Annotated in this window: 182 protein-coding genes, 1 tRNA gene and 2 pseudogenes (2 of these 185 only partly in view); 100 read left to right on the top strand and 85 right to left on the bottom strand. The window is 66.1% G+C overall.

All coding sequences use genetic code 11. From position 1 onward, the window contains the following. Both WHH00_RS10160 and catA read right to left on the bottom strand, forming a co-directional pair. Positions 1-938 carry the 5' portion of a benzoate/H(+) symporter BenE family transporter gene (locus WHH00_RS10160; protein ID WP_406632465.1) on the bottom strand. It extends 454 nt beyond the left edge of the window, so 938 of the gene's 1,392 nt are visible here — the first part of the coding sequence; the start codon lies at positions 936-938; the stop codon falls past the left edge of the window. A gap of 111 nt (positions 939-1,049) precedes the next feature. Next, complete coding sequence (gene catA / locus WHH00_RS10155) at positions 1,050-1,934, bottom strand: catechol 1,2-dioxygenase (protein ID WP_406632463.1); 885 nt, start codon at positions 1,932-1,934, stop codon at positions 1,050-1,052. A gap of 328 nt (positions 1,935-2,262) precedes the next feature. On the opposite strand from catA, the gene benA reads away from it, so the two are divergent. The 5 genes from benA (at position 2,263) to WHH00_RS10130 (ending at position 9,626) form a co-directional block, all read left to right on the top strand. Then, complete coding sequence (gene benA / locus WHH00_RS10150) at positions 2,263-3,648, top strand: benzoate 1,2-dioxygenase large subunit (RefSeq protein ID WP_406632461.1); 1,386 nt, start codon at positions 2,263-2,265, stop codon at positions 3,646-3,648. Between the two features lie 35 nt (positions 3,649-3,683). Next, complete coding sequence (benB, locus tag WHH00_RS10145) at positions 3,684-4,220, top strand: benzoate 1,2-dioxygenase small subunit (protein WP_406632459.1); 537 nt, start codon at positions 3,684-3,686, stop codon at positions 4,218-4,220. A gap of 121 nt (positions 4,221-4,341) precedes the next feature. After that, on the top strand, positions 4,342-5,913 hold the full coding sequence (gene benC / locus WHH00_RS10140; RefSeq protein WP_406632457.1) for a benzoate 1,2-dioxygenase electron transfer component BenC: 1,572 nt from the start codon (positions 4,342-4,344) through the stop codon (positions 5,911-5,913). Then, positions 5,913-6,740 (top strand): 1,6-dihydroxycyclohexa-2,4-diene-1-carboxylate dehydrogenase, encoded by an 828-nt coding sequence (locus WHH00_RS10135; RefSeq protein ID WP_406632455.1) that lies wholly within the window; start codon positions 5,913-5,915, stop codon positions 6,738-6,740. The genes benC and WHH00_RS10135 overlap by 1 nt, the downstream gene beginning before the upstream one ends. Positions 6,741-6,794: 54 nt before the next feature. Continuing rightward, positions 6,795-9,626, top strand: coding sequence for an AAA family ATPase (locus tag WHH00_RS10130; protein WP_406632453.1), 2,832 nt, complete (start codon positions 6,795-6,797; stop codon positions 9,624-9,626). Between the two features lie 20 nt (positions 9,627-9,646). Here the strand turns inward: WHH00_RS10130 and catC are convergent, their stop codons facing one another. From catC to WHH00_RS10110, 4 genes are all read right to left on the bottom strand, one after another. Beyond that, the gene (catC, locus tag WHH00_RS10125) at positions 9,647-9,928 is read right to left on the bottom strand and encodes a muconolactone Delta-isomerase (protein WP_406632451.1); all 282 of its coding nucleotides are present in this window, start codon (positions 9,926-9,928) and stop codon (positions 9,647-9,649) included. A gap of 28 nt (positions 9,929-9,956) precedes the next feature. Continuing rightward, complete coding sequence (locus WHH00_RS10120) at positions 9,957-11,060, bottom strand: mandelate racemase/muconate lactonizing enzyme family protein (RefSeq protein WP_406632449.1); 1,104 nt, start codon at positions 11,058-11,060, stop codon at positions 9,957-9,959. Further along, the gene (locus tag WHH00_RS10115; protein ID WP_406632447.1) at positions 11,057-11,977 is read right to left on the bottom strand and encodes a LysR substrate-binding domain-containing protein; all 921 of its coding nucleotides are present in this window, start codon (positions 11,975-11,977) and stop codon (positions 11,057-11,059) included. The genes WHH00_RS10120 and WHH00_RS10115 overlap by 4 nt, the downstream gene beginning before the upstream one ends. A 129-nt stretch (positions 11,978-12,106) precedes the next feature. After that, positions 12,107-13,492 (bottom strand): MFS transporter, encoded by a 1,386-nt coding sequence (locus WHH00_RS10110; protein ID WP_406632445.1) that lies wholly within the window; start codon positions 13,490-13,492, stop codon positions 12,107-12,109. A 222-nt stretch (positions 13,493-13,714) separates the two neighbouring features. Here WHH00_RS10110 and WHH00_RS10105 point away from each other — a divergent pair, with 222 nt between their 5' ends. Further along, positions 13,715-14,413 carry a maleylpyruvate isomerase family mycothiol-dependent enzyme gene (locus WHH00_RS10105; protein ID WP_406632443.1) on the top strand — a complete coding sequence of 233 codons (699 nt, stop codon included), beginning with the start codon at positions 13,715-13,717 and terminating at the stop codon, positions 14,411-14,413. Positions 14,414-15,972: 1,559 nt separating this feature from the next. Here the strand turns inward: WHH00_RS10105 and WHH00_RS10100 are convergent. The 4 genes from WHH00_RS10100 to WHH00_RS10085 all read right to left on the bottom strand — a co-directional run bounded on the left by WHH00_RS10100 (position 15,973) and on the right by WHH00_RS10085 (position 26,636). Then, entirely contained in the window at positions 15,973-17,952 is a 1,980-nt protein-coding gene (locus WHH00_RS10100; protein WP_406632441.1) for a protein kinase domain-containing protein, read from the bottom strand. A 66-nt stretch (positions 17,953-18,018) separates the two neighbouring features. Further along, the gene (locus tag WHH00_RS10095; RefSeq protein ID WP_406632439.1) at positions 18,019-22,374 is read right to left on the bottom strand and encodes an FtsK/SpoIIIE domain-containing protein; all 4,356 of its coding nucleotides are present in this window, start codon (positions 22,372-22,374) and stop codon (positions 18,019-18,021) included. A gap of 63 nt (positions 22,375-22,437) precedes the next feature. Next, entirely contained in the window at positions 22,438-23,781 is a 1,344-nt protein-coding gene (locus WHH00_RS10090; protein WP_406632437.1) for a hypothetical protein, read from the bottom strand. Next, positions 23,778-26,636 carry a hypothetical protein gene (locus WHH00_RS10085; RefSeq protein ID WP_406632435.1) on the bottom strand — a complete coding sequence of 953 codons (2,859 nt, stop codon included), beginning with the start codon at positions 26,634-26,636 and terminating at the stop codon, positions 23,778-23,780. Before WHH00_RS10085 ends, WHH00_RS10090 begins: the two co-directional genes overlap by 4 nt. A gap of 239 nt (positions 26,637-26,875) precedes the next feature. Between WHH00_RS10085 and WHH00_RS10080 the strand changes: the two genes are divergently transcribed. The 3 genes from WHH00_RS10080 (at position 26,876) to WHH00_RS10070 (ending at position 34,989) form a co-directional block, all read left to right on the top strand. Then, a complete protein-coding gene (locus tag WHH00_RS10080; protein WP_406632433.1) occupies positions 26,876-27,157 on the top strand; it encodes a pyrophosphorylase in 282 nt (93 codons plus the stop codon). 224 nt (positions 27,158-27,381) lie between these two features. Further along, positions 27,382-33,009: a DUF6531 domain-containing protein gene (locus WHH00_RS10075; RefSeq protein WP_406632431.1), complete on the top strand. Its 5,628-nt coding sequence runs from the start codon at positions 27,382-27,384 to the stop codon at positions 33,007-33,009. A 747-nt stretch (positions 33,010-33,756) separates the two neighbouring features. Next, a complete protein-coding gene (locus WHH00_RS10070) occupies positions 33,757-34,989 on the top strand; it encodes a saccharopine dehydrogenase family protein (protein ID WP_406632429.1) in 1,233 nt (410 codons plus the stop codon). Positions 34,990-35,085: 96 nt separating this feature from the next. Here the strand turns inward: WHH00_RS10070 and WHH00_RS10065 are convergent, their stop codons facing one another. Continuing rightward, positions 35,086-35,910: an alpha/beta fold hydrolase gene (locus WHH00_RS10065; RefSeq protein ID WP_406638554.1), complete on the bottom strand. Its 825-nt coding sequence runs from the start codon at positions 35,908-35,910 to the stop codon at positions 35,086-35,088. A gap of 440 nt (positions 35,911-36,350) precedes the next feature. Here WHH00_RS10065 and WHH00_RS10060 point away from each other — a divergent pair, with 440 nt between their 5' ends. Both WHH00_RS10060 and WHH00_RS10055 read left to right on the top strand, forming a co-directional pair. Continuing rightward, complete coding sequence (locus WHH00_RS10060; RefSeq protein WP_406632427.1) at positions 36,351-43,055, top strand: DUF6603 domain-containing protein; 6,705 nt, start codon at positions 36,351-36,353, stop codon at positions 43,053-43,055. Further along, positions 43,055-46,705 (top strand): hypothetical protein, encoded by a 3,651-nt coding sequence (locus tag WHH00_RS10055; protein WP_406632425.1) that lies wholly within the window; start codon positions 43,055-43,057, stop codon positions 46,703-46,705. The genes WHH00_RS10060 and WHH00_RS10055 overlap by 1 nt, the downstream gene beginning before the upstream one ends. Before the next feature lie 138 nt (positions 46,706-46,843). Here the strand turns inward: WHH00_RS10055 and WHH00_RS10050 are convergent, their stop codons facing one another. The 4 genes and pseudogenes from WHH00_RS10050 to WHH00_RS10035 all read right to left on the bottom strand — a co-directional run bounded on the left by WHH00_RS10050 (position 46,844) and on the right by WHH00_RS10035 (position 49,097). Further along, on the bottom strand, positions 46,844-47,998 hold the full coding sequence (locus WHH00_RS10050; protein WP_406638552.1) for a glycosyltransferase: 1,155 nt from the start codon (positions 47,996-47,998) through the stop codon (positions 46,844-46,846). A gap of 354 nt (positions 47,999-48,352) precedes the next feature. Next, positions 48,353-48,448, bottom strand: a pseudogene (locus WHH00_RS10045) (transcriptional regulator); the annotation flags it as partial. Positions 48,449-48,489: 41 nt separating this feature from the next. Next, positions 48,490-48,660, bottom strand: a complete 171-nt coding sequence (locus tag WHH00_RS10040; RefSeq protein ID WP_406632423.1) for a hypothetical protein — start codon at positions 48,658-48,660, stop codon at positions 48,490-48,492. A 233-nt stretch (positions 48,661-48,893) separates the two neighbouring features. Then, entirely contained in the window at positions 48,894-49,097 is a 204-nt protein-coding gene (locus WHH00_RS10035) for a hypothetical protein (protein ID WP_406632421.1), read from the bottom strand. Between the two features lie 1,458 nt (positions 49,098-50,555). Between WHH00_RS10035 and WHH00_RS10030 the strand changes: the two genes are divergently transcribed. Continuing rightward, complete coding sequence (locus tag WHH00_RS10030; protein ID WP_406632419.1) at positions 50,556-51,149, top strand: lytic transglycosylase domain-containing protein; 594 nt, start codon at positions 50,556-50,558, stop codon at positions 51,147-51,149. 237 nt (positions 51,150-51,386) lie between these two features. On the opposite strand, the gene WHH00_RS10025 is transcribed toward WHH00_RS10030, so the two are convergent. The 20 genes from WHH00_RS10025 to WHH00_RS09930 all read right to left on the bottom strand — a co-directional run bounded on the left by WHH00_RS10025 (position 51,387) and on the right by WHH00_RS09930 (position 79,232). Continuing rightward, on the bottom strand, positions 51,387-52,811 hold the full coding sequence (locus WHH00_RS10025; protein WP_406632417.1) for a glycoside hydrolase family 32 protein: 1,425 nt from the start codon (positions 52,809-52,811) through the stop codon (positions 51,387-51,389). A gap of 235 nt (positions 52,812-53,046) precedes the next feature. Continuing rightward, entirely contained in the window at positions 53,047-54,603 is a 1,557-nt protein-coding gene (locus WHH00_RS10020) for a glycoside hydrolase family 32 protein (protein ID WP_406632415.1), read from the bottom strand. Next, entirely contained in the window at positions 54,600-55,694 is a 1,095-nt protein-coding gene (locus WHH00_RS10015; RefSeq protein WP_406632413.1) for an ATP-binding cassette domain-containing protein, read from the bottom strand. The genes WHH00_RS10020 and WHH00_RS10015 overlap by 4 nt, the downstream gene beginning before the upstream one ends. After that, a complete protein-coding gene (locus tag WHH00_RS10010) occupies positions 55,691-56,653 on the bottom strand; it encodes an ABC transporter ATP-binding protein (protein WP_066275474.1) in 963 nt (320 codons plus the stop codon). The genes WHH00_RS10015 and WHH00_RS10010 overlap by 4 nt, the downstream gene beginning before the upstream one ends. After that, positions 56,650-57,588: an ABC transporter permease gene (locus WHH00_RS10005; RefSeq protein ID WP_406632410.1), complete on the bottom strand. Its 939-nt coding sequence runs from the start codon at positions 57,586-57,588 to the stop codon at positions 56,650-56,652. The genes WHH00_RS10010 and WHH00_RS10005 overlap by 4 nt, the downstream gene beginning before the upstream one ends. Before the next feature lie 11 nt (positions 57,589-57,599). Continuing rightward, positions 57,600-58,577, bottom strand: coding sequence for an ABC transporter permease (locus WHH00_RS10000; RefSeq protein WP_231457188.1), 978 nt, complete (start codon positions 58,575-58,577; stop codon positions 57,600-57,602). A gap of 87 nt (positions 58,578-58,664) precedes the next feature. Beyond that, the gene (locus tag WHH00_RS09995; RefSeq protein WP_406632408.1) at positions 58,665-60,341 is read right to left on the bottom strand and encodes an ABC transporter substrate-binding protein; all 1,677 of its coding nucleotides are present in this window, start codon (positions 60,339-60,341) and stop codon (positions 58,665-58,667) included. A 78-nt stretch (positions 60,342-60,419) separates the two neighbouring features. Further along, the gene (locus WHH00_RS09990; protein WP_406632406.1) at positions 60,420-61,490 is read right to left on the bottom strand and encodes a LacI family DNA-binding transcriptional regulator; all 1,071 of its coding nucleotides are present in this window, start codon (positions 61,488-61,490) and stop codon (positions 60,420-60,422) included. A gap of 166 nt (positions 61,491-61,656) precedes the next feature. Then, positions 61,657-62,613 (bottom strand): carbohydrate kinase family protein, encoded by a 957-nt coding sequence (locus WHH00_RS09985; protein ID WP_406632404.1) that lies wholly within the window; start codon positions 62,611-62,613, stop codon positions 61,657-61,659. A 28-nt stretch (positions 62,614-62,641) separates the two neighbouring features. After that, positions 62,642-64,159 (bottom strand): glycoside hydrolase family 32 protein, encoded by a 1,518-nt coding sequence (locus tag WHH00_RS09980; RefSeq protein WP_406632402.1) that lies wholly within the window; start codon positions 64,157-64,159, stop codon positions 62,642-62,644. Positions 64,160-64,182: 23 nt separating this feature from the next. Continuing rightward, complete coding sequence (locus WHH00_RS09975) at positions 64,183-65,094, bottom strand: carbohydrate ABC transporter permease (RefSeq protein ID WP_406632400.1); 912 nt, start codon at positions 65,092-65,094, stop codon at positions 64,183-64,185. Positions 65,095-65,102: 8 nt separating this feature from the next. Beyond that, positions 65,103-66,032: a carbohydrate ABC transporter permease gene (locus tag WHH00_RS09970; protein WP_406632398.1), complete on the bottom strand. Its 930-nt coding sequence runs from the start codon at positions 66,030-66,032 to the stop codon at positions 65,103-65,105. Next, entirely contained in the window at positions 66,029-67,489 is a 1,461-nt protein-coding gene (locus tag WHH00_RS09965; RefSeq protein WP_406632396.1) for an extracellular solute-binding protein, read from the bottom strand. The genes WHH00_RS09970 and WHH00_RS09965 overlap by 4 nt, the downstream gene beginning before the upstream one ends. A 200-nt stretch (positions 67,490-67,689) precedes the next feature. Then, a complete protein-coding gene (locus tag WHH00_RS09960; protein ID WP_406632394.1) occupies positions 67,690-68,733 on the bottom strand; it encodes a LacI family DNA-binding transcriptional regulator in 1,044 nt (347 codons plus the stop codon). An 81-nt stretch (positions 68,734-68,814) separates the two neighbouring features. Further along, a complete protein-coding gene (locus tag WHH00_RS09955; protein ID WP_406632392.1) occupies positions 68,815-70,272 on the bottom strand; it encodes a TrkH family potassium uptake protein in 1,458 nt (485 codons plus the stop codon). Beyond that, positions 70,269-72,251, bottom strand: a complete 1,983-nt coding sequence (locus WHH00_RS09950) for an amino acid transporter (protein ID WP_406632390.1) — start codon at positions 72,249-72,251, stop codon at positions 70,269-70,271. The genes WHH00_RS09955 and WHH00_RS09950 overlap by 4 nt, the downstream gene beginning before the upstream one ends. A 153-nt stretch (positions 72,252-72,404) precedes the next feature. Then, complete coding sequence (locus WHH00_RS09945; protein WP_406632388.1) at positions 72,405-73,076, bottom strand: response regulator; 672 nt, start codon at positions 73,074-73,076, stop codon at positions 72,405-72,407. Further along, positions 73,061-75,613 (bottom strand): DUF4118 domain-containing protein, encoded by a 2,553-nt coding sequence (locus WHH00_RS09940; RefSeq protein WP_406638438.1) that lies wholly within the window; start codon positions 75,611-75,613, stop codon positions 73,061-73,063. The genes WHH00_RS09945 and WHH00_RS09940 overlap by 16 nt, the downstream gene beginning before the upstream one ends. Positions 75,614-75,764: 151 nt before the next feature. Next, positions 75,765-77,936 (bottom strand): DNA/RNA non-specific endonuclease, encoded by a 2,172-nt coding sequence (locus WHH00_RS09935; RefSeq protein WP_406638436.1) that lies wholly within the window; start codon positions 77,934-77,936, stop codon positions 75,765-75,767. 66 nt (positions 77,937-78,002) lie between these two features. Then, a complete protein-coding gene (locus tag WHH00_RS09930) occupies positions 78,003-79,232 on the bottom strand; it encodes a S8 family peptidase (protein WP_406638434.1) in 1,230 nt (409 codons plus the stop codon). A gap of 268 nt (positions 79,233-79,500) precedes the next feature. Between WHH00_RS09930 and WHH00_RS09925 the strand changes: the two genes are divergently transcribed. The 6 genes from WHH00_RS09925 to WHH00_RS09900 all read left to right on the top strand — a co-directional run bounded on the left by WHH00_RS09925 (position 79,501) and on the right by WHH00_RS09900 (position 85,055). Continuing rightward, entirely contained in the window at positions 79,501-80,394 is an 894-nt protein-coding gene (locus WHH00_RS09925; protein WP_406638432.1) for an SMP-30/gluconolactonase/LRE family protein, read from the top strand. 14 nt (positions 80,395-80,408) lie between these two features. Further along, the gene (locus WHH00_RS09920) at positions 80,409-81,440 is read left to right on the top strand and encodes an aldo/keto reductase (protein ID WP_406638430.1); all 1,032 of its coding nucleotides are present in this window, start codon (positions 80,409-80,411) and stop codon (positions 81,438-81,440) included. Between the two features lie 160 nt (positions 81,441-81,600). Continuing rightward, the gene (locus WHH00_RS09915; RefSeq protein ID WP_406638428.1) at positions 81,601-82,248 is read left to right on the top strand and encodes a dihydrofolate reductase family protein; all 648 of its coding nucleotides are present in this window, start codon (positions 81,601-81,603) and stop codon (positions 82,246-82,248) included. 60 nt (positions 82,249-82,308) lie between these two features. Beyond that, entirely contained in the window at positions 82,309-82,968 is a 660-nt protein-coding gene (locus WHH00_RS09910) for a cyclodeaminase/cyclohydrolase family protein (RefSeq protein ID WP_406638426.1), read from the top strand. Between the two features lie 55 nt (positions 82,969-83,023). Then, positions 83,024-84,079 (top strand): alpha/beta hydrolase, encoded by a 1,056-nt coding sequence (locus WHH00_RS09905; protein WP_406638424.1) that lies wholly within the window; start codon positions 83,024-83,026, stop codon positions 84,077-84,079. A gap of 28 nt (positions 84,080-84,107) precedes the next feature. Continuing rightward, the gene (locus WHH00_RS09900; protein ID WP_406638421.1) at positions 84,108-85,055 is read left to right on the top strand and encodes an alpha/beta fold hydrolase; all 948 of its coding nucleotides are present in this window, start codon (positions 84,108-84,110) and stop codon (positions 85,053-85,055) included. Between the two features lie 3 nt (positions 85,056-85,058). Here WHH00_RS09900 and WHH00_RS09895 read toward each other — a convergent pair whose 3' ends face one another. After that, positions 85,059-85,859, bottom strand: a complete 801-nt coding sequence (locus tag WHH00_RS09895; RefSeq protein ID WP_406638419.1) for a glycosyltransferase family 2 protein — start codon at positions 85,857-85,859, stop codon at positions 85,059-85,061. A gap of 157 nt (positions 85,860-86,016) precedes the next feature. Here WHH00_RS09895 and WHH00_RS09890 point away from each other — a divergent pair, with 157 nt between their 5' ends. From WHH00_RS09890 to WHH00_RS09860, 7 genes are all read left to right on the top strand, one after another. After that, positions 86,017-87,405 carry a sigma 54-interacting transcriptional regulator gene (locus WHH00_RS09890; protein WP_406638417.1) on the top strand — a complete coding sequence of 463 codons (1,389 nt, stop codon included), beginning with the start codon at positions 86,017-86,019 and terminating at the stop codon, positions 87,403-87,405. 54 nt (positions 87,406-87,459) lie between these two features. Then, positions 87,460-89,472: a vWA domain-containing protein gene (locus WHH00_RS09885; RefSeq protein WP_406638415.1), complete on the top strand. Its 2,013-nt coding sequence runs from the start codon at positions 87,460-87,462 to the stop codon at positions 89,470-89,472. A gap of 71 nt (positions 89,473-89,543) precedes the next feature. Then, positions 89,544-90,482, top strand: coding sequence for a 5'-3' exonuclease H3TH domain-containing protein (locus WHH00_RS09880; RefSeq protein WP_406638413.1), 939 nt, complete (start codon positions 89,544-89,546; stop codon positions 90,480-90,482). A gap of 117 nt (positions 90,483-90,599) precedes the next feature. Further along, positions 90,600-90,941: a hypothetical protein gene (locus WHH00_RS09875; protein WP_406638411.1), complete on the top strand. Its 342-nt coding sequence runs from the start codon at positions 90,600-90,602 to the stop codon at positions 90,939-90,941. After that, positions 90,931-91,539, top strand: coding sequence for a hypothetical protein (locus WHH00_RS09870; protein ID WP_406638409.1), 609 nt, complete (start codon positions 90,931-90,933; stop codon positions 91,537-91,539). The genes WHH00_RS09875 and WHH00_RS09870 overlap by 11 nt, the downstream gene beginning before the upstream one ends. 79 nt (positions 91,540-91,618) lie before the next feature. Beyond that, positions 91,619-94,273: an ATP-dependent helicase HrpB gene (gene hrpB / locus WHH00_RS09865; RefSeq protein ID WP_406638407.1), complete on the top strand. Its 2,655-nt coding sequence runs from the start codon at positions 91,619-91,621 to the stop codon at positions 94,271-94,273. Between the two features lie 154 nt (positions 94,274-94,427). Then, a complete protein-coding gene (locus WHH00_RS09860) occupies positions 94,428-94,580 on the top strand; it encodes a hypothetical protein (RefSeq protein ID WP_406638405.1) in 153 nt (50 codons plus the stop codon). 168 nt (positions 94,581-94,748) lie between these two features. Here the strand turns inward: WHH00_RS09860 and WHH00_RS09855 are convergent, their stop codons facing one another. Next, positions 94,749-95,426, bottom strand: a complete 678-nt coding sequence (locus tag WHH00_RS09855; RefSeq protein ID WP_406638403.1) for an alpha/beta family hydrolase — start codon at positions 95,424-95,426, stop codon at positions 94,749-94,751. Between the two features lie 68 nt (positions 95,427-95,494). Here WHH00_RS09855 and ligD point away from each other — a divergent pair, with 68 nt between their 5' ends. Continuing rightward, positions 95,495-96,517, top strand: coding sequence for a non-homologous end-joining DNA ligase (gene ligD / locus WHH00_RS09850; protein WP_406638401.1), 1,023 nt, complete (start codon positions 95,495-95,497; stop codon positions 96,515-96,517). A gap of 64 nt (positions 96,518-96,581) precedes the next feature. Here ligD and WHH00_RS09845 read toward each other — a convergent pair whose 3' ends face one another. Then, entirely contained in the window at positions 96,582-97,202 is a 621-nt protein-coding gene (locus WHH00_RS09845) for an L-threonylcarbamoyladenylate synthase (protein WP_190611817.1), read from the bottom strand. Positions 97,203-97,334: 132 nt separating this feature from the next. Between WHH00_RS09845 and WHH00_RS09840 the strand changes: the two genes are divergently transcribed. The 6 genes from WHH00_RS09840 (at position 97,335) to WHH00_RS09815 (ending at position 101,429) form a co-directional block, all read left to right on the top strand. Beyond that, positions 97,335-97,775: a VOC family protein gene (locus WHH00_RS09840; RefSeq protein ID WP_406638399.1), complete on the top strand. Its 441-nt coding sequence runs from the start codon at positions 97,335-97,337 to the stop codon at positions 97,773-97,775. Positions 97,776-97,892: 117 nt separating this feature from the next. Beyond that, positions 97,893-98,579, top strand: a complete 687-nt coding sequence (locus WHH00_RS09835) for a hypothetical protein (RefSeq protein WP_406638397.1) — start codon at positions 97,893-97,895, stop codon at positions 98,577-98,579. 19 nt (positions 98,580-98,598) lie between these two features. Next, positions 98,599-99,105 (top strand): HAD domain-containing protein, encoded by a 507-nt coding sequence (locus WHH00_RS09830; RefSeq protein WP_406638395.1) that lies wholly within the window; start codon positions 98,599-98,601, stop codon positions 99,103-99,105. Between the two features lie 153 nt (positions 99,106-99,258). Beyond that, positions 99,259-100,512, top strand: coding sequence for an anion permease (locus tag WHH00_RS09825; RefSeq protein WP_406638393.1), 1,254 nt, complete (start codon positions 99,259-99,261; stop codon positions 100,510-100,512). After that, positions 100,509-100,730: a hypothetical protein gene (locus WHH00_RS09820; protein WP_066275545.1), complete on the top strand. Its 222-nt coding sequence runs from the start codon at positions 100,509-100,511 to the stop codon at positions 100,728-100,730. The genes WHH00_RS09825 and WHH00_RS09820 overlap by 4 nt, the downstream gene beginning before the upstream one ends. 135 nt (positions 100,731-100,865) lie before the next feature. Then, positions 100,866-101,429 (top strand): dihydrofolate reductase family protein, encoded by a 564-nt coding sequence (locus tag WHH00_RS09815; protein WP_406638390.1) that lies wholly within the window; start codon positions 100,866-100,868, stop codon positions 101,427-101,429. A 145-nt stretch (positions 101,430-101,574) separates the two neighbouring features. Here WHH00_RS09815 and WHH00_RS09810 read toward each other — a convergent pair. After that, a pseudogene (locus tag WHH00_RS09810) lies at positions 101,575-103,210 on the bottom strand (DUF222 domain-containing protein). Between the two features lie 247 nt (positions 103,211-103,457). Here WHH00_RS09810 and WHH00_RS09805 point away from each other — a divergent pair. Further along, positions 103,458-104,312, top strand: coding sequence for a class I SAM-dependent methyltransferase (locus WHH00_RS09805; RefSeq protein WP_406638388.1), 855 nt, complete (start codon positions 103,458-103,460; stop codon positions 104,310-104,312). A gap of 3 nt (positions 104,313-104,315) precedes the next feature. On the opposite strand, the gene WHH00_RS09800 is transcribed toward WHH00_RS09805, so the two are convergent. Next, positions 104,316-104,792 carry a hotdog fold thioesterase gene (locus WHH00_RS09800; RefSeq protein ID WP_406638386.1) on the bottom strand — a complete coding sequence of 159 codons (477 nt, stop codon included), beginning with the start codon at positions 104,790-104,792 and terminating at the stop codon, positions 104,316-104,318. A gap of 193 nt (positions 104,793-104,985) precedes the next feature. Here WHH00_RS09800 and polA point away from each other — a divergent pair, with 193 nt between their 5' ends. Further along, positions 104,986-107,670, top strand: a complete 2,685-nt coding sequence (gene polA / locus WHH00_RS09795) for a DNA polymerase I (RefSeq protein ID WP_406638550.1) — start codon at positions 104,986-104,988, stop codon at positions 107,668-107,670. 90 nt (positions 107,671-107,760) lie between these two features. On the opposite strand, the gene WHH00_RS09790 is transcribed toward polA, so the two are convergent. Beyond that, positions 107,761-109,218 (bottom strand): APC family permease, encoded by a 1,458-nt coding sequence (locus WHH00_RS09790; protein WP_406638384.1) that lies wholly within the window; start codon positions 109,216-109,218, stop codon positions 107,761-107,763. 259 nt (positions 109,219-109,477) lie between these two features. On the opposite strand from WHH00_RS09790, the gene WHH00_RS09785 reads away from it, so the two are divergent. The 3 genes from WHH00_RS09785 to rpsA all read left to right on the top strand — a co-directional run bounded on the left by WHH00_RS09785 (position 109,478) and on the right by rpsA (position 113,821). Next, positions 109,478-110,767 (top strand): GNAT family N-acetyltransferase, encoded by a 1,290-nt coding sequence (locus WHH00_RS09785; RefSeq protein ID WP_406638548.1) that lies wholly within the window; start codon positions 109,478-109,480, stop codon positions 110,765-110,767. A 160-nt stretch (positions 110,768-110,927) separates the two neighbouring features. Beyond that, entirely contained in the window at positions 110,928-112,133 is a 1,206-nt protein-coding gene (locus WHH00_RS09780; RefSeq protein ID WP_406638382.1) for a benzoate/H(+) symporter BenE family transporter, read from the top strand. A 209-nt stretch (positions 112,134-112,342) separates the two neighbouring features. Beyond that, on the top strand, positions 112,343-113,821 hold the full coding sequence (gene rpsA, locus WHH00_RS09775; RefSeq protein ID WP_188808985.1) for a 30S ribosomal protein S1: 1,479 nt from the start codon (positions 112,343-112,345) through the stop codon (positions 113,819-113,821). A 114-nt stretch (positions 113,822-113,935) separates the two neighbouring features. Here rpsA and WHH00_RS09770 read toward each other — a convergent pair whose 3' ends face one another. Both WHH00_RS09770 and WHH00_RS09765 read right to left on the bottom strand, forming a co-directional pair. Further along, the gene (locus WHH00_RS09770; RefSeq protein WP_406638380.1) at positions 113,936-114,454 is read right to left on the bottom strand and encodes a GNAT family N-acetyltransferase; all 519 of its coding nucleotides are present in this window, start codon (positions 114,452-114,454) and stop codon (positions 113,936-113,938) included. Beyond that, positions 114,438-115,127 carry an IMPACT family protein gene (locus WHH00_RS09765; protein ID WP_406638378.1) on the bottom strand — a complete coding sequence of 230 codons (690 nt, stop codon included), beginning with the start codon at positions 115,125-115,127 and terminating at the stop codon, positions 114,438-114,440. Before WHH00_RS09765 ends, WHH00_RS09770 begins: the two co-directional genes overlap by 17 nt. Positions 115,128-115,292: 165 nt before the next feature. Here WHH00_RS09765 and WHH00_RS09760 point away from each other — a divergent pair, with 165 nt between their 5' ends. From WHH00_RS09760 to WHH00_RS09740, 5 genes are all read left to right on the top strand, one after another. After that, on the top strand, positions 115,293-115,622 hold the full coding sequence (locus WHH00_RS09760) for a hypothetical protein (protein ID WP_406638376.1): 330 nt from the start codon (positions 115,293-115,295) through the stop codon (positions 115,620-115,622). A 203-nt stretch (positions 115,623-115,825) separates the two neighbouring features. After that, entirely contained in the window at positions 115,826-117,049 is a 1,224-nt protein-coding gene (gene coaE / locus WHH00_RS09755) for a dephospho-CoA kinase (RefSeq protein ID WP_406638374.1), read from the top strand. A 72-nt stretch (positions 117,050-117,121) separates the two neighbouring features. Next, positions 117,122-119,218, top strand: a complete 2,097-nt coding sequence (uvrB, locus tag WHH00_RS09750; protein ID WP_406638372.1) for an excinuclease ABC subunit UvrB — start codon at positions 117,122-117,124, stop codon at positions 119,216-119,218. A gap of 201 nt (positions 119,219-119,419) precedes the next feature. Continuing rightward, on the top strand, positions 119,420-120,448 hold the full coding sequence (locus WHH00_RS09745; protein WP_350002365.1) for a TerC family protein: 1,029 nt from the start codon (positions 119,420-119,422) through the stop codon (positions 120,446-120,448). Between the two features lie 104 nt (positions 120,449-120,552). Beyond that, complete coding sequence (locus WHH00_RS09740) at positions 120,553-121,992, top strand: MFS transporter (protein ID WP_406638370.1); 1,440 nt, start codon at positions 120,553-120,555, stop codon at positions 121,990-121,992. On the opposite strand, the gene WHH00_RS09735 is transcribed toward WHH00_RS09740, so the two are convergent. From WHH00_RS09735 to WHH00_RS09725, 3 genes are all read right to left on the bottom strand, one after another. After that, complete coding sequence (locus tag WHH00_RS09735) at positions 121,978-123,333, bottom strand: alpha/beta fold hydrolase (RefSeq protein ID WP_406638368.1); 1,356 nt, start codon at positions 123,331-123,333, stop codon at positions 121,978-121,980. The genes WHH00_RS09740 and WHH00_RS09735 overlap by 15 nt on opposite strands. Further along, positions 123,326-123,826, bottom strand: coding sequence for an N-acetyltransferase family protein (locus WHH00_RS09730; protein ID WP_406638366.1), 501 nt, complete (start codon positions 123,824-123,826; stop codon positions 123,326-123,328). Before WHH00_RS09730 ends, WHH00_RS09735 begins: the two co-directional genes overlap by 8 nt. Positions 123,827-123,900: 74 nt before the next feature. Continuing rightward, positions 123,901-126,444 (bottom strand): DEAD/DEAH box helicase, encoded by a 2,544-nt coding sequence (locus WHH00_RS09725; RefSeq protein WP_406638364.1) that lies wholly within the window; start codon positions 126,442-126,444, stop codon positions 123,901-123,903. 97 nt (positions 126,445-126,541) lie between these two features. Between WHH00_RS09725 and WHH00_RS09720 the strand changes: the two genes are divergently transcribed. From WHH00_RS09720 to WHH00_RS09640, 17 genes are all read left to right on the top strand, one after another. Beyond that, positions 126,542-127,321 carry a trans-aconitate 2-methyltransferase gene (locus tag WHH00_RS09720; RefSeq protein WP_406638546.1) on the top strand — a complete coding sequence of 260 codons (780 nt, stop codon included), beginning with the start codon at positions 126,542-126,544 and terminating at the stop codon, positions 127,319-127,321. Positions 127,322-127,485: 164 nt separating this feature from the next. Beyond that, the gene (locus tag WHH00_RS09715) at positions 127,486-129,234 is read left to right on the top strand and encodes an ABC transporter ATP-binding protein (protein ID WP_406638362.1); all 1,749 of its coding nucleotides are present in this window, start codon (positions 127,486-127,488) and stop codon (positions 129,232-129,234) included. After that, complete coding sequence (locus WHH00_RS09710; RefSeq protein ID WP_406638360.1) at positions 129,231-131,042, top strand: ABC transporter ATP-binding protein; 1,812 nt, start codon at positions 129,231-129,233, stop codon at positions 131,040-131,042. The genes WHH00_RS09715 and WHH00_RS09710 overlap by 4 nt, the downstream gene beginning before the upstream one ends. Further along, positions 131,039-131,419, top strand: coding sequence for a GntR family transcriptional regulator (locus WHH00_RS09705; RefSeq protein ID WP_406638358.1), 381 nt, complete (start codon positions 131,039-131,041; stop codon positions 131,417-131,419). The genes WHH00_RS09710 and WHH00_RS09705 overlap by 4 nt, the downstream gene beginning before the upstream one ends. A 47-nt stretch (positions 131,420-131,466) precedes the next feature. Further along, entirely contained in the window at positions 131,467-134,391 is a 2,925-nt protein-coding gene (gene uvrA / locus WHH00_RS09700; RefSeq protein WP_406638356.1) for an excinuclease ABC subunit UvrA, read from the top strand. Positions 134,392-134,471: 80 nt separating this feature from the next. After that, on the top strand, positions 134,472-135,188 hold the full coding sequence (locus tag WHH00_RS09695; RefSeq protein WP_406638355.1) for an HAD hydrolase-like protein: 717 nt from the start codon (positions 134,472-134,474) through the stop codon (positions 135,186-135,188). Then, positions 135,175-135,843: a 1-acyl-sn-glycerol-3-phosphate acyltransferase gene (locus tag WHH00_RS09690; protein WP_231457575.1), complete on the top strand. Its 669-nt coding sequence runs from the start codon at positions 135,175-135,177 to the stop codon at positions 135,841-135,843. The genes WHH00_RS09695 and WHH00_RS09690 overlap by 14 nt, the downstream gene beginning before the upstream one ends. Positions 135,844-135,919: 76 nt before the next feature. After that, the gene (uvrC, locus tag WHH00_RS09685; RefSeq protein ID WP_406638353.1) at positions 135,920-137,941 is read left to right on the top strand and encodes an excinuclease ABC subunit UvrC; all 2,022 of its coding nucleotides are present in this window, start codon (positions 135,920-135,922) and stop codon (positions 137,939-137,941) included. 90 nt (positions 137,942-138,031) lie between these two features. Then, positions 138,032-138,955, top strand: coding sequence for an RNase adapter RapZ (gene rapZ / locus WHH00_RS09680; RefSeq protein ID WP_231457573.1), 924 nt, complete (start codon positions 138,032-138,034; stop codon positions 138,953-138,955). Continuing rightward, the gene (gene yvcK, locus WHH00_RS09675) at positions 138,955-139,971 is read left to right on the top strand and encodes a uridine diphosphate-N-acetylglucosamine-binding protein YvcK (RefSeq protein WP_231457572.1); all 1,017 of its coding nucleotides are present in this window, start codon (positions 138,955-138,957) and stop codon (positions 139,969-139,971) included. The genes rapZ and yvcK overlap by 1 nt, the downstream gene beginning before the upstream one ends. A gap of 9 nt (positions 139,972-139,980) precedes the next feature. Beyond that, entirely contained in the window at positions 139,981-140,961 is a 981-nt protein-coding gene (gene whiA, locus WHH00_RS09670; RefSeq protein WP_015937022.1) for a DNA-binding protein WhiA, read from the top strand. Positions 140,962-141,060: 99 nt separating this feature from the next. Then, the gene (locus WHH00_RS09665; protein ID WP_188808970.1) at positions 141,061-141,687 is read left to right on the top strand and encodes a superoxide dismutase; all 627 of its coding nucleotides are present in this window, start codon (positions 141,061-141,063) and stop codon (positions 141,685-141,687) included. Positions 141,688-141,949: 262 nt separating this feature from the next. Beyond that, the gene (gene gap / locus WHH00_RS09660; RefSeq protein WP_406638349.1) at positions 141,950-142,960 is read left to right on the top strand and encodes a type I glyceraldehyde-3-phosphate dehydrogenase; all 1,011 of its coding nucleotides are present in this window, start codon (positions 141,950-141,952) and stop codon (positions 142,958-142,960) included. Positions 142,961-142,970: 10 nt separating this feature from the next. After that, entirely contained in the window at positions 142,971-144,197 is a 1,227-nt protein-coding gene (locus WHH00_RS09655; RefSeq protein WP_406638347.1) for a phosphoglycerate kinase, read from the top strand. 112 nt (positions 144,198-144,309) lie between these two features. Next, on the top strand, positions 144,310-145,125 hold the full coding sequence (tpiA, locus tag WHH00_RS09650; protein WP_406638345.1) for a triose-phosphate isomerase: 816 nt from the start codon (positions 144,310-144,312) through the stop codon (positions 145,123-145,125). Between the two features lie 50 nt (positions 145,126-145,175). After that, complete coding sequence (secG, locus tag WHH00_RS09645; protein ID WP_066275628.1) at positions 145,176-145,433, top strand: preprotein translocase subunit SecG; 258 nt, start codon at positions 145,176-145,178, stop codon at positions 145,431-145,433. Between the two features lie 119 nt (positions 145,434-145,552). Further along, the gene (locus WHH00_RS09640; protein ID WP_406638343.1) at positions 145,553-145,945 is read left to right on the top strand and encodes an RNA polymerase-binding protein RbpA; all 393 of its coding nucleotides are present in this window, start codon (positions 145,553-145,555) and stop codon (positions 145,943-145,945) included. On the opposite strand, the gene pgl is transcribed toward WHH00_RS09640, so the two are convergent. The 6 genes from pgl to tkt are packed head-to-tail and all read right to left on the bottom strand — an operon-like array spanning position 145,898 to position 154,120. Further along, positions 145,898-146,716 carry a 6-phosphogluconolactonase gene (pgl, locus tag WHH00_RS09635; protein ID WP_406638341.1) on the bottom strand — a complete coding sequence of 273 codons (819 nt, stop codon included), beginning with the start codon at positions 146,714-146,716 and terminating at the stop codon, positions 145,898-145,900. The two genes, WHH00_RS09640 and pgl, sit on opposite strands and share 48 nt — an antisense overlap. Beyond that, on the bottom strand, positions 146,706-147,647 hold the full coding sequence (locus tag WHH00_RS09630; RefSeq protein ID WP_066275634.1) for a glucose-6-phosphate dehydrogenase assembly protein OpcA: 942 nt from the start codon (positions 147,645-147,647) through the stop codon (positions 146,706-146,708). The genes pgl and WHH00_RS09630 overlap by 11 nt, the downstream gene beginning before the upstream one ends. Then, the gene (zwf, locus tag WHH00_RS09625; RefSeq protein WP_406638339.1) at positions 147,644-149,203 is read right to left on the bottom strand and encodes a glucose-6-phosphate dehydrogenase; all 1,560 of its coding nucleotides are present in this window, start codon (positions 149,201-149,203) and stop codon (positions 147,644-147,646) included. Before zwf ends, WHH00_RS09630 begins: the two co-directional genes overlap by 4 nt. Before the next feature lie 15 nt (positions 149,204-149,218). Then, complete coding sequence (locus WHH00_RS09620; protein WP_406638337.1) at positions 149,219-150,853, bottom strand: glucose-6-phosphate isomerase; 1,635 nt, start codon at positions 150,851-150,853, stop codon at positions 149,219-149,221. 6 nt (positions 150,854-150,859) lie between these two features. Continuing rightward, a complete protein-coding gene (tal, locus tag WHH00_RS09615; RefSeq protein WP_406638335.1) occupies positions 150,860-151,975 on the bottom strand; it encodes a transaldolase in 1,116 nt (371 codons plus the stop codon). Between the two features lie 27 nt (positions 151,976-152,002). After that, entirely contained in the window at positions 152,003-154,120 is a 2,118-nt protein-coding gene (gene tkt / locus WHH00_RS09610; RefSeq protein WP_406638544.1) for a transketolase, read from the bottom strand. Positions 154,121-154,662: 542 nt separating this feature from the next. Here tkt and WHH00_RS09605 point away from each other — a divergent pair. Together WHH00_RS09605 and WHH00_RS09600 are read left to right on the top strand one after the other, a co-directional pair. Then, positions 154,663-155,622, top strand: a complete 960-nt coding sequence (locus tag WHH00_RS09605) for a heme o synthase (RefSeq protein ID WP_350002385.1) — start codon at positions 154,663-154,665, stop codon at positions 155,620-155,622. Between the two features lie 202 nt (positions 155,623-155,824). Further along, entirely contained in the window at positions 155,825-158,158 is a 2,334-nt protein-coding gene (locus WHH00_RS09600; protein WP_406638333.1) for a SulP family inorganic anion transporter, read from the top strand. A 77-nt stretch (positions 158,159-158,235) separates the two neighbouring features. Here WHH00_RS09600 and WHH00_RS09595 read toward each other — a convergent pair whose 3' ends face one another. From WHH00_RS09595 to WHH00_RS09585, 3 genes are read right to left on the bottom strand one after another with little or no spacing between them, the layout of a single operon-like run. Further along, on the bottom strand, positions 158,236-159,180 hold the full coding sequence (locus tag WHH00_RS09595; RefSeq protein ID WP_406638331.1) for a COX15/CtaA family protein: 945 nt from the start codon (positions 159,178-159,180) through the stop codon (positions 158,236-158,238). A 7-nt stretch (positions 159,181-159,187) separates the two neighbouring features. Continuing rightward, entirely contained in the window at positions 159,188-159,931 is a 744-nt protein-coding gene (locus tag WHH00_RS09590) for an ABC transporter permease (RefSeq protein WP_406638542.1), read from the bottom strand. Positions 159,932-159,981: 50 nt separating this feature from the next. After that, positions 159,982-160,950: an ABC transporter ATP-binding protein gene (locus WHH00_RS09585; protein ID WP_406638329.1), complete on the bottom strand. Its 969-nt coding sequence runs from the start codon at positions 160,948-160,950 to the stop codon at positions 159,982-159,984. Positions 160,951-161,140: 190 nt separating this feature from the next. On the opposite strand from WHH00_RS09585, the gene WHH00_RS09580 reads away from it, so the two are divergent. From WHH00_RS09580 to WHH00_RS09555, 6 genes are all read left to right on the top strand, one after another. Next, a complete protein-coding gene (locus WHH00_RS09580; RefSeq protein WP_406638327.1) occupies positions 161,141-161,983 on the top strand; it encodes a helix-turn-helix transcriptional regulator in 843 nt (280 codons plus the stop codon). Next, entirely contained in the window at positions 161,983-163,446 is a 1,464-nt protein-coding gene (gene sufB, locus WHH00_RS09575) for a Fe-S cluster assembly protein SufB (protein WP_066275669.1), read from the top strand. Before WHH00_RS09580 ends, sufB begins: the two co-directional genes overlap by 1 nt. Before the next feature lie 2 nt (positions 163,447-163,448). Continuing rightward, positions 163,449-164,735: a Fe-S cluster assembly protein SufD gene (sufD, locus tag WHH00_RS09570; RefSeq protein ID WP_406638325.1), complete on the top strand. Its 1,287-nt coding sequence runs from the start codon at positions 163,449-163,451 to the stop codon at positions 164,733-164,735. A gap of 22 nt (positions 164,736-164,757) precedes the next feature. Then, complete coding sequence (locus WHH00_RS09565; protein WP_066275674.1) at positions 164,758-165,117, top strand: non-heme iron oxygenase ferredoxin subunit; 360 nt, start codon at positions 164,758-164,760, stop codon at positions 165,115-165,117. 77 nt (positions 165,118-165,194) lie between these two features. Continuing rightward, on the top strand, positions 165,195-165,983 hold the full coding sequence (gene sufC / locus WHH00_RS09560) for a Fe-S cluster assembly ATPase SufC (RefSeq protein WP_066275675.1): 789 nt from the start codon (positions 165,195-165,197) through the stop codon (positions 165,981-165,983). A gap of 14 nt (positions 165,984-165,997) precedes the next feature. Further along, entirely contained in the window at positions 165,998-166,330 is a 333-nt protein-coding gene (locus WHH00_RS09555) for a metal-sulfur cluster assembly factor (RefSeq protein WP_066275677.1), read from the top strand. A gap of 188 nt (positions 166,331-166,518) precedes the next feature. On the opposite strand, the gene WHH00_RS09550 is transcribed toward WHH00_RS09555, so the two are convergent. Continuing rightward, positions 166,519-167,397: a neutral zinc metallopeptidase gene (locus WHH00_RS09550; protein ID WP_406638322.1), complete on the bottom strand. Its 879-nt coding sequence runs from the start codon at positions 167,395-167,397 to the stop codon at positions 166,519-166,521. A gap of 59 nt (positions 167,398-167,456) precedes the next feature. Between WHH00_RS09550 and WHH00_RS09545 the strand changes: the two genes are divergently transcribed. Both WHH00_RS09545 and WHH00_RS09540 read left to right on the top strand, forming a co-directional pair. Then, positions 167,457-168,863 (top strand): class I adenylate-forming enzyme family protein, encoded by a 1,407-nt coding sequence (locus tag WHH00_RS09545; RefSeq protein WP_406638320.1) that lies wholly within the window; start codon positions 167,457-167,459, stop codon positions 168,861-168,863. Position 168,864: 1 nt separating this feature from the next. Then, on the top strand, positions 168,865-170,031 hold the full coding sequence (locus tag WHH00_RS09540) for a thiolase family protein (protein ID WP_406638318.1): 1,167 nt from the start codon (positions 168,865-168,867) through the stop codon (positions 170,029-170,031). Between the two features lie 16 nt (positions 170,032-170,047). Here WHH00_RS09540 and WHH00_RS09535 read toward each other — a convergent pair whose 3' ends face one another. The 4 genes from WHH00_RS09535 to WHH00_RS09520 all read right to left on the bottom strand — a co-directional run bounded on the left by WHH00_RS09535 (position 170,048) and on the right by WHH00_RS09520 (position 174,010). Continuing rightward, positions 170,048-170,671 carry an energy-coupling factor transporter transmembrane component T family protein gene (locus WHH00_RS09535; protein ID WP_406638316.1) on the bottom strand — a complete coding sequence of 208 codons (624 nt, stop codon included), beginning with the start codon at positions 170,669-170,671 and terminating at the stop codon, positions 170,048-170,050. Then, entirely contained in the window at positions 170,668-171,393 is a 726-nt protein-coding gene (locus WHH00_RS09530) for an energy-coupling factor ABC transporter ATP-binding protein (RefSeq protein ID WP_406638314.1), read from the bottom strand. Before WHH00_RS09530 ends, WHH00_RS09535 begins: the two co-directional genes overlap by 4 nt. A gap of 10 nt (positions 171,394-171,403) precedes the next feature. Next, positions 171,404-172,048 carry a biotin transporter BioY gene (locus WHH00_RS09525; protein WP_406638312.1) on the bottom strand — a complete coding sequence of 215 codons (645 nt, stop codon included), beginning with the start codon at positions 172,046-172,048 and terminating at the stop codon, positions 171,404-171,406. Positions 172,049-172,222: 174 nt separating this feature from the next. Further along, positions 172,223-174,010, bottom strand: a complete 1,788-nt coding sequence (locus tag WHH00_RS09520) for a multicopper oxidase family protein (RefSeq protein WP_406638310.1) — start codon at positions 174,008-174,010, stop codon at positions 172,223-172,225. 368 nt (positions 174,011-174,378) lie between these two features. On the opposite strand from WHH00_RS09520, the gene WHH00_RS09515 reads away from it, so the two are divergent. The 4 genes from WHH00_RS09515 (at position 174,379) to WHH00_RS09500 (ending at position 178,411) form a co-directional block, all read left to right on the top strand. Continuing rightward, positions 174,379-175,914 (top strand): alkaline phosphatase, encoded by a 1,536-nt coding sequence (locus WHH00_RS09515; RefSeq protein WP_406638308.1) that lies wholly within the window; start codon positions 174,379-174,381, stop codon positions 175,912-175,914. Positions 175,915-175,998: 84 nt separating this feature from the next. Further along, entirely contained in the window at positions 175,999-176,535 is a 537-nt protein-coding gene (locus WHH00_RS09510) for a hypothetical protein (protein WP_406638306.1), read from the top strand. Between the two features lie 136 nt (positions 176,536-176,671). Beyond that, on the top strand, positions 176,672-178,045 hold the full coding sequence (locus tag WHH00_RS09505) for a right-handed parallel beta-helix repeat-containing protein (RefSeq protein ID WP_406638304.1): 1,374 nt from the start codon (positions 176,672-176,674) through the stop codon (positions 178,043-178,045). Positions 178,046-178,081: 36 nt separating this feature from the next. Then, positions 178,082-178,411: a hypothetical protein gene (locus WHH00_RS09500; protein WP_406638302.1), complete on the top strand. Its 330-nt coding sequence runs from the start codon at positions 178,082-178,084 to the stop codon at positions 178,409-178,411. 62 nt (positions 178,412-178,473) lie between these two features. Here WHH00_RS09500 and WHH00_RS09495 read toward each other — a convergent pair whose 3' ends face one another. After that, complete coding sequence (locus WHH00_RS09495; RefSeq protein WP_406638300.1) at positions 178,474-179,163, bottom strand: LmeA family phospholipid-binding protein; 690 nt, start codon at positions 179,161-179,163, stop codon at positions 178,474-178,476. Between the two features lie 71 nt (positions 179,164-179,234). Further along, a complete protein-coding gene (locus tag WHH00_RS09490; protein ID WP_406638298.1) occupies positions 179,235-180,044 on the bottom strand; it encodes an alpha/beta fold hydrolase in 810 nt (269 codons plus the stop codon). A 163-nt stretch (positions 180,045-180,207) separates the two neighbouring features. Here WHH00_RS09490 and WHH00_RS09485 point away from each other — a divergent pair, with 163 nt between their 5' ends. Both WHH00_RS09485 and WHH00_RS09480 read left to right on the top strand, forming a co-directional pair. Further along, entirely contained in the window at positions 180,208-181,806 is a 1,599-nt protein-coding gene (locus WHH00_RS09485) for an ABC-F family ATP-binding cassette domain-containing protein (protein WP_066275709.1), read from the top strand. 19 nt (positions 181,807-181,825) lie between these two features. Beyond that, positions 181,826-182,338 carry a GNAT family N-acetyltransferase gene (locus WHH00_RS09480; RefSeq protein ID WP_406638296.1) on the top strand — a complete coding sequence of 171 codons (513 nt, stop codon included), beginning with the start codon at positions 181,826-181,828 and terminating at the stop codon, positions 182,336-182,338. 19 nt (positions 182,339-182,357) lie between these two features. Here WHH00_RS09480 and WHH00_RS09475 read toward each other — a convergent pair whose 3' ends face one another. Genes WHH00_RS09475 through WHH00_RS09460 form a run of 4 tightly spaced genes read right to left on the bottom strand, consistent with a single transcriptional unit; the run spans position 182,358 to position 184,411 of the window. After that, the gene (locus WHH00_RS09475) at positions 182,358-182,834 is read right to left on the bottom strand and encodes a YbaK/EbsC family protein (protein WP_406638294.1); all 477 of its coding nucleotides are present in this window, start codon (positions 182,832-182,834) and stop codon (positions 182,358-182,360) included. A gap of 3 nt (positions 182,835-182,837) precedes the next feature. After that, positions 182,838-183,710 carry an SURF1 family protein gene (locus tag WHH00_RS09470; protein ID WP_406638292.1) on the bottom strand — a complete coding sequence of 291 codons (873 nt, stop codon included), beginning with the start codon at positions 183,708-183,710 and terminating at the stop codon, positions 182,838-182,840. Then, complete coding sequence (locus WHH00_RS09465) at positions 183,711-183,980, bottom strand: hypothetical protein (RefSeq protein WP_406638290.1); 270 nt, start codon at positions 183,978-183,980, stop codon at positions 183,711-183,713. Continuing rightward, positions 183,977-184,411 carry a DUF3099 domain-containing protein gene (locus tag WHH00_RS09460; RefSeq protein WP_406638288.1) on the bottom strand — a complete coding sequence of 145 codons (435 nt, stop codon included), beginning with the start codon at positions 184,409-184,411 and terminating at the stop codon, positions 183,977-183,979. The genes WHH00_RS09465 and WHH00_RS09460 overlap by 4 nt, the downstream gene beginning before the upstream one ends. A gap of 151 nt (positions 184,412-184,562) precedes the next feature. Here WHH00_RS09460 and WHH00_RS09455 point away from each other — a divergent pair, with 151 nt between their 5' ends. Together WHH00_RS09455 and WHH00_RS09450 are read left to right on the top strand one after the other, a co-directional pair. After that, positions 184,563-185,288: a beta-ketoacyl-ACP reductase gene (locus WHH00_RS09455; RefSeq protein ID WP_406638286.1), complete on the top strand. Its 726-nt coding sequence runs from the start codon at positions 184,563-184,565 to the stop codon at positions 185,286-185,288. Between the two features lie 126 nt (positions 185,289-185,414). After that, entirely contained in the window at positions 185,415-186,167 is a 753-nt protein-coding gene (locus WHH00_RS09450; protein ID WP_188808939.1) for an SDR family oxidoreductase, read from the top strand. A gap of 102 nt (positions 186,168-186,269) precedes the next feature. Here WHH00_RS09450 and serB read toward each other — a convergent pair whose 3' ends face one another. Then, positions 186,270-187,163: a phosphoserine phosphatase SerB gene (serB, locus tag WHH00_RS09445; RefSeq protein ID WP_406638284.1), complete on the bottom strand. Its 894-nt coding sequence runs from the start codon at positions 187,161-187,163 to the stop codon at positions 186,270-186,272. A 101-nt stretch (positions 187,164-187,264) separates the two neighbouring features. Between serB and map the strand changes: the two genes are divergently transcribed. From map to WHH00_RS09415, 6 genes are all read left to right on the top strand, one after another. Next, positions 187,265-188,035, top strand: a complete 771-nt coding sequence (gene map / locus WHH00_RS09440; protein ID WP_406638282.1) for a type I methionyl aminopeptidase — start codon at positions 187,265-187,267, stop codon at positions 188,033-188,035. A 91-nt stretch (positions 188,036-188,126) separates the two neighbouring features. After that, positions 188,127-188,912: an ABC transporter ATP-binding protein gene (locus WHH00_RS09435; RefSeq protein WP_231456540.1), complete on the top strand. Its 786-nt coding sequence runs from the start codon at positions 188,127-188,129 to the stop codon at positions 188,910-188,912. 17 nt (positions 188,913-188,929) lie between these two features. After that, the gene (locus WHH00_RS09430) at positions 188,930-189,715 is read left to right on the top strand and encodes a sulfite exporter TauE/SafE family protein (protein WP_406638279.1); all 786 of its coding nucleotides are present in this window, start codon (positions 188,930-188,932) and stop codon (positions 189,713-189,715) included. 7 nt (positions 189,716-189,722) lie between these two features. Next, positions 189,723-190,532: a TrmH family RNA methyltransferase gene (locus WHH00_RS09425; RefSeq protein WP_406638277.1), complete on the top strand. Its 810-nt coding sequence runs from the start codon at positions 189,723-189,725 to the stop codon at positions 190,530-190,532. A gap of 141 nt (positions 190,533-190,673) precedes the next feature. Then, the gene (locus WHH00_RS09420; protein WP_066275740.1) at positions 190,674-190,931 is read left to right on the top strand and encodes a type B 50S ribosomal protein L31; all 258 of its coding nucleotides are present in this window, start codon (positions 190,674-190,676) and stop codon (positions 190,929-190,931) included. A 115-nt stretch (positions 190,932-191,046) separates the two neighbouring features. Beyond that, complete coding sequence (locus WHH00_RS09415) at positions 191,047-192,138, top strand: biotin/lipoate A/B protein ligase family protein (RefSeq protein WP_406638275.1); 1,092 nt, start codon at positions 191,047-191,049, stop codon at positions 192,136-192,138. Between the two features lie 48 nt (positions 192,139-192,186). On the opposite strand, the gene pepN is transcribed toward WHH00_RS09415, so the two are convergent. Beyond that, complete coding sequence (pepN, locus tag WHH00_RS09410; RefSeq protein ID WP_406638273.1) at positions 192,187-194,823, bottom strand: aminopeptidase N; 2,637 nt, start codon at positions 194,821-194,823, stop codon at positions 192,187-192,189. Positions 194,824-194,843: 20 nt separating this feature from the next. Beyond that, positions 194,844-195,899 (bottom strand): YeiH family protein, encoded by a 1,056-nt coding sequence (locus WHH00_RS09405; protein ID WP_406638271.1) that lies wholly within the window; start codon positions 195,897-195,899, stop codon positions 194,844-194,846. 113 nt (positions 195,900-196,012) lie between these two features. Here WHH00_RS09405 and WHH00_RS09400 point away from each other — a divergent pair, with 113 nt between their 5' ends. The 3 genes from WHH00_RS09400 to WHH00_RS09390 are packed head-to-tail and all read left to right on the top strand — an operon-like array spanning position 196,013 to position 199,404. After that, positions 196,013-197,569 carry a circularly permuted type 2 ATP-grasp protein gene (locus WHH00_RS09400; protein WP_231456534.1) on the top strand — a complete coding sequence of 519 codons (1,557 nt, stop codon included), beginning with the start codon at positions 196,013-196,015 and terminating at the stop codon, positions 197,567-197,569. Between the two features lie 60 nt (positions 197,570-197,629). Next, positions 197,630-198,556, top strand: coding sequence for an alpha-E domain-containing protein (locus tag WHH00_RS09395; protein WP_066275749.1), 927 nt, complete (start codon positions 197,630-197,632; stop codon positions 198,554-198,556). Then, entirely contained in the window at positions 198,553-199,404 is an 852-nt protein-coding gene (locus WHH00_RS09390; RefSeq protein WP_066275751.1) for a transglutaminase family protein, read from the top strand. The genes WHH00_RS09395 and WHH00_RS09390 overlap by 4 nt, the downstream gene beginning before the upstream one ends. 155 nt (positions 199,405-199,559) lie before the next feature. Here WHH00_RS09390 and WHH00_RS09385 read toward each other — a convergent pair whose 3' ends face one another. Continuing rightward, on the bottom strand, positions 199,560-199,952 hold the full coding sequence (locus tag WHH00_RS09385) for a hypothetical protein (RefSeq protein ID WP_406638268.1): 393 nt from the start codon (positions 199,950-199,952) through the stop codon (positions 199,560-199,562). A 369-nt stretch (positions 199,953-200,321) separates the two neighbouring features. On the opposite strand from WHH00_RS09385, the gene WHH00_RS09380 reads away from it, so the two are divergent. Continuing rightward, positions 200,322-201,299, top strand: a complete 978-nt coding sequence (locus WHH00_RS09380; RefSeq protein ID WP_406638266.1) for a magnesium transporter — start codon at positions 200,322-200,324, stop codon at positions 201,297-201,299. Between the two features lie 111 nt (positions 201,300-201,410). Here WHH00_RS09380 and WHH00_RS09375 read toward each other — a convergent pair whose 3' ends face one another. The 3 genes from WHH00_RS09375 to glgC all read right to left on the bottom strand — a co-directional run bounded on the left by WHH00_RS09375 (position 201,411) and on the right by glgC (position 204,823). Next, positions 201,411-201,878, bottom strand: coding sequence for a pyridoxamine 5'-phosphate oxidase family protein (locus WHH00_RS09375; RefSeq protein WP_350003346.1), 468 nt, complete (start codon positions 201,876-201,878; stop codon positions 201,411-201,413). A 15-nt stretch (positions 201,879-201,893) separates the two neighbouring features. After that, positions 201,894-203,345, bottom strand: coding sequence for an SDR family NAD(P)-dependent oxidoreductase (locus tag WHH00_RS09370; RefSeq protein ID WP_406638264.1), 1,452 nt, complete (start codon positions 203,343-203,345; stop codon positions 201,894-201,896). 71 nt (positions 203,346-203,416) lie between these two features. Then, positions 203,417-204,823, bottom strand: a complete 1,407-nt coding sequence (glgC, locus tag WHH00_RS09365; RefSeq protein ID WP_231456529.1) for a glucose-1-phosphate adenylyltransferase — start codon at positions 204,821-204,823, stop codon at positions 203,417-203,419. A gap of 102 nt (positions 204,824-204,925) precedes the next feature. On the opposite strand from glgC, the gene glgA reads away from it, so the two are divergent. Beyond that, positions 204,926-206,131 (top strand): glycogen synthase, encoded by a 1,206-nt coding sequence (gene glgA / locus WHH00_RS09360; protein ID WP_350003343.1) that lies wholly within the window; start codon positions 204,926-204,928, stop codon positions 206,129-206,131. 83 nt (positions 206,132-206,214) lie between these two features. Here glgA and WHH00_RS09355 read toward each other — a convergent pair whose 3' ends face one another. Together WHH00_RS09355 and WHH00_RS09350 are read right to left on the bottom strand one after the other, a co-directional pair. After that, entirely contained in the window at positions 206,215-208,329 is a 2,115-nt protein-coding gene (locus tag WHH00_RS09355) for an acyl-CoA dehydrogenase (protein ID WP_406638261.1), read from the bottom strand. Positions 208,330-208,451: 122 nt separating this feature from the next. Next, positions 208,452-209,138: a TetR/AcrR family transcriptional regulator gene (locus WHH00_RS09350; RefSeq protein WP_406638259.1), complete on the bottom strand. Its 687-nt coding sequence runs from the start codon at positions 209,136-209,138 to the stop codon at positions 208,452-208,454. A 61-nt stretch (positions 209,139-209,199) separates the two neighbouring features. On the opposite strand from WHH00_RS09350, the gene WHH00_RS09345 reads away from it, so the two are divergent. Genes WHH00_RS09345 through WHH00_RS09335 form a run of 3 tightly spaced genes read left to right on the top strand, consistent with a single transcriptional unit; the run spans position 209,200 to position 212,819 of the window. Next, complete coding sequence (locus WHH00_RS09345) at positions 209,200-210,561, top strand: acetyl-CoA C-acetyltransferase (RefSeq protein ID WP_406638257.1); 1,362 nt, start codon at positions 209,200-209,202, stop codon at positions 210,559-210,561. Positions 210,562-210,570: 9 nt separating this feature from the next. Continuing rightward, positions 210,571-211,911, top strand: coding sequence for a 3-oxoacyl-ACP reductase (locus WHH00_RS09340; protein WP_406638256.1), 1,341 nt, complete (start codon positions 210,571-210,573; stop codon positions 211,909-211,911). After that, the gene (locus tag WHH00_RS09335; protein ID WP_406638255.1) at positions 211,908-212,819 is read left to right on the top strand and encodes a MaoC/PaaZ C-terminal domain-containing protein; all 912 of its coding nucleotides are present in this window, start codon (positions 211,908-211,910) and stop codon (positions 212,817-212,819) included. Before WHH00_RS09340 ends, WHH00_RS09335 begins: the two co-directional genes overlap by 4 nt. A 6-nt stretch (positions 212,820-212,825) precedes the next feature. On the opposite strand, the gene WHH00_RS09330 is transcribed toward WHH00_RS09335, so the two are convergent. The 5 genes from WHH00_RS09330 to WHH00_RS09310 all read right to left on the bottom strand — a co-directional run bounded on the left by WHH00_RS09330 (position 212,826) and on the right by WHH00_RS09310 (position 217,487). Next, positions 212,826-213,944 (bottom strand): FUSC family protein, encoded by a 1,119-nt coding sequence (locus WHH00_RS09330; RefSeq protein WP_406638253.1) that lies wholly within the window; start codon positions 213,942-213,944, stop codon positions 212,826-212,828. 80 nt (positions 213,945-214,024) lie between these two features. After that, positions 214,025-215,134: a serine hydrolase domain-containing protein gene (locus WHH00_RS09325; RefSeq protein WP_406638251.1), complete on the bottom strand. Its 1,110-nt coding sequence runs from the start codon at positions 215,132-215,134 to the stop codon at positions 214,025-214,027. A gap of 42 nt (positions 215,135-215,176) precedes the next feature. After that, positions 215,177-216,274: a glutathione S-transferase family protein gene (locus WHH00_RS09320; RefSeq protein WP_406638249.1), complete on the bottom strand. Its 1,098-nt coding sequence runs from the start codon at positions 216,272-216,274 to the stop codon at positions 215,177-215,179. Between the two features lie 9 nt (positions 216,275-216,283). After that, entirely contained in the window at positions 216,284-217,024 is a 741-nt protein-coding gene (locus WHH00_RS09315) for a M50 family metallopeptidase (protein WP_406638247.1), read from the bottom strand. A gap of 160 nt (positions 217,025-217,184) precedes the next feature. Continuing rightward, entirely contained in the window at positions 217,185-217,487 is a 303-nt protein-coding gene (locus WHH00_RS09310) for a DUF4193 domain-containing protein (protein ID WP_066275770.1), read from the bottom strand. A 209-nt stretch (positions 217,488-217,696) separates the two neighbouring features. On the opposite strand from WHH00_RS09310, the gene WHH00_RS09305 reads away from it, so the two are divergent. The 4 genes from WHH00_RS09305 to WHH00_RS09290 all read left to right on the top strand — a co-directional run bounded on the left by WHH00_RS09305 (position 217,697) and on the right by WHH00_RS09290 (position 222,238). Next, entirely contained in the window at positions 217,697-218,842 is a 1,146-nt protein-coding gene (locus WHH00_RS09305) for a glycosyltransferase family 9 protein (RefSeq protein WP_406638245.1), read from the top strand. Beyond that, positions 218,839-219,810: a glycosyltransferase family 9 protein gene (locus tag WHH00_RS09300; RefSeq protein ID WP_406638243.1), complete on the top strand. Its 972-nt coding sequence runs from the start codon at positions 218,839-218,841 to the stop codon at positions 219,808-219,810. The genes WHH00_RS09305 and WHH00_RS09300 overlap by 4 nt, the downstream gene beginning before the upstream one ends. Before the next feature lie 461 nt (positions 219,811-220,271). Further along, on the top strand, positions 220,272-221,258 hold the full coding sequence (locus WHH00_RS09295; protein WP_406638241.1) for a metallophosphoesterase: 987 nt from the start codon (positions 220,272-220,274) through the stop codon (positions 221,256-221,258). Between the two features lie 362 nt (positions 221,259-221,620). Then, positions 221,621-222,238 carry a hypothetical protein gene (locus tag WHH00_RS09290; protein WP_406638239.1) on the top strand — a complete coding sequence of 206 codons (618 nt, stop codon included), beginning with the start codon at positions 221,621-221,623 and terminating at the stop codon, positions 222,236-222,238. A 510-nt stretch (positions 222,239-222,748) separates the two neighbouring features. Here WHH00_RS09290 and WHH00_RS09285 read toward each other — a convergent pair. Both WHH00_RS09285 and WHH00_RS09280 read right to left on the bottom strand, forming a co-directional pair. Next, entirely contained in the window at positions 222,749-223,267 is a 519-nt protein-coding gene (locus WHH00_RS09285; protein ID WP_406638237.1) for a hypothetical protein, read from the bottom strand. A 317-nt stretch (positions 223,268-223,584) separates the two neighbouring features. Then, positions 223,585-223,667 (bottom strand) — tRNA-Leu (locus WHH00_RS09280). Between the two features lie 171 nt (positions 223,668-223,838). Here WHH00_RS09280 and WHH00_RS09275 point away from each other — a divergent pair. Together WHH00_RS09275 and WHH00_RS09270 are read left to right on the top strand one after the other, a co-directional pair. Beyond that, entirely contained in the window at positions 223,839-225,143 is a 1,305-nt protein-coding gene (locus WHH00_RS09275) for a M20/M25/M40 family metallo-hydrolase (protein ID WP_406638235.1), read from the top strand. A 10-nt stretch (positions 225,144-225,153) separates the two neighbouring features. Then, entirely contained in the window at positions 225,154-226,314 is a 1,161-nt protein-coding gene (locus WHH00_RS09270; RefSeq protein ID WP_406638233.1) for an acyl-CoA dehydrogenase family protein, read from the top strand. Here WHH00_RS09270 and WHH00_RS09265 read toward each other — a convergent pair. Further along, positions 226,311-226,544 (bottom strand): DUF5703 family protein, encoded by a 234-nt coding sequence (locus WHH00_RS09265; RefSeq protein ID WP_231454336.1) that lies wholly within the window; start codon positions 226,542-226,544, stop codon positions 226,311-226,313. The two genes, WHH00_RS09270 and WHH00_RS09265, sit on opposite strands and share 4 nt — an antisense overlap. A gap of 39 nt (positions 226,545-226,583) precedes the next feature. On the opposite strand from WHH00_RS09265, the gene WHH00_RS09260 reads away from it, so the two are divergent. After that, the gene (locus tag WHH00_RS09260) at positions 226,584-226,850 is read left to right on the top strand and encodes a hypothetical protein (protein WP_104187157.1); all 267 of its coding nucleotides are present in this window, start codon (positions 226,584-226,586) and stop codon (positions 226,848-226,850) included. A 10-nt stretch (positions 226,851-226,860) separates the two neighbouring features. Here the strand turns inward: WHH00_RS09260 and WHH00_RS09255 are convergent, their stop codons facing one another. Continuing rightward, positions 226,861-227,796 (bottom strand): aldo/keto reductase, encoded by a 936-nt coding sequence (locus WHH00_RS09255; RefSeq protein WP_406638230.1) that lies wholly within the window; start codon positions 227,794-227,796, stop codon positions 226,861-226,863. Between the two features lie 52 nt (positions 227,797-227,848). On the opposite strand from WHH00_RS09255, the gene WHH00_RS09250 reads away from it, so the two are divergent. After that, positions 227,849-228,682, top strand: a complete 834-nt coding sequence (locus WHH00_RS09250; RefSeq protein WP_231454334.1) for an undecaprenyl-diphosphate phosphatase — start codon at positions 227,849-227,851, stop codon at positions 228,680-228,682. Between the two features lie 15 nt (positions 228,683-228,697). Beyond that, positions 228,698-229,975, top strand: a complete 1,278-nt coding sequence (gene mshC, locus WHH00_RS09245) for a cysteine--1-D-myo-inosityl 2-amino-2-deoxy-alpha-D-glucopyranoside ligase (RefSeq protein ID WP_406638228.1) — start codon at positions 228,698-228,700, stop codon at positions 229,973-229,975. Positions 229,976-230,025: 50 nt separating this feature from the next. On the opposite strand, the gene WHH00_RS09240 is transcribed toward mshC, so the two are convergent. Beyond that, positions 230,026-230,686, bottom strand: the 3' portion of a protein-coding gene (locus WHH00_RS09240; RefSeq protein ID WP_231454332.1) for a PAC2 family protein. Its footprint extends 245 nt past the window's final position; the window shows 661 of its 906 coding nt (coding positions 246-906); its start codon lies off the right edge, out of view; its stop codon occupies positions 230,026-230,028.

Here is a 230,686-nt window from a genome sequence, read left to right as displayed (position 1 = left end):
GCGTTTAGCAGGGAGAACGCGCCGGACACGATGGCGAAGACGTTCACCGGTGGCCGGTGGCCGGCGGCCCGGAGCACGGCGATGCCCTGGCCGTTTTGGACGAAGAGGACCGTCAGCGCCAGGGGGACCACCAGTTCCAGCTGCGACTCCCACGTGAACACCGGAGGGGTGAAGGCCGGGGCTGCCAGGAGAGGGCCGGGTTCACCGGCGACAAACTGCCCGCTGACTGCCACCGCCAGGCAGCCGGCCACAAGGGTCCCGAGGACCGGGGGCAGGAATTTCCCCAGGGCGGGTACGGCGGTCAGGAGCAGGAAGGCGCCCACCATCGGTGTGGCAATGGCCGGATTGGACTGGCTGGAGGAAACGATGTCCGTACCGAAGCGGAGGAAGACAGCGGCGACCATCGCCATGACGATCGGCATGGGAATCATCGCCATGATCCGCCGGACCACCCCTGTGGCGCCCAGCGCCAGGATGAGCAGGCCGGCAGTGAAGAACGTACCCACTACTTCCGCGAAGGAAAGGTGCTGCAGCGACGGCCCGAGCAGTACCGTGCCTGGAATCGACCAGGCGAATCCCAGCGGCTGCCGATACATCAGCGACATGAGGAGTGTCGCGGCGCCGCCGGAGAACAGGATGCCGAAAACCCACGAGGCGAGCTGGTCCTGGCTCAGCCCGCCCGCTGCCCCGACGGCGAGGGTGACGGCGATGGGCCCGGAGGCGGTGAAGACCAGGCCAATGGCGCCGTTGGACAGGTAGGCCGGTGCCACGTCCCGAAGGAAACGCCGTGGTCCGGCCGGACGGCGTCCGGGCCGTTCCAGGAGCGGTTGCTGCGCAGGCGGCAGCTCCGCGGCCGGCAGCCCGGGCGCCGGCTCTGCATGGACGGGCGCTGCTGCGGTTTCGGGCTGGGTGGATGGGTCCTGGCGGGAAGTGGGCATCCTGGCTCCTGGCTGCGTGGTCAGAAAAGGCAGGCGCCCCGGAGATGCAGCTCCGGGGCGCTTGGGTTGTCGGGACTTGGCGCCCGGCCTCAAGCAAGCAGGGGCAAAGACCTACTTGGTCTCGCCTTCCTTGGCGAGGACGTAGTTGTACACAACATCCTCGCCGGCTCCGCCGTCCGTGCGCGGTTTGGGGTCCAGCATCAGTTCCGGCTTGACGGCCGAGGCGATGTCGTCGGCGTTGTGCGGGTCGCCCGGGAAGTAGAGCTGCTGGGTGACGGGCTGGTAGCCGGGTGCCGAGACCTTGATGTGGATGTGGGCCGGGCGCCAGGCGTGCCAGCCGGCCGCCTCGATGAGCTGGCCGCAGGCGCCGTCCGTGGGGATCTGGTACGGCGCCGGACGCATGGTGTTGATTTCGAAGCGGCCCTGGTCGTCGGCCTTGACCGTGGCGCGGAAGAGCCATTCGGGCAGGCCCGGGGCGTACTGCGAGTAGAAACCGGCGGCGTCCGCGTGCCAGATTTCCACCTGGGCGTTCTGGAGGGCCTTGCCGTTGGTGTCCGTGAACTGGCCGGTGAAGCGCAACGGGGTGCCCTCCTCGCCGTCACGCATGAGGACAGTGGCCGGCGTAGCAAGCTCCGGCGACCCTGGCACGTAGTAGGGGCCCTCGATGGTGCCCTTGGTGCCGGGGCGCTCCTGGGAGTTGACGTCCTCCACCGTGTGCTCCAGCCACACGTCAAGGAACAGCGGCCACTCGCCGTCGGTACCCACCTTGATGAGCCACGCCTTCAGGGCGTTGAACTCCTCATAGGTGACCTCGTGCTCAACGACGATGTCATTCGCGGCCTTGATGAGCGCGCCGGCCAGCAGGCTCACCCGTTCCTTCGGCACGTTCAGTTCCGAAAGCTTGCCGGAAGCGGTAAAGCGTTCGGTGGCCTTCGAGCCGGCTTCAACGGCCGTGCCCTCGTTCTCGTTCCGGATATCCACTTGGGTCTCAGTCATGGCGGTCTCCACCTTCGTCTTTGAAATTGGGCCCAGGAAGGTCTCCTGTACCCGCCGCGGGACGCCGGCGCAGGAGAACCTGCGGGCCGTGGCGTCGCGTGATGTCTGTCTCATCGTAGGTCGGAAGATAATGACGAAACAAATATTGATAGGGCCTGTTTTTAGTCATTATTGGGACATAAACATACCCTTGGTCGACCCTAGGTGTTTGCCTGATGTGAGACGAGTCACGGCGGGGAAGAATTGCCTCTAACGTCCACCGCCGGCGCCGCCGCCAGCCCGGACCTCCCGCCCATCCGTCCAGCAATCTCCAATGAGGGAGCACGCCATGACCGAGAACCTGATCCATACCCGCGAGGTCCTTGCCGACGCCGTGGTCGACGACCGTGAGAACGGCATCATCCGGGCCAAGCGCGAAATCTTCACCGACCAGGAGATCTTCGAACTCGAGATGAAGCACATCTTCGAAGGCAACTGGGTATACCTGGCCCATGAGTCCCAGATCCCCAACGTGGGTGACTACTTCACCACGTACATCGGCCGCACCCCGGTGATGATCACCCGGGACAAGGACGAGAAACTCAACTGCCTGGTCAACGCCTGTTCGCACCGCGGCGCCATGCTGTGCCGCCGCAAAACGGACAACCGCACCACCTTCACCTGCCCGTTCCACGGCTGGACGTTCAAGAACTCCGGCGAACTGCTGAAGGTCAAGGACTCCAGGAACGCGGGCTACCCCGAGACCTTCAACAAAGAAGGCTCGCACGACCTCACCAAGGTGGCCCGTTTCGAGTCCTACCGCGGCTTCCTGTTCGGGTCGCTGAAGGCTGACGTGCTTCCGCTCGAGGTGCACTTGGGCGATGCCACCAAGGTGATCGACTCGATCGTTGACCAGTCGCCCGAAGGCCTGGAGGTGCTGCGCGGATCATCCACCTACACCTACGACGGCAACTGGAAGGTCCAGGCCGAGAACGGCGCGGACGGCTACCACGTCACGGCCGTTCACTGGAACTACGCCGCCACCACAGCCCGCCGCAGCGCCGGTGACTCCGCCAACAAGACCAAGGCCATGGACGCCGGCAAGTGGGGCAAGGTCAAAGGCGGCTTCTACTCCTATGACCACGGCCACCTGCTCCTGTGGCAGGAATGGACCAATCCCGAGGACCGTCCGCTCTGGGACCGGCGCGAGGAACTGGTGCAGAAGTACGGCGAGGAAATGGCGAACTTCATGATCAACATCTCACGCAACCTTTGCCTGTACCCGAACGTTTACATCATGGACCAGTTCTCCTCACAGATCCGCCACTTCCGGCCGATTTCGGCGGACCAGACCGAGGTGACGATCTACTGCATCGCGCCCAAGGGCGAGTCCCAGGAGAACCGCTCCAAGCGCATCCGCCAGTACGAGGATTTCTTCAACGCCACCGGCATGGCCACGCCGGACGACCTCGAGGAATTCCGCTCCTGCAACAAGACCTACTGGGCCACCAGCGCCCCGTGGAACGACATGACCCGTGGCTCCACCCACGAGATCTCCGGCCCGGACGAGCAGGCCCAGGCCCTGGGGATGACCAGGGTCATCGCCTCCGGCGTGCGCACCGAAGACGAAGGGCTCTACCCCATCCAGCACGGGTACTGGAAGGAAGTCATGGACCGTGCCCTGGCGGAGGAAGAGGAGCGTTCCGCGCTGGACTCAGTCCCCGCCTCCGCCTGACAGAGCCCACCGGAACCACAGAGAGCGCAGAACCCATGACCAACCTGACCCAAACCGCCCCGGTCCTGAAGACCGCGGAGGAGATCGCAACCCTGGAAACAGTCCGGGCGTTCCTTTACCGGGAAGCCCGCCTGCTGGATGACCGCCAGTTCGACGAATGGCTCGCGTGCTACCACCCGGATTCCGAATTCTGGATGCCGGCCTGGGACGTGGACGACCAGCTGACGCAGGATCCCCAGAACGAGATCTCCCTGATCTACTACGACAACCGCGGCGGCATCGAGGACCGGGTGTTCCGGATCAAGACCGACCGGTCTTCGGCGACCTCCCTCCCCGAGCCGCGCACGGGCCACAACATCACGGACGTTGAGGTTTTGGCGAACGACGGCGGCCGGGTCGAGGTGCGCTTCAACTGGTTCACCCTCTACTTCCGCTACAACACGACGGACACGTACTTCGGCACCAGCTACTACACGATCGACCTTTCCGGCCCGCAGCCGGTGATCCTGAAGAAGAAGGTCGTCCTGAAGAACGACTACATCCACCACGTGGTGGACGTCTACATGATCTGACCTGCCCGTGCGGCGCGCGGAGTTCCCCCGCGCCGCACTGCAGGTCACATTCCGTGCCCGCCGGGCACACGAGAACTTTTCGCGGGACGCGACGACGCGCCCGCCCAGCCAGGAGGACCCCATGGGCCATAAAGTAGCCCTCAGCTTCGAAGACGGCGTTACCAAAGTCATCAAGGTCGGCGACTATGAGACTGTCATGGATGCGGCCTACAAGGCGCGCATCAACATCCCGTCGGACTGCCGCGACGGCGCCTGCGGCACCTGCAAGGCGTTCTGCGATTCGGGCTCCTTCGACCCGGGCGACTACATCGACGACGCCATGACCGAAGAGGAGCTGGAAAAGGGCTATCTGCTGACCTGCCAGGCAGTCCCGGAATCCGACCTGGCCATCCAGATCCCGGCCACGTCGGAGTCAGCGAAGACGGCGGCGGCCACCTTCACCTCCACCATCAAGGAACTCAACCGGCACACGGACACCTCGGTGTCCTTCACCCTCGAGGTGGACAACCGGGATGCGCTGGCCTTCCTTCCCGGCCAGTACGTCAACCTCAAGGTTCCCGGCACCGACGCCGAGCGATCCTACTCTTTCAGCAGTGGCCCCGAGGTTCAGGACGCATCCTTCATGGTCCGCGTCACCCCGCAGGGCGCCATGTCCGAATACCTGCGCGACCGCGCGGCAGTAGGCGACTCCGTTGAATTCACCGGCCCCTACGGCTCGTTCTTCCTGCGCGAACCCAAGCGGCCCCTGCTGCTTCTGGCCGGCGGCACCGGCCTGGCCCCGCTCCTGTCCATCCTTGAAAAACTCTCCGAAAAGCCGCCGTCCAGCCCGGTCCACCTCATCTACGGGCTCACCCGGGAGGCGGACATCGTGGGCCTGGACTGGCTGCGTGCCTACGAAGCGAAGCTGCCCGGCTTCACCTGGGACTACATCGCCTCCGAGCCCGGCACCTCGGCCCCGCACACCGGCTACGTCACCCAGATCATCGAACCGAAACACCTCAACGAAGGTGACGTGGACATCTACCTCTGCGGCCCGCCCCCCATGGTCAACGCCGTCTCCAAGTGGCTGGACACTGAAGGCATCCAGCCCGCCAACTTCTACTTCGAGCGGTTCGCTCCGAAGGAGACCACCGGAGGCGACGCCGAAACGGGTGCCCCGGCGCCGGCCGGGAAGATCCAGGCCGAAGGCGACACGATGAGCCGCGGCGAGGCAGTGTCCTCGCTGGAGACCGGCCGGCTGGATTTCCGCAAGGAGGACAGCTTCGCCCACCTCGACGCCCGCATGGGCCTGGAGCTGGCGGTGAGCGAACTGCTGCTGGGCAGGCTCAGCGAAGCGCAGCTGCGCCAGTTCCGCCGGCTCGCCGAAGCCACCACGGCGTCAGTGGACGGCGGGAACATCACGGACCCCGAGGAGTTCGCGCGCACCAACGAGGAATTCCACGAGTACCTCTTCATGATCTGCGACAACCCCATGCTGCTGGAGTCCTACCGGCGCCTGGATGTGCACGCCCAGATGGCCGCGGCCCTCGACGCCGGAACGCCGATCTTCGAGCGGGTCACCCAGGACCACCTGGACATCGTGGACGCCTTTGAACGTGGTGACAAGGACCGTCTCCGCGCCGTCATCACCGCACACGCCCACGACGCTAAGGACACCATGGCCGGCGCCATCGACGCCAAGGCCGCCCTCTGATGGCTGCGCCGTACGCCGGGCAGTTCGTGACCCCCGGCCGCTTCGGCGGCAAGGTCGCCGTCGTCACCGGTGCCGCCCAGGGGATCGGCCGGAAGGTGGCCGAACGCATCGGCGCCGAAGGCGGGGCAGTGGTCCTTGTGGACCGCGCGGAACTGGTCCACGACGTGGCCCGCGGCATCGAAGAGGCCGCCAAGGCCTCCGGCTCCGGGGGTTCGGCCACGTCCGTCACAGCGGACCTGGAGACCTTCGCCGGCGCCACCCAGGCCGTCAAGGCTGCGCTTGCCACCCACGGCCGCGTGGATGTCCTGGTCAACAACGTGGGCGGCACCATTTGGGCCCGCCCCTACGAGGAATACGACGAGGACAAGATCGAAAAGGAGATCCGCCGCTCGCTCTTTCCGACCCTCTGGAGCTGCCGGGCGGTACTGCCGTCAATGCTGGAACAGGAGTCGGGGACCATCGTCAACGTGTCCTCGGTGGCCACCCGCGGCATGCACCGCGTTCCGTACGCAGCGGCGAAGGGCGGTGTCAACGCCCTGACCCAGGCCCTCGCCATGGAGGTTGCCGGCCGCGGCATCCGCGTGGTTGCCACTGCGCCGGGCGGCACCGAAGCTCCTCCGCGGAAGGTCAAACGTGGCCCGGAAGCCGAATCCGCCACGGAGAAGGCCTGGTACCAGGTGATCGTGGACCAGACCGTGGAATCGTCCTTCATGAAGCGCTACGGCACCCTGGACGAGCAGGCCGCGCCCATCGTGTTCCTCGCCTCCGACGAAGCGTCCTACCTCACCGGCAGCATCCTTCCGGTGGCCGGCGGGGACCTGGGCTAGCGCTTGGACCCCCGCCGCAGGGAGTGGGCCGGCCGCTCCGGTAGACTGGCGGCCATGACTGCGGGGTCCGTCCAGGGCGACATCGGTGCGGATTCGCCGCTGGTGGGGCGGGACGCGGTGTTCGGGGAACTCCTGGACATTCTCCGCGCCGTGCGTAAAGGCAAGGTGGCCACAGTGGTCCTCACCGGAGCGGCCGGTTCGGGAAAGACCGCGGTGCTGGAGTCCTTCCTGGAGCACTGCCGTACCGGCGCACGCGGAGTCCGCTTGTTGTCCGCCATGGGGGATGAGTGGGAGGCGCAGTTTGCCCTCGCCGGATACTCCCAGCTCATGCTCACTTCGCCGTTGCGTTCGGCAAAGGCGTACGACGGCGGTCCGCAGCTTCCGGCGACGCCCGTCGCCGCCCTGAGCGCGGACCAGGTGGTCAACTACGCGTCAACGCTGAGCACCCACCTCGAAGGGCTGCAGTCTCACGGAACCGTGGTGGTCGCCGTCGACGACGTCCACAAACTGGACGTGGAAAGCCTGCGCATCCTCACGTTCGTCATGCGCCGGCTGCACGGCAAGCGGATCCTTTTCCTGCTCACGCTGAACCCGGCGGACGCGCCGCGCATCCCCGCCGGTGTTCTGGATTTCCTGACGGGGCACCAGGTGGCCCGGATCCCCATGGAACCGCTCACCGCGCAGCAGGTCCAGGAAGTGGCCCGGCGCCTGCACGGTATCGACCTCAGCGTCACCGCGGCCCACGGCCTGGTCCGGCACACGGGCGGCCTGCCGCAGCCCGTTGTGGAGCTGCTGCGCGAGCTGCCCCCGGAAACATGGCTGGCCTGGTTCCCCTCGCTACCGCCCACCTCCCGGCTGCGTGCCAGGGTGCACAGCGTCCTGGATGCCGCGTCGCCCGGACTCGTTGCCGTCGCCGAAGCCGCGTCCGTGCTGGGCCGCAGTGCGGGCCTGCCGGAAGTGGCCGCCGTCAGCGGAGTGGAGTCAGTCCTCGAAGCCTTGGACGAAGGGCACCGCGCCGGACTCCTGCGGCTGTCCGTGGACCAGGCGCGCTCCGCCGTCGTGTTCGTCGAACCCGGCACTGCCGAGGCGATCTACGAGCAGATCGTTCCCAGCCGCCGCATCGCGCTGCACCGCCTGGCCGCCGAAGCCGTGGAGCCGGAGGGTGAAAAACTGGGGCACCGGGTTTCGGCGACGCCCGCCGCGGACCAGGCGCTTGCCGAGGAGCTCGAGGATTTTGCCGGCCGCCAGGCGGCCGTGGGCGCATGGCAGGACGTGGCGACGGCCTTGTTTTCCGCGTCCCGCCTGTCGTTGGACCTCCGGGGCCGCAACGACCGGCTGCTGCGCGCAGTGGACGCCCTGGTGGGGGCCGGCAATGTTGCCGAGGCGCAGACCTGGTCCGCCGCCGTGGACGCCCTGCCGCCCTCACCGCTGCGTTCCTCGGTGCTGGGCTACCTGTCCACGGTGTCCGGCCAGAATGACAGCGCCCAGAGCCAGCTGGAAATGGCGTGGCGCACCAGCAACCCGGAGCGCGATCCCAAGGCAGCAGCCCAGGTGGCCCAACGCTTTGTCCTCCACGGGGTGGCGTCCTGGGACGGGCCGATGATCACCCGCTGGGCGGAACGGGCCATGTCCCTGACCGAGCCCGGGACGCCGGCGCACGTCGAATCTGAAGCCATCTACGGCCTGGGCCTGTACGCCCGCGGCCGGCTGGGGGAGGCGGAGGCCTCGTACCAGCGCGCGTTCGGCCACGCCGCCGAGAATGCGCAGAAGCAGCGGGTGCAGATGGGTGCCGGCTGGCTGGCGCTGCGGATGGACAATGTCGAATCGGCCCTGGTGAACTTCGAGTCGGCTGCCCCCACCGAGTACCGCGGCGGGTCCCTGCGGATTTCCCTGTGGGCCGAGGCGTGGCTGGCCCGCACCCACCTGGTGCTGGGGAACTGGGATGCCGCGGCGGCCACCATCGCACGGTCGAGCGTCCGCCTGGAAACCTCCCGGATGCCCCTGATCCGGCCCCTCCTGTACTGGACCGCCGCGGAGCTATGGTCGATGCGTGGGGACTGGGACCGGGCCCGCTATTACGTCTCCCAGGCCGCGGTCCAGCCGGGGACGTACCGGGCCATGCAGGTTCCGGCAAGCCTGGCGCGGGCACGCTTCCATGAGGCAAGGGCGGACTACGAGAGCGCCCTGGCCGTGCTGCAGCCCCTGACCGAGCTGGACCCGTGGACCGAGGACCGGGCGTCTTTCTGGCCGTGGCAGGACACCTACGTCAACGCACTTGTCATGACCGATCAGCTGGATACCGCCGACGCGTTCCTGACGTCCTTCGAGGGACTGCGGCGCGAGCGCGAAATCCCTTCCGATATGGCCCGGATGGCGTGGGCGCGGGGCCGGCTTCTGGCGGCGCAGGGGGATCCCGACACGGCCCGGGAGTATTTCGAGGCGGCCCTGGGCCACCTCCGCGGGCTAAACCGGCCCTACTTGCGGGCCCGGATAAGCTTTGCCTTCGGTCAGAGCATGCGCCGCGCCGGCAAGCGGCGGCTGGCATCGTCGGTGCTGCGTGCGGCCCGGGACCTCTATGACTCCCTCGGGGCGGCTACCTATGTGGAGCGTTGCGACAGGGAGCTCAAAGCGACCGGTCTCGACGTCGGAAACCTCCCCGATCCTGCCGACGCAGTGCTCACCGCCGCGCGGGACCACCACATCCAGCTCACCGCGCAGGAACAGGCGGTGGCCGAGCTTGTGGCCGGGGGCGCCACCAACAAGGAGGCGGCCCGTGCCCTGTTCCTCGCGGAGAAGACCGTGCAGTACCACCTCACGCGGCTGTACCGGAAGATGGGCATCCGCTCGCGCAGCGAGCTCGCCGCCGCGTTCCAGGTCAAGGACTGACCCGGAACGGGCGTTCTGGGTCAGTCCTTGACGTCGGAGGGATGCTTGGCCAGCGGAACCACCGAGATCTCCATGTACGGGAACAGGGGCAGGTTCTGCAGGATGTCGTGGAGTTCGTCGTTGGAGCCAACGTCAAAGATCGAATAGTTGGCGTACTCACCGACCACGCGCCAGATTTCCGGCCACTTCCCCGAGCGTTGCAGCTCCTGCGAGTAGGCCTTCTCCTTCGCCTTGATCCCGGCCGCCTCGGAGGCGGGCAGGTCTACGGGCAATTTCACGTCCATGTGGACCAGGTACTTCACTGGGTTTCCTTTCGTGGAAGGGGTGGTGTTAACGGTCGCTGCGGTAGCGTTCGAGTTTTTCCTCATTCACCCCGGTGCCCACGCCGGGGCCTTCGGGGACGCGGATGCGCCCGTCAATGATCTGCAGCGGTTCGGCCAGCAGGTCGTCCGTCATGTCCAGGTAGTTGGACAGTTCCGCGGCGCGCTTGGCGGTGTGGGCGAAGGCGGCGCCAAACACCACGGACGCCACGGTGCCCACCTGGGTGTCGATCTGGTTGCCGATGTAGACGTCGATGCCCATGCCCTCGGCCATTCCCACGATTTTGGCGGCCTCGGTGAATCCGGAGCGGGCCGTCTTGACCGCCAGCAGGTTGGCCCCGCCGTTGAGGATTTCCTTGGCGGCTTCGCCGAGGTTGGGGGCGGATTCGTCCGCTGCGATGGGTATGGGGGAGTTGGCGACAAGCCGGCGGCGGCCCAGGACTTCGCGGGCGTCATCCGGCTCCTCGAGGAACTGCAGGCCGAGGTCCGCGGTGAGGCGGAGCACTTCGGCGGCCTCATTCGCGGACCAGCCCCGGTTGGCATCCATGTAGAGTTCGGCGTCCTCGCCCAGGCCCTCGCGAAGCACGCGGGCCGCTTCGATGTCCAGGTGGAGGGGGCGGCGGCCGGTCTTCAGTTTGAATGTGTTGATGCCGTACGTTTCGCGGAACTCCAGCGCCAGGGCGAGCAGTTCCCGGGCGGGCTTGAACCCAAGCATGTGGGAGACCCGCAGCGAATCGGAGTAGCCGCCCAGCAGTTTGGTCACCGGTTGGCCGAGGGCCTTCCCGATGACGTCCCACAGGGCGATATCCACGGCACCCTTGGCGGTCTGGTTGTGGACGGTGCGGTAGAGGATCTCCTGGACCTTCTCCCGGTCAAAGATGTCGACGCCGATCAGCTGCGGCGCGAAGACGTCCTGCACCACCGCGACGATGGACTTTTGCGTCTCGCCGTAGGTGTACGGGCGCGGTGGGGTATCCGCGAGGCCCACCACGCCGTCGTCCGTGCGGAGGCGGACCAGCACGTGGTCGGCCTCGTGGACCGACCCGGAGGCGAAGTGCAGCGGGTGGCGGTAGGGGATCGAGTAGGGAATCGCCTCAAGGGCTGCGATTTTCATGAAGGGGAAAACCTTTCATCGGTGGGAAGGGGGTCACGCCCTGGCGCGGTGGCCGCCACGACGACGTCCAGAAAGTTGTGCAGCAGGGCGGAGCGGTGGCCGCGGAGCCAGGCGACGGCGAGTTCCACGGGAGGCGCGTTGTCGATCTCCCGGTAGGCGACGCCGTCGAGCTGGAAGGCCCGGACCCGGGACGGCATGACCGCCACCCCGCCCCCGGCGGCGACGAAGGCGAGCATGGTGGAGGTTTCACCTACCACCTGGGTGATGCGCGGCTGGAAGCCGGCGTGGCGGCAGAGGTCCGAGGTGATGCGGTACAGGACGGATTCGGGCGCGTAGCTGATGAAGTCCTGGTCCTGCAGTTCGTGCATCGCCACCGGCTTGTCCTCGGCCAGGGCGCTGAAGGACGGAACCGCGAGGACGAGCGGCTCCTGGTCGACAACGCGGTAGTCGATGTCCTGGGAGGCGACGGGAGGGCGGAGGAGTGCTGCATCCAGCGTGCCGTCCCGGAGTCCGGCTTCCATGGACGGGGTAAGCATCTCGCCATGCAAAGCCAGCGACAGGCCCGGCAGCATCTGCTTGGCCAGCCGCGCGATCTGCGGCATGACGCCGTAGGTGGCCGATCCCGAGAATCCCACCCGAAGGACGCCCGTGGCTCCCTTGCCCACTTGGTACACGTCCGCCTTCAGCGTCTCCATGTCATTGACGATCTGCCGCCCGCGGTCTAACAGGAGTTCGCCGGCTGTGGTGAGGTCCACGCGGCGTGTGGTGCGGTTAAGCAGCCGGACCCCCAGCTGTTCTTCGAGCTGGCGGATTTGCTGGGAGAGAGGCGGCTGGGCCATGTGGAGGCGTTTCGCGGCCCTGCCGAAGTGCCGTTCTTCCGCCACCGCGATGAAGTAGTTCAGCTGCCGGATGTCCACTGTGATGCCTTCCCATGCGCCCTGCCAAGGCTCTGCCCTGGACGACTATTGATTCAAAGAATAACTCTAAAAAGACTTACTAGTGCATTCTTTCGACTCAATAATGTCTAGGGCAGGCCGCTGCGCGCGCTACTGGGGCTGCTTTGCCGCGACGTCCGTTTCGGCGCGGTGCCCAGCGATTTCTTCGACCTGGTGCTCGGCCTCTTCCAACTTGCGCTGGTGCGGGACCACGACGGTGACGAGGGCGCCCAGGAGTGCAACGCCGCCATAGATGTAGAAGGCCGTGGAGCCGCCGATGCCCGCTGCCGCGAGCCAACCGCCGATGATCGGGCCGAGTACGCCGCCCAGCCGGCCTACGCTGGCGCACCACGCAACGCCGGCCGCGCGGGCGTTGGTGGTGAAGTAGTTGGACTGGAATCCGTAGATCAGCACCTGCGTGCCCAGGGTTCCCACTCCGGCTACGGCGATGAAGGTGAAGAGCATGGGCAACGGGAAGTTGAAGGTCATCAGGACCAGCGACACGGTGGCCAGCCCGAACGTGGAGGCGATGACCCGCTGCGGGCCGCTCTTATCCGCGAGTCGGGAGGCGATCAGGCCGCCCGCCACTGCACCGAGGTTCAGGGCCAGGGGGAAGAACAGGGAATACGTGCGGCCGTAGCCGTAACCTTCCATGATCTTGGGTAGCCACGTGTTGAGGCCGTAAGTGAGCAGGAGGCCACAGAAGGACATGAGGCCCAGCAGGACCGAGGCCAGTGCGAACTGCCTGGAGAAGACCGCGGCGAACCCGGACTTCTGCGGTGCTGCGCCCGTGTCCAAAATGACGCGCTCCTCGAGCAGCGGAACACCGGTGCGCTCCGCTGCGGCTGCGGCTTCCTCTTCCCGGCCGCGGGAGAGCAGCCAGCGTGGAGATTCGGGTAGCTTGCGCCAGGCAAGGGGCAGCAGTATGACCAGTGGCAGTGCGCCAATGATGAACAGTCCGCGCCAGCCGAGGCTGTCGTGGAACAGGATGCCCAAGATGGAGGCAACCACGCCGCCGGCGGGGACACCCGAGTAGACGATGGCGTTGTAGAACTGGCGGCGGCCAGCCGGGGCGAACTCGGCCATGGTGGCGCCCGCGCTGGCGATGACCACGCCCAGGCCCAGGCCAGTGATGAAGCGCATGGCGCCGAAGGCCGGCACCGTGGTGGTGAGGGCGGTGACGAACATGCCCACTGAGAACCAGGCGATGCCAAGGAGCATCAGCCGCCGGCGGCCGAAGAAGTCGCCTACGGCACCGCAGATCAGCGATCCCACCAGCACGCCGATGAGCGCCCAGGAGCCCAGGAGGCCGGCGGTGGCCATGTCGAACTTTCCGATCTGGCCAGGGTCTGCCAGGAGGCCCGGCAGGACGGTGCCGTAGATGACCAGGTCGTAACCGTCAAAGAGCAGGGCCGTGCAGATGATGAAGGCCACCCAGTTGGCGGTGCGGGCCTCCTTTTGTGGGTTTGCAGCGATAACCGCGTGCGGTTGTGTCATGTCCGGGTCCTCTCAGGGTGATTGCATGCGCTGGCGCGCCTGTGGGCCAGCGGCCGTTTCCGGGTTCCCTTCAGCCTGACAGGTGTGTGACCCACGGCATATGAGGCAAATACCCGGGGTTCCACCCGGGGGTCTTTGTGTCGGTATTTGTAATCAATAGATAAGTTTTTAGAAACAAGAAATATATATGACACGGGTCGGCGTGACCGCTAGGCTGACGCCATGATCACACCCGCACGCTTGCACTCGGACCTGTCCCGCCTCGGCCGGGAAACCGACATGTTCCTTGCCACAGTCGCGTCCCTGTCGGACGACGAGATGGCTGCCCCGTCGCTCTGCCAGAGCTGGTCCAGGGCCGACGTGGTTGCACACGTGAGCGCGAACGCCCGTGCGCTGGTGCAACTCATCGAGTGGGCCGCTACGGGTGAGGAGCGTCGGCTGTACGTCTCGCCCGAAGCCCGCGCCGAGGCCACCACCGCCCTGGCCGCATTGCCCCGGAAAGAGCTGCTGGCGGAGTTGCGGTCCTCGGCCGAGCACTTCGCCGAGCAGGCCCAGCGGCTGGCGGGCACCCTCGCAGCCCCGGAGATCGGCTTGAACGGCAGCCCGCTGGCGGCGACGTCCATCGTGGCGCTCCGGATTTCTGAAGTCGTAGTGCGCCACCACGACCTGGATACCGCCTGGACCATTGAGGAAGCTGACCCGGACTCCCTCCTTGATGCCCTCGAAGCCGCAGTGCGCTCGTTGCGCGCCAAGCATGCTCCGGGCATGACCCTGGTGACTGAGGAACGCGACCAATGGGTTATCGGTGACGGTGCACTTCGGATCGAGTCGGACCGGGAAGGCATGCTGCAGTGGCTGGCGCGCGGAGATGTTGCGCACATCGAGGTGGAGGGCGAGGTGCCAGCACTGCCGAGCTGGTGAGCTGGCCGGCTGGGAGAGTTGCGACGGCGTTCCATCGAGGGACCGTCAATGGCCAGCGGGATTACTTTCCTTGCCCGGCGTTAGGGAGGGAGAACGTCGCAGATGCTCCGCCTGCTTCGGCCAAGCCGTTAAGCTTGATGCCCATGATTTCGCCGAGGAAGGGCAGGCCTTCACTCCGGGGGTCCGCAGACAGCGACACCGGAAGCTTCGAGATTTTGTCGCATCGACGATGCCTTGGTGTGTTGCGGTGATGGTGGGTGTAGCCATATGCTGCTCCTTAGATAGCCCGCAGTGACTCCAATCTCTCTGCGGCTTCAAAGGGAGGACCCATTGGGAGATGCCTTCCGTCGAGGAAGGCGGTGTCCTCGAAGAAGTCCCGGATTGACTGTTGGGATAGGTACAGAAGATCGTGTGGACAGTGTCAACACATTTGGCTTCAGATCGGGTCGTAGGTCGGCCGGGTTGGGGTGGTTTGCTGATGTATTGGCTGGTTTCCAGTGTTTACAGGGGCCGGAATACAGTTCGAGTCCCACCTCGGGCACGGCATATCCCGTCGTCAGAGGGGTGTTTGCTTTAACGTGTTGACATGGTTTGTGTGGTGGCCTCCCTCTGACGCTAGGGCGCGGGCTTTGGCCTAGCCGCCGCTGAGCCAATTCAGGTGCGTGGGGTGGCGGGTCCAAAGTCTCTGGCGAGTGGGCCTTCCGCCTGCTGTGACTGGTTTATGCGGGTCCTCCTTTCGGTTCTTGTCGGGTTGGCCGGGGTGGCCAACACCTATTCATGGTTCGGCGCTGTAGCTGCTAAATGACCCCGCAGACTTTTCCTTTCGGAGCTTCCCGTGCGGCTCTTGGCGGCTGACCAGGAGCGCTGCCGGGGCGTTTGGCGTGCCGAGAGGGTGTTGACAGCGTCAACACTTACATCTGCTTCAGGGTGTCGCCGGGGCTGACGCTTGATCGAGGCAACTGCAGCCACATCCTCGCCTCAACATTCATCACTTTGCAGCGATGACCGGATGGCCTACTGGCGTCCCGACAAACGTCCGCGGAGTTTATTCGACGCGCGCAGCAGGGGCCGCGCATGTCCGGTAGGGGCTCAGCACTGTTTGGCCGATCTCCAGCTGGATAGGGGTTGAAGCCAGATCCCGTAGGAGGTCAGGGGGCCGCGCTGGCAAAGTGCTCCGGGCCACCCCGGTAAGGATTCGGCGAAGGTCCTGACGCTGATGCCGAGCATCCGGGTCTGGACCGTGTGAAGAAGGTAGGCCTCCGCAATGCCGGGTATGTGCGGGTGACAACAGAGGCAGGGGGACCTCCGCGGATCATGACTGGGACCTCATCCTGTGGAACGAGCTCGCGCCGTCCTGGTTCTCTAGGCTTTGACCACTGCCCCTCTCGCCGTTGTCCGGCGGGCTGCTCTCATTGCTTCCCTCTAACGGGCGGTAGCTCCTGCAGGGGTAGTTCTTCCTGGAAACCTGCCAAGAGTCCTAGGCAGCGCGATGCCGTTTCCCCACTGTTTTCTCGTGTGAGGTCTCTGGACAATCCCGAGTGGCTACATCCTTGATTGGATCAACCGACTGAGTTTTCGCGTGATGTGATACTGAAGGGCGGCGACTGCAGGTCAGTGAAGTTTCCGACGCTCGCCCTAACGGTGCACTGAGGTGAAATCTGCAGCGCCGTTACGGTGAGCCCGGAGCTGTCCACTGCCAGCGCCCCGCCGCAGGCGTCGGAGAAGCGCAGGGCTTTCTCTCCGCCAGAAACCGCCTCGAACATTTGTGACGGTTTACCCGACGCGGGGCTGACGTATAGCGGGTTCAACTCGTCCGCCCCGCTGGCCCAGACGGGTATCAGGGTGATGGTCAGCGGGCTGGGCGTCACAACGCGTGCTGGGGTGCGCACCTCCACGTTCTGGAGGCGCTGGACCGGATAGGCGGTGCCATTGACAGTCGGATCCTGGATGGCTCTCCGTGTTGCCTCGGATCCAGCGCGCAGCCAAGCGTCTAGCCCCTGCTGGTCCGCGGGCGCCAGCGGAACCTTTGCGGTCACCTGGGTGGAGCCGCCGGCTGGTATGGCCAGCCCGGATACTTTCCAGCCGCACTCGATGTCCAGCCCTGTGATGGATGCCTGGTTCCTGCCGGCCGATGCCCCGTCCCAGGTGACGGCCGGGCAGGCATCTGTCTCGGCAAGAGCCGGTACGACTTCAAGGAGATCGCCGGACAAGGGTGCTTTCTGTGCCGCGTAGGTCACCGTGAGGCGCACCTCTCCGGTGGACGGCTCGTAGGTGGCTGAACGGGACACGGTCAGGCCTGTGGGCAGCGCCGTGTCCTGCAGCTGTGCTGCCAGACGCTCCCCGCGGGCCTGCGGTGCGGCCTGATGGGCCGGTGACAGGACTATGAACCCCACCACCATGGCCGCGAGAAGGAGGACGGCGGTGCCGGCGAGGAGCAACGCCTTGCGGGTGCGCCAGAAGGGGACCGTATCCTCTTCGGGAGGTCGCACAGCCTTCGGCGGCCGGACCTCGCGCCGGGGCATCGGCCGGGCAATTGTTGCGCTGCCTGCCTCCCCGAGTTCTGGAACTTCGCCGTCGTCCTGGGGGGCGGCGGCGAAGGCGTCGAGCTCGGCGGCGGTGAAGGCTCCACGCACCACTGTTGCGGGACGTTCGACGTCGTCAAAATCCGCGGGTGCCTCGGCACGGGCCAGGGGGGCGGCGCCGGCGAGTCCTGGCGCCAGGCGCCGGAGGGTTGACGCTGCCTCGCGCGCGGTGGGGCGCTGGTCGGGGTCCTTGGCGAGCAGCCGGTCCAGCATGTTCCAGACGGCGTCTGTTACCGGAATCCGCGGCGGCTGTGCGGAGACGTGTCGGTAGGCGACGCTGAAGTCCGTGCCGGGCCCGGCAAATGGGGTGCGGCCGGCCAGGAGCTCGTAGAGCAGCACGCCGGCGGAGTACACGTCACCCGGCGGGCCGGACCTGCCCTGGCTGATGAGCTCGGGCGGCATGTATTGGGGGGTGCCGATGAGGCCGGTGGTCTGCCGTACCCGTTCGCCCACGACGTCGGCGATTCCGAAGTCGGAAACGCGGACGTCGCCCTGGCCACGTTCGGACCAGGGCCGGGCCAGAAGGACGTTGTCCGGTTTGATGTCGCGGTGGGTGACACCCCGTGCATGTGCGGCGGCCAGGGCGTCGAAGACTTCGGCGGTGACGTTGAGGGCGTCTTCGGGGCGCAGTGCGCCGGCCTCCTGCTGCAGGGCGTCCCGCAGCGAGCCGCCGGGGACGTAGTCCATGATGATGGCCAGCCGCGGGCCTTCCACTACCATGTCGCGGACCATCACAATCTGGGGGTCCTGCAGTGCGAGGAGCACCGAACGTTCACGGACGAACCGTTCCACCAGGGACGGGTCGTCGGCATGCTCAGGGCGGAGCACCTTGGCTGCCAGCGTCCTGCCGTCCGCCGCGGCCGTCACGGTCCAGACCTCCCCAACGGCGCCGGAGCCTACCCGTCCGCTGAAGCGGTAGGAGGCCCCCAGGGCCTCACCCGTTTGTGCGAGTTGCATTTCGTACTCTCCAACACTGTCGATCCGGCCCCGGGTCCACCCATTGCGGCCACCCTGTCATGATCGTCATTGCGGCTGCACCGCCGCACTTGTTGCGTGCGCCGGGCTCATCGACTGGATCAGTGCTGTTTGGCCGCCCACGCTGAGGTAGCCGCGGCCGGCGGTCAATGCCACCGGAGACCTTCGCGGCAGCACTGTCCCGAGAAGTTCGCCGTCGTAGTTGACATCCGGCTGCAGCAGGACGCCCAGGCGGGACTTCCGCACCGTTTTGGACCAGTGGCTGTACAGCCCGCGGAGGTCGGCCGCCCGCCCGGAGGCAACGATGCACAACCCCGGCTGGCCGGACGCAACCACACCGGAAATGGACTGGTCGCCGTCCTCGAACCGTTCGGCGTCGTCGATCAGCAGGAACACCGTGCCACGCTCCAGCCGCAGTGACGCCAGCAGGGCCGGCACCTCATCGGCGCCTACGGCCACGCGGTCCAGGCCGGCACCGTCGAGCGCAAGGGGTGACCGGCGGTCGCAGATGGCCCACACCTGTGCGGGACCGCGGGACGTTGGGGCACCGTGCAAGGCCTGTGCCATGGCCAGCAGCAGGGTGGATTTGCCGGACCGCGCAGGCCCGGCAACCAGCGCGTGCTCGCCCTCGTAGATCTCCAGGAACGCGGGGGAGAGGTCAGCTTCCTGCAGGCCCACCGGCACGAGCCACGGTTCCGCGTCCAGCCGCGCCGGAACCGCCAGCTCCTGCAGGGTGACACTGGTCGGCAGGCGCCTGATGGCCGCTGCCTTCGCCGGTGCCTGCGCCCAGGACCGGCGCACCTGCGCCACGGCGGCCGCAATCCCGACGCCGGGGGTCGCCACGTGCATCTGCAGGGACGTGCGCGGGTCTACGCACCGTCCGGGGAGCGGCGCGGGGATGTCTTTGCCGCGGACGCCGAGTGAGGAGTAGTCGTAGGCGTCGGCCAGGCGGAAAAGCCATTTTTGCAGGGTCACCTCGTTCATGGCCGAGGGAACCGCCTTCGCCCGGGTGGTGGAGACTGCGAAGGACAGGCCCAGGGCCGGTCCGTCCGCGTAGGCGCGGAACAGCAGAGCCAGCAGCTGCTGGCCCTCGAAGTCCTGGAACTCGTCCCGCAGCGAGGCCAGCCCGTCCAGCAGGACCACGGTGCGCCGGCGTGTGTCCGGTGCCGCGCGCCGGTTTTCCAGCTCAGTGTTGAGGTGCCGGAGGAAGCGTGCCTGCTGCTCTTTGGCGCCCGCGCCGGTTCCCACGTAGGCCACCGTGTGCGGCAGGTCCTTCAGGGCCTCAAGGTCACGGGACCCCATATCCAGGATCATCAGGTCGAGCTCCGCCGGGTCGATGTCCTTGGCCAGGGCCAGCGCTATTGAGGCCAACGTGGTGCTGGTCCCGGAACCGGCGACGCCCATGAGCATCAGGTTGCCCACTGACATGTCCCAGCCGGAGGCGGACTGGCGCTGCAGGTCCGGCTCGTCCACCACAGTCACCAGGACCGTGTCACCGTCCACCGCTCCCACCTGCGGCAGGGGTGCCGCCAGGGGCAGCGGCGCCGGCCCGGCGGCCACCGGATCATGGAAACCGGCGTCCGGCTGGGCCACGAAGCCCGCCAGTTCCACGCGTTCGCCCAGTGCTTCCGGCCAGACCTGCCGCGGCGGTGCGTAGCCGGCTTCGGCGTTGGCCTGGACCACTGCATCGATCAGGAGGTCCAGGTCGTTTTCGTCAGCGGAGGCAGGGCGTGCCGGCGCAGCGGGTGGGACGGGAACACCGAACTGGCGGACCTCGCGCACGTCCACTGCCGGACCGTCACCCACCAGCGCCTGCCCTGTCACCAGGGCGGTTTGGACAGGGGTGATGTCGTCCTGGCCCAGTTTCACGAAAGCCCGGCCCATCTGCGCGCGGCCGATCGCCGAAGCGGCAGGCACACCGATCACGTTGTTGGAGTCCTCGCGGCTTTGTACCCGCAGGGCCACCCGGAGGTTGGTGTTGGCCAGGATGTCGTCGCTGACCACTCCCGCAGGGCGCTGCGTTGCCAGGATCATGTGCACACCCAGCGTGCGGCCCACGGCCCCCACGCTGACCAGGGCCTTGAGGACGTCCGGGAAGTCCTTGGCCAGCATGGCGAATTCATCGATGACCAGCAGCAGCCGCGGCATGGGTTCTGTGGGGTTGGTGGCAAGGTAGGCGGAGAGGTTGTCGACGCCTTCTCCGGCGGCAGCAAAGACGCGCTGGCGGCGTTCCATTTCGGCTTCCAGGGCACGGAGGGCGCGGTCGGCGAGTTGTTCATCGAGGTTTGAGATGGTGCCGATGGTGTGCGGCAACTGTTCGCATGCTTTGAACGCGGCCCCGCCCTTGAAGTCCACCAGGATGAAGTTCAGCCGGGTGGGATCGTTGCGTGCTGCCAGGCCTGCTACGAGCGAGCGGAGGAATTCCGATTTGCCGGAACCTGTAGTTCCGCCCACCAGGCCGTGCGGGCCGTCCTTCACGAGGTCCAGGGTGAGGGTCCCGTTCTCCCCGGTGCCGATCGGCGTCGAGATTCCCGTGTTGGCCTGCCACATGCGCCTGATGGCGGCGGCGTCCGGGCGGTCGTAGTCCAGCAGCGCCGGAAGCCGAACCAGCGGAGGCAGGGACGCCCCGGGGACGCTCAGTTCGGGATCGTCGAAGTGTGCCACCCGCATCGCGCATCTCAGGGCTTCCTCCTGATCAAGGCCGGCAAGGATGACGTCCTCCACCCGAGTCAGGTCCTCTGGCTGCTCCACGGTTGCCGCAGCGTCTGACCCTACCCTGATGATCGTGGTGCAGGAGGCGGGAAGCTGTTCCTCGGAGGTCGCGATGACGATGCCTGCCACCCGGGAGGGCCGCTGCTGCGGGTTGACGTGGCCGCTGGGGGTGGAGCGGCCCATGCCCAGCAGTGCACGGGCGGGAGCGTCGCGGCCCTCGGTTAGCACCTCGGAATCCAGCACCACCAGCATTGCGGGGGTGGGCAGTTCATCCACGCTGTCCTTGAGCGCGCGCAGCATCGCCACGCCTCTCTCGCGCTGGGCAGACATCCAGCGTTCGCCGGTGCTGCTGCCCGCTTGGCGCGTATGTGGCAGCCAGGATGCCCATTCCCACTGATCGGCGCGGCCGGAGTCGCAGAAGACGCCGATGGTGAGGTCTGCGGGGCCTACGTGGACTGCGGCCTGTGCAACCAGTGACCTGGCAAGCGCCAGGGTGCCCTCGCGGGGGCCCACCATGCCCACCACCCCGGCGTCGGTCAGGTCAACGAGGACCGGTGCTGCCTGCAGTCGCGACGCGTTCAGGGAATCCTTCACCTCGCTGTCGAGCCTGGTGCTCGCGGTACGTTCCAGCTCGGGCTTCCAGGGGACGTCGCCGGTCCCCGCGTGCAGGGCCAGGAAATCGTCGGAGTGCGCGCGGCGCTGCCACAAGGACGTGGCGGGCAGGGCCGGGCGACGCACCACGGTGGCGGGATCAGGGATCATCTTGTGTCGGCGGGCGGTCTCTGCTGCAGCCGCAACGCGGACCTGTTCTTCGAACTCCTCCAGGGCGCCCGCGAACCGTGCGTCCTCTTCCTTCAGGCCGCGGGCGTGCCGGCGCTTCTGCTCAAACCACATGCCTACCGCCATCACGGGGCTCAGCATGGCGAACATGGCAAACCGCATGTCCCGCAGGATCAGGACCATCCCTATGGCCATCACCAGGGGAGCCAGCACTGTGATGACGCTGAACTTGCCGGCCGGCGGCACGTCCTTCCGGCTGGGAGGGACCAGGGGGTCCCCGGCGGGGGCGCGGCCCGGGCGCGGCGGCCGGTTGAACGGCGCTGTCGCGGCGGGTGTGAGATTGTGCAGGCTGCCCGGAGGCGGAGCGGGAGTTTCCTCCAGTCCGGGACGGACCAGCAGCACGGTACCGCCCGCCGTGACCGTGGCGGTTCCCGTGACCAGGACGCCGTCCCCGTCCACGCGTTCGCCGTTCACGAGGGTGCCGTTCGTTGATCCGCCATCAATCACGCGCACCCCGCCATCCTCGCGACGCAGCCGGCAGTGGTCCCAGGAAGCACTCTCGGTGGGCAACGTCAGGTCGGCCTGCGGCGAACGGCCGATCAGCATGTCACGTCCTTGGGGAACGGCCACCACACCCCCGGCGCGCTGGCCGCCCGCGAGTGTCACGGTCCAGTCCTGCACGCGGTGCGGCGACTGCCAGGGCCGGCGGGAGATGCGGCTGCCTTCGAGGAGGACGAGCTCCGAAACAGGCGTGGAACCATGCACTTCCGCCTCGTTGACGAACACCGCCTCGTCCGCGGCCAGATGCGGTCCGCCTGCGGCAGTCACCAGATCTGACAGGGTGGTGGCCGCTGCAGCACGGGCCACCTCGCACTCAAAGCGGCGTTCGTCCAGATCGATCAGCACGCGCATCGGGGCGGTCCTTCCGTGGTGAAGTGGTGCCGGTCCGCACCGGGGCGGGGCAGGTAGGTCGGGTCAGGAACCGGCGGGCGCTGGCACCCAGACAAGGCGCGGCGCGTCGTTGTCCGCCGGCCGCAGCCCCAGGTCCTGTGCCGAGGCATAGGCGGGAACGGCAGGTGCGGTAAGCGCTGCCGGTTGGGAGAAGTCGAGAGCCGGCCCGGCCAGGCCTTCACCGGGACCAAAGGACATGGTTTCCAGTGCCGCGCCCACCTTTCCGGGCTCGTTGCTTCGGGCCAGCGCTGCCGCCCGCGTCAAGGCGACGACGGCGTCATGGCTGCGGGGGTCCGCCGCCCAGGCATCGGCTGCAAAGGAGGCATCACCCACGAGGTTCAGCACTCCCGTATCCCCGGCTGCCAGGCGTACGGCGGAAAGGAATGCTGACATTCCGCGTCCCTGCGCATTCTGCTGCAGCGCGGTCGCGTCGCCACCGGCCGGAGCGACCGTGACCAGCTGCCCTGAGGCCGTGCCGTCAAGCTCTGCGAGGGTTGTGGCGAACTGCGGTGATGCGGCGCCGGCGGGAAGTATCAACGGGACGGAGACGTCGCGGGACTGCAGGGCCTGGACAATGCGGGCCAACCGCTGCGGGGTCGCGGCGGTGACGACCACAGCGTCTGCAGGCTCAGCGATCCTGTTGGGTTCGGCGCCGTCGGGGGCGCCGTCAGCCAGCGGCCGCAGCTGGTCTCCGGTCTGGATGGCGGCTTCCTGCGCCATCGCCAGCACATCGGCAAAGTTGCCGAGGCTGAGCGTTTGGACGCGCGGAACAGATGCCGGGGCAGTGGCGCCGTCTTCAACAAGCAGTACCCTGGCCTTTCCCGCCAGGGCAGTCTGAAGGGCGGTGTCCACCGCCGCGGCCGTGGGACCGGTGGTCCAAACGGCCGGGGCTGCGGCTGTCGGTTCGCTGTACGGGAGGATTGCCGGCAGCCCCAGTTCCGCAGCAGTTTGCGCCGCAGCCTGCGCCTGGGGGCCCGTGCTGGTGATGACGACGCCGGACACGCCCTGCCCGGACAACGCCCGGACAGCGGCGCGGGCGCCGTCCTCCGTACCCTTGTCATTCTCGGCCTGAAGGGACACCGGGGTGCCGCCCTGGGCGAAACGCTGGGCGGCTACGACAGCACCCTGGGCTGCCCGGTTGTACTCCGATCCGGGCTCGCCGGACTGGCCCAGTGTCAGGATGACGCCCACGGAGACGTCCTTGGCCAGTCCATCGGCCCGAAGGGCAACGGGAACCGTCACGGCCACAGGCTCGGGCCGGGCAGTTTCCTTGGGCTGGTTCAGCACCGCAGCCAGGGCAACTGCGGCCATGAGGACTGCTGCGGTGCCGGCGGCAATGAGGGTGATGAGCCTGTTGCGCGAACTCATGCGGTGCCGCCGATCTTCAGGGTGTAAAGGGTCTGGGACGTGGCACCGGCGGGAACTTCCAGGTGGAACGGCGGCAGCTGGTCCGCGGCGGTGAGGGAGGCCTTGAACTGCGCCTGGCGGAGCAGGAGACCGGCTACGTCACGGGAGCGGATGTTGGCGTACCCTTCGGCGTTTTGCGAGGCCAGGGCCAGTTGATAGTCCGCGGTGTCGGCCTTGGCGGCGCTGGTGGCCATGGAGCCCAGCAGGCCTGACCCGTTCACCGAGCGGTCGCCGAGGTCCAGCATCACCTTGTTGAGGCTGGAGGACAGGAGTGCACTGGCGCCTTCGACGTCGCGTGTTGAGCCCGAGGTGCTGGTGGCGATGCTTTCCAGCGAGGCTTCTGTCCCCTTGGCCAGGGATGCGGCCAGTGTTTCCTCCCGCTCGAGCAGTTCGCTGCGCTGCTTGTCCACGGTCGCCCCGGCGTCCTTGACCACCTCATCGGAGGTGGTTTTCAGGCCGGCAATGGAGCGGTTGAAGGCAGTGATCACGGACTTGGAACCGGCATCGCCGATTTCGGCGACCTGGCGCACCTGCTGATCCACGGATTTGTAAACTTCGGCGGCGGTTTCGGCGGAAACTTCGCGAAGGGATTCCTTGATCTTCGCGCCAAGTTCATCCTGCTGTTGTTTCAGCTTGGTGAGCGTCGTGCCCACCTGCGCGGAGGAATCGACGGCTTCGAAGAGGGCTTCGTAGAGGTTCTGGAGGCCCTTTTTGGTTCCCTCGATGCCTCCGGTGGCGGCGCCGTCGACCGTCTTTACGCCTGCTTCAACAGCGTCCAGCCTGGAATCGGTGCGGTCCGCGGCTTCCTCCAGTGCAGTGAAGGCCTGGCCAATTGCTTCGTCCTGCGCGCTGGTGTCCGTAGCCGCCAGTACCTCGTCCCAGGCCGCTGCCTGGGCCTCCAGCCTGGCGTCCAGCGGTTCCTTGATGCCGTTGGGCAGCTTTACAGTGCCCAACTGTTTCGCGCCATCATCGGCTGAGGCGCAGGGAACTGATGTCAGGTAGGAACGAAGTTGTTCAGCCTGCGCGGCGGAAAGCCGGCCTTCGCGGGGCAGGTCACCGTCAGCCAGGTCGCACAGTTCTTCTGCCAGTTGCTGCGTTTGACTGGTCATTGAGCCGTCAAGAAGCAGTCCGTCGGCATATTCGCTCCGGGCGTCCCGGGCCGTCTTGGCAATACCCACCAGCTTCTGGCGGAGGCCATCGACCTCGCTGCGGGCTGAAGCAGTAGCCTCCCTGGTGGCTGAGACTGAGTCGCGGGCAGACTTCAGGGCCTCGTCCACGGCTTTGAGGGCTGTCTTGTAGTCTTCGGACGTCTTGGCGCCTTCCAAAACCGCCGCAAAGTCAGCGCGCACCTTCTCCAGCGTTGCCGCGGATGCGGCGTGGTCCTTGATGGCGTTTTCGACCAGCTGCGGCTGCAGGTCCGCCACCAGCTCATCGCCCTTGAGGACCAGGCCAAGCAGGGCTCCGGTGACGGTAACGGCCGATCCGTACAGCGAGCACGTCATGGAACCCTGCTCTGCACATTCTTCAAGGGTGGGGTTTTCGGGGCCCATGGTGGCCTTGATGGCCCCTGCCACAAGATCGCGGCAGTCCGAGCTGACCTTCGCATAGGCGTCCAGCTGGGAGGCCACGGTTTGGATGCTGGAGTAGACAGTGGCTGACGAACCGGACTTCGGCACTTCGGCAGAACAGCCTTCACCGTCGATGGGGGCGGCCGCAGGTGCTGCCGAGGTATCGCCCAGCATCGCATCGACGGCGGACACCGTTAACTTCAGCTGCGAGGTGGTGGTGGACTGCGTTGACTGGGTGGCCGACTCCAGGTCGGTGCCGAGCCGCTGCAGCTGTTCCTTGAGGTCCACCATGGTGGCGGCCAGCGCCTTGGAGCTGGCGCTCAATTCGCCGGCGGTTTTGGCGCCCAAGGTCTGGGAGGTGACCTGCAGATTCCTGCGCACATCGGTGATGGTGGAGCCGGCCTTGGTCAGAACGGTGTTGACGTCTGACACCAGCGAGATGGTGCGGCGCTGCAGCTCCAGTTCGGAGCCCGTCCCGGAGGAGAATGCCCCGGCAAGGATGCCGTCCGCGCTGAGATCGGTGTTCAGGCCCGGCTGGACGGCTACGTCAAGGGTGGGCACCTGGAAGTCCCGGACATCTGCGACCAGCCGGAGCGTGGTGCTGGCACCGGACCGCGGCGGGGCCAGGACGGTGGCCCACTGCACCACGGTGGCGCCGTCACTGGTGCTGCTCAGCACGCCGTTGGTGCCTGATGAGCCGTCGGCGGACCCTGCAGTGACGTCATCGGCCCTGACACCGGCGAGCTTCGTAGCAGCCGCGATGGTCAGCGGCGCCCCGACCAGAGCCGTTTCCGAGCGGGCCTGGCCCGCGGCGTCGTATTCGACGGCCCGCGGCTTGACCGTCAGGTTTTCCAGGGTCAGGTTGATTTCCAGGGGGCCTGTATGGCCCTGCAGGTCGGAAAGGTCGGAGCCGGACTTTTCGCCGGCCCGGTACTGCAGGCTTACGCGAACCGGCAGTTCACCCACAACGTCAGCGGCGTTGTACGTCGTCTCGGCAGCGGACGAATCGCCGGACGCGGACACGGAAATGGTGGTGCCCTCGATCGTTTGCACGTCGGCGGCGGCGGAAAGTCCCACGCGGACGCTCTGGAGGAGCTTGACCGGGTTGGCTACCGGTTCCGGCTCGGGAGGCGGAGTGCAGGCAGCCGTGGCGACCAACCCCAACGTAATGAGCAGCGCCCCCAATGCCCGTCCCGGCGCCATGCGCCGGTCGCCCGCCCGCTGGTCAGTATTGGTCCTTCTGGCCATGATTGTCCCCTCAATCGTTCACGGTGCCTAGAGAAGGATATACGTGGTTGCGCTGGCGAATGGACTAATCTAGGTTCCGCCGGGCGTTCGATGCGCAAAATCCGTGATGAGCAGCAACAACAGTTACTCTTTTTGTTGGATTTATTATCCGGAGTTGGTAGCGTCATGACTGTCTGGTCGCCGGCCGGACATGCGTCCGGCGATGTCCTGGTTGAATTCTTTTGGGGAGGAAAATTTCTATGTCGCGTGTGTTGTCTACAGAGCAAGCGAAGGCTGCCATCGGGCAGGTCCAGTCGATCATCAACGGCGGTTTCACGGACCAGATCTCCGCGCTCGACGCGCAGGGCCGTGTCCTGTCAGACCCGAACGTCTGGGATGGTCCGCTGGCCGCACAGTTCCGTGGGTCCACCTGGCCCGAGACGAAGGCAGCCCTGGACAAGGCCAAGGAAGAGCTGGAGCAGTTGCGCGGGCAGCTGGAGAAGATCTCCCAGGACATCTTCTCCGCCGGCGGCGGCGCCTAGCCCGTACTTCCCGGTGTGACGGCCGGGTGGGTGTTCCGTCAAGGGGCATCCACCCGGCCGTTGCGCCGTCCATTTTCTGGTGCGTGTCCGGTGCTGGGGTGTCCTGGTCCGGTTCTTAGGTTTGGGGATCCTTCCCGCTGTCCGGTGGTGTTGTCCCGGGTGGGGTGCGGTTCCTGTGTGTCCTTTTTTCGTTTCGCGTTATTGCTCAGTGGGGGGCGTTGGTTGTGACCGAATTCGTTGAGGTGCCGTTGTTACCGGCGTCGGATGCTTCCAACGGCGGGCGGTTCAGCTACGCCGTGGCTGAGACGGTGCAGTCGGTATTCGAATCCGCCGCTTCGCGGGTTGAGGAGCAGGCGGGGTCACGGGCTTCCTATGCGTCAACGGCGAAAGCGGACTTCCGGGGCCATTTTTCGGAGCTGTTTGCCGCAAACGCCGCAACCGCTGCCGGGGACGCGGAAGCGCTGGCCTCGGCCATGCGGACCGTTGCAGGCTACGTGGGGCAGATGATCGAGGCCGCGCACGAGGAAGACAACCGGCGCCGGCGGAACAACGAATGGGTCCGCGAGCACAACGACCGGAACGGATTCGAACAGGTCAGGGACTGGTTCTTTGGCGAGGCAGAGCGGCCCAGCGCAGACCCCGGCCCCGCCCCGACTTTCGCTTCGCCGTCCCCTAACCTGGGCTCCCGGGAAAACCCGGCGCCCGGTGGCGGGTACGGAGGGGGGACTTCCTCGGCCCGGCCAGCCGACCTGCGTTCCTTCGCAGCCGGTTCACGCGGCCTGGACGACAGCCTGGCAGCGGAACCGGGCTCCCTGGACGGGCAAATGTCTTCGTTCGCGTCCTCCTGCGACTGGGGTTCCATCGATGCTTCCGGCGTGATCAGTGCTTACCGGCGGTATTTGCAGGCGAATGAAAACGACGCCGTCTGGGCCGTGACGGTAGCGGATGCCTTCGCAGCCGCTGGCGGTGAGGGTGCGGTCTCCAGCGTGTCAGACGCAGCTGTCAACGCTGCGTTGGCCGCGGCAGGGGTCAGTGCTACGCGGTCCTCACTTGCCATTGATCCACCCACTGCTGCCGGCGCGATGCCCACCAGCGGGTATGCGAACGACCCCGTGAACACCGCGACGGGTAACTTCATCGAACCCGAGTCCGATCTGGCCTTCGCCGGCGCTTCCTCGAACCTGGTGCTGTCGCGGATGTACAACTCCCTCGGTTCGGGCCTGGAGGGCGAGGGTGTGTTTGGTCCGGGCTGGGCCTCCGTCCTGGACCAGTCGCTGCTGCTTTCGGACGAGGGCTGCCGTTGGGTGATGGCGGATGGCCGGGCGGTGGACTTTCCCCGCGAAGGCGCCGGCTGGAGCCGGGCCGTGGGGGAGAACTACTGGCTTGCCAGCGAACCTGCCACCCAGGCCGTTTTCCAGGAGTTGAGCTCCCTTCCTGCGGGCACGGCGGAGCTCCTCGTGGTCCGCGACAACCAGGGCGCGTGGTGGGCATTCAGCCCTTCGGGCCTGTGGCTGGGTACGGGATCGGCGCCGGGCCGGACCGTTTCGGCCCTGCGGGAAGAATCGGCCGACGGCGTCACAGCCGGTTTGGTGGGCAGGCTTGAACACGTGCGGGGCCGCTTCCTCGACGTCGACTACGCGGCCGGACGTGCCGCCGTCGTGCGCGCCTCCGACGGCCGCCGCATCGAGTACGGGTATGACACCGCGGGCCGCCTGGTACGCGTCACTACCGAACTCGGGGCCAGGACTTACCGGTGGAATGATGCGGGCCTGATCGATGCCGTGTATTCCGCCGCGGGTGTCCTTGAAGCGGAAAACACCTACGATGCGTCCGGCCGGGTGGTCCTGCAGGTGACCCAGCATGGGCGCCGGGTCCGGTTCGCGTATTTGCCGGGCCGGGTCACTGTTGTCTCGGATGAGGACGGCACGCGCTCCAACTCGTGGATCGCGGATGCGAAAGGCCGCCTGGTGGGCGTGCTGGATTCCCATGACCAGCGCCAGTCGATGGCCTACGACGCGCACGGAAACCTGGTGTCCTTCACCGAACGCGACGGCGCGGTCACCGTGCATGCGTATGACGAACGGGGCCGAAAAACCCGGACAGTCACCCCGGAAGGCGCCGATCTGACCTACGGCTGGGATGACCAGGACCGGATCACCACGCTGGTGACCGCCTCCGGCGCCGTGGTGTCCTACGAGTACGGCGATGAAGTGTCCCGTGACCCCGTAGTGGTCCTGGATCCCTTGGGTGGGCGCACCGAACTGGAGTGGCAGGATGGCCAGCTAATCCGGGTCACTGACCCGGCGGGGGTCCGGGTCGGCTTTGAATACGACGCCTTCGGGGACCTCGTGGCAACGCGGAACGCCGCGGGCGACACTGTACGGATTGTCCGTGACCAGGCGGGCCGGCCGGTGACGGCAGTGACGCCCTCGGGCGCGGAAACGCGTTTCACCTATGACGGCGCGGGGCTCCTGGTCCGGCGTGAGGACCCGGACGGGGCCGTATGGGCCTTTGAACACGACGCAGCGGGGCGGGTCACAGCGTCGGTGGCCCCGGATGGCGGCCGGACTGAGCTTGAGTACGCCCTCAACGGTGAGCTGGTCCGCACCATCGACCCGTTGGGCCGGTCCATCGAGCGGGTTTTCGACGAGCTGGGGAACGTCACCGGGGCACTGTTACCCGACGGCGCTGCCTGGGGCTTCACCCACGACGCGCTTTCACGGCTGGTGGGCGTCACCGACCCGGCAGGGCACGACTGGATCCGGGAATACGACAAGGTTGGCGCCCTGACGGCCGTCATCGACCCAACAGGGGTCCGCACAGATTCTGTTTCGGACCGCAGGGCCGGAACGGCCACGCTGACGGAGGCTTTCGGGTCCGCCACCATCCGCTTTGACGAGTTCGGCCGCCCCATCAAAGTGGAAGCTGGTGACGGGTCCGCGGAACTAATCACCTATGATGCGGCTGGTAACCCGATTGAGCTGGTTGATGGTGAGGGCGGGCTGACTGTCCTTGGCCGGGATGTGGCCGGGAAGATCACCACTATCACTTCGCCCAGCGGTGCCGTCACGAGGTACGAGTACGACGGCTGCGGGCGGCCCTGGCGGACCACGGACCCGCTCGGCGCGGTCACGGAGCTGGAGTACGACGCCGACCAGCGGGTCAGCTCCCGGACGCTGCCCACCGGTGAGGTGGAGACTTTTGGGTACGACGCCGGCGGGCGGCTGACTGCCCGGCGAACCCCGGGGCAGGGGCTTTCCCGCTATGGGTACGACTCGTGCGGGCGGCTTACCTTCTCGCAGGACACCTGGTACGGCACCCGCAGGTTTAAGTACAACGTCGCCGGGGAACTGGTTGAATCCGTTAATGGCGTGGGCGGGCGGACCCGGTTCGAGTACGACAACCGGGGCCGGCTGGTCAGGATCACCGACCCGAACGGCGGGGTCATCACCCGGACGTACACGGTCACGGACCTCGTCGATTCCGTGACGGACCCGCTGGGTCGGGTCACTACGGCTACGTACGATCCGGCCGGGCGGCAGCTGTCGCAGACGGATCCGGACGGGCACACCACCACCTGGACGTATGACGCTGCGGGCCGAGAAGCTACTACCACGGTGGACGGGAAGCTGATCTCTTCGATCAGCCGCGACCCGCTCCGCCGCCGCGTAGTCATCACCGATTACACCGGCCCGGGCGGATTGGCCGTGGAGCATGAGCTCGGTTTTGACCGGTGCGGGCGGTTGACCTCCCGCACCCGTGGTTCGCAGGGCCTGTCCTGGGAGTACGACGCCGATGGGAACCGGACCAGCTTCACCGATGCGCACGGAACTATGACCACGTACACGCGTGACGCCGCGGGGCAGCTCACGGCTGTTGGGAACCCGCAGCTCGGAGACGTGTCCTTTAGCTACGACGACGCTGGCCGGATCACCTCCGCCACCGCAGGGGACCTGTTGCAGGAGTGGGTATACCGCAACGGCGCGCTCGCTGAGCACAGCCGGGTCGACCGGGCCGGTTCCGGTGCGGCCGACGTGACGATGATCGGTCGCGATGACGACGGCAGGATCACCGGGCTGACTCGCGGCGGGGCGGTGACGTGGTACGGATATGATGGTGCCGGGCAAATGGTCACCGCCTCCACCACCGGTTCCGGCGAATCTGGCGAGCCCGCTGTGGTTTGGGGGTGGAAGTACGACGTCGGCGGGCGGCTTCTGCGTGAGGAGCTGCCGGGCGGGTCCCGGGTTTACGGTTACGACGCTGCGGGGCAGCTTCTGTCCGTGACCGAACCCGACGGGTCCCGGACGGAGTATGTCCATGATGGTTTGGGCCGCCGCGTCCGGCTCATCCTCCCCGACGGGTCCTCGACCCAGTACGCATGGGGCCCCACCGGGCATCTTAGCGGCACCACAGAACGCACTGCCGACGGTGCCGCAACATCCCGACACGTACTGTGGGTGGACGCCCTGGGCGAGCTCGCGGGCATTGATGGTGCAGAGGTGTGGTGGGACAGCGCCAACGCCATCCCCACCTTGGCCGGCATCAGCGGCGGCCAAGTTCTTCCGCTGCCCGGCGGGCTCACCGGCATTGGAGATGTTTGGACGACGCCGGGCTGGCGCACCGTCCGGCCCACCGATCAAACCGACCCGTGGGCCGTTATTGGCACCCCCGCCCTTCCCGCTGCCGGCGGAGCGGCAGGTGCCAGTCCGGGAGCCGCCGGAGCGCTGCCGCAAGGTATCAGTTTGACGGGCAACGGCGGCGTCGATGTGGCCGGTCTGGAATGGCTCGGGGCACGCGTCTACGACCCCGCAGCCCGAGGCTTCCTCTCCACCGACCCCCTTAACCCCGTCCTCGGCGCAGGATGGGACGGCAACCCCTACGCCTACGCCGGCAACAACCCGCTCAACACTACGGACCCAACTGGCCTGCGTCCCCTCACGGACGACGAATTGAAGGCCTACGACGGGTCCACCGGGGGAGCACTCGCGGCCGCCGGGGACTGGCTCGGGGACAACTGGGAATACCTCGTCGCTGGGGCGGCGATCGTGGGGGGCATCGCGCTCATGTGCACCGGCGTGGGGGGGCCTGCTGGGCTGGCCTTGATGATGGGTGCTGGTGCCTTAGTTTCTGGTGGTATCTCTGCCGCGACCCAAAAGGCCGGGAACGGCTCAGTCGATTGGTACCAAGTGGGAGTCGACACCGTCATCGGCGCACTCGCTGGCGGTCTTGGTGGCGGTACGGGTGCGATAATCGCGGCGAGGTCCGGGTCTGGCCTGGCCGCTCGTGCAGCTACTGCGGCAACTGGAGGCGCTGTTGAGGGGGGTGCCAGCGGTGGTGCCAGCTATGCGATGTCGCCGGGCCAGCATACGCCCGGTGGGTTTATACAAGCGACGGGCACGGGAGCCGCAGTTGGCGGAGCTACGGGGGGAATCACGGGATACAAACCAAAATGGCTCGGAATCGCCGATATGAAGACTTTCAAGTACGGACTCTATAGCTCCGGGTACTCGCACGGGGAGAGCATCTTGTCGCGCGCGGGGGATTCTGGACCCCAAAAGGACTTTGGCAGTTTTTGGTCAGCTGATGCTCCGACGTCCGTTCTCCAGGCGCGTAAGGACAAGGCGATTCTCCCTGAGTGGTACGACAAGAATGGTGAAATAACTGCGTATAGCCCGCTTAGTATGGGGTATACGGCCAGTTTCCCAGAGGGAACCACGATGTACACGGGCACGGTCAGGCGCCAGATAGGACTTGATGGGACCGTATACCCCGGCGGGACGCCACAGGTTCTCATTCCTCAGTCCTATAAGCACGGGACCATAATCGACAAATGGGAATTGGAATTGAAATGAAAAGTAGTAGGCTCAATGAGGGTGTCGCGCTGTTGCTGAAGCTGTCCAGGTACTTGGACGAGCTCGACAAAGAGGAGTCCTCGGTTTGGTTCCGCAAACGCGCGGATGAGTTACAGAAGGGGCTAGGCCGGAAGCAACTACTAGAGGTGTGCCGGAGCATTCTTCATTCGCTCGATAATGGACCAGGTCGAATCCCCGACCTTTATTTCGCTCACCCTGACGGGTCTCCGGATATCGGGCGAACCGACGCGTATCTCGAGACCATCCGGGCTGTCCGGCGATTCGCAAGGGGTGGCGTGCCGCCCTGGTCGTTCTTCATCATCTGACAGAAGTTGCGAAGTTGCTGAGGGAACTTCGGACCGCAGCAATAGATGTCGCCACCGGCAGTCATACCTGAGGGGGTATCTCGCGCCGCCTGCTCCGGAGTTGGCCCAGCACGACCTTCCAGGCCGCAGGGGACTCTTGTTTATTCGCGCGTCGAGCGTTCCCCGGGTCGGTTCAACTCTCCGGGGCGGAGAAGTCCAGGCTGAAGGTGTGGCCGGGTGTGCACGACCGTCACCAGTTACTGCACTTGTCGTCGCTGCCGGCCTCCTGTTGCTTGCAGGAATACTTGCCGCAGCTACTTTGCCCTCCCGAACCGCTGCTCAAGCCGACGTCCCCGCTGCAGCTGGGACACATTAGGCGGCCCGTGGGCAAAGCAAGGAGCCGTGTGTCAGCTTGGAGTTGCCGATGTGAAAGGCTGCAGCTATGGACAACTCACTTCGGGACCATGACCTGGTTCTCTTCGGAGCGACGGGTTTCGTTGGCCGACTAATCGCCGGCTACATTGCGGAGCATGCACCGGCCGGTATGCGGGTTGGACTCGCGGGCCGGTCAAGGGCCAGGCTCGGGGCGGTTCGATCGCAGTTGCCGGTCGCGGCGCAGGGGTGGGCCCTCATCGAAGCCGACTCCGGGAACGCGGACTCGATCGCCGCCCTGGCTGCGAGCACACGCGTGCTCTTCACAACTGTCGGTCCGTACGCGCAACACGGACTACCTGTGGTCGAGGCCTGCGCACAAGCCGGTACCGACTACGCCGACCTCGCCGGTGAGGTGTCCTTCATCCGGGAGGCGATCGATCGCTGCGACGCTGTGGCCAGGACGAGGGGGGCCAGGATCGTGCACTCCTGCGGCTACGACTCCGTGCCGTCCGACCTCGCCGTACTGCTGCTTCATCAGGCGGCAGAAGCCGATGGCGCCGGCGGTTTGGCCGAGGTCCAACTCGTTGCAACGGCCAAGGCTGGCATCAGCGGAGGCACGCTCGAATCCATGCGCGGACAGCTTGACGCGATGCGGTCGAGCACCGCCCTGAGGTTATTAGCCGCTGACCCCTACGCTCTGAGCCCCGACCGCGCACGGGAGCCGACGACACCACAGCCTCCCGATGCCGGTCCTGTGCGCCGTTCCGATGACGGCACCTGGACCGCGCCTTTCATCATGGCCTCGTTCAACACCCGGATAGTGCGCCGCAGCAACGCATTGCAGGGCTGGGCCTACGGCCGTTCCCTTCAATACGGCGAGGTGATGGGTGTGGCCCGTGGACCGGCAGGAGCGGTCATCGCCAGGGCAACGGCACTCGGGCTCCGGGCGTTCACCGGCGCGATGGCGTTCCCGCCGACCCGGAGGGTGCTCGACCGCTGCCTTCCAGCACCAGGTGCGGGTCCGAGCACCGACACGCAGCGCGCAGGCTGGTTCCACTCCCAAGTAACCGCCCGCACCGAGAACGGGCACCGATACCAGGCGATTGCTGCAGGCGCTGGTGATCCCGGCTATGCCGCCACCGCTGTGATGGCCGGCGAGACTGCACTCGCTCTTGCTCTCGACGGTGACCGGCTGCCGACCGCGAAAGGCTCGCTTACACCGGCCACTGCACTGGGCAATGTGCTCATCCAGCGACTCCGTGCGGCCGGCCACACGTACGAGGTAACCAAACTCGCCTGAACCCGGATCCTGCAGGTCACCTGAGTTGCGGCCATTTCATCCGTTATCCAGGCACTCGGGGGTGTTTGAAAACCGGGCGGGGGCCAGCGGCGCCTGTCAGGAGTGGGCGTCGAGGTAGTGCAGAATCGCCCGGGCTGTTTCCTCCGGGGCGCTGACGTGGGGGCAGTGCCCGGTGGCCTGAAGCTGCACCAGGGTGCTGTGTTCCAGATTTTTGTGCAGGTAGGCGCCCACTTCCGGCGGGGCAAGCCGATCGTTGGAGCACTGCAGGATCAGGCAGTTAGTGCGCAGCTTTTTCAGTTCAGGGCGGGTGTCGGAGAAAAAGGTTACTCCGGCGAAGTGCCGTGCGATGGCCGGATTTGTCCGGCAGAAGCTGACACGCAGGTCCTCCGCTAATTCAGGCTCCTGCGGGTTGTTCATAACCACGGGGGCCAAGGCCGCGGCCCAGGCGAAATAGTCGCTGTCCAAAGATGCCAGCAAGCCCTCGATGTCTTCCCGCGAAAAGCCGCCCACGTAGCCGTCGTACGGGTCATCCGTATGACGGGGCGAAGGGGCAAGCAAGATCAGGTGGGAGAAACGGTTGGGGTCCTGCACGGCGGCGATCACGGCGATCATCGTGCTGACGCTGTGGCCCACCAGGATGACGTCCTCAAGTTCAAGGGCGGCGCAAATCTCCAGCAGGTCCGACGCGTACCCGTTCAGGGACCCGTACTTCTCCCAGTCATAGGCGCTGATGTCGGAGTGTCCTGCACCAACATGATCAAAAAGCACCAGCCGGTAATCATCAACGAAATAGGGCAGGAGCTTCCGCCACATAGCCTGATCGCAGCCGAAACCGTGGGCAAACATCATCACGGGCCCATCATCCCGGCCGGATATGGTGACGTTGTTCCGGCCGATTACGGCAGCAACTGCTTCGATCACGTTCTCACTGACCCTCCGTAGGGTGGCGTCCTGTCCCAGACTATCCACGGGAAATAGCGAATCCTAGCGATCCTCCCACTATGACCTTCACGGTGGCGTCGTTTTAGCCCGTTGCATGCGACGCGGCTCGCGAGACTCCTCCGGCAGGGACCGCCGCGACATCGACGAAATAATTAGCAACCCTTACGAACGCTGTTCCCGTCGATCTACGGTCAACGACCTAATTGTGGTGGGTAACGCTGCAGTAACGCTCACGTCTTAGGGTCCCAATACCTTTACGTTGTTTTCAGGGATGCCCGGGGAGCTGATATGGCCAATTTCAGACTTTGGAATGAGATTCAGGAGCGGCTGCTGGCCAGTGGACTCGATTCTTTAGCTGATGCCGCGAGAGGGCTGGAAATCCGAGAGGGATTGGTTGTTGTAAACGGAACAGCGCTGTCATGAGCCTTTGGGACGAGCTCCCGTCAGGCGTCCGCGACAGTGGAGCACTGGGTCCGCTGGAGAGTGCCCTCCGGGCGATTGACCCCGCCGGGCTGACGCCGCGCGAGGTCACCGATGTAGATGGCACCTGGAGCGTGCGATCCGTCGCGGTGGATGTGCCGCAGCTCGCCGGGGTCAGCGTCGACCCCGCGACCGGGCGCTGGGGCGGGGCCGGGTCATCCACGCCCATCGAGCTCGCCGGCACGCAGGTCACCGTCGCGTACGGCCGGCACCTGACCGGCCCGGGCGGCACGGAGGACGGCGGCTGGCACCTGGACCTGGACGTGCCCGGGATCCGGCTGCTCGTGCCCTACCTGAGGGGTGCGATGCTGGACATCCGCGGCCAGCTGGTCTTCGACCCGGCCAACCCGCAGGTCCGGTTCATCCTGCCGCGCATCGTCATCCGGACCATGCAGCTGGCCGGGGCCGCGGTCGGCACCCGGCTGCGCTCGGCGTCGACCTCGGGCAGCCCCGTCGACGACATCTACTCCTTCATCCGCATGACCCCGGGCCACGCGATCATCGGTCCGGGCAACACGGTCGGCTTCGCGTTCCGCACCGCCGAGCTCGACCTGTCCTCCCTCGCCGACCCGCCCGGGCTGCCGCCCGGGGCGCGAGCGGTCCCCGGCGAGTGGCAGGGGCTGCACCTGCCGGAGGTCCGGCTGTTCGTCGCCCCGGATGGGCTCGAGGGCCTGGCCGTCTCGGCGGGCGTCCGGGACCTGTGGATCGGGATCGGAGTGCACGACGGCGTGACGGGCGCCTTCAGTGCCGAGGTCGTCAACCGCGGCGGCTCCCCGACGGTGCTGGCCCGGTTCATCAGCCCGGCCGGGCGGCACATCGCGGCGGTCGCCGGTGGAGCGGTCGAGGCGCCGGACCAGAGCGTGTTCCTCGTCGACACCTCGGGCGGGCTGGCCCCGCACACCACCAGGATTGAGGTCGTCGGCGGGCCGACCGTCGCGGGGGACCGGCTGCCCGTGACGGTGCCCGCGGCCGGCACTGTCGAGCTGCGGGTCACGGTCACCGACGCCGGCGGGCACTCCCACGGCCCGGTCTCCTTCCGGGCGCTGCGGCCTGCCGCTGGGGAGGGGGCAGCCCCGGCGCTCGCGAACCCGGCCGCCCTGCGGATGTTGACGCCCGAGCGCGGGCGGATGGTCATCGTCTCCCAGGGCGCCGCCGACGTGACCGTGCGGCTCGACCCGGAGGTGCCCGCGGACTGGGCCTGGCCCGGCGGCACCTCGACGGGGACCCGGGCCACCGTCCCGGTGATGGCTGGCAGCGCAGTGGCGGTCTCCGGCACCCCGACCCAGCCCGCGGACGCGCGCCCGGCCACGCTGGACTGCTACTTCCGGTTCAACCACCCCTTCCCGAGCGAGACCACCGACTCCTGGTGGCGCAACCCGGCCAACACCGGCTCGGCTCCCGCGTCCGGGCGGACCGCCGCCCCCGCTGGGCAAGCCTTCACCGACCTGGCGCGGTCACGGCAGGCAGACATCGGCGCCACCCCGCTCGTCGTGGACGGCTACGCCTCCTACGAGGGCAACGACACCCCCACGAAGCGGACCGACAATCTGGAGCTCAGCCGGCGCCGCCTCGATGCGGCGGTCGAAATCCTGCGCGACCTGGGCTACGCCGCGACCGCCGGCACCCCGCACGGCCACGCCGACGCCCGGGACCGCACGCCGCTGGACCCGCCCGAGGCGGCGCCGGCCGAAACGTCGGGGGAGTGGTGGCTCGCCCGCGCCAGGGCCGCCGCGCCGCCAGCGCCTGAGGCCGTCCGCGCCGAGTTGTCCCGCCCCCCGGCCAGCCAGCCGCCCGAGCAGCGCGACCCGCAGCCCCCGGGCACAGGCCGGCCCGACTGCTTCCGCCGGCTCGGCGTCGAGGTCGAGCTGATCCGGACCACGTTCGTCCGGCTCGAGGTCTGGGGTGAGTTCGACGTCCAGACTGCCATCGAGGCCTCACTCGACGAAGGCGGCCAACCGCCGCTGGGCGGGCGCGGCCCCAACCCCGGCGACGGCCTGTGTGCGTTCCGGGTCCGGCTCCGGCTGGCCACCGACCGTGAGTCCTGGCAGGTCTTCGGGGAGTTCCGCGCCCTCGAGGCGGACCTCGACGGGCTGTGGGAGGGCCGCCACACCGACACAGGCATCGACGCCGGCAGCCTCAACGTGCTTGGAGCCCTGGCAGTGATGGGACCTCTCGCCGCCGGCGCCGCCGACCTCTCCCCGGCGGCCGGGACCCTCGTCCAGCTCGGCTCGGTCGCGCTCGGTGCCAGTGATCTGGTGCGGACCCGCATCCTGACCCTGCGCGGCGCCGAGGTCATGGTCAGCGACGGCATTATCGCGCCGGACGGCTCGACCGCCACCAACCGGAGCACCCAGGTCAGCGTCCTGCTGGACGTTGAGGTGCAGTTTTGGTTCGACCTGACCGTCATCCGCGTGCCCGAGGACCGGCCCATCCGGACCCGCTACAAGGCCGTCGGCGTCCGGTCGGAGTGGGGCACTGGTGCGGAGGTGGAGTATGTGCCGATCCCCGTGTTCGACCCCAACCGGGGCTACGAGCTCGACATCCAGCCCGGCTCCCTCGTCGCAAAGCCGCCGCTGGACGAGATCCTGCGCGTGTTCGGGGTCCGGGTCAGCCGCGACAACCCGACCTACCTCGAGGTCGAGGCGGGCATCGACGTCCCGCTGGGCCCCGTGACCGTCGACACCATCCGGGTCCGGGCGAGGCTCGACGTCATCGAGCTCCCGCAGTTGACCAAGCTCGGCGCCACGCTCGACATCCCCGGCACGGTCCACGGCGCGGGCTCGATTGAGCTTACCGGCGCCGGGTTCAAGGCGGCGTTCGACCTCACCATCGTGCCGCTGAGCATCCGCGCCGCCGCGACCCTGGCGATCGAGACCAAGGCCGGCGTCACCGGCCTCCTGATCGGCGTCGAGGTCGAGTTCCCCGCGCCCCTCCCGCTGGGCAACTCCGGCCTGGCGCTGTATGGGCTGCTCGGCGGGGTTGGCATCAACTACGCCCGGCTCGAGAACCCGGCGGCGAGGGTCCCGGCGCTCGACTGGCTTATGGCACAGCTCGCCCCGCCGCGGAAGAGCGTGATGCACCCGGACGGCTGGACCCACAGAGCCGGCTCCTTCGCCGTCGCGGCGGGATTGCTGCTCGGGACCACCGAGGGCGGGTTTATCCTGCACCTCAAGGGCATCATTCTCATCGAGGTGCCCGGGCCGCGGCTGCTGCTCGTGATGAAGGCGGACGTCCTGAGACTCCCGCCAGCAATGGGCTCCACCCAGGAGGCCACCTTCCTGGCCGTGCTGGACATCGACTTCGGCGCCGGCACAATCACAGTCGGCGTCGTTGCGGACTACGCCGTGGAGCGGATCCTGCGCATCCACGTTCCGGTCACCGCGTTCTTCGACGCGCGGAACCCGGAGAAGTGGCTCGTCGACCTCGGCTCCTACGACGACCGGGTGACCGTGAAGGTCCTCGACGTGTTCACCGGCACCGGCTATCTCATGGTGCACGGGGACGGCATCACCATCCCGCCCCTGCCGGCCACGACCGGCCTGTCCGTGGCCACCGGCTTCCACATCCAGGCCGTGCTGATGGGCTCCAAGGCCGCCCGGCTGTACGTCGAGGCGGCGGCGGGGTTCGACGCCGTGCTCGGCTTCGACCCGTTCTTCCTGGCCGGCAAGGTCTACGTCCGGGGCGAGCTGCGGCTGTTCATCGTCTCGATCGGCGTGAGCGCCGAGCTCACGCTCATGGTGGGCACCCGGATCCAGGACGGCGTGCCCCGTGACGACCCATACCTGCACGGCGAGGTCTGCGGCAGGGTCGACTTCTTCTTCTTCAGCGTCAAGGGGTGCGTCGGGATCACCATCGGGCACGAGCCTGACCCGGACCCGCCCGTGCGCGACCTCGTCGCAGGACTGTCCCTCGCCGGACGGACGCCGGCGCTGCTCGAGGGCACCGCCGGCCGGCCCGCCGACTCGACCGTCGGCCAGGCTGCAAAGGTGGACGGCGCCGTCGTCCACGGCGAGGTGCCGACTGTGCCGCTCGACGCCGTCCCGGTGCTCCGCTTCCAGGTCGCGCCCGACGCCGAGGGGCTGAGCGTGCTGGGCCAGGCCCCGCTCGGCTCAACCGGCGCGGTGGGCGCCGGCGCCTGGCGCCGGATCGGGGAGCGCTGGTGGGCCTACAAGGTCACGGGCGTCACCCTCAGCGGCACCCTCACCGCGGGCACGACGCCGTCGGTCTGGTGGAGCGCGTCGGCGCCCGGCTCGTCAACCGCCGAGCCGCCGGCCCTGGCGCTGCTGCACTGGCTGCCGACGCCGTTCACCAGCACCGTCACGTACGGCGAGGTGCTGCGCGAGCAGGTCGAGCACCGCTGGGGGACCGTCTGCCGCCCGGCTTCGCCGCCGCAGCCGCAGCTGTGGAGCTTCCTGGGCGAGGCGCTCGGGCCCAGCGCCACCGGCTGGCGGCTCGATCCGGTGCTGTGGCCGGACCCTGACGGGCTGCTGCGGACTGCCCCGGCAGGCCGCAGGCTCCGGGTCACCGAGCCGTGGCGCACGGGTGACGCCGCGGCGGACCTGCTGGCCGGCGGCGCCCCGGCCGAGGTGGCAGGCGACGCCGTCGCCTGCGCCACCGACCGCACCCCGCCCGAGGACCCGTTCAGCCGCTGGGCCGAGGACAACGGCCCCCTCGACCCGACCACCTGGGCGGGCGCCGGGGCTGCCTCCTACGCCGAACTGGCAGAGTTGCTCGCCGCCGGCGCCACCGCCAACGACGTCGCCGGGCAGTGGATCGAGCGCAGCCCCGACCCCGAGGTTGGCCGGCTCAAGGGTTGCGAGGGACGGATCCTGGCCTCGCCCGTGCGCACCGACGGCGAGGCGACTTTCGGCAGCAGGGGCGACCGGGAGCTGGTCGAGCGGGCCCGGCAGGAGGCCGGGTGGAAACCCGACGCGCTCGCAGACGCGGTCGCGCTCTCGCTGGGGGAGGACCTCGCCGCGTTCGACCTGCTGCTGCTCGTGCCGCGCGAGAAGCACCGGTCCCTGCTCATCGAAGTCCGCTCGGGGACGGGGGAGACCCTGGACCGCCGCGAGGTGGACTGGCCGGCAATGGTAGGCCCCGACAACCCCCTGCCAAAACGTTGGGTCGCCCCCGACGGGCCCTGGGCCGGGCCGGTCGAACTGGCCGGGCGCATGGCGGCGAAGGTCGCCGGGACCGACCGGGACCGGCCGATGCTCGCCCTGATCCGCTGGGAGGAGCTGCCGGAGGGTGCGGCCGCCGTCGTCGTCGGCTGGGATGAGGACAACGGCCAGCGGATCCGCGCCCAGCGTTATTGGGTGGTCGCGGCTGCCGGCCTGACCCGGGCCGAGGTGCGCCGGTACGAGTACGACGAGACGATCGTCTCCCGCGACCGGGATGCGCTCGAGACCGGCCTGGCCCAGGACCCCTCCGACCACGCCCTGCTCGAGCCGGGGCAGACCTACGACGTCACCGTGAGCTGGACGTACGACGTCGAGACAGGGGACTCGGTGCCGACGCGGACACCGTCCTTCGCCGACGAGCACAGGCAGACCTTCCGGTTCGCGACCGCCCCGGCATCCGAGGTCCCCACCGACCTGGGGCCGTGGCTGCTCGACACCAACCCGGGGATGGGCGATGCCGGCGTGTTCTGCCGGGAGCCGCTGCGGGTCACTCTTGCCACCCAGAACGTGCTGCGGCTGTTCGATGCCTATGACCACCGGCTCGAGGTGACCGTGCTCGCCGCCTCCGGCCACCACCCCGCCCCGCCCGGCGGGGGAGCACCCGGCCAGCCGCTCGTGCTCCCGGTGGAGGCGGTGCTCGCTCCCGGGTCCGTGCTGCAGCCCAAAGCCAACGCCGTCGTGCTCACGCCGTGGGACCAGGCCGTCGGGGAGCTCGTGAACGCCCTCGAGTGTATCGAGGCCGAGCACGTCACCCGGGAGGTGGAGGAGATCGTGCTGGCCTACGAGCTCGAGCCGCTGACCGACTACCTCCTCGACATCCACGCGGTGCCGACCGGCGGCGCCGGGCCGCGGAAGCGGGTGCACCGGGCGAACTTCACGACCTCCCGCTTCGACGGCGTCGAGCATCTGGCCTCGTGGATCGCGCCGGCGCCGATCGACCACCGCGTGGTCCGCGACGCCGCCCCGCTCGCCGGCCTTCCGGAAAGGCCGACCGGGCGGGAGTGGGACGACGCCGTGCAGCAGGCCGGGCAGCCCGTCCCGCAGACCCCGTTGGCGCCGGCTGTGCAGGTCTGGTGGTCCGCCGACGCCGTACCGCAGCCGCTCGCCGTCGTCATCGAGTGCTCCGAGCAGCTCGTGCGGGAGCGCGTCATGCCGGTGCAGCTGAGCTCGCCGCCCGACGGCGTCGATCCCTCGCACGCGTGGTGGGCCGCCCGGCCTGCGACCTGGCTGGACGTACGGCCCGCCGCGACGCCCCCGGACCCGGCGGCCGCCGCAAGCGTCGGGCGGGTGGTACGCGGGCCGGGCGGAACCCGGGCGATGATGCTGCTGGCTGCGGGGCAGCGCGGCCGGCGCCTGACCCTCGAACTGGTGCAGGCGCCCGACCCGCTCGCGGCCGACCCGGGCCGGGCCGTCACGATCGTCGACGTGACCCTGACAGGGGCACCCTGGGAGGTGGAGTTCTGATGCGCGCTCACGACGTGAGGAAGTTCCGGGCCGTGGGCGCACGGCTCGACTGGCTGGACATCGCCCGTCGCATGCTGCGGGCCGGGCACGGCGAGGGGATCGACGACGCGCTGCTCGAGCGGCTCAAGGAGCGCGGCCCGGACACCCGGCTGGCCTGGGGCTGCTCCGAGGACCTTGGCGTGCCGCGCGATGCCTTCACGGTGTGGGGCCGGCCGGTGCGGGACCGCCTGCTGCGGGATGCCGAGCTGGCCGGCGTCCCCGTCGACGAGGGGGAGCTGGTCTGGTGGGGCGGTGAGGAGGCCGCGCACGTGCAAGTCCGGTGCCAGGTGCAGGACCCGGCCCGGCCGGTCGCGCTGTTCCTGCTGCGGACGGGGCTGGACCCGGCCGGCGCCGTTGGCACCGCCGCCGTGGCACCTGCAGGCAGCCCCACCGTGACTCTTACCGCCAGCGCGGGTGCGGCCACCCACGCCGTCCTGGTCAACGCGCACGCGCTCACGGTGCGCATCCAGACCGTGCAGGACGTCGTCGACGCCGACGACTGGCAGCCGCTCGAGCGCGTCGGCCTGCCGGTGGACGGCCACGAGCTCGGCGAGTACGTTCCAGACGAGCAGGGCCTCGTCGTCGCCCCGACCGCCCCGCCGAAGGCCGCCGCCCAGCGCATCGGCCGGGCCGGGGCGCCGATCGGCTGGTACCCCGTGACTGAAACCGGCCGGACCGCCCCGCCGTGGAAGCCCTCGGACCCCGACGGGCTGGTCGAGGAGACCCGCAAGTTTCTCCTGCCCGAGCTGCGCCCGCTCTACGCGTCCGGGACCGGCGAGACGGACCAGCACGCGCTCGAGGACCGGCGCGCCGTCGACCCTCCCTCCCGCGCCGACGGCACCGCCGCCGACCAGCCTGCGACAGCCCGGCTCAAGCCGCTCGCCCTCCTGCTGCTGGCCGCGGGTACCGACCCGGCAGCGAACCTCGCGGCGGGCTTCGGCACCGCCTACCGGGCCGCCGACCTGGCCGAGCTTATGCCCGACCAGCGGGGCGAGCTCGAGTACCTGGTCACCGGGCACTACCGGCGCTCGGTCCTCGGCGACGGCGTCGAGGTGGCCGCGTACATCCCGCCGGTACAACGGCATGCGGTGGTGCCGCCGGTCGTGGACCTGCGTGCCGGGCGGGCGGCACTGCTGCCGCCCGCGCTCCCCGACGGGCCGTTCCACGAGGCGATCGAGGTCAGCTGGCGGCCGGGCCCGCGCCTGGCGACGATGACCGGGCCGGTCGCGCATGCCTTCGCCGGCTGGCGTCACGGCGCGGGATTTGCCGAGGACCTAATGCCAGAGCGGCTGCTCGGCGGGTCCCAGCCGCGGGCCATCCCCCGCCCCGACGCCGACGACGCCACCCTGGCCGGCGGGGACCGGCCGAAGGTCGTCCAGGGCGACCAGGAGCTGCCCGTCGACGGGTCCATCGACCGGGGGTACGCGGTCGCGCAGTGCGACATCTTCGGCGTCTGGTCGCGCTGGGAGGACGTGGAGCTGACCACCTCCTCGCCGGGTGTGGCGCCGCCGCGGCTCGCGCACCTGGGGCTCGTGGCCACGTATGCTGGATCCCCGGTCTGCCCCTCGGTGCTGACCGTGGACCTGGCCACAGAGTGGACGCAGCGCACGCCCGCGGCGATTGAGCTGCGCGCGGTGTTCTACCCAATGCCCACCGGCGCGACGCCGCCGCCGTTCGGGGCGCCGCCGCCACTGCCCCCGCCGGCGCCCAACCTCGGGCTGGACAGCACCCTCACGTTCACAGGCGACGCGGCCACGGCGTCCGCGGGGACCGTGGTGCCGCTGCGCGAGGACGGCTCGGTCGCGCCCAGCTGGGGCGCCCCGGAGCAGGGCGGCGAGGCGCGCTCCTACCGGTTCACGGTGCCCGGGCCCGCCCTGGACTTCGGGGCGGTCTCGCGCTGGGGAGTCCGGGTCTGGGCCCGGCAGACCGCGCCCGGCATCGCCGCGCCCAGCGTCTGGGTTCCCGTGCCCGCACAACCTGCCACGGCGGTCGCGGGCAGCCCGGTCCCAGCTGTGCCGACACCGCCGCCGCTGCCGCCGGGGGTGCCGCTGGGCAGCACCCCGGACGCGCAGGGCGTATCCCACGTGAAGGTGGGCTGGTCGGGCCTGGCCGGCCCGCACGTGGACCGGGTCGTCGTCTGGGAGGCTTCGGAGACCACGCTGCGCCAGCGGCTCGCGCCCGGCAGCCCTCCGGACCGGACGCTCCTGCCCGGGGTCCGGCTCCAGCAGCTGTGGGACCTGTACGACGCCGCGCCCGCCGCCCAGCGCCCCCTCGGCTTCCGCCGGGCTGCCGAGGTGCCCGCGGTTCCCCCCGCCGCCGATCTCACCCTGGCCCGGGGGAGCGAGGACATCCACCTGTTCCTTGTCACGGCCGTCACCACCACCGGGGTCGAGTCCCCCTGGCCGGGCCCGGGCGGCGGCTTGCCCGCGCACGCCCACCTGCAGGCGGCCGCCGCGCCCCGGCTGCGGCGCCCTGTCATGCCGCTCGTCCGGCCTGCCGTCCAGCCCGACGGCAGCCTCACCGTGGCCATCGAGGCGGCCTCACCGATCCCCGTCACGGCCTTCGAGGTGTTCGCGACCCGCTCCGAGCTCGCGGCCCGCGACCACCTGACCATGGGGCCGCCGCTGGCACAGGTGCCTGCCGGCGCCGCATTCGATCCGGGGACGGCGGATCCCCGGCTGGACCCGATCACCCGCCAGCGGGTCTGGACCGCGGACTGGTCCGGCGCCCTGCCGCCCTCGTGGGAGCCCTGGCACCTGCGGGCCGTCGCCGTGCCGGAGCGCACGGTGCCCGTCTCCGCCGTGCGCGGCCTGGTGTCGCCGGCCTCGGACGTAGTCACCGCCGTCGTCCTGCCCTCGGCGGCGCCGCAGCTCGACCCGCTGGTCGCGGAGGTGGTCGGGGCCGACCATACAGGCCTGTTGATCCGCACCGGAACGTCCGCCCCCGACCGGGTGGTGCCCGCCGGGTCGCATACGGTCCAGGTGACGCTGGGCGCGGTCACCGGTCCGGTCCAGCCGCTCGAGGCGACCGCACGGGTGGCGGACGAGTCCACCGCCCCCGACACCACCGCTGGCCCCGTCGTGCAGCGGCTGCCGCGCGAGGCCGGACGCACGCCGCTGCGGGTCTGGGGCCGCCGCGACGACCCGTCCGTGCCGGTTCAGGCGACCGTCCGCGTGGCAGACCCGCTCGGGCGGGTCGCGGAGCAGACTGTGCTCGTGCCCGGCTGGGTCGAGCCGCGGCCCGAGCTGACCCTGAAGATCATCGACGTCTTCCGGATCGCCGGCCGCGGCTACGTGGCGAGCCTGCTGACCAGCGCCGATCCCGCGACCGAACCGCCCCATGTCCTCACGGTCGTCGCTACACTGCCCGGCACCATTCCGCCGGGCCCCCTCAGGCGCCGTTCCTTGCGCGCCTCTTGGGAGCTCCCGGACATTCCGACACGGCGCTCCCCGGTGCCGCCGCGGGGTGCAGAGATTACGGCCGTGCGGTCGAGGGGTTCGCAGGGGACAGAGATCGGCCTGTGGATACCCGCCGCGCGGATCACCGGCTTGACCGCGGCCATCACCCACCCCATCGAAGGAGAGGTGCAAGACGGCTGGCACCCGGCCTGACAGGCGGGGAAACCGCCGGATGATGCAGGGTTAGCGGCACCCTTAGAAACACCATGAGGGGTGGTCCGGGTGGCCGCCCGGTAAGAGCGGATCTTTGGTGCCGTCACGTTCTGCTGGGCACCGGGAGGCGTGCGTGACTCAGGGTCCGTACCCGATCCTTTCGATGCAGTCGGCTCCGTTCCGTGCCCCGTTCTGGGCTCGGAGGCGTTCGCCCGTGCGTGCGGCGGCTGCGGTGACCGCGTGGTCGGTGAGGATGTCCTTAACGGTTTGGCCGATGATTTCTGGGGGCGCGCTTGCGGAGAGGGTTCGTCCGAGCCTGTTGCGTTCGATGACGTTGCCTGTGAGTGGTTGGTCGGATGACGGGTCCAGCGGCAGCACCAGGAGCGGGATCCCGTGAGCGAGGGCTTTGAGGGTCGTGGAGTGTCCGCCGTGGCCGATGACAAGGTCGACGTGAGGCATGATGTGCTCGTGGGGGATTCGCCCTACAAGCTCCACATTGGCTGGCAGCGGCTGCTCGGTTTTTATCGGCACTCCGCCGGTGGTCACTATGGCCCGCACCGCTGATGTGCCCTTTGTCAGCTGCCCCAACGCGGTGATGATTCTCCGGTACACGTCCTCTTGGTTCTTCTGCCAGACGGTGCTGAGGCTGACCAGGACGAGCGGCGGGATTCCGGCAACGCGGAGGGCGGGGGGAATTGCGTGCTCCGTTGTGCCGATCCAGTCGAACGCGATCCGGCACCTTCCTTGCCCGGCCGGATCTATGTCGCGGTCAGTGGGCAGGAGCCGCGCAGCGCACCGCTCAAAGAGAGCCATGGGGCTGAGGCCAAACGGCCGGAGCGTCGCGTTCACGGCAGGGTTGCCCATGCCCTGCTCCCAGAACTTCCCAAGGGAATGAAACAGCACGGCGGACGGGGTGCCCGTTCTGAGGGCTTCGCGCAGCGAAGTCAGCATGACGCCGTCAACAACGATCGCGTCGGCGCGTTGACTGGCAAGCAAAGACCGGACATCCCGGGCGGTCCCTCGCCCCAGTGCCATCCGCATCAGCGCAGGCCAATGTCCGAACGTCCCCGTAGGCCTGGTGACGTCCATTCGTGCCAGGGCGGGCAACTGCACCATCGTCACGCCTGCGGGGGCTGACCCCTGGGCGCGCCCGCGCACGCCGGCAATGGTCACGTGATGCCCGCGCCGCGCGAGTTCTCCGGCGATCGCGAAAGTCGGCGGGAGGTTCCCCCCGATGTCACCGCTGAGGAATATGACGTCGAGCGGCAGGCGCTGCCGTGGCTGTCCGGTCATGACGGGATCGGCAGCACCGCATGCACTCGGCCGCCCCTTTGCGTGCTCGCGGCGGAGGGCATGCCACCGGGCTTGGCCGCCCGCTCGCCCCTGGAGGTCATGACGACGGCGGCCGGGCACAACGTGCGGGTTCTTCTGTTTGCTGCGACTTCGATGTGCAGATAGCACCCGGTCTTGATAAGCGCCCGGAAGCCGCCGCACTCCGCGGGTCGGTCGTCCGTGATCGCCGTTCCCAGGCTCATGAACCATTATGGGCGCGTCCTCTCCGGGCTGACCAGAAACTTTTCCTCTCCACCAGGCTTGACTGGGCCAAAGGCAGGGGGCGTCGCTGCGAGAGACAGATGCGGCTTTGGTCAGGCTGACGTATCCAGCCTCAGTCAGGGTCTTAAGATGCTTTGAGAGGGTCGCGTCTGAGACGTCGAGGGTGTCGCGCAGTACAGCGAAGTCCATCTGCTCCACTCAAGGGCGGTGCCGGTGGCGCCCGGTCTCAACTAAGCGGCCCTTTCTTCGGAGCTTTGGATCTCCGCACCCTGGAGTGCGTGTCTGACTTCTGTGGGCGGCCGGCGCCGGTCTTTGACCAGAACAATCAGCATGGTCAGGATGGTGACCGTCCAGGCAATCGCGGTGAGGAACACCAGGCCGATCGCCACTAAGGGGTGCATTCCGAAAGTCTAGGACCGAGGGGCCGGAAATCCTGGTCGCAACACCGCAGCATCAGAGCACGAAAAAGGTGCGCCCCGTTCGCTGAGCGCACCCTTCTCGATTCCCCTCACAGTCGCATCCCCATCCGACTGGAACCATCATAAGCATGCTTAGGATTATGTGCGCAAGCCAGATACCCAAACCGAAGCACTGAGACAGACGGCTCCGAACAGGACAGGGACTGCTCGTGGGTTCACGCTTGCTGCTGGGCGCGGTCGGCCTGACCTCTGGTCGGCATGTTCGCTGACAATGCGGTCCGGGGCCAGATCCAGGCGGAGCGCAGGATGAAGTCCAGGAGCAGCACCTCGAGTGTGATGTGGAAGCCGTAGTAGAGAGCCCAGTCCCAGGACGCCCCTGCCGCGTTGAACACCGTGACGGGGATGTAGAGCGTTGCCACGACGATGCTCCTATAGCCGTCAATTTGAGCACCGGCTTGGGGCGGAAGATTCCGGTCATGGAACGCCCACCGCTGGTTTACTGTAGGTGCCGACACAAAGAGGTGGACGGGGGCGCCAGTGGAAATGCCTACGTCTTTGGGCCGCATGCCCACCCGGAAACTGCCGTCGGCACTAGTCGATATGTTGAATCGAGACCCTCTCCCGCCCGGATGCGTTTATTCTGCTGGGCGCGCTGGACCGCAAGCTGCTCTCGCCAGCGCGGCGACGTCCTATCCCGGGTAACAAATGACGTCGACAACATCCACTTAGTGGACTGAGCTGATCGTTGTCAGGGACGCTACGTTCTACGAGGCGCTTATGATCCCGGTTAAGAGGAGGGGCGCAGTAGATATCTTGATAGTCCTGCTAAATCCTTGGAGATTCCCCATGCAAACGGCGGTTTGTAACTTCGATAGATACCGCTAACGTTTCATATCTACGTAGTCGGGGGGAGACATGGTGGTATCCGAGGCACGGCTTGCATCCAAGCCGAAACGGATCATTTGGGGAATTGTTGTAGCGTCCTGCATTGTTGTCCTAGTTTCGGCAGTGGCTGGGAATATTCTGGTGCCAGGAATGGCCATTGTTCTTGGAATCGCAGCACTCACTTGGTTGATCCTGAGTATGACTGTCTCCATTGATGTTGGCTCGGAGAACGTAGTTATCCGCTGCAAGCCCTTCTATGCCAAGACGATTAGTGTCTCCGATGTCATAGCAGCCAAGCCGGCTTCTGAAACGACCATGACCGAGGGATATGGTGTTCGAGCCCTAGGCGATAGGACTCGGGGCGTCCTAGTCGGCGGTCCCGCTGTCGGTCTGGAATCCTCTACACGACGGTGGATTGTGTCCGCTGACCAACCTAGCGCTGTAGCTTCGCAAATCAATGCGCATATAGCGCGCAAGTAGACCCGGCCTTCAGAGCCGGGTACGCAAATTATTGGGGGAAATATGAAAAAGGTACTCTCAGGAGCGTCAATCGTCGAACTCCAGGGTCTGCATAACCTGCAATGGACGCAGTCAACGGCCATGGCTAAGAAGATCACGCAATTCCTTCAGGACAGTGCTCCGTCTCAGGCACAGCCCACCCCTTCAGGTGCAGTGACTTAAATGGAAGCGAACAACGGTCGGGACAGCGACCCCCTCGTCGGGTCATTCGATGCGTGACCTTTCTGGGGCGGAGTCGGTTTGGCGCAGGAGTGAACGAAGTCCCGGCTGAGACCGTTGTCAACGGTGGGCGCTTTGGATGGTTTGATTAGTCGGTGCTTCGTCTCAGACGCCTCGTTGTTCTTATCCTGTTTACAGTTGCTGTCACCACCGCTTCCTTGTCCTGGGCGCTTGGGCAGCCTGCCGCGGACGCTCGTCGAGCTTTTTCTCCACCGCCGCGAGCGGAGGCCGAGCTCGAAACGACGTCTTCCGGTATGACCACCGCAGTGAACGTCACCAGAAACCCGGATGCCGAGTGGGTGCTCCGGGCTGCAAAGGAGACTGGAATTCCTGGCCGTGCCCTGCGGGCATATGTTGCCGCGGCGGTAACCGTGAATGCTGCTGCTCCGGCGTGCGGAATCGGTTGGAACACTCTGGCGGCCGTGGGATTCGTTGAAACAGCACACGGAACGTACGGCGGCGGCACCCTCACGGCATCGGGACAGGTGAGCCGCCCGGTGACGGGCCCGGTTCTCAACGGTGCCGGGTTCGCCGCCATCGCCGACACGGACGCAGGTGTCCTGGACGGGGACGCCCGCTGGGACCGTGCTGTGGGGCCGATGCAGTTCATTCCTTCCACGTGGAAGCTCGTCGGGCGGGACGGGAACGGGGATGGAACGGCGGACCCGTTCAATATCGACGATGCCGCCCTTGGTGCGGCGACTTACCTGTGTGCCGGCGGCCGCGACCTGACAACCGCGGACGGCTGGACCGACGCGATCTACGCCTACAACCAGTCCGATGCCTATATCAGGCAGGTGCGGGACCAGGCCACGGCCTACGCCGCGAACACAGGCGCGGCAGGATGAGCCCTACTCCTGAATAGCCCAGTTCCGTTGCGTAACGCGGAACGTCGGATCGCTTCGCGGCGGCAGCACTAACTGCAGAGGGGGCCTTGCCCGCCTGGTCCTGCTGCTGCCGGGGCGTCCCCGCCTGAGCGCCTGATCCAAGCCGTTGCCGAATTAATAAGAGTGCTGCGGCGGGCCATTCTGCAAGACCGTCACCGGGCCTGCAGAATGGCTTGCCGCAGCAGCCAGGCTTTGGAACTACCGAATCGGTTTAATTTCGCGGATGGTCAGGTCCCGGAAAGTGGCGGCTCCCTCGTGGGCATAAAGTCGGATTGCGTTGTCGCCTTTAAGGGGGAACACCCGGTGCGAATGCACCACCCGTCCGTCCCCGAGGAACATCTCCACGCTTGTGAGGTCCACGAGGATGCGGATGCTGAGCCGTCCTGCCGAGGGGTCTATCGGAGTTTGGGTTTCGCCGCCGGTCGGGTTGATCGTTGGACGCCTGTTGAGGTAGGCGAAGGGGCCTCGCAGGAATGCACCGGCGGCAACGTGCCTGCCCCCGCCCTCTGCGCGGCACACTTCAAGGCCAACGTTGGCAGGTGGGGAAGCGGGGTCCCAGACAAGCTCGCACGTGAGGTCGTAAGCGGACGCGCGGACGTCCAGGTCACGGGTTCCCTTGACAACTAAGTCGCCCAGGAGGTGGGTGCGCTTCACATGGTTTTCCAGCGCTGACGTGGGCGTGGAGACCAGGCAGTACCCGCCGTCCACCTTCTTGAGGCGGATGTCGCGCACGATCATGTCATCGCCGTTGTACGCGTCCGTCTCAAGGGTCGGCGTGTTGTGGGGGTAGTCCCAGAAGTTCGCCCACCCGATGGCCCGGCGCAGAGTCTCGTCCTCCACCCCGGAAGCGTCGTGGTGGGGATACGTGACTGCCCCGTAGAAGTCATAGCCGTAGTCGAGCCATTCGGGCTCCGGCTGGTCAGGCGTGAACGATGTTCCGTCGAAGGTGCCGGTCCAGTAGGCATAGGTTGCGGGCAGGCCACGGCCTTTGCCGTTGGCACTCGTGCCGAGGATCCAGTGGGAGGTGCCGTCGTCGGCGGTCATGCGGAAGATGTCAGGGCATTCCAGCAGCCCCAGATCGGTACGGACGAACTCGCCGACGCGCTGCCAGGAGCGCAGGTCGGCCGACGTGTAGAAGCCGAGCTTCTGCCCCTCGGCGTTCGCCATGAACCAGCGTCCGCGGTCAGCGTCCCAGATGACTTTGGGATCGCGGAAATCATGCACTCCCGGGTTAGGCAGCACCGGGGCAGTCCCGGCGGCCTTGAACGAGCGCCCCCGGTCGGTCGAGTACCAGAGGTACTGCGCCTGGCGGCCTTCGGGCGCCTGCGTCACCAGGGCGATCACCGCACCCTCGCCATATCCGGCGGTGTTCAGCTCGTCCACCACAAGGGACCCTGACCAGCAGTCCCCGTTGCCGTCGCTGAACTTCGGGATCGCGACTCCGTGGTCAGTGAATTCGACGTGGTCCGTAGTGGTCGCGCGGCGCCATGACGTGCCTCCGCCGCCCTGCAGGTAGTCGGCGTTGTACAGGTAGTAGTAGTGGTATTCCCCGTCCATGTAGATGGGGCGCTGGGGGTCGTTCTTCCAGTTGTCCGGGACACTGAAGTGATAGGCGGGGCGCATCCGGCGTGATCCTTTTGACATTGAGCCGTTCGATGCCGGATCTGGTGTCCTGGCCGGTGCGGCTGCGGCTGATTCGGCGATCGCCGCTGACAGTGCGAGAGATCCGCTGAGCGCAGCCGCCCCGCTTCCGGCAAGGAGTGACCGTCGAGAGACCGTGGGTGAATTTTGCATGGGTTCCTTCTTTATGGGCAGCCTCGATGCTGCTGTAAGAGTTGGTGTGTTGTTCTGCCCCGCTTTAGGGAAAGAGGCTCCGGGCACCGTCAAAAATGCCGGCCATGGTCCAAGCGTCGAGGGAGAGTAGCTCTGCCGTGCCTTCGGCGGCAAGGCTCACGTGGTCCCCGCCCAGGGTGGGGTAGACGCGGGCAGTGAGCGCTATCCCGTTGGCAAAAATTTCGACGGCGGACCGGTCCAGGATGACGCGCAGGTGCACCCGCCCGTCGGGCATGGGGATGGGTCCGGACTTGTCTTCCGCATCAACGGCTGGATCAAGACTGCTTCGTGTGCGGTCCAGGCGGAGCGTGCCACTGCCGGCGCCGTCAGCCGCCCTTCGCACCTCGATGACCGTTTCCTCTGCGGGACTGCCGGACGTGCCCCCGCCAGTGGAACCCAGCACACCGAGCCGCAGCAGTGCGCCCGGTGCCAGTTGGAGCTCCAGTTCGAGGTCGAGTTGCCTGCCGGACACACCGGTGTCCAGGGGCTCCAGCAAACCGCCCGGCACCTGTCCGGACAAACTCACGTGGCCACGGCGCAGCTTCTTGATTTCCGGTACGGGTGCGAAGCGGAGGGTCCCGTCCTCGGCCGCCGTGACGGTTCGCGGCAGGCTCATCACCCCTGACCAGCCGGCCTCCACCATCGCGGCATCGCTTCGGCCTTCCTGCATCCAGCCGAACATGACGCGCCGGCCGGATTCATCCTGGAACGACTGCGGAGCGTAGAAGAAGCGGCCGCCGTAGTCGAGCCGGTGCAGGGCCGCGGGTTCGAAGCTGTCCCCGGCGTACCGGCCGGTCCAGTACAGCGGGTGGCGGGTGTCGCCGTCGTTCCATGCTGAGAAAACCAGCACATCCGGCGAGCCGTCAGAGGGTGCGGACCCCAGCGAACCCTGCCCTGCCCGGAAAAGGTCCACGCATTCCCACATGGTTCCCGTCCAGTCAGTGTCCGCAGGGTCGCCCTGCGAGGCGTCACCGATGAACAACGGCCCGATGTAGTCCCATCGCCGCAGGTCCGCTGACTCGTACAGGAACGCCGTTCCGCCGCGCTGGCGGATGCCCGAACCCACGAGCTGCCGCCACTTCGTTCCTTCACGCCAGACGCAGTGGTCGCGGTACGCCGTGATGTCTACTCCAGCCGGCGGCGCCGCGATCACGGGATTTGCGGGGTCCTTGGTCCAGTTCAGGAGGTCCGGGGATCCCACGGCGACGCAGGGCAGCTCCTTGCCCTCGGACCGCCCCGAATACACCAGGGTGGGCGTGCCGCCGTCGTTCACCAGGACCCCGGACCAGCAGCCCTCGGCGTCCGGTCCTGCGGACGGTTCCAGGGCGACGGGCTGGTCCGTCCACGTGACCAGGTCCGTGCTGGTGGCGTGGCCCCACTGGATGCGGTGGTGGAACGCGCCCTCCGGGTTGTACTGGTAGAAGAGGTGGTAGGTGCCGTTCCATTGGCTGACGCCGTTGGGATCGTTGAGCCAGCCGGCCGGTGACACGAAATGGAAGCGTGGCCGGAGGGGGTCGGCTTCGGCCCGGGCAACCAGCTCATCCTGTGGAACGGTGGCGAGCGGGTGGGTCAGGTCAGTCATGCGGAAGCCCCTTCTTGAGCGTTCGACGCCGGGAGGTTGGGCTGGGTTGGTTCGCCCGCCAGGGCATGGCCGGCGGCGCCGGCCCACGGCCGGTAGAGGTGGCAGCGCACCCAGTGGCGGTTTTCCGGGTCTCCAACCTGGTGGCGCACGGGTTCTTCGTCCGAGCAGGCCTGGTTCGGGTCGCCGTCGAAGGCGCACGTGGTCGAAGCCATGACCGCCTGCCGCAGTTCGGCCCGGCGGACGGGATCATACGAGCCTGCCCGTGCGGGGTCCGGGACAGCCGAGACCAGGAGCTGCGTGTAGGGGTGTGCGGGATTGGACAGCAGGTCCAGGGACTCCCCTTCCTCAACGAGTTCACCGGCGAACATGACCGCCGTCCGGTCCGCCAAATAGCGGGCGGACGCGAGGTCGTGGGTGATGTAGAGCATGGAGATGCCCTGCTCGTCACGGAGCTTGCGCATCAGGTTCAGCACACCGATCCGGACGGAGACATCAAGCATGGAGGTAGGCTCGTCCGCCAGGATGACTTGGGGTTCCACAGCGAGGGCCCGCGCAATTGCAACGCGCTGGCGCTGACCGCCGGAGAGCTCGTGCGGATACGAGTTCAGCATGTCAGCCTGCAGGCCAACAGTGGTCATGAGCTCTTCGAGCCGCCGCACGGTCTCCTCCGCGGAACCGCCGCCCTTGCCGTGGATCGCCAGCGAACGGCGCAGGAAGTGCTCGATCCTGTGGGCCGGGTTCAGTGAACCGAAGGGGTCCTGGAAGACCATCTGCAGCTGGGACCGGAACGCACGCGACGCCTGGAACCGGTCGCGCTTGAGGATGTCGACGCCGTCGATCAGGATCGCGCCGCGGGTCGGCTTCTCGAGCCGGGCAACGCAGCGGGCCAGGGTGCTTTTGCCGGAACCGGACTCTCCCACAAGCGCGACGATTTCGCCGCGGTTGATGGTCAGGTCCACGCCGTGCAGGGCGCGGACTGAGTCGCGGGAGAACAGCCCTCCAATGGGGAACGACTTGCCGAGGCCACGGATTTCAAGGGCGGGAGTGCGTGTGGCGGACGCAGCCATCGGGGATGCCAGGGAGTGGCTCATCGTGCGGCTCCTGCCAGGTCTGCGGAATCAATTACTGGAGCGTCGGCACCAAGCGGAGCCACGAAGTGGCCCGGTGCCGCCTCGGTGAGGTCCGGGATGTTCCGGAACTTCACGCCGTCGGGCAGTCCCGTCAGCGGAACCCGCGGGCCGGTGAGCGGCGGGAACGCGCCCATTAGCGCCTGGGTGTAGGGGTGGCGGGGGTTGGTGTACACGTCCTGCGCTTTTGCCGTCTCCACGATCCTGCCGCCGTACATCACGGCCATGCGGTGCGAGAGTTCCACCATGAGCGACATGTCGTGGGTGATAAAGAGGACAGAGAAGCCGAGCTCGCGCTGGAGGTCCTTGATCTGGGCCATGATCTCCTGCTGCACCACCACGTCCAGCGCGGTGGTGGGTTCGTCCAGGATCAACAGTGACGGCTTGAGCGCCACGGCCATCGCTATCACTGCACGCTGACGCATGCCGCCGGAGAGCTGGTGCGGGTAGGACTTGAGGCGTGCGGGGTCTATCCTCACCAGTTCCAGCAGTTCACCGGCGCGCCGGAGGGATTCCTTGCGGGAGTAGCCGGCGTGGGTGGTGAAGATGTCCACGATCTGTTCGCCGATGGTGAGCACCGGGTTGAGCGAGTTCATGGCTGACTGGAAGACCATGGCCACGTCCTGCCAGCGGAAGCGCCGCAGCTCCTCCGGGCTCATGGCCAGGACGTCCTTGCCGCCAAAGGAAATGCTGCCGCCTGCGATCTTCGCGGGATCCTTGAGCAGCCGCATGATCGAGTTGGCGATGGTCGATTTTCCGCAGCCTGATTCCCCTGCGAGGCCGAACACCTCACCGGTGCCGATGCTGAAGGAAACGCGGTCCACGGCGGTGGTGGAGCGGGTGTCGCCGATGTACTTGACGGTGAGGTCCTTGACGTCCAGGACGGGTTCGTGGGAGCCGAAGGACACTTGGGAGATGGTCATTTGGAGGCCCTCCTTTCGGTATCTTTCGGGGTTTTGATCTTCCGCAGGCGCGGGTTGGTGACCTCGTCCACGGCGTAGTTGATGAGGGCCAGGGCGAAGGCGACCAGTGCGATGCAGACGCCCGAGGGAATGAACACCCACCAACTGCCGGTCAGCAGGGCGCCTTCGTTGCCTGCCCAGAAGAGGTTGTTGCCCCACGAGACCGTGCTGGCGTCGCCCAGGCCCAGGAACTCCAGGCCCGCTTGGGCACCGATGCCGTAGATGACGCAGGCCAGCAGGGTGCCCATCACGATCGAGGCCATGTTGGGCAGGATTTCGCGGAACATGATCCGGCCGGCCCGTTCACCGGACACCACGGCCGCGGCCACAAAGTCCTTCGAGCGGATGGACAGGGCCTGCGAGCGCAGGACGCGTGCTGAGCCTGCCCAGCCGGTGACCACCAGGACAAGAATCACTGTGCCCAGTCCCGGAGGGAGGAATGCGGCCAGGATGACCAGCAGCGGCAGGCCGGGAAGGAGCAGGAAGACGTTGGTTGCCAGGGACAGCGCTTCGTCGATGAACTTACCGAAGTACGCCGAGGCAAGTCCCACCAGGATGCCGATGAAGGTGGACGCGAAGCCCACGGTGAGCCCCACGAAGAGGGAACTCCGGGAGCCGTGGACTGTCAGGGCGAGCACATCCTGCCCCTTGGCTGTAGTTCCCAGCCAGTGCTCGGCTGATGGTTCCATGGAGGCCATGGCGGTGATCCGCGACGGGTCGCCGGGGAAGAGTACCGGTGCCAGCAGGGCCAGTGCGATGAAGACGAGCATCACGGCCATGCCTGTCAGGGCTTTTTTGTTGGTGAGGATGCCGTGGACGAAACTGCGGTTGGGCTTGCGGGCCGCCGGGGTTTTGGCGGCCGTTGTGCCGGGTTGCTTCAGGATTGCGGTTGTCATGATCGCTCCCTCTAGTTACTGCGCACGCGCGGGTCGAGGCGGACGTAGAGGATGTCCACCAGGAAGTTGGCCAGCAGCACGGCGGCGGTGATGGTCAGGAACAGGCCCTGCATGAGCGGGTAGTCGAGGCCCTGGACGGCGTTGAGGAGCTGGTAGCCGACGCCGGGGTAGGCGAACACCACCTCGGTGAGCAGCGCACCGCCCACCACGAAACCCAGTCCCATGCCGAAGCTCGTGACCGACGGGAGCATGGCGTTGCGGGCTGCGTAGCGGAGCATGATGCGGCCCGGGCGGAGTCCCTTGGCTTCGGCCATGGTGATGTAGTCCTCGGAGTTGGTGGCGATCATGGTGTTGCGCATGCCCAGCATCCAGCCGCCGATGGAGACCAGCACGATGGTCAGTGCCGGAAGCACCAGGTGGGCTCCGACGTCGCCGATGTACTCCCACGTGAACCCGGGCTCCAGGCCGGCGGTGAAGGCGTGGCGGATGGGGAACCAGTTCAGTACTACGCCGAAAAGGTACAGGGCGCCCATTGCGAGCCAGAAGTACGGGAAGGAGCCGATGAATACGAGCAGCGGTGGAAGCGCGGAGTCGATCGCGCCGCCGCGCCGCCAGGCGGCGAGGACGCCCAGCAGGTTACCCACGACGGCGGCAATCACCAGTGCGGTTCCGCCGAGCAGGAGGGTCCAGCCGATCTGGGACGAGATGACCTCGGTGACCGGGGTGGGGAACCGGGAGATGGAGACGCCCATCTGTCCGGTAAAGATGTTGGTCATGTATCCGATGTACTGCTCCCAGAGGGGCCGGTCATCAACACCCAGCAGCTTGCGCAGGGCCTCGATCTGTTCGGGCTGCATTCTGTCCTGGGAGCGGGCGAACATGCGGGAGACGGGGTCCCCGGGCATGAAGCGGGGGAGCAGGAAATTCAGGGTGATGGATGCCCAGAAGGCGATCAGGTAGAAACCCAGGCGGCGCAGGATGAAGCGCACGGTTTCCCTCCATTCGGGAATTACGGAAAGTTTGGGGGCTGGCCGCCGGATGATCCGGCGGCCAGCAGGTGTGGGTGGCGCGCTGCGTTACTTGCGCGGTTCCAGCGTGGTCAGGACGAGCACCGTAGAAGGTGAGCGGACCGAAAGGGTTGCGTAGGGGTTGTCCTCGGTGGGCCAGCCGGTGAAGCGGGTGTCGTTGAAGGCGCCCCACTCCGGACCGGAGAACAGCGGCACCAGCGGTGCTGCGTCGTCGTATTCTTCCTGCAGCTTGTTGGCGATGTCCTTCTGCTTGGACTCGTCCGACTCCGCCGCGAACTCGGCCAGCAGGGCGTCAGCCTGGGCGTCGCCGAAGCGGTGGTAGTTGTCGAATGTCTTGGTGCCCACGGGCTTGACGGTCGACGTGCCCATGGAGGAGTTGAAGTACTTGTACGGGCTGGGGTCGTTGGCGCTCCAGACGATGCCGGAGTCGAAGTCGCCCGTTTCGTAGCCGGCAACCACGGCAGCCCAGTCCGGGGACTCCACCTTTGCCGTGACGCCGACTTCTGCCAGGTTCTGCGCGATCACGTTGGCCACGGACAGCCAGTCGGAAGAGGACGCTCCCACGGAGATCTTGAATTCGAACGGCTTGCCGTCCTTGAGCGTGCGCTTGCCGTCGGCACCCTTCGGGTAGCCAGCCTTGTCCAGCAGCTCATTGGCCTTCTGGACGTCCAGCTTGGTCCAGGTGCAGTTCTCCTTGACCTCGTTGTTCTTCCAGGTCTCGTAGTTGCCGGAAAGCCCGGTGCAGTCCGCAGGCTCGGCGTAGCCGCTCATGCCGATCGTGGTGACCTGCTCCCGGTCGACGGCCATGCTCAGGGCCTTGCGGACGTCAACATCGTTGAAGGGCGCCTTGGTGGTGTTGAGCTGCCAGTTGATCATGGCGCCGGTGGCCGGGAACCAGTAGTGGCGGTGTTCCTTGTCCTTGGAAACGAACGTCTTTTCGATGTTCGGGATGTACTGCGGGGCCCAGTCCACATCGCCGTTCGCGGCGGCGAGGTTGGCGCCGTCGTTTCCTGCGAAGGCAAGCATCTTGATACCGGCGATCTTTTGCTTTTCCGGCTGCCAGTAGTTGGGGTTCTTCTTCAGCACGAACGACTGGGCCTGGAAACTGTCAACCTCGGTGTAAGGGCCTGTGCCGACGGGCTTGGCATTGGCCTCCTTCTCCGGATCGGCGAGGGCGGACCAGATGTGCTTGGGCAGGATGGTGAGGTGCCCGACGTCGTACAGGGCCGGCGACCACGGCTTGTTGAAGGTGAAGGTCACTTTGTTGGTGCCTTCGGCGCTCACGGTGTCCAGGTACTCGAAGCCACCCTTGATCTTCTTCTGGAGCTCGAAGGTGTAGGCGACGTCCTCGGCCACGAAGGGCTGGCCGTCGGACCACTTAACGCCGTCGCGCAGGGTGAAGGTGATGGACTTACCGTCGTCGGCGGCCTTCCATTCAGTGGCCAGCCACGGCACGGTGTCACCCTTGGCCGGGTTGAAGATCAGCAGCGACTCGTAGATGGATTGCTGGACCATCGGGTTGACGGTGGGGGCGAACGGGTTGAAGTTCTGCACGAACGTGCCCATGTCCTCACGCGGAATGGTGAGGAAGGCGCTGGCGTTGGCTGCGGCGTCGGTGCCGGCAGCCTTGTTGCCGTTGGCCGCACAGCCGGTCAGCAGCAGTGCGCCTACCGCCAGCCCGGCCGCCGTGGTGCGGGCAGCCCTCAGGAATCGGGGTTGTGTCATGATGGTTATCTCTTTCCTATCTTCATCAGCAAGGTGAAGGGGTGGGGGAGGGGTTGCTCTTCGAAAGTGATTTCGCGGTCAGACCGAAGAGCGTTCTAGCAGCGGACAGCCGATTAATTGCTGGTCGGCAATAATCGGCTGTCCTGCTGTCAGAGCTGCGAGCGTCTGGACTCCCAGGGCGCCCATTTTTTCAAACGGCAACGCAACCGTGGTCAGCTTGGGCCTGAGGTAGGCCGCAATCAGTTCCTGGTTGTCGAAGCCAATCACGGCGATGTCTCCGGGGATGGTCAGGCCCCGTTCCTTGATGGCGTCGTAAGCGCCCATCGCCATGCGGTCGTTGAGGCAGAACAGGGCGGTTGGCCTGTCCTCCTGCGGGTAGCGGTCCAGGATGCGGCACGCGGCCTCATACCCGCCGTCGGCCGTCGCATATCCGGGCACCACGAGCTCCGGGTCCAGCTCAAGTCCGGCGTCGGCGAGTGCTTCGCGTGCACCCTCCAAGCGCCCGATTGCTGCCGGAATGGCCGGGTCCAGGTTGATGACGCCGATCCTGCGGTGGCCGGCCCGGAGCAAACGTTCGACGGCGGTGCGGCCGCCAGCGCGTTCGTCCGGGACGATCGAGGGCAGCTTCCCGTCGGCGTCGAAGCAGTTGATCAGTACGGTGGGTACTTCCTTGGCGGTTTCGGGCACGTGCACGCCACGGTGGAACGTGGCTGCGTACAGAAGTCCTTCCACGCGCTGCTCCAGCAGCTTTTCGGTTGCTGCGTCCTCCAGGCCCTGGTTGGGTCCTACGGCATCGGCCTGGTCGGAGGGCGCGATGAGCAGGAACTTGCGGTCGAGCCAGGCTTGGTCTTGTGCACCTTTGATGATGTCGACGGCGAACGGTGCCGTGACGATCTCGGTGACAATCCCGTACCAGTCACTGCGCTGGGATGCCAGTGCACGTGCTCCGGCATTCGGGCGGTAGCCCAAGGCCTGGACAGCTTCGTTGATCCGGGTGCGGGTCTCTTCGGAGATGCTGGCATTTTCGCGGTTGCTCAGCACGAACGAAACCGCAGTCCGGGAAACCCCCGCGTGCTTGGCAACATCATTCATGGTGACACCCCGCTGCCGCGCGGCCCCGGCATGGTTCGAGGTGGTGGTTTTCGCCATTGAATGCTCCGGTGTAATCGGTACTGCTGCCAGTTAAGTAACGCGCGTTACTTCGCGCATATAGAGAGGTTACGCGCGTTACTAGTCGTGTGTCAAGGGTTACATTTCCGGGCGGGGGAGTCGCCGCACAACGGGCGATCAACGCACCCCGCACCGAGGGTACGTGCTAGGCGTGCGAATGCAGCCGGGACTGAAGCTGAAGCTGTGTGCGGAGTTCGTCTTCGGTGGGGGGCCGGGCGCCGGCCCGGGATACGGTGATCGCGGCCGCGGCTGCCGCCGTGCGCCCCAGCTGGTCTAGGACGGAAGGGGCCAGGCCGCCGGTTCCGCGCGTGAGGAGTCCCAGGATCAGGGCCGCCATATAGGAGTCACCGGCGCCGATGGTGTCAACCACGGAGGTCTTCACCGCAGGAATGCTGAGGGTGGTGCTGGATGTGGCGAGCAATGAGCCTGATGAGCCCCTGGTGATGACTGCCAGCTCCGCTCCCAGACCCAGGATGTGGGTTGCGGTTTCCTCGAGAGTCTTCCTCGGGTAGAGCCATTCGGCGTCCTCATCGCTGAGTTTGACCACGCTGGTGAGCTGAACCAGTTCCTCGAAAGTGCGACGTGCTTCGGTATGGGTTCCGAGCAGGGCCGGCCTGATGTTGGGGTCGTAGGTGACGATGCACTCGCTGCGGAGTTCCTGGAGCATGGCTTTGACGCCGGCGGCGCCCGGTGGCAGGAAACTCGCGATCGAACCGGTGTGGACGATTCTGGGCGGAGTAAGGGCAGGATCCGGCGGTGCCACATCCCAGGCGATGTCGAAGGCGTAGCTCGCCGAGCCATCGCGGGCGAGGGTGGCGGTCGCCGTCGACGTTCTCTCCAGTGACCGGGAGCCGGGCAGGAGCGTCACGCCGGCGCCCGTGAGGTGCTCCTCAAGTGCGTCACCACGGTGGTCGTTGCCCATGGACGTGAGCAGTCCGGTGCTGACTCCCAGGCGGGCCAGGCCGTAGGCGACGTTGGCCGGTGACCCGCCGGGATGTTCATGGGTTCCCTCGGGCGTTGTCACGACGTCGATCAGGGCCTCCCCGATAACGACGACGTCCAAAGCCTGCCCGGGAGGGTTCGGTTTCCCGTTGTTGTGCATGTCTGTTGTTCCTTGAATTGGTGCTGCCCTAGCCGAGCTGAGCGACCTGGAGGCTGTTCATGGTCGCCGTGCCGCCTACGGCGTAGACGGCGAGGCTGGTGCTGGTCTCCGCCGGGAAGATCAGTTCAGTCATGGTGACCTGGCCGTCCTGGGCAAAGACTTCAGCGGAACAGCGGTCCACGAAGATGGTGAGGTCATAGGAACCCGAGGTTGCCTGGATGGGGGCGCTATCGATGGAGGGAAAGGAATCGTGGAAGTCTGTCCTGCCGGATTCGCGCCGGTCCACGAGCAGTGTGCCTTCGCCCGGGCGGATGCCAACGCGGGTTCCCTTCGTGCCGTCCCCACGCAGGATGAGGCCGAATTCCTCTGCGCCTCCGGGCGTGAAGCTGACGTCAATGCGCTGGACGGTGCCGGCCGCGCCGGCCAGAACCTGCACGCCGTCGTCGATGGTGGTTCCGGAAAGGTGCAACGACTCCGTGCCGGCCAAGGCAGTCCAGTCGCCCGCGGGCTGCTGGACCAGGCACAGTTCTCCGTCGCGGGCCTGGAGTGAAATTTCCCGGGCGAGGCTCATGGGGCTGCGCCAGGGCGTGGTGGGGATCTGGTTGGCGTACTCCCAGTTGTTCATCCAGGCGATCATGAGGCGGCGGTTCTCCGGCGCGTCGCTGAAGGAGACGGCGGCGTAGTAGTCCCGGCCCCAGTCCAGCCATTGGTAGTCGCCCAGCCGGTCCGGGTCCTGGAGGCCTTCGGTCACGGTGCTGGCGGAGGTGAAGGTGGTTCCGTCGAAGTCACCGATGAAGTATTGGCCGGCGGAGCCGTTGTTCGGCCCGCCGGGATTGAGGTTGACGGTGAGGACCCACTTGACGTTTTCCGGGTCGCCGTCCACGGGCAGGGGGAACAGATCGGGGCATTCCCAGACCCCGCCGGTGGCGTTTGCGGGCCCGAAGGTGCTCAGCGGTTCCCAGGCCTTCAGGTCGCGGGACTTGTAGAGCACCACCTGGAAGTCTGTGGCTTCGACGGCGACCATCACCCAGTAACTGTCCGCGCCGCCGTCGTACCAGATGACTTTGGGGTCCCGGAACTCGGCGGACCCGCGGTTAAGCACAGGGTTGCCTCCGTGTTTTGTCCAGCTGTAGCCCCCGTCCAGGCTGTAGGCCAGTGACTGGGCCTGGACGCCCTCATGCAAGGAGCCCGGTTTGAACGCGCTGGTGTAGACCGCCACCAGGGGCGCGGTGGATCCGTCGCCGAAGCCGCTGGTGTTGTGACGGTCATGGACGATGCTGCCGGAGAAGATGTCCTCGTTCTCGTCGCAGGCGATGGCGACGGGATGCTCGGTCCAGGTCAGCAGGTCGGTAGAGGTGGCGTGGCCCCAGGACATGTTTCCCCAAACGTTTCCCACCGGATTGTTCTGGTAGTAGAGGTGGTAGACGCCGTCATGAAAAATAAGGCCGTTAGGGTCATTGAGCCAGGTGTCCTTGGCCGTGAAGTGCAGGGCCGGGCGGTAGCTGTCTGTCGTGGCTGCCGTGCTGGTCGGGGTGAGTGTATCCATGGGGTTCCTTTTGAAAGTACGTGTTATTTGCTCGCGCCGGCCGTAAGGCCTTCGCGGAGGGTTCGTTGGCCGAAGATAAAGACGACCAGTGCGGGCAGCATGGACAGGATCACCCCGGCGAGGACCACCGATATGCTTCCGGTGCCGAGGTTGCCTTGGAGCGTGACCAGGCCGAGGGGGAGAGTGAAGTTCTGTTCGCTGATTGTGAGGATCAGCGGCCGGAAGAACTCGTTCCAGTGGAAGTTGAAGGCGAGGATCCCAACGATGGCCATCCCCGGGACCGCCAGGGGTGCGTAGACGGAACGGAAGATCCGCCACGGTCCGGCACCGTCCAGGGCGGCCGCTTCCGCAAAGTCATTCGGCAGGCCCAGGAAGTACTGGCGCATCAGGAAGGTGCCGAAGGCGGTGGGAATGGCCGGCAGGATCAGGGCCAGCAGGGTATCGGACAGGCCCATCCCGCGGATGAGCATGAACACCGGGACGATGGTGACCTGCACTGGAACCATCATGGTGGCCAGCACCAACGAGAAGATGGCCTTCCTGCCGCGGAAGTCCAGGCGGGCGAAGGCGTAGCCGGCCAGCGTGGCGGAAGCCATCTGGCCAAGCGCGATCAGCCCGGTCACCAGGGCGCTGTTCAGCACCAGGAGGCCGACGTTGATCTGCTTGAACACCTCCTGGTAGGCGGTGAAGTCAGGGTTGATGGGGAGGAAGGACGGCGGCAGGTTGAAGGATTCCGACGGCGTCCGCAGCGAAGTGGACAGGGTCCACAGGACAGGGCCGAGGGTCAGCGCCGCCGCCACCGCCAGCGCGGCGTACCTGCCGACGGTTCCTGCCGCGGGCAGGCGGCGGTTGCGGTAGGTGTTGCGGGTGGCCGGTGTGCCGGTGCTGGAACCCGAATGCTCGTCGGTCCCGGTGTGGAGGGTCTGGCTGGACATAAGGGACCTCACTGGTAGAAGACGAAGCGGCGGCTGAGGCGGAATTGCAGGGCGGTGACGGCAAGGATCAGCACGGTCAGGACCAGGCCGATGGCCGAGGCTTCGCCGAATTCCAGTTGCTGGAAGGCGGATTCAAAGATCACCATGACGGCGGTGCGGGTGGAATCCCCGGGACCGCCGTTGGTCAGGACGTACGGCTGGTCGAAGACCTGCAGGGCACTGATGATCGCCATGACGGAAGCGACCAGCACAGTGGGGCTGATCAGCGGAAGGGTGACGTTGCTGAACTGCTTCCAGCCCGTGGCACCGTCCAGGTTCGCTGCCTCGTGCAGTTCTTTCGGAATGTTGCTCAGGGCGCCGAGGAACAGGAGGAAGGAGAACCCGAAGTTCTGCCAGACGTACACCAGGACAACGACGGCGGCGGAGGCCACGGGACTGGTCAGCCACGGGACTGCGGGAATGCCGATGAGCGACAGGAGCCAGTTCACCACGCCGAACTGTTCGTTGAACATGTACCGCATGAAGATGGACACCGACGCGGCGGAGAGCACCAGGGGAAAGAAGAAGGTGGAACGGAGGAACACCCTGAGCCAGGACGGCATCCTGGCCTGGAGCATGGAAGCCAGGCACAGTGCGATGCCGAGTTGAAGGGTTACTGCGACGACGACGAACACGATGGTGTTCAGGAAGGACACGCGGACGGTGGGGTCCTGTGCCAGGGAGGCGAAGTTGGCGAAACCGACGAACTGGGGTGCTGAGATGATGTCCCAGCGGAAGAAGGCCAGGACCAGCGAGCCGATGATCGGCAGGAAAGTGAACAGGGCCATCCCGAGCAGTGTGGGGGCCAGGAAGATCATTGCCAGCCATCGCTCGACGAACGAGCGGCGCGCTGCCGGTGGCTTCACGGTGTGGCGCGGGGCGGCGGAAGTGGTGGTCATGCGTTCCTCCTGAGGGCCAGTTCGAGATCACGCTGCAGGGTGCCCATCGCTGACCGTACGCCGGCGGAGCTGCCGCTGACGGCGGCGGAAACGTTTTTCATCAGGGCAGTTTCCACGGCGGCCTGCTGCGGCGGCGCGGGGATCGGACCTGAGGTGGGGAACCTGTCCAGGGTGTCGTAGAAGACCTTCCAGTGCCGGGGCCCGGTGGCCGCATAAAAGGACTCGTTCACCATCGAACGGCGGGTGGGAGTGGTGTTCGGCTTGGGAATGGCCAACTGCATCGCTTCGCGGCTGGAGCAGAACTTCACCCATTCCCAGGCTGCGTCCTTGTCCTTCGCCGTGCGCATGATCGCATAGCCGGCAGCACCGAACTGGTGCCGCTGCGTCCGCCAGCGGGGGAAGAACTGCACGTCGAACTGGTCGGCCGTCATGCCGGCCTCATGCAGGCCCTGCGCCCAGTAGCCCCCCGCCGGCGTGGTGCCGATGCGGTTGTTCGCGAACAGGCCCACCAGGGCGTTGCCGCCCCCGGATTCAGGCCGCACGCCCAGTCCTTCGGCAACAAGTTCGCGCAGGTAGTCAAAGGTCTCCACAACCCGCGCGTCCTCGGCGTTGGGGGCCAGCCACTGATACCCTCCGCCGCGGGTGGACCGGGCAGGGTCCTTGGGATAAAAGCGGTCCCACAGCCAGTCCCCGCCGGAAGCCTTGCTCTCCGTGAGGAAGCTGGTGTCGTTGGCGTACAGCCACGGCACTACTCCGCCAAATAGCCGGTTGGTCCAGTAGTACGGGGTGAAGTCCGCCGGCCGTGCTTTCCGCAGGGCGCGGAGGGTGGCGCTGAAGTCATCCTGCGTCCAGTCGTCCTTCGGCCGGTCAAGGCCGGCCTGGGCGAAGGTGGTGGTATTCAAGTACATGTTCGCCGCGTTCCAGTCCAGCGGAAGCTGGTAAAGGCTTCCCTGGTACATGAAGGCTTCCAGCAAGCTCGGATGAACGTCATCGAAGTAGTCGCGCATATCGGCAGCGTCCCGGCGGACATAGTCATCCAGCGGCTCGGCGAGCTTGTCGGCGAACAGCTGGGCGCCCTCGGTGGCCACGTAGACGACGTCCGGCGGCGTGCCGGCCGCCACCATGGTGAGGATTTTGGAAAAGAAATCCTTCCAGTCCGCGCCCTGGATGGCCTGCACCTGCACCGGGATATCCGGATGGGCGGCGGTAAAGGCCTGAACGAGGCCCTGGCGCGCCGCGGCGTCCGCTGCAGTTCCAAGGATGGCGATGTTCAGGGCCTTGCTGCCACGGCCCGGAATGTCGGTTCCGGTAAGTCGTGGCCAGGCTCCCAGGGTGGCTCCCGCCACCGCGAGACCCGTCAGGCCCAGCATGGAACGCCGCGTGAATTGTGAAATCCCGCTGACGGACCGCGGCGTAAACGGGGGGTTGGGTTGCCCCGTTGTCTTTTCAGACGTCATTGTCGGCTCCTCCTAACACGTGTTAAGTAGAGTAGGTTCGGGGCCTAACACGTGTCAAGTGATTTAGCGTGCTTGGTTGTGGGGTGCCATCCGGAAGGCTCAGGAAGGCAGGCCCTTCTCGGCGCAAGGCACAGAGGTTAGGGCTGGTACTGGCCGTTCCTGCCGGGTTCACTTGGCGGTGGTGAAGGCGTCCGTTTGCTTTAGCCCGCGGGGACGGCAGCGGTTGAAGCCCGTGGGATGACCCGGCAGGGCACGCGGAGCGTTCCCTCTTCCGTGTCCTCCGTCGCCGTAGTTTTTCCTTCCACCGCATCCAGCAGCATGGACATGGCCGCCGCTCCAATTTCGGCGTGGGGAAGCGCCACCGTGGTCAGCGCGGGAACAAGGTTCGCGGCCAGATTCTGCTGGTCGTCGTAGCCGACCACGGACAGATCCTGCGGTACGCGCAGTCCTGCGGCGGCCGCGTACAGCAGTACTCCGGTGGCCACCCTGTCGTTCGAGCAGACGATCGCCGTCGGCCGGTTGCTGCCGCCCAGCACGGAGGAAGCGGCCCGGTAGCCCTCATCGATGTCCCACCCGGTCGCGTGGACGTGCTGTTGTTCACGGCCCAGCCCTGCTGCTTCCATCGCCTCGCGGTAACCCTGTTCGCGCTGTGGGGCGGCAGGGGAGCTGAGGGTTCCGGTCAGCAACGTGATGCGGCGGTGGCCCAGGTCAATCAGAAGCTGTGCCGCGGCGCGCCCGCCTTCTACCTCTGCCGGTATGACCGACTGGAGCCCGGCTGCCCCATCCGTGCAATTGGCCAGAATGGCCGGCAAGGTCAGCATCGCCGGCGGGGCGTTAATTTCGCGCAGGCTGCCGGTGGCATACATGATCCCGTCCACCTGCCGGTGGACGAGCTGCTGGGCCGCGGCGCTCTCGCGGGCCCTGTCATGTTCTGTGTCGACTACCAGGACCATGTACCCGCGGGCCAGGGCCGTGCGGGACGCGCCGCTGATCAGCCGCCCCGCGAAGGGGCTGGTGACGATGTCATCCGTAATGATGCCGATCGTTGACGTTTGCTGGTTGCGCAGGCTGACGGCAACCGAATTGGGCGTGTAGTCCAGTTCTGCCGCGGCGCGGAGCACGCGCTCCTGGCGCTCTGCGGTGACGTTGCCGGTCGCCCTGCCGTTGAGCACCAGTGATACCGCGCTGCGGGACACTCCCGCCCGCCGTGCAACGTCCAATGCCGTCGCTTTACGTTTGACCATACCGGGCCCCCTTGCTTTTCGGCCTAGCATACCTAACTCGTGTGAGGTTTAGAGGTGCCCACCAGGATCAGTCAGCAGCGATCAGCCAATGATGGGCCGCTCTTCCGGGAGGCGGTACAGGCGGGGGTGGGCCGAAAGCGCAAGGGCCGACGCGACTGCCACGGTCCCGATGCGTCCAGTGAACATCAGCGCCATAAGGACCCACTGGGCCGCCGGGGGGAGGTGGTACGTGATGCCGGTGCTCAGACCTACCGTGGCGAAGGCGGAGATGGATTCAAAAAGGACTTTTTCAAGGCCGTAATCGGTGAACATCAGCAGGAGCATGGTTCCGGCTATGACCGCAGCGATGCCCAGGAGCGCCACAGACAGTGCCTGGCGCTGGGAGGATGAGCTAATGGATCGGTGGGCAATGGTGACCTGGTCGCGGCCGCGGACTTCGTTCCAGATGGCGAAACCCAGGACCAGGAACGTGGTGATTTTGATGCCGCCGGCGGTGCCGGCGCTGCCGCCGCCGATGAACATCAGGATGTTGGTTACCATGAGCGTTTCCGGCGCGGCAACACCGTAGTCGATGCTGTTGAAGCCGGCGGTGCGGGGAAAAACACTGCCGGCAAATGAACCGAGAATCTTGCCGGTGGGGGAGAGCTGGCCCAGGGTTTCGTTCCGATTCCATTCGAAAGCCGCGAACAGTGCTGTCCCGGCCGCAAGCAGCAGGAGCGTTCCGTAGATTGTCAGGCGCAGGTGGATGCTCCAGTATTTGGGGGCCAACTCACCGCGCGTGAGTTGGATGATCACCGGGAAGCCCAGCCCGCCGGCGATGATGGCCAGGCAGATGGGGGTGATGATCCAGGGATCTTCGGCGAAACCGATGAGGTTGTCGCTATAGACGGAAAAGCCGGCATTATTGAATGCGGAAATGGCGTGGAAGATTCCGTGCCAGAGGGCGGTGGCGGGGTTTTGGTCATAGGCGATCCAAAACCGGGTGGTCAGGATTAGGGCTGCTGCGGCTTCGAACGAGAGCATGATTTTTGCTACCCGCAGCAGCACCGCCCGGACGTCGCCAAGGTTGAGTGTGTGCGTCTCTGACTGGGCGACGAGCTGGCCGCGCAACCCGATGCTCTTCCGGACCAGCAGCGCCAGGAGCGTTGCCAGGGTCATGATCCCGAATCCGCCTACTTGGATAAGGCCGAGGATGATGCCCTGCCCCAAAGGGGTCCAGAACGTTGCCGTATCTACAGTGATTAGGCCTGTGACGCAGACGGCCGAGACCGCGGTGAACGCGGCGGGCAGGAACCCTTCAGACCCGCCGTCGGTCCTTGCCGCCGGGAGCATCAGCAGTGCGGTACCGATCATGATGACCAGCAGGAACGCGACCGGGACTGCCCTGACCGGGTGGGTCATCAGCCTGCGGACGAAGCTTTCCTTTCCGGGCTTGCCATTCCTGGCTTCCCGCAGCATTTTTTGGACAGCGGCGACACTGGCAGGGTCCGGCCCCGGGGTTCCGGTTTGCGGCGGCGGGCCGCTCCTGCGGAGACTCATCCCACGTGGATGCCCGGGCGCCGGTCCGGGTCAGGTTCGTTTTCGCGGATGATTTCCCGGACAACGGGGGCAGTGTCACCGCGGCCCAGGAGGAGGTAGCGCATCAGGTGGGCCAGTGGGTTTCCCTCCGACCACTCGAAGTAGGCGTGCGGCCGCACGCCCGTGCCATCCCGCAGGGCAAGGAGGATCGCTGCGATGGCGTTCGGTGCGGCGGGGCTGTGGGCCCGCAATACCCTGTGGCCGTCCACTTCCACGCCCCGAACGTCCAGGGTGTCGCTGAACTCGGAGGGGTCGGTGATATCGATTTCCAGGAAGATGACGTCCGCAGTGCCAGGCACGGGGTTGTTTTCCCGCTGTTCGGTTTCCTTATCTCTGTATTCCGCGCTGTCGCGGTCCTGTGGGCGGTGCGCGATGACATTGATCCGGCCGTCGAACTCCAGCGTGTCGGCAATGAAGCGCCGCGCGGTCTCGTCGAACTCAATGCTGTCCACGCGCAGTTCGGTGGTGCGGCTGACCCGGGAGACAAGGGAGACTGCGACGATGCCGAGGATGAAGAACACGGAGATGGTGATGCCGTCCGGTTTCTCGACCACGTTCGCGGCGAGGGCGTAGAGCATCACCAGCGTGAGCAGAGTGAAACCGATGGACGCCGCGCGCTGCTTCCTGCGGATGGCGGAGATGGTGACGGCAACGGCGCCGGAGACCATCATGGCAAGGATTCCGGTGGCGTACGCCCCCGCCTGGGCGTTGACGTCCGCGTTGAATCCGATGGTGATCAGGATGCTGATGGCTGTGTAGACCAGCACCACGGGCCGGACGGCGCGGGACCAGTCCGGGGCCATGCCGTAGGAGGGCAGGTAGCGCGGAACGATGTTGATCAGGCCCGCCATGGCGGACGCGCCTGCGAACCAGAGGATGAGGATGCTGCTGATGTCGTAGGCGGAGCCGAAGCCGTTGCCGAGGTTCTCGTGGGCCAGGTATGCAAGTGCACGGCCGTTGGCCTCGCCCCCGGATTGGAACTGTTCCGCCGGAATAAGCACGGTGGTGACGAAGCTGCTGCCGAGCAGGTAGACGCTCATGATCAGGGCCGCTGCAGTCAGGAGCTTGCGGGTGTTCTTGATCCGGCCGGCGAGTTTTTCCGCGGCCGTGTCGCCTTTGGAAGCCACCAGGGGCATCATGCTGACACCGGTCTCGAAGCCTGACAGCCCCAGCACCAGCAGGGGGAAAGCCAGCAGGGCGGGCCCGATCGCCCCGCCCAAACCGCCGCCGGAGGAGGTCAGGGCAGCGGTCCAGCCGGTCAAAGCGCCAGGGGTAGTGAAGATCTCGATCATTCCGGCCACGATGATGACGGCGTTCATCAGCAGGAAGACCGCCACGAGCGGAATTGCGACGGCGACGGCTTCCGAAAAGCCCAGCAGGAACACCCCGCCCAGGATCAGGAGCAGGACCACGGTGATTGCCACGGCCTGGCCTTCAAGGAAGGGCGGCAGGTAGGGGTTTTCGAGCAGGTGCACGCTCGCATCGGCGGCCGACAGCGTAATCGTGATGATCCAGGAAGTTGCCACGAAACCGAGCAGGATGAGCACGAAAACCTTCCCGCGCCAGAACGGCAGGAGCCGTTCAAGCATTGCAACAGATCCCTGCCCGTGGGGGCTTTCCTTGGCCACCCGCCTGTACATCGGCAGCATCCCGAGCAGTGTCAGGGCCACGATCAGCAGGGTTGCAAGCGGGGACAGGGCGCCGGCTGCAAGGGCGGCGATGCCGGGAAGATAGGACAGCGTCGAAAAGTAGTCCACCCCGGTGAGGCACATGACTTTCCACCAGCTCTGCTGGGGTGCATGGGCTTCGGCTGCCTCCGGGCCGACGGGCTGGTGGACCCGGTGTTCCATCAGCCACCGGACCAACCCGTTGCCGGGCTCAATCTTGCGTTCGGGGTTTGGAACGGTGGCGGGAAGGGAGGACTGGGCGGGAGCCGTCAAGGACGTGTCTTTCTTTACTGCCGGACACAGGCACACGGGTCCCGTTTCCAGGCGCGGCGCTGTGCTGATAACCACCGGAGCGTAGCACCGGGCAGGAAGCCCCCGGCTGGCATTTCCGGGGATCTTAATGCTTTCTTAACGCCTGTCTGCCGGTCACTCCTGGAAGCGGTAACCCAGCCCTGTTTCAGTCAGCAGGTGCCGGGGGTTGCCCGGGTCCACTTCAAGCTTCCGCCGCAGCTGTGCGAGGTAAACCCGCAAGTAGGCGGTTTCACCCGCGTAGCCGGGTCCCCACACCTGGGTGAGGATCTCCTCGTGGGTGACCAGGGCCCCGCTGTTCCTGACCAGCAGTTCAAGGATGTTCCACTCGGTGGGGGTCAGCCTTACTGCGACCCCGCGCCGGGTCACCTGTTTGGCGGGCAAATTGACGGTAAAGCCATCAGTCTTCACGATGGGTGCGTCCCCCGGTGCCCCGCGGCGCAGGGCGGCGCGGAGGCGCGCAAGGAGTTCATCCATCCCGAACGGCTTTGTCACATAGTCATCCGCCCCTGCGTCCAGGGCCTGGATCTTGTCATCGGAGCCGTGCCGTGCAGAGAGGACCACGATGGGTACTTCGTTCCAGCGCCTCAGCCGGCGGATGACTTCGACGCCGTCCAGGTCGGGGAGCCCCAAGTCCAGGATGATGACGTCCACCTGATGCTTCGCAGCCTGCTCCAGCGCGCCCTGCCCGCTGAAGGCGGTCACCGTGGAGTAACCCCGGGCGTTCAGGTTGATCTGCAGGGCACGGAGGATCTGGACCTCGTCATCAACGATCAGGACCGCTGCCATGGTGCTCCTTCCATGCCGGCTTCCGGCGCAACGCCGGTGGAGAGCGGAAGCCGGACCACCATGGTCAGCCCCCCGCCCGGAGTCGGTTCAGCCAGCAGGACCCCGCCCATGGCCTCGGTGAAACCTTTCGCGACAGCAAGGCCAAGGCCGACCCCCGTCCCCGGAGTGGTGTCATCCGCGCGCTGAAAGGGCCGGAACATTGCCAGCACTTCAGTGGCGGGGATGCCCGAGCCGTGATCAACCACGGTGAGCTCACTGGCAGGGACCTCCCCAATCCTTGCACTGCCCGCGCCTCCCACTGCTCCGGCAATCACCACGTCAGAGTCGGGGGCATACTTGAGCGCATTCTCCACCAGGTTAGCGATAACGCGCTCCAGCATCCCGGGATCGGCGTCAACCGGGGGCATGTTGTCCGGCAACAGCACCCGGAGCCGCTCCGAGGCCGTTCCCCGCAGCGCTTCGCCCACCACGTCCACCCAGTAGACCGGCCGGATCAGCGGCGCCACCGAGTCGGCGGTGATCCTGGACATGTCCAGGAGGTTGCTGACCAGCCGGTCCAGCCTGTCCGCTCCGTGCTCGATGGTGGCAAGCAGCTCTTCCTGCTCCTCGGCTCCGAAGGTGATGGTCTTGTCGCGCAGGCTGCTGGAGGCCAGCTTGATGCCCGCCAAGGGTGTGCGCAGGTCATGGGAAACCGCCCGCAGAATGGAGGTCCTCATGGTGTTCCCCTCAGCCAGGCGCAGGTTTTCACGCTGGCTGGCGGAAAGTTCCTCGCGCTGGACCATGGCCAGCAGGTGCGCGCCGAAGGCGGCCAGGAGGCGCCTTTCGTCCTGGGATAGTTCCCTTCCTGCCAGGGTGAGCATCCTGTCGCCGTCGAGCTGCTCCACCGTGTCCGCCTCCGAGACATCAGCAGGGCGGGATGCCCCCGAGAATCCCTGAAGCTCCCACACAGCGGCCCTGCCCGGACCGGTTCCACGCCTGGCCCACAGCCCTGCACCCTTGACCTGGAAATGCTCCCTCACCTGATCCAGGAAGGCGGGAATGCTGTTGCCTTCAGAAACGGCCCGGCGGCTCAATTCACCCAGGACGGCGGCTTCCGCGCCGGCAATGTGTGCTTCCTTGCTGAGCTTGGCTGAGCGGTCAACCACCAGCGAGACCGCCACTGCCACCAGGACAAAGATCAGCAGGGCCAGGACGTTTTCGGGGTCGATTACCGACAGGGACCCCACCGGCCGGACGCTGAAGTAGTTCACAATGAGCCCCGCAACCACAGCCGCCGCCACGGCTGGCCACAGCCCGCCGAGCAGCGCGACACCAACGATGCCGGTCAGGTGGACCAGCATGTCCGTTGAGAGCTGGTTGTGGGGGAGGAGGTCCAGAGTGAACTGCAGGAGAGGAGGAAGCCCCACCGCCAGGGCGAACGCCGGTATCTCCCGGCGCCGGCCCAGCCTTGGAGGTGTCCGTCTTGGGCGCCCGGACGGGCCGGGAAGCAGGTTGATGAGGTGGACGTCGATAGTGCCGGCGTTCCGCATCACGTCTGCGGCCACCCCGTGCCGGCCCTTGAAGAGGGACCGGCGGGAGGGGGAGCCCACCATGATCTGGGTTGCGTTGATGCTCCTGGCGAAGTCAGGCAGGGAGGAACCAGCGTCCTGTCCGCCAATGGCGTGGAACACCCCGCCGAATTCTGCCGTAAGCCTGCGCAGCACTTCCAAGTCCTTGCCGGACTCCGGATCATGCCCCTCTGTGCTGGTGCGGACGTGGACAACATGGAGCTCCCCGCCAGCAGCAGCGGCGAGCATCCTTGCTGCCCGGCGGATCAATGCCTGGTCCTGGCTCTTCCCGCCCACCCCGACCGCGATCTTTTCCCGGGCCGGCCGGCTGTCCCTGACACTCTTGGAATCCTTGTAGTCCGACAGGTCCGCGTCCACGCGCTCGGCCAGCCACAACAACGCAAGTTCCCGCAAAGCGGAAAGTGTGCCAATGCGGAAGACGCCGCCAAGAGCGGCGTCCGCCTCGTCCCGGGTGCAGTAGATCTTTCCGTCTGCGAGCCGCTGGCGCAGCAGCTCGGGTGAGGCGTCCACCAGCTCAATCTGGTTGGCACCCCGCACGACGGCGTCCGGGACAGTGGAGACTTCCTGCACTCCCGTGACCTCCCGGACCGCGTCGGCCAGTGATTCGAGGTTCCTGATGTCCAGGGTGGAGATGACATCAATCCCTGCTTCGAGCAGGGCGTCCACCTGCTCCCACCGGCGTGCACCGGCTGAGAAATCTGCGTAATCGTCAACCAGGACAATGTCCGGGGCCCGGTCCTTGAGCGCCTGGACGTCCAGCCCGCTCCCCAGACCCTGGCTCCCTGGTTCCGGGCACAGTTCCAGGCCCTTCAGCAGTTTCACGTTGTCGGCACGGCTTTTTGGCGCGACTGCACCGACCACGACGGAGAAGCCCTCACTGGCCAGCCTGTGGCCTTCTTCCAGCAGCGCAAACGTCTTGCCCGCCCCAGGGGCGGCTCCCAGGAAGATGCGCAGGTTACCTCGTGCCATGGCTCTATTGTTCCCCCTGTTTGACGGGGGTTTAGCCGCTGGATCCCTGCGCTGCCACCGGTGCCAGTTTCAGGTCTGTCTGCACAAGCCGATCCGTTCCGCCTCAGCAGTGGCCCGCATATCCTTCCCCGTCATGAGATCAGCCGGGAGGTTACAGCAGCACGTCCTCGAAAGCATGAAGCTCATGGGCTGGCGTTGCTGTGGCCAGCGCTTCCTGGGCGTGGGGGAGCGGCTCGAACTCGTTGTTCATCGGGTCCCAGCTAAAGAGATAGCCGAAGTCCAGGCCGGTGAGTTCGCTGATCCTGCGGACCGGGACCTGGAAGGTAACCGGCGTGAAGGCCTCCTTCAGCATGTCCCCAACCAGTTCATGCTGGCTGATCATGTAGGCACTGGCTGAGGGGCTGCCGTCCGGGCGTTGAAAAACGGGGATTTTCCAGAAGGCCAGCGGGACGCGTGTTCCCTGGAACTCCGGATCGCTGTCGGTGAAGACCGGGCCTGTGAACACCGTGAGCCGCAGCTTGTCAGCCTTCGCGGTGTCCAGCAGGTAGTCCTCAAGGCCGGCCCATAGGGATGCACCCTGGTTGAACTTCTTGTGTTGGGGGGAGCAGTTGGCGAAATGGAAGGTGTCATCGTTGGCTGCCCGTGCAACGGTGTCCGGGCCCCAGACTGGATCCAGCCGCCGTACAAGGTGCCCGCGGTCAAAGTCGTTGCCCGCGTAGAGATCTCCGCCAAGTTGTTCGGACCGGTCCAGCCGGGGGTCGAAGTACCACTTGTCCCGTTCCCGCTTCGGGGATTGGCTGAGGCTGCCATCGACGTTCACGGCAGTGTAGAGGGCCAGCCTCCTCCTGCGGTTCATGACGAGGCTGAAGTGGTGGTAGTCCAGCACCGTTGGATCCTGCCCTGGGGCCGCGCGGCGGTTCTGTGCTGCGTCGGCGTGCTGTTCGGCTGTGAGGGCCGGCAACGGAACACGCACACCCAGGAAATCGGGGTCGTATCCTTTCCTCCCCGAATAGTCGGGGTCTATGGCCACGGCTTCCTCGGCCACCGCGCCCCCGCTGCCCGGAACGGCGTCGACGGTCCAGTCTGCAGCAGAAGGGGTCGGATTTTGTGCCGACTGTACCGCGCCGAGCCGGACAGTGATGTGGAGGGGGATGGTGAGGGACACGGCCCCATCCGCAGGGAGCAGCGATGGCTCCGCCGGTTGAGGCGGTTGGGGCTGGACCGAAGTCCGGTGTTCTTCCACCGGGTGTGGCTTTTCAGCAACCAGGGGAGGCGGGTTGAGGGCTTCCTCCAGCAGGGCCCGTTCTTCTTTTGTCATGCCGTCGGCGTGCGTACCGAGCCAGGCCAGGATGCTGCTGATGCGGATCCCCTCGTTTGCCACCCATTGAATCCGCAGCTCATCCTGGGTCTTGTCCCACACGGTGCCGTCCACGGTCAGGATCTCTCCTGCTGCATTGCGGGCCGGGACGCCGGAATGGTGGAGGCCCAGCACTTCCCACTGGTTGTTGAACAGGGGTGAACCGGAGGAGCCCGGCGATGTGTCCGTGTGGTAGTGCAGGAACTGGTCAAAGCGGTCGATGAGTTCGTTCTGCTGCAGCGCGAGCTGTTTCTCCTGGCCTTCCGGGTGCTGGATGATGTTGATGGATTCGCCCAGCAGGATCTTGCCCTGATCCCTGGTGGTGCGGTTGAAGCCGAAGCCGGCCAGCGGCAGGGAGGCGCCCGCCCCGTCGGGACGTGACGCCGCCGCAACCGCTATTACGGTGACATCCAGTCCGGCGTCCGTCCGGAAGAAGGTGTCCGGCTCAAGATCGAACTGCGATGCAGCAAGGGGAAGGCCGCTGAGGCCGTTTTGGAAGTTGAACTCCAGGCGGGAGAAGCGGGCGGACTGTGCGTCTGCCAGCACGTGGTTGTTCGTCAGCGCCAGGCGCGGCGAGATCATGAAGCCCGTCCCGAAAGAGCGGATCTGGAAACGGTCGCGGACAATAACCCTGCCCACACTGCGTGAGACCGCCGTGCCCAACTCCAGGAAAGCGATGCCCAGCAGGTTGTTTCCGCCGATGATCCTTTCCAGCACCACCTCATCCCGCACCTGGCCAGGCGCTGCCGGTGAGGTGTCCGCCGTCGCCCTCAGCGCGTCCGCAACCACCGGCTGGCGCATGACCCGCCTGCTGCGCAGTTCCACGCGTTCCGTCGAATCGACGTTGAGGATGCTTCCCTGCGGAGTATGGGCTTCCGCGATCTTTTCCTCCGTTCCCGCGCGTGGACCCTTGCGGGCATGGAACCGCGCCTGGGTGGCGGTAAGAACGTCGTCCGGTATGGCCATTTGTCCGCTCCTTGGGACTTACAGCAAGGCGGTCATTGGCCGCTTCGGATAAAGCGCCGGGCCAACCTAGTTGGCATTCGTAGGTGCCTGCACCAGGCCCGCCCCAACGTCTACGGGATCAGTGCCGGCCTTAAGCGGCTTGAACGTTCCGGAAGCGATCAGTTTTGCCTGGAGGAGCACAGGACTGAGGGGCCCCTGCGCCAGGAGCCGCTCCGCCCAGAGTGCTGCCACCCCGGCCACGTGCGGGGTGGCCATGCTGGTGCCGCTGATCGTTCTGGTTCCGCCGTTGAGCCAGGCGCTGAACACCCCGACGCCGGGACCCGCCACAGTCGCCATCGTGTTTGAGAAGGGCGCCACGGTAAGTCCGCCCCCGCCGTCGGCCAGGGCAGCCACTGACGTGATCCCGAAGGCGGCAGCCGGTGGTGCCACGTTGATCTCGTATGCGGGGTTGCCGTTCCGTTCACTCTCATTGCCGGCAGCGGCGACCACAATCGTCGTCTGGGCAACGGAGGCCCGCGCGTTGAGAAGGTTGGCGAGCTGTTCGAAAAGCCGGATGTTGGCGCGGTAGCCTTCGAGCGCTATGGAGGTGGCGGCGGGGATGGCCAGCCCGTGCACGTTCACCAGCTCGTCCACCCATCCGGGGAAGTCAATGCCCAGCGACATGGAGATGACGTGGGCGCCGTTGTCGGTGGCCCACAGCATTGCGGAGGCAAGGATGTCGCTGCTGCCGCCGTTGGGGCCTCCGAGGACTTTGCCGATGACCGCTTTCTGGACGCCGGGTGCGACGCCGATGCGCTGGCCTGAGATGTCGCGGCCAAAGATCGTGCCGGCGCAGTGTGTGCCGTGGCCGTTGTCGTCCTCGGCGCTCCCCGCGCCGGTGAAGTCCTTGGTGACCAGGTTGACGCCGGTGAAGGCCGGGTGGTTGGCGGCGATGCCGGTGTCCAGCACCGAGACGGTCACTCCGGTGCCGGAGAAGGGGGAGGTGTCCGCGCCAACAGCCTTGACGCCCCACGTTGCCGCGGCGGACGGCGCAGCATCGGCGTCGAAGGGTTCAATGAGCTTCATGGGCATGGCGGGGGCAAAACCCAGGACCGTGGGGTCGTTCCGCAGGGCGTTGAGGGTCGCAGCGGAGGGGTTCTCGTCCCGCTCGACAGTCATGCCCACAGCCCGTTCGGCGATGTTCTGCGCTGCGCTTTCGAGCCCCGGGGAGGCTCCCGGTCCATCGAACGGGTCACGGGTGGCGCCGAGGGACGGCGCGCGCAGAATCATGATTTTCTGGTTGAACAGCTTGGTCATCCTGGGCTCCTTGGCCTCTACGCGGAACGGTCTGCGCCGATGGCGCAGCGGCGGCAGCGGACGTATCAGCCGGCATGGTGAACGTCTGGTCCCACCCGTGGCCAGTTGTACGCCGCGAAGCGTTACATCAGCGTTACTGCCGGGAGGGCCGGTGACAACAGCCCCGTCCAGCGCGCTGCTGGCCCTAATGCCGTGCCGCTTTACCTCTTCGCGCTATCGTTTCCTCTATTGCGTGCCACTCAGTACAACGGATTGCGAGGGGACCTGAATGGGCGGCGGTTTTACGGAAGGCCGGTTGGAGTGCCTGTCCACGGGCTCGGTCTGGGCGGAGGGGCCCGTGTGGGTTCCTTCCTCGCAGACCCTGCGGTGGAGCGATATCCCCAACAACCGCATTCTTGAGTTCACGGCGGCCACAGGTGCCACCAGGGAATACGCCACCGACGCGGGGTACACCAACGGCCGGACCCTGGACGCGGACGGCAGCGTTGTGCAGTGCAGCCACGGGCGCCGCCGCGTGGAGCGGGACGTCGGGGGGACTGTGACAGGGCTGGTTGACTCTTTCCAGGGCCGGCGGCTGAACTCACCCAACGACGTCGTCATTGCACGCGACTCCAGCATCTGGTTCACCGACCCGCCGTACGGGATCCTGCCGGGAACAAAGGAAGGGCACGAGGGGGAGCAGGAGTACGGGGGCTGCTACGTCTTCCGGTTTGAGCCTGCTTCCGGGACCCTTACTGCTGTGGTGACGGACCTCGTATATCCGAACGGGCTGGCGTTTTCGCCTGATGAGTCGGTGCTGTACGTGACGGACACGGCCGGTCCGGCCCATGGCGTGCCGCTGAGGATCGCCTCCTACAGTGTGCTGGACGGCGCGTGCAAGCGCCGGGCATCCGCCGTCGAGCTTGGAGAGGACCATGCCGCCGACGGCCTGCGCGTGGATGTCCAGGGCAGGATCTGGACCTCAGCCGGAGCGGAAGTGCGTGTCTATTCCCCGTCGTTCGGACTCCTGGACACCATTGAAGTGCCTGAAAAAGTATCGAACGTATGCTTCGGAGGCCCGGACGGCCAGGACCTTTACATCACGGCCACCACCAGCCTCTACCGGATCCGCACCACAACGCGGGATGCGGCCGCCCGGGCCGCGACTTCCGCCGGCAACTGATAGCGAGGACAACCATGCAGTACAGAACCCTGGGAAGCAGCGGCACGGTGGTGTCCACCTTTGCGCTCGGAACCATGACGTTCGGGGCGGAGGCCACCGAGGAATCGTCGCACGCCATCCTGGACAGCTATTTCGACGCCGGCGGCAACTTCATCGACACCGCTGACGTCTACAGCGCGGGAGTCTCGGAAGAGATCATCGGACGCTGGCTGGGCAAGCGCCCGGAAGCCAGGGATGCGGCGGTGATCGCCACCAAGGGGCGCTTTCCGATGGGGACGGGACCGAACGACGTCGGCACCTCCCGCCGAAGGTTGACCCGCGCCCTGGACGATTCGCTCCGGCGCCTGGGCGTGGAACAGATCGACCTGTACCAGCTGCACGCCTGGGACCCGATCACTCCGCTCGAGGAAACGCTGCGGTTCCTTGACGACGCGGTCAGCCGCGGAAAGATCGCCTACTACGGTTTCTCCAACTTCCTGGGGTGGCAGCTGACCAAGGCCGTCCATCTTGCCCGCGCACACGGCTGGTCTCCGGCGGTGACACTGCAGCCCCAGTACAGCCTGCTGGTAAGGGACATTGAAGCCGAGATTGTGCCGGCCGCGCTCGACGCCGGAATCGGGCTGCTGCCCTGGTCCCCTTTGGGCGGTGGCTGGTTGTCCGGCAAGTACAAGCGGGACCAGGCTCCCCAGGGTGCCACGCGGCTCGGCGAGAACCCCGAGCGCGGCATGGAGGCCTGGAAGGCGCGCAATGACCATCCTGGTACCTGGCAGGTGATCGGCGCCGTGGAGGAAATCGCCGCTGCCCGCGGCGTGAGTTCCTCCCAGGTGGCGCTTGCGTGGCTGGTGGACAGGCCGGCGGTGACTTCGGTGATCCTGGGTGCGCGGTCCACGGAGCAGCTCGCGGACAACCTTGCCGCCGCCGATCTGCACCTCAGCCCTGACGAAGCCGGCCACTTAACCCAAGTCAGCCAACCCCGGACAGGGGTCTACCCGTATGGTCCCATGGCGCAGGAGCAGCGCAGCCGCAGGATGGAAGGTGGCCGGTAGCGCGGCACCTTGCAGCGCACGGGTGCCAATCGCGTGCCGCCTACCTCCGTTGGCTCGAGCCTGGAATTTCCGGGGCCTTGCCCATAGGTCAGTACGGCCTTGAGGTCCTGCTGGCACGGGGGCTACGATTGCCGCCACCTGCCACCAGAAGGAGACCGTCATGGGCGCGGCATCTGAACGGGAGCCATCCTCGGCGGAGCTGATGGTTGACCTCATCATTTCCCTGGATGGCTGCGCCTCAGCTGAGGGATGGCCCGGCTGGTGGGGCCTGGAGGGGCCGGAATACCTGGCCTGGCTGGAGGAGGAGGGCCACAAGGACCGCACGTACCTGTTGGGCGCGAACACCTACCGGCTGATGTCCGGCATGTCGGAGGAGGCCGCTGCGGGAGGCCCGGGGTTTTCCGAGGAAGAAGGGGCGAGCCTCACCGGCCTGGCAGCGGTGCCCAAGGTTGTGTTTTCCTCCACGCTCCAGGGGCCGCTGGGCTGGCCGAACTCGAAGCTGGTCAGCAGGGACGCAGTGGAGGCCGTAGGGGAAATGAAGGGGAAAGGCTCCGGTCCCTTGAGCACCCTCGGCAGCCTGAGCCTGTGCCGGTCGCTTCTGGCTGCCGGCCTCGTGGACAGGTTCCGGCTGGTGGTCTTCCCTGTCATCACGGGCCGCACCGGCAGGGAGCGGATCTACGACGGCTACCCGGACGTCGCGCTCGAGATGGTGGACAGCCGGACCTTCGACGGCAGGCTGCAGTTGCTCGAATACATCCCCACAATCCTGGACGGACCGCCGCGCAGCACCAGCCTGCCCAGTGCCTAGCAGCCGGATGCGCCGGACACGCACCATCGTGACTGGCCGGGATCGGGCACACTTGATGGCATGACTGATACCGATGCTGCCACCACCGGGCACTCAACCGTTGAGGAATGGACGCGTGCCCTTGCGGAGTCCAAGGGTTCGCCGGGCGGAGGGGCCGGGACGGGCGTGATGCTTGCCATTGCCGCGTCACTGGCATCAATGGTTGCCGGCTATACCGAACCGGAGGAGGGCCGGCAGGCGGAGCTCGCCTCCCTGCATGAGCGCGCACAGTCACTTCGGGAGGCCGCCCTCAAGCTGGCCGACGACGACGCTGCCGCCTCCGAAGCGTTCGGCGCCGCCTTTCGCCTCGAACAGGGCCCGGAACGGGACGCGGCGATTCACCGTGCATCCATCGCTGCAGCCAGGGCATCGGCCGTCCTGGGGGAGCGGGCTGTAGCTGCCATCGATGACCTTGGTTGGCTTGCCGTCCACGGCAATCCGGCGCTCATAGCTGACGTCGTCGTTGGCTTCGGGGCACTGAGGGCGGCGGTGGCGGGGGCGCGCACCAATGTCAGCTTCGACCTCGCCACCCTGAGGTCTGCCGGGGCCACGCTGGAGCAGATCAGGGAGCAGCACCCGGGCCTGTGGTCGGCTGTCGAGCAGTTGACCGCAGCCCTTGAACGCATCGACCACCACACCGCAGCTGTGGATGACCGGGCGGCGCCCACCGACGCCGACTGACGTCCCGCAACACCTGGCGGGAAGCAACTGCGGTCCTGCTCGCTACCATTAAGGGATGACCAGTGCGGTCCGGAACCCACGCAACACTTTTTCGCTGGCGCGCAAAGTGCGGGGCTTATTGCGCCGGGTACCGGTGTGGAGCTGGCGGCTCCTGATGGCGGGCGTGGGCCCGCGGGAGCGGGTGCGGTTCAACAGGGACCCCCTCACCGACGTCGATTATGTCCATGACATCCGCTACCTGGACGACGACGCCAGTGCCCATCAGCTCGATGTACTCACGCCCCGGAACTCCGGCAGGGACGGCGGCAAGGCCCTGCCCGTCTATGTGTATTTCCACGGCGGAGGATGGACATCCGGGGACAAGTCAGCCCTCACCAAGTACTGCGCCAACCAGGCCGCCGGCGGCATGGTGGTGGTGAACGCCAACTACCGGAGGCCGCCCCGGTTCCACATGGGCCATGTGCTCCACGACGCCAACGCCGCGCTGGCGTGGGTACGCGGCAACATTGGACGCTATGGGGGCGATCCTGAGTGCGTGGTCCTTGGCGGCGACTCCGCCGGCGGGCAGATCGCGGCTTTGCTCACGGCTGCCACGCTGCGGGAGGAACTGGCCGCGCACTACTCGCTTCACCCTGCCGTGGCCGGGCACCACCTGAAGGGGCTCGTCCAGCACTGCAGCGTGGTTGATTTTTCCGTGTTCTTCAGGAGCGGCTTCATCATGAGCCTGAACTTCGTCCGGATGCTGCTGCCCCCAACCGATGTTGCCCCGAGCCGGATCCGAAGCCCTTTCACCGCACCGGAAGCCGTTGAACGGCTGAAGGCCCAGGCCGGTTTTATGTCTCCGATCGAATGGCTCGACGGCCGCTTCCCTCCGGTATTCGTCACTACCTCGGAACGTGACTTCCTCTACGAGGCCAACATCAACTTCATCAGCAGGCTGGAAGAACACGACGTTCCGGTGGACACCCTGATCTACCACTGGTCCAATGCCAACACCGAGCACACGTGGCAGCAGGACTACCGTTATCCGGAATCCCAGGAGGTCTACCGCCGGCTGCATGCCTTCGTCCGGAAGGTCGCACAGCGTCCCACGGCGCACGCCCCTCTCTAAACACAGGTAACGGGGCTATCTTGGGACGATGGGAGCCCAGGACCAGCCGCCGTTGGGGGTCAGCCCTGACGAGTTCGGCTCGGCCCGCGTGGACGGGGCTGCCCTGCTCGATGCGGGGCTGGGTGACGTGGACTGGACCAGCCCGCCCCCGGGGTCGAGGCCCATGCGGATCCGGGCGCCGAGCGGGCACCTCGCGGCCTGGATCATGGGTGACGCCGCTGACCCGTGGATCGTCCTAATTCCAGGGGCCACCGGTTCGAAAGAAGATTTTTCGCTGATGATGCCGGACCTGGCTGACGCCGGATACTTTGTGCTGAGCTACGACATGGCCGGCCAGTACCAGTCGGCGGCGGCAGGCCCGGAAAACCTGGTGCCGCCGCGGCTTCACTACGACTATGACCTCTTTGTGCGCGACTTCCTTGCGGTCCTTGAATCCGCCGGGAAACCGGCCCATGTTGTGGGCTATTCGTTCGCCGCGATCATTGTCCAGATTGCCTTCTCCAAGCGTCCGGAGCTGTTCCAGACGCTCACGCTCCTGAGCTGCCCGCCGGAGCCAGGGCAGAGCTTCCGCAGCGTGAGCCGGATCGGCCGGTTCAGCAGCTGGGCGAATGGCCGGATAGGGGCGGCCCTGCTCATTTGGGGCATCCGCCGGAGCTTCGTCCGGGTGCCCAGGAGCCGGCAGAAGTTCGTCAATTACCGTTTCCGCTTCACGCGCCGCTCATCGGTCCGGGACATCTACGTGCTGATGAAGAACGTCCCGGACCTCCGCGGCCTCCTGGCTGGAGCCGACCTTCCGAAATTCGTGGCGGTGGGCGAGCACGATCTCTGGCCCCTGCAGCTGCACCGTAAGTTCGCCCAGGCCATTAACGCCAGGATCGCCGTTTACCGCGGCGGGCACAGCCCCTGCGAGACGTCGCCGCACCAGTTCAGCCGCGATCTCCTGGCCCTGTACGCGAAGGACAGCGGGCCCGCCTGAGCGCTATCCGCCGTCGTCTCTTCCTGCCCGCCTGCGCTGCGCCTCCAGGCTGCGCCGCGCCCGTGCCCGCTCCAGGCGGCGCCGCAGCGGCGGTTCCTCCTTGAACTCCACCCGGAAGGTAACCAGCGACATGCGGACATGGCGGCGGAAGGACGGCCAGCTGGTGAGTGGCCGGGCGGAGACGCCCATGACCAGCGCGGGGTCATAGATGACCGCCATCTCCGGGCGGAGGTGGTACGAGATGTCAAGGTCGTCGTGGACCTCGGCATTGTTCCTCACCACGCTACCGCCAATCGCCTGCCACACAGCCCGGCGCAGCGCGAAGTTGGACCCATAAACGGGCGCATGGCCCAGGACAAAGCCGACCACCTTGAAGTAGCCGCCCAGGAAGACGTGCCGTCCGGCCCACCGGATCCAGCGGCGCCCGCCGTAGAACTCGCCGGGTCCGGTCACCAGGGACAGGGGGCCCGCGGCGCCAAGGATGGCTTCCACCCGTTCCAGCCAATCCGCCGGGGGCCTGGAGTCCGTATCCAGCCGGGCGGTGATGTCTCCCGTTGCCGCATCAAACCCGGCAGCGGTGGTGGCCGGAATTCCCGGCACATCGACCAGGATCCGCCGGACTCCCGCTGCGCTGCAGACGGCGGCAGTATTGTCGCTGCTGGCATTGTCCACCACGATGATCTCGTCCGCGGGCCGGGTTTGCCGGGACAGCAGGTCCAAGCATGCCGCGAGCATGGCGGCGTCATTGCGGGTGGGGATCACCACCGAGACCATGGACGCGCCACCTGCAGATTCCCCGGTCATGCCATCGCCTCCACGCTCCACAGTGCACCGCCACGCTGAACAGTGTGGAGCAGAGTGCGATCAGCAGTCATGACGCTAAGCGTAACGGCAGGGCCCCGCCCGGGCTTGAGGGGAAAAAGTCCTCGATCCGCGGCTGCTGCGGGGCTACGGTGTAGTGGTGACCCATCGTCCCGATATTTTCACCGTTGGTGAACTGCGTGCCTCCGGCCATGTCCTCAAGGACCTGCGCCAGGAAATCCGTGGAAACCTGCTCGCCGCGCTGGCGGCCGGTGAGGATCCATGGCCAGGGATGTACGGCTTCGGCCGGACCGTGCTTCCCCAGCTTGAGCGTGCCCTGATCGCCGGGCATGACGTGGTCCTGCTCGGCGAGCGCGGGCAGGGCAAGACGCGGCTCCTGCGCACCCTGGCCGGGCTCCTGGACGAATGGTCGCCCGTCATCGAGGGTTCGGAACTGAACGAACACCCGTTCGAGCCCATTACGGAGCATTCCCGCGCCCTTGCCCTGACGGAGGGCGACCGGCTGCGGGTGGCCTGGCGCCACCGGTCGGAACGGTATGTGGAGAAGCTCGCCACCCCGGACACCTCCGTCGCGGACCTTATTGGCGACGTCGACCCGATGCGGGTGGCCGAGGGACGCCGCCTGGGGGACCCGGAAACCATCCATTACGGCCTTGTCCCGCGCTCCAACCGCGGCATCATTGCCATCAACGAACTGCCGGACCTTGCCGAACGGATCCAGGTTTCAATGCTCAACGTGATGGAGGAGCGCGACATCCAGATCCGGGGCTATGTGCTCCGGCTTCCACTGGACGTGCTGGTTGTCGCCTCCGCCAACCCGGAGGACTACACCAACCGCGGCAGGATCATCACGCCGCTGAAGGACCGTTTCGGCGCGGAGATCAGGACCCACTACCCCATAGAGCTGGACGACGAGGTGGCCGTGATCCGGCAGGAGGGGCAGCTGGTGGCCGATGTCCCGCCGGTGATCCTCGAAATCCTGGCCCGCTACACCCGTGCGCTGCGGCAGTCCCCGGCGATCAACCAGACGTCCGGGGTCTCGGCACGGTTCGCCATTGCCGGGGCCGAAACGGTGGCAGCCGCCGCGCTCCGCCGTGCCAGCATGCGCGGGGAGGCAGAGGCTGTAGCACGGATCGTGGACCTGGACACCGCGGTGGAAGTCCTCAGCGGCAAGATCGAATTCGAATCCGGTGAGGAAGGCCGCGAACAGGCCGTCCTTGACCACCTCCTGCGCACGTCCACCGCCGAAGCCGTCCGGGCGCACTACCAGGGCCTGGACCTAGGCCCGCTGGTGGCAGCGCTGGACGGCCACACCACGGTGACCACCGGGGAGCACGTGACAGCACGGGAGTTCCTTGAAGGCCTGCCGTCCCTGAACGGGGCAGGCCTGTATGACGAGATCGGCAGCCGCCTCGGAGCGGCGAACGAGGGCCAGCGGGCCGCCGCCATCGAACTGGCGCTGGAGGGGCTCTACCTGGCCCGGCGGATCTCCAAGGAGTCCGACGACGAAGAGACCGTCTACGGCTGACGGCACCACGGTGCGTAGCTGGGCAAATGGCTGAAGCGAGGGACGGGCGGCACCATGAACATCCATAACCATTCCGCCAGGTACGGACGGTACGCCGGCGGGCCGGACCCGCTCGCCCCGCCGGTTGACCTGGTGGAGGCGCTGGACGCCGTCGCCGAGGACGTGATGGCGGGGTACTCGCCCCGCCACGCCCTGCAGGAGTTCCTCCGGCGCGGCGGGCGGAACCGGGAAGGCCTGGACGATCTCGCCAGGCGCGTGCAGGAGCGCCGGAATGACCTGCTGGGCCGGCACAACCTGGACGGCACCCTCAACGAGGTGAAGAAGCTCCTGGACACTGCCGTGCTGGAGGAACGCAAGCAGCTGGCCCGCGATGCCATGATGGACAACGCAGACCGTGCCTTCCGGGAAATGCAGTTGCAGAACCTGCCCGCGTCCACCGCTGCGGCGGTCAAGGACCTGGCCTCCTATGACTGGCAATCCGGCACGGCACGGGAAGCCTACGAGCGGATCAAGGACCTGCTGGGCCGCGAGGCCCTGGACCAGCGGTTCGCGGGCATGAAGCAGGCACTGGAGGGCGCCACGGAGCAGGACCGGGAAGCCGTCAGCGCAATGCTGCGCGACCTGAACGCGCTGCTGGACAAGCACCGCCGGGGCGAGGATACCAAGGCCGACTTCCAGGAGTTCATGGCCCGGCACGGCGACTACTTTCCTGAAAACCCGCAGTCGGTTGAGGAACTGATCGACGCCCTTGCCAAGCGGGCCGCTGCTGCCCAGAGGCTCCTGCAGTCCATGTCACCCGAGCAGCGCGAAGAACTGATGCGGCTTTCCGCCCAGGCCTTCGGATCACCGGAGCTCATGGCCCAGCTTGACCAGCTCGACGACAGCCTGCGCGCCCTGCGCCCCGGTGAGGACTGGACCGGCTCGGAACGCTTCGAAGGCCAGGAGGGCCTGGGCCTGGGCCTGGGCGACGGCACCGGAGTGCTCCAGGACATCGCCGAACTGGACGAGCTCGCCGAACAGCTCTCCCAGTCCTACAACGGCTCAACCCTGGGCGACCTGGACCTGGATGCCCTGGCCCGCCAGCTGGGACAGGACACCGCCGTCACCGCCCGCACGCTTGCCGACATCGAACGCGCCATGCAGGAGGGAGGCTACCTGCGGCGGGGCACGGACGGGGACCTCCGGCTCTCACCACAGGCCATGCGGCGGCTGGGCAAGTCGCTGCTGCGGGACACCGCCAGGCAGCTGTCGGGCCGGCAGGGGCGCAGGGACACCCGCGTGGCCGGGGCGGCGGGGGAGCAGACCGGATCAAGCCGTTCATGGGAGTTCGGGGACGCCGAGCCCTGGGACGTGACCCGAACGTTGACCAACGCGATCAGCCGCACAGCGGCGGGCGGTGGAACCCCGGGCAGCGGCCTCCGCCTCACCCCGGCGGACATCGAAGTGAGCGAAACAGAAGCGCGCACGCAGGCCGCCGTCGTCCTTCTTGTCGATGTGTCCTTTTCGATGGCCGCCGAGGGAAGGTGGGTTCCCATGAAACGCACCGCGCTGGCGCTGCACCACCTGGTCTCCACCCGTTTCCGCGGCGACAGGCTGGAACTGATCACGTTCGGCCGCCATGCCCAGGCGATGGACATCGGGGAACTCACCGCACTGCCGCCGCTGCGGGAGCAAGGAACAAACCTCCATCACGGTTTGCTGCTGGCCGGCCGTTTCTTCCGCAAGCACCCTTCCATGCAGCCTGTCCTCCTGGTGGTGACCGACGGCGAACCCACGGCCCACCTGCTGCCGGAAGGCGAGCCGTGGTTCTGCTGGCCGCCGGACCCGGAAACCATCCGCGTGACAGTGGCGGAGCTCGACCGGCTGGGGCGCGCGGGCACGCAGGCCACGTTCTTCCGGCTGGGCTCGGACCCCAGCCTGGAACGGTTTGTCCAGCGCATGGTACGCAGGGTGGGCGGCCGGGTTGTGGCTACCGAGGCAGGGGAACTGGGCGCCGCCGTGGTGGGGGAGTACCTCCGCGCGCACTTCCGGGGACGGGTCTTCGGCGATTCCGACTGGGCCTCCTAACCAGGGGGCCGCCGGGGAAAGGGCCGCAGGCGTTACCCCATTCCCGGGCGAATCCATGTGAGGATCGAAGCATGCCTGACCGCCTCATGCTGCTGGATACTGCATCGCTGTACTTCCGCGCCTTCTACGGCCTGCCGGATACGATCCGCCGCGGGGACGGCACACCGGTCAACGCCGTCCGCGGCCTGCTGGACATGATCGCCCGGCTGACCACGGACTACCAGGCCACGCACCTCATCGCGTGCTGGGATGACGACTGGCGCCCGCAGTGGCGGGTGGATCTCCTGCCCACCTACAAGGCCCACCGGGTGGCGGAAGCCGTCACGGGTGCCCCGGACATCGAAGTTGTCCCGGACGCGCTGGAGGCGCAGCTTCCCATGATCCGCCAGGTGCTTGGGCTCGCCGGCATCGCTATTGTGGGCGCGCCCCACCATGAGGCCGACGACGTCGTGGGCACGTACGCGAGCCACGCGGACCTTCCCGTCGATGTAGTCACCGGGGACCGCGACCTTTTCCAGGTCTGCGACGACGAACGCCAGGTCCGCGTGATCTACACCGCCCGCGGCATGAAGAACCTTGAGGTCATCACCGAAGAAACAGTGGTGGCCAAGTACCGGGTGCTGCCCCAGCAGTACGCCGATTACGCGACATTGCGCGGCGACGCCTCGGACGGCCTGCCGGGGGTTGCCGGAATCGGTGAAAAAACCGCGGCGTCGCTTCTGCTGAAGTATGGAACCCTGGAGGGGCTGCTGGAGGCGGCTGAACTTCCCGGGGGCGGCATGGCCGCCCCCGTGAAGGCCAAGCTGGCCGCCGCTGCAGGTTACCTCTCGGTTGCCCCCGCCGTGGTGAGGCTGGTGCGGGACCTGGATCTGCCCACGCCCGAGCAGGCGGGCGCGGAACTGAATCCCGTTGCAGGCGAGCCGCGGGCCGAGCTCGAGCGGCTCGCCACTGAGTGGAACCTGGGTGGCTCGGTAAGGCGGCTCCTCGCGGCCCTCGACCTGCGGCAGTAGGCCCCGGCGCATTCTTCGTCCGCGCCGCGCTTGCATCATCAACTTCGGGTAGTAAGCTTGCTGATCAATAGTAATAAGCTTGCTGATTAATTGGAGTAGCGGGAGCGGGTCGAACGAATGAGTGCAGTTATTGTTGCCATCTGGGCCCTGGTGGCCGCTTCCGGAGCAGGCCTGGCTGCCACCGCCCCGTATGGTGCTGTAGGCCACGGAGGCCAGTACCTCGCCGGCCATGTGCTCCTGGGCCTTGGGCTCGGTCAGTTGCTGGCTGCTGTGGTCCGGTTTGCCGTGCGGCGGATGATTGCCGGCACCCCGTCGCGGACATCGCGTGCGCCCCTCGCGGCGGTCCCGGCAATGGACGCCGCAGCAGTGGCCGCGCCCGCCGGGGACACGGCGGCCGTGACCGTCCTCTACCCCCGGCCCGCCGCCGTCGTCCCCTTGCGGGGCAGGCATGCCGCCTGACCATCTCCAGCCTGCTCCGGTGCAGGGCGCCTCTTCAAAGCGCCCGCAGCGGAGGGCATGGACCGGAATAGCTGCCGTATTGGCAGCGGCCGCCCTCACCGCCGCCGCCGTCACTGTTTCCCCGAATCTCGGCGGTGCCGATTCGGAAGACGCCACGCTTCGGGGTTTCCAGATCCGCGTTCTTAACGTCACCCAGGCTGCCGCGGAGAACCGGCTGGACGGGGTCCTCGATGCCCTTGAGGCACTTGAACGGGACCTTGACCTGGCTGCCGGGCAGGGTGCGATCTCGGCGGCCCGGTACCGTGGCATCGACGCTGCACTGGAAGCGGTCCGGGCAGACGTAACCCGCACCATCACGGCACAGGCAGCCTCCGCCGCCGACGCAAAAGCAGCGGTAACTGCGGCGGAAACGCCCGCGGTGAACGTCACCGCCCCGGAGCCGGCGCCGGAGCCAGTGCCAGAGCCCCAGCCTGTTCAAGTCCAGCCGGAAGCCCCCGCAGCGCCCGCGCCGGCACCTGAGCCTGCCCCCCAGCAACAGGACCTGCCTGATGCTGCCAAGGAAGCCAGGGAAAAGGGCAAGGGCGCCGGAAAGCCTTAGCTCGCCGCTTTAAGCCCGGAACCGGGCGCCGGGCCAGGACGTGTCCGCAGTGCACCGGTTGGCCGGGCAAAATGGAGGGATGACTTCCCCGAGCGGACGGCAGGAGCCGCCACCTGTCCAGGCCTTCCACCTCCGGGCCATCGGCGCCGGCCTGCCCTTTGCCAACTCGCTCCCGGCCCTGGCCGAAGCGCTGGGCGATGGCGAGCCTGGAGGAGCGGCAGTAGTGCAGGCGCCCCCGGGAACGGGCAAGACCACCCTGGTTCCGGCCCTGCTGGCAAACCTCGTGGGAAGACTCCCTGGGGGCCCCGGCGGACGCCACCGCAGGGTTGTGGTCACCCAGCCGCGGCGGGTAGCTGCCCGTGCCGCCGCCCGCAGGCTTGCAGCCTTGGACGGCAGCCCGCTGGGCACCCGGGTGGGGTATACAGTCCGCGGAGAGCGGCAGGCCGGATCCGGAACGCTCATAGAATTCGTCACGCCAGGCATCCTGCTGCGCCGCCTGCTGGCCGATCCCGACCTGCCGTCGGCAGGTGCGGTGGTCCTGGATGAGGTCCACGAGCGCGGCCTCGAAACGGACCTCCTGTTCGGCATGCTCACGGAAGTACGCCAGCTGCGCGGTGACCTTACCGTCGTCGCCATGTCCGCTACCCTGGACGCTCCGAGGTTCGCTGCCCTGCTGGGGGATCACGACGGCGGCGGGCCGGCCCCCGTCGTCGACTGTCCCTCGGCACTCCATCCACTGAGGACGGAGTGGCGTCCGGCGCCCGGCCAGCGGTTGGACGGCAGGGGAGTGACCCGCACTTTCCTGGATTTCGTCGCAGGGACCGCCGCGGAGGCCCACCGGCAGGCGCTGGCAGCAGACAGCGCTGCGGACGCCCTGGTCTTCGTCCCGGGTGCATGGGAAGTCTCGCAGGTCGCGGCCGGGCTTCGCAGCCGCGTGGGGCCGGGGACTGACGTGCTGGAACTTCACGGCAGGGTGGGCCCCGCCGAGCAGGACCGGGCCGTGTCCGGGCGCGGGCCGGGGGAGAACGCCAGGATTATCGTCTCCACGGATCTGGCCGAGTCATCGCTGACCGTGCCGGGGGTCCGCCTCGTCATTGACTCGGGGCTGGCCCGTGAGCCGCGGCGCGACGCCGCACGGGGAATGAACGGGCTGGTGACGGTCTCCTGCTCCCGGGCCTCCGCTGACCAGCGTGCCGGACGCGCCGCCCGCCAGGGCCCCGGGACGGTGGTCCGCTGCTACAGCCAGCAGGCATTCGGCGCCGCCCCGGCCCATGTGACCCCGGAAATCACCGTGGCGGACCTCGCCGGAGCCGCCCTGGTGATGGCGTGCTGGGGATCACCGCGCGGGCAAGGCCTGGCCCTGCCGGACGCCCCGCCGGAGCCGGCCATGGATGATGCCATGGAAATCCTGCACGAACTTGGTGCCGTGGCCGGCGACGGCCACGCTACCAGTGCCGGCAGGACCCTGTCGGGACTCCCGGTTGATCCGCGTCTGGGCCGCGCCTTGCTCGACGGCGCCGCTGCCGCCGGCCCCAGGGCGGCGGCAGAGGTGGTGGCCGCCGTGGCAGGTGATGCGCGGGCGTCCGGCGCTGACCTGCCGCGCCTCCTGTCCGAACTCCGCAGCGACAAAGGCCCCGCCGGCAGGCGCTGGGCAGATGAAAGCCGCCGCCTCCAGGTCCTTGCGCAGCAGGCGGGGCCCCTGCCAGGCGCTCCGGCCCTGCCGCCCCTTGCCGGTGGGAGCGCCCTGGTGGGCGCCGTCGTCGCCCTTGCCTTCCCCGACCGCGTGGCACGCAGGGTTCCCGGCGGCGGGCCCGAGCAGTACCTGCTGTCCTCTGGAACCCGGGCAGGACTGCCCGCCGGAAGCAGCCTGTCCGGGCATGAATGGCTGGCAGTGGCTGAGGTGTCCCGCGGCGGAGGGAGGGACTCAGCCGGCACGGGTGCCGTGATCCGCGCCGCAGCCCCGCTCTCCGCCAGCTTCGCCGAATCAGCCGCGTCCCACCTTATGGCTGAGGCGGTGGAGGCCGCCTTCACGCAGGGCCGGGTTACCGCGCGCAGGATCCGGCGGCTCGGCGCGATCGTGCTCGCCTCCACCCCGGTGCGTCCGTCGCCTGCCGAGGGCCGGGCCGCGCTGGCAGGAGCGTTGCAGAAGGAAGGGTTGGATGCCCTCAACTGGTCGACGGCGGCAGCGGCGTTGCGCAGGCGGCTCGCTTTCCTGCACCGTGAGCTGGGGGAGCCGTGGCCGGATATGTCGGAGGCGGGCCTCCTCCGCCGTCTGCAGGATTGGCTGGGACCGGAGCTGGAGTCGCTTGCGGCCGGTGCGGACGTGAACGCGGTGGAGCTTGCTGAGCCGCTGCGGCGGCTGCTTCCCTGGCCGGACGCAGCCAGGATGGATGAGCTCGCTCCGGAAGCCCTGGACGTTCCCAGCGGCTCAAGGGTGCGGATTGACTACCCTCACTGGTCGGACGTGACGGCGCCGCCGGTGGTGGCAGTCAAGCTCCAGGAGTGCTTTGGGCTGGCCGCCACGCCCCGCCTGGTCAACGGCCGGGTGCCGGTGCTGTTCCATCTGCTCTCACCGGCCCGGCGCCCGCTGGCCGTCACAGGCGATCTGACGTCATTCTGGTCCGGTCCTTATGCCCAGGTCCGCGCCGAAATGCGGGGCCGCTACCCGAAGCATCCCTGGCCCGAAGATCCCTGGTCCGAGCCGGCCACTGCACGGACCAAACAGCGGAAATAGCGTCCCGCCGGGGCAGCCTCCCCGGCCCGTGAACGGCACGTGAGATCTCCGATACACGCTTGTTACTTCCCGTCGACCCGCTGAAACATGCGCCGCATAGGCTCTTTTTCACCTGGACAGCGTGGTCCACACGCAGACATGGAAGGACCTAAAGATGTTTCTCCTCAACAACCTCAATCTCCTGCTCGACGGCCGCCGGGGCGATGACAGCCGGTTCCACACCGGAGGCACCGGAAACACGGAATGTCCCGAAGGGCAGTTCACCTCCGCAGCCTGGGAGGGCTGGTGGCACGAAGAAGCGGCCTGACAGCCGCAGTTACGCGGGCGGCGCATTGGCACCCCTCCGGGTCATGGTTCGGCTCAGGGTTTGGGCCGCCAAGGCGTCCGCGCCTCTCGGGATGTGAGCCCTCCGGGCGTGGTGCCGCTCAGGGTTGGGACCCCGGATTACGGGAGCAGGGTTTCGGGAACCCGTTTTTCAGCCGGAGGCACGGATGAAGCGGGCCACCGGCTTCGCCAGGGAGGCACCCACCTCTGCCGGGGACCGCCTGAGGCCGGCCACCGCAAAGGAATGGTCACCGCCGTCCACCCACTGCAGGACGGCGGAGGGCCCAATCCGGGCCACCACATCTTCCAGGAGCGCAGGGGTGGCGAACGTGTCCCGGCTGCCCTGGAGGAAAAGCATGGGGACGGTGATGCCGTACAGGTGACCGTCCCGCAGCTTCTCGGGCTTCCCCGGAGCGTGCAGGGGGTACCCCAGGTACACCAGCCCGGCGGCTTCCATCCCCTCCGCGACGGCCATGGAGGCCATCCGTCCGCCGAAGGATTTTCCCGCCGCCCACAGTGGACCGGTATCGCCGTGTTCCGCGGCCCGTTCTGCCGCGGCTGTCATCACCGCACGCCAGGTGGCAATGGCCGCGGGTGGCCGGTCCGGAAATTTCCGCCCCGCCTCCCGGTAGGGAAAGTTGAAGCGCAGGGTGGCAATTCCCAGGGAGTTCAAGCCGTCGGTAAACCCGAGCATGAGGGGATGTTCCATGCCGGCGCCCGCACCATGGGCCACCACCACAGTGGCGGACGGGTTGTCGGGGCGGGCAAAGACGGCAGGCACCGTGCCCTCGCCCACGGGGATGCGGAAGTCTGATGCTGAAACGGACATGCCTCCATCTTGCCGGACCGGCTGCGCAAATCTGCTGGTCCTCCGATCCGGGGGTGTACGTTGTCCCCATGGCGAGTGAACAGACCACCCTCACGGTCCAGGGCCCCCACGGCGAGCGCGAAATGCGCATCTCCAGCCCCAGCAGGGTGATCTGGCCCGAACCCGGAATCACCAAACTCGACCTGGCGCGGTACATCACCGACGTCGGCGACGCGTTTATTGCTGCCAACGGCGGCAGGCCGGTGGCGCTGCAGAGGTACTCGGGCACCATTGAGGGGGAGATGTTTTTCTCCAAGAACCCGCCCAAGGGCGCCCCGGAGTTCATAAGGTCCACCCCTGTGGTGTTCCCGAGCGCCCGCTCGCATCCCATGCTGATACTGGACGAACCTGCCGCGGCGGTGTGGGCCGTGCAGATGAACACCATCGTGTTCCACCCCTGGCCTTCGCGGGCGGACAACACGGACAACCCCGACCAGCTGCGCATCGACCTCGACCCCCAGCCCGGAACGGACTTTGACGACGCCGTCCCGGCTGCGCTGGCGCTGAAGGAGGTGCTGGCAGAGGCAGGACTGGAATGCTTCATCAAGACTTCCGGCAACCGTGGACTGCACGTCTATGCGCCTGTCGAACCGTCCCGGGAGTTCCTTGACGTCCGGCATGCCGTGATTGCGGCGGCCAGGGAACTGGAGCGCCGCATGCCGGGCCAGGTCACCACGGCCTGGTGGAAGGAAGAGCGCGGCCAGCGGGTGTTCGTGGACTTCAACCAGGCCAACCGGGACCGGACCATCGCCGGCGCCTACAGCCCGCGGCCGCTGGCCCATGCTCCGGTGTCCTGCCCCATCACCTGGGATGAGCTGGAACGCGTGGAACCGAAGGATTTCACCATCCTGACCGTGCCGGACCGGCTCAAAACGGTCGGTGACCCGTGGGCTGACATGCACAGCAAGCCTGGGACCATTGACACCCTGCTGGACTGGTGGGAACGGGACCTTAAGTCCGGGCTGGGCGAGCTTCCCTTCCCGCCGGACTACCCCAAAATGCCGGGGGAGCCGCCCCGGGTGCAGCCCAGCAGGGCCCGGAGACAGGACTAGCCCACCCCGGAAGGGGCGGGCCACCGTCGATATACCTGCGACCGGACCGGTCAGGGGGAACGTTTTATTCGAAGCGGGACGGGTCCCCTGTTCCGCGCCGGACCACCTCAGCCACGCCGCTGGAAAAGTCAATAACGGTAGTGGGCTCGGAACCGCAGTCACCGGCATCGATCACGGCGTCCACCTGGTGGTCCAGGCGTTCCTTGATTTCCCAGCCCTGGGTCAGCGGATCCTCCTCATCCGGCAGCAGCAGGGTGCTGGAGAGCAGCGGCTCGCCCAGTTCCGCCAGCAGTGCCTGGACCACGCGGTTGTCCGGGATCCTTACGCCAACAGTCTTCTTCTTGGGATGCAGCAACCGCTTGGGAACTTCCTTTGTTGCCGGAAGGATGAAGGTGTAGCCGCCCGGGGTGACTGCCTTGATGCTGCGGAAAACATCATTCCCAATGTTCACGAACTGTCCCAGCTGGGCAAAATCCCTGCAGACCAGCGTGAAGTGGTGCTTGTCGTCCAGGCGGCGGATGCTCCTGATCCGGTCCAGGGCGTCCCTGTTTCCCACCTGGGCACCCAGCGCATAGCAGGAATCCGTGGGGTAGGCGATCAGGCCGCCGTCGAGCACTATCTTGACCGCCTGGGTGATGGCGCGCGGCTGGGGGTCCTGGGGGTGAACGTCAAAGTATCTGGCCATGACCCAGAGCCTACGGCCCAGCCGGACACTTGTGCACCACCCGTCCCGTTTTCCCCTACCACCGGCCCTTCGTTTGAGGCAGGATGGTGTCTGGTTCCACCATGCTCCGTCCCCACTCCAAGGAGATCCACCATGCCGACCACCCTTAATCCCTACCTCAGCTTCCGCGACAACGCCCGCGAAGCCATGAATTTCTACCAGGCCGTTTTTGGCGGGGAGCTGACCCTGAGCACCTTCGGGGAATTCCAGGCCAGCGACGATCCTGCGGAGTCGGAGAAGATCATGCACGGCATGCTGACCACCACCCAGGGAATGGTGCTGATGGGCGCCGACACGCCCAACAGCATGGGCTACACGCCGGGGGCGTCCATTTCCATCTCCCTCAGCGGCGACGATGAAGCGGAGCTCCGCGGCTATTACGAGAAGCTCAGCGGCGATGGCGGGACGGTAACGGTGCCCATGGAGCAGTCGCCGTGGGGTGACATCTTCGGCATGTGCACGGACCGCTTCGGCGTGGCCTGGCTGGTCAACGTCAACAGTGCCCACGGCACCCCGGAAACGCGCCAGGACTGACTGGCAACTACGGAGGTTCACTGTTCCTGAGGGCCCCCGCCTCCTGAGTCCGGGGCCGGATTCTGACGTCGGGTCCGGGTTCTTGAGGAGGTTGCGGGGCGGTGCGAGGATGGACGCGTGGAATCCCTCTTTGAGTTCCTTGACGACAAATGGTGGCTGGTTTTCCCGGCGATCGCTTTTGCCGGGCACTGGGCAAACTCGCTCCGTAAAGCCGGTGAGCGGCGGCACCAGCGCCGGGTGGAGCTGTACAAGCTCAGGAACCAGGCCCGGGAGTCCGAACGGGCTTCCGCCGCGGACGTCGAAGCGCTCGTTGCCACCCACGACGCCATCAACAAGCGCTGGCTGGACTACGAACTGGACGTTGGGAAGCTCATTGATTTTCCGCTCATGACCGACGTCCGCGAACCGCTCACCGTCGCCTTCCTCCGGGCGAAAAGGGAAGCGGACGGCATGCGCCCGGATTCCGCTGCGGACATGGCTTCGCCAACGAGGCTGGAGGCCTACCGGAAGGCAGTCAACAGCTTCGCTGTGGCGCTGGACGTGGCCGAACGTGAAGCCCGGCGGATCAGGGACAGCAAGTTCACGGGCCTGGAACGTGAACGCCTTGCCACTGCCCGGCAGCTGCTCAGGATCGCCGGGGACCATGCCGCCACGCCAGCCGAGCGGCAGGCGGCCTACAAGCGCGCCCGCCGCGAGCTCGATGGCCTGATCGTCCTGCCCGATGCCGCGGTCGCCGCCCTCGAAGCGCAGGTGGCGCCAGGGCTGGACGCCGGCCGGGAACCGTCGGACTTCCGGCACCGCTAGGTTTCCTGGACTGCCGGCCGTGACCCGCACGCTCTACATCGATGTGGACGGCGTTATTTGTCCTTTCGGACCGGAGGGCGCCAGCGGTTGGGGATCCGGCTGGCAACATTCCGATGCGGGGCTCCTGCCCGTGGCCTACGCGCCGGAACTGGTGGACGCGCTGAACGGGATTGCCGCCATGGCAGGGGTGCGGTGCGTATGGCTTACAAGCTGGGAGGAACTCGCACCGCAGTATCTATGCCCCGCCATCGGCCTTAACGGGACCCAGTGGCCCTGCCTGACGGCGGATGGGGCGGGTACTGGCGCCGGCTGGTGGAAGCTTCGGGCCATCCAGGACGATGTTGAAAAGACCGGCCCGGAAGCCGTGGCCTGGATCGATGACCAGCTTGGGTTCGAGGCGGAGGCGCAGTTCTGGGCCAGGCTCCTTGGCCGCCGGATCCTGGCTTTGTCTCCGGACCCGAGGCACGGAATTTCGCCTGCCGAACTGCAGCAGGTGCGGTCGTTTCTGGTGCGGCCGTTGTTTTGACCTGATGGCGTGGACGCGTACGATCGATAGGGTTTCACGCCGGTTGTGTTAACGCCACAGGTCATTCCAAGCAAACAGCTGGTGAATTATGCTGTGCAAGGCAGCCGGGGGAGATGAAACTGCTGAACGTCGACTCTGCAGATTGGGCAACAGGTGGATATCACCTTCATGGTGGCGCTGGTCATCGCACTGGCACTATTTTTCGACTTCACGAACGGTTTCCATGACACCGCGAATGCCATGGCCACGCCCATTGCAACCGGCGCCATTAAGCCGAAGACCGCGGTGACCCTGGCGGCCATCCTGAACCTCGTGGGCGCCTTCCTGTCCACCGAGGTTGCCAAGACGGTCTCCGGCGGAATCATCCGTGAAGGCTCGGACGGGATCCAGATCACCCCGGACATCATTTTTGCCGGGCTCATGGGCGCCATTCTCTGGAACATGATCACATGGCTTAAGGGCCTGCCGTCGAGTTCCTCGCATGCGTTGTTCGGTGGTTTGATCGGCGCCGCTATCGCCGGCATCGGCTTCAACTCGATCAACCTCGAGGGCCTGATGCAAAAGGTCATCCTGCCTGCCATCTTCGCTCCGCTGATCGCCGGCATCGTCGCCTACGTCTGCACGCGCCTGGCCTACGCCCTGACATCCCGGCATGACCCGGAGACCGGCAGCAAGCTCACGCAGAAGCGCGGCGGCTTCCGCACCGGGCAGATTTTCACTTCAAGCCTGGTGGCCCTGGCGCACGGCACCAACGACGCGCAGAAGACCATGGGCATCATCACGCTGGTCCTCATCGCCGCCGGCACCCAGGAGACCGGCTCCGGGCCCCAGCTCTGGGTCATCGCCGCTTGTGCGTTTGCCATCGCCATCGGCACGTACGCCGGCGGATGGCGCATCATCCGCACCATGGGCGCCGGTCTCACCGAGGTGAAGCCCGCCCAAGGTTTCGCGGCCGAGACGAGCACCGCGTCCGCCATCCTTGCATCCTCGCACCTCGGTTTCGCGCTCTCCACCACCCAGGTGGCCTCCGGTTCCGTTATTGGATCCGGAATGGGCCGCAAAGGGACCAGCGTGCGGTGGAGCATGGTGGGCAAGATCGCCCTGGGCTGGCTCTTCACCCTCCCAGCCGCAGGCATCGTTGGTGCCCTGACCGCGCTGCTGGTGAAGACCGGCGTCATCGGCGTCCTGATCGCCGCCGTCGCCGGCACGGCAGCAGTCCTCTTTATGTTCTTCTACTCACGGAAGTCCGCCGTCGGCCACCACAACGCCATCGAGGTCGAGGAAGCCGGCCAGGCCGTGCGCTTCGCGAAGAAGAAGGCCATGGCGCGGGCCCGTGCCCATGCCAAAGCCAAGGCGCAGGCAAATGCTGACGCTGATGCCAACAACCAGAAGGAGACTCAGCGATGAAGTGGTTGGAACTCCTGACCGTTGCCGGCGCCACCCTGGCTGCTGCGGTAACAGTGGTGGTCCTGTACTCGCTCGGCGTGCGGCTCACGGCAATCGCCGCGGACGTCCAGCAGACATCCCCGGGCATCAAGCGGTCCCTTGCCTACATCTGCTTCGGCCTGTGCAGCCTGGCAGTCCTCTTCGGGCTGTACCTGATCATCCCCTACTTCTCCGGCTGACGAGGCCCCCTGGTGCCGCTGCGCCAGGGTGGACCTGGCTGGGCCTGAATCTCTGATCGAGGATGTTTTCTGCTCGGCCCGTGCATGGTCCACCCGCCTCTGGCAGGCGCTGGCGCGGTTGGCTAGGCTTGGCCCATGCCCCGCATCCAGTACTTTGTTGCCGCATCCCTGGACGGCTTTATTGCCACCCCCACTGACGACCTGGGCTGGCTCCTGCAGTTCGACGGTTTCGAGGGCGGCAAGGAAAGCTATGAGTCGTTCATGGCGGATGTGGGTTGCATCGTCATGGGTGGTGAAACCTATTCCTGGCTTCTGGAACACGAACCGGACAACTGGCCGTACCCGGACACCCCGTCCTACGTGTTCACCCACCACGAGTACACGGCGCCGTCGGGCTCTGACATAACGTTTGTCCGCGGGGACGTTACCGAATTCGCCGCGGACTTCGAACGGGACGCGGGCGGCAAGAACATCTGGGTGGTGGGCGGCGGCAACCTGGCAGCGCAGTTTGCTGCTGCCGGCCTGCTGGACGAAATCATCCTGTCTGTGATTCCCGTGGTGCTGGGAAGCGGCAAGCGGCTGCTTCCTCTGGAAGGGCCGACGGCGCCGCTTGAGCTGGTTGCCTCACGCACCATGGGCAGGGGCATCGTGGAGTTGCGGTATCGCCTGGACGGCCGCACGGCCGCCAGCACTACGTGACCGGCCGCGCAGGATCGCCACCTAAGTCCAGCCGCAGTAAGCAACAGCTGCAGCAGTCAGAGTGCATGGACCGCAGACGTTGAACCGGTGGACGACGCTATCGCCCAAGGGAGGTTCCCATACTGCGGACTTATTTTCGAGGCTGCTACCAATGCACTTGCCCGTGGACTGGACTGGCGGTCGTTCCGCTGGAGTCGAAAAACCGCTCCAGTTCGACTTCTGCCAGGGATAGCGGTCGATGAAACAGATTTGCGTGGCCGCCAGGCTCAGTGGGCATGGACGTACAGGGCGGCGGGCGGTGGGCCTGCCCCTTATGACGTTCCCGGGGTTTCAGGTGCGCGGGCAGGGCCGAAGAGACAGTTTCCGGCCAGTGGGGTGGTTCCCAGTCCTGGTGTTCGCTTTTGTAGTGCCGCCCGGACGGTGAGATCCAGCCGAGTGGTTCGTCCTTGGTGGCCGCTGTTGGTATCCACCCGCTGCTGTGTCGAAGTTTGTGGTGTTTCGGGCAGGGTTGTCCTAGGTTGCTGATCCCGGTGGTTCCGCCGTGCTGCCAGGCCAGGAGGTGGTCTGCCTCGTTATCCAGTGAGTTGTTGTTGCAGCCGGGGAAGGGGCATTTGCCGTCCCGCATCCGCAGCCAGTTCCGCATCGCTTTGGTAACCCGGTAGCTGGTCCGCCCGATTTCCAGCGGCGCCCCGTCCCGCGGATCGACGAGGACCCGGTGGAAGGAATCGGCACCGTTCGCGACCAGGTCCCTCGCCATGGACGCCGGGATCGGCCCGAAGCCGTCGAGCATGGCCGGCTCATCGGTCTCTCCCGTCAGGGAGAATACCGGCACGGTGACGAGGACCTGCGCACGGATCGTCGACGACAGCTCGGCGGGATCCGTCCCTGCACCCGCCCCGTCGCTGGTACCTGTGCTGTTGCCTGCAAGGACGCTGGACATGTCGTCACACCCGCGACTGGTACCGCCATTGCTGCCGCTGGTGAGGATCGCTTCGGCGAACTCGTCGGCCCGGGTCTGGGTGAGGGTGCGGGGTTCGTCGGGTCCCTGTGCGGCCCGGGCGAGGGCGTTGAGCCGGTTCCAGCCCGCCATGGCCTGATGGGCGGGGAGGTAGGCAGTGAGCCAGGCCATGCCGTCCTGGTCCGGCCGGTAGTCGACCCGCCTGGTCCGCCACAGCCTTAATGTGGCGTTTCTCGATGGAGTCTGTGTGGTGGCGTTCGCGCCAGGTGCGGGCTTTATGCCGGAGCCGGTGGGCGGGGATTTCCCCGACCGGGGCGGCGGTGGCGGGCCTGGGGGTGTCGGGGTCGAGGAAGTGGGCCTCGAGGGCCGCGGCGCCGGCGGGGTCGAGGGTGGCGGCCTCGTCCGCGAGGGCCAGGGCGTGCTGCCACGAGAGTGAACCTGCTTGCAGGGCGGAGAGGGTCAGGGGCAAGGTCGTGTCCAGGGCGTGGGACGTGGCCAGGAACGAGCTTGCGGCCCGCGGCCCGATGGCCAACACGGCCCCGATTTCCGCCGCGATGGCCATCTCCTGCGCCTGCACCGGCATCTCCGGTGCCAGGGCCTGGGCGGTGTCCGCGTACCTCATGGCGGCCCGGGCCTTCAGGCCTGCGAGCCCGGCTTCTGCCTCCCTGGCGCCGGCGAGGATGTCCAGGTTTCCATCGGCCAGCCCGGCCAACGGATCAGCAGCCGAAAACGGCTCCGCACCACACCCGTTCACCTCCACGTTGAGCACAAAAAGGGCGGCGCGGATGTCCGCAAACGCCTTCTCCACCACTTCCCTGCCCATGTACTAATCATCGGGGCAGGGTCTGACAATCACGGGTACCGCCCGCCGGCGCAAGATTTTGACTCCGTGGCGAAAAACTCGAGCAGTCACATCAAGGATGATGAGCCGTGAAGCTCCCGGGTTGATCTTTCCGCATCTGGCAACCTTTTGATGAAATTCCCGCCGCGTTCGCGGCACAACCGTGGAAGCTGTGGAGTCGTGTGCTGAGACCTTCCGGTGAATGGGCCGGCGATATAACGTAAATGGCGTGATCGTCCCGAAGAGTTCCCCGAATGCCGTGGCGGTCGCGGATCATTACGACGAGCTCGATCCGATTTATCGCCGGGTATGGGGTGAGCATGTCCATCACGGGCTATGGAGTACGGGTGGCGAGACGCCCGCCGAGGCCGTCGAGGCGCTAGTCGACTCGGTCGGTAGTCGGCTGCAGCTTCTGCCAGGCGAAGCGTGCGTCGACATCGGCTGCGGCTACGGTTCCACCGCAAGGCAGCTCGCGGTGGCACGAAGTGTCCGCGTCACCGGCTTTACGCTTTCCGCTGCGCAGGCCGACTACGCCGCCGCGCATCCCGTACCCGACGTGCACATCCATCTCCGCGACTGGCTGGCCAACGGGCTGCCCGATGCCTCGGCGAGTGCCGCATGGGCGATTGAGTCGAGCGAGCACATAGTGGACAAGCCCAGGTTCTTCGCCGAGGCGAACCGCGTGCTGTTGCCCGGCGGCCGCTTCGTCGTCTGCGCATGGCTCGCCGAGACCGATGCCGGCGGCTGGAAGGTCCGCCACCTGCTCGAACCGATCTGCCGCGAAGGGCGCCTGCCCTCGATGGGCACGCGCGAAGACTATGAGGCGATGGCCAGGGCGGCGGGATTTGCGATCGATGGCTATGAGGACGTCAGCCGCCGCGTCGCGCGCACTTGGACGATCTGCGCCCGTCGACTTGTGAAGGCCCTGCTCGCCGACCGCGAGACCCGTCGCCTCGCCCTTGGCGCACGCAATCGCATCTTTGTTCTGAGCATCCCCCGGCTGATCCTGGCCTACCGCACCGGTGCGATGCGCTATGGGATCTTCACGCTGTCGAAGGCAAGGGAAAACGGGGAGCCAGGCTAACCCTTACTCCTGCCGTGGTGGGACGTTGTCCCGGATCATATTGGTGATGCGTGCCGTTGAGAGCCGTCTGCCCTGCTCGTCTGTCATCACGATCTCGTGGGTGGCCAGTGTCCGGCCCAAATGGATGGCGGTGCACGTCCCCGTCACGGTTCCGGTAGCGATGGAGCGGTGATGGGTGGCGTTGACCTCAATGCCCACCGCATGGCGACCCGGCCCGGCGTGCATCCCGGCCGCGAAAGACCCCAGGGTTTCGGCCAGCACCACGTGCGCCCCGCCGTGCAGGATTCCTGCAACCTGCGTGTTGCCCTCCACCGGCATGGTGGCAACGCTGCGCTCGGGGCTCATCTCCTGGAACCGGATCCCCATTTTCACCACCAGTGCACCAATCCCGAACCGACCAAGCCAGGCGTGCAGGTGCTCAGGGATGCCGGCGGCGGAAAGCTCCTCGGCGAAGGGGCCGGGCGTGAAATTGTCCATCATGGCAACTAGGCTGGCACCTGTGAGTGAAACAACCAAACCGGCCCCTTTCCCGTCCCAAACCCTGCAGGAGGACAACGCCCCGCTGGGCTCAACCGCCCTCAAGGACGCTTCAGCCGGGGAAGGTGCAGGTCAGGACAATGTTGAGGTCCCGGCCGCCGCGTCTGTTTCAGCAACCGCTGCCCCCGTCGTTCCCATGACCGGCCAGCCGCGGCTCCTGGTCCTGGACGGCCACTCCATGGCATTCCGCGCTTTTTTTGCTCTCCCTGCGGACAAGTTCTCAACCACCAACGGGCAGCACACCAACGCGATCCATGGATTCACGTCCATGCTGATCAATCTCATCAAGGAGCAGCAGCCAACACACATAGCGGTTGCCTTTGACGTTTCCGACGAGTCCACCCACCGCAAGACCGAATACAGCGAATACAAGGGTGGCCGGAACGAAACCCCCCGGGAAATGAACAACCAGATCGACCTCATCGGCCAGGTCATGGAGGCCTGGGGCATCAAGACCATCAAAATGCCCGGGTATGAGGCTGACGACATCCTGGCCACCCTCGCGGCCATGGGTGAAAAGGCCGGGTATGAAGTGCTGTTGGTCTCGGGGGACCGCGACGCCTTCCAGCTCATCACGGACAACGTCTTTGTCCTGTACCCCAAGAAGGGCGTCAGCGATATTCCGCGGATGGACGCCGCCGCCATCGAGGCAAAGTACTTCGTCAGCCCCGGCAGGTACTCCGACCTCGCTGCACTGGTGGGCGAAACCGCGGACAACCTTCCGGGTGTGCCCGGCGTCGGGCCGAAGACCGCCGCCAAGTGGATCAACCTCTACGGGGGGCTTGAGGGCGTCCTGGAACACCTGGATTCCATTGGCGGCAAGGTGGGCGACGCACTGCGTGAGAATGTGGACGCAGTGAAGCGGAACCGCCGGCTGAACCAGCTCCATACGGACCTGGAACTCCCCGTCACACTCGATGACCTGTACCAGCCGCGCCCGGACCAGGCTGCACTTGAGGACCTCTTCGACAAGCTCGAATTCAAGACCATCCGCAACAGGCTCTTCGCGCTGTACGGCGATGAAGACAAGCCGGCCGCCGAGCGGGAAAGCATCGACACGCCGGAGTACGTCACCCCCGCCAATGCCGCGGAGTTGTCCACGTTCCTCGACGGCGGCGCAGGACAGCGTTCCGCGGTGGCCGTGGACCTGGTTCCCGGCCGTATCGGCGAGGACGCCGCAGCGCTGGCCATCGTCCGGGACGGCGCCGCCGCCTACATCGACCTCTCGGGGCAGGACGCCGAGACGGAGAACGTCCTGGCCGCGTGGCTGCGCGACCCCGCGTCCCCGAAAGTGCTGCACGGGTTCAAAGCCGCCCTTAAAGCCCTGACCTCCCGCGGGCTGGAGCTTGAAGGCGTAGTGGACGATACCTCCATCTCCGGCTACCTCATCCAGCCTGACCGGCGCACCTATGAACTCGCTGAGCTTGCCCAGCACCACCTGAACGTGGCCATCCCGGGCGCCACTGCCAAGGCAGGTCAGCTGGAGCTCTCCTTCGACGGCGAGGACGACGCCGCCGCCGATGCACTGGTCCAGGCCGCCGCCGTCGTCCTTGCCCTCAGCAGCTACTTCGAATCGGAACTGAAGGAGCGCCGCGCAGAGGAGCTCCTGTCCACCCTGGAGCTGCCGGTCAGCCGGGTCCTGGCGGACATGGAACTCGCCGGCATCGGCATCGACATGGCACGCATGGATGACCAGATCGCCGACCTGGCCAGGGTCATCGACCAGGCACAGGAACAGGCGTTCGCGGCGATCGGCCACGAGGTCAACCTGGGTTCGCCAAAGCAGCTCCAGACTGTCCTCTTCGAGGAACTCCAGCTGCCCAAGACCAAGAAGATCAAATCCGGCTACACCACAGACGCGGCGTCGCTGAAGAACCTCCTGGAGAAGACGGGGCACGAGTTCCTGGTCCAGCTGATGGCCCACCGGGAAGCCGCCAAACTGCGCCAGATGCTTGAGTCCCTGAAAAAGTCGGTGGCCGAGGACGGCCGCATCCACACCACGTACGCCCAGAACGTGGCGGCAACTGGCCGGATCTCCTCCAACAACCCCAACCTGCAAAACATCCCCATCCGCAGCGAGGAAGGCCGCCGCGTCCGTGGAATCTTCGTGGTGGGGGAAGGCTATGAATGCCTGCTGTCCGCCGACTACTCGCAGATCGAGATGCGCATCATGGCGCACCTGTCCGGCGACCAGGGCCTGATCCAGGCCTACAAGGACGGCGAGGACCTGCACAGGTTCGTCGGCTCAAACATCTTCCACGTGCCGACGGAAGAGGTCACCAGCGCCATGCGCTCCAAGGTGAAGGCGATGTCCTATGGACTGGCTTACGGCCTGACATCCTTTGGCCTGTCCAAGCAGCTGGAGATCTCCGTGGATGAGGCGCGCACCCTCATGAAGGACTACTTCGACCGGTTCGGCGCCGTCCGCGACTACCTCCGCGGAGTGGTGGACCAGGCACGCGTGGACGGCTACACGGCCACCATCGAGGGACGACGGCGGTACCTGCCGGACCTGACCAGCACGGACCGGCAGCTGCGCGAGAACGCCGAGCGGATCGCGTTGAACAGCCCCATCCAGGGCTCGGCGGCGGACATCATCAAGCGCGCCATGCTGGGCGTCCACGCTGAACTGAAGGCCCAGGGACTGAAATCGCGGATGCTGCTCCAGGTCCACGACGAACTGGTCCTGGAAGTCGCCACGGGCGAGCGCGCAGCCGTGGAGAAGCTGGTTACCGAGCAGATGGCCGCCGCAGCGGACCTCAGCGTTCCGCTGGAGGTCCAGATCGGCGTAGGTCCCAGCTGGTACGACGCCGGGCACTAAGCCCCGCGCAAGGCAGAAGAGGTGGGACGGAGAACCGTCCCACCTCTTCTGCGTTGCCGGCAGGTCCAGCCTCCCGGGCAGGGCTTGCTGTCAGATGTTCCTTGCTGACTCCCGCCGCTGCCTCAGCCGCTCCAGGAGATCGTGCTCAGCGTCCTCACCGGGAGTGATGCCGGAAGGGATGCGGAAGAGCAGCACCGCTCCGAGCACCCACCAGAGGCCAAAAAGGATCCACGGCGGCGGAGTAAGGGCAGCGGGCATGCCGGGCAGGTAGAGGCTGAGGAGTGCGACGCAGAGGATCACCGCGGTGACACCGATCATGATGCCCCCGTTGCCCTGTCCGCCTACGCGGAGCGGGCGGTCCATTCCCGGCTCGCGCCGGCGCAGGATCACAAACACCACGGCAACCAGGATGTAGGCGATGACAATGCTGGGCGCCCCTGAATCCACCAGCCAGCCGAGCATCGACACGCCAAAGAACGGCGCCAGGAAGGACAGGACACCGATGAATACGAGCGCGTTGGCCGGAGTGCGGTACTTCGGATGCAGCTTGCCGAACCATGCAGGCAGCATGCCGGAGCGCGCCATCGAGAACATCAGGCGGGAGGCGCCCAGAAGCAGCGAGTTCCACGAGGTCAGGATGCCTGCGATTCCACCGGCAATCAGGATCTTCGCCATCACGTCACTGCCGAACAGCGCGCCCATGGCATCGGCAGTGGCAATATCGGCCTGCGCTATCTCGCCGGCGGGCATCGCCGAGGACGTGGTCAGGACGGTCATGACGTACCAGATGGTTGCGAGGATGACGGCGACGACGACGAGCCGGCCTAACTGCCGTGCCGGGATGTTCACTTCTTCGGCTGACTGGGGGATGACGTCGAAACCTACGAACAGGAACGGGACAACCACCAGGACGGCGAAGTAGCCGTTCAGGCCCCCCGTGAAGAACGGCTCCATGTTCGTCGCCGACCCTCCAACGAAGGAACCGAACACCAGCATCAGGCCGATGACCAGCAGGAAGACCACCACGAAAGTCTGGGCAACGCCCGCAAGCTTCACGCCGAGGATGTTGATTCCCGTGATCACCACCGCCGCTACGGCCCCCACCAGCGCCCAGGTCAGGTGGACCTGGTAGCCGGCCACTTCCCACAGGGGGATCTGGCTGAGGTTCGGGAAGAGGTATTGCGCTGTCCGGGGCAGGGCCACGGCCTCAAAGGCAACGATGGTGATGTAGCCTCCGGTGATGGCCCAGGAGCCGATGAAGGACCAGCGCGGGCCCATCCCGCGGAGCAGGAAGTTGTGTTCACCGCCCGCCTTCGGCATGGCCGCGGTCAACTCGGCGTAGGTCAGGCCCACCACGCCCATGATGGCGCCACCGGTGATCATTGCCAGGACGGCTCCCATGGTGCCGGCCGATGCAATCCAGCCGCCGGTGAGGACCACCCAGCCGAAACCGATCATGGCTCCAAAGCCGAGCGCAAGGGCGTCCCAGTTGCCCAGGACTTTCAGCAGGGATGCGTCCGGCGTTTTTTCCGCTTCAGAAACTTGCATGTGTCCTCGCTAGGGTCGGGTACTGCGGGCAGAAATGTCGCGTGGGCCCAAACCGCATGTCCCACGTATGTGAAACGCGTCACTTCTTGCTCTAACTTAGACCCCCAAGGCTGCCCGCGCACTGTGCCTTGGCTCAGGATGCTGCAGCCGTATTTGGGCGGGATGCCGACGGCGGGTGCCTGCACATGAGCTTCGGCCGGGGAGCGTGGGTGACTGGTGAAGGCCGCCGGCCGTGGCTAGGCTCGTACCCGTGGCTGATGTGAGTGGCAACTATGAAATCCGGCGCTTCGCCGCAGTGGCCGAGGGCAAGGACGGTTACGCGGAGGCGGAAGCGTGGTCCCGTGCCGTGTCTTTCGGGTTCCACGAATCCACCAGGACACCCAAGCACGTGGCAAAATCGCTCGCCACGTACGAGGCTGACGGCCGCGTGCTCACCGGCGTCTACCAGGCCGGGGCGGTGGCACCGTGCTCCATGCCGGCAACGGTGCCGGTGGCCACGTTCGCGACCTTCCGCAAAACCTTGAATATCGGATTTGGCCGGATGCTGGAGTCCCAGCTGGTCACGTCGGTGACCGTCCGGACTTCCCACCGGCGGCGCGGCCTGTTGCGGCGCATGATGAGCGAGGACCTGCGACTCGCCAAGGACGACGGCATCGCCATGGCTGCCCTGACCGCCTCGGAGGGGAGCATCTACGGCCGCTTCGGTTACGGCGTCTCAAGCTTTGAGCGCGCAGTCAAGGTGGACACCACCGCGCGCTTCAACCTGCGGCACCTGCCTTCGGGAAGCGTGGAGATTGCAGATCCCAAAGCCCTGCTGCAACTGGCGCCAAAGGTCTTCGAACGGGTGCACCGGCTTACCCCCGGGTCCATCGGCCGGCAGGACTGGTACCGGCAGCTTGCATCCGGATCCCTGGCCCGCGACGGCAAGGAGGACCCGGCCATCAAGGTTGCACTCCACTACGGTCCGGGCGGCGACATTGACGGCTATGTCTCCTACAAGTTCCTCGGCTGGGACACCGAGCCCTACACGGTGGAAGTAGTGGACCTGCTGGCCGGCAGCAATGATGCCTACCTGGAGTTGTGGCAGTTCCTGGGCGCCATCGACCTGGTGGAGCGCGTCTCGTGGAACGAAGCACCCATTGACGATCCGCTGGCCTGGGCACTCGAGGACCCGCGCTGCATCGATTCATCGGACAGCCGGGACATGCTGTGGCTCCGCATCCTCGATGCTGCCAAGGCGCTGGAAGCCCGGCACTACCCCGTGGACGGACGGCTTGTTTTCGCCGTTGCGGATCCGCTCGGCCTCACGGCGGGAAAGTACGCCCTGAACATCGATGGCGGCCAGGCCGCCGTCGAACGCCTGCCGGACAGTGCCCAGGCGGACCTTGCGCTGGATGTCTCCGCCCTGTCCTCGATGTACCTTGGCGGGGTGTGTCCCGTCACGCTGGCCGCGGCGGGGCGGCTCACGGAGAACAGCCCCGGCGCTGCACTGAAAGCGCGGCAGATGTTCGCGGTTGAGCGGGCAACGCATTGCCTCACGCACTTCTAGGACTTCTGCTGGTCCCTGGCCCTGCATAACAGTGTCATTCCGCGGCAATACGGCGGAGAGTATGGTGGGCACTGCAGGCACCTCCGGTCCGGGACCAGCCGGGCGCTTGCCGACAGCTGGGCAATCGATTTGGACCTATTGTGGGACGGACGCCATGGCGGTGGGATTCGGGAATTGGTCGTCGTGGCTCCGGGAATGGTCCCAATCCCTGGGCGTGGGCCTGGCCATGGTCACCCTGGCCTCCTCCCTGATTGCCGTGCCGCTGTCTGCTGCCGGGCAACTGAATCTCGCGGACGGCCAGGTGACCGCCTGGGTGATGACCATCTACACCGTTCCCTGTGTGCTGGGCATCGTCCTGACGCTCCACTTCCGCCAGCCCCTGCTCCTGACGGGCAACATCTTCGTACTGATCTTCATCGTGTCCCTCCAGGGGAGGGTGCCGTTTGCCGAACTTGCGGGCGCCTCCCTGGTGGCAGGGGCCGCAGTGGTGGCCATTTCCGCACTCGGGCTGACGGATCACCTGGCGCGGCTGATCCCCGAACCCGTTGTGGTTGGCCTCCTGGCAGGATCCACGCTGCCATTCGTCGCCGGCGTCTTCACGGGTATGGGCTCGGAGCCGGCAGTGGTGGGCGCAGCCTTCCTGGCCTATATCCTTGGCCGGAAGTACATGGAAAGCCGGGTGCCGCCGATCTTCCTTGCACTCGCGGTGGGGATTGGGGCTGCTGCCGTCCTGGGCAAGTTTGGCGGTGCGGCCGCTGGTGTTGGGCCGTCGCTTCCGCTGCTTACTGTTCCCGTCTTTACGTGGAGTGCGATCCTGACGGCAACCCCCGTGATGGTGGTGCTCATTGTCCTCCAGTCCAACGTCCCCTCGTTGATCTTCCTGCGGGGTGAACAGTACCGGCCGCCGGCCCGGCTGTTGGACTACGTGAGCGGTGCGGGGACCATGGCTGCATCATTCCTGGGCCCGGCGGGCGTGTCGCTGTCCCTGCCCGCGACAGCCATGGTGGCAGGCGCCGACGCCGGTCCGCACCAGTACCGGCACAGGGCCGTGGTCCTGGCGTATGCCGTGTTCCTGGCCCTTACCCCCTTGGCGGTCTTCGCTGCCGGCGCTGCCGGCGTCCTGCCGCTTGAGCTGCTGGTGGCCATTGCGGGGCTTGCGGTGATCGGTGTCCTGGCCATGGCCCTCCGCCGGATCAGCAGCGGCCCGCTCACCCACGGGCCGCTGGTGGCTTTTGCCGTCGCCGTCTCGGATGTGTCAATGCTCGGACTTGGCCCTTACTTCTGGTCCCTGCTGTTTGGTGTTGCCGTGTCCTGGATCCTTGAACGGGACGGCATCGGTGAACTCCGGTTGCGGATCAAGGACTGAACCCCCTCCGGGGCGCACCTCGCTTTGACCCCCGTAACGGGCAACGACTAGAATGAACAGGCGTGTGTTACGTGTGCCCAGCTTTGGTTGCATGTCAACACCGCGCAATCAGGATGACCCGGCAAATCCGCCGCGCTCCGCCTCCAGGTCAGTACCCGGAAGTGGTGGTCGCCTGATCAACTAACTATCCACAACGGAGCCCCTACTACATGACCATCACCTCCACCGAGAAGCCCGGTACCCCCGTAGTCGCCATTAACGACATCGGTACCGCTGAGGACTTCCTCGCAGCTGTCGACGCCACCATCAAGTACTTCAACGACGGAGACCTCGTCGAAGGTACCGTCGTCAAGGTCGACCGCGATGAAGTCCTGCTCGACATCGGTTACAAGACCGAAGGTGTCATCCCCTCCCGTGAGCTGTCCATCAAGCACGATGTTGATCCCGGAGACGTCGTCTCCGTTGGCGATCAGGTCGAAGCCCTGGTGCTCACCAAGGAAGACAAAGAAGGCCGCCTGATCCTCTCCAAGAAGCGCGCTCAGTACGAGCGTGCCTGGGGCGACATCGAGAAGGTCAAGGAAGAAGACGGTGTTGTCACCGGTACCGTCATCGAGGTCGTCAAGGGTGGTCTTATCCTCGACATCGGCCTGCGCGGCTTCCTGCCCGCATCCCTCGTCGAGATGCGCCGTGTGCGCGACCTGGCTCCGTACATCGGCCAGCAGATCGAAGCCAAGATCATCGAGCTGGACAAGAACCGCAACAACGTTGTTCTGTCCCGCCGTGCATGGCTCGAGCAGACCCAGTCCGAGGTCCGCTCCACGTTCCTCAACAAGCTGGAAAAGGGCCAGGTCCGTCCCGGCGTCGTTTCCTCCATCGTCAACTTCGGTGCCTTCGTGGACCTGGGCGGCGTAGACGGCCTGGTTCACGTTTCCGAGCTGTCCTGGAAGCACATCGACCACCCGTCCGAGGTTGTCGAGGTTGGCCAGGAAGTCACCGTCGAGGTTCTCGAGGTGGACCTGGACCGCGAGCGTGTTTCTCTGTCGCTCAAGGCTACGCAGGAAGATCCGTGGCAGACCTTCGCCCGCACCCACGCCCTCGGCCAGGTTGTTCCGGGTAAGGTCACCAAGCTCGTTCCGTTCGGTGCGTTCGTTCGCGTCGAAGACGGCATCGAAGGCCTGGTGCACATTTCCGAGCTGGCCGTCCGCCACGTGGAGCTGGCCGAGCAGGTTGTCTCCGTTGGCGACGAGCTGTTCGTCAAGGTCATCGACATCGACCTCGAACGCCGCCGCATCTCGCTGTCCCTCAAGCAGGCCAACGAAGGCGTCGACGCCGACAGCACCGAATTCGATCCGGCTCTGTACGGCATGGCCGCAGAGTACGACGAAGAGGGCAACTACAAGTACCCCGAGGGCTTCGATCCCGAGTCCAACGAGTGGCTTGAAGGCTACGAGAACCAGCGCGCCGCCTGGGAGCAGCAGTACGCTGACGCCCAGACCCGCTGGGAAGCCCACAAGAAGCAGGTTGCCCAGCACGCTGCCGACGACGCTGCAGCTGCAACGTCCGGTGACAGCGATTCCGGCACCACCAGCTACTCCTCGGAGCCGGCTGCTGAGTCCAACACCGGTGCAGGCACGCTTGCATCCGACGAGGCCCTCGCTGCCCTGCGCGAGAAGCTGACCGGCAACTAATTGCCGCCGGCCCGGTTTTCCGGGCAAACGCAACAGACCCCCTGCCCACAGGCAGGGGGTCTGTTGCGTTAACGCAACTGCATCAACCGTCAGCCGCGCGTTGCTGGGCGCGCCTTAAAGTTCGACGACGGCGCGGACCGTCCCGTCGTCGTCGTGCGTCAGGACGGCCCCGGCGGAGGCCAGGAGGTGCTGGGCGCCGAGGTTGCCCGCCAGGGTGCGGGCTGTGACCCGGGAAAGCCCCGCCCTCCGGGCCTCCTCCAGCACCAGGCGCAAAGCGGCGCCGCCCACGCCCCGGGACCGGAAGCTGCGGCCAAGCCAGATCCCGGTATCAGCCACCGCGCCGCCAGGTCCGGATTCCGCGGTGCCGGATGTGCTGCGGCGCAGCCGGATGGATCCGGCGAGGCGGCCATCGGCAAGGATTCCCCACGTCTTCTCCCCGGCCTCCCCGCCGAGGCCATGCGCCGCAGCCCGGTGGTAGCCCAGGAACCAGGCGGTCCGTTCCAGGTTCCACCCCGGGCCGCCCAGCGGCGGAGCCACTTCATCGGGGGAAGCATCGCGCTTTGCCAGGGCGAGGAGGTTGTCCAGGACGGCCTCATCCACGTCCACCAGGGACACCTCAGGGGAGCGGGACATCCACCCACTCCGTTCCCGCGGCCACCAGCGTGGCACCACCGGCCGTCAGCAACTGCACCCGCTCCGCGGCGTCCGCAATTGCACCGGCGTCATCCGGGACCGCCACCTGCAGGACGGCGTGCCGCGCTTCATAGCTGGTGCCGGCCATGACCAGCCCTGCGGCCCGCAGGTCGTTCTCGAGCTTCCCCGCCGCGGCGTGCGGCACCTCCACCGAGCAGATCCGGAGGCGGCTGCGGCGCACCAGCGGCGCCAGGGAAAGCGCCGAAGACACGGATTCGGAGTACGCACGCACCAGTCCGCCCGCCCCGAGCAGGACACCGCCAAAGTATCGGACGACGACGGCGCTGACGTCACTGAGGTCGGCCGCCCCGGGCGTCGTCTCCCGCTTGGCCAAGGCTTCCAGCATGGGAACGCCCGCTGTCCCGGACGGTTCGCCGTCGTCATTGGAACGCTGGATGCCCCGGTCGGGCCCGATGATGAATGCCGAGCAATGATGGCGGGCGTCGTGGAACTCGCGGCGGAGGCCGGCCACCAGGTCCCGCGCCGCGTTCTCGCTGTCTGCCCGGCGCAGCACCGTAATGAACCGGGAACGCTTGATCTCCAGCTCGTGGCGGAAATCGGAGCCCGGCGCCAGCGTGGTGTAACTGGTGGCCCTGCTCTCTTCCCCTTGCACCCGCCCAAGTCTAGGCCCAGGCCGCCCAAAGGATTAAGGCCCGGTTAAGGGGCCAGCGGGATTCTTGGAACACCAGGAGTTGGGCCCGGCGCAGGCCTGAACCACATTGGCTCAGGAAAACCATGCCATTCGTAGTGAGTGGCACCGCACGAAAGGAGCAGTACAGTGTTCACGCTCAAGACAAATCACCGCGTTTCGGCCCACAAAGCCGGACCGGCGGGCATGGAGAACGGGACGTCTGCGGGGGCGAAAAGAGGGAAGTTTGCCATTTCCATCGCAACTGTAGCCGCAGCCTGTCTTTCAGGAGCAGTGCTTGCAATGCCGGCGCATGCCGCTACGACGATGGATGACACCGGACTGCAGGTAGCCACTACAGCCGCACCTTACAGTGAAGAGGAAATCCGAAGCCTGCAGCAGCGTGGTGACTTTGCTGGCGCCAGTTCACGAATCACAGCCAACCAATACGCCATGGGCCATATGTACCAGAACAACTAAACGACGCCCTGGTCGAGGGCGACGGCAGGCCTTTAGTGCTGGCGGTCTCCCCGGGCAGGGCGTTTTTGCGCCGACGTTCATTCAGGAGCCGGACCAACTTCGCGGCGGAGCGGCAATTGGCGCGGCCAGGATCCCGGCGAAGGTTCAGCAGACGCACCCTGCCCCCGGCCAGGGGGAGGGCGGGCGGGGATTAGTGTGGTGGAGTGCTGAAGATCGGGTTGACGGGTGGAATCGCCTCAGGGAAGTCAGTTGTTGCTTCGCGGCTGCGCGAACGCGGTGCGGTGCTGGTGGACGCGGACGCCCTGGCCCGCGATGTGGTGGAACCGGGTACCGAGGGCCTGGACCGCATCGTCGCCGAGTTCGGCAGGGACGTCCTGGACGCTGCCGGGCGGCTTGACCGCCCCAAACTTGGCGCGCTGGTGTTTGGAAGCCCTGAGCGGCTCGCTGTCCTGAACGGCATCGTCCACCCCCTGGTCCGTGCACGCGCCGCGGGCATTGCGGCTGCCGCGGCCGAAGACTCCGTGGTGGTGCAGGACATCCCGCTGCTGGTGGAAACCGGCCAGGGCAGCGACTTCCATCTGGTGGTGGTGGTGGACGCCCCGGACGGGACCAGGCTGCAGAGGATGCTGGAGCACCGCGGCATGACGGAGGACTCTGCACGCTCCCGCATGGCCGCGCAGGCAACGCGGGAGGAACGGCTGGCAGCGGCGGACGTCGTCCTCGACAACTCGGGCAGCATTACGGACCTGGTGGGCCGCGTGGACCGGTTGTGGGAGGAGCGCCTGGAACCTTTCGCCCGGAACCTCTCGGCGGGAGTACGGGCAGGGCGCCCCGGGGGTCCGGAACTGCTGCCCTCCCAGCCGGCATGGCCCCGCGATGCGCGGCGGCTGATGGACCGCATAACCAAAGCCCTGGCCGCCGGGCATCAGGATGCAGTGCTTGGGCTGGACCACATCGGCTCCACCTCCGTTCCCGGGCTGGACGCCAAGGACGTCATCGACCTCCAGCTGGCCGTACCGGACCTGGAGGCAGCCGACGCGCTTGCCCCGGCCCTGGCCGCTGCAGGTTTCCCGGCGGTCCCGGGAAACACGGCTGATACTCCGAAGCCCGCCCACCCGCGGCCTGAGGACTGGCAAAAGCGGTTCCACGCGAACGCCGATCCAGGGCGGGCGGTAAACCTGCACGTCAGGGCAGCCGGCTCGGCCGGGTGGCGGTTCGCCCTCTGCTTCCGGGACTGGCTGAGGGCCGATCCGGAGGCGGCTGCTGAGTACCTGGCCCTCAAGCACCGGCTTGCTGCCGCCCATGCCGGCGATGGCTCCACGGACGGCTACGCAGCGGCCAAGGAGGACTGGTTCACGGCCGCGGAAGAACCCCTGGAACGGTGGGTTGAACGCTCGGGCTGGCACCCGCCGTCGTACGCTTCCTGACGCGTTCGCGGCCGTGTTCGCCCGTAACGGATTGGGCCCTTGACTGTCGGTGCCCGGTTGTAGATTAGATCCATGAGCCTTGCGCAGGATATCAACCGTGTTGTAGCACCCTTTGAGGTCATCAGCGAGTTCAAGCCGGCGGGCGACCAGCCCGCGGCCATCGCCGAACTGACCGAGCGCATCAGGAACGGCGAAAAGGACGTTGTGCTGCTCGGCGCCACCGGAACCGGTAAGAGCGCCACCACGGCCTGGCTGATCGAACAGGTCCAGCGGCCCACCCTGGTGATGGTCCAAAACAAGACCCTCGCCGCCCAGCTGGCCAACGAATTCCGCGAACTGCTGCCCAACAATGCGGTGGAGTACTTCGTCTCCTATTACGACTACTACCAGCCGGAAGCGTACGTGGCGCAGACGGACACCTTCATCGAGAAGGACTCGTCCATCAATGAGGAAGTCGAAAGGCTCCGCCACTCCGCCACCAACGCCCTGCTGACCCGCCGGGACGTCATTGTGGTGGCGACGGTGTCCTGCATCTACGGCCTCGGCACGCCGGAAGAGTACATCGCCGGTATGGTCACGCTCCGCAAGGGCGCGGAGATGAACCGGGACCACCTCCTCCGGAAGTTCGTCGCCATGCAGTACGCCCGTAACGACATGGACTTCCACCGTGGCACGTTCCGGGTCCGCGGGGACACCGTGGAGATCATCCCGATGTACGAGGAACTGGCCATCCGGATCGAGTTCTTCGGCGACGAGATCGAGAACATCCAGACGCTCCACCCGCTCACCGGCGAGGTGATCCGGGACGAAGAGGAAATGTACGTCTTCCCGGCTTCCCACTACGTGGCCGGGCCAGAGCGCATGGCCAGGGCCATCAAGCGCATTGAGGACGAGCTCGCCGACAGGCTCAAGGTGCTGGAAGGCCAGAACAAACTCGTGGAAGCGCAGCGCCTCCGCATGCGGACCAACTATGACCTGGAAATGATGCAGCAGATGGGTTTCTGCAACGGCATCGAGAACTATTCCTCGCACATTGACGGCCGCGCCCCCGGAACAGCCCCGCACTGCCTCCTTGACTACTTCCCGGACGACTTCCTGCTGGTGGTGGACGAATCCCACGTGACCATCCCGCAGATCGGTGCGATGTACGAGGGCGACATGTCCCGCAAGCGGAACCTGGTGGACTTCGGCTTCCGCCTGCCCTCGGCCATGGACAACAGGCCGTTGAAGTGGGACGAGTTCCTCCAGCGCATTGGCCAGACCGTGTACCTGTCCGCCACGCCCGGCAAGTACGAGCTCGGCAAGGCGGACGGTTTCGTGCAGCAGATCATCCGGCCTACCGGACTCATCGATCCCGAGGTGGTGGTCAAGCCCACCAAGGGCCAGATCGATGACCTGCTGGGGGAGATTAAGACCCGAACCGCCAAGGATGAGCGCATCCTTGTTACCACCCTGACCAAACGGATGGCGGAGGACCTCACCGACTACCTCCTGGGCCACGGCATCAAGGTGGAGTACCTGCACTCCGACGTGGACACCCTGCGCCGCGTTGAGCTGCTGCGCGAACTCCGGATGGGCAAGTTCGATGTCCTGGTGGGCATCAACCTGCTTCGAGAGGGCCTGGACCTGCCGGAGGTGTCGCTGGTCAGCATCCTGGACGCTGACAAGGAAGGCTTCCTCCGCTCCTCAACCTCGCTGATCCAGACCATCGGCCGTGCAGCCCGTAACGTCTCCGGGCAGGTGCACATGTACGCTGACCGCATCACGGACTCCATGGCACATGCCATCGACGAGACCAACCGGCGCCGCGCCATCCAGGTGGCCTACAACACCGAGCACGGTGTGGACCCGCAGCCGCTGCGGAAGAAAATCGCGGACATCACGGACCAGCTGGCCAAGGAAGACGCTGATACCCAGGAGCTGCTCAAGAACAACAGGCTCGCCAAGGGCGGCAAGCGGAAGTCCGCAGCCAAGGGTGCCGCGCAGGTGCGTTCCGACGGCCTCGCAGCAGCCCCGGCCGAGGACCTCGTGGGGCTGATCGAACAGTTGACGGAGCAGATGCACGGTGCTGCCGCCGAACTGCAGTTCGAAGTTGCGGCCAGGATCAGGGACGAAGTCAGCGAGCTGAAGAAGGAGCTGCGCCAGATGCAGGCGGCGGGGCACGCCTGACACAAAGGTAACGGGGACGGGCAGCATGGAGGACTGCGGTACAGTTAAGGTCACGTAGGGGAGTATCCCGAGCGCTACGATCGTCAACACGCAGGGCATAGTTGCCCGGCCGGGCGTAGCGGGCCGCCATTCCAGCACCAAGTGCACCGGCAGGCCGGAGAGACTTACACCGCATCTCTGTACCCTGCGAAAGGCTACCCTGTGCTCGAATTGCCCGTGTGGTTCGAAGTCGGCTCACTTGTCGTCCTCGGCCTTATCCTCCTGATCGACCTTCTCTTGGTGGTCCGGCGCCCCCATGAACCCTCCATGAAGGAAGCCGGACTCTGGGTAGCGTTTTACGTCAGCCTCGCCCTGGTGTTCGCCGGGGCCATGTTTGCCTTCACCGGCCCTGAATACGGCGGCCAGTTCGTCGCCGGCTGGGTGACGGAATACAGCCTCAGCATCGACAACCTGTTTGTCTTCATCATCATCATGGCCCGCTTCTCCGTACCCCGGAAGTACCAGCAGGAAGTTCTGATGGTGGGCATCATCATCGCCCTGATCCTGCGCGGCATCTTCATCCTGCTCGGCGCCATCGTGATCGAGCAGTTCAGCTGGGTGTTCTACATCTTCGGTGCGTTCCTGCTGTGGACGGCCTGGAAGCAGGCCCAGGATGAGGGCGAAGACGAAGAAGACCGGGAAAACCCGCTCATCGCCAAGATCCGCAAGGTCATCCCCATGTCGGAGAAGTTCGACGGCGGCAAGCTGCGCACCACCGTGGACGGCAAGAAGGTCTTCACCCCGATGCTGATCGTGTTCATCACCATCGGCCTCACGGACCTGCTGTTCGCCGTCGACTCCATCCCCGCAATCTTCGGCCTCACCCAGAGCCCGTTCATCGTGTTCACGGCCAATCTGTTTGCGCTGATGGGCCTGCGCCAGCTGTACTTCCTGCTGGGTGGCCTGATGAACCGCCTGATCTACCTGAAGCACGCGCTGTCCTTCATCCTGGCCTTCATCGGCGTCAAGCTCGTCCTGCACGCCATGCACGTGAACGAACTGCCGTTCATCAACGGCGGGCAGCACATCGAATGGGCTCCCGAAATCCCCACGTTCGTGTCCCTGGCTGTCATCGTTGGCACCATTGTGATCGCCGTGATCGCCAGCCTTATCAGTTCCAAGGCCAAGGAATCGCACCTTGACCCCCGCCTCGAAGAGGACATCCGGAAGAGCCACAGCGACGCCGAGTAGCCTCTCCTTCCGTTTCCATCAAGCAATCCCGGCCGCAGTGCGGCCGGGATTGCCTGCTTTAAACCAGTCCTGCTGCGCGGTCCCGTGGCGACTATGCTCGGTGCATGGGTCCAATCCTGATGACGGAACAAGGGGTGCGCCACGTGCAGCGGCGCACCGTGGCGCTGCTGGGCACGGCCCAGGTCTTTGGCGGTATTGGTACCGGCGCCACCGTGTCCATCGGGTCGATCCTCGCCGTCGAACTGTCAGGCTCCAGCGCTTGGGCGGGTGCCGTGGCCACGGTGATGACGCTTGGCGCGGCGCTGGCAGCGCTGCCTCTTGCCGCCCTGGCAGACCGCCGGGGACGCCGGATCGGCCAGGTTGCCGGGCTGTCAGCGGCGTTGGCGGGGGCGGTGTTGATGGTGCTCGCGGTGGTGTCCGGCCTCTTCCTCCTGCTGGTACTGGGCGCGGCAGGCATCGGAGTGGGCAGCGCGGCCAGCCTGCAGGCGCGCTTCGCCGCAGTGGACCTTGCCGAACCTGAACACCGTGGCCTGGCACTGTCTACGGTCGTATGGGCAGTAACCATCGGCGCCGTCGCCGGACCCAACCTGATCCAGCCAGGCACTGTGGTGGGCCAGGCGCTGGGCCTTCCGCCCGTTGCGGGGCCCTTCGTGATTTCCGGTGCCGGGCTGCTCCTGGCCGCCGTCCTGCTCTTTGTTGGGCTCCGGCCGGATCCATTGCTGCTGGCCAGGGAACTCGCCGCCCGGCAGGCGGGCGAGGACTCGCGGGCTGCCCAGGACACCCAGGCCGTGCAGGACAAGCAGGCCGTGCAGGACAAGCAGGCCGTGGAGCCCCTGGCGGCGCCGGGGGTGGACAGCCGTGCAGGTACCCGCCCTGCCGGGCAGGCCCTGCACGACGGCGGCACGCTGGCCCGCGGCCTGCGCGCCATCCGCGCCTCCCGGACTGCGCTCCTTGCTGTGGCGGCCGTCGTCGGGGCCCATGCTGTCATGGTGGGCGTGATGTCCATGACGCCCCTGCACCTGCAGGAGCTGGTGGAGGGGCCGGGCGCCAGCCATGCAGACCACACCGCGTCCGGCGACGTACTGGTGATCATCGGATTCACCATCTCGCTGCATATCGCCGGCATGTTCGCCCTGTCGCCGGTGATGGGATGGCTGACGGACAAGGCGGGCAGGGCGCAGACGATCATGATCGGGTTCTGCCTGCTCATAACCGCCGTGGCTGTCGCCGGGTTCGGCCAGGCATCCACTGCAGCCGTGGCGGTGGGCCTGGTCCTGCTTGGCCTGGGCTGGTCCGCGGCAACCGTGTCCGGCTCCACGCTGCTGGCCGAAAGCGTCGGTCAGGACTCCCGGGTTGCGGTCCAAGGCGTGTCGGACATGCTTATGGGCGCTGCCGGCGCCGTGGGCGGGGCAGTGTCCGGCCTGGTCCTCAGCTGGATCGGATACCTGGGACTTAACCTCCTTGGAGGTGCGGTGGGCGCAACTGTCCTGGCTGCGGCTTTCCTGACCATCGTGGGGGCACGGCGGCAGTCAGCGGCCGCCTGACCGTGCCATGCCGAGGAGCCGGGCGAAGATCCCTTCCCCGTCGTCGGCAATTCCGTCATGGTGGAAGTCCGCGGACTCCCACACCTGCAGCCCGCGCACGGCGGATGCCGTTTCCAGGGACAGCTTCCGGTCCACATAGATGTCGTCCGAGTAGACGGCGGCGGCCACCGGAACGGTGTTGGCTGCCAACTGCTCGCGGTCGTAGAGCGGTTTCCAGTCCTCTTTGGCGGCAAGCAGGTCCGCCACTTCCCGGAGGGGCCGTAGTGCCGGGTCCTGCTCGAAATACCATGGATAGACCATCTCGCCGGTCAGCAGCAGCGGCTCCGCGTCCGGCCTGAACTCGGGATACTCGTCAAGGACGCGCCAGGCCGCCCAGTTGGTGGCCTGCCCCTGGCCGTAGATTGACTCGTGCATGAGTGCGTAGAGCGGATTGGAGCGGCGCGAGACGATGCCCTGCACCTGGTCCAGGAAGGCGTCGGAAAGCCGTGGGCCTCCGGCGGTTTCCGTGAAGGCGTCCTCCAGCAGGTGGTGTAGGCTGTCCACCCTGGTGTTGCCGCCCAGGAAAGCACCCACCATCTGGAAGCGCTCCACGGTGAGCGGGCCGCCGTCGGGCAGGAATTCCGGGGTGTGCCGCAGGTGGCGGGCAATCCGCTCAACAGTGGGTCGGTCCTCCGGGTACCAGTCGAAGTACTCGGCGTTCCGGGCGGCCACGCGCTGGAACGTTGCGCTGTAGACCTCGTCGGCCGGACCGGCCAGGGGCCCAAGGCCGCCGGTGACCAGCACTTCCCGGAGGCCCTCCGGGGCAAAGGACAGGTAGGTCAGGGCACAGAAGCCACCGTAGCTCTGCCCGTAGACCGTCCACGGGGCTGCCCCCAGGGCTTCCCGGACCAGCTCGGCATCGGCCACGATGGAATCGGCGCGGAAGTGTTCCAGGTACGCGGCCTGGTCCGCGGCCGGGCCGCGACGCGGAAGCGTGTTCCGGTCAATGGGCGAGGAGAGTCCGGTGCCCCGCTGGTCCAGCATCAGGATCCGAAAGTCCTTGGCGGCCGCCTTGCTCCAGCCTCCCAGGGATCCGAACCTGTTGCCCCGCCCGCCCGGGCCGCCCTGGAGGTACAGCAGCCACGGAAGCTCCGCGGCCTGTTCCTCCGAATGCGCTGCCGAGACATACTCGCGGGCAAAAACGGTGATGGTTTCGGCGTCGGGGGAGTTGCTGGAATGGTCCAGCGGCACCGTGAAGAAATGCTCTGCGGTACGCATGCCACGGAACGCATGCCGGGCCCTGACCTCGTGCTGTACCCGCGCCGCCGGGCGGGCCGGAGCCGGCATCCTTGCGTCAGCCATTGGCGCGGGCCGGGACGGCGCTGCCGAACTGTTCAAGCGCCTGGCCGGTCAGCCGGAACGTGGACCAGCCGTCCATGGGCCTGGCGCCAAGGCTGCGGTAGAAATTGATGGACGGCTCGTTCCAGTCAAGGACGCTCCATTCCACCCTCGCGTACCCGTTGTCCACTGCGGTGGCGGCCAGGTGCTGGAGCAGGGCCTTACCGTGTCCTTCCCCCCGGGCCTCCGGACTGACGTAAAGGTCCTCCAAATAAATGCCGTGAACGCCTTCCCAGGTGGAATAGTTCAGGAACCACAAGGCGAAACCCTGGACTTCCCCTGCCCCGTTTTCCGCCATGGCTGCGAACACGCGCGGGTTCTCACCGAACAGCACCTCCTGGAGCATTTCCGGAGTGTTCCGGACCGCGTCCGGCTCCTTCTCGTAGTGCGCCAGTTCGTGGATCATCCGAAGGATTGCGGGAACGTCTTGCCGGTTTGCGGGGCGGATTACACTCATTGTTCGAGCTTACCGCCGGTCAGCGCCCAGCCGTTTGACCGCCCAGCCGTTTGACCGTTCAGCCTTTTGACCGTTCAGAGCCGGTTGACCTCTGTCACCCTGATCACGGCGGTCCCGGTCTCGTCGGAGGAGGCCAGGTCAACCTCGGCAGAAATTCCCCAGTCGTGGTTGCCGGCCGGATCGTCGAAGATCTGCCGTACCTTCCACCGGTCCCGTTCCTCGGTGATGATGAGCAGTGCCGGTCCGCGGGCGTCCGGCCCGGTGCCGATGTCATCGTGTTCGTCGAAGTAGTCGTCCAGGGCGTCTTCCCAGCGCTCGGCGTTCCAGCCCGCCGCGCCGTCAAGGTCGCCCAGCGCTGCCGCGTCCTCGTCAGCGAAGAGTTCCACGCGGCGGAACATCTCGTTGCGGACCATCACACGGAAGGCCCGGATGTTGGATGTGAGGGACGGCGGGGGAGGCGGGGGAGCGTCATGCGGGGTGGGCGCCAGGCCGGAGGCAAGTTCCTCCCATTCGTCCAGGAGGCTGGAATCCACCTGGCGGACCAGTTCGCCCAGCCACGCGACGAGGTCCTCCAAGTCCTCGCGGAGCATGTCCTGCGGTACGGTCTGGCGGAGGGCTTTGAAGGCATCCGCGAGGTAGCGCAGCACGATGCCCTCCGAACGGGCCAGCCCGTAGAACTGGACGAACTCCCCAAAGTTCATGGCACGCTCGTACATGTCCCGGACCACCGACTTGGGCGCCAGCTCAAAGTCGCCCACCCAGGGCGCGGCCTTCCGGTACACCTCGAACGCTTCGCCGAGGATCTCCGCCAGGGGCTGGGGGTAGGTGACGGCGTCCAGCATGGCCATCCGCTGGTCGTAGTCGATGCCGTCCGCCTTCATGGCTGCCACCGCTTCGCCGCGGGCCTTCTTCTGCTGCGCGGAGAGAATCTGGCGCGGTTTCTCCAGGGTCGCCTCGATCACGGATACCACGCCCAGGGCGTACGACGCCGACTCCGGGTCCAGCAGTTCCAGTGCGGCGAGCGCGAAGGGGGACAGCGGCTGGTTCAGTGCGAAGTTCGGCTGGAGATGGACAGTCAGCCGGACTGTGCGGCCATCTGGCCCCTGCTCGTGGGCGGGGATCCGCTCCACGACTTCCGCCGCGAGCAACTCCCGGTAAATGCCCAGCGCCTTCTTCATGAGCTGCAGCTGGGAGGACCGGGGCTCGTGGTTTTCGGTCAGCAGGCGTCGGGCAGCGGCAAACGGGTCGCCGGGCCGTTCCATCAGGTTCATCAGCATTGCATGTGTCACGGTAAAACTGGACGTCAACGGGTCCGGCACGGATTCGACGAGCCGCTTGAACGTTGGTTCGCCCCAGCTCACAAAGCCCTCCGGCGGCTTCTTCTTGACCACCTGGCGCAGCTTCTTCTGGTCGTCACCGAACTTGGCGACGGCCTTGGCCATAGCCTTCACGTTCTCGGTCACGTGCTCGGGGGCCTGCACCACTACTGTTCCGGCGGTGTCGTACCCGGCCCGGCCGGCCCTGCCCGCAATCTGGTGGAACTCACGGGAGTTCAGCAGCCGGGTGCGGACGCCGTCGTACTTGCTCAGGGCAGTCAGCAGGACGGTGCGGATGGGCACGTTGATGCCCACCCCCAGCGTGTCAGTGCCGCAGATGACTTTGAGCAGCCCCGCCTGGGCGAGCTGCTCCACCAGCCGGCGGTACTTCGGCAGCATTCCCGCGTGGTGCACGCCGATGCCGTGGCGGACCAGCCGGTTCAGCGTCTTGCCGAAGCCGGCCGCGAACCGGAAGTTTGCGATGAGTTCCGCGATCTTGTCCTTCTCTTCGCGGGTGCAGACGTTGATGCTCATCAGGGTCTGCGCGCGGTCAATCGCTTCGATCTGGCTGAAGTGGACCACGTAGACCGGCACCTGTTTGGTGGAGAGCAGTTCCTCCAGGGTCTCGTGGACCGGCGTCTCGTGGTAGTAGTAATGCAGCGGAATGGGCCGCTCTGCCGAGCTCACGGTGGTGGTGGGCCGCCCCGTCAGGTGCGTCAGGCCTTCCTCGAACCGGCTGACGTCGCCCAGCGTGGCGGACATGAGGAGGAACTGTGCCTGCGGGAGCTCCAGCAGCGGCACCTGCCAGGCCCAGCCGCGCTGCGGGTCGGAGTAGAAATGGAACTCGTCCATAATGACGGTGCCCAGTTCCGCGGCCGCCCCTTCGCGGAGGGCGGTGTTGGCCAGGATTTCGGCGGTACAGCAGATGATGGGCGCATCCTGGTTGACGCCGGAATCCCCGGTGATCATTCCCACGTTCTCTGCACCGAAGATGTCGCAGAGGGCAAAAAACTTCTCGGACACCAGCGCCTTGATGGGGGCTGTGTAGTAACTCCTGCGGCCTTGTGCCATGGCCTGGAAATGCGCTGCGATGGCCACCAGGGATTTCCCGGACCCGGTGGGTGTGGCCAGGATGACGTTGGCCCCGGTTGCCAGCTCCATGATCGCCTCGTCCTGCGCAGGGTACAGGGCCAGCCCCCGGCTTTCTGTCCACTCCACAAACCGGGTGTAGAGGTCATCGGGGTCGACGCCGGCAGGCAGGCTGGGGGCGGAAAGTTCGGTCAGCTGATCAAGGAGTTTCATTGATTTCCAGCTTAGTGCCCGGCCGGGCCCGAGATTCCGCCGCGCCCGGGTTAGGCTTCGGCGGTAAACGTGACGGTATCAAGGCGTGGAGATGGACATGGAATGGGATCCGGCGAAATACGTGCAGTTCGGCGATTACCGGGATCGGCCCTTTTTCGACCTTACAGGGAGGGTCCACGCGGGCCATCCGGTCCAGGTGGTGGACCTCGGCTGCGGACCGGGGAACCTGACGGCGACGCTGGCGGAGCGCTGGCCTGCCGCGGACGTGGTGGGTATTGACTCCTCTGCCGAGATGCTGGCCAAAGCGGCGAAACTCGCCGGTGATGGCCAGGGCCTGCGCTTCGAGCAGGCGAACATCGCCTGCTGGAAGCCCTCTGCGGAAACGGATGTGGTGGTCAGCAACGCCGCCCTGCAATGGGTGCCGGGCCACCAGGAGATGATGGGCGCCTGGCTGGACGCGCTCCGGCCGGGCGCCTGGTTCGCCCTGCAGGTCCCGGGGAACTTCAACGCCCCGTCCCACGCACTGATGCGCCGGCTGGCGGGCTCCGCGAGGTGGGCGCCAAAGCTGGAAGGGGTCCTCCGGGGCGGGGAATCGGTGGGCGAGCCCGCGGACTACCTCCACATCCTGCTCGACGCCGGGTATTCAGCCGATGCCTGGGAGACCACGTACCAGCAGGTCCTGCCGGGCAGGGACGCTGTCCTGGAATGGGTCCGCGGTACGGCGCTGCGTCCCGTCCTGGCTGCCCTCTCCGCTGACGATGCCGCTGAGTTCGAGGCGGAGTACGCGGCGGCGCTCCGGGAGGCGTACCCGCAGACCGCGCACGGCACGGTCTATCCCTTCCGCAGGATCTTCGCGGTTGGCTGCAAGAATCCCTGACCATGATGTTTCCGCCGGCTTGCTTCGACAATGGCGTCACGTGGCGTGACAACGGCAGAAAGTGATCTGGCTTACAATAACGGGGTGGCTGAAGGGGGAGAGGCTACCGCCGGCTGCCCCATCGGCTGACAGACCTGAGTGGAGGTACGTTGCTGATCGGACTAATGAGGCGGCTGCTCGGGGCCCACAAGGCCCATGTGGTTGCCATCGTTGTTCTCCAGTTGATCCAGGCGGCCGCCACCCTGATGCTGCCCACCGTCAATGCCGCGATCATCGACGATGGAATCGTGGCCGGGAACAATGCGGTGATTACCCGCCTGGGCACTGTCATGGCGGCAGTAGCGGTGGTCCAGGCGGCGGCTGCCATCGCGGCAGGATACCTGGCGGCCGTCGTGGCAATGAAGATCGGACACCAGCTCCGGGCCGAAATCTTCACCAAAATCCAGTCACTCTCCTCGCAGGAAGTGGCAGCCTTCGGCACCCAGAGCCTTACCACCCGGGCCACCAACGACACCCAGCAGATCCAGGCCTTCTCCGTACTGGTGTTCACCATGCTGGTGGCGGGACCGGCCATGGGCCTGGGCGGCATCGTCCTTGCCCTCCAGCAGGACGTGGCACTGTCCGCGGTGGTGATCGTCATCGTGCCGCTGCTCCTGCTGATCATGTACCTCATCGTGCGGCGCCTGATTCCCCTCTACCGCGAGGGCCAGGACCTCCTGGACCGGGCCGGGGACATCCTCCGCGAACAGATCATGGGCGCCAACGTCATCCACGCCTTCGTCCGCCAGGACCACGAGGTCCGGCGCTTTGCCCGGACCAACAGCCGCCTGACAGCAAACAATCTCCACTCGGCCCTTCTGGTGGCAGGAATGCTGCCGCTGATCATGCTTGTGGTGAACATCTCCTCCGTGGCCGTCGTATGGTTTGGCGGCCACCGGATCCAGTCCGGCCTGATGAACATCGGAGCGCTGGCCGCCTTCATTGCCTACATCCTGCAAATCCTGCTCGCCATCATGATGGCAATGTACGTCCTGATGACAGCGCCGCGGGCGGCCGTCTGCGCCGAGCGCATCGGCGCAGTCCTCACCACTGAACCGTCGGTGCGTGACCGGCAGGAAACCAACGGCAGGCCGTCGACGGCAGGAAGCCGCTTCCGGCTGCAGGATGCCCGTGGGATTGTGCAGTTCAGCCGGGTGGGTTTTTCGCACCCCGGCGCGGAAGCTCCCGTCCTGGCGGAGATCAGCTTCACAGCCGGGCCCGGCACAACCACGGCCATCGTGGGCTCAACAGGGAGTGGAAAGTCCACGCTGCTCAACCTGATCCCCCGTTTCCTGGACTCCACGGCAGGGACCATCAGCCTGGACGGCACAGACATCAAGGACCTCCCGCTGGACACCCTCCGCGCAGCCATGTCGATAGTTCCCCAGCACTCCCACTTGTTTACGGGCACCATTGCGGACAACCTCCGGATGGCCGCGCCGGATGCCACGGACGCGGAGCTGTGGGAAGCCCTTGAGGCAGCACAGACCATGCGTTTCATGAGTGAACTGCCGCTGGGCCTTGCCACGCCCGTCGGGCAGGGCGGAACCAATCTCTCCGGCGGCCAGCGCCAGCGGCTGTGCATCACGCGGGCCCTGCTCCGCAAAAGTCCGCTCTACCTGTTTGACGACAGCTTCTCAGCGCTGGACTACGACACCGATACCAAACTCCGCCAGGCGCTGGCAGCCAGGCTCTCTGCCGCAACGGTCATCGTGGTGGCAGAACGGATCTCCGCGGTAGAGAACGCCGACCTTATCCTGGTCCTCGACAACGGGCACCTGGTGGCGCAGGGCACCCACCCTGAGCTGCTGGAAAGTTCCTCCACCTACCGGGAGATCGCCGGCTCGCAGCTGGCACTGGACGGGCCGGTATGACGCCGCCGGCTGTAGCCCCGGGAGCGGCTGAAAAGTTCTGGCCCACGGCCGGGCGGCTCCTTGGCCGGCTGCGGCCGTTCAGGCGGTTCATGCTCGGTGCCGTGGCTGCAACGTGCGTCTTCGCAGGCCTCAACGTGGCGTCGCCGAAGTACCTCGGCGATGCCACGGACGTCGTGGTGGAAGGCGTGCTCCAGGGAGCTTTGGACCAGGGTCGGCTGGGTCTCCTGCTGGCCGGAGTGGCCGTGATGTATGTCCTCGCCTCCCTGTTCAACTGGATCCAGGGGGCGCTTACTGCCAGGTCAGTACAGGGGCTGATGTACGGCCTGCGGGCTGCAGTGGAGGACAAGCTGCACCGGCTGCCGTCCGCCTATTTCCAGGAACGGTCCCGGGGAGACGTCCTGAGCCGTGCCACGAACGATATCGACAACATTTCCCAGGCCTTGAACCAGCTCCTGACGCAGCTGATCATGTCTGTCCTGATGCTGTGCGGCTCCTTGGCCATGATGCTCTGGATCTCGCCCCTGCTCGCTGTGATCGCGATTGCCACCGTCCCGCTGTCCACCCTGATAACCGTTCTCGTGGCCCGCCGTTCCCAGGCGCACTTCGCAGGGCAGTGGACGGAAACCGGCGAGCTGAATGCGCATGTTGAGGAGTTTGTCTCAGGACACGAGGTCATCAAGGCTTTCGGACACCAGGCCCAGGCCGCAGAGACCTTCGGACGGAGCAATGACAGGCTTGCCCGCGCAGCCACGAAGGCCCAGTACTCGGCCGGGATGGTGCAGCCCCTGATGGTGCTGATCTCCAACCTCAACTACATCGCCGTGGCCGTGGTGGGAGCCCTCCAGGTCATTGCAGGTGCCATGACCATCGGCGGCATCCAGGCCTTCATCCAGTTCAGCAGGCTCTTCACCCAGCCGGTGGGCCAGATCGGTGGCATGCTGAACCTCATCCAGTCCTGCATCGCCTCCGCCGCGCGTGTTTTTGCCCTCCTTGATACTGAGGAGGATCCGCCGGATCCGGAGACGGCCAAGGCGGTTCCGGCAGGCGGCCGCATCGTTTTCGACGACGTCACCTTCGGCTACCCGGACTCGGCCCCGGCAGTGCACAACCTCTCCTTCTCCGTGGAGCCCGGCCAGACAGTGGCCATAGTCGGGCACACGGGGGCGGGAAAAACCACCGTGGTGAATCTCCTGATGCGGTTCTATGAGCCGGGCTCCGGCCGGATAACCATTGGCGGGACGGACATTGCGGCCATGCCGCGGGACCGGCTCCGGGAGCAGTTCGGGGTAGTGCTCCAGGACGCGTGGCTCTTCGGGGGCACCATCCGGGAAAACATTGCCTACGGCCGGCCCGGAGCCACGGAAAGCTGCCTCATCGCGGCGGCCGAGGCCAGTTACGTGGACAGGTTCGTCAGGGCGCTGCCGTGCGGTTACAGCACCGTCCTGGAAAACGGCGGTGAACCCCTGAGCCAGGGCCAGCGGCAGCTCCTCACCATAGCCCGCGCGCAACTGGCGGGCAGGGCGGTCCTGATCCTGGACGAGGCCACAAGTTCTGTTGACTCGAGGACCGAGCTCCTCATCCGCCAGGCCATGCAGCGCCTGCGGCAAGGCAGGACCAGCTTTGTCATAGCCCACCGTTTGTCCACTATCCGCAACGCTGATCTAATTCTGGTCATGGATCATGGACGCATCGTTGAACAGGGCACGCACCACAGCCTCCTGGCCGCCAACAGCTACTACGCCCGGCTTCACAACGCCCAGTTCTCGGCGGGTTCCGGCCGGACTGATGCACTCGAGGCCGGCATTTGACCCCCGCAGCCGGCTTTCCCGGGACGTGGAGGCCCAACACCGCCAGCACCGTGGCGTTGTTCGAGCAGCTTCGGCTGCACGTCATCCACCTGGCGGACAACGGATCCCTGCCACCCGGGACAAAGCTGCCCGCCGTCAGGGCGCTGGCCGAAATCCTCGACGTCGCTCCGCATACGGTGGCCCGGGCCTACAAAGAGCTTGAGGCAGCCGGAATCGTCGCCACCCGTGGGAGGAACGGCACGGTGGTATGCGCACGTGATGAACGTCTCGGCGGGCTCTCCAACGCGGCCGCAGCCTACGCCGCCGCGGCCAAAGCCCAGGGTGCCAGCTTCGCCGAGGCAGTGAAGCTGCTGGCTGCTGCCTACGATGTTCCCTGAGGGCGGAACCGTGCAAGTTCGAAGAAGTTTTCGATTAGCATTATGGGGTGCCTAAAGCCGTAGCTGAAGAAACCTCCGCCCCCTCCACAGCCTTAACTGTTCCCCCTGCGGCTGTCCCGCCGCGCCCGGACCTCTCCCGCCTTGTGGTGAAAGGTGCCCGCGAGCACAACCTCCGCAACGTGGACCTCGATCTGCCCCGGGACGCGATGATCGTCTTCACCGGGCTCTCCGGATCCGGTAAGTCCTCCCTTGCCTTCGACACCATCTTTGCCGAGGGCCAGCGCCGCTACGTTGAATCGCTGTCCGCCTACGCACGCCAGTTCCTGGGCCAGGTGGACAAGCCCGACGTCGACTTCATCGAAGGCTTGTCCCCTGCGGTTTCCATCGACCAGAAGTCCACCAGCAAGAACCCCCGCTCCACGGTGGGCACCATCACCGAAATCTACGACTACATGCGCCTGCTCTGGGCCCGCGTGGGCCGTCCGCATTGCCCGGTGTGCGGCGAGCCCGTGGCCAAGCAGACGCCCCAGCAGATCGTGGACCAGCTGCTGGAGCTGGATGAGGGTACCCGCTTCCAGGTGCTGGCGCCCGTGGTGCGCGGGCGCAAAGGCGAGTTTGTTGACCTCTTCAAGGAGCTGACCGCCAAGGGCTACTCCCGTGCCCGGGTGGACGGAAACCTGGTGCAGCTGAGCGATCCGCCGAAGCTTGGCAAACAGTTCAAGCACACCATCGAGGTGGTCGTGGACCGCTTGGTGGTCAAGGAAGGCATCAGCCAGCGGCTCACGGACTCCATCGAAACGGCTTTGGGCCTGGCGGAGGGCCGCGTCCTGGCAGAGTTCGTGGACCTTGAGGCGGAGGATCCCGGCCGGCTGCGGGCCTTCTCGGAAAACCTGGCCTGCCCCAACGAACACCCCCTTGCCATTGACGAGATTGAACCCCGGTCCTTCTCGTTCAACAACCCTTTCGGCGCCTGCGCCGCCTGCAGCGGCATCGGCACAAAGCTGGAAGTGGACGAGGAACTGATCGTTCCCAACCCTGAACTCTCACTGGGCGAGGGCGCCATCGCACCGTGGTCACTGGGCACGGCCACCACAGAGTACTGGAACAGGCTGCTCGAGGGACTTGCCAAGGAGCTCGGGTTCTCCATGGACACCCCGTGGGAGAAGCTGGGCAAGGACGTACGCCAGACCGTCCTGCACGGCAAGGACCACAAAGTGGTGGTGCAGTACCGGAACCGGTTTGGCCGGGAACGGAAATACAGCACCGGGTTTGAAGGTGCCATCCAGTACGTCCACCGCAAGCATGGCGAGACGGACTCGGACTGGGCCCGTGACCGCTACGAAGAGTACATGCGGCAGATTCCCTGCCCCGCCTGCAACGGTGCCCGGCTCAACCCGGCGTCGCTGTCCGTGCTGATCAACGGCAAGTCGATTGCCGACGTCGCGGCCCTTCCCATGCGTGACTGCGCCGACTTCCTGAACAACCTGGTGCTGACCGGCCGTGAAGCACAGATCGCGCACCAGGTGCTCAAGGAGATCCAGGCACGCCTGACGTTCCTGCTGGACGTTGGACTTGAATACCTGAACCTTGAACGTCCGTCCGCCACGCTTTCCGGCGGCGAGGCGCAGCGCATCCGCCTGGCCACCCAGATAGGTTCCGGCCTGGTGGGAGTCCTCTACGTCCTGGACGAGCCGTCCATCGGCCTGCACCAGCGCGACAACAGGCGGCTGATTGACACCTTGACCCGGCTGCGGGACATGGGAAACACGCTCATCGTTGTTGAACACGATGAGGACACCATCCACGTTGCCGACTGGATTGTGGACATCGGACCCGGAGCGGGGGAGCACGGCGGCCAGGTGGTCCACTCCGGCTCCTACAAGGAACTGCTGGACAACACGGCGTCGCTGACCGGCGACTACCTGTCCGGGCGCAAGAAAATTGAAGTCCCCAAGAAGCGCCGCAAGTACGACAAGAAGCGTGAGCTGAAGGTCGTGGGGGCGCGGGAAAACAACCTCCTGAACGTGGACGCCGCGTTCCCGCTTGGACTCTTCACTGCGGTTACCGGGGTGAGCGGCTCGGGCAAGTCCACCCTGGTCAACGAGATCCTGTACAAGGTCCTGGCCAACAAGCTCAACGGTGCCAAGCAGGTGGCCGGGCGGCACAAGACTGTCCAGGGCCTCGAGCACCTGGACAAGGTTGTCCACGTGGACCAGAGCCCCATCGGCCGCACCCCGCGCTCCAACCCCGCCACGTACACGGGCGTCTTTGACAACATCCGGAAGCTCTTCGCCGAAACCACTGAAGCCAAGGTGCGCGGCTACCTTCCGGGCAGGTTCTCGTTCAATGTCAAGGGCGGCCGCTGCGAGGCTTGCTCCGGTGACGGAACCTTGAAGATCGAGATGAACTTCCTGCCGGACGTCTACGTCCCCTGCGAGGTCTGCCACGGGGCGCGCTATAACCGGGAAACCCTGGAGGTGCATTACAAGGGCAAGACCATCGCGGACGTCCTGAACATGCCCATCGAGGAAGGGGCGGAGTTCTTTGCCGCCTTCTCACCCATCGCCCGGCACCTCAACACGCTGGTGGACGTGGGGCTGGGCTATGTTCGGCTGGGCCAGCCCGCCACCACGCTCTCCGGCGGCGAGGCCCAGCGCGTCAAGCTGGCTGCGGAACTGCAGAAGCGCTCAAACGGCCGCAGCGTGTATGTCCTGGACGAGCCGACCACCGGGCTCCACTTCGAGGACATCCGCAAGCTGCTGATGGTCCTGCAGGGGCTGGTGGACAAAGGCAATACAGTGATCACCATCGAACACAACCTGGACGTCATCAAGAGCGCAGACTGGATCGTGGATCTCGGGCCTGACGGCGGTTCCGGCGGCGGCCAGGTGGTTGCCTCGGGAACGCCGGAGCAGCTTGCCAAGTCCACGGCCAGCCACACTGCAACATTCCTCGCGGAAATCCTCGGGTAAAGGACGGAAAACCACCCCGTTATATTCCCCTGCGCGTATGCGAGTTTCAGGCATGAGTGCTGTCATGAGAAACTAACCCGGTGACTCAAACAACAGTGCCCGTGATCTTTGACCTGGACGGCACTCTTGTCGATCCGGCCGGTGGGATAACAGACGGAATAGCGTCGGCACTGCGTGCCGTTGGGCTGCCGGTTCCCGGCCAGGACCTGCTGCACTCGATGATCGGCCCGAAGCTCAGTGATTCGCTGCTGACCGTGGCGCAGGTGCCGGCTGAGCTGCTGGACGAGGTAATCCGCCTCTACCGCGAGTACTACGTGGCTACCGGAATCGCGCAAAGCCGGATCTATCCTGGCGTCCGCGAAGTCCTGGAGTCCTTCGCTGCGGCCGGGCTTCCGGTTGCTGTTGCCACCCAGAAGCCACAGCGCCTGGCCCGCACGGTCCTGGAGCACCATGGGGTGGACGGGCTTTTCCACGGCATTCACGGTTCCGCGGATGACGAGAGCGCTGTGGAAGGGGTCCCGGTGGGCAAGACCGGGATCATCGCCGCTGCACTCGAAGACCTGGACACGCAGCACGCCGTGATGGTGGGGGACCGGGCGCAGGATGTTTCCGGTGCCATCGCCAACGGCCTGGACTGCATAGGAGTGGCGTGGGGATTCGCCCCGGACGGCGAACTGGAAGAGGCGGGCGCGGTGGCCATCGTGGAAACCGCGGAAGGCCTGGCGGAACTGATCGGACGGATGCAGGCTGCCCACGCGTCTGCCATGAGCGGGGTGAGCAACGATGGCCATGTTTGATGCGGTGCGCTGGACCACGCGCAGCCTGATCTCGGGCACCTGCCGGCCCACCGTCGTCGGCCTTGAAAACGTCCCGGCTGACGGGCCGTTCATCGTGGCCCCCAACCACCTCTCATTCTTCGACAGTGTGATCGTCCAGGCGCTGATGCCACGGCCGGTGGCCTTCTTCGCGAAAGCCGAATACTTCACCACCGGCGGCGTCAAGGGCAAGGTCATGAAGGCCTTCTTTGAGTCCGTCGGTTCCATCCCCGTGGAACGGGGCGAGCAGGCGGCCAGCGTGCAGGCGCTCAGGACGCTGCTGGACATCCTTGAATCCGGGAAGGGCATCGGCATCTATCCGGAAGGGACCCGCTCCCGGGACGGGATCCTCTACCGCGGACGCACCGGCGTGGGATGGCTTGCCCTGACCACTGGTGCGCCGGTTATACCTGTTGGACTGATCGGAACCGAGAATCTCCAGCGCGCTGGCGAAAGCGGGGTAAAGCCCCAGCATTTCACCATGAAGGTGGGGGAGCCGCTGTACTTCGACAAGACCGGCCCGGACCACTCGCTGCCGGCCCGCCGGGAAGTGACGGACCGCATTATGGACGCCATCGCCGAACTCAGCGGCCAGGAACGGTCCACCAGCTACAACCAGAGCAAGGCAGCCGAGTAGCAGAATACCGCCGGTTTCGGCTGCGCAGGCGGCCGGGTGGAATTTTCTACCCGGCGCGCCTCAGTAGACTGTATAGGTGGCAAATCCAGCAAGTTACAGGCCCAAGACGGGTGAAATTCCCACCAACCCCGGGGTGTACCGGTTCCGTGACCAGCACGGCCGGGTGATCTACGTGGGGAAGGCGAAAAGCCTCCGCTCCCGCCTGAACTCCTACTTCGCCAACCCCGCAGGACTGCTGCCCAAGACCTACGCCATGGTCCACGCTGCCAGCAGCGTCGAATGGACCGTGGTGGGCAGCGAACTTGAGTCGCTGCAGCTGGAGTATACCTGGATCAAGGAATTCAAGCCGCGCTTCAACGTGGTCTTCCGGGACGACAAAACCTATCCCTACCTGGCCGTGACCCTGAACGAGAAGTATCCGCGGGTCCAGGTGATGCGGGGCGACAAGCGGAAGGGAACCCGCTACTTCGGCCCCTACACGGCTGGCGCCATCCGCGAGACCATGGACACCCTGCTCCGCGTCTTTCCCGTGCGCAGCTGCAGCGCCGGTGTGTTCAAGCGCGCTGAAGCGAGCGGCCGGCCCTGCCTGCTGGGCTACATCGACAAGTGTTCAGCCCCCTGCGTGGGCCGGATCTCCCCGCCGGACCACCGTGCCCTGGCCGAGGACTTCTGCGCCTTCATGGGCGGGGAAGCCAAACGCTTCATCGTCAAGCTGGAAAAGCAGATGGCAGAAGCGGTGGCCGAGCTTGATTACGAGCGCGCCGCCCGGGTCCGCGATGACATCTCCGCCCTGCGCAAGGTCTTTGAACGCAATGCCGTTGTGCTCGCAGACGAGACTGACGCCGACATTTTCGCCCTGCACGAGGATGAACTCGAAGCCGCCGTCCAGGTGTTCCACGTCCGCGGCGGCCGGATCCGCGGCCAGCGCGGCTGGGTGGTGGAAAAGGTGGAGGATTCCACCACACCCGACCTCGTGGAGCATCTCCTGCAGCAGGTTTACGGTGAAGACGGCGACAGCCACGGGAGGCTGCCCCGCGAGGTCCTGGTGCCCGTCAGCCCGAGCAACGCCGAAGAGCTGGCGCAGTGGCTCGGCGGACTCCGGGGTGCCAAAGTGGACATCCGCGTGCCGCAGCGGGGGGACAAGGCCACGCTGTTGTCCACGGTGCGGGAGAACGCCGAACACGCCCTGAAACTTCACAAGACCCGGCGCGCCGGGGACCTCACCGTCCGGTCGCAGGCGCTCCAGGAGCTCCAGGAAGCACTGGACCTTCCGGTCCCGCTCCTGCGCATAGAGTGCTTCGACGTCTCACACGTCCAGGGCACCAACGTGGTGGCCTCCATGGTGGTGGTGGAGGACGGACTGCCGAAGAAATCGGACTACCGGAAGTTCTCCGTTACCGGACCCGCTGCGGCGGACGATACCGCCGCCATGCATGATGTGCTCACGCGCCGGTTCCGCCACTACCTCCAGGACAAGTCCGCGCAGGTGGATGAGGCCGCCCTGGCCGGTGCCGCTGACGGAGCGGACCCGGACCCCACATCCAACCAGGCGCGGGACACTGCCTTGGATACCACCACGCCTGCGCCGCGGGCAAAGTTCGCCTACCCTCCCAACCTGGTGGTGGTGGACGGCGGCAAGCCCCAGGTGAACGCTGCAGCCCGCGCCCTCGCGGACCTGGGCATCGAAGACGTGTACGTGGTGGGCCTTGCCAAGCGCCTGGAGGAGGTATGGCTGCCGGACAGTGACTTCCCGGTGATCCTCCCCAGGACATCGCAGGGACTGTACCTGCTGCAGCGCATCCGGGACGAGGCCCACCGGTTCGCGATTTCCTTCCACCGGCAAAAGCGCGGCAAGGCCATGACGGTATCGGCGCTGGACGGCGTGCCGGGGCTCGGGGCTTCCAAGCGGAAAGCCCTGCTCGCCCACTTCGGGTCCGTCAAGGGCGTCAAGGCGGCCTCCGCCGCCGAACTGTCGCAGGCGAAAGGCATCGGGCCGGCCCTTGCCAGCGCGATCGTCAACCACTTCGCGCCGGACGGGCCAGACGCGGCTCCGGTGCCGGCCATCAATATGACCACCGGCGAAGTGATCGAAACTTAGCGGAGTTCGGCGAAACTTGGCTAGGGTAAAGAACGGGGTTTCCGCCAACGCGGCAGCCTGCGCGACAACAACAGGAACGGGGCGGACTTGATGGCAGACACGACGGCGGAATCCGGAGCCGGGCAGGACGGTCTGCAGCCCGTCAAGCCCCTCGAAGCGGAGCTGCTGGTGGTCACCGGAATGTCCGGCGCCGGGCGGAGTACAGCCGCTGACGCCCTCGAGGACCACGGCTGGTACGTCGTGGAAAACCTGCCGCCGCAGATGCTGGGAACCCTGGCGGAGCTGGTATCCCATGCCCCGCAATCCATTCCGCGGCTGGCAGTGGTGATCGATGTGCGCAGCAAGGGCCTGTTCGCGGATATCCGCGCCGCGCTGGGGGCCCTGGCCGCCAGCGGAGTTGCGTTCCGCGTGCTCTTCCTCGATGCCAGCGACAACGTCCTGGTCCGCCGGTTCGAGCAGGGACGCCGGCCGCACCCCCTCCAGGGCGGCGGCCGCATACTGGACGGCATCGCAGCCGAACGGGAGCTGCTGCAGGAACTCCGCGACAGCTCCGACGTCGTGCTGGATACCTCCGGCTACAACGTGCACGGCCTGGCCACGGCCATCACCGAACTGTTCAGCGAAACCGGCCCCGTGGCACTGCGGCTGAACGTCATGAGCTTCGGTTTCAAGTACGGCCTGCCCGTGGACGCCAACTACGTGGCCGACGTCAGGTTCATCCCCAACCCACACTGGGTTCCCCAGCTGCGCCCGCACACCGGCCTGGACAAGGACGTCAGCGATTACGTGCTGGAGGCAGAGGGCGTCAAGAACTTCGTGGACCGCTACGTCATGGCCCTCGAGCCCGTCCTGGACGGCTACCGCCGCGAGAACAAGCACTACGCCACCATCGCCGTGGGCTGCACGGGCGGCAAGCACCGCTCGGTGGCAGTCGCCGTCGAACTTTCCAAGAAACTGGCGCAGTACCCGCGAGTCACGGTGACCACCACCCACCGGGATCTGGGCCGGGAGTAATGTCGCTCTTCACCGGCGCCCTGCCACTGGTCCCGCCCGCGGGGTCAGCAGCGGGCCAGCATGACAAGGGGCCCAAGGTTGTTGCCCTGGGCGGCGGCCACGGCCTTTCCGCGTCGCTTTCTGCCCTGCGCCTGCTCACCTCCGACCTGACGGCCGTGGTGACAGTAGCGGACGACGGCGGATCGTCGGGGCGTCTGCGCGAAGAGTACGGCGTCCTTCCGCCCGGCGACCTGCGGATGGCGTTGTCCGCCCTGTGCGACGATACGGACTGGGGGCGAACCTGGCGGGACGTCATGCAGCACCGGTTCCGTCCAGGCAGGGGTCCGGGCGGTTCCCTGGATGAACACGCCATGGGAAACCTGCTCATTGTGACCCTCTGGGAACTGCTGGGCGACGCCGTTGCCGGGCTTCGCTGGGCAGGCGCACTGCTGGGGGCACGCGGCCAGGTACTGCCCATGTCCACCGTGCCGCTCACCATCGAAGGGGACGTGCGGGTCAACGCACCCGACGGCGGCTCCGCCCTGCACACCATCCGCGGCCAGGCCCGCTGCGCCGTGGCGGGGTCGCTGGAGCAGGTGCGGCTCCTCCCGGAGGCTGCCCCGGCCTGCGTCGAAGCCCTCACGGCCATCGAACTGGCTGACTGGGTCATCCTGGGCCCCGGCTCCTGGTACACCTCCGTGCTGCCCCACCTCCTCCTGCCCGAGATGCGCCAGGCTCTGTGCCAGACTCCGGCCAAGCGCTGCCTGACCATGAACCTGGCCACGGACACGAAGGAAACAACAGGCATGACCGCCGCCGACCACCTCGACGTCCTGCGGCGTTACGCCCCGGAGTTCAGCGTTGACGTGGTCCTTGCCGATCCCGCTTCCGTCCCGGACCGGCAGGAGTTCGAGAAAGCCGCCGCGATGATCGGCGCCGAGGTTGTCTTGGGTAAAGTAGGGGCGTCGGGCCGCCGTCCCGTCCACGACCCTTTACGTCTGGCAACGGCGTACCAGGACATTTTTGGGAACAGTTAGGAAGGTGCCATGGCACTGACAGCATCGGTCAAAGAAGAACTGTCCCGTCTGGACATCAAAAAGTCATCAGTGCGCAAGGCCGAGGTATCCGCCATGCTCCGCTTTGCGGGCGGGCTGCACATCATCTCCGGCCGGATCGTCATAGAGGCGGAAGTGGACCTCGCCTCCACCGCCCGGCGCCTGCGGGCAGCCATCGCCGAAGTCTACGGACACCAGAGCGAAATCATCGTGGTCTCCGCCGGGGGACTGCGCCGCGCCAGCCGCTACGTGGTCCGGGTGGTGCGCGACGGCGAGGCGCTGGCACGCCAGACAGGCCTCCTCGACGGCCGCGGCCGTCCCGTGCGCGGACTGCCGTCCGCCGTCGTCAACGGTTCCGCCGCTGATGCCGAAGCCGTCTGGCGCGGCGCCTTCCTGGCGCACGGTTCCCTGACCGAACCCGGACGTTCCTCGTCCCTTGAGGTCACGTGCCCGGGGCCGGAGTCCGCACTGGCGCTTGTGGGCGCGGCACGCCGGCTGGACATCCAGGCGAAAGCCCGCGAAGTCCGCGGCGTGGACCGGGTGGTCATCCGCGACGGGGACACCATCGCGGCCCTCCTCACCCGGATGGGCGCCCATGATGCGCTGATGGTCTGGGAAGAACGGCGGATGCGCAAGGAAGTGCGTGCCACCGCCAACCGCCTGGCAAACTTCGACGACGCAAACCTGCGGCGCTCGGCCCAGGCAGCCGTGGCGGCAGGCGCACGCGTGGACCGGGCCCTTGAGATCCTTGGCGACGACGTTCCGGACCACCTGAAGTACGCCGGTGAACTCCGGGTGGCGCACAAGCAGGCCAGCCTGGATGAGCTGGGACGCCTGGCGGACCCGGTCATGACCAAGGACGCCATTGCAGGCAGGATCCGCCGGCTGCTGGCCATGGCGGACAAGCGCGCCCTCGACCTGGGCATCCCCGGGACTGACGCCAATGTGACGCCTGAAATGCTGGACGAGTGACAGCCCCATAGAATCAAAAAGATTCCGGGCGCCAGCCGCCCGGATGCATAATCCGAGAGTTACCAACCGGACCGAATGTCCACGATATTGGAGGATTTTGTGACCGAGTACGTATTGCCCGAACTCAGCTACGATTACGCCGCCCTGGAGCCGCACATTTCCGCGCGCATCATGGAGCTGCACCACAGCAAGCACCACGCAGCCTACGTGGCCGGCGCCAACAACGCCCTGGCCCAGCTGGCGGAAGCCCGGGAGAAGGGCGACTTCGCCAACATCAACCGGCTCTCCAAGGACCTCGCATTCCACACCGGCGGGCACGTCAACCACTCGGTGTTCTGGAACAACCTTTCCCCGGACGGCGGCGACAAGCCCGAGGGCGAACTCGCGGCGGCCATCGATGACGCGTTTGGCTCCTTCGACGCCTTCCGTGCCCAGTTCTCCGCGGCAGCACTTGGCCTGCAGGGTTCCGGCTGGGGCTTCCTGGCCTACGAACCCATCGGCGGCAACCTGGTCATCGAGCAGCTGTACGACCAGCAGGGCAACGTGGCGCTCGGCACCACCCCGCTGCTGATGCTGGACATGTGGGAGCACGCCTTCTACCTTGACTACGTCAACGTCAAGGCCGACTACGTCAAGGCGTTCTGGAACATCGTCAACTGGGCCGACGTCGCAAAGCGCTTCGAAGCAGCCCGCACCAACGCCACGGGCCTCATCACCCTCCCGTAGTGAAGTACGCCGCACCAACGTGTAACAAACTTCACAATCCGGACATATAAAGGCCGGGATGTGGACGGTCCGCCCCCGCACTTGCGGGGGCGGACCAAGTTAAACGTAAGATAGGTCACGGAAGGCGGTTAGCCTTCAGCAATGAGGCTGGTCGCCCTCCGTATGTAAATCATCTCTGCCCAATGGCGTGCGGGATCTGTTAGTTGGCTTGATAGCCCGCTCAACTAGTTGTGCTTCTGAAAGCACCAAGGAGACTGAAAAAGTGACGACCCGTATTGGTATCAACGGCTTTGGCCGTATTGGCCGCAACTACTTCCGCGCAGCACTCGCACAGGGCGCGGACCTGGAGATCGTTGCAGTCAACGACCTCACCAGCCCCGAAGCACTCGCGCACCTCTTCAAGTACGACTCCGTCGGCGGCCGCCTGAAGGAAACCATCGAGGTCAAGGACGGCAACATCGTCGTCAACGGCACCGTCGTCAAGGTGCTCGCCGAGCGCGACCCCGCCAACCTGCCGTGGGGCGAGCTGGGGGTGGACATAGTGATCGAATCCACCGGCTTCTTCACCAAGGCTGCCGATGCCCAGAAGCACATCGACGCCGGCGCCAAGAAGGTCCTGATCTCCGCTCCTGCCTCGGACGAGGACATCACCATCGTGATGGGCGTGAACCACAACCTGTACGACAACGCCACGCACCACATCATCTCCAACGCATCCTGCACCACCAACTGCCTCGGCCCGCTGGCCAAGGTGGTCAACGATGAGTTCGGCATCGAGCGCGGCCTCATGACCACCGTCCACGCCTACACCGCGGACCAGAACCTGCAGGACGGCCCGCACAAGGACCTGCGACGCGCCCGCGCCGCCGCCATCAACATGGTGCCCACGTCCACCGGTGCTGCCAAGGCAATCGGCCTGGTCCTGCCCGAGCTCAAGGGCAAGCTGGACGGCTACGCCATCCGCGTTCCCGTGCCCACCGGCTCCGCCACCGACCTCACGGTCACCGTCTCCCGCGAGACCACCGTGGAGGAAGTCAACGCCGCCCTCAAGCGCGCTGCCGAGTCCGAAGAGCTGCAGGGCTTCCTGACCTACACGGACGAGCCCATCGTCTCCAGCGACATCGTCGGCGATCCCGCTTCGTCCGTCTTCGACTCCGGCCTGACCAAGGTGATCGGCAACCAGGTCAAGGTTGTTTCCTGGTATGACAACGAATGGGGCTACTCCAACCGCCTCGTCGACCTCACGGAGCTTGTCGCAGCCAAGCTGGGCTAGGGTTAGACACATGACATCAAACACCCTCAACGAACTCATCGCTGAAGGTGTCCGCGGGCGGTACATTCTGGTTCGAAGTGACCTGAATGTGCCGCTCGACGGCTCTACAGTCACTGACGACGGCCGCATCAAGGCCTCCCTGCCAGTGCTGTCAAAGCTCACGGACGCCGGTGCCCGCGTGCTGGTAACAGCCCACCTTGGCCGCCCCAAGGGCGCGCCCGAGGAGAAATACTCCCTTCGGCCCGCAGTAAACCGCCTGGCTGAACTGGCCGGTTTCAAGGTCACCCTCGCCGCCGACACCGTCGGCAGCGCCGCCAAAGAAGCAGCAGCGTCCCTGCAGGACGGCGAAGTGCTCGTCCTCGAGAACGTCCGCTTCGATCCCCGCGAAACCAGCAAGGACGACGCCGAGCGCGGCGCCTTCGCTGACGAGCTGGTGGCCCTGACCGGCGGGAACGGCGCCTACGTGGACGACGCCTTCGGGGCGGTGCACCGCAAGCACGCCAGCGTGTACGACGTCGCCACCAGGCTTCCGTCGTACCTTGGCGACCTTGTGCACACCGAGGTGGAGGTCCTGCGGAAGCTGACCACGGACACCCAGCGCCCCTACGTGGTGGTGCTCGGCGGCTCCAAGGTGTCCGACAAGCTTGCGGTCATCGAGAACCTGCTGGGCAAGGCCGACACCATCCTGGTGGGCGGCGGAATGCTCTTCACGTTCCTTGCCGCAGCCGGGCACAAAGTGGCCGCCAGCCTGCTCGAGGAAGACCAGATCCCCGTGGTCCAGGACTACCTCAAGCGCGCAGCAGACGCCGGCACGGAGTTCGTGGTCCCCACGGACGTCGTAGTGGCTGAGAAGTTCGCAGCAGACGCCGCCCACGAGACTGTCCCCGCGGACAACATCGAGGGCAGCAGCTTCGGTGCCCAGGGCATCGGACTGGACATTGGTCCGGATTCGGCGGCAGTATTCGCCGAACGGATCAAGGGGGCCAAGACGGTGTTCTGGAACGGTCCGATGGGGGTCTTCGAGTTCGAAGCGTTCTCCGCCGGAACCCGCGCCATCGCCCAGGCCCTCACGGAAACGGAAGCTTTCACCGTGGTGGGCGGCGGCGACTCAGCCGCTGCCGTACGCACGCTCGGGTTCGCCGACAACCAGTTCGGCCATATTTCCACCGGCGGCGGCGCCAGCCTGGAATACCTCGAAGGCAAGGAACTGCCGGGGCTCAGCGTCCTGGACCGTTAGGCCCTGCCCGGTACTTCCGGCAGCAGTACCTGAACCTTCAGTCCCTCCGGCCGGCAGGTTGCCCACGGCAGCCTGCCGGCCGAACACTTATCAAGAACTTTTTGGAGAATACGTGACAACGTCAACGAACGGCGCTTTCGACCGCAAGCCATTCATCGCGGGCAACTGGAAGATGAACATGGACCACGTGCAGGGCATCACCCTGCTGCAGAAGCTTGCCTGGACCCTTTCCGACGCCAAGCACGACTACAGCCGGGTCGAGGTTGCCGTCTTCCCGCCGTTCACCGACCTCCGCGGCGTCCAGACCCTTGTCCAGGGCGACGACCTGGACATCGCCTACGGTGGACAGGACCTCTCACAGTTCGACTCCGGCGCCTACACCGGCGACATCTCCGGACAGTTCCTGAACAAGCTCGGCTGCAAGTACGTCCTGGTGGGCCACAGCGAACGCCGCACCATCCACAACGAATCCGACGACGTCCTCAACGCCAAGGTCAAGGCTGCCTTCAAGCACGGCGTCACGCCCGTGCTCTGCGTCGGTGAGGGCCTGGAGATCCGCCAGGCGGGCACGCACGTCGACCACACGCTGGAGCAGCTGCGTGCCGGTGTGTCCGGGCTGACCGCTGACCAGGCTGCTGAGCTGGTGGTCGCCTACGAACCCGTCTGGGCCATTGGCACCGGTGAAGTAGCCGGGCCGGAAGACGCTCAGGAGATGTGCGCTGCCATTCGTGCCGAGCTCGAGCAGCTGTTCGGGGCGGACACCGCCGCGAAGACCCGCCTGCTGTACGGCGGTTCGGTCAAGGCCAACAACGCGGCCGCAATCCTCAAGGAACGCGACGTTGACGGCCTGCTGGTGGGCGGAGCAAGCCTCGATCCGGCTGAGTTTGCTAATATTGTCAGGTTCGAGAGTCACTTGGTGACGGACTAGTCCGTCCCGCCGCGCACACTCCCGCAATTCCAACCTCCTGAAAGGCCGTCGTGGACGTTCTTCATGTCATTCTGCAGATCCTCCTGGGCATCACCAGCCTCCTGCTGACGCTGCTCATCCTCCTTCACAAGGGACGGGGCGGCGGGATGTCGGACATGTTCGGCGGCGGCATGAGCTCCGGGCTCAGCTCCTCGGGCGTTGCCGAGCGCAACCTGAACAGGTTCACCGTAGTCCTCGGAGTCACCTGGGGCATGGTCATTATTGCCTTGGGCCTCATCATGCGCTTCAGCGGCGGCGGGGACTCCTGATCCCGTAAACCGGGAAAGGCTCTGCGCGGACACTGCCGCCGCGCGGCTCAGAGAACTAAACTGTGGCTGTCGGTTCCCGACAGCCACAGTTCTTGTTTAAGCAGGCAGGAGTCCCTTCGATGATTCACCCGGCATCAGGCTTCCGCGGTACCCGGGCGGGCGTCACGGAAGGGACGGGTTCCAGCTTCGAGTCCGTGGACCACGGCAAGGCTCTTCCCCGCATCCACATCTCCTACTGGTGCGCAAAGGGGCACGAGACGAGGCCGGTTTTCATCAAGCTTCCCGAGGACCAGATTCCGCCTGTGTGGGATTGCCGGCGCTGTGGTGCCCCCGCATCACGGGACGGTCAGGCAGCGGCCGCCGCGGACGCTATGGACGACGGCTACAAGACACACCTCGAATACGTTAAAGAACGGCGCTCCGGCCAGGACGCCGAAGACGTCCTGGCCGGAGCGCTGGAAAAGCTACGCGCCCGCGGCGTCCTTCCGGACGAGCTGCTGCGGGACACGTGAAGCGGCGTTCTCGTCAATCAGCCACAGGGTCCGGGACGTGCCCCGCGGCCCGGCTGCCGGGACCTGCACCGGATTGGCACCGGCCAGTGCCAGCCCTACGGCGCCAGCCTTGTCCTCTCCCGCTACCACCATCCACACTTCAGAAGCGGTGTTGATGGCCGGCAGGGTCAGAGAAATCCGCAGTGGCGGCGGCTTCGGTGAATTCCGGACACCCACCACGGTGCGGTCCTTTTCGCGGACGCCGCCCTGCTCAGGAAAGAGCGAGGCGATGTGCGCGTCGGGGCCCACACCCAGCAAAACAACGTCCAGGCGGGGGAGCGCAGCGGGTTCCTCCGGCCGGTCATCGGACATGTCCGCAGCGTGCTCGGCCGACGCAGCCTGCCGAAGCCTCTGGGCGTAGTCCTCAGCCGCCTCTTCGGGGCTGCCGAAGTCATCCGAGGTTCCGGGCTCGTGGATCCGTTCAGGGTCCACCGGGATGTGCGAGAGCAGGGCCTCGTAAGCCTGGGTGGTATTCCGGTCGGGGTCCCCGGCGGGAAGGAAGCGTTCGTCGCCCCACCAGAAATTCACCTTGGACCAGTCGACGGCGGGAGCCGCCGGGGAGTCCGCAACAGCCTTGAGCGTGCCGATACCCACGGTTCCGCCGGTGAGCACCACGGTGGCCTCGCCGAATTTATCCTGCACATCAACAAGCTTTGTGATCAGGCGGGCGGCGATGGCGGCCATCAGGACGGACGAGTCAGGATGAATGCTTACTCTTGGGTCAACGCTCACTGGGTCGGACGCTCCTTAGATTGGTACGTGGCAGTCCAATAGTAATCACTTCCCCAAACACCTCGTCGGGGTCCAGGCGGCGGAGCTCCTCGGCGAGGCAGTCCCGCAGGCTGCGGCGCGGAAGCGAAATCCGCTGCGCCGGCTGGCCGGGCTGGGTCAGCTCGGCCACTGACAAACCGGGCCGGAAGAGCTGGATGTCCCCGCCGGGCCGCGTCAGCCGGACCCGGCGGATGCCCGTGCCGGCTGGGTCGGCGACGATGGTCACCGGCGCGTCCAGGGTGAGCGTCAGCCAGGCCGCGAGGAGGATGGTGCTCGGGGAATCCGAGGCACCCTCGACGGCCACGGACGTGACGGGGGAGGAGTCCACCTGGTCAAGGACGGCAGCAAGCTGGATGCGCCAGTTGGTCAACCGGGTCCAGGCGAGGTCGGTGTCCCCGGCTTTGTACGTTGACCGGATGTTCTCCAGGGCACGCTGCGGGTCGGGTTCGTTGGCGGAATCGGTGATGCGGCGGTGGGCTATCCTCCCGATGGAGGTCTCGCAGGCGTTCTCCGGGGCGCCGTGCGGCCACCAGGCCACGATCGGTGCGTCCGGGAGCAGCAGCGCGGCCACCAGGGATTCACTCTCGTGGGAGAGCTGTCCGTAGCCGCGCAGCACGATCACCTCGGAGGCGCCGGCGTCACCGCCGACGCGGATCTGGGCGTCAAGCCGGTCCGGGGCCGTAGCTCCGGCGTCGGCAAGGACGATGATCCGGCAGGGGTGTTCACGGCTGGCCTCGTTGGCGGCCTCGATGGCCTCCTCCTCCAGCCCGGACTTGGTGACCACCACGAGGGTGAGCACCCTGCCCAGCGCAATGACGCCGCCCTGCTCGCGCAGGGACATGATCTTCTTGGAAACCGTTGAAGTCGTGGTGTCCGGCAGGTCTACAATCATGGCCTTCTCCAGGTTCGTCCGTCGCGGGCCAGCAGCTCGTCAGCCGAGGCGGGGCCCCAGCTGCCCGGGGCATAGGGCTCGGGCTGCTCGTTCAGCTGCGCCCAGTATTCCTCGAACGGGTCCAGGATCTTCCAGGACAGCTCCACTTCCTCGTGCCGGGGGAACAGCGGCGGCTCGCCCAGGAGCACGTCCAGGATGAGCCGCTCGTACGCCTCCGGGCTGGACTCGGTGAACGAGTGCCCGTAGCCGAAGTCCATGGTCACGTCCCGGACTTCCATCTGCGTGCCCGGGACCTTCGAGCCGAACCGGATGGTGACGCCCTCGTCCGGCTGGACACGGATCACCACGGCGTTCTGGCCAAAGTCGTCCTCGGCATGGTCGCGGAACAACAGGTTGGGTGCCCGCTTGAACACGACGGCGATTTCCGTCACCCGCCGTCCCAGGCGCTTGCCGGCGCGCAGGTAAAACGGCACCCCGGACCAGCGGCGGGTGTGGATGTCCACCCGGATGGCGGCGAAGGTTTCGGTGGTGGAATCGGCGGGGATGCCTTCCTCTTCCAGGTAGCCCTGGACCTGTTCGCCGCCCTGCCATCCGCCGGTGAACTGACCGCGCGCCGAGTGCGTGGAAAGGTCCTCGGGGAGCTTGACGGCGGCGAGCACCTTTTCCTTCTCCGCGCGCAGGTCGTCTGCGTTGAAGGAGATGGGCTCCTCCATCGCCGTCAGGGCCAGCAGCTGGAGCAGGTGGTTCTGGATCACGTCGCGGGCCGCGCCCACGCCGTCGTAGTAGCCGGCACGGCCGCCCGTGCCGATGTCCTCGGCCATGGTGATCTGGACGTGGTCCACGTAGTTGGCGTTCCACAACGGCTCGAACAGCTGGTTCGCGAAACGCAGCGCCAGGATGTTCTGGACTGTTTCCTTGCCCAGGTAGTGGTCGATCCGGAACACCGCGTCCGGCGGGAAGACAGATTCGACGATGTCATTGAGCTGCCGGGCGGACTCCAGGTCGTGCCCGAACGGCTTCTCGATCACCACGCGGCGCCACTTGTCGCCCTCGGCCTGTGCCAGGCCGTGCTTGGACAGCTGGCGGCAGACCTGTTCAAACGCCTTGGGCGGGATGGAGAGGTAGAACGCATGGTTCCCGCGGGTGCCGCGCAACTCATCAAGCTCGTCGATGACTTCACCCAACCGCTCAAAGGCGTCGTCGTCGTCGAACTCCCCCTGCACAAACCGGATGCCCTCGGAGAGCTGGTTCCACACTGCCTCATCAAAGGGGGTGCGGGCGTAGGCCTGCACGGAGGCCTTCACCTCGGCGGCGAAGTCCTCCTTGTCCCATTGGCGCCGGGCGAAACCCACCAGGGCGAAGCTGGGGGGCAGCAGGCCGCGGTTGGCGAGGTCGTACACGGCGGGCATGAGCTTTTTGCGGGCAAGGTCGCCGGTGACTCCGAAGAGGACCAGTGATGACGGACCGGCGATCCGGTTCAGGCGGCGGTCACGCGGGTCGCGGAGCGGATTCCGCCCACGGCCAGCAGACTTCCTGCCGTATTCAGTTTCTGGCATGGTGCTTTTTGTGCCTTAGCTTTCAGTAACGGAGGCTGACCTGGCGGACAGCGCAGCAATGATGTCCTGCAACTGTGCCACACCGGCGGCCCGGTCAGTGAGGTGCAGGCGGAGCACGGGGCGGCCGTGGTCGGTCAGGACCTGGGCATCGCCGGCGGCCTGCGCGGCAATCAGTTCCCCGAACGTGAAGGGACGCTCCGGGATGGCAAGGTCCTCCGCGGATGCGGCCGTGACCTGGAGGAACACCCCGATGCCCGGGCCGCCCTTATGGAACTGGCCCGTCGAGTGGAGGAACCGAGGGCCCCAGCCAAACGTCACGGGGCGGCCGGACACGGCGGCCAGTTCGTCGCGGATGCCTTCGAGCTGTGCGAACGCCAGCCGGTCGAAGTAGGCCTGGACGCTGAGGTAGCTGTCGCTCTCCAGCGTGTCCAGCAGTGCCTTTACGGCGTCCTCGGCAGTACGGGCATCTCCGAGCCAGTCACCGCCGCGGACCTCGATGGATCCGTCGACAAACGCTGCCGGAGTGGGCTCGGGCTGGGCGTCCAGCAGTCCGCGCGCGGCCACCTTGGCGGCCTCGACGTCGGGCTGGTCGAAAGGGTTGATGCCCAGCAGGCGTCCGGCCACGGCTGTGGCGAACTCCCAGACCATCATCTGGGTGGGCAGTCCGCCGGCGATGGCAACCTCGTTCTCACCGAGTTCGACGTCGGCATCGGCTGCCACCAGCCGCACCACCAGGACGTCCGGCGCGCCGATGGTGGCCTCGGGTGAGTTGGGGCCGGCAACCACCGGAAGCACACCGGTACCCAGCTTGCCCGTGGACTCGGCGATCAGCTGCTCAGCCCAGTCGGCGAAGCCCACAATGCCCGAGCCGTCCTCGGCGATGACGATCTTGTTCCGCAGGGGGCTGGTGCCGCCCAGGGCGGCTCCGAGTGCCAGGCCGATGTTCTCCGGCGCGTCATCGTTCAGGATCTCGGCTGCCTCCTCGGCCTCATCCAGGAAGGCCTGGATGTCCACCCCGGCCAGGCCGGAGGGAACAAGACCGAAGGCGGTCAGCGCGGAGAAGCGGCCGCCGACGTTGGGATCGGCGTTGAAGACAGCGCGGTAGCCGGCCTCGCGGGATGCCTTGTCCAGCGGGGAACCGGGGTCGGTGACGATGATGATCCGGCTCCTGGCATCGATTCCGGCGTCGTTGAACGCCTTCTCGAAGACCCGCCGCTGGGAGTCCGTTTCAACGGTTGAGCCGGATTTGGACGAGACCACGATCGCGGTCCCGTCCAGCCGGTCTGCGAGGGCGGCGCGGACCTGGTCGGGGTCCGTGCTGTCCAGCACTGTCAGCTCGACGCCGGCGGTGCCGGCAATAACCTCTGGAGCCAGTGAGGAGCCGCCCATGCCGCACAGCACGATGCGGGTAACGCCTTCTGACTTCAGGGCGTCGCGGAGTTCCAGGATGTCCTTGACCAGCGGCTGGGAGACGGTGGCCGCCTCCACCCACCCGAGGCGGATTGCCGACTCGGCCTCCGCATCAGTACCCCACAGGGTGTGGTCCTTGGCGAAGATGCGGGTGGCAATACGGTCCTCCACGAAGACCGGGAGGTGCAGTTCCAATGCCTGCTGTGCGGCACCGGTGGCGTCGTAGCTGAGAGTGGTCATAGTGGGTTAGGAAGCCTTCCGTGCAGAGGCGAGGGCGCCCTCGACGTCGGCCAGCAGTTCCTTCCAGCTGGCTACGAACTTGTCCAGGCCTTCGGATTCGAGGATTGCGACGACGTCGTTGTAGGAGATGCCGAGCTTCTCCAGGGCGTCGAGGGTGGCGTTGGCTTCGGTGTAGGTGCCGGTGACGGTGTCCCCGGTGACCACGCCGTGGTCGAAGGTGGCGTCCAGGGTCTTCTCGGGCATGGTGTTCACGACGCCCGGGGCGACGAGTTCGGTGACGTAGAGGGTGTCCGGGTAGGCCGGGTCCTTCACACCGGTGGAGGCCCACAACGGGCGCTGGGGGAGTGCGCCGGCTTCGGCCAGCAGGGCCCAGCGCTCGGTGGCGAAGAGCTCCTCGTAGACCTGGTAGGCCAGGCGGGCGTTGGCCAGGCCGGCCTTGCCCTTGAGTGCCTTGGCTTCCTCGGTGCCGATGGCGTCGAGCCGCTTGTCGATTTCGGAGTCCACGCGGGAAACGAAGAACGAGGCAACGGAGTGGATCTTTGACAGGTCGTGGCCGTTTTCCTTGGCCTGCTCCAGGCCTGACTGGAAGGCGTTGATGACGGCGCGGTACCGCTCCAGGGAGAAGATCAGGGTCACGTTGACGCTGATGCCTTCGGCCAGGGTTGCGGTGATGGCTTCGAGGCCCTCGAGGGTGGCCGGGATCTTGATGAGTACGTTGTCCTTGTTGACCCGCTTGTACAGGTGCTTGGCCTCGGCGATGGTTCCTGCCGTGTCCCAGGCCAGGCGGGGGTCAACCTCGATGGAGACGCGTCCGTCCACGCCCTTGGTGGCTGCGGCCACCGGTGCGAACAGGTCGCAGGCGTCCGCGACGTCGGTGGTGGTGATCTCGAAGATGGTGTCCTCGACGCTGGCGCCGGCTGCCGCCTGCTTGGCGATGGTGGCGTCGTAGTCGGTGCCTGCCGTGATGGCGGCGTGGAAGATGGATGGGTTGGTGGTTACGCCAACCACGTTCTTCTCTTCGATGAGCTTCGCCAGGGTGCCGGTGTCCAGGCGTCCGCGGGAAAGGTCATCGAGCCAGATGGAAACTCCGGCGTCGGAGAGCTGCTTGGTGGGAGTAGTCATAATTCTGTATCTCCTGGAAATCGTTGGTTAGGCCTGGAGGCCTGCGAGGGAGTCCTTGGCGGCAGCGGCGACGGCCTCTGCGGTGATGCCGAACTCCTGGAAGAGGCGCTTGTAGTCTGCGGAAGCGCCGTAGTGCTCCAGGCTGATGGAACGGCCGGCGTCACCGACGAATTCCTTCCAGCCGAGGGCAAGTCCTGCTTCGACCGATACCCGGGCCTTGACGGCTGCGGGCAGCACGGATTCGCGGTAGGCGGCGTCCTGCTTGCTGAACCATTCGACGCAGGGCATGGAGACAACGCGTGCGGCGATGCCTTCGGCCTGCAGGGCCTCGCGGGCCTGGACGGCCAGCTGGACCTCGGATCCGGTGCCGATGAGGATTACGTCAGCCGGGACGGTGGCGCCGTCCTTGGATGCTTCGGCAAGGACGTACCCGCCCTTGGCGACGCCGGCAACGGAACCGAAGGTGTCGCCGTCGGCGTCGCCCTCGCCGCGCTCCCAGGTGGGGATGTTCTGGCGGGTCAGCACGATGCCGGCGGGGTTGCTGTGGTTCTCCAGCATGGTCTTCCAGGCGACAGCTACCTCGTTGGCGTCACCGGGGCGGACAACGTCCAGGCCCACGATGGCGCGCAGGGACGCGAGCTGTTCCACCGGCTGGTGGGTGGGGCCGTCTTCGCCGAGGCCGATGGAGTCGTGCGTCCAGACGTACAGCGACGGAACACCCATCAGGGCGCCGAGGCGGATGGCGGGGCGCTGGTAGTCGCTGAAGATCAGGAACGTGCCAGAGAATGCCCGGGTCCGTCCGTGCAGGCTGATGCCGTTCACGATGGAGGCTGCGGCGTGCTCGCGGATGCCGAAGTGCAGCACGCGGCCGTACGGGTTGCCGGACCAGGCGTCGGTCTGCTTGGAGGCAGGAACGAAGGACGGCGAGCCTTCGATGGTGGTGTTGTTGGACTCCGCGAGGTCCGCCGAGCCGCCCCAGAGTTCGGGGAGGACCGGGCCCAGGGCGTTCAGGACCTTGCCGGAGGCTGCGCGGGTGGAGACGTCCTTGCCGGCCGGGAAGACCGGAAGGGCTGCGTCGAGGCCCTCGGGCAGTTCCTTGGCCTCGATACGCTGCAGCAGCTCTGCGCCAGCGGGGTTGGCGGCCTGCCAGGCGTTGAAGGATTCCTCCCACTCCTTGCGGGCGGCAGCGCCGCGGTCCACCACGGCACGGGCGTGCGCCAGGACATCCTGGTCCACGTCGAAGGACTTGGCGGGGTCGAAGCCCAGCACTTCCTTAAGTGCTGCCACTTCCTCGGCCCCCAGGGCTGAACCGTGGATCTTGCCGGTGTTCTGCTTCTTGGGCGCCGGGTAGCCGATGATGGTGCGCAGCGAGACGATGGAGGGCTTGGACGTCTCAGCCTTGGCTGCGAGGAGCGCCGAGTAGAGCTCCTGGACGTCTTCCTTGTATTCGCCGGTCTTGGTCCAGTCAACGCGCTGGACGTGCCAGCCGTAGGCCTCGTAGCGCTTCAGGACATCCTCGGTGAAAGCAATGTCGGTGTCGTCCTCGATGGAGATGTGGTTCTCGTCGTAGATCACTACGAGGTTGCCGAGTTCCTGGTGGCCGGCAAGCGAGGAAGCCTCAGCCGTGACGCCTTCCTGGAGGTCGCCGTCGGACGCAATGACCCAGATGGTGTGGTCGAAGGGGCTTTCGCCGGCGGCAGCATCGGCGTCGAACAGGCCGCGCTGGCGGCGCTGGGAGTAGGCGAATCCAACGGACGACGCCAGGCCCTGGCCCAGCGGGCCGGTGGTGATCTCGACGCCGGCGGTGTGCTTGTACTCGGGGTGGCCGGGGGTCAGCGATCCCCAGGTGCGCAGGGCCTCGAGGTCCTTCAGTTCCAGGCCGTAGCCGGAAAGGAACAGCTGGATGTACAGCGTGAGGGAAGTGTGGCCCGGGGACAGGATGAAGCGGTCGCGGCCCAGCCAGTCCGGATTCCGCGGGTCATGGCGCATCAGCTTCTGGAAAAGAAGGTACGCGGCCGGCGCCAGGCTCATGGCCGTTCCGGGGTGGCCGTTTCCAACCTTCTCCACCGCGTCCGCGGCCAGCACGCGGACAGTGTCCACCGCACGCTGGTCCAGGCTGGTCCAGGACAGTTCTTGCTCTTCCAAATGTGGCACGAAAACCGGGCCCCTCTCTGTGCTGATGGCAGGTGGCACACCGGGTCCGCATGAAGGCACGCTGTGTGGCGCCCGCTGCGGTGTGTACCAGCCGTTCACCATCGAAACGTTGATCTTTCACTCAGCCACTGGCAGTTGGGAATGCGGTTTCCGCCGCTTCCCTGCTGCGTGCTGATCTGGTGACAGCTTAGCTCCATTCCATTCTCCGGGCGGCCCAAATCTCACGTTTTGGACGCAATTTCCGCTTATGTGAATGCGTCTGAAGTGAGGTTGAGTTAATCTGCTCGAATTGGCGCGCGAGCGATCATCAGCACCAACAGGCGGCCGGGGCGGGACCGGGCGGCCGGGTCTCGGGACGGCCGTGGCGGGGAAGCCGGCGCGGTATAATATTCGGAGGCTAGCGCCGGGCTGGGGGACACGTGCCAGCCGCCCGGACTCCCGCTGTTGCGTGGATCACTGTTCCGCGGGCGCCCGGTTCAGGGCGGGGCCGGATGACATAGCTGGACAGCCAGACAGAACTGCCAACAGAACGGGTGACTGCCACCGTGAGCACAACAGGTACGACGCTGAACGCATCACGGGCTTCGCGGCCCGGGATCGCCCGTAAGGCAAAGGCGTATCTCGCCCTCACCAAGCCCCGGGTCATCGAACTGCTCCTGGTCAGCACGCTGCCCACCATGATTTACGCAGAGCGCGGTTTTCCGTCCATCGGGCTCATCCTTGCCACCCTGGTTGGCGGCGCCTTCGCCGCAGGCAGCGCCGGAGCCTTCAACTGCTACATCGACCGGGACATCGACAAACTGATGCACCGTACCGAGAACCGCCCGCTGGTTACCGGTGAAGTCACGCCGCGTGAAGCACTGATCTTCTCCTGGCTCCTGGGTGCCGCCGCCATTGCGATCCTCTGGTTCGGCGCCAACCCCCTGTCCGCCTGGCTCGGTTTGGGTGCAATCTTCTTCTACGTGGTGATCTACACGATCATCCTCAAGCGCCGGACTGCCCAGAACATCGTGTGGGGCGGCGCCGCTGGCTGCTTCCCGGTGCTGATCGCCTGGGCGGCGGTCACCAACTCGGTGGAATGGCCGGCCGTCATTCTCTTCATGGTGATTTTCCTCTGGACGCCCCCGCACTACTGGCCGTTGTCCATGCGCTACGGCGAGGACTACCGCAACGCCAAGGTCCCCATGCTCGGCGCCATCGCCGGCGCCAAGGTGGTCTCGGTGCAGGTGGTCCTCTACGCCTGGGCCATGGTTGCCTGCTCCCTGCTGATGGTTCCGGCCGGCGGAGCGGGTTGGGTCTACACCGTCACCGCAGTCCTCGCCGGCGCCTGGTTCCTCTACGAATCACACGCGCTCTACAACAGGGCTCAGCGTGAGGACATCTCGGACAAGCGGGCCATGAAGGTCTTCCACGGTTCCATCAGCTACCTCACCCTCCTGTTTATCGCCCTGGCAGTCGACCCGTTCATCGGGCCCGCCGTCATGGCAGGCTGACCCTCACACCATCGAATTCCTGAACCTCCCCTGGCCGTGGCCGGGGGAGGTTTTTTGTTGGGCGCTACGTGATGGAACGCGAAGGCAACCATTCATGAAGGCGGGCATGACAAGCGTGTCATGTTTGTCACTTTAAGCTGTCATGACACGTGACGGTGTGGTTACGGTGGGTCTGGACCTGCTCCCGATCAGAGGAATGTCAATGCCGCAGCCGCCCCACGCACCCATCCATACGGTCCCGAGCCACAGCCCGCCCAGGGCGGGCGGCAACAACAGCTCCGGGTTCCGCCGGCCGGGCTTCCTGTCGCATCTCGGGGCCGACGTCCCTGCCTCACTGGTGGTGTTCCTCGTTGCCCTGCCCCTGTCCCTGGGCATCGCCGCAGCATCCGGGGCCCCCGTCATGGCCGGCCTCATCGCTGCGGCGGTCGGCGGCATCGTGGCGGGCAGCCTGGGCGGATCACCCCTGCAGGTGAGCGGACCGGCGGCCGGGCTGACCGTCGTCGTCGCCGGCATTGTCCAGGAGTTCGGCTGGCAGGTGACCTGCGCGATCACCGCGGCTGCCGGCGTGGTCCAGCTGCTGCTGGGCATCAGCCGCGTGGGACGCGCCGCCCTTGCCGTCTCGCCTGTGGTGGTCAAAGCCATGCTGGCCGGCATCGGCGTCACCATCATCCTTCAGCAGCTCCACGTCCTGTTCGGATCGCAGGCAGCCGGCTCGGCCCTCGAGAACCTTGAAGCCCTGCCGGCAGCCATCACGGGCGTCGAACTGCACGCCGCGCTGCTGGGCCTTACCGTCGTCGTCATCCTCCTCGGCTGGAAGTACCTGCCCGCCGCGGTGCGCCGTGTCCCGGGACCGCTGGCCGCCGTCGCTGCCGGAACGGCACTCTCGGCGGCGTTCGCCCCCAACGTTGAACGCATCTCCTTCACCGGCTCGATACTCGATGCAGTCACCCTGCCGCAGCTGCCGGACGGCAGCTGGCGGGCAGCAGCATTTGCCGTGCTGACGATGGCTCTGATCGCCAGCATTGAATCCCTCCTGTCCGCCGTAGCCGTGGACAAAATGCAGAACGGGCCGCGAACCAACCTGAACCGTGAGCTCGTGGGGCAGGGTGCTGCCAACATCGTTTCCGGGTCGCTGGGCGGGCTGCCCGTCACCGGAGTGATTGTGCGCAGTGCCACCAATGTGGAGGCCGGGGCTGTGACCCGGGCCTCCGCCGTGCTGCATGGTATTTGGGTTCTGGCCTTCTCCGCCCTTTTCGCAGGGCTGATCCAGCTGATTCCCCTATCCGTCCTTGCCGGACTCCTGGTGGTCATTGGCGCACGCCTGATCAAGGTGGCCGATATCCGGACCAGCCTCCGGACCGGTGAGTTGCCGATCTACGCAGTAACCCTGCTCTGTGTGGTCTTCCTGAACCTGCTCGAGGGCGTCATGATCGGCCTTGCCTTCGCAGCGGCCAGCGTACTGTGGCGTGTCCTGAGGGCAACAGTCCACGCGCAGGCACCCGTGCTGCCGTCCGGATCCTGGCGGGTCGGCATTGAAGGATCGTGCAGCTTCTTCGCCCTGCCGCGGCTTAACCGCGTGCTGCACTCGGTACCGGCCGGCAAGCACGTGCTTGTGGAGCTCAACGCGGACTACGTGGACCACGCGTTCCGGGAGGCGCTGCTCGCCTGGCAGCGGCAGTACCAGGCCGCCGGCGGATCGGTGGTCCTTGAACATCACGGGAACACGCTGTTCCGGGACGCGGCTGACCAGGCGCCAAAACGGCAGGAGGCGCAGGAGCTTCCGCTGCCGCCGCGGACCTCATGGCAGCCCGCCCAGGACGAACTGGCAGTGGCAATCGCAGGACAAAGCACGCGGCCGCCGTCGCCGGTCCTGCTGGGCATCAACAAGTACCACCGCCGCTTCGCGGACAAGGTCCGGCCCCTGGTCCAGGACCTGGCAGAGGGGCAGAACCCGGACACCCTGTTCGTGGCCTGCGTGGACTCGCGCGTGAACCCCAACCTGATTACCAGCAGTGGTCCAGGCGACCTGCTGACGTTGCGCAACATCGGCAACGTCGTCTGCCATGACGGCCAGGACGCCTCGATCGACTCTGCCCTCGCCTTTGCCCTGAAAGGCCTGGAGGTGGACTCCATCGTTATCTGCGGGCACTCCAACTGCGGGGCCATGAAGGCCCTGATGGAAGACGCGGAGGGCCAGGGGGCCGGCGCGCTGGGCGCCGGCTTCGACGCCTGGCTGGACCACGCCAGGCCGAGCTACGACGGCCTCCTGGGCCATCACCCAGTGGCGGCCGCCGCTGCTGCCGCGGGCTATTCCGCTGTGGACCAGTTGGGCATGGTGAACGTCGCCGTCCAGCTCGCCAAGCTGGAAAGCCATCCGCTGGCAGGTCCCGCCCTCGCCGACGGACGGGTCCAGGCAACAGGCCTCTTCTATGACATCGCCACGGCCAGGGTGGTGCTTGTACGCCAGACGGGCATCGAGTTCCTCGACCCGGAACAGGCTGCGGACATGTCCAGGGCCCGGGCGCAGGCCGGCTAAGCACGGCATCGCAGGCAAGCGAAAGGGCGCCCCGGTTCGCGAACCGGGGCGCCCTTTTCGGTTGCAGGCAGGCGTGGTCAGTCCACGGGGCTTGACCTGGCGATGTCCCACGCGTTCGTTGCAGCGCCCATAAGCATCGCGGCGCCGAGCATGTGGGCTGCCACCAGCAGTGCCGGGATGCCGTTGTAGTACTGGGTGAAACCGATGACGGCCTGCAGCACAGTCACGCCGAGGAGGCCCAGGACAGCTGTCCGGATGGGGCCCGTGATCCGCCGCAGCAGCACCAGCGCCAGCGCAACCAGGGTTCCGGCGGTCACCAGGTAGGCCGGGACGGCGTGGATGTGCGAGAACAGGTCCCAGTCCAGCCCGTTGCGCGGTGCATCGGCGTCCCCTGCGTGCGGACCGGCTCCGGTGACCACCACGCCCAGCATGACGGCGAGGGCGGAAAAAAGCGCGACGGCGGCCGTCACCGGACGCATGAACCCCGGCAGGGCGGCCAGGGCTGCCGTGCGGAACCGGCCGGTCCGGCCGAAGGCCCGGTTGACCAGCAGCGTGGCCAGCACCACCAGTGCCATGGAGACCAGGAAGTGGAGGCCTACCACCCAGGGGTTGAGGTTGGTGAGGACCGTGATGCCGCCGATCACGGCCTGCGCGGGAATGCTGGCCAGCAGGCCCAGTGCCAGCAGGAAGAGGTCGCGCCGCTCCTTGCGGAGGTTCCACAGGTAGACCAGCATCAGTGCGGCGACGGCGGCCAGCGCGAAGGTGAGGAGGCGGTTGCCGAACTCGATGAACCCGTGGATGCCCATCTCGGGCGTGTTCACCAGGGACGTGTCCGTGCAGCGGGGCCAGGTGGGGCAGCCCAGGCCGGAGGAGGTCAGCCGGACCGCTCCGCCGGTGAGCACCAGCAGGGTCTGCCCGATCAGGGATGCCACGGCCAGACGGCGGACGCTCTTGTCCACGGTGCGGGGCAGCCGTGACGCCAGGCGGCCGGCGAACTGGGGAAGGCGGAAGGCGGTGCTCACGAGTATCTCAATTCCACTTGAACCAACGGATTGCTGCGGCCCCGGCAGTAACTGTCCAGAGCACCAGTATGAGGGAGGCTGCGCCATTGACCGCACCGTGCAGGAAGGCGTCCCGGAGGGCTTCGCCGAGCGCGCCCGAGGGGAGGAGTCCCACGATCTGCTGGGCGGCGGCGGGCAGCCGTTCGGCAGGAATCACGATTCCGCCGAGGGCTCCGAGGAGGATCCAGAGCAGGTTGGTGATGGCCAGCGTGGCCTCGGGACGGACCGTCCCGGCCACCAGCAGCCCCAGGGCGGTGAACGCTGCCGCGCCCAGCGCGAGGAGGAGCAGCCCGGGAACCCAGCCTGCCGCCGTCGGCTGCCATCCGAGGCCAAACCCGACCGCTGCCACCACGGCAACCTGCAAGCACAGCACCGCCAGGACGGAAAGCACCTTGCCGGCGATCAGCCCGCCCCGGCCCAAGGGGGTGGTGGACAGGAAGCGCAGCACACCGTATCGACGGTCGAATCCCGTAGCGATGCCCTGCCCGGTAAACGCCGTGGACATGGCGCAAAGTGCAAGGATCCCCGGGACTGCCACATCAATACGGCTCGGACCCAGGCCGTCCAGGAACGGCGTAACAGTCAGGCCAACGAGGGCAAGCAGCGGCAGCACCACCGCGAGGATCAGCTGCTCGCCGTTGCGCAGCATGGCCAGTGCTTCGTATTTGCCTTGCAGCAGGATGCGCCGAAGCAGGGTGGCAGGCCGCTGCATGGCAGGTGCTTCCGCCCCGGTAGCGGGTGCGGTGCCCGCGGGGGTCGGGTTCATCGGTTGTCCTTTCCCGAGATGTCCAGAAAGACGTCTTCAAGGCTACGCGCCTGCAGGGCCATGGCGGCGGGCATGACGTCGTGCGCTGCCCACCACTCGGCCAGTGCGGCAAGGTGCTTGGGAGTCAGGGCGCCGGTAGCGGTATAGCTTCCGGCCCGCTCTTCCAGGACAACGACGTCGGCCGGCAGGACGCCGGACAGGTCCAGCCCCGGCGTCGCGTCGAAGGAGAGGGTGCGCACATGGTCTGCGCCTGCGTCCACGGCGGGACCGCGCTGCAGGAGTTCCTGGACTGTTCCCTCGGCGACGTTTCGGCCGCCGTCAATGATGTACACGTAGTCCGCCAGCCGCTGGGCGTCGTCCATCAGATGCGTGGTGAGGATGATTCCCATCCCCGAATCGCGCAGTTCCCCGATCAGCTCGAACACGAGCTGGCGGGACTGCGGGTCCAGGCCGGCGCTCGGCTCGTCAAGGAACAGAACCTCCGGCCTCCCCACCAGAGCGGCGGCGAGGGCCAATCGCTGCTTTTGTCCGCCGGAAAGACGGCGGACGGTGGTCCGGCTGAAGGTGTCGATGCCGAGCCTTTGGACAAGGTCGTCCACGGGCCAGGGGTGTGCATAAAGGCCGGCAATGTGCCGCAGCAGGGGGAGGGGACGGGCCGACGGCGGGAGGCCGCCGTCCTGAAGCATCACACCGACGCGGGAGCGCAGGTCCGCGCCTGCGGTTGCGGGGTCCTGGCCGAGCAGGGAGATGGTTCCGCCGCTGCGCTTCTGCAGGCCCTGGGCACATTCCAGGGTGGTTGTCTTTCCGGCGCCGTTGGCACCCAGCAGCGCCGTGACCTGCCCGCGCCCGGCTGTCAGTGAGACGCCGCTCACCACCCGGAGCATTCTTCCGTCCATGCTGGAGAGCGGGCCTACATCTTTAACAAGCCCGTTGATGGACAGAACGGGGGACAGGGGCAATCGCACCCCAAGATTCTACGGGAAGTAGTATTAGCGGCAGTCCGCTGCGTTCGCCAGCCCGGAGTTCTTGTCCAGGTATGCAGGGCTCCCGGCCGCTGAAGCCTGCATATGTGGACCAAAACTCCAAGGGTGGGTTTCAGCACAGGTCAGCCTCGCCTTACTGGAATGCGGGACTAAATTACGACACTATTGTGTTGTGTATTCCATGACCAACGCTACTGCTGTGCCTGTTGCCCGGCACGGGGCCTCCGCTGTTACAGCGGAACGCGGCGCCATGCCCGCGGGCCCGGTGGCCGATGCCGATGAGCGCACCCGCGACCGCGTCCTTGCGGCCGTGCTGGAACATGGACCCGTCAGCGCCGCCGAACTCGGGGATCTGCTCGGATTCACACCGGCCGCCGTCCGCAGGCACCTGGACCACCTCTCCCGTGCCGGCGTCATTGAAGTCAAGCGGGTTGCCAAATCCGGCAGCGGCGCAGGCCGTCCGGCACGCCGCTATGTCCTCAGTTCCCAGGGCCAGTCGAGCCTCGGCAATGACTACCTGGACATCGCCGCCCTCGCCCTCCAGCAGCTCCAGAAGGTTGCAGGGCCGGATGCCGTGCGGGCCTTCGCCGTCGAGCGTTTTGCCGACATGGAGCGCAGGTATGCGCCGGAAATCGACGAAGCCGGCCCGGACATCACCGATCGCGCCAAAGCGCTGGCAGACGCCCTGAGCCGCGATAACTTCGTGGCCTCGGCAGCCTCCATCGAGGCCAAAGCTCCGCTGCCGGCCGCCCTTTCCAGCGTCCAGCTATGCCAGGGCCACTGCCCCATCCAGCAGCTCGCGGCCCGTTTTCCCGTGTTCTGCGACGTGGAAACCGAAGTGTTCTCCAGGCTGGTGGGCGTTGACGTGCGCCGGCTTTCCACCCTGGCCCGCGGCGGCCACGTGTGCACCACCCACATACCCACAGGCAGGCTGTCTTCCGGAGGGCCCACAACGCCCCCGGAAGCCCCCGCCAGCCTGACTGAAGTAAACAACCATCAGCAAGAAAGGCCGTGATGACGGACCAACTATCAGAGAAAGCAGTAGCCGAAAACACTGTGATCTCGGAGATTCTCGAGAAGAATCCCGAGCTTCACGGCATCGGCAACTACGAGTACGGCTGGGCCGACAAGAACGACGCCGGCGCCAACGCACGCCGTGGGCTCAACGAAGAAGTGGTCCGGGACATTTCGGCCAAGAAGAGCGAGCCGGAGTGGATGCTTGACCTCCGCCTCAAAGGCCTGAAGTACTTCGACCGCAAGCCCATGCCCACCTGGGGTGCGGACCTGTCCGGCATCGACTTCGACAACATCAAGTACTTCGTCCGTTCCACGGAGAAGCAGGCTGCCACGTGGGACGACCTGCCTGAGGACATCAAGAACACCTACGACAAGCTGGGCATCCCGGAGGCCGAAAAGCAGCGCCTGGTTTCCGGCGTCGCCGCCCAATACGAGTCGGAGGTTGTCTACCACCAGCTTCGTGAGGACCTTGAGCGCCAGGGTGTCATCTTCCTGGACACCGACACCGCACTCAAGGAACACCCGGAAATCTTCCAGGAGTACTTCGGTACGGTCATTCCGGTGGGCGACAACAAGTTCGCGTCCCTGAACACCTCCGTCTGGTCCGGCGGCTCCTTCGTCTACGTCCCCAAGGGCGTCCACGTGGACATCCCGCTGCAGGCATACTTCCGCATTAACACCGAAAACATGGGCCAGTTCGAGCGGACCCTGATCATTGCGGACGAGGACTCCTACGTCCACTACATCGAGGGCTGCACCGCGCCGATCTACACCTCGGACTCGCTGCACTCCGCCGTTGTGGAGATCATCGTGAAGAAGGGCGCCCGCGTCCGCTACACCACCATCCAGAACTGGTCCAACAACGTGTACAACCTGGTGACCAAGCGTGCCATCTGCGAAGAGGGCGCCACCATGGAATGGGTCGATGGCAACATTGGCTCCAAGGTCACCATGAAGTACCCGGCCGTCTACCTCGTGGGCGAGCACGCCAAGGGCGAAACGCTGTCCATTGCGTTCGCAGGCGAAGGCCAGCACCAGGACACCGGCTCGAAGATGGTGCACATCGCGCCGAACACCAAGAGCTCCATCATTTCCAAGTCCGTTGCCCGCGGCGGCGGACGCGCGGCCTACCGCGGCCTGGTCCAGGTCCGCGAAGGCGCCAAGCACTCGGCCAACACCGTCCGCTGCGACGCGCTGCTCGTTGACACGATCAGCCGCTCGGACACCTACCCGTACATTGACATCCGCGAGGACGACGTTGTCATGGGCCACGAGGCAACTGTTTCCCGGGTCAGCGAAGAGCAGCTCTTCTACCTGATGTCCCGCGGCATGCGCGAAGACGAGGCCATGGCGATGATCGTCCGCGGCTTCATCGAGCCGATTGCCCGCGAGCTCCCCATGGAGTACGCACTTGAGCTGAACCGCCTGATTGAACTGCAGATGGAAGGGTCCGTCGGATAACGATGACTGAAATCACTACTGAAAAGGCACGCATCGGCGCGCCTTCAGCCCAGCCGTTCATCGACGGCTTCACCGAAGAAGGCGAAAGCCTCTCGCCCATCAACGCGGCAGCCTCCAAGGCCCCGCTGGCCGGCGAAGCGGTCAAGAGCCACTCCCACGGTGGCGGCGTAGGCGTTCCGGACAGCTCACGCGCCGGCCGCCTCACGTCCTACAAGCTTGCCGACTTCAAGCCGCTCACCGGCATGGAGGAAGACTGGCGCTTCACCCCGCTCAAGCGACTCCGCGGGCTGCACTCCGAGGTCCTTTCCGGCGCGGCGCCCACCGTCGTCGTCACCGGCCCGGAGGAAATCACCGTGGAGAGCGTCGGCCGCGACGACCGCCGCATCGGCACCGCTGGTATTCCCGAGGACCGCGTCTCCGCCAACGCCTGGGAGAACTTTGCCGGCGCCACCGTGGTGACCATCCCTTCGGAGTTCGAAGCACTGACCGAAGTCAGCGTGGATATTGAAGGCACCTCACTTGACCCGGCTGCCCAGCACTTGGTGATTGTTGCGGAGAAGTTCTCCAAGGCAGTTGTTGTCCTGAACCACCGGGGATCCGCGATCGTCTCCGAAAACGTGGAGATCATCGTGGAAGACGGCGCCAGCCTGACCGTCATCACGCTCCAGGAATGGAACGACGACGCCGTCCACGCCTCCTCCCAGCAGGCGAAGATCGGCCGCGATGCCAAGCTCAAGCACGTCATGGTGAGCCTCGGCGGCGACCTGGTCCGCGTCACGCCGTCGGCCCGTTTCACCGCCCCCGGCGGCGAGGCCGAAATGTTCGGCCTGTACTTCGCCGACGCCGGACAGCACCTTGAGCAGCGCCTGTTCGTTGACCACGCCGTGGCCAACTGCAAATCCAACGTCCTCTATAAGGGCGCACTGCAGGGCCGCAACGCCCACGCGGTGTGGGTTGGCGACGTCCTCATCCGCAAGGAAGCCGAAGGCACCGACACCTACGAGGCCAACCGCAACCTGCTGCTGACGGACGGCGCGCGCGCCGACTCCGTGCCCAACCTCGAAATCGAGACCGGGCTGATTGAGGGCGCGGGCCACGCCAGCGCCACCGGCCGGATGGATGACGAGCACCTGTTCTACCTCATGGCACGCGGCATCCCCGAGGATGTTGCCCGCCGCCTGGTGGTCCGCGGCTTCCTGAACGAGATCATCCAGCAGATCAAGGTCCCCTCCATCGAGGAGCGGCTGACCGAGGCTGTTGAGCACGAACTTGCTCTGACGGACAACTAGAAGGCACGGAGCACGGTTACAGATGACTGACCAGCCAAAGGGCGAGCTTGTCTGCAAGGTGGATGAAATCCAGCTGAAGCAGGCGCTGCGGATCCTGATTGATGACTACCCGGTGGCGATCGTCAAGGACTCCATGGGGGAGATCCACGCGATCGGCGACACCTGCTCGCACGCGGACATTTCGTTGTCCGAGGGCGAAGTGGAGGGCTGCGCCATCGAGTGCTGGGGCCACGGCTCACAGTTCGACCTGCGCAGCGGCGAACCGTTGCAGCTGCCCGCCTACGATCCCGTTCCGGTGTTCGCCGTCGAGATCGTCGGGGACGAGGTCTACGTGGACGTCACCAATGTCCTCAATGGCGCCGAGGCTCCCAACTTCAGCTAGCACCACAGAATTACGAACCACCTTCCAGACAGAGACCGCACCGCCGCCCAGGCCCGGTGCAGAGGAGAACAAGACACATGTCTACTCTTGAGATCAAGGACCTGCACGTCAGCATTGAGACGGAGCAGGGCACCAAGGAAATCCTGAAGGGCGTCAGCCTGACCATCCGGACCGGCGAAACCCACGCCATCATGGGCCCCAACGGCTCCGGCAAGTCCACGCTGGCCTCCACCATTGCCGGCCACCCGCGCTACAACGTCACCAGCGGCTCCATCACCCTGGACGGCGAAGACGTCCTGGAGATGAGCGTTGACGAGCGTGCCCGCGCCGGCGTCTTCCTGGCCATGCAGTACCCGGTGGAGGTCCCCGGCGTGAGCATGACCAACTTCCTGCGCACCGCCAAGACCGCCATCGACGGCGAAGCACCCAAGCTCCGCACCTGGACCAAGGACGTCAAGGCTGCCATGGAGCAGCTGCGCATCGACGCCGACTTCGCCCAGCGCAACGTGAACGAGGGCTTCTCCGGCGGCGAGAAGAAGCGGGTTGAAATCCTCCAGCTGGAACTCTTCAAGCCCAAGTTCGCGATCCTGGACGAGACCGACTCAGGCCTGGACGTGGACGCGCTCAAGGTTGTTTCCGAGGGCGTCAACCGTGCGCACGCCGAAGGCAAGATGGGCACGCTGCTCATCACGCACTACACCCGCATCCTGCGCTACATCAAGCCTGACTTCGTGCACGTGTTCGTGGATGGCCAGGTTGTTGAGGAAGGCGGCCCGGAGCTTGCCGACCGCCTCGAAGAAGAAGGCTACGACCGCTACGCCAAGGGTGCCGGCGCAGCCGCTGCACCCGCCGTGGCGCAGGCCTAGTAAGGACGTTCGCCATGACCGAAATCAACGCGGCACGCACCAGCCTTGAGGATGTCGAGGAGGCGCTGAAGGATGTCATCGACCCCGAACTCGGCGTCAACATCGTTGACCTTGGCCTGCTGTACGGCCTGAAGTACTCGGACGACGACGGCGCGCTGCTGATCGATATGACCCTGACCACCGCGGCCTGCCCGCTCACCGACGTGCTCGAGGAGCAGGTGGGCAAAGCCCTGGACGGCGTTGTTGACGACTGGCGCCTGAACTGGGTCTGGATGCCGCCGTGGGGTCCGGAACGGATCACCGACGACGGCAAGGACCAGATGCGGGCCCTCGGCTTCAACATCTAGCAGTACGACGACGGCCGGTTACCTTCATCGCGAAGGTGACCGGCCGTCGTCGTTCCCCGCTCCCTACCCAATCTCGCAAGCTCGATTGGGGTACCTCGGGAGCGTGAACCACCCACCGGCCCCCATCCATTGCTCCGTACTTGTCGTTTTCAGGCCCCAAAACGACATCTACGGAGCAATCGACGGGTTTATAGGGTGGCGGCGCTGAAGGTGTCGCACTGGTTGATGTCGCCGGTTTCGTAGCCCGTGTAGAACCAGCGCTGGCGCTGTTCACTTGAACCATGGGTCCAGGCCTCGGGAGAGACCCGTCCTGTGGCCGCCTCCTGGATCCGGTCGTCACCCACAGCGGAGGCAGCGGACAGGGCGTCGTTCAGGTCCTGCTGCGTGAGGGGCTCCAGGAACGGCTGTCCGTCGGGCCCGGGCTGGGTTGACGCATGCTTGGCCCAGAGACCCGCGTAGCAGTCGGCCTGCAGTTCCACCCGCACGGCGCCGGATTCAGGTCCCTGGGGATCCTGCTGGGCCTGGTCGAGGTTGCCCAGTACGTTCTGGATGTGGTGTCCGAACTCGTGGGCCACCACATACTCCTGCGCCAGGGGTCCACCGGAGGAGCCGAACCTGTCCACCAGCTCCTGGAAGAACCCGGGATCAAAGTAGGCAGTGGTGTCGGCGGGGCAGTAGAACGGTCCTACGGCGCTGGAAGCCGTGCCGCAGCCCGTGCTGACGCCCTGCTCGAAGATCACCGTCTCCGGCTGCGGGTACTGCACGTTGTACTGCTGCAGGTAGGCAGGCCAGAAGGCGTTCAGGCTGTTCACGGTGCCGGTGATGCGGCAGTCCACCCGGGCGTCCGCGTCGGCTCCTGTCTGGCAGGCCGGTGCGGTGCCCTGGCTCTGCGGCTCCTGACCCGCTCCTGCCAGGCCTTCCAGCAACTGTGGATTGACACCCAGGAGTGTCGCGATGAGCAGGATGAGCCCACCGCCGATGCCGCCGCCCACTTTTACTCCGCGGCCCATGCCGCGCCGGTCCTGGACCTGGGAGGGGTCCAGCTGCACGTTGTCGTTGAAACTCATAGAGTCACATTACCCGCGGACCCGGAGATCAACCCGTGCGGGCCGGTAAAGTTGGTGCGATGCCTTTCCTGAACAGAATCCAGCGCTGGGCCGGGGAACGGCCCCACGACACCGCCGTCGTGATTGCCGGGCGCCGCCTCTCCTGGGCGGAGCTCCGGGATTCCGCTGCGGCGCTGGTACCCCACACTAAGTCCGTCACCTCACTGTGCGAAGCCAACTCGGTGGATTTTGCGGCGAAGTTCGCGGCGGCAGTGGCCGGTGGACGGCAATGCGCGGTCCTCGACCCCGCGTGGCCGGGCCCGCTGCAGGAAGACATGAAGCGGCGCGTGGACGCGTGCGCGCAGCCCGCCGCGGTGTCCGCGGAAGATGAGCTCACAGACGGGGATCCCGGGTCCACCTTCCTGATCGGCCTCACCTCCGGCACCACATCGATTCCGAAAGCCTTCACGCGGTCCCGGCGGTCCTGGCAGGAATCCTTTGAGGCCTCTATCGAATTCTTCGGGCTCCGCGCGGACGATGTGACCCTGGCGCCGGGCCCCCTTGCCGCAAGCCTCAACCTGTATGCCCTGGCCGAATGTCTCTACGCCGGTTCGGAATTCCAGACCCTCGAAAGCTTCGACGTGGGCGACGTCCATGCCGCCATCACCCACGATCGGGTCACCCGGCTGGTGCTGGTGCCCACCATGCTCCGGATGCTCAGCGAGCGCGGCCTGACCGGATGCGTGGACGCCTCCGGCGTCCGGACCATCATTTGTGCCGGCTCGAAGCTCGACGCGAGGACCCTCGAGGCCGCCCGCCGGTGGGCTCCGAACGCCACCATTTTCGAGTACTACGGTGCTTCCGAGCTGAGTTTCGTCTCGGGGGCAGGGCTGGCCGCCAGCCAGCCGGCAGTTGTTGGCGGAACGGGCATCGGCCGGGCGTTCCCGGGGGTTGACGTGCGGATCCTCGATGACAATGGGCTGCCGCTGCACGACGGGGAACCCGGAAATATCTGCGTCCGCAGCGCCCTGGTGAGCAACGGCTACCTCTGGGGTGACGACGGGGAAGCCCTGAAGTCCTTTGGCGGCTGGTTCACTGTTGGGGACCAGGGATACCTGGCCAACGGAGAACTGCACATCCTGGGCCGCCGCGCGGACATGATCCTCACCTCAGGCAAGAATGTCTACCCGCATGAGGTAGAACTGGCCTTGTCAGCGGTGCCGGGTGTGTCCGCGGCCGTGGCAGCCGGAATGCCGGACGACCTGCGCGGCGAACGGGTTGTGGCCGGCATTGTTGCCTCCCATGGCGGAATTACGGCCACCCAGCTCCGCGCCGGGCTTGAGGACATCCTTGCCCGGGACAAGCGCCCCCTCCAGTATTACCTGCTGGGCGAACTGCCCACCACGGACAGGGGCAAAGTCAGCCGGAGCCTGCTGCTGGACTGGATCAGGTCCCGGGACCGCAGGGTACGCAGCCTTGACAGCTGACATGCTCCCTCCGGACCGGCAGCCCGTCATCATCGCCGCCCTCCGGACCCCGGTGTGCCGCACCAACGGTGCCCTCCGGAGCCTGCGTGCCCACGAGCTGCTCGCGCCCGTGCTCCGTGAACTCCTGGCGGGAACGGGGGTGGAACCTCGCAGTGTGGCCGATGTTGTGATCGGCAACGCCGTGGGCGGCGGCGGAAATGTTGCCCGCCTGGCCCTGCTGGAGGCGGGGTTGCCCGTCAGCGTTCCGGGCATTACCGTGGACCGCCAGTGCGGCTCCGGGCTCGACGCGGTGGTCCTGGCATCGCGGCTGGTGGCTGCGGGCGGAAACCCGCTGTACCTGGCCGGGGGAGTGGAGAGCACGAGTACAGCGCCGCTGCGCGCGTACAGGAACGACGACGGCGGGCCGGAGTTCTACGCGCGGGCACAGTTCGTGCCGGAAGGCTTCGGCGATCCGGACATGGGCGTTGCCGCAGAAAACGTGGCGCGGGAGTTCGGCGTCAGCCGGGAACGGCAGGATGCATTTGCGCTGCGCAGCCACCAACTGGCACTGGCGGCCAGGGACGCAGGGGTGTTCGACGCCGAACTGGTTCCGTTGGACACGGACGGCGGGACGGCCGGTGCGGATGATGGTCCCAGGCGGGGACTGAACGCCGCGGTCCTGGCGCGCTTCCCCTCCGTCTTTGTTGACGGGGGAACTGTCACCGCAGGGAACTCCTGCTTCGACGCTGACGCCGCATCCGCCGTCGTCATAACGTCCCTGCAACGTGCGAGGCGTTTAGGTGCGGACGACGGGTTGCTGGTGCTGGGCAGCGGAACTGCGGGAGTGGCCCCGGAACTGCTGGGCGTCGGTGCGGCCGCCGCTGCGCGGGACGTGCTGTCAGCCGCGGGGCTCTCCGCGGACCAGGTGGACCTGGTGGAATTCAATGAGGCTTTTGCGTCGCAGACGCTTGCCTGCCTTGACCAGGTGGGAATTGACGCTGAGCGGGCCAATCTCGACGGCGGCGCGCTGGCCCTGGGCCATGCCTACGGCGCGTCAGGGGCAGTCCTGGTGACCCGGCTGCTGGCCCAGGCACGCCGGGCCGGAACACCGGGAAGCCTGGCGCTGGCCATGATCAGCAGCGCCGGCGGCATGGGAACTGCAGCGCTGCTGGAATACCAGCGGCTTTGAACCCGTCCCCGGGGCCTCAGTCTTCTGCTTCGCCGAGGCCGCGGGCCGCGAGCGCCTCGCCCGTTTGGCGGGCGAATGCCACCGAGGTGATGAATACAGGCAGGATCAGGGCGCGCGGATTGCGCTCCAGCCCCCTTGCCCGGGCGGAGTCCCGCACGTCGGAGAAAGTGCCGGCGATATAGGGGATGCTGCGCAGCATGATGGCGATGGTCAGGGCAAACCGTTCGGGGTCGGCGCCGAACCGTTTGAAGGGGCCGGCTGCGCTGACCACTCCGTCAAGGAGCCGCTGTACGGGAGTGGTGGCGGTCAGCAGGGAAGCAGCCACCACGCAGACCAGGATGTTCAGGACAATACGCGCGGCCGTGGGTGCTCCCAGCATCCACCACTGGAACACTCCGATGACAAGCAGCACGGCGGCGAGCGGGCGGATGGCGGCCCACAGCTTCTTCAGTCCGGCGCCAGTCAGGAGGAACAGGCAGCAGAGCGCGGCGAGCACTGCCAGAGACACCCGCCAATCCACCACAATGAAAGAGGCCAGGCCGCAGCCAAAGACCAGCAGGAACTTCAGCACCAGCGGTGCCCGGTGGATGAAGGAGTGTCCCGGCACGTAGTTGGCCAGCAGGAAGCCGTGGCCCCTCACCGTGGTTCACCCGCCGGCAGGCCGTCCGCGCAGAGTGTCCGGTAGTGGTCGACGGCGGCCGCCGCGCCGCCGTCGAACACTACCTCGCCCTGTTCGATCACCAGCACCCTGTCCATCTCCAGCGCGAGCCCAAGGTCGTGGGTGGACATGATGATCTGCTGGTCCAGTCCTGCCAGGGTCCTGCGGAGGAGTTCGCGGTTGCGGAGGTCCAGGAGGGTGGACGGCTCATCGAGGACCAGCACTGAGGGGTTCACGGCGAGCACTGCGGCCAGGGCCATCAGCTGCCGTTCCCCGCCGGAGAGTTCGTAGATGCTCTGGTCCGCCAATTCCAGCAGGCCCAGGCGTTCCAGTGCCGCTTCGGCTGCTTTCCGCCGCTCCGTACCGTTGTGGACGGAGCGGCGCAGGGACAGCTCGACGTCCTCCCGGCCCGTGGGCATCACCAGCTGGGACAGGGGATCGGTGAAGACGAAACCCACATTCCGGCGCACTGCCCGGACGTCGCGGACTGTGTCCTTGCCGTCCACCGTGACCTTGCCTGCCGTCGGCTGGACGAGCCCGTTGACCAGGCGAAGCACGGTGGACTTCCCGGAGCCGTTGGCACCGATCACGCCGATCCGCTGTTCTGTGAGCCGCAGGCTTATGGCGTCGAGCAGGACTTTGGGTTCCGGTGTGGTGTCCGTTTCTACGGCAACCGTTACGTGGTCAAAGGTCACGGCGGGCATGGCGGGTCCCTCAGGCCCTGGCAGGCTGGGCGGCACTGCGCCGGACGCGGCGCACCAGGATGTCCGGAAAGGCGCGGTGGAGGGCCACGGCGATGACGGCTGCCAGGATGTTCTTCACCATGTCACCCGGGTAGAACACCAGGTCGCTCAGGAAAGCCTGCCCCAGGGTGGCCTTGGTGTTCAGGGCGATCCCCACGATACCGAGGGAGTGCACCACTGCGGCACTGGTGACGGCGGCGGAGACGAAGAACCAGAGCGCCCTGGCCTTGGTGGTCCGCCGGATAACGATGGTGGCCAGCCAGCCAACAACGCAGGCCGCGATCGGGAAGGCGATGATGTAGCCGGCTGAAGGGCCGGCGAGGATGCCCAGGCCGCTGCGGCCCTGGCTGAAGATGGGCAGGCCGGCGAGTCCCAGGAGGGTGTAGAGTCCCACGGCTGCGAAGGCCCGTCCCGGGCCGAGCACCAGGCCTGTCAGCATCACGGCCAGGGTCTGGAAAGTGATGGGGACGCCGAATCCGTTCACCGCCAGGCCGGGGACCAGGGCTGCGCCGGCAACCAGGGCGGCGAAGACCGCGATCAGGCCAAGGTCGGTGGCGTTCCAGCGGCGGCGCCCGGCGCTGGCGGGATTCTTAACGGCGGTGTCGGTGTTGCTCATGGCAGTCCTGTCGGGGTTGTACAAGCGGAATCTAATGTACTGCCGACGTTACTGGTGCGGAACTGCGGGGTTTTTGTAGGGGGTCTACTAAGCGGGTTGCCTGACGCTTCAGGCAGGGCACAAAGCCGGGCTATATCCTGCCCGGCGCGCCGGGGGTGCCCTGGTGGACGGCCATTATTCGATGACGTAGCGCTGCATCATGTCGTTGTCTTCGTGCTCGAGGATGTGGCAGTGCCAGACGTATTCGCCCTTGAACGAGGAGCCGATGGCCAATGGCGCTCCACCGGCTGCGCCCGCCCCGAACGGAACGCGGATCCGCGTCACTTCGCCGGGCATCGACACCACGGTGTCTTTCCAGCCCCGCTCGTTGGCCGGTGCCGCCATCGGGCGGCCAATCAGGAACGGCGTGACCGGCACGCTGCTGCCCTGGCCCGGCGTCACCAGCCCGGTGCCGGGATCAACGTATCCGGTGGCGGCAAGGTATTTGCCGACATCGAAGCGCTGGCGGTTGAGGACCTGGAACTGGGTGAAATGGAGGTGGATGGGATGCGCGTCCACTGTTGTGTTGATCAGCTCCCACTCCTCAAGGGTGTCGCCCTTCACAGCGGTGATGTCGGTGGTGTGGAAGGGGCGGTTGTTCAGCAGGGCCATGATGGGGATGCCCGCCGCATTGAGAACTTCCACGAGGGTCATCTGGCGGGTGGCCGCTGTGGGCATTCCTGCCAGCCTCGTCATGGGCTGGGGCCGCAACTGCGCCGGCAGCGGCGCCGTGTAGCCGGCGGTGCTCTGCACGGTGAACTGCATGATTTCGCGGAGGGGAACCCCGCCACGCTTCGCCGAAACGGGGCCGTCCGGATAAGGGGTGGGGGCATTGTTGCCCAGGACCACCTTGGATCCGGCGGACAAACCCGCAAAGTCCACCACAAGGTCTGCCCGCTCGCCCGGGCCCAGGACCAGTTTGTTGAGCTTGGCCGGGGTATCGAGAAGACCTCCATCCGTACCGATCTGGGCGAACGGGAGCGCGTTTCCGCCCGCCACGAACTTGAGGTTGTAGAACCTGGCGTTGGAGCCGTTGAAAACGCGGAACCGGTATTTGCCCCGGTCCACGTCCAGGTTCGGCCAGCATTTCCCGTTGACCGTTGCCACATCCCCGAAAAACTCCGGCGCCCAGGGCCGCGGGGTGCCGTCGCTGTCCGTCAGGTCCGGATTGGGCGGGTAGGCGAAGGACCCGTTGGGATTGAACATCCGGTCCTGGATGACCAGCGGCACCTCGAATGGGGGCGGCGGGAGGTGGGTTCCGTCTCCGGTGTCGATGCCTGTCCCGGACGGCCCTGGGGTGTCCCGGATGAGGTAGCCGCCTGCCAGTCCGGCGTAGACGTTCAGGCGGGTGATGCCCAGCGCGTGGTCGTGGTACCAGAGCCCGGCGGCATCCTGGTTGTTGTCGTAGTGGTAGGTGTAGGAACTGCCGGGGGAAAAGACCTGTTCCGGGCCGCCGTCGGACCCTGGCCTGGTGTTGCCGCCATGCAGGTGGGTCGAGGTGCGCGGGGCCTTGTCGTCGTCGCTGCCGCGCGGCACCAGTTCATCGTCGATGGCGAACGCCAGCGGGTGCTCTCCCAGCCGGTTGTGCACGGTGAGGGCGAACGGGGTGCCGCGTTGGGCGACGATGACCGGCCCGAGGTACGTCTGCGATGCGCCGTCGGCCCGGTAGGCGAACGTGTCCGTGGAGCCAAGCTGGCTGTGGAAGTTGTGCTCGGCGTTGTGCATCCACAGTTCGGTATGGCCGCCCGCCCGCATATCGAGGACCCCTAGTTCGGCCAGCGTGGGCAGCTGCTCGGAGAACATAGTCAGGGGACCGGCCTGCCGGGCAAGGGTGGGGGCTGCCAGGGCGGCATCCGGCCGTACCAGGATGCCTGCGCCGGCTACCGCACCGGCCTGCAACAGCTGGCGTCGGGTTAGATACATCACGGACTCTTTTCGCTCGAAAGATGAGTCCCCCCTTGATTTACGGTACGAGTCCGGTGCGGTTCTGGAACAGGGCCGTTGGGCCCGGGGTTCACGGCACCTCAAGATTCGCTGAAGAAATCGGAAGGATGGAAACGTTCCCTTCCTTCCGCCGTCACTGCTTCCTATGGTGTTCTAACACGCTCGTCTAGGGGGGATTCTTTGGTAGCCGCCGTTGCGCCTGCTGGGATCAGGACATGTAACGCCATTCACCAGCAGCCAGGCCCCGTACGCGGCCTGTTTGTCCCTTGCCCGGGACGAAATCCGTCCTCTCCCGCTGAAGGCCGTGCAGATTTCGACGGCCACCCCCGAGTGAGAGGGGCCTGCTGATGCGATACGGTCCGCCCGCACTCCTGGCCGACGGTCCTGCCAGGAAAACGCGCGGCATTGTGTGGATCGTCCTTGGCGCGGTGGTGGCGGTCTCGCTGGTCGCCTTCGCGGTGTTTACCGCTACCAGGCCGGCGCCCGCAGCCCTTCAATCGCCGGCGAAGAATGTCATCTACCTGCTGGGCGACGGTATGGGCCGCTCCCATGTCACAGCTGCCAGGGAGCGCTTCTACGGTGCCGAGGGCAGGCTGGTGATGGAAACCCTCCCGTCCCACGGTTCCGTCAGCACTTATTCCGTGGAGAAAAACTCCGGCCAGCCAGGTGAGGCGGACTTCAAGCCTGAAATGGTCACCGCGTCTCCTGCCGCTGCCACAGCCTTCGCCACCGGCGTGAAGACATACAACAATGCCATCGGGGTGGACGCCAAGGGCACTGTGGTGCCCACCATTATGGAGCTGGCCAAGCAGGCCGGCTACCGCACAGGCAACGTTTCCACTGCCGAAGTTACCGACGCAACGCCGGCCGGTCAGATGAGCCACGTCCTTGCGCGTGGTTGCCAGGGACCGGACTATTCCGCCGACGCGTGCCAGGATACCGATGTCACCGGCGACAAGTTGTCCACCAGCGATGTCCGGGTAACCCCCATAGCTGACCAGATCGCCCGCAACGGCACTGCTGACGTTATCTTCGGCGGCGGCATGGCCCGCTTCGACGCCGAGGATGAAACGGCGCTGAAGGAGCAGGGTTACTCGATCCTGGGCTCGGTCTCGAGCCAGATCGCCGCCACACGGGCAGACCTGAACGGGGCCTCCGGTGAAAAGGTCTTTGGCCTGTTCAATACAGGAAACCTCACCCTCGAAAAGTCCAAGAAGGACAACCCGGAAGCACCCGAGGCGGACGAGCCATCCCTGCAGGAGATGACGAAGAAGGCCATCGAACTGCTGAACCAGGAGCAGTCAAGCGGCAAAGGTTTCTACCTGCAGGTTGAAGGCGCCTTGATCGACAAGCGCTCCCACGACAATGATGCGGCCCAGACACTGGATGAAGTCAAGGCCTTTGACGACGCCGTCGCCGCAGCCCTTGACTTCGCGAAAAAGGACGGCAATACCCTGGTGATTGCCACCGCAGACCACGAAACGGGCGGCTTCAACATCATCGAAAAGGGCTCCTTCACCAACGCCGAAGCAGCAGTACCCCCAGCCAATGTGGATTCCAGGAACAGCGCGAACAACTCCACTCCGGCGCGGAGCGGCGGAATCTTCAAAGACGAGGAGCGCTCCACAGGCATCATCAACGGCGAGGGCGCCACGGATCCAAAGAACTTCGGCCCAGCCACCTTCCGAACCCCCAATGATCCCGCCGAAGTCGAGGACGGTTCCAAGGACGCGAGTCTTTGGCTGTCCTACGCCTCCGGAAACCACACCGGAGCCGACGTGCCCGTATACGCCTACGGGCCGGGTGCGGAACAACTGCAGGGCAGCGTGGACAACACCGATTTCTTCGACATCGTGGGCCAGGCTTTGCGTGTTCTGCGCTGAGAGCAGCCTGAACCACAGCCGGCTGGCCGTCGCTGTCCGGGCGGTGGACCACCCCGCGGTCACAGCACACCCAAGGGGGACGCGATGAACCGCAAGTCGCGGATCCTCCTGCTCGGGGCCCTCATCGCCGCGTCACTGTTTCTGCTGACCGCCGTCGTGCTCATGGGACGGGTTTCCACGCCAGGCCCCGGGGCCGTTGCCCCGCCTGCTGCCGCCGCCAAAACAACCTTTCCCGGCCTTGCCAGTGCCGAGGGGGAACCGGACCTGCCAGGACTCCGGACAACGCGCCCGTCCCCAGGCCAAATTCTCCAGGTCCAGGGCGCCTTCGATGACAGGCTTGAGTTCGAAGGCCTGGCTTTCGATGGACAGGCCGCCACCGGATCCGTCAAGGTCACCAGCGATGTCAGCGACCTGCTCGAACTTCAGGTGCTCGCCGGGTTCTACGATGACAGCGGCAACCTCCTTGGCACTGCCCGTTTCGTTCACCATCTCGGCGCGGAAGACCATGGCCACTCGGGACCGTCCGACGACGGTGAAGAGTTCAACATCCCTGTACCGGCCGAGCTCAAGCCCCGGGCTGTGTCCGCGGCAGTAGGGGTGCCCGTCCTCGTCAATGAATAACGCGGCAGCGCGCACCCGGACCGGCCCCGCGTGCAGGGGCCTGGGGTGGATGGTCCGGGCTGCCGCTGACCGTTCCCCTGCCCGTTGCCGCCGGATAAAATCGCTGGTGACATCTCCGTGAGGAACACCCCCGGCAATGCAACCAGCTCTGAGACCACTAAGCCGCCGCACCCTCCTCAAAGGCGCCGGCGCGGCCGTCGTGGGTTCCGCTTTGTTCACGGACGAACACACTCCGCCCGGCGGGGGCAGCACTACCCGGTACGTAAGCGTTTTTGGATCCGACTCGGGCCCGGGCACGGAGGCCGCCCCGTGGCATAGCCTCGCGCGCGTCCGTGCCGCCCTCCGCGAAGGGGAACTGCGCCGCGGCGACGCCGTCCTGCTCAAGCGCGGCGACACATTCTTCGGCACTCTCCACGAGCCTTCCATCCAGGGCACGGCTGGCGTTTTCACGGTGGGCGCCTACGGCACGGGCCCGCGCCCGAAAGTCAGCGGCTACAAGATCAGCAAAGCAGCCTGGACCCAGCACGCCAAAGGGATATGGAAGCTGGACATCACCGCCCGTTCCGGCCAGTACAGGGGCAACACCGCCGCGCCGTCCACCAACGTTGGCTTCCTGAAGGTGGCAGGCCTCATCCGTGGAGGGAAGCGCACCAGCCTGGAGGCATTGGAGAACCAGTGGGACTTCTATAGCGACGAGGCCTTTGTGTACGTTAGTTCGTCCTTTGCCCCGGGCGACGGCGTCGCTATCGCGGTCCAGCAGGACGGCTTCCGGCCAGCCTCCCACAGCATCCTCGACGGCATCCACATCGAGGGCCATGGAGCACACGGCATTGCGACTGGCGGCTCCGAGAACATCCGCATCAGGAACTGCCGCCTGGAGGACCTTGGCGGATCCCAACTGGCCTCTGACGGAACCCGTTACGGCAACGGCGTCGAGGTCTGGATCGGTGCGTCCAACATCGTTATCGAGAACAGCACCATCCGGGAATGCTATGACGTCGCCTTCACCATGCAGGGGACGGCAACCAAGGAGGCAAAGGCGTGGACTGATATCCACTTCCGGAACAACCGCGTAGAGAACTGCAACCAGACTTTCGAGATGTGGTCTGCCGGCGAAGCGACCCCGGGCTCGGGACATATCCGCTGCATGTTCAACCACAACATCTGCGTCAACGCGGGCTACTCGTGGGCTGCCACCCTCCGGCCGGACAGGGAAGGCAAGGGTACCCACATCCTGACGTATGACACGGAATTGCCCATGGATGTGGAGGTCACCCGGAACCAGTTCATCCGCGCCCGGGACAGCTACCTCAACATCAGCGGCGACAAGAAGCCCCCCAAAGGGTTGAACCTGCACCACAACATCATCAAGCTTGGCCCGGGCACGAAGACCGCCTACGGCAGCGCGGAGACGATCGAGCTGGCCGCACGCTGGCAGGCGCGCACCGGCAAGGAACATGGTTCCACCTTCGGTGTTCTCAGCACCGACCGATGCGAAGCACCAGCATGAACATCCAACGTGGTACCCGGTTCCAATGCTCAGGATTTGATCAAGAGCATTGATCCGCTGGCTGGCGAGGCCTACGGTCAGGTGCATGACTCCAAGACCGAGCAGGGAAGGCGCCAGTGCGGCGGGACCCGGAAAGTGAAAGACCCTATGCGGCAGCGGAACTTCCCCAGCGCGGGCGGACTCTGTGTAGGAGGCCTGATCCTCGCCATATCGCTGATCGCCCAGGCCGGTGACCCTGCGTCTGCGACAGTCAGGGACTTCCTGATCACCCTCAGCGCCGTGTTCACCGGAGCCAATGCTGTTGGGCTCCTGGAACTGCGGCGGCGGCAGGACGTTCCGGACGTGCTGAACAAAAAGCCCACCTAGGGTTTTCGCAACAGCAACGCTCCCCATGGGGAGCTGCCGGAGCATTTTCCGGCCACTCGCCGTCACGGACCGAGCTTGACGTCCTCGCCGCTGAGCCTGGCACGGAAACCGTCTTCCTGGACCGCGACGTCCTGGAGTACGAGCCCCTCGGGCAGGCCCTCGATGTCGTGTTCAATGGTCACGAGCCTGTTCACCACGGCACCGACGGCGTCGGAGACAATGCCCGGCCCGCCCAAGTCGATCGAACGCGGCTCGACAACGAGCCTGCCGGCGTCGGCCTCAACCGTGCCAGTAGCGGTGACGGCCAGTTGGCGGCCCAGGGCCTCGACGGTGCGTACCACCATGACTTGGCCGCCCTCGGCGGCGCGGACCACGGTCCCATCACCGAGTTTGCCGGCGACGACCTCGAACGGAACAGTCGCATCCACCGTGAGCCGTTGGGCGACCATCCCGTCCGGTCCCGTAACCACGTCCTGCCCTACGGCCCTGACGTCATGGAGCACCGAGCCTGCTGCCGCCAGCGTCCCGGCGTCCAGGGCGACATCAGCGAGCCACACCTCGTCCGTGCCCAGGCCTGCGGGAGGCTTAGCCTCCGGCACGCGCTCACCCGCCGTTGGCGATGGCGCAGGCGCAGCCTCAACCCCGGTGGACGGATCGCTCACCACCCACCACGTGATTGCAGTTGCAGCCCCCAGGACGAGGACCATCCCAACAGCACCGATCAGCCAGTCCTTCGCACGAGTCCACTCCATCAGGACAGTCTGATGGCTCACCCCCTTCGCTGGGAAACGCCAAAACCGCCCACGCTGCAACCCGCTCTGCCTTAGGCGTCCATGAATTGTCTTAGAGCCTTCATCCAGGAGTCGAACGCATCCAGATGGCTGTCGTGGGAAGCTCCGGCCAGATCCACGCGCTGGACGTTACGGCCGCGCTCACAGAATTCGGTTTTGTCCTCCGCAGTGAACATGCCGTGTTCTCCATACACAACGAGCGCGGGTGCGGCAATGCTCTCCCACTCGTCCCAGCGGGGCGCGGCCACTGCATTGATGGCGGCCACCATGACGTCAGCCTCAAACCGCGTCCACAGGCCATCCGCTCTTTCCTCCAGGTCAGCCACCCACGCCTGGGCCAGGGGGCCGTCACCAAGAAATTCCCGGGCTGTCGTGCGGCTTGCAAAGGGCAGGGGCCAGGACCGGAAGTACCTACCGAGATGTTCATGGTCCTGCCCGCCTCCGCCGCCTGCGCCGGACTCAAGGAGGACCAGCCGGGACACCAGCTCGGGGCGTGCGGCCGCTACCAGCATCGCCGTATGCCCGCCCAAGGACTGTCCAATGAGCGTCACGGGTGCGCTGACCACTGATTCGATAACACGTACGACGTCGGCAACAAAGGCCTCGCGGGAAAGGTCGCCTGGCCGGGTGGTACTTCTGCCGTGCCCGCGCAGATCCACCACGATGGTCCGGAACTCCGGCAACGCACGTGCCGTCGTGAAGAACTCGCGCGCACTGCCGGCTAATCCATGCAGGATGACAACAGGCGCTCCGTCGGCCGGCCCCATCTCGAAGCCGTGAATGTGGACTCCAGGCCCGGTCCGGACTCCAAAAGTTCGGGCAGGGAAGTCCATCGCGGTCATGCCCCCAACGCTAACTGAACAGGCGGCAGCAGACGGAGCGTTCTGCGTGGACGGCCCTGGACGGTAGACTTGGATGGGCCGTTCTCCGGCCACTCTGCCCCGGCTCCCTCCCAACATCGTGTGAGGGCTGCGGCGTTCCCTGTTGTGAAAGGCCTTACCTGCTGTGATTACTGTCCAGGATCTTGAACTGCGTGCCGGCGCCCGGCTCCTGATGGACCAGGTGAGCTTCCGCATCGACAAGGGAGACAAGATCGGCCTGGTGGGCCGTAACGGCGCCGGGAAGACCACCCTCACCAGGGTCCTTGCCGGCGAAGGACTCCCTGCCGCGGGGAAAGTGACCCGCACCGGCGAGATCGGCTACCTGCCGCAGGATCCCCGGACGCCGGACATGGAGCAGCTCGCACGGGACCGGATCCTGTCTGTCCGTGGCCTGGACATCGCCGTCGGCAAACTCCGCGTGGCGCACGAGGAAATGGCCAGCGAGGACGCCGCAGTGCAGCGCAAGGCGATGAACCGCTATGACCGGCTTGAATCCGAGTTCCTGGCAGCCGGCGGCTATGCGGCCGAGGCCGAGGCGGCGGCCATCTGCTCCAACCTCGCCCTGCCGGACCGCCTGCTGAATCAGCCGCTCAAGACCCTGTCAGGTGGCCAGCGGCGGCGTGTGGAGCTGGCACGCATTCTCTACTCGGACGCCGAGACGATGCTCCTCGACGAGCCCACCAACCACCTCGACGCCGACTCCATCGCATGGCTGCGTGACTTCCTCAAGAACCACCAGGGCGGCCTGATCGTGATCAGCCACGACACCGAACTGCTCGAAGCCACCGTGAACAAGGTGTTCCTGCTGGACGCCAACCGGGCGCAGATCGACTTCTACAACATGGACTGGAAGCGCTACCTCACCCAGCGCGAAACGGATGAGCGCGCCCGTAAGCGGGAACGCGCCAACGCCGAGAAGAAGGCCCAGGTCCTTTTTGACCAGGCCAACAAGATGCGCGCCAAGGCCACCAAAGCGGTTGCAGCCCAGAACATGGCCAAGCGCGCCGAGCGCCTGTTGAGCGGCCTGGAAGCCGTACGCGAGAACGACCGCGTGGCAGCCCTGCGCTTCCCGGACCCCTCGCCGTGCGGCCGGACCCCGCTCACCGCGGAGGGCCTCAGCAAGTCCTACGGTTCGCTGGAGATCTTCACCGATGTGGACCTGGCCATCGACCGCGGCTCCAAGGTGGTCATCCTTGGCCTCAACGGTGCCGGCAAAACCACCCTCCTGCGGATGCTCGCTGGTGTGGACCAGCCTGACACCGGCGACGTCATTGCCGGCCACGGCCTGAAGGTGGGCTACTACGCCCAGGAGCATGAAACCCTGGACGTGGACCGGACCGTCCTGGAGAACATGCGCTCGGCCGCCCCGGACATGAAGGACGCCGAGGTCCGCGGCATCCTGGGTTCGTTCCTGTTCTCAGGCGACGACGTCGACAAGCCCGCCGGCGTCCTCTCCGGCGGCGAGAAGACCCGCCTGGCCCTTGCCACCATTGTGGCCTCCAGCGCCAACGTCCTCCTCCTCGACGAGCCCACCAACAACCTGGACCCCGCCAGCCGTGCAGAGATCCTGGGTGCCCTCAGGAACTACAGCGGAGCCGTCGTCCTGGTCAGCCACGATGAGGGGGCAGTCGAGGCCCTCAACCCGGAGCGCGTTGTCCTCCTGCCGGACGGCGTCGAGGACCACTGGAACGAAGACTACCTGGACCTGATTACGCTCGCTTAGGCACTTGGGGAACGGCCGGATGATCAGGGAAGCGCGCGCAAGCGACCTTCTGAAGATCCGCGACGTCGAAGTGGCAGCCGGGGAAGCATTCCGGTTGGTTGGAATGGACGCAATCGCGGATGACCCACCGCCGGCGCTCGAAACCCTTGCCGCCTATCAGCAGGAAGGGCGGGCATGGGTCGCGAGCGATGCGGGTGACGAGCCGGTTGCTTACCTCTTAATCGACGTGGTCGACTCCTTTGCCCATATAGCGCAGGTGAGCGTCCACCCGCTCATGTCGAGGAAGGCACTCGGCCGTCAACTCATAGACACGGCGGCTTCCTGGGCAACGGCGCGTGGTCTTAGGGGAATGACCTTGACCACCTTCGCAAATGTTCCATGGAACGCTCCATACTATGCCCGCCTCGGGTTTCGGACGGTTCCGGAATCGGAGTGGCCGGACGGCATGGGGCAGATGGTGCAAGAAGAGGCTGCACATGGCCTGGATGACTGGCCGCGGGTTGTCATGAAGTTGGAATTCCCGGCCAAGTAGTTGCTCTTGCTGCGCTGGCTTAGCGGACCGGCATCTCTTCGGCGTCGGTGATCCTGAGCAGGTCTTTATAGGTGATGCTGAACATTGAGTTGTGGTCGCCTGCTCCCGCCCAAAGGAGATCGTGCTTCTGGAGCGACTCGTCCAGGAGCGTCCTGATCTTTTCGGGATGGCCCACCGGGGCTACTCCGCCTACATGCTGGCCGGTGTGCTTCAGGACGAAGTCGGGGGAGGCCCGGCGGATTCGGCCTTCACCCAAGTGCTCAGCCACCAGCTTTGTGTCCACGCGGGCTGCACCGCTGGCCAGGATCAGCAGGGGCTCTCCGTTGAGGTCGAAGATCAGGCTGTTGGTGACTGCCGCGAGGTCGCATTCCAATTCCTCCGCCGCCGCGGACGCCGTCGGGACTCCGGCCGGAAAGGTCCGCACGGTGTCGCCCACGCCGGAACGGACCAATGCTGAGCTCACCCGGCCGACCGGGCCGCCGTCGTACTCCGTCATGCGTCAGTACCCCTGCGCGTCCAGGAGGGCATCTTCCTCCTCCTCGGAGGTGGCCTTCTTCCGTTTCCTGGGAGGTGACGGACGACGGCGTTGCGCGCCGGCTGCGGGGTGCGGCGCACCCTGCGGTGTCCCGTCGTCCTCCGCATCAATGGCGGCATTGCGCGCCTGCTGCCGTGCGGCGTAACCAAAACCGACGAACATCAGGACGCCGAACGCGAACCACTGCAGCGAGTAGGAGAGGTGCGTCCCCTCCTCGGTGGAAGGCTTCGGGAACGGGAACGGCATGTCCGCCGCCGGCGGAGTCTCCGACGCCAGCTGGCCGTACGCGCCGGTCAGGAGCGGATACCCGAGTTGGCCGGCGTAGGCGGCAAGGTCGATGGACGCCAGCTGGCCTTCGGGTGCACCACGCTGGAGTTCGGGTTCAGGATGCTTCAAACGCACGACGGCGGTCACGTCACCTGCGGGAGGTTCCGGCACCGAGTCGGGGGCACCCGGATTATTGTTGCCGATCGGCAGCCACCCTCTGTCGATGACCACGGTTTCACCGGAGGCGAGGCGGAACGGGACAACCACTTCATAGCCTGGCTGGCCATTGAGCGGACGGTTCCGGACTACGCGCTGGCCATCGGTGAGGTAGGTGCCGCGCAGCTCCACCTGGGTCCACTCCATGGCGGGGTCCAGCTGGTTGAATTGCTCCCGGGCATCCGAGAACGGTATGGGAGTTGCCGAGTAGTTGGTCACCACGCGGTTGATCTCAGCAAGGGTTTCCGCACGCCGGTCCATCTGCCAGCGTCCCAGGAACACGCACGCAGAGGCGAAGATGGCAGCCAGCAGCAGATAACCCAGCCACTTGCTGGAGAAAAGGAAACGGTACATTCAGCTGTCCCGCCCAGGGTCACCGGACGTCCGCGAGTCCTCGAGGGGAAGGGTTTCCTTCCAGAGGCCCCGGGTCTGAAGGTAGTCTTCCAGCCAACCCCGGTGCTCGGCGCAGGCAAGCCAGGTCTTGCGGCGTTCCGGGGAGTGGATCTTCGGGTTGTTCCACAGAAGCTGCCAGGAAGCCTGCGCACGGCACGCCTTGCGGGAACAGATGGCACCGGCTTCCGCCGCTGCGGGATCGGTTGCGGCGGCGAAGTCAAAGATGCTCACGAGGCCTTCCTTTCCCGCCCGGACGGAGATTCGTCGTCGTCAATAATCAGCTCGCCCTGCAGGAGTTCACTGCCGGGATCCTCTCCAGCGATCCGCGCCGGCGGGCTTTCCAGCTCGGCCAGGGGGGCTGAATCCAGCAGCAGGTCGCTGTGGCCCTCCGCTTTGTCATTCCCGTTCGCGATGATCACCGCAATCCAGGGCAGGAACACCGCACCGGCCACTGGAATGATCTTGAACCAGCCGTCCACCACGAAAATCAGGACCAGGCACACCATGCGGATTCCCATGGCCAACGCGTACTTGATCATGCGCTGGCGCATGTCTTCCGAATGGGCTCCAGCGGCATCCGTGATGCTGTGGACTTCCGAATCGCCGGAGAACCGGCCGGGTTCTCCAGGCGCGGATTGTCCCGCATGGTTTTCAAGGGTCACGGTGGTTTATCACGCTCCAAAGGCTTGCATCAATTCTCTCACCATCAGCAGTGGCGCCCAAACCCGGCCCGGGGCGGGCGCTAAGATCGAAGTCAGTTAAATCCCCCCAGCTACAGCGGCCCCCGCGTGCCGCAGATTCCGGAGCCCCTACATGACTGAAGCAGCCACCGCACCCCGCAGCGTCCTGATCACCGGCGGCAACCGCGGCATCGGCATGGCCATCGCCGAGGCGTTCCTGGCCAACGGCGACAAAGTTGCCGTGACGTACCGCAGCGAAACGAAGCTGCCGGACGGGATCCTTGGAGTCAAAGCCGACGTCACGGACGAGGCTTCCGTGGACGCGGCCTTCAAGGAAGTGGAAGCTGCCCACGGTCCCGTGGAAGTCCTGGTGGCCAACGCCGGAATCACCAAGGACATGCTGCTGCTGCGCATGAGCGAAGAGGACTTCACGTCCGTCATCGACACCAACCTCACCGGTGCTTTCCGTGTGATCAAGCGCGCTTCCAAGGGCATGATCCGCCTCCGCAAAGGCCGTGTTGTCCTGATTTCCTCCGTGTCGGGCCTGTACGGGGCCCCGGGCCAGATCAACTACTCGGCGTCAAAAGCCGGCCTGGTGGGCATCGCCCGCTCCCTGACCCGTGAACTCGGTTCCCGCGGGATCACCGCCAATGTCGTGGCGCCCGGCTTCATCAACACGGACATGACCGCCGAGCTCCCCGAAGCCACGCAGAAGGACTACCTCTCCAGCATTCCGGCAGGCCGTTTTGCCGAGGCCAGCGAGGTTGCCAACGTTGTCCGCTGGATCTCCAGCGACGAGGCAGCCTACATCTCCGGAGCCGTTATCCCCGTTGACGGCGGCCTGGGCATGGGTCACTGACCGGCCCGCAAAACTAGCAGCAAGGCGCTTCTTTGTGTAGGTCACACAAGGGAATTGGCTTTTGCCGCTGGCATGATGGACTGCAGGCCATCAGCAATTTAGACGTTTCAGACAAAAGGAGCCCGCATGGGACTGCTGGATAACAAGACTGCCATCGTGACCGGATCCTCACGGGGAATCGGCGCGGAGGTCGCCAAGAACCTTGCCCGCGAGGGCGCCGCCGTCGTGGTGAACTACCGCCAGAAGGCGCCGCGCGCCAACAAGGTTGTCCAGGGCATCGAGGCCGACGGCGGCCGGGCGGTGGCCGTGGGCGCGGACCTCACCACCCAGGAAGGCGTGCAGGCCCTCGCGTCCGCAGCCATGGAAAACTTCGGTTCCCTGGACATCCTGGTGCTGAACGCATCAGGTGGAATGGAAACCGGCATGGGCGAGGACTACGCGCTGAAGCTGAACCGCGACGCCCAGGTCAACATGCTCAACGCGGCCGTTCCCCTGATGAAGGAAGGCTCGCGGGTGGTCTTTGTGACCAGCCACCAGGCCCACTTCATCAACACCGTGCCCACCATGGAGGCCTATGAGCCGGTGGCCCGCAGCAAGCGCGCCGGCGAGGACGCCTTGCGCGAACTCATCCCCAACCTTGCGGAGAAGGGCATCACCCTGGTGGTTGTCTCCGGCGACATGATCGAGGGAACCGTTACGGCCACGCTGCTTGACCGCTCCACGCCGGGCGCCATCGAGGCCCGCCGCGCTGAAGCCGGCAAGCTGTACTCGGTGGAGGAGTTTGCCGAGGTTGTGGCCGGCATGGTCACAGCCGACGTCGAATCCGGCCACACTGAATACGCCGGCGGAGCGGACTACTTCGGTAAGGGCACGAACTAGGCCAACCGGTAGCCCCTACGCTGCCCCACGCGATATGGCAGTTCGCGGCAATGTTCCTCTCGAACACTGCCGCCAACTGCCATCTCGCGGTTGAAACGAGACTCAGACGCCGGCCACATGCCTGACGGCGTCGAGGTACGGCATGTTGACGGCGGCGTCCGCCACGGCCCGCACCGCAGGTTTGGCGTTGAACGCCACGCCGATCCCGGCGGCACCAAGCATATCCAGGTCGTTGGCGCCGTCGCCCACGGCCACCGTGTGCTCCAGGGCGATGCCCTCGGCGGCTGACCATTCGCGCAGGAACTTCTCCTTCGCAGCGCGGTCCACCACAGGGCCCAGCACCTTGCCCGTCAGCTCGCCGTCCACGATCTCCAGCTCATTAGCCTGCCAGTAGTCCAGGCCCAGTTCGGCCGCGATCGGCTCCAGGATCTGGTTGAAGCCGCCGGAGACTACGGCTACCACGTGCCCCGCGGCCTTGAAGGCGGCCACGAGTTCGGCGGCTCCCAGGCTCAGCCTCACTTCGTTCCGGACGGAATCGACGACGGCGGCGGGCAGCCCCGCGAGGACCGCCACGCGGGCGTGGAGGCTTTGGGTGAAATCCAGCTCGCCGCGCATGGCGGCCTCGGTAACGGCTGCCACTTCTTCCCGCTTGCCCGCGTAGGCGGCCAGGAGTTCGATGACCTCCTGCTGGATCAGGGTGGAGTCGACGTCCATGATCAGGAGCTTGCGTTCCGCCAACCGCAAGCCGGCCGGGACAAGCGCCGTGTCGAAGCCGGCGATGGGGGATTCGGCCACGGCGTGGCGGAGTGCGGCAAGCCCGGCGGCCGTGGCGTCCGGAAGCTGGACTTCGGCCACATGGATCTGGTAGCGCCCGTCGCCGGAGGAGGTTTCGGACAGCACTGCGGCGCCCTGTGCAGCGAGGATGGAACGGAGCTGCTCCAGCCCGGTCGGAGACACATTCAGGCCATAGCTGACCGCAGTCACGTTCGAAGTCATGCCTGCCATCTTAGCCAGCGGGGAGGTGTCCCTTGAATTCATTTCACGGCTGCTGGAAGGTGGCAAGCGGATAATAGGTACGGCCACACCTGGAGGAACCATTGATTGAACTGCTCACGCCGCAAGAGATTGACCAGGCGCGCCCGTCAGGCCAGTTCGTGGCTAATACGCTGCAAAACCTGAGGGAGAGGACCGGACCCGGAACGAATCTCCTGGAGATCAACGACTGGGCTGCGGCCATGATCCGGGCAGCGGGAGCCCGCTCCTGTTATGTCGACTACGCCCCCTCGTTCGGCAGCGGGCCTTTCGGGAAAGTCATCTGCACGTCCGTCAACGACGCCGTGCTGCACGGGCTCCCTCATGACTACATCCTCAGGGACGGGGACCTGCTGACGCTGGATTTCGCAGCCAGCGTCGACGGTTGGGTCACCGACTCCGCCATCAGCTTCGTCGTCGGGGAATCCGCTGCCCCCGAAGACACTCGCATGATCGAAACCACAGAGAGGGCACTGATGGCGGGCATCGGTGCGGCGCAGCCCGGAGCGCGGATTGGGGACATCTCCCACGCAATCGGCTCCGTGCTCGAGTCAGCAGACTTCCAGGTCAACACCCAGTTCGGCGGACATGGTGTTGGAAGCACCATGCATCAGGACCCCCACATTCCGAACACCGGCAAAGCAGGCCGCGGATACATACTCCGCCCAGGCCTGCTCCTGGCGATAGAACCATGGGTCATGGACGGCACCAGCACACTTGTGACGGCTCCTGACGGCTGGACCCTGTGCAGCTCCAACGGCCGCCGGACCGCCCACTCCGAGCACACCGTCGCTGTTACCGAATCCGGACCCGTCATCCTTACGCAACCGGGCTGACGCGCACCTGGCGGAGCTGCGCAATCAGCGTTTCACTGTTACCTTGCCCCGGTTATCAGTCGGCCTCTTTTTTGTCCTAGTGTCTACTCCTATGAGTGATGTTCTGGAATTGGCTTCCGTCAGCGTTGTCCGAGGTAAAAAAACCCTGCTGGACAAGATCGACTGGGAAGTCAATGAAGGCGAGCGCTGGGTAATCCTTGGGCCCAACGGTGCCGGCAAGACCACCCTCCTGCAGGTCGCGGCCGCGCGCCTGCACCCCAGCAGCGGCAAAGCCGGCATCCTGGACGAGACCCTGGGCCGTACCGATGTCTTCGAGCTCCGTCCCCGCATCGGCCTGTCCTCCGCCGCGCTGGCCACCCAGATCCCGGAGCAGGAAAACGTCCTCAACGTGGTGGTCACCGCCGCCTATGGCGTCACCGGCCGCTGGCGGGAGGGATACGAGCGCGACGACGAGCGGCGGGCGTTCCGCCTGCTCAACGACTGGGGGATGGGGCCGCTCCTGAACAGGACCTTCGCCACCCTGTCCGAAGGGGAGCGGAAGCGTGTCCAGATTGCCCGCGCCCTGATGACCGATCCCGAGCTGCTGCTCCTCGACGAACCGGCAGCGGGCCTGGACCTTGGCGGCCGCGAGGAACTCGTCCACAAGCTGGGAGAACTGGCACAGGATGAGGACGCCCCGGCCATGGTCCTTGTCACCCACCACCTTGAGGAAGTTCCGCCGGGCTTCACCCACGCCATGCTGCTGCGCGACGGCGGAGTGGTCGCCGCCGGCCCCATCACGGATGTGCTGACAGCGGAGAACCTCAGCAAGACGTTCGGGCTTGACCTGGACATGAGCGTCAACGCCGGCCGGTACACCGCCGTAGCCCGCCGCTAAGGCGGCAGCGCAGCACCTTGGATCTTCTCAGCAGCATCTTTGTGGCCATCGCCGGCCTCTGGGCCGGCACCATCAACGCCGTGGTGGGCTCCGGCACCCTGGTGACGTTCCCCGTCCTTATCGCCCTGGGGGTCGCCCCGGTGGTGGCCTCCATGAGTAACGCCATGGGTCTGGTCTTCGGCACGGCCGCCGGGGCGTTCGGCTACCGGCGTGAACTGAAGGGCCGCGGCCGCCAGCTGATGCGGCTCCTGCCGGCATCCCTCCTTGGTGGCATCTCCGGTGCGTGGCTGCTCCTGCACCTGCCGGAGGAGGTCTTCCACTACGTCGCCCCCGTCCTTATTGTCCTGGCCCTCCTGATGGTGGTGTTCCAGCCACGGCTGCAGGCCTGGGTCCGGTCCCGTCAGGAGAACCCGGAACACGCTGTGCGTGACAAGCGGCACGGCGTGCTGCTGGTGGTCCTGGTGTACCTGGCCGGGGTATACGGCGGCTACTTCGTGGCCGCCCAGGGGATCCTGCTGGTGGGAATTTTGGGCGTCTTCCTCACCGGCACCATCCAGAACGCCAACGCCATGAAGAACATCCTGGTGCTGGGCGTGAACCTCGTGGCCGCCGTCTCCTACGTGCTCTTCGCCTTCGACAGGATCAACTGGCTTGTGGTCCTGCTGATCGCGGTCAGCTCCAGCATTGGCGGACTTCTCGGGGCGAAGGTGGGCCGCCGGCTCTCACCCTCCGTGCTCCGTGCCGTGATCCTGGTCCTGGGCCTGGTGGCGCTGGGATTCATGATCGCGAATCTGCTGAAATAATCACCCGGTGACAATCCACTATCTTGAATCCGCCGCGGACCCCCGGGTCTCCGACTACACGCAGCTCACCGACGTGCACCTGCGCAAGCTGCGTGAACCGGCCGAGGGCATGTACATCGCCGAATCATCCCGGGTGCTCCGGCGTGCCCTGGCGGCAGGACACCGGCCACGCTCCTTCTTCCTGGCCGAAAAGTGGCTCGGGGACCTGCAGGACGTCCTGGATGCCTACCCGGAGGTTCCTGCCTTCATCGGAAGCGCAGCCCTGCTGGAGGAAATCACCGGCTTCCACCTCCACCGCGGGGCCATGGCGGCCATGCAGCGCCCGGCGCCCGTCCCGCTGCCGGAACTGCTGGCCGGGGCGCGCAGGGTGGCCGTCCTGGAGGACATCGTGGACCACACCAATGTGGGCGCCATCTTCCGGTCGGCCGCCGCGCTGGACATCGACGCCGTCCTCGTCTCGCCCCGCTGCGGGGACCCCCTCTACCGGCGCAGCGTCCGGGTAAGCATGGGCACGGTGTTCCAGGTGCCGTGGGCCCGGCTCACCAGCTGGCCGGAGGACCTGCACGTACTCAAGGAGAACGGCTTCACCGTTGCGGCGCTGGAGCTCACGGACGACGCGCAGGATGTGGACGCCGTCGCCGCCCGGAACCCGGAGAAGCTTGCCCTGGTGCTCGGCACCGAGGGTGCCGGCATGAGCGCAGGGACACTCGCCGCCGTCGACATCGCCGTGAAAATACCCATGCGCAACGGCGTGGATTCCCTGAACGTTGCCGCTGCATCGGCAGTTGCGTTCTGGGAGCTGCGGCTCCGGAATTAGTCCGCGCAGTTGGTTCGCGGGCACCTGCGTTCTCCGCTATTATTGATAGCTGGCTGTAGTGCGCCCCCGGGCAGTGCTGCTGGCCATCCCATTCATACCTGGCAGCTGGCAAAATCCAGTTGTGCGAACAAAGGTCCAATTATGAAGTCTGATATCCACCCGAAGTACGAAGCTGTTGTTTTCAACGACCTGGCTTCCGGCACGAAGTTCCTGACCAAGTCCACCGTTTCTTCCTCGAAGACCATCGAGTGGGAAGACGGCAACACCTACCCGGTCATCGATGTCGAAATCTCCTCCGAGTCGCACCCGTTCTACACGGGCAAGCAGCGCATCATGGACTCCGCAGGCCGCGTCGAGCGCTTCAACGCTCGCTTCAAGGGCTTCGGCGGCAAGAAGTAAAATTCTTCCGCAAGGTTCTTTTGGGAAAGCCCGCACCGGTAAACGGTGCGGGCTTTCTGCGTCCCGGCGGCGGCCTGTTACGGGTAGCCAGCAATTCTGGGGCAGGATGGAAGGCATGACCGCTACACCCTCTCCAGCCAACCGCTCCGCCTCCCGCCGCCACGGTGAATACAAAGTGCCCGGCGGCAAACTCGTGGTGGTGGACCTGGATGTTGTGGACGGCCACCTCGCCAACGTCAGCCTCAGCGGCGACTTTTTCCTGGAACCGGATGAGGCCCTCCTGGACATCAACCGGGGGCTCACGGGCCTGCCTGACACCACGACGGCGGCCGAGCTTGCCGCCGTCGTATCCTCTTCGCTGCCGCCCGGCGCTGCCCTGTTCGGCTTCTCCGCGGACGCCGTCGCCGTCACCGTCCGCCGTGCCCTGGCGAAGGCAACGTCCTGGGCGGACCACCACTGGAACGTCATTGCACCCACCGTCCTGCCCACCGAGATCAATGTGGCCCTGGACGAGGTCCTCACCGAGGAAGTCGGCGCCGGCCGACGCCATCCCACCCTTCGCTTTTGGGACTGGCAGGAGCCGTCAACGGTGATCGGCAGCTTCCAGTCCTACCGCAACGAGGTGGACCCCGGCGGCGTGGCGAAGCACGGCATCAAGGTTGTCCGGCGCATCAGCGGCGGCGGAGCCATGTTCATGGAGGCCGGCAACTGCATCACGTACTCGCTGTACCTGCCGCAGACCCTCGTTGACGGGCTCAGCTTCGCGGACTCCTACCCCTTCCTGGACGCGTGGGTGATGGCGGCACTGGAGAAGCTTGGCATCAACGCCTTCTACGTGCCCCTGAACGACATCGCCACGGACCAGGGCAAGATCGGAGGGGCTGCGCAGAAGCGGCTTGCCAACGGCGGCATGCTGCACCACGTCACCATGAGCTACGACATCGACGCCGACAAGATGGTCGAAGTCCTGCGGATCGGCAAGGAAAAGCTCTCGGACAAGGGGACCCGCAGCGCCAAGAAACGGGTGGACCCGCTCCGGCGCCAGACCGGACTGGCGCGCACAGCCATCATCACCGCCATGGCGGACGTTTTCGCGGACCGGTACGGCGCCACACCCTCACAACTGACGGAGAACGAGCTCGCTGCCGCCCGCGAGCGCGTCGCCGGCAAATTCGGCACCGCCGAGTGGCTGCACCGGGTTCCGTGAGCCCATCCATTGCTCCGTAACTGCCGTTTTGGCCAGCGAAAAGGACAATTACGGAGCAATCGATGGTGAAGCTACGACGGCGGCCTGCGCCGTCAGTGCCCGCAGCAGGTGGCTGCGCTGCTCCACGATGATTCGCCGCAGGGCGCGCGGAGCATCTGCATTGGCGGCCAGCCATGCGTCCGTGCGCCGGATGACGGGGTGCCCCGCCGGGTCCGTGCCCTCGGCCAGGTCCTGGCCCAGCGGGTAGAGGCCCCGGACAATCCTGCTGGCAATCTCGATGCTCCGTTCCTCCCAGACGCTGCGCAGGCACTCGAAGTATGGCTCCACGAACGGCACCAGCAAATCCGGCGGCGCCGTCATGAACCCGGTGATGGTGGCGGTCAGCAGCTGGTTGGAGAGCTCGTTCCCGTGCACCGCCGCCTTCCACGCTGCCGCCTTGGCGTCCGGGGCCGGGCGGGCAGCGAGCGCCGTTGCGTGGCCGGCGCGCCCGGAGGCAGTGGTGTCGCGGGCAAGCTCGGCGTCCAGTTCTTCCACTGTCGCCTCACCGTTGGCCGCCAGGGCGTGCCAGAGGTGCCAGCGCAGTTCGGCATCCACGGCCAGTCCGGCTACCGGTGCCGTGCCGTCAAGGAGGCCGCGCAGCCGGGACAGCATGGCGGCATCGTGCCGGCTGGCGCTGGCCAGGGTCCGGGCCCAGGCCAGCTGCTGGTCCGAGCCGGGTGCGGCCCTGTCCAGTTCCGCTGCTGCGGCTGCCAGGAACGTGGAGCGCAGGGCATCACGTTCGCCGGTCGGGGTGTAGCGTTCGACGGCGGTGCCTGCGTTGTCGAGGATATTCAGCAGGACGCCGATTCCCGTTTCAGCCGGACCAAACAAAGCCACTGCTGCAACGTAGCGCGCAGCCGGGCTTTCCCCGTCCCGGGCCGAGTTCCAGAGCGCCGTCCAGCACAGCGCCCGGGCCATGGGGTCTTCGATGCGGTCGAGGGACGAACGGACGGTTGCCTCCGACGCCGGGTCCAGCCGCACCTTGGCGTAGGTAAGGTCGTCATCGTTGACCAGCAGAAGCGCTGGCCGGGGCTTGCCGGCGAGCTGGGGGAGTTCCGTCCGGGCACCCGCCACGTCCGTCTCGAAGCTGTCGGTCCGCACCAGTGCCCCGCCGCCGTCGAAATTGTAGGAACCCACGCGCAGCCGGTGCGGCCGCAGCTCCTCGCGTCCGGTGACCGGGTCCGGGGCGTCCTGGAGGATCGCCACCCGGCCCAGCACGCCGTCGTCGTCCGTTCCCGGAACAATGTCCAGGGACAGCGTGGAGATGCCCGAGGTTTGCAGCCACTGCTGCGCCCAGCCGGCCAGGTCCCGCCCGGAGGAGGCACCCAGTGCCTCCAGCAGGTCGCCAAGGGTTGTGTTGCCGTAGGCGTGCTTGCGGAAGTAGTCGCGGGAGCCGGTGATGAACGCCTCGAACCCGGCGTAGGCCACCAGCTGTTTCAGTACCGAGGCGCCCTTGGCATAGGTAATGCCGTCGAAGTTCTGCTTGGCCGCTTCAAGGTCCGGGATGTCCGCCACGATCGGGTGGGTGGTGGGCAGCTGGTCCTGGACGTAGGCCCAGGCTTTGCGCTTGTTGGCGAAGTTCACCCACGCGGTGTCCCAGTCCGTGGCGCGGTCCACGCCCAGGGTGCCCATGTAGTCGGCGAAGGATTCCTTGAGCCACAGGTCATCCCACCACTGCATGGTGACAAGGTCACCGAACCACATGTGCGCCATCTCGTGCATCAGGGTGTTGGCCCGTCCCTGGTACTGGGCGTCGGTGGCGCGCGAGGTGAAGACGTAGCTTTCGGTGAACGTCACAAGGCCGGGGTTTTCCATGGCACCGAGGTTGTATTCGGGTACGAAGGCCTGGTCGTATTTGCCCCAGGGGTAGGGGTAGTCGAAAAGCCGGTTGAAGAAGTCCAGGCCGTTCCTGGTGAGCCGGAACAGTTCGCCGGTGTCAAAGGAGTCTGCCATGGACGCCCGGCAGTACAGGGCGAGCGGCACGTTCAGGGAGGTGCCGTCGTCGAGCGTGGCCTGCCAGCGGTCCTCGGCCTTGAAGTACGGCCCGGCCAGCACGGTGGTGATGTAGGTGGACATGCGCTCCGTGGTGGCGAAGTCCCACCGGGCGGCAGAGGGATCACTGGTGAGGAGGGTTCGGGCAGCTTCCGCGCCGTTGGAGGCGACCTGCCAGCCGGCCGGTGCGGTCACGTGGAAGGTGTACGGGGCCTTGAGGTCGGGCTGTTCGAAATTGGCGAACACGCGGCGGGCGTCGGCGGGCTCGTACTGCGTGTACAGGTAACACTGGCCGTCCGCCGGATCAAAGAAGCGGTGCATGCCTTCGCCGGAGCGGCTGTACAGGGCGGTGCCGGTGACCGTTACCTGGTTTTCGGGCTGCAGGTTGTCCAGCCTGATCCTGGCACCATCGGCCACGTCCTCCACGCGGAGTTCGCGGCCGTTGAGGAACACACTGTGGACCTCGCCAATGAAGTCCAGGAACGTCGATTCGCCCGGCCGGGCGGCTGTGAAGGTGATGATGCTGCAGGTGGGATAGCCCGCCACGTCCGGATCCGCCGCCTGCCGCACGTCCAGGGATACGTCGTAACCGGTGGTGCCGATCAGGGCTGAACGGTGGGCGGCTTCATCGCGCTGCAGATTCTCATGTGACACCCAGCTATCTAATCACGTGGTTATCCGGCGATCAGCAGGGCCGCCGCCAGCCCCAGCACGGCGATCAGGAACCACGATGCCAGTGCCGCCAGCAGCGCGCGACCGCCGGTGTGCAGGAGCGTCCGGATCCGGACGGCGGACCCCAGGCCGAAGAGCGCGGCGCCCAGCAGGATGTCCTGGAGCGCTGCACCGGCGTCCAGCCAGCCTGCGTCCAGCCAGCCGGTGGAGCGGAGGCCCACCATCGCCATGAAGCCCAGGACGAACAGCGGCACCACCGGCGGCAGTTTCGCGTTGTTGCGGCCCGCGGGGTTCTCCGGCCGGGGCGCGTACCGGTGGTGCGCACCGGCCAGTGCCGCCACCGGTGCCAGCAGCAGCACCCGGGTGAGCTTAACCACGACGGCGATGCCCAGCGCCGCCGTCCCTGCGGTTTGCGCTGTGGCCACCACCTGGCCGACGTCGTGCACGGAGGCGCCTGTCCAGGCGCCGAATACGGGCGCGCTGAGCTGGAGGGGATGGACCAGCAGGGGCAGGACGCCGATGGCAAGGGTCCCGCAGAGTGTTACGAGCGCCACCGGCAGGACGGTGTCCACGTGCCGGATCCGGCGGACGGCGGCCATGGCGCCAATGGCGGAGGCGCCGCAGATCGAGAAACCAGTGGCCACCAGCAGCGAAGTGACCGGCGGCAGCCGGAACAGCCGGGAGATCAGGTAGGTGCCGCCAAAGCTGGCCGCCACCACGCTGACGATCAGGACCAGTGCCAGCCAGCCCAGGCCCAGGACGTCCATGATGCTGACTTTCAGGCCCAGGAGCACGATGCCGCCGCGCATCAGGTGTTTCCCCGCAAAGTCCAGTCCGGGCCGTGCCCTGCCGGCTGTCCACACCCCGGCGGCGGGAAGGTTGGCGGCCAGGACGCCCAGGACCACTGCCAGTGTCATCGCGGGAAGCGCCGGGACCAGGCCGTGAACCAGGAAGGCTGCCGCCAGGGCGGCGGCAGCTGTGGCCAGGCCGGGCAGCAGCCTTTCCGCCCGCCTTGGGCGGCCATTGCCGGGGTTTCTGAACGATCTGGGGACTGGCACTCACCTACTGTGCCGGAAAAGCGGCGCAATGCACGAACCAGTCATCCGGCGCCAACACGCCAGAATGGATGGCAGTAATGAATTCGAAACAAAAAGATGGTTGGCTATTGGACATGTCAGACCTATTCCAGGATTACTCCGTGGCCGCCGGCCGGTCCGGAGCCTACGACGAGATGTTCGCGCCCGGGCAACAGGCCAGGGACTCGTACGGGCAGGTGGCGGACGCCCTCCGCAAGCTCTCCCTCGCCGATGTGAGCGCCCGTGCCGACTCCATGGCGCGCACCTTCCTGGACCGCGGCGTGACCTTCGACTTTGCGGGGGAGGAGCGCCCCTTCCCGCTGGACATCGTTCCCAGGGTCATTCCGGCCGGGGAGTGGGACGTCCTGGAGCGCGGCGTCGCCCAGCGTGTCCGTGCGCTGGAAGCCTTCCTCAACGATGTCTACGACAAAATGACGGTGGTGGCCGACGGCGTGATCCCCCGGCAGCTGGTCACCACCAGCGCCCACTTCCACCGCCAGGTCCACGGGTTCGAACCGGCAGGCGGCGTCCGGGTCCACATTTCCGGCATTGACGTCGTCCGCGACGCCGCCGGGACCTTCCGCGTGCTCGAGGACAACGTCCGCGTTCCCTCCGGCGTGAGCTACGTCCTGGAGAACCGCCGGGCCATGGCCAAGGGCCTGCCGGAGGCTTTCGGGCAGCAGCTCATCCGCCCGGTCGAGGAGTACCCCCGCCGCCTGCTCTCTGCCCTGCGCAAGACGGCGCCCTCCGGCGTCGACGATCCCACCGTCGTCGTCCTCACCCCCGGCGTGTTCAACAGCGCCTACTTCGAGCACACCCTGCTCGCAGGCCTCATGGGCGTGGAGCTGGTGGAGGGCCGCGACCTCATCTGCCGCGGAAACCGCGTCTACATGCGCACTACTGCCGGCGAGCAGCGCGTGGACGTCATCTACAAGCGCATCGACGACGATTTCCTGGACCCGCTGCAGTTCCGCTCGGACTCCATGCTGGGTTGCCCCGGCCTGGTCAACGCTGCCCGGGCAGGCGGCGTCACCATCGCCAACGCCGTGGGCAACGGCGTCGCGGACGACAAACTGGTCTACAGTTACGTCCCTGACCTCATCCGCTACTACCTCAGCGAGGAACCCATCATCGCCAACGTGGACACGTACCGCCTGGAGGAGAAGGAAGCCCGCGAATACACCCTGGACAACCTGGCCGAACTGGTGGTCAAGCCGGTTGACGGCTCCGGCGGCAAGGGCCTGGTCATCGGCCCGGACGCGTCAAAGGACGAACTCGATGCCCTCCGCCAGCGGGTTATCGCCGATCCCCGCGGCTGGATTGCCCAGCCGGTGCTGCAGCTCTCCACGGTCCCCACGCTGAGCGGGGACAAGTTCGGCCCCCGCCACGTGGACCTGCGGCCCTTCGCCGTGAACGACGGCGACAACGTCTGGGTGCTCCCTGGCGGGCTGACGCGCGTGGCGCTCAAGGAAGGCTCGCTGATCGTGAATTCCAGCCAGGGCGGCGGGTCCAAGGACACCTGGGTTCTGGCCGACTCGCCCCAGGTGCCGGTGGAAACCGTGCCCCGGCCGTCCATCTCCGTCCGTGAGCGCGTCTCGGTATGGCCGGTTGAGAGCAACTGGCGGGACCGCCAGTCGGAGCAGCAGCAGTGAGCCGGGCCGCAACCTGGCAGTTTCCTTTTCCAGTTTCGGGCCCGCAGGAGGTAGCCGCGAATGCTTAGCCGTATTGCCGAGTCCCTATTCTGGATCGGCCGTTATGTGGAGCGTGCGGACGGCACCGCCCGTATCCTCGACGTCCACCTCGAGCGGCTCAACCACCTGCCCATGGACGAGCGCAAGAGCGTGGCCCAGGAACTCCTGGCAGTCATGGGCGCACGCCCGCAGAGCGAGGATTTCGGCCTGCCCGAGCTTCTCCACGCGCTGGCCTATGACAAGACCAGCGCCACCTCCATTGCTGGGTCCCTGGGGGCCGCGCGGGAGAACGCCCGTCGCGCCCGCGAAACCGTCTCCTCAGGCCTGTGGGAGAGCCTCAACACCACCTACTACGGGCTGAGCCAGCACCGCAAGGACGTGGTGGGCACCTACCGGTTCTGCAACTGGACGCTGGAACGGACCGCCATGGTCAGCGGCCTGGCGGATACCACCGTCAGCCATGACGAAAGCTGGCTCTTCCTGGTGCTGGGCCGGTCCCTGGAACGCGCGGACATGACCGCCCGGATGCTCTCCACCCGGGACGTGCTGTCCGCCGGAATGTCCTGGGTCAACATGCTCCGGTGCGCGGGGGCGTACGAGTCCTTCCTGCGTACCCGCCGTGCAGCCTTCGGCGACCAGCACGCCGCCGAGTTCCTGCTGCTGGACCGGCTCTTCCCGCGCTCCATCGTCTACGCCCTGCGGGACGCCGACGAGTGCCTGGCCAAGCTGGATCCTTCCGCCCAGCGCGTGGGGTTCATCAACGACGCCCGGCGGATCGTGGGCCAGGCCCGCACGTTCCTTGAGTTCCACCGGACGGATGACCTGATGTCCGAGCTCCCGGAGCACATGGAGCGTGTGCAGAAAGCCGTTGCGCAGGCGTCGGACGCCATTTCCCGTAAGTACTTCAATCAGGCGGATGAACTGGCCTGGGTGGGAGAAGTTTCATGACCCGGCTGAGCATCGTGCACAAGACGGCCTACAAGTACAACAAGCGGGTCACCCTGTCCTATAACGAGGCCCGCATGACCCCGCTCACCGATTCCCAGCAGGTGGTGCTGGAATCGGTGGTCAAGGTCTCGCCCTCGCAGGCAGCCGTCAGCACCTACCGCGACTACTGGGGCACCAGGGTCACGGCGTTCGACATGCAGATGCCGCACGAACACCTCGAAGTGGTCTCCAACATCACGGTGGAAGTCCACCGCGCCGAAAAGATCCCCGCCGAGGCGGACATTGCCGGCTGGGATGTCCTCGCTTCACCGGAAACGCTTAATACGTTCAGCGACTGGCTGCCGCAGTCCAGGCTGAGCGGTCCGGGGGACGAGGTCCTGGGCATTATTCCCGGCGTCGTGGCCGGGAAAAACCCGCACGAGGCCGCCATGGCTGTGTTTGAGTGGATGCGCGGCGAGATGACGTACATGTCCGGCTCAACGGCGGTGACCACCAACGCGGAAGAGGCGTGGGGCCAGCGCCAGGGTGTGTGCCAGGACTTGGCGCACCTGGCGATCGGCGCACTGCGCAGCTGCGGAATCCCGGCACGCTACGTGTCCGGCTACCTGCACCCGCGGTCCAGTGCCGGCATCGGCGAGACAGTGGCAGGGCAGTCCCACGCCTGGCTGGAATTCTGGGACGGCGACTGGCGCAGCTGGGACCCCACCAACCACAAGCCCGCCGGCGACTTCCATGTGACAGTGGCCCGGGGGCGGGATTACCGTGACGTGCCGCCGCTGAAGGGGATCCTGTCCGGCGGTGGGGGCTCGGCGCTGAGCGTCAGCGTGGAGATCACGCAGCTCGCCTGACCAGCGGGCCTGCCCGGTGGGCTACCCACTGGGCAGTGCTCCTGTGTGCGGGTGCCCAGTTCTCGAGAACCTGAACACTGGGCCGGGAGGACATCCGCGATGAGACTGCCTCCACCCGAGTAGCGATTTCGCCGCGGCGGTACACAGAGCTCGCGCTAAGGCCCTGTGTGAAGGACGGACCCGCCCAGGCTTTTCTGGATGAGGTCCGGGTCCTCGCTGACGACGGTCCAGTTCTTTCCGATATTGACGGCACGCTGCCCACCCGGCTTCCAAAGATCCAGCTGCGACTCCAAGTACACGTCGTCGGTGTAGATCGCAAGGTAGGTGAACTCACCGCAGCTTGCCGAGGAGGCAGCGAACTTGGAAGGGGGCGAATCGACAACCAGCTCCGGGCATGCCAAGCCTGCAGATTCCACAGCTTCCTTCAAGTCGCCTACCGACTCAAACGTTCCGCCATCCTCCGGCGGCGGACTGAGTTCGGAAGCAGCGCATGATGCCAAGGAGAAGGCGAGAATGACTGCGGCAGTGCCCGTAGCGGTTCGGTTCATATCTGGTCCCCATTTCAGAAATCGTCCGCGTTGTCCCAGCCTAACCGGCCCAGGCACCTGCCGCGGCCAAGAATGGCCTTCTCCGCCGGATCGATCGGCGGCGTACCTGACAGCTCAGGTGAAGCACCCGGTTCCCCTGGATCATTAAGTCAGTGACTGTTGTCTGCGTAGGGGTCACTTTGGGCACGAGGCTGCGCAGACGAAGGGTTGCGACCGAGTCGTCGCAGGCTTTATTTACGCCGGGACTATGAGTGGGGCGATAGCATGGGCTGGTAGCACTGTACGATGCCCGCGGCAGCGGCAAGGCGTAGCTCCAGGCTCGTCTGAGGTGGCGCAGGTACCGCGCCTAAAGCTGTCGAAGGATGTCCGATGACGATTCTCGATCCTGCCAGGTCCGACCAGTTCCGCACAGCGGCGCAGCACGCTTCATTCCACGTGCCCACAGCGCGCCGCGACGAGTTGGCCACCGACGTTCTGGACGCCATGCGTGGCCAACACTACGACAGTGCCGCAGCGGTCGCAGTCCTTGATGGTGACCAACTGCTCGGCCTGGTCGCCATCGAGAAGCTGTTCGCCGCCCCGCCTGCCACTCCGATGAGCCTGCTGATGGACGCCAACCCTCCGGTTGTCGCGTCCTCAACCGTGCAGGAGCATGCGGCCTGGAAGGCCGTCCACCACAATGAGCCGACCCTCGCCGTCATTGACGATGGCCGGTTCGCCGGTCTGATACCCGCCAACGCAATGCTTGAGGTACTGCTGACTGAGCATGACGAGGACATGGTGCGTCTGGGCGGATTCCTGCGCTCTGCATCGCCCGCTCAGCTGACGACGGTGGAGCCGCTGCTGCGTCGCCTATGGCATCGACTTCCATGGCTGGGTGTTGGGCTCATCGGTGCGTTGCTCGCGGCCGGGGTGGTGGGCAACTTTGAGGCCGATCTGGCTGAGCACGTCCTCATCGCATTCTTTGTCCCCGGCGTGGTCTATCTCGCCGACGCGATCGGAACGCAGACGGAAGCGCTCGTCATTCGAGGCCTTTCGCTTGGTGTAGGCGTGCAGCGAATCATAGGCCGCGAGATCGCCACTGGCGTGATTCTGGGCGTGCTCCTCGGAGGGGTGTCACTGCTCATTGTGGGATCAATCTGGCAGGACTGGGCCGTGGCCCTGGCCGTCGCTCTCTCACTGCTGGCTGCCGCTTCAATCGCTACCGTCATCGCCCTGGTTCTGCCCTGGGTAATCAGCAAGCTGGGCCAGGACCCGGCCTTCGGTTCCGGGCCCCTCGCCACGGTGGTACAGGACATCCTGACCGTGACGATCTACCTTACTGTTGCCTCCGCCCTCGTGGGCTAACTTCCCGCCGCCGCGTCCGGCACCAAAGTTCGCGACAGTACCCGGCAGGGCTCAGCCACCGACAGGTTAGGCCGCGGCAGGTGTGCACTCCGGCCGTGGCAGTGCGGGGTTTTACTCCTGTGCGGTCCTGATGGCGCCGCTGAGCTGGGTCCACCAGGTCATGGGCTCGGTCACCCTGAAGCGGCGGCCGGTGACGGTGTCCGGGGTGATGCGCACGAACACATCCTTCTTGCCGGCCTGCCACGGGAAGAGGAAGAGCTGTGTGGTGTCCAGGACCTGTTCGGTTCCGGTGACGACGGCGGCCGTCCCCTTAACTACCACACTCCAGGCCAGCCCGGTGTCAGGATCCACCCCGTCGGCTTCCACGGCCACCGCTGCGTCTTCCGAGGCCCCGGACAGCTTGGTCCCTTCGCTCGTGCGGAACACCAGGGTGCCCCCGTCCACCGTGTAGTTGATGGGGAAAATGTCCGGCCGTCCCGAGACCAGGACAGCCAGCCTGCCGACGGACACGTTCCGGAGCATGGCCCAGCACTCGTGGTGTTCAAGATTCTGCACTTCAGATATCGGTTCGCCGCTCATGCCGCGAGCATACCCTTACCATGGGCTGGGTTTGTAGTCCTTGAGGAACACCCCGTACTGGTCCTCGCCGTTCTCGCCCATGACGATGGGATCGTACACACGGGCGGCGCCGTCAACGAGGTCCAGGGGCGCGTGGAAGCCTTCCTCCATAAGCCTGACCTTGGTAAAGTGCGGACGCTCATCGGTGATCCAGCCCGTGTCCACCGCGGTCATCAGGATGCCGTCGCTGTCCAGCATCTCCTGGGCGCTGGTTCGCGTCATCATGTTCAGTGCTGCCTTGGCCATATTCGTGTGCGGGTGGCCCGGGCCCTTGTAGGCGCGGGAAAACTGGCCTTCCATGGCGGAGACGTTCACGATGTACTTCCGGCGGGCCGTGGAGCGTTTCATGGCGGCGCGCAGCCTGCTCACCAGCAGGAAGGGCGCCGTCACGTTGCAGAGCTGCACCTCAAGCATCTCCAGCGGATCCACTTCGTCCACCACCTGGGTCCAGCTGTTGATCGTGGCCAGGTCCGGAACCAGCCCCCCGGCATCAATGGCCGTTCCAGAGGCGATCCGCTCCAGGGAAGCGGAGCCGGTGGACAGCGCCAGGGACGTGATCGCATCTCCGGCCAGGACCGGGTGTTCGGTGACGCTGCTGGCCAGCGCCAGGGGGTGCTTGTCATGCGCGTGGCCGAACGTCACCAGTTCGGGGCCGCCGTTTGCCTGCTCCAGCGCTGCCGGCAGGGGCTCGTCCTCGGCATCCACCAACGGCTTGTAGGCATTGCCCGAACGTCGGACGGTCTGGGCCGCGTTGTTGATAATGATGTCCAGCGGGCCCGCCTTATTGAGGGAGTCCGTCAGGGCCATCACCTGGGCGGGGTCGCGCAGGTCGATGCCCACAATGCGGAGCCGATGCAGCCACTCTCCGCTGTCCTCCATCGCGGCGAACCGACGGGCGGCGTCCTTGGGGAACCGTGTGGTGATGGTGGTGTGCGCACCGTCGCGCAGCAGCCGGAGCGCGATGTACATCCCGATTTTCGCCCGCCCGCCGGTGAGCAGGGCGCGGCGGCCGGTGAGGTCGGTCCGGGCATCCCGCTTGCCGTGGCTGAAGGCGGCGCACTCCGGGCACAGCTGGTGGTAAAAGGCATCCACCTGGGTGTAGTGCTGCTTGCAGATGTAGCACGGGCGCGACCGGATGAGGTGTCCTGCCACTTTGCCGGTGGCCGAGGTGGCCAGCTTGTTTCCCCGGGTCTCGTCGTCGATGCGGTCGGGAGCGGCAGTGGCGGTCTGGGCGAGGACTGCCCGGTCCGCCTCGGAAATCAGGTCACGCTTGGTGACCCGCCGGTGCCTCTTGACGGCCTTGAACATCTTCCCCGTGGCACGCCGCACCGAGATGTAGTCCGGGTGCTCCTCGTCATAGGCGTGGATGGTGTTCAGGACCTTAAGGCAGGCCTGGATTTCCTCAGGGGTCAGATCGGGGGAGCTCACTGTACCGATTTTACAGCCTGGGACACGGCCGGCCGCACCTGTGCAGGCGGGCCGGCCCTCCGGGTTAGGCGCTAGATCCTGGCGCCCGGTGCGGCGTCGGCAGCGGCCGCAGCGTGTGTCTCGGCCACCCTGTCCACGGATTCCTGCAGGTCGGGATGCTGGCCTGCGGCTGCCTTTACTGCGTTCGGGACGAGGTGGAGGTTACGGGCAGCAAGCTGCCGTTCGTCGTCGGTCGGTTCGGGTACGGTCTGCCCCTTGGAGAGGACCGTGATGCCGGACTCGGTGACCTTGAAGCCGCGGGCACGGTCCAGGTCCGCGTCCAGTCCGATCGCCGCACCTGCCGGCACTTTGACGTTCTTGTCGATGATGGCCCGGTTCACAACGGCGCCCTCACCGATCTGCACCTTGTCCATCAGGACGGAGTCGATAACCCGGCTGCTGGTGGCCACGTAAACGTCGTTGGACAGGACGGAGCCCTCCACGATGCCGCCGGAAATCACTACGCCGCTGGAGACGATCGAGTCCAGGGCGGTGCCCACCGTGTTGTTCTGGCCGCGCACGAACTTTGCAGGCGGGGAGATGCTCTGCCTCGTGTAAATGGGCCACTCGGAGTTGTAGAGGTTGAAGACAGGAAGCGGGGAAATAAGGTCCATGTGGGCGTCGTAGAACGAATCGATGGTGCCCACGTCCCGCCAGTAGGTGCGGTCACGCTCGGTGGAGCCGGGGATGTCGTTGAGGGTGAAGTCGTACACGTCCGCTTCGCCCTGGTTGACGAAGTAGGGGATGATGTCCCCGCCCATGTCGTGCTTGGTGTCCAGCCGCTCGGCGTCCACATGGAGGGCGGCAACCAAAGCGTCGGCGTCAAAGACATAGTTGCCCATGGAGGCCAGGAACTGCGAGGGATCGGCGGCGAGGCCCGGAGTGCTTGAGGGCTTTTCCACGAACGCCGAAATCTTCTGCGGGTTCTCCTGGTCCACCTCGATCACGCCAAACTGGTCCGCCATGTGCAGGGGCTGCCGGACGGCGGCAACCGTCGCCTTGGCGCCGCTGTTGACGTGCTGCTCCACCATCTGGGCGAAGTCCATGCGGTAGACGTGGTCTGCGCCGACAACCACCACGATGTCCGGGTTGGCGTCGTGGATCAGGTTCAGGGACTGGTAGATGGCGTTGGCGCTGCCCAGGAACCAGCTCTTGCCCACGCGCTGCTGTGCGGGGACGGAGGCTACATAGTTTCCGAGCTGGGTGGACATGCGCCAGGCCTCTGAAATATGCCGGTCGAGGCTATGGGATTTGTATTGGGTGAGGACCACGATTTGCAGGTAGCGCGAATTCACCAGGTTGGAAATCGCAAAATCGATCAGGCGGTAGCTCCCGGCGAAGGGTACAGCAGGTTTGGCCCGGTCTGCCGTCAATGGCATCAGTCTGTTTCCCTCGCCACCCGCGAGGACAATGGCCAGGACTTTTTTGTTCAACGGCATGATGGTCGCTCCTGTACGCCTTCGTAACTCCCCAAGACAGTCCGGTAGGCCCGGACCCCTTCACACTAGAACAGTTAAGCGGGAAGGACTACCTTGGGTCTTGTGCGTATAGACATTGTGACCAAAGAGTTCCCGCCGGAGATCTACGGTGGCGCCGGAGTCCACGTGGCCGAATTGAGCAGGGTGCTTAGCAAGCACGTTGACCTGCAGGTTCGTGCTTTTGGGGCTCCCCGCGACACCGACTATCATGGCGCCACCGTAACGTCCTACCAGGTGCCGGAGGACCTTGGCGGAGCAAACGCCGCAGTGCAAACCCTCGGCGTGGACCTTCGGATTGTGCCGGACGTGGAAGGCGCGGACCTGGTCCATTCGCATACGTGGTACGCCAACATGGCGGGGCACCTGGCCTCCCTGCTGCACGGCATCCCGCACGTCCTGAGCGCCCACAGCCTGGAGCCCCTGCGGCCCTGGAAGGCGGAGCAGCTCGGCGGCGGCTACGCGCTCTCATCCTGGGTGGAGAAGACGGCGTACGAGGCAGCGGCGGCCATCATCGCCGTTTCAGAGGGCATGCGCCAGGACATCCTGCGCAGCTACCCGGACGTCGATCCGGAAAAGGTCCGGGTGGTCCATAACGGCATCGACGTTGAGCTGTGGCAGCGTGACGAAAATGACGACGCCGTCCGCTCCCTGGGCATCGACCCCGCCAAGCCCAGCGTGGTCTTTGTGGGCAGGAACACGCGCCAGAAAGGTGTGCCCTACCTCCTCCGCGCAGCAGCGAAGCTTCCCGCCGACGTCCAGCTGGTCCTCTGCCTTGGCGCCGCGGACACCCCCGAACTCGCTGCCGAAACGGCACGGCTCATTGAGGAACTGCAAAGCCAGCGGACCGGCGTGGTGCTCATTGAGCGCATGCTGCCCCGCCACGAGCTCATCCAGGTCCTCAGCCACGCGACCGCCTTCGCCTGCCCCTCCATCTACGAGCCGCTGGGCATCGTCAACCTGGAGGCCATGGCGTGTGGCGCCGCGGTGGTTGCCAGCGCCACCGGCGGAATCCCGGAGGTGGTGGAACACGGCCGGACCGGGCTCCTGGTTGACCTTGAGCAGGTCACCGACGGAACCGGAACGCCCCTCGATCCGGAAAAGTTCGTGACCGAGTTCGCGGCAGCGCTCACGGAGGTGGTCTCCGACCCGGAGCGTGCCCGCGCCATGGGGCAGGCCGGCCGGCTGCGTGCCGAGAAGCACTTCTCCTGGGAGTCCATCACCGAGACCACCCTCGAGGTGTACCGCTCCGTGCTGCCGGCCCGGAGCTAGCGGTCCTTCCCACATGACGACGACGGCGCCGCTTCCCTCGCAAGGGGAGCGACGCCGTCGTCGTTAATGACGCCAGAGGACGGTCAGCTGCGCTTCGCCGCTGCGGTCCTGGCCAGCAGTACCTTCTCGTCCACGGGTGCCTGGCCGCTGGCCCGCTGGCTGCGGAAGTACGCCCGTGCCTCGTCCTGGCGGCCCTTTTCGGCGCCCGTCGCCACTGCGGCGCGCACATGCTCATCCCCGTAGCCGAACGCTTCCACGAGGTCCATCGCGTGCGGCCGGATCTTCACCAGCAGCCTGTTGATGTACTCGCCCACCGTCCGGCCGCGCTGCATGGAGAGACGCCCGTTCATGAGGTACCAGGACAGGTTTTTCTCGATCAGCGAGAGGCCGAAGAGGTCCCGCAGCCAGGTCAGGACCAGCCTGGTTCCGGGATCCTCCACCTCGCGGAGCGCGTCCGTGAAGGCTTCCCACTGCAGCAGCTCGGCGTGTGCCTGCGCGGCGTCGATGAGTTCGTTCTGGTGCCGGTTGAACAGCGCGGCCCCCTTTTCCTGCGAGAGCCTGTTGCTGCCCCGGAGCGAGGCCGCTGCCTCAGCGACCATGGTCTGCACCCGGTCGGTGAGCAGCGCGCGCTGGCCTTCCTCGTCGCGCAGGGCGATGGCCGCCCGCTGCACGGAACCGGTGTCGGCCATGAACTGGGCAACCTGGCGCAGGCCGGTCCGGTGGATTGCGGCGCCGGTGGCCTGGCCCACCACGTAGCGGGCCAGGACGCCGAAGTCCACGCTCCGGAACTCCTTGGCGTAGTCAGCCAGCAGGCGCTTGGCCACCAGCTGCAGCAGCACGGTGTTGTCACCTTCGAATGTGGCATAGACATCCAGGTCCGCGCGCAGCGAGGCGAAACGGTTTTCGATGAGGAAGCCGGCCCCGCCGCAGGCTTCCCGGCATTCCTGGAGAGTGTCCAAAGCGTGCCAGGTGCTCAGTGCCTTGAGTGCGGCAGCGAGGGTTTCCAGGTCCTGCCGGTCCTCGTCGGTGTCGTGGGCGCCTGAAAAGACGTCGTCGAACTTCTGCAGCAGTTGCTCGTGGGCGAACCCGGCGGCGTAGGTGGTTGCGAGCCGCGTGAACAGCCGCCGCTGGTGCCGCTGGTAGTCGAGCAGGACTTCCTCCTCGGTGTGTGAGGAGGCGTTGAACTGGCGGCGTTCAGTGGCGTACCCGATGGCCGCCTTCAGCGCCACTTTGGAGGCCGCCACCGCAGCGCCGTCCAGCGACACGCGTCCCTGGACCAGGGTGCCGAGCATGGTGAAGAACCGCCGGCCCGGGCTGGCAATGGGCGACGAATAGGTTCCGTCAGGAGCAACGTCACCGTAGCGGTTGAGGAGGTTTGTCCGGGGGATCCGGACGTTGGTGAAGTGCAGCCGGCCGTTGTCGATGCCGTTGAGCCCGCCCTTGATGCCGTCGTCCTCGCCCCCGATACCCGGCAGGAACTCCCTGGTCTCCGGGTCCCTGAGCTCCACGTAGAAGGCGTGGACGCCATGGTTAACTCCGCGGGTGACGAGCTGGGCGAACACAACGGCGCCCAGTCCGTCGGTGGCGGCGTTGCCGATGTAATCCTTCCAGGCGGCGCGGAAGGGGGTGTGCACCACGAACTCCTCTGTTGAGGGGTCGTAAGTGGCGGTGGTCGCAATGCTGGCCACGTCCGAGCCGTGACCCGTTTCGGTCATGGCGAAGCAGCCGGGAATGTCCAGGTTCATGATGCCGGGAAGCCAGGCGGCATGGTGTTCGGCAGTACCGAGGTGCATGACCGCGGAGCCGAAGAGGCCCCACTGCACCCCGGCCTTGATCTGCAGTGAGGGATCGGCCACCACAAGCTCCTCGAAGCCGGCGATGTTGCCGCCGTGGTCATCGGAGCCGCCCAACGCTGCCGGGAACGCGCGGTGGACGGCTTCATTCTCCACCAGGTACCGCAGCTGTCCGAACACCCTTTTCCTGTGCTCGGTGTGCGTCAGGCCCTCGATTTTGTGGAGCTCGGGCCGGGCGGCAAGCTCCCGGGCCTGGAGCCGGACATCGGCCCACTTGCCCAGCAGCTGCCGGCCCAGCGCTTCAACGTCGACGGCGGGCTGGACCCGTAAAGGGCCCGGCGCGGGTTTGCTTGCGGCACCGGGGCGCTGCCCCTTGCCGGCGGGACGGTCCACTACTTCAGTCATGTCAATGTCCTTCGTTGGTGCTGACAGTGCTTATTGCTACGTGGTTTCGGGTGGTTGGTTGGGTGCCTGGCGGGTTTACGGATTGGGGCTGCGGGGTCAGGTCTGTTGGCGGGCAGTGCAGGTCATCCGCGTGACGCCGGTGAGAGCTCGGGCGCGATGCCTACGCAAAGCCAGGCAGTGATTTGCCGTGCCATCGCCTCTTGCCCGGGCTTGGCGGGGGAGTCCGGAGTGCTGAGCCATTGTTCGCCGGCGTTCCTCACCAGGCCGATCGCCGCCTTGGGCCAGTAGCCGATGACGGCCTGCTTATCGTCGCCAAGGTGCGACCGCATGGGGGTGGCAATCATGTCAGCCACGGCATCAAAGAAGTGCCCGAGCGCCCCGGACACGGCGCCTGAGGTCCCCTCCGGATCGCCGCTGCCGTACCGGGTGACAAAGGTGTAGACGTTGGGGCTGGTGTCAGCCATCTGGAGGTAGGCCGAGACCATGGCCAGGAGACCTTCGCGCGGAGTGTCCGCGTTCTGGGCGGCTTCCTGGATCCGGCGCTGCATCTGGCTCAGGACAACTTCGCCCACCGCCTGCTGGAGCCCGGCTTTGTCGCCGAAGTAGCGGTAGAAGACGGACTTCGAGGTGCCGGCCGCGGCAGCGATCTCTTCCATGGAAGCGTCGCTGCCCAGCTTGTGCACTGCCCGCCGGGCGGACTTGATCAGCTCCCGGCGGCGTTCCTCCCGGTGGCTTTGCCAGCGCGAAGAGCGCCCGTCAGCACCGCCGGGTGCTGACGGCAGTGCAGGACTGGTTTCGTGGTTGTTCACGATACTCAGCGTATCAGGTACGCTGGGTATCGGTAACCGCACGTGACCCGAGGAGATATCCATGTCCATTGACGGACAGTCCACCGCTGGACCCGAAGAAGCAGGCAGCCTGAACGCCGGGGCCCCTAGCCTCCGCAGGGCAGTGATTGTCGGAGGTAACCGGATTCCGTTTGCCCGCGCCGGCGGTGCCTACGCAAAGTCCTCCAATCTGGACATGCTGACCGCGGCCCTGGACGGGCTCATTGCCAGGTTCGGTTTGCAGGATGAGCGCATGGGGGAAGTGGCCGCTGGAGCGGTCCTCAAGCATTCCAGGGACTTCAATCTCACCCGTGAAGCGGTGCTGGGTTCCGCGCTTTCGGCCGAGACGCCTGCCTACGACCTGCAGCAGGCGTGCGCCACAGGCCTGGAGACCGTCGTTGGCCTGGCGAACAAGATCAAGCTGGGACAGATCGACTCGGCAGTCGCCGGCGGGGTGGATTCCGCCTCTGACGCCCCGGTTGTGGTCAGCGAGGGCCTCCGCGAAGTGATCCTGGACCTCAACCGGGCCAAGACGCTTCCGCAGCGGTTGCAGGTGCTCAGCCGGTTGCGGCCCAAGGACCTGGCCCCGTTGGCTCCCGGCACGGCCGAGCCCCGGACCGGCCTGTCCATGGGGGAGCACCAGGCGCTGACCACGTCACAGTGGAAGATCTCGCGCGAGGCGCAGGATGAGTTGGCCTACAACAGCCACCGGAACCTCGCCGCCGCATACGACTCCGGGTTTTTCGATGACCTCCTCACGCCGTACCGGGGTCTTTCACGCGACGGGAACCTCCGTGCGGATACGTCGCTCGAAAAGCTCGCCACCCTGAAGCCGGTCTTCGGCAAGAACCTTGGTGCAGACGCCACCATGACTGCCGGCAACTCCACACCGCTGACGGACGGGGCCTCAACTGTCCTGTTGGCTTCCGAGGACTGGGCGGATGCCCGCGACCTGCCCAAGCTCGCGGCCGTGGTGGATGCCGAGGCTGCCGCCGTCGACTTTGTCCACGGCAAGGATGGCCTGCTGATGGCCCCCGTCTTTGCCGTGCCCAGGCTGCTGGCCCGGCAAGGCCTCACGCTGGCGGACATCGACTTCTTCGAAATCCATGAAGCGTTCGCCGCCACTGTCCTCAGCACACTGGCGGCCTGGGAGGACGAGGAATTCGGCCGGACCCGGCTCGGCTTGGACGGAGCCTTTGGCAGCGTTGACCGTTCGCGCCTGAACGTCAACGGCTCCTCCCTGGCCGCCGGCCATCCCTTCGCCGCTACCGGCGGCCGGATTGTTGCCTCCCTGGCCAAACAGCTCCATGCCAAAGGCAGTGCGGACGGCCGGCCCGCACGCGGCCTGGTCTCGGTCTGCGCCGCCGGCGGCCAGGGCGTCGTCGCAATTCTCGAATCACTGTAGGGGACCCAGATGACAGACAAATACGCACAACTGGTACACCACGGCGTTGGCAGGAATGTGGCCAAGAAACTGGGACTGCCCCAGCCTGCGGTTCTCCGCCGATACCAGCCCGGGCAGCCCCTGATCACGGGCCCAGTGCTGGTTCAGGGGAATACCGCCGAAACCGACAACCTGGCCGCCGAACTGCTCTCCTGGGAACTCGATGTCCGGCGGCATGCGGTACCCCGCGAAAAACTGGGTGCCATCATCCTGGTCCTGGACGACGTGGCCAGCCCCGCTGATCTTGAAAAACCAATCCTCACGGCGGCAGCCTCACTGCGGGACCTCGCCCCCGGCGGCCGGGTGGTCACAGTCTCCCGGCCGGCATCAGAGGCAGATTCTCCGGCAGCCGCCGCTGCCCGGCAGGGAATTGACGGGTTCCTGCGCTCGCTGGCCAAGGAACTGCGCGCCGGCGCCACCGGCAATGGCATCGTCCTCCGCGAAGGCGTCCAGGCAACGAGCGCAGGCTCCCTGGCCGCCCTCCGGTTCTTCCTCTCGGGCCGTTCGGCCTTCGTGGACGGGCAATTCATCACCGTGTCCAGCACAGCCGGAGAACTCCCCGGCGACGTTGACCAGCCGCTGGCAGGCAAGATTGCCGTTGTCACCGGGGCTGCCCGCGGCATCGGCGCAGCCATTGCCCGCACACTGTACCGCGACGGCGCCAGGCTCATCCTCGTGGACGTCCCCGCCGCCGGCGACCAGCTGGCGGCCGTGGCGAACGAAGTCCGGGGGACTGCCCTGCAGCTTGACATCAGCAGGGACGACGCCGGGCACCGGATCATCACGCACGCGGCGCAGCGCCACGGACGCCTGGACATCATGGTCCACAACGCGGGCATCACCCGGGACAAGCTGCTCGCCAACATGGACCACGCGAAGTGGAGCTCGGTGATCGGCATCAACATCACCGCTCAGCTCCGGATCAACGAAGCTCTGCTTGCGTCTGAGCACTTCCGTGAATCCCCGCGTATTGTGTCAGTTGCTTCAACCAGCGGTATTGCCGGCAACAGGGGGCAGACCAACTACGCGGCGTCCAAGGCGGGGGTAATGGGAATGGTCAGGGCAAGCGCTCCGCTCCTGGCAGCGCACGGCGGCAGCATCAACGCCGTGGCCCCCGGCTTCATCGAAACCGAGATGACGGCGCGGATCCCCTTCGCAGTCAGGGAGATCGGACGGCGCCTGAATTCCCTGCAGCAGGGCGGCCAGCCGGCGGACGTTGCCGAAGCCATCGCGTTCCTGGCCAGCGACGCCGCCGCAGGGATCAACGGGGAGGTCCTGCGGGTATGCGGGCAGAACATGGTGGGGGCATGACGTCCCCCCAGCCGGTCATTTTGGGGGAGATGCCGTCGCTCTCGAAACTGTACGTCAATGCAGCAGCGCAGGCCGCCCGCCGCCGGCTGTTGGGCACCCACGACGGAACGGCCCTTCCGGCCGAAAGCCATGAAGTGCGGGGAGTCGACGTTGATGTTGCCACGCTCACCGCCTACCAGCACCTTATCGGCGAAACAGCCAGTGACGTGCTGCCTGCCGGGTTCATCCACGCACTCGCCTTTCCCCTGGCCATAAGCGTGATGAACAGGGACGACTTTCCCCTGCCGTTGCTGGGTATGATCCATCTTCGCAACAGCGTGGAGCAGCGAATCCCCGTTGTCTTCACCGACGAGCTGGACATCACCGCCAGGGTGGAGAACCTGCGGGGCCACCGTGCAGGCACGCAGGTGGACGTCATCGCCGAGGTCCGCCGGGCCGGGACGGCTGAAATCTGCTGGCTTGGGATCTCCACATACCTGGCCAAGGGAGTCTTCCTTCCGGGCATCGACAAACCGTCGCCAGCTCCTGCCCGGGCCGACTTCAAGGCACCCGACCCCACGGCCCTCTGGCACCTCGGCGTTGATACCGGACGGGCTTACGCAGCGGTATCAGGCGACTTCAACCCCATCCACCTAAGCGTCCTCTCGGCCAAGGCACTGGGAATGCGGCGGTCCATAGCGCACGGCATGTACCTTGCCTCGAGGGCGCTCGCGGACGTGGGGCCGTCCCGCGGCGATTCCTTCGCCTGGGATGTGGACTTTGATGCCCCAGTGTTTCTTCCCTGCAGGGTTGCCTTGGAGATCAAAACGGAGGAGGGTCCTGGCCGATCCTGGGACCGGTCCGAGTTCGTGGCTTGGAATCCCCGTTCAGGCCGGCGCCATTTCCACGGTTCAGTGAGCGCTCTGTAGCTTTGCTCAGCCAGATGTCCGGACAGCCCGCAGGATCCGGTGGAGGCTCAGGAGGACCGATTCGGATGCGGGAACCATGCCCTGTTCAGGCTGCCTGCCGGCGGTGGAAGCGATGCGCGCTTCCACCGCCGTCTTTGCCGCCTCGAGCTTCTCCTCCTGCCTCGCCGGGTCATCCTCGCTGAACGAACGCAGAAGATCACCGGTTGACTTCAGGGCATCAGCCAGCGGCTCGTTATCCTGCAGCGGAACCCCATACGGCACGTCGCTCTCATAGATGACATCCGAGAGCACGTCCGTTATGTCCTGGATATGGAAGGTCACGCGCTCCAGTTCGCGCAGGTTGCGGTAGTCAAGATCAACGTCGCGGGGGTGGAGTTTGCGCCGGGGGTTTGCCCTGCGGCTCGCGTCCGCTTCCTTGACCAGATGCCGGACAGAGCGTGCGGCGGCTGAAAGCTCGTCCGAACGGCGCGACCAGTCCTCGTGCTTGGGCGGCCACTCTTCCAGCAGCGCCTTGCCCATGTCCGTGAGCTGTTTGCCGAGTGCGACGCGCAAATCGTCCAGGCTGGCTGCCGCGGCGTTGAAGTGCAGCGGCGGAAAGATCAGGAAATTGACGCCGATGCCCACGGCGACCCCTACGCCCATCTGCACGAGGTAGCCGAACGAAAAATCGTCCGGATCACTGCCGCCGACCAGCAGGACAAGCAGCGCCGCCGTCGGAATCCAGTCACTGCCTTTGCCAATTCCCGGAAGGCCGCCCAGCACGACGCCGATGCCCATGATCAGCGCGACGGCAAGGGGGGATGGATCGGTCACGTTGACCAGCACGAACGCAAGGCCGATGCCCATGGCGAGTCCGGCAAGGGCCTGCAGTCCCTGCTTAACCGAGCCGGCAACATTGTGGTACATCGCCACCAGCGCGCCCAGCGGCGCGTAGTAGGGGTAGTTGGCAGCCGCGCCGGGCATCAGCGGGGCGATAAGGAAGGCTACCCCGGCAGCAATTGCAGCCTTCGCCGCCAGTTGGAGCCGTTGCGTTGCAAAGGCCGCAGACAGCCCCGATACCGCCTGTTTGAGAAATTGGGTCCCCCCGGCCCAGCGGGCATCCGGGCGTACTTGAGGCTTGGTCATCCGCACAACGTTACGGGCGACCTGACGCTGCGGACAAAGCTGCTGGTCAGGCGTCCGAGCCGGCGCGGGGAAAGACCCGTTTAGGACAAAGCAGCCGCCGCACGGCGTACTTCGGCAGCCAGGCGGTGGGCCCGCCCCGGTGTCCGTCCGTCCTCCTGCCGCTGCGGGATGTAGCCGAAGCCCAGGCCGTAGGCTGGGTCCGCGAACCCGAGCGCGGCGTTGGCCCCCTCATGCCCGAACGCGCGGTGGCTGCCGAAGTTCCGCGAGGGGTGCGGTTTCATGAAGACGACGGCGAATGCGTTGTCCAGGCCGGAGGAACGGTCAAGGCCCCACACCTGTTCCCGGGACATGAGGTCAACGGTCGCAGCGTTAAGGAATGGTCCGCCTCCATTTATGCCTGTGGTGGCCGCGGCGTATAGGCGGGCCAGGCCCTCAGCGGTTCCTACCCCGCCTGCCGCTGACATTCCTGCTGCCCGGACCGCGCGGATGTTGGGAAGTTCCATGATGGTGCTCACGGGGGCATTGCTGTTCATGCCCTCGAAGCTGAGCGGATCGAGCCAGGGCTGCTCCGGGCCGGCCGAATAGAGGACGTTCCGGTAGCGGGATTCCTGATCCTCCGGCAGGCCGAGGAAGAAATCGATGCCGAGCGGACCCCGGATCCGCCGGTCAAAGACCTCCTGCAGCGTTTCACCGGCAGTGCGGCGGCACAGTTCCTCCATGATGATCCCTATGGTCAGCGCGTGGTAGCCGAACTGCCTCCCGGGCTCCCACACCGGAACTGCTGCGGCGAGCCGGGCAGCGGCGGCGGGAGTGGTGAATTCATCCAGGGCGAAGCCGCCTTCGATGCCCATGAGCCCGGCCTGGTGGGACAAAGCCTGCCTGACCAGGAGCCGGTCCTTTCCATGCGCCCCGAATTCCGGCCAGTAGTGGGCGACCGTTTGGTCCAGGTCCAGCAGCCCGTCCTGCACGAGCAGCCCGACCACCATGGCGGCAACCCCTTTGGAGCAGGAGTACGCCCCTGTCACGGTGTCCGCATCCATATCAGGGCCGCCGGCCAGTCCCACTACCTGGACTCCGTCCTGGTAGGCGGCCAACTGCCCGCTGTACTGTGGGTCCCCACGCAGGAATGAGTCGAACAGTTCCAGGACGCCGCCGTATCCGGGCGCCACAAAGCCGAGTGATGTCTGCATGGCCCAAGTCTAAACGGAAAGCGCTTACCGGCTCGGCTCCACCTAGTGTTCCGGGGCGGCCCCGTGGCCGGGAGCTACTTCCTCCCCCTCCTTGACGGGTCCCGGCGGAGTCCCATCACCAAAGGGCCGGCCGCCCAGCGTTTCACGGCCATGGGCTTCCAGCCATCCGCCCAGGACCGGACCCGCAGGAACGATGCCGGTGGGGTTGATGTCCTCATGGACGATGTAATAGTGCTGCTTGATCTGCACGAAGTCGGTGGTGTCCCCAAACCCGGGGGTCTGGAAGAGGTCCCGGGCATAGCCCCAGAGTGCGGGCATCTCGGTGAGCTTCTGGCGGTTGCATTTGAAGTGGCCGTGGTACACGGCGTCGAAGCGCGCCAGCGTGGTGAACAGCCGCACGTCCGCTTCAGTGATGGTGTCGCCCACCAGGTAGCGCTGCCGCGAGAGCCGGTCCTCCAGCCAGTCCAGTGCGGACCACAGCCGGGCGTAGGCGGCGTCATAGGCTTCCTGGGACCCTGCAAAGCCGCAACGGTACACCCCGTTGTTGACCTCAGTGAACACGCGCTTATTCACCTGGTCGATCTCCTCCCGAAGTGTTTCCGGGTACAGGTCCGGCGCTCCCGGCCGGTGGAACTGGGTCCATTCGGTGGCGAAGTCCAGGGTGATCTGGGGGAAGTTGTTGGTCACCACGGCGCCGCTGGCCACGTCCACGATTGCGGGAACGGTGATGCCCCTCGGGTAGCCAGGGAAACGCCTGAAGTAGGCATCCTGCAGTCTTTCGATACCCAGGACCGGGTCCACTCCTCCGGGGTCGAGGTCAAAGGTCCACGAGCGCGCATCGTGGGTGGGGCCGGGCTGTCCCAGCGAAATGGCGTCCTCCAGGCCGAGCAGGCGCCGGACGATGACGGTCCTGTTGGCCCAGGGGCACGCCCGTGCGGCGATCAGCCGGTACCGTCCCGCCTCCACGGGCCAGCCGGGCTCGCCATTAGTGCCAGGGGAGGCATCCCTGGTGATGCGGTCCTCGATGTAATTGGTATCACGGTTGAATTCCGCGCCGCCGGTGACGTAGGCGCCCCGGGTGCTGTGCTCTGTGCCGCCTGCCCCGGTGGCTTGCTGCGTGGTGTCGGTTTCCTGGCTCATGGGACCAGCCTATGCTCCCGCGTAGAGGACTGTGGAGATGGGCTGCCAGGCCCACAGCCAGGAGCCCGCCACCAGGGCCGCGAAGAGTACGATCCACACGGCGGAGGGAATTGAGGTGGCGCGCCACAGCAGGTAGGCGTCAGAACTCGCCAGCCTTTCCCGCCGGCGCAGGTGAAGGTGCGCCAGCTTGATGAGGTCGCGCACGGCGGCCACCAGCAGCGCCATCCCCAGGATGACGGCCACGTGCCCGACGAATGCCTCCGGGACCAGGAGCACCAGGAGAAGTGTCACGGCGATTGCGGTGAAAGTAATAAGGATGCCGGCAAGATTCCGCAGGAACAGCAGCGAGGCAGCCAGGGCAAGGCCGCCGGCCGTGATGGCGGCCGGGCCCCATCCGTTGAATCCGCACCAGACAAACGCGGCACCCACAATGGCCGGGACCAGGTAACCCCAAAAGCACGACCATGCGCTTGCGAGCCTGCTGCGGCTGTATGTGGTGGTGGTTCCGGAATGGTCGAGGCGCAGGCGGATGCCTGACAGCCGCTGGCCGCTCAGCAGCGCAGCGACCGCATGCCCCATTTCGTGCGTTGCCGTGGCCAGCAGTCCGAAGTACTTCCACGACCGCCGGGGAACGGACAAGGCGGCAGCGATCACCAGCGCCAGCGCGAGTTCGGTAAGAGTCACTCTGGGGGCGTCCGCCCGGCTGAAGGCATCCAGAAGCTTATTCCAGAGGTCGACGGATATGTTCATCAAAGCCAGGTGCCGGCCGGGTCAGCGTATGCCATACGCGCCACAGTACCGGGACCTCCTGGGTGCCGGCTTAAAGCCGAAAGGCACGCCAACGAAAGGGGCGTGCCTTAGGATCGGTGGGGCCGCGGACGTTCCCGAAGCCCCACGTCGACTGTGTTAACTAGCCTTCGCACTCGGTGCAGTAGCTGTGGCCATCCTTCTGGCGTGCTATCTGGGACCGGTGACGGACCAGGAAGCAGGAGTAGCAGGTGAATTCATCTTCAGCCTGCGGGATGACCTGTACCACGAGCTCTTCGGCCACGAACTCGCCTCCGGGCACGCCTGCGCCGTCAAGCCCGTCAGCCTCATCCAGCTCCAGCACAACGCTGCGTGCGTCGGGAGCATTTGCTGACTGGAGCTGCTCGAGTGAGTTGTCCTGCGATTCCTTGACGTCGGAGCGCAGTTCATCGTAATCGGTTGCCACTTTAGGTGCTTCTCTTTTCTTTGGTTCGCCTGTCGCGTATGAAACGTACAGCATCACGAGGCTATTCCCCAATAGCCGGAGTATGTTGACCCTCCGCTGGGTAAGGGTTCAAAGTAGGCAGCCCGCGGTTTATCACCGCGGCATGGGTGGCAGGGCAGCGGAGGACGCAACGCACAGCGCGGTCTCTGCATTATGAGTAAGGGGTATACGTGGAGCAGCTCACTGCAGAGTTCGGTGGTTCCCGGCGGGTTGGTACCGGTGTTGGTCCGGTCCTGGAAAAGTTCGAGGACGTGACCAGGATCGCTGTATTGCGGGGCGGAGGCTTGGGCGACCTGGTCTTTGCAATTCCGGCCATGTCCGCCCTCAAAGCGGCATATCCCGGCGCAACACTGACTTTGCTGGGCACGCCCGTGCACAAGGCACTGCTTGACGCAACCACAAGTCCCGTGGACGAGGTGTGCGTCCTGCCCTTTGCTGAAGGCGTCCGCCCGGGGCAGGAGGACGCGGAAGAACTGGAATCATTTTTTGACGGCATGCGCGGGCGCCGGTTCGACCTTGCCGTCCAGCTCCATGGCGGCGGGCGCTATTCAAACCCATTCCTCCTTCGCCTGGGAGCGCGGCACACGGTGGGCACGCGAACGGCGGACGCCGCCAGCCTGGAGCGGACCGTTCCCTACCTCTATTACCAGCACGAGCCGCTGAGGGCGCTGGAAGTCGCTGGCCTGGCCGGCGCCTTCCCCGTCGACCTGGAGGCACGCCTGGCGCCGGCGCCGGGACTGGCGCGCCCCGCCGTCGTTATGGACGACGGCGGCAGCGGGCCTTTGGTAGTGGTGCATCCGGGCGCCACTGATCCCCGCCGCCGGTGGCCGGTTGAGCGGTTTGCTGAACTGGCGGCAGGGTGCGCTGCGGACGGGTTCAGGGTGGTGGTTATCGGGGATGAGAGCGAGCAGGAACTGGCCGGACAGGTCGCGGAGCAGGCAGCCTCCGCCCACGTCCGTTCCCTGGCCGGGAACCTGGACATGGGCGGGCTTGTGGCGCTGCTGGCCCGTGCGGCAGTGGTGGTTGGCAATGACAGTGGCCCCCGGCACCTCGCCCAGGCGCTGGGAGTGCCCACCGTGGGAGTGTTCTGGGCGGGCAACGTCATCAACGCCGGGGCGCTGGGCCGGAGCCTGCACCGCATCCACGCATCCTGGGTGACGGCTTGCCCCTCCTGCGGGATAGACGTCACCCAGGTTGGCTGGACGGCGCCCCGGTGCCCTCACGACGACTCAGCCGTGGCCGATGTCGCGGTCCGTGACGTCTATGAGGACGTGCGGAGCCTGGCCGCGACCGAGCTGCCTCAAGAGGACGCATGAGCGGCGAAGAGGTCCTCACTGAGCCCGCGCCGGGGAACCTTGGCGGAGCAAAACCGGAACTGCTGGTGCTTAGGGCCTTAAAGCTGGGGGACCTGCTGGTGGCCGTACCCGCCCTTAAAGCCCTCCGCCGCGCCTTTCCCGATCATCGGCTGCGGTATGCGGCCCAGGGCTGGCTCTCGGAGGCGTTGGGGCTGGTGGGCGGCTATGAGCTCCTGCCCACCCACGGCCTGGACGAGCCGCTGGCTTTGAAACCCGGCGTGGTGGATGTGGCAGTCAACCTCCACGGCAGCGGCCCTGAGAGCCAAGGACGAATCGAGGCCTTGCAGGCGCGGCAGACTATCGGGCACAGAAGCCGGCACCGGGACGGCCCGCCGTGGCGTGCCCAGCTGCATGAAAGGGAGCGCTGGACCGCGCTCCTGGAGTGGCACGGCATCGAAGCCGATCCGCTGGACATCCAGCTGCAGGCGCCCCATCAGCCCAGCCCCGTTCCCGGAGCCACCGTCCTGCATGTCGGGGCAGCCTACGGCAGCCGCCTCTGGCCTGCGGAGCGGTTCGCCGCTGTTGCCTCCGCGCTCGCAGTGGCCGGGCACAACGTTGTTTTAACAGGCGGCGGCGGGGAAAGGGACCGCGCGGTGGAGGTGTGCCGTCAGTCCGGCCTTCCCGACGATGCCGTGCTGGCGGGGAGGCTGGGGCTGGGGGAGTTTGCCGCCACCATCGCAGCTGCCCGGCTGGTGATCTCCGCGGATACCGGTGCTGCGCACCTGGCCTCGGCCTACGGGACGCCGTCGGTGGTCTTGTTTGGGCCTGCTCCGCCCGAAATCTGGGGCCCGCCCCCGGGGCCCCACGTAGTCCTGACCCGGGCTGAGCTGCGGCGGGGCGACACGTTTGCCCATGAACCCGACCCCGCACTGCTGGCTGTCACCGTGCAGGATGTGCTGGCCGCTGTGGGGGAGCTGGGCGTCCTTTAGGGCCACGAAATCGCACCGGGAGCGGGCTCTCTGTGCGCCCGTGGTGCTTAAAATGCAGGTATGGGCACTGAGCTGGAAATTGCCTTGGTGTTGTCCACGGCGTTCCTTTGGATCATTGGCACATTCGCAATCCTGTCGGCCATTGACCGCCCGGAGAGGAGGGCCCGGCGCCGGGAGCGCCGGGCCAGCCGGGCGGGTGAGCGCCGCGTCCTGTACAGGACGGCAGTCAAGGGTTCGCGGCTCGCCAAAGGCACCAGGCCCCCACGGTCACTTCACCCGCATTGACGCTGCCCGTCGGGGCCCGTCGGGCCAGTCGGCCGGGGTTGTCACAGCGGCGGCGGCCGGTGTGGGCCCGGCCTGCCCATTGTCCTTCCCGGCCGCACCGGTAGGATCGCTTCAAGCTGCAAGGCCACTACACTTCCGCGGGAGTTGGTTCATCCATGATTCGTAGCAAGCGATCGGTGAGGCAGTTGCTGGCCGCCGGAATAGCAACGCTAAGCCTGGTTGCCCTGGCCGCCTGCGGATCGCCGGATGAAAAGTCGGTACATTTCACCGCCGCCGGAGACATAGGCCTGGGCGACGGCGCATTGGCAGTGCTGGACACGGTGGCTGAACTGAAGCCGGACTTCAACATCGCGCTGGGTGATTTCCCTTACGAGTCCGGTGCCGACCAGAAATTCTGCGACATGGTTACAGGAAAGCTGGGCGCGGAGTTCGCGTACCAGCTGCTTCCTGGAAACCATGAGAGTGACGGCTCGGACGGGGACATCAAGAAGCTGGCCCAATGCCTGCCGAACCGGCTTCCCGGCCTGCAAGGCGAATACGCCGAGCAGTGGTTCGCAGACGTTCCACAGGAACAACCACTGGCACGGATCATCGTCGTCTCACCTGGCATTGAATTCCCTGCTGGCAAGCTCGACTACTCAAAGGACAGCGAGCGGTGGAATTGGACGGAAAAGGCAATCGATGGAGCGCGGGAGGAGAATATCCCCTGGACCGTTGTCGCCATGCATACCCCCTGTTTCACCATGGGGCGGTATGCCTGCGCAGCGGGAGAAGCCCTCACCAACATGCTGATCGAGAAGAAGGTGGACCTCGTTCTTAGCGGCCATGAGCACCTGTACCAGCGGACCCGCCAACTCGGATTCAGTGACCGGTGTGAGTCTATGAGAGTCAAAACCGTTGAGAAAAGATGTGTGGTGGACACCGGAGATGCCATGACCCAAGGGAGGGGAACGGTCTTCGTCACTGTGGGTATTGGAGGGCGGACACCCCGCGAAATCAATATCGACGACCCCGAATCGCACTATTTCGCATCCTGGTCAGCCGGTAACCACAATTCGACACTGGGGACGCTGGACGTCACGGCGACCAACACCCGCATGGACGTGAAGCTTGTCCCGGCGGACGGCTACACCTTCTCAGATTCGTTCAGCATCCGGAAATAATCACGGACGCAGTGCGCACAGCAGCTCAATCTCAGGACGGGGTGAGCGGAACCGGCGACGGCTGGGGGCGAGCACACGTGGTCTCAGGCGTATGCTCTCGTCGCCGGTTCCGTGAACCACACTAGGATCCGGGAAAGGACTGCGCCCGAGTAGCTGGTACCTGCTTTGGCAGAACCCCGTACGCGGCCCACCGTGCTGGCAACCTGCACTGTAGGTACCGAGGCAAAAGTTCCGGGAATTCAATGATTTCCCGGGGCTTCCCTTTGGGCACATGACCGAACCCGGCTCCCGAGCCAGATACGGAACCACGGCTGGCCGGGCCTGTAGCCTGAAGCTACCGTTGAATCATCCTTGGGGGACTAATGAAACGCCTTGCCACCGTACTGCTCGCCGCGCCGCTGGTGCTGACCGGCTGTCTTGTGCCCTACGGTGGAGAGAACCTCAGGGGTGCCGCCACGGCAGTTCCCGGTCACGGCCACTCGCGCCTGGATGCGGCAGGCATCGAACAAATCAAGGCGTCCAAGGTCGCGCGCCTCGACATGTCCTCGGGGCAGCTGACCAAGAAGAGCGTCGGACTGGAAGATGGCAGCAGCGAGGCGCCCGACGTCCTCTTGCGTGATGGTTTGATGGCTCTGGAAATCCAGGGGCCAAGCGGCACGGTGAGCGCCGAGACTGACAGGCTACGCCTCAACGGCATGAACACCGGTTCTGACTTCAGCGAAGTCAGCTATTTCCTCACCGCACCGTCCCTGGAGGATTACGTTGCACTGATCCGCGACGGAGTGGACCGCTACGGCATCGACAGGGAATCGGCTGAGGAGTGGATCCAGTCCATCTCCAGCCGCTCGGATGACAAGAGTGACTTCGCTATCACCCCGGGAACATCGACGGGGCTGGAAATCACCTACGACCTTCGGTACGACGGGTCGAAGGAAACCCAGGTCGTCATCGTGCACGTCAACCCGCTGCCGACCCACTGATAGACGTCCATCAGTGGGACCCCGCGCGCCCGGTATTCTGCCGGAAACGATATGACTGCCAGGGGGACCAGGGCCAGAAATTGTCACCAATCAAGGCCAGCACCGAGCGTTCGGGAGCACCCAATCGGCACCCCTGCTCCCGGGCAGCAGCCTGACCTCCAAGCTTGACGAGGCGACCCGTACGAAACTGATCGCCGCCGGCGTCGACCTGGTGGGTTAGCGTCTCGGGATCCAGTGCGGAATCGACGAGGCCAGGAACAAATACCCGGTCCTCACCCCTGACCTCACATTGGCCGACAGCCAGGTGTGTGTTGAGATCGACCGGATAACGTCCACGCCGACAGGGTGGAGCAGGACCCGGCGCGCCAGCGGAGTGCTGGCCGACGCCGGCTTGCGCCCGGTCGAGCCCGCGTCCCGGTGCGGCGACTGCTCCCTGTGACGAGCCCTCCTCCACGATGAGCTGCTACCGGTTATCCATGAGAATGCGTGAACCCGTTGTGTTGCCGGTAATCACTTTCGACGCTCAAGCCACCGTGCGTAAAGCTCGCCGCTGTTCTTCAGGACCGAGGTCGAATAGGCCAGGCCGCCGGTGATGCTCATCAGGGTTGCGCCGACAAAGCCAATGATGGGAAGGAGCTCGTGGGACTTGCCCTCGGGGATGAACAGGATCAAGGCGGCTACGATCACTACAGAAACGATCACCGAGACTTTGATGGCCAGCGGATTGGTGCGGAGCGCCTGCTCTACGCGCGGGATGTCGGAGGCCGGCTTCGGAAGCTTCCGTGAGAACCGGACGCCCAGCGTGACGAGCCAGCCCAGAGCCGAGAGCCCCGCGCCCAGAGCCATCGTGAAGATGCCCCGCTCGGGGTCCTGGCCAAGCAACCCGGAGAGCCCCGCATCGACCGCCCCGGGGATAGTGATCACGGCCCCGTACCACCAGGCAAAGAACACCCACGTCCGGCGCTGCGCGTAGCCGAAGGCCTGGACCCGTGGATCTGTTGCCACCGCGGCGGCATCCCCCAATGTCATAGACCGCACTCTACCGACGTCGACCACCAACGCCTTCATCTCAATGGCCGAGGTGACAGTCGGTAATGCCGGCAAACGGCAGTGCTCCCCGCATACATGGCGCATAACACCGAATCAGGACTGCGGGCGCTGATTCATGGAGGGGGCGGTGTCCTCACACACGAACGTTACTGAGCCGGGCCGACGTGTGCATTTTTCGATACAGGCCATGCAATTGACTACGCGCGCGGCCCCCTTGGTGGCGCACATCCATCATGGCGTGGTTGGAGACACAAAAAGCCCCGGAAAATCAGTGATTTTCCGGGGCTTTCCCATTGTGCGCGGAGGGGGACTTGAACCCCCACCCCCTTTCGAGGACTAGCACCTCAAGCTAGCGCGTCTGCCATTCCGCCACCCGCGCAGGTGGTGATTCGGAAACCGTTTCCGCCTTTCAGCGTTTCGCGTTTCTCCGAAGCAGCGAGAAAAACTCTAACACGACTTTTCCCGAAACATCGAATCGGGCTGAGTGGGTAGGCTGAGGGCAGCACATCAGCGCTGCACCAGCCAGTCATTGCCCAGTGAGGAGCCCTCCATGCCTGACGTCCTGCCCGAGGATGAAGTTGTCCGGATCTGCCAGGAACTCATCCGGATAGACACCTCCAACTTCGGCGACGGCTCGGGCCCGGGTGAGCGCGCGGCGGCAGAGTATGCCGCCGGCCTTATTGAGGAAGTCGGCCTGGACGCCGAAATCTTTGAGTCCGCACCGGGGCGGGCAAACGTGGTCACCCGCATGGCGGGCGAAGACCCGTCCGCCAGCGCCCTGGTGGTCCACGGACACCTGGACGTGGTCCCGGCGCTTCGGGACCAGTGGTCTGTGGACCCGTTCGGCGCTGAACTGAAGGACGGGCTGATTTGGGGACGCGGCGCCGTCGACATGAAAGACATGGACGCCATGATCCTTGCGGTGCTGCGGGGATTCGCCCGCACGGGCAAGAAGCCCAAGCGGGACATCATCTTCGCCTTCTTCGCGGACGAGGAAGCCGGCGGCGCCTACGGTGCCCGCTACGCCGTGGACAAGCGTCCGGAGCTGTTCGAGGGCGCCACCGAGGCCATCTCCGAGGTGGGCGGATTCTCGGCCACTATTGGCGGCCAGCGGACGTACCTCCTCCAAACCGCGGAGAAGGGCATCTCATGGCTGCGGCTTGTGGCCCACGGCAGGGCGGGCCACGGCTCCCAAATCAGCACCGACAACGCCGTGACGCGCCTGGCCGGAGCCGTCACGCGCATCGGCGAATACAAGTGGCCCATCGAGCTGACCCCCACCACCCGGCAGTTCCTTGACGGGGTGACGGAACTCACGGGCGTGGAGTTCGACGCCGACAACCCTGATGTCCTGCTGAGCCAACTGGGAACCGTAGCCCGGTTCGTTGGGGCAACACTGCAGAACACCACCAACCCCACGCTGCTCAAGGGCGGCTACAAGCACAACGTGATTCCGGAATCCGCTGAGGCATTGATCGACTGCCGCACCCTGCCCGGCCAGCAGGAACACGTCCTTGAGATCGTCCGCGAACTGGCCGGCACGGGCGTCGACGTCAGCTACGTGCACCAGGACGTCTCACTGGAGGTGCCCTTCGCGGGCAACCTGGTGGACTCCATGATCGACGCCCTGCACTCCGAGGACCCGGGTGCCAAGGTCCTGCCGTACACCCTCTCCGGCGGCACGGACAACAAGTCACTGAGCAGGCTTGGCATCACCGGATATGGGTTCGCGCCCCTGATGCTGCCGGACGAGCTGGACTTCACCGGCATGTTCCACGGCGTGGACGAGAGGGTTCCCGCAGATTCGCTGAAGTTCGGTGCGCGGGTCCTCAACACCCTCCTCACCAACTACTGACGCGGCCGCCATGACCCCCGAGGAAGTCCTGCCCGACGCCCTCCTGGAGCGGATCCGCGGCCGTGCCGCCGGCTATGACCGGGACAACGCGTTCTTCCATGAGGACCTTGAGGAACTGGTGGGGGCCGGTTACCTGAAAATATTCGTTCCAGCGGACGACGGCGGCCTGGGCTTTGGCCTCGAAGCGGTGGCGCAGTGCCAGCGCAGGCTCGCAACGGCCGCCCCCGCCACCGCACTGGCCGTCAACATGCACCTGGTGTGGACCGGCGTCGCGCATGTCCTCAAAGCCCGCGGCGACAGCTCCCTTGACTTCATCCTCAAGGAAGCGGCGGACGGCGCGATCTTCGCCTTCGGCAACTCCGAGGCCGGCAACGATTCGGTCCTGTTCGATTCACGGACCACGGCGGCTCCCTTGCCGGACGGCGGGTACTCCTTCACAGGGACGAAGATTTTCACCAGCCTCTCGCCGGCGTGGACCCGCCTGGGGATTTTCGGCAAGGACCCGGATGCCCGGGAAGGGGAAGGCGAACTGGTCCACGGCTTTATCACCCGGGACACGCCGGGATACCGCATCGTCGATGACTGGGACACCCTGGGCATGCGGGCGAGCCAGTCCAACACCACCGTCCTGGATGGTGCCGTTGTCCCGCCGGAAAGGATCTTCCGCAAGATCCCCGTCGGTCCCAGCAGGGACCCGCTGATCTTCGCCATCTTCGCCTGTTTCGAGACACTGCTCTCGGCCGTCTACACGGGGGTGGGGGAGCGTGCCCTCGCGGTGGGCGTGGAAACCGTGAAGCGGCGCACCTCGTTCAAGAACAACGGACGCAGTTACGCTCAGGATCCGGACATCCGCTGGAAGGTTGCGGAGGCAGCCATGGCCATGGACGCTCTGTATCCGCAGCTGTCCTCGGTGGCCGCGGACGTGGACGCCCTGGCAGACCACGGAGCGCAGTGGTTCCCAAAGCTGGTGGGTCTGAAGGTGAACGCTACGGAGACTGCGCGGAAGGTTGTGGACCTGGCCATCCGCGTCAGCGGGGGATCGAGCTATTTTCGCGGCTCAGAACTGGAGCGGCTCTACCGGGACGTGCTGGCAGGCATGTTCCATCCGTCCGATGACGAGTCCGCCCACAACACTGTTGCCAACGCCTGGCTGGGTCCGCTGGAAGGCTAGACCGTACGCTGGACCTGCAGGACCCGCCGGCGCAGCCAGAACCGCCGTCCGCCGCCCACATAAAGCTTGCTGCGCTCCAGCTCCCACTTGCCGTACTCGGAATGTTCCACCAGGCGGCGCCTTGCCTCAGGCAGTGAATCCTCAGGACTGACCGTCAGCACGAGGTACTCGTACTGCCTCAAATAGTCCCGTTCCCGCTGGACCGAGCTGGTGAGAAATTGTTCCTTCATTGCTCTCCATTTTCGTCCTTTTCCGGCTAACGTGAAGTCATGAGCATCGATCCGCGTGTCGCGCTTCAGTCCTTGACCACCGCTATGGAAGAACACCTTATAGCAGCATCCAACCGCCGCGGAGATGGTGACCCCTCCGTGGAGGCAGCGTTTTTTGCGGTCGCAGACGCCTTCGAAGTTTACGAAGATGCGCTCTATGAGGCCTACAACGAGGTGACGCCGCTCCAGGTCTTTGACGACGAGGACGACGAGGACGAAGAAAGCGACGTGGATGACGATGAGGACCTGGAAATCGTCCAGGAGTAGGGCCGCGGACTTACAGCGGCGCTGAAACATCCTCAAGGGCCCGGGCAATTTCGGGCGGCAGCGGCGTGAGCTGCGCGTCCAGGAGCTCTTTCAGCTGCGCGGGTGTGCGCGGACCCACGATGGCAGTAGCCACGCCGTGCTGGGACAGGAGCCAGCTGAGGGATACGTCCTGCGGTGTCCGCCCCAGTCCCTTGGCCGCCATGCACACGGCTTCCACGGTCCGGGAGGGCTTCTCCTCAAGGTAGGGCTCGACGTACCCGGCCTCGGCTGCCGATGCCGCCCGGGATCCGGAGGGAATGCTCCCGCGGTACTTGCCGGTCAGCACGCCGCGTCCCAATGGCGCCCAGGCCATGAGGCCCAGTCCGGCGTCTTCAACCGCAGGGATAAGCTCAGCCTCGGGCCGTCGCTGCAGGAACGAGTACTCGGCCTGGGCGGCCACCAGGGGGAACCCGGCAACCGCAGCAGCCTTCGCCGTCTGCCACCCGTTGAAGTTTGAAACGCCGGCGTAGCGCGCCCGGCCGGAGCGGACGGCAAATTCCAGGGCGGACAGGGTTTCGTCCAGCGGAACGTTGGCGTCCCAGGCCTGGGCAAACCAGATATCCACGTAGTCGGTACCGAGCCGGGCCAGGCTGGCGTCAAGTCCGGTGAGCATGGCGTTGCGGGACGTGTCCACGCCGCGCCGGCCGTCCGGCGTCGTCATCCCTGCCTTGGTGGAGATGGAAATCTCCGTGCGCGCCACGACGTCGCCCAGCAGCGATCCGATCATGGCCTCCGAGCGGCCGTCGGCGTAGGACGCGGCAGTATCAACGTGGCGGCCGCCCGCATTAAGGAAGGTGCGCAGGAGTTCCGAGGCGTCCTGTTCGTCGGTTTCGCCGGCCCAGCCCATGGTGCCGAGGGAAAGGGCGGACACACGCAATCCACTGTTGCCGACGTAACGCTGCTGCATAGCAGCAAGCTTACGGCCAGAAGAGGCACCGCCTATGACGTAGGGTCTTAGCGTGAACTGGTTTGAGGCGGCCCTGCTGGGCCTAGTGCAGGGTTTGACCGAATTTCTACCGATTTCATCAAGTGCGCATCTTCGGATTGTGGGGCAATTCCTGCCCAATGCGGCTGACCCGGGGGCAGCGTTCACAGCCATCACCCAGTTGGGTACCGAGACCGCGGTCCTGGTCTACTTCTGGCGGGACATCGTCCGGATCGTCAAGGGCTGGACGGGTTCGCTGACCGGCAAGGTATCGCGGCAGGACCCGGACGCCAGGATGGGGTGGCTGGTCATCCTGGGCAGCCTTCCGATCATCATTCTGGGCCTCCTGTTTCAGGACCAGATCGAGTCCGTGCTCCGCAGCCTGTGGATCGTGGCCACCATGCTGATCGTCTTCGGGCTCTTCCTGGCGGTCGCTGATGCCATCGGCACGCAGGAGCGGGACCTCAGCCGGCTGACCTACAAGCACGGCATCCTCTATGGCTTCGCCCAGGCCCTGGCATTGATTCCCGGCGTTTCCAGGTCCGGCGGAACCATCACGGCCGGCCTCCTGATGGGTTACACCCGCGAGGCCGCCGCACGCTATTCGTTCCTTCTGGCCATCCCTGCGGTGTTCGGCAGCGGGTTCTACCAGCTCTACAAGACGGTCACCAATGAGGGCATCGCCGGCCCCTACGGACTGCCGGAAACCGCCCTGGCCACGATGATTGCCTTCGTTGTGGGATACGTCATCATCGGCTGGTTCCTGAAGTTCGTGTCCACCCGCAGTTACCGTTTGTTTGTCTGGTACCGGATCTTCCTTGGCCTGGCCCTGTACCTCCTGCTCGGTTTCAATGTCATCAGCGCCTAGCACTAGGCTTGGTGTGTGAAATCCTGGATATCCCGCCCCGTTCCTGACGTGCCCGGAAGCATGCCCGCCATCCGGCTGTTCGACACAGCGGTGCGCCGCGAGGTGGTATTGGAGAACGAGAAACGGCCGTCCATGTACGTCTGCGGCATCACGCCGTACGACGCCACCCACATGGGGCACGCATCCAGCTACGTGGCTTTTGACCTCCTGAACCGCGCCTGGCGGGACTCCGGCCGCGACGTAGCCTATGTGCAGAACGTCACGGACGTTGACGATCCCCTCCTGGAACGTGCCGAGGCCACGGGTGTCGACTGGCGGGACCTGGCTGCCGGCCAGATCGAGCTTTTCCAGACGGACATGGAAGCACTGAATGTCCTGCCTCCGGACCACTACGTGGGGGCTGTGGAGTCCATCGGACTAATAGTGCCGGAAGTGGAACGGCTGGTGAGCCTTGGGTTGGCCTACACAGTGCCGGGCACCAATGGCGAACCCGACGGGGATGTCTATTACGACGTCGAGGCGGCAGGCAAACAGTCCGTCGCACCGGATGCGTGGTCCCTGGGTTGCATCTCCGGGCTGTCCGAGAGCGAGATGCTCGAGCTCTTTGCGGAACGCGGCGGCGACCCCGGACGGGCCGGCAAGCGGCAGTCCCTTGACCCGCTCCTTTGGCGCGTTGCGCGCGAAGGGGAACCGAGCTGGCCCGGCGGCAGCCTGGGAGCAGGCAGGCCAGGCTGGCATATCGAGTGCACGGTCATCGCACAGAAGTACCTGCCTTCACCCTTCACCGTCCAGGGCGGCGGTTCGGACCTTATATTCCCGCACCACGAGATGGGCGCCGGACACGCCTACTCCCTTGCGGGTGTTCCGCTGGCTAAGCACTACGCCCACGCCGGCATGGTGGGCCTCGATGGCGAGAAGATGAGCAAGTCCAAGGGAAACCTGGTGCTCGTCTCGAAACTTCGGGCGGCAGGGGAGGAGCCGGCCGCAATCCGCCTTGGCATCCTCGCCCACCACTACCGCTCCGACTGGTCCTGGACCAACGAAGGGTTCGAGGAGGCGAAGGCCACACTGGTTGCGTGGCGCCGGGCCCTGCGCCACGCTCCCGAGGGATCCGCCGCGCCGCTTGTGGCCGGGATGCGCGCAGCGCTTGCCGCCGACCTCAACGCTCCTGCCGCAGTTGCGGCGGTCTCCCGCTGGGCGGAGCAGGCAAACGCCGACGGCGGACCGGCAAGTCCTGCCGACCAGGCCCTGGTCAGGGACGCGGTGGACGCTTTGCTGGGAGTGGTCCTCTAAAACGGCCCCTCACGGCATGGTGCCGCACCCTGACTGCACGGCGGTGCCGTTCAGGGCCGGTCCTGGCCCCGGCGCTTGAGGTAACGCTCAAATTCCCGGGCAATCGACTCGCCGGTGGCTTCCGGGAGATCCGCCGTGTCCTTGGCTTCCTCGAGCTGCCGGACGTAGGCCGCGATTTCGGGATCCTCGGTGGCCAGTTCGTCCACCCCCCGCTCCCAGGCGTCCGCTTCCTCAGCCAGTTCGTGCGTATCCAGCGGAACCTGCAGCAGTTCCTCGATCCGGTGCAGCAGCGCCAGCTGGGCTTTCGGCGAGGGCGCCTGGGCCACATAGTGCGGGACGGCGGCCCACAGCGAAATCGTGGGGATGCCTGCCAGCAACGCCACCTCCGACAGCACGCCGACAATACCCACCGGGCCTTCATACTGCGAGGCCTCCAGGTTCATCCGTTCGCGCAGCGGGGCGTCGTCCGACGAGGTGCTGACCGGAATCGGCCTGCTGTGCGGAACGTCCGCCAGCAAAGCTCCCACCAGCACAACGTAGTCAACGTTCAGCGCCTCGGCGTGGACCAGGAGTTCCGCCGTGTAGGCACGCCATTTATAGGACGGCTCTGTGCCCTGGACAAAGATGACATCCACGTTCGAGTCCGGAGCGCTTGCCTTATAGATGCGCGTGGAGGGCCACTTGATCTTGCGTTCTCCGGCTGCGTTCCGG

The sequence above is a fragment of the Pseudarthrobacter quantipunctorum genome, assembly GCF_045291495.1.
Lineage (GTDB): Bacteria > Actinomycetota > Actinomycetes > Actinomycetales > Micrococcaceae > Arthrobacter > Arthrobacter quantipunctorum.
The sequence above is the reverse complement of the archived record's forward strand: the minus strand, read 5'-3'. Positions and strand labels throughout refer to the sequence as shown.

Coding starts and splice junctions, on each gene's coding strand:
- catA (WP_406632463.1), bottom strand. CDS start 1,934: ATGACTGAGACCCAAGTGGATATCCGGAACGAGAACGAGGGCACGGCC.
- benA (WP_406632461.1), top strand. CDS start 2,263: ATGACCGAGAACCTGATCCATACCCGCGAGGTCCTTGCCGACGCCGTG.
- benB (WP_406632459.1), top strand. CDS start 3,684: ATGACCAACCTGACCCAAACCGCCCCGGTCCTGAAGACCGCGGAGGAG.
- benC (WP_406632457.1), top strand. CDS start 4,342: ATGGGCCATAAAGTAGCCCTCAGCTTCGAAGACGGCGTTACCAAAGTC.
- WHH00_RS10135 (WP_406632455.1), top strand. CDS start 5,913: ATGGCTGCGCCGTACGCCGGGCAGTTCGTGACCCCCGGCCGCTTCGGC.
- WHH00_RS10130 (WP_406632453.1), top strand. CDS start 6,795: ATGACTGCGGGGTCCGTCCAGGGCGACATCGGTGCGGATTCGCCGCTG.
- WHH00_RS10120 (WP_406632449.1), bottom strand. CDS start 11,060: ATGAAAATCGCAGCCCTTGAGGCGATTCCCTACTCGATCCCCTACCGC.
- WHH00_RS10110 (WP_406632445.1), bottom strand. CDS start 13,492: ATGACACAACCGCACGCGGTTATCGCTGCAAACCCACAAAAGGAGGCC.
- WHH00_RS10105 (WP_406632443.1), top strand. CDS start 13,715: ATGATCACACCCGCACGCTTGCACTCGGACCTGTCCCGCCTCGGCCGG.
- WHH00_RS10100 (WP_406632441.1), bottom strand. CDS start 17,952: ATGCAACTCGCACAAACGGGTGAGGCCCTGGGGGCCTCCTACCGCTTC.
- WHH00_RS10095 (WP_406632439.1), bottom strand. CDS start 22,374: ATGCGCGTGCTGATCGATCTGGACGAACGCCGCTTTGAGTGCGAGGTG.
- WHH00_RS10090 (WP_406632437.1), bottom strand. CDS start 23,781: ATGAGTTCGCGCAACAGGCTCATCACCCTCATTGCCGCCGGCACCGCA.
- WHH00_RS10085 (WP_406632435.1), bottom strand. CDS start 26,636: ATGGCCAGAAGGACCAATACTGACCAGCGGGCGGGCGACCGGCGCATG.
- WHH00_RS10080 (WP_406632433.1), top strand. CDS start 26,876: ATGTCGCGTGTGTTGTCTACAGAGCAAGCGAAGGCTGCCATCGGGCAG.
- WHH00_RS10070 (WP_406632429.1), top strand. CDS start 33,757: ATGGACAACTCACTTCGGGACCATGACCTGGTTCTCTTCGGAGCGACG.
- WHH00_RS10060 (WP_406632427.1), top strand. CDS start 36,351: ATGAGCCTTTGGGACGAGCTCCCGTCAGGCGTCCGCGACAGTGGAGCA.
- WHH00_RS10055 (WP_406632425.1), top strand. CDS start 43,055: ATGCGCGCTCACGACGTGAGGAAGTTCCGGGCCGTGGGCGCACGGCTC.
- WHH00_RS10050 (WP_406638552.1), bottom strand. CDS start 47,998: ATGACCGGACAGCCACGGCAGCGCCTGCCGCTCGACGTCATATTCCTC.
- WHH00_RS10040 (WP_406632423.1), bottom strand. CDS start 48,660: ATGCACCCCTTAGTGGCGATCGGCCTGGTGTTCCTCACCGCGATTGCC.
- WHH00_RS10030 (WP_406632419.1), top strand. CDS start 50,556: ATGACCACCGCAGTGAACGTCACCAGAAACCCGGATGCCGAGTGGGTG.
- WHH00_RS10025 (WP_406632417.1), bottom strand. CDS start 52,811: ATGCGCCCCGCCTATCACTTCAGTGTCCCGGACAACTGGAAGAACGAC.
- WHH00_RS10020 (WP_406632415.1), bottom strand. CDS start 54,603: ATGACTGACCTGACCCACCCGCTCGCCACCGTTCCACAGGATGAGCTG.
- WHH00_RS10015 (WP_406632413.1), bottom strand. CDS start 55,694: ATGAGCCACTCCCTGGCATCCCCGATGGCTGCGTCCGCCACACGCACT.
- WHH00_RS10010 (WP_066275474.1), bottom strand. CDS start 56,653: ATGACCATCTCCCAAGTGTCCTTCGGCTCCCACGAACCCGTCCTGGAC.
- WHH00_RS10005 (WP_406632410.1), bottom strand. CDS start 57,588: ATGACAACCGCAATCCTGAAGCAACCCGGCACAACGGCCGCCAAAACC.
- WHH00_RS09995 (WP_406632408.1), bottom strand. CDS start 60,341: ATGACACAACCCCGATTCCTGAGGGCTGCCCGCACCACGGCGGCCGGG.
- WHH00_RS09990 (WP_406632406.1), bottom strand. CDS start 61,490: ATGGCGAAAACCACCACCTCGAACCATGCCGGGGCCGCGCGGCAGCGG.
- WHH00_RS09985 (WP_406632404.1), bottom strand. CDS start 62,613: ATGCACAACAACGGGAAACCGAACCCTCCCGGGCAGGCTTTGGACGTC.
- WHH00_RS09980 (WP_406632402.1), bottom strand. CDS start 64,159: ATGGATACACTCACCCCGACCAGCACGGCAGCCACGACAGACAGCTAC.
- WHH00_RS09975 (WP_406632400.1), bottom strand. CDS start 65,094: ATGTCCAGCCAGACCCTCCACACCGGGACCGACGAGCATTCGGGTTCC.
- WHH00_RS09970 (WP_406632398.1), bottom strand. CDS start 66,032: ATGACCACCACTTCCGCCGCCCCGCGCCACACCGTGAAGCCACCGGCA.
- WHH00_RS09965 (WP_406632396.1), bottom strand. CDS start 67,489: ATGACGTCTGAAAAGACAACGGGGCAACCCAACCCCCCGTTTACGCCG.
- WHH00_RS09960 (WP_406632394.1), bottom strand. CDS start 68,733: ATGGTCAAACGTAAAGCGACGGCATTGGACGTTGCACGGCGGGCGGGA.
- WHH00_RS09955 (WP_406632392.1), bottom strand. CDS start 70,272: ATGAGTCTCCGCAGGAGCGGCCCGCCGCCGCAAACCGGAACCCCGGGG.
- WHH00_RS09945 (WP_406632388.1), bottom strand. CDS start 73,076: ATGGCAGCGGTCCTGATCGTTGATGACGAGGTCCAGATCCTCCGTGCC.
- WHH00_RS09940 (WP_406638438.1), bottom strand. CDS start 75,613: ATGGCACGAGGTAACCTGCGCATCTTCCTGGGAGCCGCCCCTGGGGCG.
- WHH00_RS09935 (WP_406638436.1), bottom strand. CDS start 77,936: ATGGCCATACCGGACGACGTTCTTACCGCCACCCAGGCGCGGTTCCAT.
- WHH00_RS09930 (WP_406638434.1), bottom strand. CDS start 79,232: ATGACCAAGCTGTTCAACCAGAAAATCATGATTCTGCGCGCGCCGTCC.
- WHH00_RS09925 (WP_406638432.1), top strand. CDS start 79,501: ATGGGCGGCGGTTTTACGGAAGGCCGGTTGGAGTGCCTGTCCACGGGC.
- WHH00_RS09920 (WP_406638430.1), top strand. CDS start 80,409: ATGCAGTACAGAACCCTGGGAAGCAGCGGCACGGTGGTGTCCACCTTT.
- WHH00_RS09915 (WP_406638428.1), top strand. CDS start 81,601: ATGGGCGCGGCATCTGAACGGGAGCCATCCTCGGCGGAGCTGATGGTT.
- WHH00_RS09910 (WP_406638426.1), top strand. CDS start 82,309: ATGACTGATACCGATGCTGCCACCACCGGGCACTCAACCGTTGAGGAA.
- WHH00_RS09905 (WP_406638424.1), top strand. CDS start 83,024: ATGACCAGTGCGGTCCGGAACCCACGCAACACTTTTTCGCTGGCGCGC.
- WHH00_RS09900 (WP_406638421.1), top strand. CDS start 84,108: ATGGGAGCCCAGGACCAGCCGCCGTTGGGGGTCAGCCCTGACGAGTTC.
- WHH00_RS09895 (WP_406638419.1), bottom strand. CDS start 85,859: ATGACCGGGGAATCTGCAGGTGGCGCGTCCATGGTCTCGGTGGTGATC.
- WHH00_RS09885 (WP_406638415.1), top strand. CDS start 87,460: ATGAACATCCATAACCATTCCGCCAGGTACGGACGGTACGCCGGCGGG.
- WHH00_RS09880 (WP_406638413.1), top strand. CDS start 89,544: ATGCCTGACCGCCTCATGCTGCTGGATACTGCATCGCTGTACTTCCGC.
- WHH00_RS09875 (WP_406638411.1), top strand. CDS start 90,600: ATGAGTGCAGTTATTGTTGCCATCTGGGCCCTGGTGGCCGCTTCCGGA.
- WHH00_RS09870 (WP_406638409.1), top strand. CDS start 90,931: ATGCCGCCTGACCATCTCCAGCCTGCTCCGGTGCAGGGCGCCTCTTCA.
- hrpB (WP_406638407.1), top strand. CDS start 91,619: ATGACTTCCCCGAGCGGACGGCAGGAGCCGCCACCTGTCCAGGCCTTC.
- WHH00_RS09860 (WP_406638405.1), top strand. CDS start 94,428: ATGTTTCTCCTCAACAACCTCAATCTCCTGCTCGACGGCCGCCGGGGC.
- WHH00_RS09855 (WP_406638403.1), bottom strand. CDS start 95,426: ATGTCCGTTTCAGCATCAGACTTCCGCATCCCCGTGGGCGAGGGCACG.
- ligD (WP_406638401.1), top strand. CDS start 95,495: ATGGCGAGTGAACAGACCACCCTCACGGTCCAGGGCCCCCACGGCGAG.
- WHH00_RS09845 (WP_190611817.1), bottom strand. CDS start 97,202: ATGGCCAGATACTTTGACGTTCACCCCCAGGACCCCCAGCCGCGCGCC.
- WHH00_RS09840 (WP_406638399.1), top strand. CDS start 97,335: ATGCCGACCACCCTTAATCCCTACCTCAGCTTCCGCGACAACGCCCGC.
- WHH00_RS09820 (WP_066275545.1), top strand. CDS start 100,509: ATGAAGTGGTTGGAACTCCTGACCGTTGCCGGCGCCACCCTGGCTGCT.
- WHH00_RS09815 (WP_406638390.1), top strand. CDS start 100,866: ATGCCCCGCATCCAGTACTTTGTTGCCGCATCCCTGGACGGCTTTATT.
- WHH00_RS09800 (WP_406638386.1), bottom strand. CDS start 104,792: ATGATGGACAATTTCACGCCCGGCCCCTTCGCCGAGGAGCTTTCCGCC.
- polA (WP_406638550.1), top strand. CDS start 104,986: ATGACCGGCCAGCCGCGGCTCCTGGTCCTGGACGGCCACTCCATGGCA.
- WHH00_RS09790 (WP_406638384.1), bottom strand. CDS start 109,218: ATGCAAGTTTCTGAAGCGGAAAAAACGCCGGACGCATCCCTGCTGAAA.
- rpsA (WP_188808985.1), top strand. CDS start 112,343: ATGACCATCACCTCCACCGAGAAGCCCGGTACCCCCGTAGTCGCCATT.
- WHH00_RS09770 (WP_406638380.1), bottom strand. CDS start 114,454: ATGTCCCGCTCCCCTGAGGTGTCCCTGGTGGACGTGGATGAGGCCGTC.
- uvrB (WP_406638372.1), top strand. CDS start 117,122: ATGAGCCTTGCGCAGGATATCAACCGTGTTGTAGCACCCTTTGAGGTC.
- WHH00_RS09740 (WP_406638370.1), top strand. CDS start 120,553: ATGGGTCCAATCCTGATGACGGAACAAGGGGTGCGCCACGTGCAGCGG.
- WHH00_RS09735 (WP_406638368.1), bottom strand. CDS start 123,333: ATGGCTGACGCAAGGATGCCGGCTCCGGCCCGCCCGGCGGCGCGGGTA.
- WHH00_RS09730 (WP_406638366.1), bottom strand. CDS start 123,826: ATGAGTGTAATCCGCCCCGCAAACCGGCAAGACGTTCCCGCAATCCTT.
- WHH00_RS09725 (WP_406638364.1), bottom strand. CDS start 126,444: ATGAAACTCCTTGATCAGCTGACCGAACTTTCCGCCCCCAGCCTGCCT.
- WHH00_RS09720 (WP_406638546.1), top strand. CDS start 126,542: ATGGAATGGGATCCGGCGAAATACGTGCAGTTCGGCGATTACCGGGAT.
- WHH00_RS09715 (WP_406638362.1), top strand. CDS start 127,486: ATGAGGCGGCTGCTCGGGGCCCACAAGGCCCATGTGGTTGCCATCGTT.
- WHH00_RS09710 (WP_406638360.1), top strand. CDS start 129,231: ATGACGCCGCCGGCTGTAGCCCCGGGAGCGGCTGAAAAGTTCTGGCCC.
- WHH00_RS09690 (WP_231457575.1), top strand. CDS start 135,175: ATGGCCATGTTTGATGCGGTGCGCTGGACCACGCGCAGCCTGATCTCG.
- rapZ (WP_231457573.1), top strand. CDS start 138,032: ATGGCAGACACGACGGCGGAATCCGGAGCCGGGCAGGACGGTCTGCAG.
- yvcK (WP_231457572.1), top strand. CDS start 138,955: ATGTCGCTCTTCACCGGCGCCCTGCCACTGGTCCCGCCCGCGGGGTCA.
- whiA (WP_015937022.1), top strand. CDS start 139,981: ATGGCACTGACAGCATCGGTCAAAGAAGAACTGTCCCGTCTGGACATC.
- WHH00_RS09655 (WP_406638347.1), top strand. CDS start 142,971: ATGACATCAAACACCCTCAACGAACTCATCGCTGAAGGTGTCCGCGGG.
- WHH00_RS09640 (WP_406638343.1), top strand. CDS start 145,553: ATGATTCACCCGGCATCAGGCTTCCGCGGTACCCGGGCGGGCGTCACG.
- WHH00_RS09630 (WP_066275634.1), bottom strand. CDS start 147,647: ATGATTGTAGACCTGCCGGACACCACGACTTCAACGGTTTCCAAGAAG.
- zwf (WP_406638339.1), bottom strand. CDS start 149,203: ATGCCAGAAACTGAATACGGCAGGAAGTCTGCTGGCCGTGGGCGGAAT.
- WHH00_RS09620 (WP_406638337.1), bottom strand. CDS start 150,853: ATGACCACTCTCAGCTACGACGCCACCGGTGCCGCACAGCAGGCATTG.
- tal (WP_406638335.1), bottom strand. CDS start 151,975: ATGACTACTCCCACCAAGCAGCTCTCCGACGCCGGAGTTTCCATCTGG.
- WHH00_RS09600 (WP_406638333.1), top strand. CDS start 155,825: ATGCCGCAGCCGCCCCACGCACCCATCCATACGGTCCCGAGCCACAGC.
- WHH00_RS09590 (WP_406638542.1), bottom strand. CDS start 159,931: ATGCAGCGGCCTGCCACCCTGCTTCGGCGCATCCTGCTGCAAGGCAAA.
- sufB (WP_066275669.1), top strand. CDS start 161,983: ATGACGGACCAACTATCAGAGAAAGCAGTAGCCGAAAACACTGTGATC.
- sufD (WP_406638325.1), top strand. CDS start 163,449: ATGACTGAAATCACTACTGAAAAGGCACGCATCGGCGCGCCTTCAGCC.
- WHH00_RS09565 (WP_066275674.1), top strand. CDS start 164,758: ATGACTGACCAGCCAAAGGGCGAGCTTGTCTGCAAGGTGGATGAAATC.
- sufC (WP_066275675.1), top strand. CDS start 165,195: ATGTCTACTCTTGAGATCAAGGACCTGCACGTCAGCATTGAGACGGAG.
- WHH00_RS09555 (WP_066275677.1), top strand. CDS start 165,998: ATGACCGAAATCAACGCGGCACGCACCAGCCTTGAGGATGTCGAGGAG.
- WHH00_RS09550 (WP_406638322.1), bottom strand. CDS start 167,397: ATGAGTTTCAACGACAACGTGCAGCTGGACCCCTCCCAGGTCCAGGAC.
- WHH00_RS09545 (WP_406638320.1), top strand. CDS start 167,457: ATGCCTTTCCTGAACAGAATCCAGCGCTGGGCCGGGGAACGGCCCCAC.
- WHH00_RS09540 (WP_406638318.1), top strand. CDS start 168,865: ATGCTCCCTCCGGACCGGCAGCCCGTCATCATCGCCGCCCTCCGGACC.
- WHH00_RS09530 (WP_406638314.1), bottom strand. CDS start 171,393: ATGCCCGCCGTGACCTTTGACCACGTAACGGTTGCCGTAGAAACGGAC.
- WHH00_RS09525 (WP_406638312.1), bottom strand. CDS start 172,048: ATGAGCAACACCGACACCGCCGTTAAGAATCCCGCCAGCGCCGGGCGC.
- WHH00_RS09520 (WP_406638310.1), bottom strand. CDS start 174,010: ATGTATCTAACCCGACGCCAGCTGTTGCAGGCCGGTGCGGTAGCCGGC.
- WHH00_RS09515 (WP_406638308.1), top strand. CDS start 174,379: ATGCGATACGGTCCGCCCGCACTCCTGGCCGACGGTCCTGCCAGGAAA.
- WHH00_RS09510 (WP_406638306.1), top strand. CDS start 175,999: ATGAACCGCAAGTCGCGGATCCTCCTGCTCGGGGCCCTCATCGCCGCG.
- WHH00_RS09505 (WP_406638304.1), top strand. CDS start 176,672: ATGCAACCAGCTCTGAGACCACTAAGCCGCCGCACCCTCCTCAAAGGC.
- WHH00_RS09495 (WP_406638300.1), bottom strand. CDS start 179,163: ATGGAGTGGACTCGTGCGAAGGACTGGCTGATCGGTGCTGTTGGGATG.
- WHH00_RS09490 (WP_406638298.1), bottom strand. CDS start 180,044: ATGACCGCGATGGACTTCCCTGCCCGAACTTTTGGAGTCCGGACCGGG.
- WHH00_RS09480 (WP_406638296.1), top strand. CDS start 181,826: ATGATCAGGGAAGCGCGCGCAAGCGACCTTCTGAAGATCCGCGACGTC.
- WHH00_RS09475 (WP_406638294.1), bottom strand. CDS start 182,834: ATGACGGAGTACGACGGCGGCCCGGTCGGCCGGGTGAGCTCAGCATTG.
- WHH00_RS09470 (WP_406638292.1), bottom strand. CDS start 183,710: ATGTACCGTTTCCTTTTCTCCAGCAAGTGGCTGGGTTATCTGCTGCTG.
- WHH00_RS09455 (WP_406638286.1), top strand. CDS start 184,563: ATGACTGAAGCAGCCACCGCACCCCGCAGCGTCCTGATCACCGGCGGC.
- WHH00_RS09450 (WP_188808939.1), top strand. CDS start 185,415: ATGGGACTGCTGGATAACAAGACTGCCATCGTGACCGGATCCTCACGG.
- serB (WP_406638284.1), bottom strand. CDS start 187,163: ATGACTTCGAACGTGACTGCGGTCAGCTATGGCCTGAATGTGTCTCCG.
- WHH00_RS09435 (WP_231456540.1), top strand. CDS start 188,127: ATGAGTGATGTTCTGGAATTGGCTTCCGTCAGCGTTGTCCGAGGTAAA.
- WHH00_RS09420 (WP_066275740.1), top strand. CDS start 190,674: ATGAAGTCTGATATCCACCCGAAGTACGAAGCTGTTGTTTTCAACGAC.
- WHH00_RS09415 (WP_406638275.1), top strand. CDS start 191,047: ATGACCGCTACACCCTCTCCAGCCAACCGCTCCGCCTCCCGCCGCCAC.
- WHH00_RS09400 (WP_231456534.1), top strand. CDS start 196,013: ATGTCAGACCTATTCCAGGATTACTCCGTGGCCGCCGGCCGGTCCGGA.
- WHH00_RS09395 (WP_066275749.1), top strand. CDS start 197,630: ATGCTTAGCCGTATTGCCGAGTCCCTATTCTGGATCGGCCGTTATGTG.
- WHH00_RS09390 (WP_066275751.1), top strand. CDS start 198,553: ATGACCCGGCTGAGCATCGTGCACAAGACGGCCTACAAGTACAACAAG.
- WHH00_RS09385 (WP_406638268.1), bottom strand. CDS start 199,952: ATGAACCGAACCGCTACGGGCACTGCCGCAGTCATTCTCGCCTTCTCC.
- WHH00_RS09380 (WP_406638266.1), top strand. CDS start 200,322: ATGACGATTCTCGATCCTGCCAGGTCCGACCAGTTCCGCACAGCGGCG.
- WHH00_RS09375 (WP_350003346.1), bottom strand. CDS start 201,878: ATGAGCGGCGAACCGATATCTGAAGTGCAGAATCTTGAACACCACGAG.
- glgC (WP_231456529.1), bottom strand. CDS start 204,823: ATGCCGTTGAACAAAAAAGTCCTGGCCATTGTCCTCGCGGGTGGCGAG.
- WHH00_RS09355 (WP_406638261.1), bottom strand. CDS start 208,329: ATGACTGAAGTAGTGGACCGTCCCGCCGGCAAGGGGCAGCGCCCCGGT.
- WHH00_RS09345 (WP_406638257.1), top strand. CDS start 209,200: ATGTCCATTGACGGACAGTCCACCGCTGGACCCGAAGAAGCAGGCAGC.
- WHH00_RS09340 (WP_406638256.1), top strand. CDS start 210,571: ATGACAGACAAATACGCACAACTGGTACACCACGGCGTTGGCAGGAAT.
- WHH00_RS09335 (WP_406638255.1), top strand. CDS start 211,908: ATGACGTCCCCCCAGCCGGTCATTTTGGGGGAGATGCCGTCGCTCTCG.
- WHH00_RS09330 (WP_406638253.1), bottom strand. CDS start 213,944: ATGACCAAGCCTCAAGTACGCCCGGATGCCCGCTGGGCCGGGGGGACC.
- WHH00_RS09325 (WP_406638251.1), bottom strand. CDS start 215,134: ATGCAGACATCACTCGGCTTTGTGGCGCCCGGATACGGCGGCGTCCTG.
- WHH00_RS09320 (WP_406638249.1), bottom strand. CDS start 216,274: ATGAGCCAGGAAACCGACACCACGCAGCAAGCCACCGGGGCAGGCGGC.
- WHH00_RS09315 (WP_406638247.1), bottom strand. CDS start 217,024: ATGAACATATCCGTCGACCTCTGGAATAAGCTTCTGGATGCCTTCAGC.
- WHH00_RS09300 (WP_406638243.1), top strand. CDS start 218,839: ATGAGCGGCGAAGAGGTCCTCACTGAGCCCGCGCCGGGGAACCTTGGC.
- WHH00_RS09290 (WP_406638239.1), top strand. CDS start 221,621: ATGAAACGCCTTGCCACCGTACTGCTCGCCGCGCCGCTGGTGCTGACC.
- WHH00_RS09285 (WP_406638237.1), bottom strand. CDS start 223,267: ATGACATTGGGGGATGCCGCCGCGGTGGCAACAGATCCACGGGTCCAG.
- WHH00_RS09275 (WP_406638235.1), top strand. CDS start 223,839: ATGCCTGACGTCCTGCCCGAGGATGAAGTTGTCCGGATCTGCCAGGAA.
- WHH00_RS09270 (WP_406638233.1), top strand. CDS start 225,154: ATGACCCCCGAGGAAGTCCTGCCCGACGCCCTCCTGGAGCGGATCCGC.
- WHH00_RS09265 (WP_231454336.1), bottom strand. CDS start 226,544: ATGAAGGAACAATTTCTCACCAGCTCGGTCCAGCGGGAACGGGACTAT.
- WHH00_RS09260 (WP_104187157.1), top strand. CDS start 226,584: ATGAGCATCGATCCGCGTGTCGCGCTTCAGTCCTTGACCACCGCTATG.
- WHH00_RS09255 (WP_406638230.1), bottom strand. CDS start 227,796: ATGCAGCAGCGTTACGTCGGCAACAGTGGATTGCGTGTGTCCGCCCTT.